This is a genomic window from Paenibacillus sp. J22R232 (assembly GCF_056269165.1).
Genome location: NZ_JBWDNK010000007.1, coordinates 1 through 230686 on the forward strand (window position 1 = coordinate 1; position 230686 = coordinate 230686).

Here is a 230686-nt window from a genome sequence, read left to right on the forward strand (position 1 = left end):
TTCCCAGTATGTAAGACCCCTTGAAGACGACGAGGTTGATAGGTTCGGGGTGGAAGCACAGCAATGTGTGTAGCTGACGAATACTAATCGGTCGAGGGCTTATCCTAAACACGTTTACCGTGACCCATACATCCGGTAGACAGCAGCAGTAAAGGTTCAGCAAACCTCATCTTTCGTATCCAGTTTTCAGGGCGCAATGCCTTGTTGTTCAACCGTGCCTCTTTTGCAGTTGAAGCTCTTGGAGACATTTCAACGCAAATATGCAATGTTCCCTGATAGCTCAGTTGGTAGAGCACTCGACTGTTAATCGAGTTGTCACAGGTTCGAGTCCTGTTCGGGGAGCCATTATGCTCTCATAGCTCAGTAGGTAGAGTGCATCCATGGTAAGGATGAGGTCACCGGTTCGAATCCGGTTGAGAGCTCCAGTACTCTTTCAACTTTATGGACAAGCTTCAATTTATGCATGGCCCGTTGGTCAAGTGGTTAAGACACCTCCCTTTCACGGAGGTAACAGGGGTTCGAGTCCCCTACGGGTCACCAATTACCTTTTTTACAAAAGGCGCCTATATATTTGGACGCTTAGCTCAGCTGGGAGAGCATCTGCCTTACAAGCAGAGGGTCGGCGGTTCGATCCCGTCAGCGTCCACCATATCGCTGTTGGGGATTAGCCAAGCGGTAAGGCAACGGACTTTGACTCCGTCATTCTCAGGTTCGATCCCTGAATCCCCAGCCACTTATACTATGAGTCATTAGCTCAGTTGGTAGAGCACCTGACTTTTAATCAGGGTGTCGTAGGTTCGAATCCTACATGACTCACCATATTTTTATTTCACGCGCGCGTATGGCGGAATTGGCAGACGCACTAGACTTAGGATCTAGCGGGCGACCGTGGGGGTTCAAGTCCCTCTACGCGCACCATCTTTAAAACCCTTAATCGGGAAGCGCTTTGTATGTCAACAAAGTAACGTAGGTGGAAGTCCTACAAAACATGGTTTAGCAAGAACACAACGAAATATGCGCGTATGGCGGAATTGGCAGACGCACTAGACTTAGGATCTAGCGGGCGACCGTGGGGGTTCAAGTCCCTCTACGCGCACCATACCATGAGAAAACCCTTGGCGAACAAGGGTTTTTTGCTGTTTACATACTTGAATGGCTAAGCTTGTCATTTCCGCTTCATTTGTTCGATTGCAATATCTGATTGTAATTGACTGAAACGAATTTTCTGAAATGAAACATGATGTCTGCTTTTCGTTCGCGACTCCCTCCATATCCCCAAGAAACATTGTCAGAAAACGCACCTAATAGTGCTTTAGGCTGATCGTCCCCCTTAATTACACCTTTTTTTAGATAATCTCCAACAGGTTTTCATCAGTAGCTTATCAAGATAATCCACTAAAATGATTGTGGTTAAATATCAGTCAGCTAAATGATTAAGGAAGTGTGCGATAAACTAATTGAATGATTTATGAGGGGAAGGGATAAGGGTTTATCTTTCTAGTTGCTGCTGCATGGCGTAAGAGCACTGAATGGCAATGGTTAACAGGATGCTAGCCTATTGTAATAATGAGTTTTGATAAGCGAGAGCTCTCTTCATTTTGCGCATAGAGCTGTCGATATAGTTAATTGGGACTATTTGGAATCTATGAAGATGAAGGAGACTGGAAGGATGCATCACAAAATGAGGAACCACAAACTTAGAGCTTTTATTGTTCTGCTAATTATGATAGTTGGAATTAGCCATATAGGAAGCCACGGTTTGCAGACTGCAGCTGCCCTTGGGAACAGGAGCATGCTGGCTGCCGAACCATCAAACACGGCATTAAACGGAGCAGCGACAAAGAATCCGGCAAGCAGCAAAGCGGAACTGGAGTATTGGCGGTATACAGCGGAAGGCATGTTGTATGCACCGCTTGCTTTGCCCAACGGCGATCTTTTTACGGTGACTGCTAACGGTTGGTTATCCGTGTTGGACGGGAAGGGCAAAGAAATGAAGCGTGTGAACACTTACAGCAAGTTGTCTGCTCCTGCTATAAACTGGAAAAACGAGGTTTATATTGCAGGAACAGGCGCACGGCTGTTCAAATATGATATGGCGGCAAATAGCGGGCAGGCAGGTATTTTTTATTTCAAGAATAAAAAAGAACAGCTGCAGCCCTCCGGGGTGGTGACGGATGGAGAAGGGATTCCGTATTTTTCCTATCAGCATGCGATCTTGTCGCTAAGCAGTACAGGCGAGAAGCAGGCAGCTTTGTTGCCTGACGGCGTCACGGTAAAGGAGCTCGCCGCAGGTAAGAGCGGCGTGTACGCCCTAGGAAGCAACGGCACGCTTTATGCAGTGCGTGCCGGAGCGGTTGTATGGGAAGCGGCATTGGAACAGCCGCTGCTTGGGGCTAGGCTGGCCGCTGACCGGGTTGGCGGCGGCGTGCTGCTGCTTGCGGGCAAAGCGGTCGCTGCGTATGAAGAGGACGGCAAAGTCCGATTCACGCGCGAGCTTGCGGCTGCGCCCGCAGGCGGGTGGACATCCCCGGTGCTTCTGCCCGGGGATGCAGGAGCTGTCGTTGCCGCGGAGCTTAGCGGCAACGGCATTGCTGCGTTCCGCCTCGCAGACGGGGCGGAACTATGGCGCATCAGCGCCGCCGGGGCCGGAGGCTTTGGCCCCGCGGCGCTGGCGCCGGATGCTGCCGCCGGCATCGTGCTGGCCGGCGGCCGATCCGGCGCTGTGTACGCGATCGACGGCTCCGCCAAGTCGATCTTGTACACCTACGGCGGGCACGCCGCGGTTCCCGCGAGCGGCGTGGCGCCGATGGGTGCCGGACGCTTCGCGTATGCGTCCGGGAGCAAGCTCATCGCGGCGGGGCCTGTCCGGTCCGTCGCGGTTACCTACGCCGCGGCGACGCTTAAGCTGCCGCTGGATACGAGGCTCCTGCTCACGGACAAGCTGAAGCTGTCCGATCCCGTCGCCCTCAGCTTCCGCTCCGATAATGCTGCGATCGTCCGCATTACGGATAAGGGCGTCGTCACCCCTGTGGCAGCCGGCTCGGCTAACCTATATGTCGACGTCATAACGAGCGGCTACAAAGGCCAGCTCAAGCTTCCCGTTCAGGTTGCCGCTTCGGTATCCAAGCTAAAGGTGAAGCACGAGGCGAAGAAGGTCAGTGTATCAGGCAAGTCCTATACGGTTCAAACGGTGGTTATACCTAAAGGAATTCCAATGACGGCAGGTCTAGCAAGCCGTAAGGTGGGCATCGTTCAGCCGCTTGCATCGATCGCAAAAGCATACAACGCCGATGCCGCGATCAATGGAACCTACTTCGAGGCTTACGGAGGCATCCCCGAGCCATACGGCACGGTCATCGCAGACGGCAACGTGGAGCATATCGGTAATACGGGAACCGCAATCGGCTTTACTTGGGACGGCACCGTCGTGATGGATTCGCTTCGCGTTAAAGTGCTGGGAGGCACGGACGGTTCATTTGCTTTCCCGAACAATTGGTATGTGTATTTCATTAACCGAACGCCGTCGGCTGGTGCTTCCTCCGCTATTATGTTTACGCCGAAGCGAGGAGCAAAGGTTGGTTTTGCTTTAGGCACGGCAATAACAGTAAGTAAAGGGAAAGTGACAAAGATTAGCAAGAAAGAAAACGTCAGCATTCCAGCGGATGGATACGTCCTTGTTTTTATAGGCTCAGAAGAAAAGCTGGCGGAACGCTTCAAGGTCGGCACGGTCGTAGACTATAAGCTCGAGATGACCAATCTATCGAAAACGCCAATTGCCTGGTCACGCGTACATACGGCAGTTGGAGCAGGACCTAGGCTGGTAAAAGATGCGAAGCTGGCAATTAATCCTTCGGGAGAAGGCTTCAGCAGCTCCAAAATTTTAACCGACTCTGCGGCGCGAAGCGGAATTCTCGTTAAAAAAGATGGAACGGTCATCCTAGCAACCGTGCCACAGGCAACAATAAAGCAATGGGGACAAATCATGCTGCAGCTTGGCGCTGTGCAAGCAATGAACTTGGACGGCGGCGCATCCTCAGGTATGTATGCCCAGGGCAAGCTCATTACGACGCCTGGCAGGCTGATTAGCAACGGTCTCGTTTTCGGAACGAAGCTGAAGTGGTAAAAAAGCAGTATGAACCGTCCTCGCGTTGAGGGCGGTTTTATTTTTTGAAAAGGTTCATAGCCTATGGAAGTATAATCCGTCACAGAGTTAATCATTGACTTTTGACGTGAGAAACATTATCATTAAAACGTCAATGATAATCGTTATCAATTTTCGTTTGAAGAAACGGAATCCACATACTAATACTTATATTTACATTCAGAAAATGTCTGCCGCGGCAGCAGAAGGAGCGTGCATGTCCAATGATTCGTCTAACGACTTCGGGTCTTGATATTGGTTATGATGATCGTCTTATCGTCAAGAATTTGAACATTGCTATACCACAAGGGAAAATTACGGCGCTGGTTGGAGCCAACGGATCGGGCAAATCGACGATTTTGAAAACGATGGCCCGTATTATGAGTCCATCCCAAGGCAGTGTGCTTCTGGACGGCAAATCGATTCATAAGCAATCAACGAAGGAAGTAGCGAAGCAGCTGGCCATTTTGCCGCAGAATCCTACCGCACCGGATGGGCTGACAGTAGCGGAGCTGGTATCCTACGGACGTTTCCCTTATCAGAAGGGTTTTGGCTCGATGAGCAAGGAAGACCGGAGTATCGTACAGTGGGCAATCGAAGCGACTGGCATGACAGATTTTGCAGATCGCCCAGTTGACCATCTATCAGGCGGACAGCGCCAACGTGCTTGGATCGCGATGTCCTTGGCACAGGAGACGGATATCCTGTTTCTGGATGAGCCAACGACTTTCCTTGATATGGCGCATCAACTCGAGGTACTTCATCTGCTTCAAAAGCTTAACGCAACGAACAACCGTACAGTCGTCATGGTCGTACATGATCTTAACCATGCAACGCGTTACGCGCATCATATGATTGCTATTAAGACAGGTGTTGTTGTTGGCGAGGGATCGCCTGCCGAGGTTATGACGCCTGATATTATGCGCGAAGTATTCAATATTGAAGCAGATATCGTCCCGGATCCGCGCACAGGCGTTCCGCTTTGCTTGCCTTATGCGCTAGCTGGACAACCGGCTGCCGACAAAGTAGCGGTTAAGAGAAGCGCGGAGCAAGAGAAGACGCTGACGGCTGCCGGAGCGTAGTCAGGTATTTTTAGAATCAGCTGTATAATGCCTTTAGAGGCTTAATTGATTTGGTTTTGCAACTCAAGAGACTGTTTCCGAGCGCTTCATGCCATCGGAACAGTCTTTTTTGTATGGAACATGAACAACCGCCGTAGCTAACAATGATTTTGCCATGCTACATGCCTGTAATGAGCAAAGAGCAGGAAGCAAAATGTAACAATCAAGAAACAAGGATCAACAACTGAATTATAGATGTGAGTGCTGATACTGAAAAGATACCGTGCTACTCACTGGATAAAGAATATCCAGGTAAGCAGAGCATACGTATATGTGTTATTGGAAAATTGGTCATATTGATACCGCAATCGCATATGTTTTAAAAGATGCAGTAACCGAAGAAGGAACCGAATTCCCACGACATTATTGGCTTTTTTGGCTTTGGAGGTATTGGGATCCAGAGCGTTTGAAAAAAGATTAAAACTTTTTTGTAAAAACAGTTGCTTTTTGTTTTCAGGGGTGATATATTATTACTTGTCGCCGCGATGTTAAACATCACAAACGACGAACGAAAGTAACGTGCGGAAGTGGCTCAGCGGTAGAGCATCGCCTTGCCAAGGCGAGGGTCGCGGGTTCGATTCCCGTCTTCCGCTCCATAAATTGTGCGGCCTTAGCTCAGCTGGATAGAGCGTTTGACTACGAATCAAAAGGCCAGGAGTTCGAATCTCTTAGGCCGCGCCATTTTCTCATTAGTAGACGCAATTCATTTACACTTCGGGACGTAGCTCAGCTTGGTAGAGCACCTGGTTTGGGACCAGGGGGTCGCATGTTCAAATCGTGTCGTCCCGACCATATTCATTTATTTGCGGGTGTAGTTCAATGGTAGAACTTTAGCCTTCCAAGCTAATAGCGTGGGTTCGATTCCCATCACCCGCTCCAACTATTTAAACCCGAAAGCCTTGCGCAGCAAGGCTTTTTTTGTTTTTCATCCGTTGTTGCATGTGTTTCATTTATACTTATATTTGTTGCAGCAATCTCCATATATTTTTATTCATTGCCGCATCCGTTACCTCTCCCGGAAGAATCCAACTATCGCTCATGTGTTTATAGAATTGATTCTGATTAGATCTTTTTTATTTATCTGCCATATAGCTGTCCTTCAGATCGTAACAATCTGTGGTTCACAAGAGAAGCAATTGTGCTGCGTGCATTCTCTTGAGCCACGGTACAAGCGAACCGAGGGGCAGCTTTTTATATATAAAGTTTTTCTAAACGCGTCGCTCTCATTTACCAAAGCTTAACGGAAGATTGATATTCACGTAATAATCGATCTTTACAATTAAGTTAACTTATTAGAAATGGGAGTGAGTCGCTTTTGAAGATTTATAGCAAAAGGTTGGTATCGCTATTGTTGGCCGCTGAAATTACGGCTAGCATGGCAATGGTTGGCGGTCCGGTGATGGCAGCGGGTCTGCAGCCTGTTGGTACGCCATACACAGAAGATAATGCTTACGACATTAGCGTTCCGCACGTCGTCATTAATCAAGTGTACGGTGGCGGTTTAGCCGTTGATTCAGGCGTACTGGTATCTCACGGCTTCATTGAACTTTATAATCCGACTAATAGCGATATCGATCTGACGGGATGGTCGCTGCAATACGCCGACCCCGTCACCAATCCAGAGGCAGAACCAACTAGGGAATGGAAGATGCTCAAGCTGACAGGAACAATTAAAGCTCATTCATCTTATCTGATTACTGGAAAATCCACTGGAGCGGTAAATCCGAAGGTAGATTTGTCGATGAAAACGGATCAGGCTTTTGATCAATTTATTAATAATAAAGGAATGAAGGTTGCTCTAATGAGCAACCAAACGGTAATTGCCGAAGCTAACCCGTTCCTCACCATGCCAGATGGCTATGTCGACATGGTAGGTACAGGTAGTAATGATAGCGGCAGCAAAATCGATGGTTATGAAACCGCCTACCCGACCGGATCGTCTGAGGGTACGTCGAAGAAGAAGTCCATTCGCCGCAGCAACTTCGGAGATACGGACAACAATAAATTGGATTTCAAGCAAGTCGATTACGAAACGGCTACAGGAGACGCTCTGCTCGCCGCTTTGCCTCGCAGCAGCGCGGATGGCGCATGGGGACCTGGCGTTGTTCAGCCGTTAGCGATCAGCACGGCCGCTTTGACGGATGGTTATGTAGATTCTGCATATTCAGCGTTCTTACAAGCTACCGGTGGAACGGCTCCGTATGCGTTTACGGCAGAAGGGCTGCCTAACGGGTTAAGCATGAACACGAATGGCGAGCTGGCCGGCACGCCGACGTCAGCCGTTTCAGAAGCCGATGTGACAGTGACGGTAACGGATAGTACGGCAGGAACGCCGCTTAGCATTTCAAAGTCGTTTAAGCTTACGATTAATTCAGAGATAGCGGCAGCAAACCATGTGCTAATCAATGAAGTATATGGAGGAGGCGGCAAAGTCAATAAGGAAACGCCTCCGGTTGCAGCACCTTACCTGTACGATTTTGTAGAGCTCTATAATCCGACTGCCGAGCCGATCTCGCTTGCAGGCTATCACTTGAAATACAGCAATAAAGGCGCGACCACCATTCAAGGTTATGATTTTGACCAAGATGCGGTTATTTTGCCTAACGATTATTACCTTGTGCGCCTTGAAGCGACTTGGGGAAATACAAGCGACAAAAATTACGGCGAAGCCTTCGAGGCTGATGCGTACGCAAGCACGAAGGAACAATCGATCGGCATGTCCGATACGGATGGAACGGTAGAGCTGTATCAAGGAACTTACGCATCAGAGTCAGTTGTAGATGCAGTGGGCTTTGGCAGGCTTACAACTTCGCTGCATGAAGGAGCTTCTGCAGGTAATGGATCGTCGCTGCCTGCTGCAATTAAAGGCGTTCGCCGCGTGAACTTCCAGGATTCAAACAATAATGCGATTGATTTTGCAATCGTGGACCCATCTCCTACAAAGTCTGGCGATGCGGAGGGTGAGACGGTAGTTGTACAGGGCTTCGTGAAGCTTATTGGCTCGCTTCAGTCGCTGGAAGCTGATACAAACGTCGTTATAGAAGGCTTGGTAACAACGCCGCGAGTAAAAGCAGATAATGGTCAAGCAGCAGCAGTACGCTATGTACAATCCTTCACGGGGGCAATTGCGGTAGAAGGCATGGATGCATCGATCCCGGTCGGCGCAGAAGTACGCGTAACCGGTATGGCAGGCCTTCATGAGGGTGAGATTCGCGTAAAAGGCGATCCGCAGGTTCTGAGGCTGAACAACGGTATCTACAGTCTGACGGCAGAGGATACGTTTGATAGCTCGATGCTCATCGTGGACAAGCTTTCGATGGTAACGCCCGAAATGCATGGCAGAAGAGTGACATCAACCGGAAAGGCTGAAGCCATTGACGAAACGGCAAAAACAATCCTGCTGGATAACGGGATGCTCTTGTATGTGAACGGAGCATTGCCGAAGCTTGCTATCGGTGACACGGTGAAAGCGACCGGCGTAATCGCCGTGTTTGATGGAAACATTCGCCTCGCAATTGTTGATGCTAGCACGGATATGGATATTGAACCTCTATCTGAGGCGTTTGACGATACGCTGAATGTGACGAAAATCGGAGAGTATGCCGTAGGTCTATTCAATAAAGACGGCGGCGTTGCCGAAATCGTCAAATTCAACAAAGATAACGGGAAGTTTTACTTGGTGAATGGTTCTGGCAATCCTCCGAGCTTGGATATCGTAGGCCTTGGTAACGGAACCGGGACACTCATCAAGGAAAAGACGATAACGGTTAAGGACTTAGCGGAAACCGACGGCTTCTTATATGGCGACTTGACAAGCGTAGACATTAACAATGTCACGAAGCATGTCTCAGTAACCGTACAGGAGGCGGATTCCCTTAAAGCGGGCAAAATATTAGTCCTCGACTATGACGGGAACTTGGTGACGACTTACAAAACGGGCGTACAGCCCGATATGATTAAATCGACGCAGGACGGCAAGTATATCCTTAGCGCAGACGAGGCTGAGCCGCGTCTGGGCACGACCGATCCGAAAGGCAGCGTAACGATCGTCAACACGGAAACGGGTGTGTCTACGCAGGTTTACTTTGATGATGCATCGGTAATCGAGGACGGCGTTCATATTCGCGGTCAAGCGGATCCTATCGACGGCAAGATCAAGTCCAGCGGGACGAAAGCGGACGCGCTTTATGATTTGGAGCCGGAGTATATTACACTGTCGGAGGATAACAAGACGGCGTATGTATCTCTGCAGGAGAACAACGCGATCGCGTTAATCGACATTGCAACGAATAAAGTGAAAGCCGTGAAGGCGCTAGGCTTGAAGGATTACAATGAAGCGCGCAATGCGCTGGATCTTGTTAAAGACAGCGCGATTAAGCTCGAAAATGTCCCTTTCAAAGGCATGTATATGCCGGATGGCATCGCATCCCACACGATTGACGGACAAACTTACTTGTTTACGGCTAATGAAGGTGACGTAACCGAGTGGCCGAACCGTACGAACGGAAGCACGATCGGCGCTTTGAAGGGCAGTCTTGATCCTAACTCGGCGGCGGCCATTTTCCTTAACGGCAAAACCGCGTACGACGGAGTCGAAGTGGCAAGCGATATGGGAAATGACGGCATCTACTTGTATGGGGGACGTTCCTTCTCCATCTGGAACGCGGATTCGATGGACCAGGTCTTCGACAGCGGCAGCGATTTCGAGGCGATAACGGCAAAACGCCTGCCTGCGTATTTCAATACGAGCAATAGCAAGACTGCGCTCGATGACCGTAGCGGGAAGAAGGGGCCGGAGCCAGAGGACATCAAGACCGGAAAAGTAGGCAGCAAGGTGCTTGCCTTCGTAGGTCTAGAGCGTATCGGCGGCTTCATGACTTATGACGTAACGGATCCGGCAAACGCGAAGTTCGTCAATTATACGAATTCCCGCGTGTTCAAGGATGGCGAAGGCAAGGACAATTTCAATACGGACACAGGCCCTGAGGGCTTGGAATTTATTCCGGCTAGCATAAGTCCAACGGGACAGCCGCTTCTATTGGTTGCCTATGAGGTAGGCGGCAAGGTCGGCGTGTATCAATTGAATGTTTCAAAAGTAACCGTAGATCGTGCGTCACTGGCCATTAAAGTAGGAGATGCGGCAGTGAAGCTTAACGCAACCGTGGAGCCTGCAGACGGCAGCCCGGCAACCTCCGTGTGGTCGTCCTCGAACCCAGCGGTAGCGAAAGTAGACGCTAACGGCAGCGTGACGGCGGTTTCGCCGGGTACTGCGGTAATTGCTGCGACAAGCGCAGACGGTTATGGCCAAGCGGAGACGAAGGTTACGGTTAGTGAAAGCACGGTAAGCCATACGCCGTCAGTACCGTCGCCAACGCCTGCTCCGGGTAATTCGGATACGACTATCGTGAATGGAGATACGGTGAAGGCAGTCACGGTTATTGCGGCAACGACAGACAGCAGCGGCAAGTCTACTGCGACCATTAAGACGAGCCAAGTAGCTTCGGCACTTGAGGCTCTTAATAAGGCAGCAGGCGGCAAGCCAGGTTCGATCGAATTTAAGGCGACATCAGATAAGCCTGCCGTGTCCGCTTCGATCCTGTTCGAGAAAGAAGCGATTGCACAGCTTGCAGCGAGCGGGCTGAAGACACTTAGTCTGAATACGGAGCTCGGCATGATTTCTTTCGATTCCAAGGCGATTGGCACGCTTACCGCAGCTGCAGGGAAAGATCAGGTTTCAGTTACCGTAAAGCAGGCCGACAAGGAAAAGCTTAGTGAGTCAGCCAAGGCAGTTATAGGCAGCCACCCGGCCTTTGAATTCGATGTGACAGCGGGCGGCTCGGCTGTAACCGATTTGCTTGGCGGCAAAGCGCGGCTAAGCATTCCTTACACATTGCAAGCGAACGAAGACAGCCATGCGGTTGTCATCTACTATGTAGGCAGTGATGGGCAGCCTGTCGTTGTCCCTAACAGCGTATATGATGCGTTGACAGGTCAGCTGCATTTCACGGTCGACCATTTCTCAACATACGCTATTGGCTATAATCAAGTTAGCTTTGGCGATACGGCGTCAAGCTTCGCTAAGGATTCCATCGTGTATCTATCCTCCAGAGGCATCATCGGAGGCATGGGCGGCGACAAGTTCGCGCCGAAAGCGAATATGACGAGAGCGGATTTCGCGCTCATTCTTGCTCGCATTGCCGGAGCTGACCTGGATGCGGAAAAAGCTTCAAGCTTCACGGATGTGAAGGCTACAGATTATTATGCGGGGGCAGTTGCATGGGCTTCCGAGAATGGCATTGCCGGAGGCATTGGCGATGGGAAGTTTGAACCGAAGGCCAATATTAGCCGCGAGCAGCTGGTCACGATGATCGTGAGGTTCAGCGAGCTAATGGGCTTTGCATTGCCGAGCAATACAAATGCGCAAGCCTTTGCAGATGAATCCTCGATAAGCGGATTCGCGAAGGAAGCAGCTGCAGCAGCACAGGCAGCAGGCATCATTAACGGCAAGACGGCAGCGGGAAGCGGGGCTAGCCAATTCGCGCCGAAGGATGCTGCTACCCGTGAGGAAACAGCGAAAATGCTCGCAATATGGATTCAATTAATGGCATAAAGCAGCTTTAAGCTAAACCGCGTCGCCTTTCATGGAAAGGCGGCGCGGTTTTTCTGATGCCGATTGTTGGCTGAGCGGTCCGGAAAAAAGAGGAAACTGCCCGTGGCTATGCGGCTGCGATGTTTTTGGGCGGATTGGGCTGAGGGCTTCAACCCTGTAGGTTTTTGTAGTATGATGGTAGAAGTCAAAAAACGTTCATGTTGTACATGCAAGCTTATGAAGTGATTTCAGCTTCGCAATACAAGTAAATGCTTACGGAGCGAGTTCGCTTCGCAAAAATTTAGGAGGAACAGTATGTCGGATCAATCTGCATCTACTTTGACGACAAATCGGCAGCAGGCCAACAATTTGCTGCGACGCGATGTCCGGTTTCTAGGTAACATTCTCGGCGAAGTTCTCGTTCATCAAGGCGGCCGGGAGCTGCTTGATATCGTAGAACGGATTCGTGAGCAAAGCAAAGCGCTTCGCGCTGAATTCGTACCGGAAATATTTGATCAATTCAAAGAAAACGTATCTTCCCTTGGCCCGGAAATACGTCACCAAGTGATTAGGGCGTTTGCTATTTATTTTCAGCTCGTCAATATTGCTGAGCAAAACCACCGGATTAGACGGAAACGTGATTATGAGGTTTCCTCTGGCGAAGCGGTTCAACGAGGCTCGATTGAGAGTGCCGTTCAGGATTTGAAGGAGCGCGGCATTGCGATCGAAGACGTGCAAGATATTCTTAGCAACATTTCGCTTGAGCTTGTTATGACTGCGCATCCGACCGAGGCAACACGCCGTGCGGTATTGGATATTCATAAGCGGATTGCGATTGACGTCATGGAGCTGGATAATCCAACGCTCACCTATCGCGAACGCGAGAAGCTGCGCGAGAAGCTCATGAATGAGGTTCTTATTCTATGGCAAACCGATGAGCTGCGCGACCGCAAGCCAACCGTTATCGACGAGGTTCGCAACGGCCTGTACTACTTCGACGAAACATTGTTCGAGGTGCTGCCGAACGTCTATGAGGAGCTTGAGCGCTGCCTGAGCAAATATTATCCGAATGAAAACTGGCATGTGCCTGATTACCTGCGCTTTGGCTCATGGATCGGCGGAGACCGCGACGGCAATCCGTCTGTAACGGCGAAGGTGACTTGGGAAACGTTGTCGCTTCACCGCCAGCTGGCTATTCGCAAGTATGAAGAAAAGCTTAATGAGCTTATGGACCTGCTCAGCTTCAGCACGAATCTGGTTGAGATTTCCGAGGAGCTTGTGGAATCGATTCGTTCGGACCGCGAGCATGTAGAGCTGAAATGCGTGGATCTGTGGAGAAACACGAAGGAGCCTTACCGGATTAAGCTCGGCTTCATGCTTGAGAAGCTAGCTAACACGCGCGATGAGTCCCTTAAGGGCTCGCAGATGCGCTATAACCATCCGGATGAGCTTCGTGCGGATCTTCTTATCATCGACCGCAGCCTGCGCCACCACTTTGCGGACTACGTAGCAGATACGGCGCTAGCCAAGCTGATTCGTCAAGTAGAGCTGTTTGGTTTCCATCTCATGGCGCTTGACGTTCGTCAGCATAGCCAAGAGCATGAGAACGCGATGTCCGAGATTTTGGCCAAAATGAACGTCGTTGCGGACTACGCTTCGCTTTCCGAAGAAGAGAAAACGGATCTGCTTCACCGTCTTTTGAATGATCCGCGCCCGTTAACGTCGGGGCATCTGGATTATTCGGAGTCGACGCGTGAATGCTTGAACGTCTACCATACGATTTATCGCGCACAGCAAGAATTTGGCGTTAACTGTATCTCCAGCTACCTGATCAGCATGACGCAGGCAGCGAGCGATATGCTTGAGGTTATGGTTTTTGCGAAGGAAGTCGGCTTGTTCCGCAAAGAAGCGGACGGTTCCATTCGCTGCACGCTTCAATCGGTTCCATTGTTCGAGACGATCGACGATCTTCATGCGGCACCGGCTATCATGAAGGAATTGTTCGAGCTTCCCGTGTACCGGCAAGCAGTTGCTGCCCGCGGCAATCTGCACGAAATTATGCTTGGCTATTCAGACAGCAACAAAGACGGCGGCGTTGTTACGGCGAACTGGGAGCTGCGCGTGGCGTTGAAGGAAATTACGTCAGCAGGCAAAGAGTACGACGTGAAGCTGAAGTTCTTCCACGGCCGTGGCGGTGCGCTTGGCCGCGGTGGAATGCCGCTTAACCGCAGTATTCTTGCACAGCCGCCTCATACGATAGGCGGAGGCATCAAAATTACGGAGCAAGGCGAGGTTCTCTCGTCCCGTTATTCGATGCAAGGCATTGCTTACCGCAGCCTAGAGCAAGCGACTTGGGCACTGATTACGGCTGCTCGCCTGGCGAAATACCCAGAGCAAGCGCCGCAAGCAGAAGCGGAGTGGGATGACATTGCACGGTCGATCTCTGAGACTGCGCTTGAGAAGTATCAGGATCTGATTTTCCGCGATCCGGATTTCTTGACCTACTTCAAGGAATCGACACCGCTGCCTGAGGTTGGCGAGCTTAATATCGGCTCACGCCCATCCAAGCGTAAGAACAGCGATCGCTTTGAGGATCTGCGTGCCATCCCTTGGGTGTTCGCTTGGACGCAAAGCCGCTATTTGTTACCAGCCTGGTATGCTGCAGGTACGGCGCTTAAACAGTATGCCGGCGAAGATGAGTCTAAGCTGAATACGCTTCGTACGATGTACGAGAAGTTTCCGTTCTTCCGCTCACTAATCGACAATCTCCAAATGGCGCTGGCGAAAGCGGATTTGGTCATTGCGAAGGAATACGCGGATATGATCAAGGACAAAACGATTCGCGACCGCATTTTCGAGCAAATCGAGCAGGAATACAAGCTGACCTCTGAGCTTATTCTTAGCATCACTGGCCAAACGGAAATTTTGGATAACGTACCTGTTATTCAAGAATCAATCCGCTTGCGCAACCCTTACGTTGATCCGCTTAGCTATATGCAAGTGCAGCTTCTAACCGAGCTGCGTGCGCTTCGCGACAACGAAGAGGATGATCCGCAGCTGCTCCGCGAGGTGCTTCTGACGATTAACGGCATTGCGGCTGGCCTTCGGAATACAGGCTAAAGCAAATATTCAATTATGGAAGCTGGTCACGGCGCAAGCCGTGGCTGGCTTTTTTTTGCATGCGGCTTAGGTGCCGGTAGATGCTATCGTGAACATTAAAGGAAGCTGAAATCAGGGCGTTTATTTTCTTATGCTCATTTATGATCCCCTTAAGTTTCGTTTAAGGTACATCCTGCATGATAGATACATAGGAAGCAGACACCTACATGAAGGAAGGATGATAGACATGAATGAGGAAAACAAACGCAATGATCATGATTCGACAAACTCTACTTATTCCGAAACACATACATCGAATAACGCAAGCGAGACTCCTCCCACTACTTATATCTATGAATCTTCGAAAACGACCAGCGAGCTTAGAGCTTCGTATGAGAGAGAGCTGAATACGCAGAGGGATGAAAGGCTGCAGCTTAGGGAAGAACGGAAGGAGCCGAAGCGAAAAGGCGGCCAATCGGTTAAAACGCTGGTGGCATCGTTTCTGATCGGCGCGCTAGTGATTGGAGGCTTCTCCTACATGGCGGACAAAAACAATTTGTTCAGCGGCAATGAGCAAGCTTTAAGCAATGGCGGCACTAGCGTTGTTAGCCAATCTGCCCAGCAGGCTGCAGGCTTGTCAACGGCATCATTAAGCACGAGCGATGATATTGCCTCAGTTTATGCGGCCGCTAGCCCGGCAGTCGTGAAGATCGAGAACTATGCGCAGCCTGAGCAATCCTCTTCCATGTTCGATGATCCGGGCTTTAGGCAGTTTTTCGGAAGCGGGCAATCCGGCAGAAACGGCCAGCAGCAAGAACAGCAGGAGCAGCAACAGCAACAAAACAGCGCAGAGCTTCAGTTGATGGGTTCCGGGACAGGATTTTTCTTTGAATCGGATGGTTATATTCTGACAAACGAGCATGTAATCGCTGATGCGTCAGAGGTGAAGGTTACGGTTCAAGGCTATGACGAGCCGCTCACGGCAAAAGTGCTCGGCTCCAGCTACGAGCTGGATTTGGCGGTGCTTAAGGTGGAGAGTCCGGATGGCAAGGCGTTCCCGTCACTCCAGCTTGGGAGCTCCGATGCCACGCAAATCGGCGACTGGGTAATTGCCATCGGCAATCCGTATGGCTTCGATCAAACATTGACGATGGGTGTCCTGAGCGCCAAAGAACGCCCAATCACGATTGCAGACGAGCAAGGCGACCATGAATACGAGCATTTGCTGCAAACGGACGCTTCCATTAATCCGGGGAACTCCGGCGGACCGCTGCTCAATGAGCAGGGAGAGGTAATCGGCATTAATACGGCGGTGAACTCGGAGGCACAGGGCATTGGCTTTGCTATTCCTACGACGACGATCAATAAGGTGCTGGAGCAGTTGAAGACGAATACGCTGTAAGAAGCAAACGTAAAGGAAGGCTTGAGAGCTGATATACTCTCAGGCCTTCCTTTGGTTCATAAGAGGGATTCGCCAACTGGCCCGAGGTCGAAACGAGAAACTAGCCTTAGGTCGATTGCTGACTTCGTACCAAACCGATATAATGGGCTGAATAACGATTCATTTTATAATGGACGCTACAGGAATTCATGAGCTTCTTTCTCATTTGTCTTGCTTTTTCGGTTCAGGTGGATTACGATTTTTCTAGTGCGGCAAAGGTTGGAAATCCCTTTTTCGGCCGCGACTTACTTGAACAGGCAAGACGCTATCCTCAGCGGTTACATACAGTTTGTTTAGGTTCTTGGCGATCGGCCGAACGAACGGAAGGTTTGGAGGAGTTAAGGTGAATGTATTGGAAGCACGCCTGGCGAAGCTAGCGCTCAAAGGCGATCAGCAAGCATTTGCTGAGCTTGTAGACCTCTATCAAGATAAGCTCTTTCATATGGCATATCGAATGTTAAACAGCCGGCAGGAAGCGGAGGATGTCGTTCAGGACACGTTCCTTCGCGTTTACAAAAACCTAGACCGGTATGACGATACGTTAAAATTCTCGACATGGATTTACCGGATCGCGACGAATCTATGCATCGACCGGCTGCGCAAGCGTAAGCCCACGTATTCGCTGGATGCGGAGTCCAACGATCATGAAGGCCTGGATGGCTACTCGATGATACCGAGCGACAACCGCACGCCTGAGTCGGAACTGCTGCTCTCGGACACGCAGCGCATCATTCATGCGGCTATCGCTTCGTTGCCACCGAAATACAAGAGCGTGATGACGCTCCGTTATATGCAGGATTTGTCTTTGCAGGAGATTGGCGACGTGCTGGACATGCCGGTTACGACGATTAAGACCCGCGTCCACCGCGGCAGGGAGTTTCTTCGGAAGAAGCTCGAGCATAAATTATAACCGGAGCGAACGGTTGATGATAGACGGAAGCCATGTCCCGGCGGACATAGGCTTCTTTCGGAGAGAAAAGAGCGGATTTCACGCACGGGACGGAATACTTGCCCCTTTTCGAAAAAAAGTGAAACATCCCTCTCGCTCGCAACGTATCCTAAATAGCGAGATAAGAACTTAATGCGCGAGCAATGGAAAGAAAGGACTGGCTGCTATGAATTGCAACGTCGCCATCGTATGGATGCATGACTATTTGGACGGCGAGCTGCCGCGTGAAGATATCGGTACGTTAAAATCCCATCTGCTTTCCTGTCCGGCTTGCCGCAGTCGGTTTGAACAGCTCCAGAAGACGGACGCCGCAGCGTTCCAGACTTTAGAAGCGCTTAAGCCTGCCGCGGATTATGACAAGAAGGCATCGGAGCATTTAACGCAGCGAATTATGCAGCAGCTGCCGAAGAAGCAGAAGCAGCGCAACCGCGTCGTACGGTTTATTTACAAGTACCCTGGCGTTACGGCTGCTGCTGTATTTGTACTCGTTATGCTGGGCAGCTTCTTTACCATGTGGGAAGAAGACAACAAGCTGATTGTAGCAGGCGAGGATCTTCAGCAAGTCATTATAGAAGGCAATACAGTCATCGTGCCGGAGGGGGCCCATTTAACGGGGAACCTGACCGTCGAGAATGGAACAGCTGAAGTGAAAGGCGAGGTAGACGGCAATGTGACCGTCATTGACGGCTCCCTGAATCTTGCATCGACCGGCCATATCGCGGGGCAGAGCAGAACGATCGATCAAGCACTTGATTGGTTCTGGTACAAGGTGACGCAAACTTTTGGCGGTAACGCTCGTTAATGTAGGCTGCCTCCCTCTTGCAGGGGGGCATTTTTTATTTTTTTTTGAAAAAAAGGATTTCCAATCCCATATCTAGAAAATAATAAAGTTGAAAACCGATATTAGACAAGAATAAGGGGATCGGCTGTTGGGGGTTGGCATATGAGTTATTTCTCGGATTTGACGTGGCATGACTGGTTCAAGGACGTCATCGATGTAGGCATAGTGAGTTACATTATTTATCAAATGATTTTGCTGGTGCGCGGAACGCGAGCGGTTCAGCTGTTGAAGGGCATATTCATTCTCGTTGCGGTGTGGGCGCTAAGCACATGGTTCAATTTGTATACGCTGAAGTGGCTCATGAATCAGATGTTCACCTTCGGTATCGTCAGCGTGCTTATTATTTTTCAGCCTGAGCTGAGGCGCGTGCTGGAGCAGCTCGGACGGGGCAAGCTGTTCTCCCGCGGTTATTCGCTTGACAAGGATGTCGTTAATGAACAAATTGACGGCGTCATTAAGGCTGTCCGCTTTATGGCTGAACGGAAGATCGGAGCACTGATCGTATTCGAGCGGTCGACGGGACTGAGTGAGCTTGTCGAATCAGGTATCCGGATGGAATCGAAGATAACGTCAGAGCTGCTTATCAATATTTTCACGCCTAATACGCCGCTCCATGACGGTGCGGTTATTATACGCGCGAATCAAATCATGGCCGCGGGCTGCTATCTGCCGTTATCGGAGAACCCGTTCATTAGCAAGGAGCTCGGTACCCGCCACCGCGCCGCAATCGGCGTAAGTGAAGTGACGGATGCGGTGTCGGTCACCGTGTCGGAGGAAACGGGACAAGTATCGCTCTCGCTCGGCGGCATGATCGTACGGGATATTAACGAGGAATCGCTAATTTCGAAGCTGTTCGATGAGCTAACGCCAAAGACGAACGGACGAGCGAAGGAGCGCGTAAGCGTGTCGTCTCTTTGGAAGCGGAAAGGAGGCCGTGATGGATAAATGGCTGAGTCACCCGACCTCGCTCAAAATCATTTCCGTCATTGTCGGATTGCTGCTATGGGCTGTCGTTCATATTGATCCAGACACGTCGCAGAAGACGGTTACATCCAATGTGGATACCAAAACCATCGAAGCCTCTGTCATTAAAGCCGAGGGGCTTGATCCGGAGAAGTATATTCTTACGGCAATGGAGCCTTCGGTCGTTAGGCTGGATGTACAGGGCCGCCTCAGCAATCTGCTGAATGCATCTTCGGATGACGATTATGTGGTGAGCGTGGACTTGAAGGATGCCAAGCCCGGCATTCAGGAGCTGCCGCTAGTCGCAAGCTTGCCGAAAGGCATTACGCTTGTAGAGATGTCGCCGCGAACGGTAACGGTGCAAATCGAAGAGATACTGACGAAGCCGTTCGAGCTTCAAGTTGCCACGGAAGGTAAGCCGGCAGCAGGCTATGTGGTGGGGGCATCCACGATCGTCGCACCAACGACCGGAGTCCTGGTCACGCTGCCTAAAGACGATATGAGCAGGGTTGGCGTTGTCACGGCAGAAATCAATGTCGACGGCGCAGACAAGACGGTCGTGAACAAAAAAGCGAAAATTATCGTTTACGACACGGACGGCATAGAAATGACTAATGCGGTTATTTCGCCGGAAACGGTTCATGTGGAGGTCAAGGTAACGCCTCCGTTCAAAACACTGCCTCTTCAGGTGCGCTACACAGGCGCTCTGCCCGACGGTTTAAGCTTGGTGTCCGTAAAGCCGGCAATCGATCAAGTCACCGTGTACGGGGAACAGAAGCTGTTAGACGAGCTTCAGGTCTACGATGGGGTTGTGCTTGATCTCTCGAAGGTGAAGCAATCCGGCGAGGTGCAGGTTAAAACAGGAGCCATAGACGGCATTAAGTCGATTGATCCGGCTGAGGTTACGCTTGAGGTCGTTGTTGCGCCGATTATTACACGAGAGTTCGCAGGCTTGCCGATTACGCTGGAGGGCGTCCCAAGCGGGATGTCAGCCGTCTTCCGTACGCCCGCGAGCGGCAAGTTTGATCTAAGCGTCAGCGGAGCTGAATCGGTATTGAGCGCGCTTAAGGCTGAATCGCTGGCAATAGCCGCTAATGTAGAGGGGCTAAGCCCCGGCGTTCACTCGGTTACGCTTCAGATAGACGTGCCTGCCTACGTGCAGACCGTGCTTGGCGAAGGCCAGACGCTGACGGTCTCGATCGAGATTATCGAGGATGCTCCCACCGGCACGGGAGAAGACGACTCGGAAGAAGTAGGAGGCACTCCGACAGAGGAGCCTCCAACCCCGACGCCGACACCGCCGCCTGATACGGGCGGGGATAGCGGTAACGGAAGCGGGAATGCTTCCGACGGCCCAACTATGAATCCATAATCGGATAACCAGCATAAGTAGAGAATAAAGGATGCAGCATACAACAAAGGAGCATTATAATTATGGGGAAATATTTCGGTACAGACGGTGTTCGCGGGGTAGCCAACCGTGAGCTTACACCAGAGCTAGCATACAAAATCGGCCGCTGCGGCGGCTATGTGCTTACGCGCCAAGCGAATAAGCCTAAAGTGGTAATCGGTCTAGATACGCGAATCTCCGGACCGATGCTTGAATCCGCGCTTATCGCTGGCTTATTGTCCATCGGCGCAAGCGTAATCAAGCTAGGCGTCGTTTCTACGCCGGCAGTCGCTTATATTACTCGTGAGCTAGGCGCGGATGCGGGCGTTATGATCTCGGCTTCGCATAATCCGGTAGAAGATAACGGCATTAAATTTTTTGCGGGCGACGGCTTTAAATTATCGGATGATACCGAGCTCGAAATCGAGCAATTAATCGATGCGCTTACGGATGAATTGCCGCGGCCCGAGGGCGGCGATATCGGAGCGGTATCAAGCGATAAAGGCGCCAAGCAGCGTTATCTCGATTATTTGAAAACAACGATCAAGGGCGAATTCAGTGGACTTAAGATCGTTCTTGACTGCGCGAACGGCTCGGCATACGAGCTGGCTCCAACGGTGTTCCGCGAGCTAGGTGCGGATATCATCACGGTTGGCGCGGAGCCGGACGGCCTTAATATCAATGCTGGCGTGGGTTCGACACATCCTGAATATTTGCGCGAGCAGGTGCTGCAGCATGGCGCGGATCTAGGTCTTTCTTTTGACGGGGATGCGGATCGTCTCATTGCGATCGATGAAAAGGGCGAGGAAGTAGACGGCGACTTCATTCTGTGCATCATTGGCGATGCGATGAAGCGGGCAGGCAAGCTGAAGGAAGACACGATTGTTACTACGGTAATGGCAAATATCGGATTTTTCAAAGGCGCGGAGCGCATTGGCTTGAAAACGGCGCAAACGGCTGTTGGCGACCGTTACGTGATGGAAGAGATGCGTCGCGGCGGCTTCAATCTGGGCGGCGAGCAATCCGGCCATGTCATCTTCCTCGATCATATTACGACAGGCGACGGTATTCTGACCGCTCTGCAGCTAGTGGATACATTGGCGGCATCGGGCAAGAAGCTTAGCGAGCTTAAAGGCTTGATGCGCAAGTACCCGCAAAAGCTCGTTAACGTTCGCGTAGCGGATAAAAGCTTGTACCAAGGCAATGCCGCAATCGAGGCAGCCGTTAAAAGCGTGGAGCTTGAGCTCGGCGATAACGGCCGCGTGCTTGTACGTCCATCGGGAACGGAATCGTTAATTCGCGTCATGGCGGAAGGTCCCGAGAAGGATCAGGTGGAAGCTTACGTGGATCAGATCGCTCAAGTCGTGAAAAACGAGCTGGGCTAAGCTTTTTAGCAAACGATGTCGAAGATTTGTCGGACCGTGTAGTAGACAGGTCTTCGACTCCTTATTTTGGAAGATATTCGCGTAATTTCGAATCATAAGGTTGCACAGCAGACATAAAATGAATATGATAGGTAGTGTGATTCAAGAAGGAAAGCGAGGATAGAGGTTACGGAAGCAAGTTAAGCGCCAGAGCTTGCGTGATGAACGAGCTGTTGCCCAGGGTGAGAACCTTGGCATAAATCAGCTGTTCATACGGGAAGCTGACGAGGTGAAGGTGTTCGAAACATTCGGCGGGGACCTTCCGGTATTGCAAGCCAACCGAAAGCCGTTACGTAAAACGGCCGGGCGACCGGTCATACAATCGTGCGGCAGGCTTATTATGATTATTATTCATTACTCCCGTATGTCCAAGATGCCACCTGTGGGGTGGGCACGGGCAGAGGGGTTACATTATCCGCAACGATTGCGATTAATCTGTGACAACTTCATATTGCCTGTGCCACGCAATGGCGGCATCCGATAAGGCGGGAAATAACCTATTCGGAGGCTTATTAAATTATGTGTGGAATTGTAGGATATATTGGTAAACGCGACTCTCAGGACATTTTGCTCGAAGGCTTGAAGAAGCTTGAATACCGGGGATATGATTCTGCGGGAATCGCGGTCTTTACGAAAAACGGGCTTGAAATTACGAAGTCCAAAGGCCGTTTGGCGAATCTTGAAGGCTTGCTGCGCGAGGAGCCGCTTGAAGGCTTTGTCGGAATCGGACATACGCGCTGGGCTACTCACGGCAAACCGTCTGACGTGAATTCGCATCCGCATACGGACAACACGGCTAAGTTTTCTGTCGTTCACAACGGTATCATTGAGAATTATTTGAATTTGAAAGAAGAATTGGTCGCCAAAGGACATATTTTCGTATCGGAGACGGATACGGAGGTAATCTCCCATCTGGTTGCCGACGAATATGACGGAAACATTGTCGAAGCGGTACAACGTGCGGTGAAACGGATGCGCGGAGCGTTCGCGCTTGGCGTATTGACCGAGTTCGAACCTGAACGTCTAGTCGCGGTTCGTTTCGCAAGTCCGCTTGTTATTGGCGTGGGCGAAGGCGAGAACTTTATCGGATCGGATATTCCTGCTATCTTGGAGCATACGCGCAATGTGTATATTCTGAATGACGGCGAAATGGCGATTCTGACAAAGGATTCCGTCGAACTGCTGACGACTGAAGGCGAAAGTATTTCCAAGGAAATATTTCATGTCGATTGGGATCTAGTGACGGCAGAAAAAGCCGGATTTGATCACTTCATGCTAAAAGAAATCCACGAGCAGCCAAAAGCATACCGGGATACGATGATGAGCCGTATTTCGGAAGATGGCAAGTCGGTGGCTTTGAAAGAGCTTGGCATGACGGAAGAATATATCAAATCGATTCGCAAAGTACACATTGTTGCCTGCGGAACGGCATACCACGCAGGACTTGTCGGTAAATCGGTCATTGAGTCGCTGGCGCGCATTCCGGTTGAGACGGATGTCGCATCGGAATACCGTTACCGTTCGCCGATCATCACGCCGGATACGCTTGTTATCGTTGTTAGCCAATCGGGCGAAACGGCAGATACGCTTGCCGCGCTTCGTGAAGCGCAGCGCAACGGTGCCCGCGTTCTAGCGATCACAAACGTGGTGGGCAGCTCGGTTGCCCGTGAAGCAGACCATGTGCTCATTACTTGGGCAGGTCTTGAGATCGCTGTTGCATCAACAAAGGCTTATACTTCCCAGTTGATCGCATTTTATCTGTTCGGCCTTCAGCTTGCTAGCACGCTGGAGACAAAGGACGCAGCATATATCGAAGAAGTGATTGCTGCCATGCACAAGCTGCCAGAGCAGGTTGAACGCATTTTGGAGCAGGCGCATGTACTGAAGCAAGTAGCGGAATCGATCTCGCATCACAAGCATCTGTTCTTCATCGGCCGCGGCGTAGACTACGCTGTAGCGCAAGAAGGCTCACTGAAGCTGAAGGAAATCTCGTACATTCACTCGGAAGCTTACGCGGCAGGCGAGCTGAAGCACGGTACCTTGGCTTTGATCGAGGATGGCATTCCAGTTATCTCGCTAGTGACGCAAGAAGAACTATACGAGAAAACGCTAAGCAACATTAAAGAAGTGAAAGCTCGCGGCGCTCACGTGCTTGGCATAGCAAACGAAGGCAGCGAAGAAGAGGTAGCGAAGTCGGTGGATGAGCTGTTCGCGATTCCGAAGACTCTTCCAATTCTGTCGCCTGCACTGTCGGTTATTCCGCTTCAGCTGATTTCCTATTATGCATCGCTTGCGCTTGAGCATGACGTGGATAAACCGCGGAATTTGGCGAAGAGCGTGACGGTGGAGTAGGGAGAGGTTAGTTGGGTAGGATTTGTTTTAAAAAATTAAGTGTTAGGCTGAAAAATAAAGCATTAGACTGAGAAAATCAAGTTGTAGACTGACGGAATTGGCCATATTGCTGCTAGGAGCTCTACTAATGTCTACAGAATCGACATCCAGAACAAACAACATGACTCTATTTGAGGCTACCTTCGGGTAGCCTCATTTTTTTGAATTTCATTTTGGGGGCGGTTCGTAATGACCAAACGGAAACGGGAGATCACAGAAGCAAAGATAGATCGCTTTATTCATTTTTACAACTACGAGCGATTACAAGCAAAACTAAACGGCCTCAGTCCTATGGCATTCAGGACAAAGGCCGCTTAACTAACTTTACTAATTCTACTGTCTACTTGACGAGGTGCAGTTCTTCATCAAACACTATACAATGTTTTTTCCACGCCACTTGCATCATCTGTTGCAACTGGATGGAAGTACCAATCGTTACCCCTTGATAACTTCCCATTCCCATAAGCCAACACCATTACTGTCATTTACTGGTTTTGTAATTGTAACACGCAGCGCTTTAACTTCTAAGGCTGGATTAATATTAAATATATTTGAGGAACCCACTGGCGTATTTAAAGCTACAATGCCTGTGGTAATGGTCCCTGCAGTTACCCATGCATTCGTACTGCTATTCTTCGGAATGTATGAATATTCTATCTTTGTAGGCGTTTTTATACCTTGCCCATCGTTCCACAACATCAGATTTGAACTTCCGATTGTTGCTCCTTGTGGCCAATTATATTGCACATATTCCGAAGCGCTTGCATTGCCCCAGCTACCCCAATGCGGGTTGGTTGTAGCAGTTTTTAACCCGTCTTTAACCGCAGGTAGACTCTCCCAAGTTGAAGTGTAGCTGGCAGAGACACTCGCTGCAAACGCCATATTATTATTGAGCGGAGTGAGCAATCGCAAATCTGTCAGCAGCTGATCATTTGCTAGAGTAACTTCAGCTTGTGTAGCAGATGCGTTTGCTATCACAGCTGAAGCGGCAGTTTTCGCAGCAGCAATCGGTGTAAGTCCTTGACCGGTAAAGTTCGCAGCTACTAATGAATTTGCAAAGTTATAGTTGTTTGTCAGCTCCGTCTTGTCTACGTTACCTGTACCACTACCGCCCAACACAAAGGTCAGTAAGCTAGAGGTGCTCAATGCACCATCATTAGCGGTTAGCCTAGCCGTATAGGAGCCCGCTATTGTACCTACAGCTTTTGTGACTGCTGCTTTATTATTGGTAAAGCTTAGTTGGCCACCTGACGGAGTGCTGACAACTTCCCATAGGTAAGTCGTAGCGCCATTCGGTGCGCCGTCGTCGGTCACAATTCCGTTTAACAAAATCGGAAGATTTACCGGTGGGCTTAGTGTCACCACCTCTGTAGTAACCTGTGGAGCTTGATTTGATCCAGTAAGTGACTTTTCAATGATCACTTCAGCAGTAGTTAGCGCATTGCTCATTTGGAACATAGCGACACCTTTGTTATTTTGCACATAGAACTGTCCGGCATTTGCACCATTCAGCTTGATTGTATAATAGCCATTCTCTACTCCTGGCCCATCGAGAGTAATCCTTGATGCGTGCGTTTTTTGAGAAAGATTCGAGATTTGCAGGGTAATTGCCTTACCGTCTTTTTGAATCAACGCATTTTGAATTTTATCGCTTTCCGAAACTAGGTAAATTTTCTCTTTGATTAGGTTGATACGTTTGCCAAAACCGTCTTTTGGCGTGATATTGTATTTGTTGTTTGCGTCAGTGACCGTAGCCCCATACCCGAAAAGCCCAAATACCGGATCGGTGACAATATCAGAACTGATACGCAATAGCGAGCCATAGAGCCCTTCCTCTGATTCTCCAGAAAAGTCCTGCCAGCCGTTGTTCATAACGCGTGTACCACCATCGTATACGTCTTTGGTACCTGTTCCGCCCTTATGAGCATTAAATCTCCAAGCGATACTTCCTACAGACTGGGCTGATATCTGCCCCATATTAACGGAGTTGAAGTTTGAAATCTTCGCAGCATAGTTGCGCTGCTGAGCGACGGCCGTTTGATCTGTAGTCCTGCCATCAGCCTGATAGCGAAGCATATCATCCATAATGGATCCTGCCAAAGACGCGGTATATTGGAAATTCCACCAGCTTTCGCCAGCGCGGAATGCCGGTACGGAATAGAAGTACCAAGTAGGCTGAATTCCACGCATTGCACGAGTTTTCAAGTCATCTGCTTTCATGCTTTCCAAGGCTTTGGCTACCTTCGAGTCTTGTGGGTAGTAAGTGCGCAATGCCTTTGCTGCTGCATAGGCTCCTTCTTCACCAGTATTGTCATATTCAAATTCTGACCCGTAAGGATAAGCAGCGTTTAGCATGCTCGTTGCTTTATTTTGAGCAAACTTCGTTTTTAGATTATTATACTGAGTTAGCATTCCTTCTTCTTTTAGTGCCTCAATTAAATCTGGAATTTGTTGTTCGCCGTAGAATCCGGTTGCTCCGGTGCCGACACGGTTATAGTAAATGCCATAAGCCTTTTCCAGATAGAATTGCGGAGATTCGCGATACTGTATCATATTGGGATATGCCTTTTGGATCCGATACATATTGAAGAATCCAGTCGCTTCCATCGCTTCAGAAAATGTCCGTACATAAGGCGCACTTGAAGTTGAGTAAATACCTGAAGCATTGAGATAGTTCGCAACCGTAAACGTTGATTGCGTATATTTCATATAATTTTTCCACATAAAGTCGATCAGGTAGTTTTCAATGGATTGGATTTCAATAGCATTTGGATCGAGATAATTCTTCATAGCCATGAAGTTGATGTTATCGTGACTCCAGTCATCACCCCAATGGCTGTTCGCCGTATCAAGACCGGTTGTAAGGTACCAGTCACGGTAGATACCGAAGGTAGGACTAGTCGTGACCTTATCCTGAGTACTATTCACCATAAATTGGCTGTGTGCTTGCGATGTTTGGTCAAGCTCAGCTAGAATATTGAATTCAAGTTGGGTGAATTTATTTACCCCTACAGGATCAGATTTTAGCTTATAATTCACACGAACGCTGTTATTGCCGATATTATCAAAGGTGAGAGCATAGATATGATGCTGTTCACCGTCTATTATTTTGGTTTCCACAAACGTTGCGGATTTTGTATATCCCGGGTTCCCGGAAGGTAAACCACGTCCGGTACGAGTATTGTTGACCATAGCGGCTCTGTTCGTACCTTTAATAACCGGGATATGTGCTGCATCATATGGATCATTCTGGAGGATATTCTGAATCTCTATCGACTGAAAATCTATTTTAGTGTCGTCGAAATGCAGATCCAGCTTGACAGGCATATTGATTGCAGCCTGAAAGCCAGGCAACGCCACTGCGTCAATCATCCCTGATTTGTATAGAACGGAACGAAGGTTTTTCTCACGGTCTTCCATAGAAGTAGAAGCATTATTTGAACTTGCGGCATTTACTTGCGGTGTGTTGTCGCCTGCGCGTACCGCTGAAAACTTAAACTTATATGTTTTTTCCGCTTGAGGCGCCAAAACCAAGCTCGAGGCATCAGTAAAATATCCACGGCCTGTTTTCGATATATCCTTGGAGTGAATATATAGAACACTTAGTCCCGGGAACCAGCCGCCACTGTCACCGACCCAGTTTGAGTACAGAGATCCAGCACGAACTTCACTCGCGTCACCCAACCAATAATCAACATATTCGATGCGTGCGCCGCTTTCCGGCACTGGGGAGAACATCATGAAATTCCCTTCGCCGCTCGTGCGGATGGCATAGGAATACCCACTATCAGCGCCGGCGAAATTATGCACAGTAACTCGGTTGTCATAGGTATCTGATGTACTTAAATACTTGTTATTCCATGGCATCGGCAAACCGATATCACCGAATTCAATATATTTGGTGCTTTTGTTTTTCAAGGTGATTTCCCACTGCAAGGAACCGTCAGTGGTATCCATATTAAATACAGACTTCACGTCAAAACCTTTCATCACGCGAGCAGCTGTAGAAGTAAGAGCTTGCCCGATAAAATTGACTTCTACTTTTTTTCCGTCTGAAGAAGCCACCTTCGTAAAATATTGGTTACTAGCATTGATGGTTGTATATTTAGTCGATCCACCAGCAGCCAGTGTTTTATTTGTATCCACTTCTACAAAGCCAACTCTGTCGTTAGGGAATACTGCCGTGTCACCGGTACGGTAAGAAAAAAGCATTTCGCCCATCCATTGGTGCTGGACGTCGTTCTGTGGTGATGTAGAGTTTGGCAAAACAAAATTGACAACAGCATTTTTTTTGTTTAATGGGTTATTTTTGATATTTAGTACTTCAATCTGTCCTAAATCCCCGATTGTAGCAGAAAGACTATCATTGGCGATAGCATTCGCTGCAGCGGATACCGAAGGCACCTCGTTAATTCCAACCGGCAGTAATCCGAAAAACAGTGCAAATCCAGTAATCAATGGTATCAATTTTTTGTTAACCGCTTTCATAATATCCTCCTATTCACATTTCAACATTAGATTTTGAAAGATTCAATCCATTGCTCGTCCTCTTACTGAACTAACTTATTACTCCACTAATAGTAATTCCCTTGCGAAATACTTTTTTGATTTGGTAGAAGATGACATTGATCCTCTGTAACGTTCCTATACCTAGTAATTGGCCTTTCGCAGTAAGCGCTTTCTAGTATTCAGCGAGTAATCCTCTCAATTAATCGCTAGAAACTTTTCTTCAATTCTACATTCCGTAGCAATATACTGGCTTGACACCGTCCGGGTAGATGTCCCCTCCCTTCAAAATAGCTATAGTTGATACGTCTAGCCATTTCATTCAAACACTCAAAACCTTTAAGTTCTCCAGAAAAATTCAGCATCAATGTAGTGAGTTTGCCCAATAACAGCTGCTTTTTGAGCTACTGCATATTTTCATTTCTTCACCATGACACTATAACAGAAAGGACTTTATACAAGTGTACTAGATTCACATGTGAAAGGAATTCAAATTTTCACCCTGTTTTTTTGAATTTACAACTTTTATAAATTACCTCAGAATTTAAATGATTAATCCATAAACAACCATGAGCGCGGTGTTTGTCAAGTGGGGAGTTACTCGGGCGGTAAGGAACAGTATCATTTTGTATAACACCTTTCCCGTTTCCTTTAGTAGCCACTATCTTAGCCGTATTTACCGTTTTGGCTAGCTTCAGAGACTTATTAATATTCTTCACTTTGCCCAAACCGGCGACGAGAAGAACCATTCATCCTCCCGTCGTCCAACTACCTATTCTTTTATCGATAGCGCGACTAAGCCAAACTTGCTGTCATTCCGCGAGCTCGAGGTTCTGGAGTGGATTCCAGAGGACTTTCCAACAGCGAGATCGCTAGCGAGCTCAGCATCGTAACGGGTACGGTCAAGAACCACATTAAGAGCATCTACGAGAAGCTGGGCGCGTAAATAAGAGAATGATCGCGGTCCAAGGAGCCAAAGACTTGGGCCTTCTCCAATCGGAGCTTTAAGCTCCAGTCCAAAACTTATTTTTCAATTGCTGACGATTTATAAAACTCATAAATTGCGCCAAATCAACATAGTCAGTCTATAACTTTATTTTCTATGTACATCCGTAATATAAAAGTGTGGAACCAGTAATTAGAGTGTAGAACCAATGAAATAAGTCCCGATGAGCGTAATGTCATCGGGACTTTATTTATATCTAGAGAAGGAGTTGTTGAGTCGTCTACAATTGGAGAAGATTACTTTACCATTTAGAAAGCTAAAGTTAGAGGAGCAAGATAAGAGGACTTGTTACATTAGTTTTAGACTGGTCTCAACAGTAGAAGGTAATGTATTTCAGTCAAATCCTACTTTATTGAATTTCATTGGTATGACCATGTTAGGCTTCAGCGATAAAAAAAAACATGAAAAAAATAGGATATTCTTGACTAGAATACTTCCATTGAAAATTATGTTTCTCAGAACAAAAGCATCATTAATTGTCTTCATGAGAGAGATGCTCAGCTTCCCGTACAAGTAGCGGACGCAGTCAGAAACGATCATACTGAGGCTAAGGAGGCGGCAAACAAAATGACGATTAATGGCATAAGCAATCAAGCAGACAGAACGCGACGAGCGCGATCTGTCTAATTGTGCTGGTCATAGCCTGTTCATGAGGATCAAAATGGTTTAGCTCATATTTTTGAATTCTTTAGGCGTTGTTCCAACGACTGTCTTAAATACGCGGCTGAAATAATGATGATCCTGGTAGCCTACGATTTCCGCTATATCTTTCAGCAGCATGGAAGGGTAGTTAAGCATGAGCGATTTTGCTTTCTCCACGCGCAGCGCGGTAATATACTCCACGAACGATTTGCCGCTATTGTTACGGAATAAGTTACATAAATATGAACTGGAGATATGGAATCGTTTCATTAAGTCACCTAAAGTCAGTGCTTCCTTCAGATGAGAGGAGACGTAGCTTTCAATCTGTTGGAAGAGTAAGGCGCCCGAGTCTAATTCATGAACCTGGGGCTGGAACACGTGAATGATTAAATCCCAGAAGGAATCGGCCGTTTCCGAGAACGAAGATGAGACAAAGCATATTTCCTCTATTCGAATTTCCAGGGTTTTACTTGTTACGATGTCGATAGGAGGCAATTGCTGTTCCAATAATCGAACGATGCCCTTTGCGTTTTTTTCCAAATATAATAGGGGAGTGTGTTTGCTGCCCCATTTTCCAAAGAGATGATAAATTAATTTCTTAATTTGGTTCCAGTCGCTTTTATTCAGGTAGAGGGACAGCTGCTCTACTTCATCTGCTTTTAATAGAAAATCATCATGAACAGGCTCTGAGAAGTCAGATAAGGATATGAGCTTCGGCTCTCCAATGACCAAGTTCTTGTATAGCTCATCAATCAGTTTTTGTTGAACGATATTGATATCTGCGAGATGGCTCAAGTTATCACTATAAGCAATCGAAGGACTAAGGCCTTTGTTCATAAAATGATTTTGTGAAAACGGAAGGAGATTATGCAGCTTTAGAGCTGAATCCGTATGAAGACCGATCAGGATCGCAAGCTCTCGCCTGCTCTTTGTCCGCAATACCCAAAGCTCCTCCTGTTCGTCGAGGTAGCTTTTGGCTTTGCTATAGTAGCTTTTTTCTGTGCTTAAGGACTGGGGGAGCAGCAAATCATTATCGATCGAGAAGTCATGATCGGGAATGATCAGCAACGCATAATTAGAGTAAGGAAATAAACGCTCTTGAATAAGCTCAGGCAAAGAGGGGTTTCGCTTCGATTCAACAATCAATTGCAAAATTTCTTTACTGCGAGTATAGGTTTTGTTCGTGAGTCTTTCTTGAATCCGTAAAAGAACGCTTCTTACGGCCTCGGCCTCGATAGGTTTTAACAAATACTCCTCGACGTTAGCTCGCAATGCATCTCTGGCATAATCAAAGGTAGAGAAGCCGCTAATAATGATGACTGCGGTGTTAGGCCAACGCTGCTGGACTTTATGAGCCAATTCGATGCCGCCCATTGCCGACATCTTAATATCCGTAATAATGACATCGGGAATTAAGAAAGGGATTTGATCAATTGCCATCTGGCCGCTATAGCATTCCGCGATAATTTCAAACGAATAGGAGACTTCTTCGGAGGCTATTCGAACGATCAGTTCTTTTAGCTGCTCCAGAAAAACGGGCTCGTCATCTACAAGCATAATCTTCATTACGTATATGCCTCCTAAAGAAATTTAATAGTGCTGGACATCGTGATGTAAGCTCCCCTATTCACATTGTTGCCTACCGTATAATGAAGCTGGTTTTTCAAGATCAACTGCATCCTCGCCAGTGTGCTGCATAATCCCATCCCCCCGAATCCCAACCGATCACCTTGCTCGAGGGTATCGAGTTGTTGTAAATAGGATTCAACCTTATCGCGTATTGTTGGCAAAACGGTCTCTGAGAATCCGATTCCGTCATCCTGCACGGTCAATTGCCACCGATCTCCTACAATCTTACCGGAAATACGGATACTAAGGGGATGAGCATCTCTAAAGCCATGCTGGAGGCAGTTTTCCACCAATGGCTGAAGGGTGAGCTTAGGTACGATCAAATCATTCATTTGTTGATCCAAATCAAAACTGTACTCCAAGCGATATAAGTAACGAGATTTCATTAGCTCTAGATATTTCCTCGTGAGCTCTATTTCTTGTTTTAATGATGTGACGGGTGAACTGGTAGCTGAGGAATATCTTAAGAAATCCGCTAAATTAGACGTGATTTTATTGATCTTTTCCGTATCCCCTTTATCGGACAAAGCTTGAATTACTCCTAGCATATTAAAGAGAAAGTGCGGATTGATCTGTGATTGCAGCGTATCGAAATGGGATTGCAGCTGCAGGGTGCGAAATTGGATAATTTGCTGTAATGAGTTTTGCAGCCGATCATTCATTATCCGGAAGGCTCGGTTAATCTGATCAACCTCATTCATTTTATATTTATTCTCAATGCCTAGGGGCTTATCGACCAAGTCGATCCGATCTATGCTGCTCTTAAGCTTAATTAAGGGATTTATTAAAATTTTGGCTAAAAAAGATAAGAAGAATACCGAAAATATAAGAAACACCGCAAGAGATGCGATAAAGATGTTTCGAAGCAATCGAATGGGGGAGAGCACAAGATCCTTGGTGACGGCTAGCTCGGCGACGATATATTTCTTGCTGGTTGTCTTTGTAAAGGTATAGAAGTTATCTCTCTTATTGCTGGCTATTTTTAGTTCTTCGTTTGCTGTCATGGTATAAAAAGCATTGCCTTTGTCGTCTAATAATCGGAGTTGGCTTCCTTCCTGATTGAGTGAATCAACGGATGCCAGAATATCGGCGGCTTTGATCTGTACTTCGATATATCCCGATTGCTGGTCGTTAGGGTCGATTGCACGGATGAAGGAAAAAACGGCAGGCTGCTGTTCATTCGTCCATTCGTCGCTGGCGGAATAACGGTAAAACGTGTTACCGCGAAGCGGAGCGATTAAGGAAACCCAAGCATGAGAGGCTTCCGATTCATAGATATTATTATCGATGGGTTTACTTGAGAAGAGAAGACCGCTATTCGCATAGAGAGTAATGCGATATAGGTCTTGATAAATGGAACTGTTAATCTGGATAAATTTATCAAGCGATTGCGTTGCTTTGAGTCTTTCGATTGAATCGGCGGACGTATTAAGAACATTCATATAGTGAATCATCGTATTGCCGGCAGCATCATAATTCAGATAGAGCTGCGTGCTGATATTATCAAACTCGTTCTGATAGGCATTTAATTGATCGGACACGCCTTGAACCGACTGATCTAGGCTAGAGAGGGTGCTGCTTTCGATATTTTTTTTAATGTAGAAATAAGAGGGAATGGAAACGCCAAGCGTGCAGACCAGAATAATTAGCATGTAGGTTAGGAATAGTTTTGCGCGCAAGCTGCTGGAGGAGAACATTAGCATCCACCTATCATCTTCGAATTCAATCATTTTTTTAATACTGTAACATGATCCTATTTCAATTGAAATAGAGTCAAGGTTAACGATGGAGCTAGACTGACGGTGGATAAGATTATCCACCTGCGATGAATAAGAATGTCTATTTCGTTCTAAAGTTACAGGGATTAAACTGAGAACATCTCAACCAATAACGATTCGAAACGAGGGGAAAAGATTGAGAAAAAAACATGTTGGAACAATTTTTGTTGCATCTCTATTGGCTTTGTTGATGGTGGTCATTACAGCATGCGGTAGTGGGAATAATGAGCCTTCTAGCAGTTCCACAAACAACGATAGTACGCCGAGTGCTAGTCCTTCTACACCTGAAGAAAGCCCAAGCGCACCTGCGGAGAAGATTAAAATTAAAGGGATCGGACATGCGAGTTGGTTTAAAAGCGGTATGGATGAGGTTCTAATCGCAGCAGCCGAGAAAACCGGCATTGAATTAGAAATAGAAAAAATTCCAGAGGGCATGGATGGGGTCAATTTAGTAAAAGCCCGCTTCGCTACTGGCGACAAGCCGGATCTGCTTTTCTATTACGCGGGGCTAGGGGATACGCAAGGCTTCGGTAAAATGTCCGATACATTCGTAAGCCAAGAGGATCAACCTTGGATAGCTAACTTTGACAAGGAATCCTGGAAGGGCATTATGACCGCTTATGAAGATGGTTTATATTATGGTGCTCCCTATGGCGGTACGAATACAAGCGTAGTTCTGTATAACAAAAAGGTATTCGAAAGCTTAGGGCTTCAAGTACCGACAACCATGGATGAGTTCTGGAGCGTAAGCGAGGCGCTCAAGAAAGGCGGGAAAATTCCGGTATATCTCTCCGGTAAAGATGCTTGGACATTGCAATTACCCGTGCAGCATGCGCAAGCCTCACCTTCAACGGCCGAGGTTCTTGCTAAAATCGATGTTAATGAAGCGAAATTTGCAGATTGGACAACTCGCAAGACAGGGCTGCAGTTCCTTAAAGATGTGACGTCTAAAGGGCTGACAAACAAGGACGTGCTTTCTGATACTTACGATAATGCACAGAAGGCTTTGGCAACGGGCGAAGCAGGCATGTACATTATGGCGACTTGGGTGATGACCGATATTGCCAGTAAATTCCCGGATCAGACAGCAGACATCGGCGCGTTCATTATGCCTTATCAGGGCGCTGATGCCGACAAAAGCTATATTTTTGCCCCAAATGCCGTTTTTGTGGTCAAAGGTGAAAATGAAGAAGCCGCACAAAAGTTTGTTAACTTCTTCGAATCTCTAGAAGCACAAAACATCTTCTTCAGCAAAGATGGCGGTATTCCGGCAATCAAGGGGGTAACAGAAACCTCGTTAACACCGGCGGAGCTTGAAGCCAAAGCTTTATTGGATGCAGGTAAAGCGAGCGGAGATGGTTATATATTGAAATACGATATCAACGCGGCTTTCCCAGCCTATTTGCAGGATATCATCATAAATGGGAAAACGCCTGAACAAGTGCTGGAAGCGCAACAAAAGGATTATGAAAAGGCAGCAAAGGCTAAGGATGATCCGAACTTCAAGTAAAGACATTAGAAAAAGGGAGGGGGAGTTTTTACTCTCCCATTCCTTTTATATAGAGGTGCTAAATGATTAAAAAAATGTATTATAGCTACTGGCTTTTGCTCCCCGGCTTATTGATTTTTAGTGTTTTTTTCATATATCCGAATCTAACAGGATTTCTATATGCCTTTACGAATATGGACGAAAGTTTCAAATACACGCGGTATGTTGGATTCGACAATTTCAAATCCTTGTTTCAAGAGGATGATCAGGTTATTGCGTTCAAGAATACATTCATATTCGCCGTTATTACAACATTTTTTAAGATTGTCCTAGGATTGCTGCTGGCATTGCTGGCGAACGTCAAGTTAAGGACAACGCTCTTTTTCCGATCGATGCTCTTTTTTCCGGTGCTGCTCAGTACATTGGCGGTTTCCCTTGTATTCAGTGCTTTGTTGCATCCGAGCAGAGGGCTTTTAAATGTGTTTCTGGAAACGCTTCATTTGGATATGCTTGCGCAATCATGGTTGACTGATCCGCAAATAGTTATCTTTTCTGTGAGTTTTGTTGAAATATGGAAGTGGACGGGTCTATCGATGATTCTATTCCTAGCAGCACTACAAACGATCCCTCAGGAATTGAAGGAGTCGGCCATGGTTGAAGGCGTTAATTCCTGGCAAATGTTCAGGCATATTACGCTTCCTTTAATCATGCCAGTTGTGAATACAAACGTTATTCTCAGCGTAATCGGCGGCTTGAAGGTATTTGACATCGTATATGCCTTGACCGGAGGCGGACCGGGAAATTCATCGCAGGTCATTAACACCATCGTGTTTAAGAACTTTGCTGCAGGCAGGAATGGGGAGGCTACGGCAGCAAACGTCATGTTGTTCCTGATTGTCCTGGTGATTGTGCTGCTCGTTAATAAGGTACTGAACCGGAAGGTAGAAGGGTGATCAGATGCGTATATGGAAAAAAAGAGTACTAGAGCTGATTTCCTTGGTTCTAAGCGGAATTGTAGCAATACCCTTATACATGGTTATTGTGAACTCTCTTAAGAATCAAAGCGATGCAGCAGACCTAAAGTTGACACTGCCTAAAGATTGGTCAGGTTTTAATAATTATACAGAGGTATTTAGAATTGCACGTATTCCACAAGCGTTCTGGATTACGCTGTTCATAACCGTTGTATCTGTTGTCCTTATTATTATCGTTTGTGCAGTTGCCGCTTTTGTTATTGAACGCAGAGACAGCCGTCTTATGAGACTGTTGCAGCACGTTCTAATAGCGGGAATGATTCTTCCTGGCTCTATTATTACGACCTACTATTTAATGCAGTCGCTGCATCTCATTCGTACGCTCACGGGAATTGTTTTACTTTATGTAGCAACCAATTTCCCCTTCATGACTTATTTGTATATTTCATTTCTTCGAGGTGTGCCTAAAGAACTCGACGAAGCGGCTATTATCGATGGAGTAGGAAGATTTAAATTATTTTTCAAAATTCTGTTTCCGTTATTAATGCCAGTCAATGCGTCTGTTGTTGTCCTTTCATCCATGAACATTTGGAATGATTTCCAAACGCCATTTTATTTTCTGAATACGGCAAGTCGATTTACGTTAAGCATGACCATTTATTTCTTCTTTGGTCAACATTCCAGTGACTGGAATTTGGTATTTGCCAATATTGTGATTGTCTCGTTGCCCGTTATTTTATTGTATATATTCGTCCAAAAATATATTGTTTCGGGTTTAACTGCTGGTGCAGTCAAAGGTTAATAGAGATAGCTATTCATTATAAGAGTAATGGGAGGCGTTTTCTCAGATGATGCAAGCTATGAAAATGATGAAAAATAAACTTCTAACGCTAACGCTCGTTTTTGCTGTATTGGTGGCTACTTTTCCATCTTATGTGATTTACGCCGAAGATGATAGTGGTATTAATACGCCGATTGTACAATCAACGACTGAATACTTATGGCTAGAAGGAGAGAATGCGCAAGCCTACGACGGAGGCTACCAAGTTGTCGGAGAAGGGGCTTCCAGCGGAGCCAGTTTTCTGAAATTATATACTCATGATGCAAATACCGTTGCTACGGCGGACTATCAATTGGATATTCCAGCAACGGCTAAATATGACATATGGGTGCTCGGTACGCCTGGAGATAACATATGGCTGTCCGGTTACAATTGGAAGCTGGATGCAGGTGCTTACAGCGCCGCGGGCTCATATTACGGTGAAAGTGTATTTACTACACCGGATGGCATGCCATTCTATTGGATTAAGCTGAGCTCAACTGATTTGGAGCAGGGGCAGCACGATTTGGGGTTTCAAACGAATGCGGCGAGACAGGGCAATTCGGACGGGTTATACTCGCAAGGAATTGATGCAGTGGTGGCTGTGCCACATGCATGGGAATGGATACCTAATGGATTGGAACAGCCTACGAATATGGTTCTTCCCGAAGCTGATTCCCTGTGGGTAGAAGGAGAGGACGCGCAAGCCATCAACGGAGGATATCAAGTCGCGGGTGAAAGCGCCTCCAGCGGAGCTAGTTATTTGAAATTATATACTTACGATGCGAATACGGTCGCTACGGCAGATTATCAATTGGATATTCCAGCAACGGCTAAATATGATGTTTGGGTATTAGGTACGCCTGGCGATAACATATGGTTGTCGGGTTACAAGTGGAAGCTGGATGCAGGTGCTTACAGCGCTGCTGGCGAAGCTTTCGCAGAAAGCGTGTATGGCACACCGGAAGGCATGCCTTTTTATTGGATTAAGTTGAGCTCAATGATTTTGGAGCAGGGTCAGCACGACTTGGCTTTTCTAACGGACGCCCCGAGGCAAGGCACGCCGGACGGTTTATACTCGCAAGGCATCGATGCAGTGGCGGTGGTGCCGCAGGTATGGGAATGGACACCTAATGGATTGGAACATCCTGCTCCCAAACCGATTATTCCTCCTAAATATGTTTGGATGGAAGGCGAGGCTGCTTCAATAACCGGAGAGTATCGTTCGAAATATAATGCTAAGGCAAGCGACAAACAAATTCTCGAAATGTATACCATGACACCGGGGGCTATGGGTACAGCGGATTATGAATTTGATATTCCAGAAGCCGGCAACTATTCCATCTGGGTATTGGCTTCACCTGGAGATAACCCATGGCTATCTCCGTTTAAGTGGAAGCTGGATGCCGCTAGCTATAAAGTCGTCGATTCCCCTTCAGCTAATACGGTATATGTCACGCCGGAAGGTTTGCCTATGTCATGGCAAAAGCTAGGTGTGTCTGAATTAAGCCAAGGCCAGCATTCGCTGGGCTTCTTAACGGATACGCCAAGGCAGGCCTCTTTAGATGGCTTGTATTCGCAAGCTATAGATGCTTGGGTTATCGTTCCGGATTCGTGGGGATGGTCTCCGAAAGGCCTCAATAAGCCGTTTAATGGGCAAGAAGTGAAATTCAGTTATGATGGCGGCGAACTAGATAAGACCATTGTGCAAAGAGAGGATATAGTGACCGTCACCACTACGAATAAGGTGGAAGCAGATTTTAACGGCGAGCTGTACTTCTTTGCCGATCTGATGCTAAACGAAGAAGTCGTATCACGCGAGGTTGTTCCCTCCGTTAAGAAGACATGGACGAACGGGGAAGAAAACGTTCAGACGATGCAATTGAAAATTCCGTTTAATGCACCTGACGGCTCTTACGAGGTAAGAACCGGAATCGTCGATATTCCCTACACGAATGCGCCGGATGGTAGCGACTCCGTACTCGTGCAGTCATTCGCAATGGGATCGGCTCAAGGGGATGCGCCGGAGCTTAAGGCGGAAATACAGGAATTGATCATACCGCAACAAATGAACCGTGAGGCGACCCTGCAGGGAACGGCTTCCTTCGAATTGCTGCAAGCTGTGGATTTCGATACGACAGCCTATCTAAGCTTCTGGAAAGACGATGTATTGTGGGGTGTATCGGAGCTTGCATCGGTGAGCACATCTAGCCTGCCCGTCGGTGAAAATAAGGAAGTCGCTTTCGATTTCCAGCTGCCCAAGGACATTCCAGCCGCGAGCTATGTCGTCAAATTTGGACTTCATAAGCTGCAAGCGTTACCATCGACACCGAGCTCGACGGTTGTTTCCACTACGGCATCGAGCGATGGCTACAAGCCGCTCACGAATGGCAGCTTCGTTGACAAGAAGCTAGGTGAAACCCACTTTTGGTATGCAGACCAAAACCATACGATGATCTGGGATGGGGCACCGTTTGTTCCCGTAGGGGGGTTGTTTACCTCTGACTATTTGATTTATTTCTCCACAACGGATGCGGCTGCCAACAAAGCGCGTTGGGAAGATGATAAGCAGGTTTTACAGTATATGAAGGCTCAAGGGTTAAAGGATTTGTATATTAATGCCGTCGTACATGGAGCTGGAATACCTGCATGGGCATGGCAGTGGTTACTCGATTATTTGGATGAGGAAGGATTTACTTACGGTATTCAATTTAATGCGATCAACCACGGAGATGAGGAAGAGGTCGTTCAGACTGCGTATATGCCTAGGGCGAGCGATGGGGCTACGTCACTCAAGGCAGCCAGCGGCGGACAATTCCTGAAAATGTACACTAAAATTCCCGGCTCTAAAGGGACAGCGGATTATTCATTTCATCTTCCTGCCGCGGGGAACTATGACATTTGGGTGCTAGGCACGCCGAATAATCAATCCTATGTTTCCTCTTACCAGTGGAAGCTTGACAGCGGGGCTTATCAATCAACTGGTGGTGCATCTGGCGAACCGGTATACGGTACCATTGAGGCTTTGCAGTTCGGATGGCATAAGCTGGATTCTGTAGAGTTAGCAAGCGGAACGCATTCACTGGGCTTCTTGACCAACTCGCCGAGACAAAGTGTCAATGACGGCTTATACGCCCAAGGCCTCGACGCGATCGCGGTAGTGCCTGAAGCTTGGGCATGGACACCGGGCGGAGTCGCTAAACCGAATCATCCAATCAGTGACTACGCCTGGATTGAAGCGGAATCAGGGAACGTTACGGGAGCCTATTTGTCCGGTTGGCTGAAGGTAGAGGATATTACCCAAAGTGGCGAAGTCTCTCTCACCGTTCCATCCGCTAACGTTCAGAATGCTGTATCGCCAGCTTCGAGCTTTAGCATAACGGCCATATCTAATTTGTTTACAGTCATTAACCCGAAAACGGGAGAAGTGGTCGCCTCGGGCAAAGGAACGGTGGAGAAGCAAAGCGGCAGCATGCTTGAATTTAAGGCTGATGTCACGGTGCCGACTTTAAGCGAGGGTACTTATACGGTTTACTTTACTCCGCAGGTCAAATACAAGAGTCACGTACTGGTCAATATTTGGGATAAGGGAGATCTCTTTCTTGATAAAATCAAGAGCCATGTCAGTAAGTTAAGGCTTGGACCTAACTTCCGGTTATTCGTGGACCCGGTCAATAACGAATCGGGCGTATATGCCGAGAACGAGAGCATGTTGATTGATTCGCCTATCTATCGCGCTCAATTTATTACGTGGTTGAATAATCGTTATTCCACGATTGAGGATTTGAATGAGGCGTGGAAAATGCTGACACCACTGCCTTCCTTCGAAACGGCAGCACGACTCGTTCCTATCGTGAGGGGGGAAAGGGAAGATGCTTGGAAAAACCAGCTTTTGCTAGTCGATTCAGCATCTCCTGATGCTACGTATAAGGCGGATGCCTATCAGGGTCGATTGTGGGATGATTATGCGGATTTCCGGGACGATTCCTTTAACGATTATCAAATGGAGGTTGCCGACGCTATTAATGAAATTGTTTCCATACCTGTTATTTATAAATACGTTTCAAGCCAAAGGAAGTATTTTATCAACCATCAACAAGCCGGCGGTTTTCAAGGCATAGGTGGAGAAGTATACGGAAATTCCGAGTATTTGGTAAGGGAGCGGGCAGGATATCCTTACTCCGCAGCCGAACAGTCTGCGCAAACGATGTGGCTGATTACAACCGAAACACAGTTAGATGAGAATATGGAGCAGAAGTATAATTCGGGTGTGAAAGGCTATCCAGATCAGCAAACGATGTACGATCATTTCGATAATTTGATCAAGAGCGGCTCGAAAGGCATTTATGATTTCTTGCTCAATTGCAGCTATCATACAGCCTGTACCGAAGCGTATGCCTATTACACAGCCAAGCCTATTCAATTTGAATGGCTGGACGAATACCGGACGAATCTATTAGCTCCAGATTCGCTAGCTGAGCTGGTTGATTATCGTCCGGAGGTATATTATGCCTATCCTGCAGGAGAAATGTGGTGGGGACCTAACAGACGTAATGTCGTATTGCCTGGCAATGACTATCAGGGTGGAGCTACGCTTACGACTGCGAATGACAAATGGGTGCTGCCTACATTCGATCCTAAGGTAAAAACCGACGTACTGCTCGTCAATCTCGAGGATGATCCAGCGACTACGGTTTATGGAAAAGCATTGCTGGAGTTAGGGAGCTTAAAGGATGGAACGCGAGATACCGTCTATATGGGTTATCGCCGAAATTTAGGCGCATTGCCGGAGATTGATAGTTATTTCACGAACGAATTCACTACGTTAGAGAATGGGACAGTCATTCAGGTTCTGAATCCGCAAGCAAGCGCTACTGCCGAGATTGTATATCAGACGGCCGAAGGCAAAGTATGGGCACTCAGGGACGGAAACCTTTGGATTATTGGGGATACAAACTGGATACAAAGCTTTGAGGGCAAGGAGCCGAAAGGAACGGCTAAGTATATTGATCAGTTGGATTTTGCAGCTGTAAATGCTACGACACCAACGCCGTCACCAACGACAACAGCGACACCGACGGCGACACCAACAGCAACGCCGTCACCAACAGCACCGACAGCAACGCCATCACCGACAAGCAACAATACCAATAAAACAAGTCATTTTGTGGTCAGTGAGGGCAAGGTGATTGTAGAGCTTGGCAGCAATGAAACTGTCTTTTCAGTATCTCTGGACAAAGTGGGCAATCTTCCTGTGCAGGTGAAATCGGGAGCAGCCGTATTTACGATTAATCCAGCCGTACTTAGCAGGCTATCGGAGCAGGCGGGGGTAACATCGGGCGCTATTTTCGAGGTTCAAATGTTGCCTGTAAAAGATTTGAACATCTCGAACTCTCCGGTAGGGGGAGGGAAAGCACGAATAGTCGGCGCAGGCCAGATCTATGAGCTTAGCATTACGTTAACGAAGCTAGATGGAACGGTTTATACAGCTGAACAAGTATCGGGTGACGTGGAAATCTCACTGCCTTTTACAACGGGATTGGATCAGGATCTTCTAGGCATTTATTTCTACAACGAGTCTACTAAGCAATGGGAGTATGTAGGCGGTACGGTAGATAGGGTTAAGGGTACGATAAAGGTCAAGCTGAAGCATCTTAGCAAATACGCGGTGCTGGAGTATAACAAGACTTTCGAGGATGTCCCGGCAGCACATTGGGCCGCTAGAACACTTCAGGTGCTGGCAGCGAAGCATCTTGTAACTGGAGTGACCGAATCCATATTCAAGCCTGCAGCCTTGACGACCCGAGCTGAATTCACAGCGCTTCTGGTTCGTGCATTAGATCTTGAGCCCTCAGACATTGCTACAGGATTTAAGGATGTTAAAGCGGATTCGTGGTATGCGAAAAGCGTTCAAGCTGCTGCAGGGGCGGGTATAGTTACAGGAATAAGCGAAGATAGCTTCGGGCCGAATCAACCCATCACACGTGCAGAAATAGCTGTTCTGATGGGAAGAGCGCTTAAGTTATCGGGGGATTCCGCTAGCGGTGATCTGTTCTCCGATACGCAAGAAATACCGAGCTGGGCAGTGTCTTACGTAACGGAGCTTAAGCTTGCAGGCCTTGTGCAAGGCAGGTCGAACAATCGTTTCGCACCACAGGAAAAGGCAACGAGAGCGGAAGCCGCAACCTTTATATTTGCCATCATCAAGGATAAGAACTAAAACGGTTAGGATAGCGGCCTCATATCCTTTCGTGAGGCCGCTACATTCCGCTTCAATTAAATTAGCTCATTTGGGCAACAGGTTACTCATCATAAATACGAGGTGTTAGTATGACGGAAGCAGGTTTCATTCCTTTTGGTTTTCAGTATTACCGTTCCCCAACCCCTTACCGGAATCAATGGGAAGATGATTTGCGCAACCTATCCCAAATGGGATTTAACTGCGTAAAGTTTTGGGTACAGTGGCGGGCGAGCCATCCAGCCGAAAACTCTTTTGTGTTTGACGATATCCGGGAGCTAATGGATATAGCCGGCCGCTATGGATTAAAGGTTGTGCTCAACACCCTATTTGACGTTGCTCCGGCGTGGTTTTACAAGAAATATCCAGATTCCAAAATGATTACATCAGATGGAACGGTTATTGAACCGAGAGCGTTAAGTTACCGGCAAATAGGCGGAGCCCCAGGTCCTTGCTATCATCATGCGCAGGGACAAATGGAGAAAGACAAGTTTTTGGCGGAAGCGGTAAAGGCGTTTAGGGATCATCCTGCTTTGTGGGTATGGGACTTGTGGAACGAACCTGAGCTGACAGCAGGAATTAAACGTGAGCTGTCCTTCGATAATCAGGTTTGTTATTGCGGGCATTCCTTGCAAGCATTCGGAGGATGGCTGGAGCATAAATATGGCACGCTTGAAGCACTTAATTACAAATGGCAGCGTACCTATCAGGATTGGGATGAAATTGAACCCCCTCGTGGGCAAGCCGTATTTAACGATATGGTCGATTGGCGCTTGTTTATGTCAGATGCTCTAACGGATGACTTGAAATGTCGCATAGCGGTAGTCAAGCAATTCGATTCCGTTCACCCTGTCATGGTGCATACCGTTCCCTCCCCGATTTTTAATCTCATTACGGCAGGGTCGGATGATTTCAAATTGGCGGAGCCTTGCGACTTATTCGGTAATAGCCTGGGATCGTCGGCCTGGTCAGCCGATCTCCTAATCTCAGCGGCGAAGGGAAAGCCGATTATTAATTCGGAAATTCATGCGTTGCCTGGAAATACGGCACTCAAACCGCAAAAGCTTCCATGGCAAGAGCTGAAAAAACATATATTAATCCCACTTGCTAGAGGCATTAGCGGTTTTTTATTCTGGCAATACCGTCCGGAAGTGCTCGGACATGAGGCGCCAGCATGGGGAAGCACTTACCTGGATGGAAGCGAGACACCGTGGCTAAGGGAAATGGCGAGCTTAAACGAGACGATTCAAGCAAATCGCCATGCATTGCTCAATTCGTACAGACCGTCGGATGGAGTCGCCATTTTGTTCAGCTCGGAAAACCAAATTGCTAATTTCTCCGTTTACGCGCATTTGGATACCTATACAGATTCCGTACAGGGAGCACACAAGCTTCTGCATGATTTGAACTATAAGGTCGAATTTATTCATGACCATGATATTTCAAAAGAGGAATTGGCCAAGTATAAATGCCTGTGGATGCCTTATCCTCTCTATCTAAACAAACAAATGACGGATGTCATTCGTGAGTGGGTAAGCGAAGGCGGAATTCTTATGTCCGAATGCTCCTTTGGAGCCTTGCAAGCAGAGGATGGCACGCATAGCTATCAAGTGCCAGGTTATGGGTTTGATGAGGTATTTGGCATACGTGAAACGTGGATTCATTCTATAGAAAATTTAGATCACAGCTACCATCATGTTACGGTTCAATCCAAGCAGAAAATTCCATTGCGCAGCGCGTTGGGAAATGATTCTGCCCAAGGTTCCTACTACAAAACGGAAATGGAGCTGCTAAGGGACGTAAAGGTTGCCGCGACATTCGGTGAAGATCGCTCGGCTGCCGTAACCGTTGCAGATTACGGGAAAGGGAAAGCGGTTTGGGTAGGCACCTTACTCGGCGCATCCTATTGGCAAGAAGAGGATAGGAATTCGCTTGATTTTATACGAAAACTACTTGGGGAAGAGCTTGGTATGGAGCCTTATGTGAAGGTTCATGGCGGTCAGGCTCGTGCGGACGTTCTGGAATGGAAGCATGATGGCGAAGAAGGCGCCTTTCTATTTGTTCATAACACGACGAATAGGGATACGGATTTTACGGTGAGTTTGCCTTTCGCCTATGACCGCGTAACGCCATGGTTCCCAGAAGGAGCGAATGCCTTAGCTGAGAACGATGTTACCGATTCAATACGGTTCTACCTAAAAGCAGGCGATATCCAAGTGTTTCAATTGTATCGGCCATTTATTCGTTGATTCAAGCAGCAGCGCTTTCTTTTATTTGCATAAGAAGACAATCTAACGAAATGGATGGAGACTAGAACAATGATGTCGATGAATTGGCAAGCCAAGTGGATTTGGGGAGAAGGGGAGGAAAGTCCCCGCAATGAATGGAGATGCTTCCGTAAAACATTCGACTTATCGGCTGTAACCGAGCCTCTCTCAGGCGTAAAACTACGAATTACGGCTGATTCACGTTACGTCCTATACGTAAATGGAACGAGGCTTGGGCGGGGGCCTGTTCGCTCATGGCCGAACGAGCAGTCTTATGATACTTACGAAGTTAGTCATCTTCTAAAGGCTGGCGAAGAAAATACGATTGCCGTGCTCGTCATGCACTTCGGGTTGTCGACGTTCTACTATGTAAGGGGACGGGGAGGTTTGTTGGTTGAGCTTAATGATGCGGATGGGGATGTCGTCGTCGCGACCGACTCGACTTGGCTGACCTCGCGCCACCTTGGACAGCATCCACGAGCACCGCGGATGTCGGTTCAGCAAGCATTCTCCGAATACGTTGATGCCACGGCATGGGATTCATCATGGATGGAGCCGGCAAATCACAATACGGGTTGGTCGAATGCGATCGCCCTTGGTTCGGTCGGTATGGCGCCTTGGACGACGCTTAAGCCTAGGGACATCCCGATGCTGACGGATGAGACGGTGTACCCCGTGCGGGTGGAGTCATTGGCGAAGGTGAGGTCGTTCCATGCGACAACCGCGATTGATGTTCGCAATGCGCTGAACGATGGCAGCGAGGACCATGCGAATAGATTGGAATTTACGGGGTTCGTGGTGACTGCGATTCGCTCAAATTGTGCGGGTACAGTAACGCTTGGCTTCCTGCAGGGGGGAGAATGCTTTCGCGAGCTGTCCGTTAATGGGGAAGTGGTCTCCCGGGACCGGATATATGGAACGGTACCCGAGCGCTATATGGATGTTTTCCTGAATGAAGGGGATAACCTGCTCATTATCGATGTATCTGGCAGCCTCCACGCCGGCAAGCTGCAGCTCGGCATATACGGAGAAGAAAGCGGGGAATTGTCATTCGTTGCCCCTTTAGAGTTGCAGGCTGATCATTCTGTATCCACCTTCTTCCGGATCGGTCCATTCGATGCGATCATTCCGATTGATCATCAGCCCGTTCGAGCGCTCGATTGGAATCATCCGACCTATCTTGAATTGCTCGGCGCGCTGAAACGGCCGGAGGACTTGGAGCGGTATGCAAGCTGGATAAGCCCCATTGATCCGAAGTACGTGTCTGAGGTCGATGTGTTCGCGCTAAGCGTTTGGCGCAAAGAAAACGTGAAGTTTGCGGTTCCCGCACAGCTTCAGAACGCCATCATTCCGAATGCGGAAGCGGGTATCGTGCCCTTATTCGAAGGCTGCGATACCGAGGTGCTGTTCGATCTGGGCAAGGAATATTCCGGGTATCTATCATTCGAAGTCGAGGCGGAAGCTGGAACGGTACTTGATTGGTACGGATTCGAATACCTCTCCGGACAATACCGACAGGATACGTTTGATCTAGATCATACGCTCCGTTACGTATGCCATGAAGGCAGACAAGTGTATGAAACACCTATTCGCCGTGGCTTCCGTTACTTGGCGTTGACGGTGCGCGGGGCAAAGGTACCGGTGCGTATTTATGGGGTGACCTTCATTCAAAGCAATTATCCGATGGCCGAAATCGGGCGGTTTGAATGCTCCGACGCACTTCTGAACGATATCTGGGAAATTAGCCGGCACACGACAAAGCTGTGCATGGAGGACACGTTCGTTGATTGCCCGGCGTATGAGCAAACGTTTTGGGTCGGCGACAGCCGCAACGAAGCGCTTGTCAGCAATTACTTGTATGGGGTGCAGGATATTCTGAAGCGTTGCTTGCGGCTTGTCCCGGGCTCCAAGCACCATTCGCCGCTCTATGCGAACCAAGTGCCGAGCGGATGGAGCAGCGTGATTCCGAATTGGACGTTCTTCTGGGCGATCGCTTGTGCGGAATATTACGAGCAAACCGGGGATGAAGCGTTCGCGGTGGAGATGTATGACGCGATTCGGTACACGGCGGAGCATTATTTGCTCAAGATTGATGAACGCGGCTTGTTCAATGTAGAAGGCTGGAACATGCTGGATTGGTCGCCAATCGACCAGCCGAATGACGGTATTGTCACGCATCAGAACATGTTCTTGGTTCAGACGTTACATGTAGCCGCACAGATGGGGAGAATTGCGAAGGATGAGGGAGGCGCTGCGAAATTCGAAGCAGCGGCTAACAATCTTGCGGGTGCAATCAATGAGCAGCTATGGGATGAAGATAAGAAGGCATATATCGATTGCATCCATGCGGATGGTCGTCGCTCCGAAAGCCTTAGCATACATTCGCAGGTTGTGGCCTCACTTACGGGAGTCGCCAAGGGAGAACGCAAGCAGATGATCGATGCTTATCTCGTTCAGCCTCCTGAGAGCTTCGTGCAAATCGGTAGCCCGTTCATGTCCTTCTTCTATTATGAGGCGTTGGCCAAGCTGGGTGAGGTTCGCCTCATCTTAGACGATATCCGCCACAACTACGGCATGATGATCCGTCATGGCGCGACTACGTGCTGGGAGCAATATCCGAATTTCCTTGAGAATCGGGCTAATCCGGATATGTTAAGCCGCAGTCACTGCCATGCGTGGTCGTCTGCCCCGGCCTATTTCTTGGGTCGTGAGTTACTTGGCGTGAGAAGCTTGACGATGGGTTGGACCGAAGTTGAAATTGCACCTGTTCCATGCGGGCTTACATGGGCGAAGGGCAGTGTTCCGCACCCGGCAGGAGGACGGATTGATGTTTCGTGGACCGCTGATGAGAGTAACCGGACGATTCAACTGCACGTGTCCTATCCGGAAGGGATGGTGGCTCGTTTCCGGCTGCCGGACGGCTATACGGGGTCAATTACGGAAATGAAGCTGGAAAATTTATAAGCGTAGCTGTGATTTTAATGAAGAGAGGCTCCAAGGCTGCAATTGCCTTGGAGCCTCTCTGTTCGTTTTGATCCTTGTGCGTGCCTTATCCGATTTCTCTTGCGTATGCGGTTATGCTGGCTAGGAAGCGGACGTAGTCAATAATCATTATTTTATTTGAAATATGTCTTGAATGTATCAGTGACACATAATAGTATTAAAAGTATCAGAACATATTAATTAGAATTAATCAATAAAGAGGAGTGTCGGAATGGCCAATTTAAAGCTGGGAATCAATCTTGGTTTTGCAATCAACAAGTACGTTGAGCCAGAAGTGTGGACACGTATTGTAGCTGAAGATTTAGGGATCAAATACGTTCAATTCGTCGCTGATTTATTAAACGTCTTTCTACCGCCCGACATTGTGGACCGCCAGGTGGAGAGGATCAATGAATGTACACAGAAGCATGATCTTGCCATTACGAGTACGTTTACGAGTGCATTCACGCGTGTTAACCACTTCATGCATCCGGATGCAGATACCCGCAAAGCTTGGCTGAATTGGTTTAAGAGATTCGCAGACATTTCTGTTCAGATGGGAGCGAGAACGACAGGCAGCCATTTCGGCATACTCACCTTTGCTGATTATGACGATGCTCGGCGCAGGGAATATATCATCGAAGAAGGGATCAAGAATTGGCAGGAGCTTAGCTGGTACTGTAAGGAACTCGGCATGGAATATTTGAATTTCGAGCCGATGTCTATTCCGCGGGAAATGGCGAATACGGTCGAGGATACAAAGGAGCTGCTAGCGAGATTAAACGATGGTGCCGGAATTCCGTTCAAGGTATGTCTGGACGTGGGGCACGCTCCACATCCGAATGACCGTGATCCGTACCGGTGGGTTAGGGAGCTTGGCAGCGTTTCGCCCATCATCCATATTCAGCAAACCGAGAAGGACCACAGTCGGCATTGGCCGTTCACGGAAGAATACAATAAGCTCGGCATCATTCATGGTGAGCCATTGATTGAAGCCATTGAACAGTCGGGTGCGACCGAGGCGGAAATTATTTTCGAGCTTTCCCATCGGGAGGCGTGGTCGACCGAATTCAGAATTATCCAGGACCACATAGAGTCGGTAAACTACTGGCGCCAATTTATTAAGAACTAAGCAGCACGGATATCAGATTGGAGGGGGAAGGATGAAGGGCTGCGTACTGCACGGACTCGGAGATTTGCGCGTGGAGGAAGTCGACACTCCCGTGCCCAAAGAGGGCGAAGTGCTTCTGCAGATCAAAGCATGCGGGGTGTGCGGATCCGACATTCCGCGGGTATTCACCAAGGGAACCTACCGTTACCCGACCATACCCGGGCATGAATTCTCAGGGCTAGTCGTACAAGCGGGAGAAGGCGTTGATCCCGGCTGGATCGGAAGAAGAGCAGCAGTCTTCCCTTTGCTGCCTTGTCGCAAATGCGCTTCTTGCGAGATTGGCGAATTCGCACAATGCGAGGACTACGATTACATGGGCTCGCGGCGAGATGGTGCTTTTGCGGAATTTATCTGCGTCCCGATATGGAATTTGGTCGCTGCGCCCGATACGTTGTCCTATGAGGAATTGGCCATGGTTGAGCCGGCGGCAGTAGCCGTACATGCTTTGCTGCAAGCTGGAATTGGCATCGGAGATCAGGTTCTGATCAGCGGGGCAGGTCCGATCGGCATGATGCTGGCATTGTGGGCCAGAGCCTGGGGGGCATCCCGTGTATTGCTCGCGGATATTGATCCGGCTAAGCTTGATTTTGCTGTAGGCCAGGGGTTCCCGGATGTATGCAATCCCTTGCAAGGCGACATCAAAAAGTGGGTATACGGTCTGACGGGACGAGGCGCAGATGTATCGGTAGAAGGAGCCGGAAGCCCGGTTTCATGGGAAAATTGTCTAAAGTCAACCCGGAACTTTGGTAAGGTAGTGCTGATGGGCAATCCAGCCGGAGGCATGAGCCTGACGCAGGATGGCTATTGGGAAATTCTCCGCAAGCAGCTGACGCTAAGCGGTACTTGGAATTCCTCCTATTCGGACATTCCAAGGAACGAGTGGAAGCTAGCCGTCGATTATATGGCAGCGGGCAAGCTGGATGTGAAGCCCCTTATTAGCCATAAAGTTGCGCTTGAGGGAATCTATGAGGGAATGGTTATGATGCGTGACCGCAAAGGCTTTTTTAACAAAGTCATGTATGTCAATTCTAGCGAATCCATAAAGGTGGAGAAGGATAAATGATGAAAGCAGCCGTATTAGAGCAATTAGAGCAAATGGTCGTAAAGGAAGTGGAAAGACCATCCGTAGATGGGGACAGTATTCTAATGAAGGTCGAGGCTGTAGGCATTTGCGGTTCGGATATCCGGATATTCCGCCATGGGAACAACAGGGTGACGCTTCCGCAAGTGCTCGGGCATGAAGCTGCGGGGCGAATTGTTGAACTAGGCACCAATGTAACCAAGTTCAAAATTGGAGATCGAATTTCCCTAGGTGCGGACGTACCTTGCGGGGAATGTATCTTCTGCGAGGCTGGAATCGGCAACAATTGCCAGATTAACTACGCTATGGGCTACCAATTCGCGGGGAGCTTCGCAGAATATGTGCTTCTGAACAAGACGATGGTGAATTACGGTCCGATCCACAAGATCCCGGATCATATCTCCTACGAGGAGGCCGCTTTGGCCGAACCGCTTGCTTGCGTTCTGAATGCCTTGGAGCTATCGAATATTAAGCTGGGGGATTCGGTCGTTGTCATCGGTGCAGGTCCAATCGGCTGCATGATTATAGAGGTTGCGAAGCTGATGGGCGCCACGAAGGTGATCCTCGTGCAACGTTCCAGACCCCGATTGGAGATGGCTAAGCAGTTCGGTGCACACGCTTATATCTGTTCATCGGAGGAGAACGCCATAGAACGGGTATTGGAGGAAACGGGCGGACTCGGAGCAGACGTGGTTATCACTTCGAACCCATCGCCGGAAGCACAGGTAGATGCGATCCATATGGCGAAAAATCGCGCGCGGGTGAACTTTTTCGGCGGTCTGCCTAAAGGGAAGTCGATGGTTACGCTAGATACGAATATTATTCATTACAAAGAGCTATTCGTTCACGGGGCGCACGGTTCCTTGCCTGCTCATCATCAGAAAGCCATCGATTTAATCGGCTCCGGCGTCATCGATATGAAGCGTTATATCTCTCATCGCTATCCCCTTAATGAGATCAACCAAGCGATAAGCGCGGCAGAAGAGCATGTCGGGATGCGGGTTATCGTGCAACCGTAAGCCTTAATAACTAAGGAGGTGCAGGTATGGGAGGCAAAATATCGCCGTCTATCATGTGCGCGGATTTCAGGAATTTGGAGACAACGATAAGAGCCTTGGAGCGGGCACATGTTGACTATTTACATGTAGACATTATGGATGGCAGCTTCGTGCCTAATTTCACTCTCGGTCCGGACTTTATGAACAGTGTCAGAGAGATGACGGACATCCCGCTCGATATTCACCTGATGATCAACCGGCCAGAGGATTATCTTCCGATCTTCGCGATTCGTCCCGGTGATATCGTATCGGTCCATCAGGAAGCTACGATTCATCTGCAACGAACGCTTCAGCAAGTTAGAGACAAGGGGGCCAAGGTTTCGGTCGCGCTAAATCCTTCCACGCCGATTTATACGCTAGACGATATTCTCGACGATATCGATATCGTATTGATTATGACGGTTAATCCGGGGTTCGCTGGCCAGAAGCTTGTCCCTGCCACTCTAGGAAAGATCCATAAATTGAAGCAATATCTTCAACAAAACGGACATTCGCATATCCAGATTGAAGTAGATGGCAACGTTAGCTGTGAGAATGCGCAAAAGATGCGTCTGGCGGGTGCGGATATATTCGTGGCAGGCACCTCGAGTATTTTTAAGAAGGATCAGGATTTATACGAATTGACGGAGAAGTTCCGCGAGTATATAACGTGAGGTGAAAAGCGTATTTGAAAAGCGGATACGCGGACAAATTGCTGCAATGGCGTTGATTAGTCGATCCAGATGCATTATGTTAGTATCAGTGATACATTGCTGATGAAGGATGAGCGGATATGAACAAAAACATAAAGGAACAGCTGACTAAAGGACCGGTCGCGTTATATGAGCAAATGCGTCAGAAGGTCATGGCTTTAATTGTCGAACGACAGCTGAAGCCCCATGACCCGGTTCCGTCAGAGGGAGAGCTTGCCGATCTGTTTGGCGTAAGCCGAAGAACAAGCAAACAGGCTCTCGAGCTTCTCGCCAAGGAAGGTGTTCTCTATCGCTTGCCTCGGAGAGGAACTTTCCTTGCAGAGGATACGGAGACGATGCTTAAGGCTGCAGCTCTGTCAGGAATGTCGCTGGTGCCCCAGCAAGCGGTCGTCATTGTTGTTCCTATGCTGGATGAGTTTATTGGATTGGCCGTTACTGCGTTTCTACAAGAGGGGGCTTTCCATGGTTGGGAAGTGCTCATACGGGTGACGGGTAACGATCTTGAGCAAGAGGACGCAATCCTACGGGAGGTTAGCAGCGGGGGAAGGGTACGGGGGATCGTACTATTTCCGGGCGAGCGGAGGATGTGCGGGCAAGATGTGCTGCGGCTCCACCTGAACGATTTTCCAGTCGTTATTATCGACCGGGTGTTTCGTGAAGTAGACATTACGGCGATCTACCACGATCATTTCCTTGGTGCTTACGAGATGACCAAGTATTTAATCGACAAAGGACACCGTAATGTGGGTTTTATTTCTGAGCCGATTTCGGGCATTATGAGCAGGGAAGACCGCTATTATGGATTTATTCAAGCTCAGCTTGATGCCGAGATCCCCTTTATGAGCAATGCCATCATCTCGGATTGGGATAACGAACAAAAGGATTCTAGCAGATTGGCTCGTTTTTTCGAGCAGAACCCAGATATGACGGCTCTATTCTGCTCGAATGATGTAGTCGCCATACAAGTGATGAATATAGCCGAAGAATTAGGCCGTAAAATACCGGAAGACTTATCCGTAGTCGGGTTTACGGACCTGATGATTTCCAGAGTGGGTAGGGTGTCGCTAACGACCGTAATGAAATCTCCAGAACAATTAGGCAAAAAAGCTTTCGGTTTACTCCTGCAGAAGATGGCTTCAGAGGGTAGCAAAATTGAAAGCGTTAAGCTTCCTACACAGATTATTGAACGTGGAAGTGTTCGGCAAGTGATTGTGTAGTTAACAAACCCGCCAATTCAACTTGGCGGGTTTATTGTTCGTATAGCTATAAATAAAATGGCTTACGGTATCAGCCAAATCGATTAACATGGCCATTGCGGCAGTCGATTCTGATCAAATCCAATCTAAAACAACGCCAAGCTTCGCCTGTTTCGAATCCAATAGTAAATCCCATGCTTCCTTCGCCTGTTCGACAGGAAAGCGATGTGTAACAAGCGATGTGGTTTGAAGCCATCCTTCTGTGATTCCCCGCAAGGTCTCATCCATATCTTCTTGGCTCCAGCCGGACGGACAATGCAAGGTGACCTTTTTGGTACGCAGCATTTGGATATCGATCCGGCCATCCTCGCCGAGAAATCCAGCCGAAACCAAGTGGCAGCTGTACTGCGCGAAAGAAATTAATTCCGTTACCGTTGCTAATGATCCCACCGTATCCACTATAATCGAAAAGGTATCCCTGACATCCTGAAGGGCTTCCTTCATAGAGGATACTTTCGTGTTTACTTTGCGAATGCCTTCAGGAAGCAGGTCCAAGCGGTCATTATGTCTGCCAAGTACAATGACATGAGCCCCGCGGTGCATTAGCGTCTGGGCAGCCCATTGCCCAACCATGCCATCTCCAATAACGACTGCATAATCGCCCTTTTTAACGGGTGGACACATGCCGCAGCTATAACCAACCTGAGTCAATACAAGCCCTGAATAAGCAATGGGATCCGCTTCAGCCGGTAGCTTCCAAACCTGGCTTTCGTGGGTGACAGCAGGACTGACATGTCCTCCAGTAGAATAAAACATGCCATCCACCTTGCTGATCGTAGCAAAGACCCGATCGCCAATTGCAAAGCCTTGCACGTCTTTTCCCAGAGAAGTGATTGTGCCAACCTTTTGATACCCTGCTACTTGCGGAAAAGGAAGCGGATCACCGTCGCGGAACGGTGTTTCCCCATCGGTTCTCTCCCCACGGAGAAACGAGGACTCCGTTCCGTTGCTAATCCAAGAATGCTTGACGTCTATCATAACCTCATCATCCAATAGAGCGGGAATGCTAACATCTTGATAGGCTACCTTCAGTTTCTCAGTAAAAACGACCCCTTTTCCTAGCATAGGGAATCACCGTTAACGGAAGCTTCTTCGAAGTCCTCTTGGGGGTGGAAATAAACCTTAATCGCTTTTTGCTCTCTTAGCAGTTGCACCGCTTCATCATATTTAGTAAACGATCCATGATGGGTTTGGAGGCACTCCATATTTAAGCCTTTATTCGCCACCAGATCGATCAACAGATCATGATCTCTTTGAACGAGTCCCCGATATTTGTAAGACTCCAGCTTAAAGCCTTTAAACCATAATTGGTCGGCATATTTCAATTCCCCTCTTAATACGCCAAAAATAACGATATGCTCCTCTACGAAGTTGAATAGATTTTGCACGGAAGGTGCTGCTCCCACGCAGTCGTAGCCAAAGTCGAACTTTTCATCGGTCAAATCGCTAACTAGCTTGGCTTCAGCAAGACCAAGATCATTGATAAACTGAACGCGTTCTTGGTTCAAGTCTATCCCGACAACACGGGCGGCTCCCCATAATTTAGCCATTTGTACGGCCAGAATCCCTGCAGGTCCAAGCCCTGAGATCAGTATGGTTTTCCCTTTCAAATCCCCAAGCTGCAGCATTCCGATCATGACGCATTTAAGCAGCTCGAATGAAACAGCTTGCTTATAAGTAATCGAATCGGGCAGCTTCAGTAAATCCTCTTCTCTAAAGCAAACATATTGCGCATAAGCACCTGGGGCATCGCCAATATGTTCAAGCGCCGCAACACGATCACCTACTTTAAATTTACGGATACCGCTTCCGACCGCTTTAACTACACCCGCCATTTCATGTCCGGGAAAACCGTATGGCAAAGGATACTCGGGCGCAAGCGAATAATCGAACATATTAATTCCGCCAAGCATATTCAAATCCCAGCGCGGACAAGTCGAAACGATTTGAATTTCCACCAGTATTTCAAAGTCTTTAACATCAGGGATTGCAGTCTCGATAATTGAATATTGCTCTTTTCCTGCAATTTGCAATGCTTTCATATCAAAGCTCCATTCTGTAGCTGAAGTGTGGATATCATTCCACCTTCATTGTAAGAGATATATCCTTCGAAGTATTTGTTAAATCTTACTTGAATTCACGTAAGCAGCAGTTAAATTGTACATACTCAACAACTATATACTTTTTTGATTTATATAATATTTCACTCTTTCGAATATATTCACTTGAAAAGGGTTTACAAGCGATTCGGCTTTAACTAATGTTAGGCATACAGACGCGTACGGAAAAGGGAGGCGGGATGAAATGAGGATAAGAAATTATGGTAAGGTCTATCATGATTCTACGATTACTATTACACCTGAATACAAAACGGGCGGCATACATCCGACCTATGAATTGCTTTTTCTTGCTTCGGGCTCTTTCCAATTGCATTGGTTAGGGGAACAATACGAGGTCTCAACGTCATCATTATTTATTTTGACGCCCAATACCCCTCATGATTTAATTATTCACTCCAAAAATGCTGTTTTTTGGTATATCGAATTAACAGGCATAGAGGAGGATCCTTATCTCTCGAAATTGCAAAATATTCTATTATGGAACAGGTTGCAATCCGGATTAGATCCCTATTTCACTTCGTCCCCTCTCATGCAGCTATGTTTGAGCGAAGTCAGTCAAATGCTGGACATGAAGCTTCACAATCAGCCCTATGGCGAACAATTACTGCTGCTAAACGTGCAAAAAATCTCACTCCTGGTTAGGGGTACGCTCGAGTTGTACGGAAAAGACATGAAGTCGAGTAACAGCAGCACTGCTCTCTCATCAGGTTATTCTTTAAGCAAAGAAGTAATTAAAGCGTTAGCAGGCTACATGGAATCCACCTATAAAAGCAAAATCACATTACATGATTTAACGCGTATTAGTAATTTTCAAGCTACCTACTTAATTAAAAGATTCAAAGAGGAAACGGGATTTACTCCGATTGATTACTTATTGGAACTGCGCATGGAGGCAGCCAAAACGTACTTATCCACTACGGAAATGCCAATCCAAAAGGTGGCTGAGGAAACAGGATATCCCAATATCCATCATTTTAGCGGAGAATTCAAACGAAAAACAGGCCTAAGCCCAACGAACTGGCGAAAGCAGAAATCATCATCGGAATAGCTAATATTCTGTAAATACTTCCCTCCCCCATTAAGGTAGACTGATCTTGATTTACGATTAGATCACTAAGGGAGTAGGCCATTATGAGCAAAGATGAATTCCCACGTCTTCATCAACGGTTGCAGGAGAAGTCCGATAATCCAAGAGCAAGAACGGTGATATACGTTGCCATAGGGGACAGTGTGACGCAAGGATGCCTTGGCCCGAATGAGATTGAGCATGAGCAAGTCTATCATGAGCTTTTGCGCCGTCGAGTAGAGAAACATTATCCTGAAGCTAATTTTAATGTCATTAATTCAGGAGTAGGCGGGGATACGGCGGAGCAATCCAGATCACGCTGGGAGCGTGATGTCCTCCTATACAAGCCGGATTTAGTAACGATTTGCTTTGGTCTTAACGATTGTCATGGGGGCGAAGCAGGAATAGAAACGTATATAACGGCTATTGGTGACCTTGTTAATCGGATACGGATAGAGACAGAAGCGGAAATACTAATCTTATCCACGATTATGATGCTCCAAACCGATAATCCAAACGTTCCAAACCTGTATCAATCTATGGTTCCTGATTTTATCCGACTATACGAAGAGGGTACCTTATTAAAATATAACCAGGCGCTTCGCAGCTTTGCTGCTGGTCATGCTATACCTTTGCTTGACGTATATGCGATCTGGGAGCAGATGGAGCAAGCAGGCGTTGATATTCATACACGCTTGTCGAATGGAATCAATCATCCGGATATTGCCTTTCATCAACAGTTATCAGCTCTGCTTGAAGCTAGGTTGCTGGAGTAACCAATCGTATGCGTATGATCGAGAGCTTTATTAGAAGGGGCTGGGTATTTAAATGGCGCAAATAGGCGTGATCATTCAGCAAGGCCCACAGCATTGGGCAATTATTCAGCAGGAAAATGGCTTTGGAAGCGTAGCTTTATCAGGCGTTTGGGCGGGCATGGCCGATCGGGTAATCAACCACGCTCAGGTAATGGCTCGAATCGTTAATGAAGCGGATGGTAGAATAGTTGTCCCTTGGCGGCCCTGCAGGATGCAAGAGGGGCAGGCTTGGGAGATCATTTTGGATGAAATTCCGGCAGGCGGATTATATCGACTTGAAACCTGCCTGCAAATCGATAACCATCCGGCTTTGGAATGGGCTGCCCGAGGAGATATGATCCACCATATCGGAGTGGGGGATATCTGGGTTATAGCTGGGCAAAGCAATGCTGCCGGTTATGGCAAAGGCCCAATTCAAGATGCGCCGCAGCTTGGCATTCATTTGCAGCGACATAACGGGATATGGGGGTTGGCATCCCATCCTTTTAACGAATCTACAGCTTCCATTCACTATGAGAATAGAGAATTTGCTAATCCGGGCCATTCCCCGTTTTTAGCCTTTGGCAAAATGATTCAGGATAAAACGAGTCGCCCTATCGGATTCCTGCAGACCGCATTTGGCGGATCGCCTTTAAAGGCTTGGAATCCGGATGAGGATGGTTTCTTATACCGCCATATGATGAAAATCATTGCTTCCGCAGGGGGCAAAGTTCGCGGTATTTTGTGGTATCAAGGCTGTTCGGATTGCAATCCTGAGGAATCCTCCAGCTATCCGGCACGATTCGAGAAGATGGTTCAACATATTCGTCGAGATCTGAACGTTATGGATTTGCCTATATTGACGGTTCAGCTTAATCGTTGCACGGATGCAGCTACCATAGAGGGTAATCAATCATGGGGAAGAGTGAGGGAAGCCCAGAGACAAGCTGCTCTTACCATCCCTGATGTGTACACCGTCCCTGCCTTGGACTGTCCATTGTCAGATAACATACATAACAGTCCTGCCGGAAATATAATCATTGGCGAGAGATTGGCAAAGGTTGCACTAGCTCATATCTATACGAATGCATGTGTACCCGCAGCCGCCCCAAATCTATCCTCCGCTGTTTGGCTGCATGAAGGTAAGATTGCTAGTATTTGCTTGAGGTTTGCCGATGTGTCTGGTTATCTTATTGCCATTGCCCCGGCGGATAAAGTGTTTACAGTTGAAGACGCAAACGGAGAAATGGCGTGTACGCAGTGGGAAATAACGGCTCGCAATGAGATTACGCTGCGCTTGTCTAGAGCTCCCGAAGGGGATACTTTCGTTCATGGCGCATATGAAATGAATCCTTCCAGTCATTTGCCGTTGGACACGGGCACTTATATGCCGATGCTTGCCTTTTATAAACAGCAAGTAATGTGAGGTGAGTAATCTCAATTCTTAGTAAATGAATATATTTACAAAACTCGAAAAGCCCGTCAGGACAAGTGCCTGACGGGCTCTAAGCAATTGATGTGTGAGCACGAGCTCTATGTGTTAGTTAAACACATTTCCTTACCAAATTTGGTCGATTCATAGATACGCAAAGAATCCCAATGGTTGCTATGTCATCCTGAACTGAACTAAGCGGCGTGCGGTTCTAGGGGTAATATGCGACAAAGCAATCGATTTCGTGCTGGAAGTCTTCATGGTGGTCTGCAAATTTTAAGTAGACGGAAATGTTTGTTTGCTATAACATTATGTTTAAAACAAACATATTGTAAAAAGGAAGCATAAGAGGAGATGTTAACGAATGCCTACAAAAGTTAGATTAAACCGAATGTTCAGCGCGCAAGGGAAATGTTTTGATGTTGCCATAGACCACGGATTCTTTAATGAGTTTTCTTTTCTTTCCGGTATCGAGAATATGAAAAAAGCAGTTGAAACAGTCGTTCAAGCGGGGCCGGATTGTATCCAGCTGAGTGCGGGGCAGGCGAGGCACTTGCAGAAAATTCCGGGCAAGCAGAAACCGGGACTCGTGCTCAGGACGGATGCTGCCAACATTTATGGAAACGTGCTTCCGCGCTTCCTGTTCAGCGAGCTGATTGATCGGGCGATTGAGCAGGCTGTACGTCTTGATGCCGTCGCAGTGTGCGTCAATCTGCTTCTGCTCCCGGGCCAGCCTGAGCTGCACCATCAGTGCATAAGCAATATTACGCTGCTAAAGACGGAATGCGAGAAATACGGAATGCCTCTGATGGTAGAGCCGCTTGTCATGCTGCCGAATGAAGAGAAAGGCGGCTATATGGTGGACGGAGACCTTCGAAAGATTATGCCGCTTGTCCGTCAAGGCGTAGAGCTCGGTGCGGATGTCATCAAGGCGGATCCTTGCGACGACGTGACGGAATATCATCGCGTGATTGAAGTAGCCTCCGGTATCCCGGTACTGGTTCGGGGAGGCGGACGCGCGAGCGACGAGGAAATCGTCGGCCGTACGGTCGAACTGATGAAGCAAGGGGCCGCCGGAATCGTATACGGCCGTAACGTCGTTCAGCATTCCAACCCTGCGGGCATGACATCCGCTCTAATGAGCGTTGTGCATGACGGAGCGACAGCCGAGCAAGCGCTGGCTATTCTGAAGGGAGAGCAGAACTAATGGCTAGAAAAACCATCTCGTTTGGCGTTATTGGCTGCGGCCTAATGGGCAAGGAGTTTGCAAGCGCGGCGGCGCGTTGGTGCCATCTGACAGATGTAGGCTTCGAACCGCATATCGTCGCCGTCTGCGATGCCAATCCTACGGCGACCCAGTGGTTTCAAGACCATGCACCGAGCGTAAGGAATGCGTACACGGATTATAAGGAGCTGCTTGCGGATCCATCCGTAGAAGCGATTTATTGTGCGGTGCCGCATAATCTGCATGAGCAAATTTATATCGACATTATTCGCGCAGGCAAGCATTTGCTGGGGGAAAAGCCGTTCGGAATAGATCGTAAAGCAAATGCCGCGATTATGGCCGCAATTAATGAAAACCCTGGAGTGGTCGTGCGCAGTTCTTCCGAATTTCCGTTTTTTCCTGGAGCGCAGCAAATTGTACAGTGGGTGAACGAAGGGAAATTCGGGAAAATCATAGAAGTCGAAGCGGGCTTTTGGCATTCCAGCGACCTGGACCCCACCAAAGCGATCAATTGGAAAAGACGAATTGCAACTAATGGCGAATATGGCTGCATGGGCGATCTTGGCCTGCATGTGCTTCATCTACCGCTCCGGTTTGGCTGGAAGCCCGCGAGCGTTCGGGCTCTGCTATCCAAAATCGTTAAGGAACGACCGGACGGAAAAGGCGGAACCGCCCCTTGCGAGACGTGGGACAACGCGATCCTCGCTTGCGACGTCAAGACGGACGATCAGCAATTTCCAATGGTTCTATCCACGAAGCGGATTGCGCCGGGACATGCCAACACATGGTTTATTCGTATCCAAGGTACGAGAATGTCAGCGGAGTATACGACAAAAAACCCAAAACAGGTGTCCTTCCTTCCGTATGAACCTGGCGGGCAGCAGGCTTGGCATGTCGTCGATGCGCCTTACAAGTCCGCTTACGGTACGATTACCGGCAGCATCTTCGAATTCGGTTTTTCAGATTCCATCCTGCAAATGTGGGCGGCGTTCTGCGATGAGATAGTGAACGGCCTTGATGGCATGAGTCAGCCGTTTACATGCGCATTGCCGGAAGAAGCTGCTGGCAGCCATGTTCTGTTCACTGCGGCACTGGAATCCGAGAAGTCGGGCGGAACAGCGGTTATAGACTGGGGGGACTTGGCGTGAGTGGCTGCGATGTTGCCAATCCGGAGATTATCGTAGCGGGACATATTTGTCTGGATGTTATTCCATCCATGAATGGCATGAGTCATGGGCAAGGCATAGGAGAAATACTCGCTCCAGGCAAGCTGATTGACATCGGTCAGGTCCATTTGTCTACGGGCGGGACGGTTTCCAATACGGGGTTGGCCTTGCATCGGCTTGGCCTGCCTGTCAAGCTGATGGGCAAGATCGGCAATGATCTGTTCGGTGATGCCATATTAAATATTCTCAAGAACTACGGAGAATCGCTTGCCGATGGAATGATTGTCGCCGGGGGGGAGCACAGCTCCTATTCGCTTGTAATCAGCCCGCCGGGAGTTGACCGGATATTCCTTCATTGTACCGGAGCCAATGATACCTTTACGGCAGAGGATGTGCCAAACGTCTCCCTGCCGGGAGCAAGGCTATTCCATTTTGGCTATCCTCCGCTCATGCGCAAGATGTACCAGCAGGAGGGAGTCGAGCTCGAGCGCTTGCTATCTAAAGTCAAGGAGGCAGGATTGACCGTTTCGCTGGATATGGCGCGGCCGGAGCCTGACTCGCCTGCCGGGCAAGCGGATTGGTTGAAAATTCTTGTGCGCGTATTGCCGTTCGTGGATGTGTTTCTTCCAAGTTTTGAAGAAATCCTGTATATGCTGCGGCCTGAGCAGTATCGAGAGCTATGCGAGCTTTATGGAACGACGGAGCTGCTTGCCTGGGCCGACGGAGCGCTGCTTAACTCATTATCCGGCCAACTATTGGGCATGGGGGCGGCAATCGTCGGGCTAAAGCTCGGCGAGCATGGGCTTTATTTGCGGACGACGGCCAGCGTTGAACGTCTCCGAGGAATGGGGCAATGTGCTCCGGATGCCGAGCGGTTGGAGAACTGGAGGGAACGGGAATTGCTTGCACCGTGTTACGTAGTGGAGTCCGTGGGTACAACAGGAGCAGGAGACTGCACGATTGCCGGATTTCTTGCCGGGCTTGCCAAGGGGCTGACGATGGAGGAAATGGCACTGGGTGCGGTTGGTACTGGCGCTTGCAATGTAGAGCAGTCCGATGCGGTTAGCGGTATTCCGAGCTGGGGGGATGTGCAGGGACGAATCGCTGCGAGCTGGCAACAACGTAATACCGTTCTGTCACTGCCAGACTGGTCCCAACGTCCAGGGTCCGGCATATGGGAACGTGATGCATAACGAACGAAGAAACAGAGGAAACGGGAGGGAATGACATGTCGCTTACAAGAAGCGAAGTGAGGCAGGCGCAGGCGCGCGCGTCAGGGATGATTGCGGAGGCAGGAATTGTGTTGAGCGACGAGGAAAAGGAAAACATTGAGGTCGCCGGCTTTGGGCTGGGCAACCTAAATGTGCAAGGCCTTGAGCTGATTACTTATATTAATACGGATCGCTACTGTGCCAAGGATCTTGTCTTGTTTCCTGGACAGACATGCCCCGAGCATCGGCATCCGACCGTAAACGGCATGCCAGGCAAGATGGAGACTTTTCGCTGCCGCTGGGGCAGCGTGCTGCTGTACGTTGAAGGTGAAGCTACTGCCGACATTCAAGCGGTTGTGCCGTCCGGAAGCGAGGCGTCCTATACCGTATTTCATGAAATTATCCTTCTGCCTGGCGAGCAATATAGCATCCCGCCGAACACGAATCATTGGTTCCAGGGTGGTCCTGAAGGCGCAGTCGTATCGGAATTTTCGAGCACAAGCCGGGATGAACTGGATATATTCACAGATCCGCTGATTGTCAGAATGCCCATCGTCATAGAAGACGAATCGTTCGAGTGAAGGCAGGGAGCGGTTAGGAGCTGCATATGGCGGTAACAGGACACACAGTTAAACGGAGCTGCGAGGGACTGCCCTTGCTTCAGCCCGAAGAGTCCATTTTGACCGGCTGGAGTTGAATGTCGCTACATGAGCGTGGATAATAGAGACATATCGGGAATTAAGGTCATCGGAGGCCAGTACTTATGAAGCCAAACTTATATCAAGGGTTAAACGCCAGACAGCAGCAAATGCTGGAGTATTTCTCACGTGAAGGCGAGCTCCGTATCGCAGCTTTGAAAGAAACGTATCAAGTAACGGAAATGACCATACGCCGTGATCTCGAAAAGTTGGAAGAAGCCGGGGCGATTAAGAGAACCTTCGGAGGCGCGATTTTCGTCGGCAAAGATATCGAGCTGCAGGAGAGAGCCGGAATTCTGATGGAAGAAAAGGCTAAGATCGGCCGATATGCCGCGAGCCTAATCAACACTGGAGAATCGATCTTCATCGATGGGGGAACGACGACGCTGCAGCTGGCCAAATTTTTGCCGACCGGCATGAATATTACCGTCGTTACGAATGCGCTACATGTAGCCGCGGAATTGTCCGGCAAGCAAATACCGGTACTTGTGACCGGTGGCATGCTGCTTGAAGCAACGAACTCGCTTGTCGGTCCGATCGCTGCGCAGAGCTTGATGAGCATGGCATTCGATCGCGCTTTTATTGGGGCGACCGGCCTCAATATCGAGCATGGTTTTAGCAACTCCAATATTTATGAGGCTGAGATCAAACGGACAGCTCTTCGCCAAGCCTCGGAAACGAATATTTTGCTTGATCATTCCAAATTCGGAGCTAAGATTCTCATTTCTTTCGCACCTTTGTCCGGTATAGATCGTATCGTATCCGATCAATGGCCGGATGAGAGTCTGCAATTGGCATGTCGAGAGGCGGAAGTCCGACTGGAAGTGGCGAATTAGGTGATAGTTGCAGTCTTGTGCACCGAGAGAGCGGAGATATGAAAGTTGGGGTAACGCACTCTTGTTCCCAAGTAAAAACACCTCCAAGCTGTACGGCTATTTCGCAATAGTCGTACAATTCGGAGGTGTTTTATTCTGTTTTTCGCTTTGAGACCAGTTCCCTGTTTTGACTATGTACCAGGACTTTTCTTAATTCTCTATGCTATAGCTTGAATTTGTTAATTTGTATACGCAGCTTCTCGGCCATATTAGCAAGCTCTGCGGAGGAGGAAGCTACTTCTTCCATCGAAGCCATTTGCTCCTCTGCTGCAGCGGAAACATTTTGTGATTCTGCCGAAGTTTCACTGGCCGAGTCGGAGATGAGGCGAATGGATTCGACTAGCGTATTTGTGCCAGACACCATCTCGCCCGATGCTTGCGATACGCCTTGAATGCTCGCTGCTACCTCTTGGATAGAAGAACGAATGCGGGCAAATAGCTCACGGGCTTCTTCGCCGGTATGTCTTCCTTCAGCCGCTTGGGAGACGGTCTGTTCAGAGGCTTGCAGCGTTCGATCAATTTCAATGCGGATACTTCCGATGAATCCGGCAATTTGCTCCGCGGAATCCATCGATTGGCCAGCAAGTTTGCGAATTTCATCTGCTACGACGGTAAACCCGCGCCCTGCTTCTCCGGAACGAGAAGCCTCAATCGCTGCATTCAACGATAAAATATTCGTTTGGCGGGCGATTTGGCTAATAATGCTCACGACATCCCCGATTTTGCCGGACAATCCGCTGAGTGCATGAATCGTCTGGGAAAGCTCACTGATGCTTTGCTCCATTTCGATCATTTTTCCATTAAGCTGATCCATGGAGGCTGCTCCATCATCAGAAAGATTGGATGCGTCAGATGCAATGCCAGCCGCGTTCGTACTATATGAAGCAATGCCATCAATTCGGACAGCGATGCTGTCGGCTGCTTGGCTTCCGTCCTGCAAGCTGGACGTTTGACGCTCGGAGCTTTCAGCTACGATGAGAATCGCTTCGGAAATGCTTTGCGCAACGCGTGCGCCTTGATCCGCTCCCTCAGCAAGCTGCTTCGCGGAATCTGTCAGTTGCTCGGACATGCCGTTAACTTCCTTCATTAACAGCTGCATTTGGTCGCCAGCGGCGTTAAAGGATTGAAGCGCCTTGCTAATATCGCTTTTGCCTTTGACCGGAATGCGGTAGGTTAAATCTCCTTGCGCCAAAACATCAATGCCATGTGTCAATTGGCGAATGGGGTGTACAATTCGTAGGGCAATCAGAATGGTTGTGATGAGGGCAAGAACAATAATGCCTGTGCCAACTAGAACGATTAAATTTAGCAAGGTATGCACGGGTTTTAAAATTTCATTTTCTTCTGCAAACATCGTAATTACCCAGTTGAGGCCGGTCACGCTCATAAACCCGATTTTTTGAGCGTCGTTTTCCATATAATGAATGGCGCTGGTATTGCCTTGGGTTGCATTAGTGAGTGCTTGATCAAGCTGGGCGATGCCCAGATCGGACAATTTTTTGCTTAATATATACGATTCATCGGGGTATGAGAGGAACGTGCCGTCAGGCAACGTCATATATGCTTGTCCAGTCTCCCCGAATTGGGCTGTGCTAACACCCTGTACCGCGTCGCTAATGGAATAGGAAGCCCCGTAAAATCCATAGGCTTTGCCGTCTTTCATTAATGGAGCGCCAACAATCACGACCATGGTACCCATTGTTTTGGAAATAACAGGACTGGAAATGAATGGTTTGCCTTCTTTGGCAAGCTGAATATATGGCCGATCAGCTACATTGACGTCCGTATTTTTAACGTTAACGGCATTGGCGCCGACTAAATCAAGCGAGAAAAAAATCGATTCAAATTCGGGATGCTGCTTGTGGGCTTGGACGAGAAAATCAAGCTGCTGCTCCCGGCTTGCTTCTACTTTAGAGCCTTGCTCGGCGATAACCTGCATAATAGCTTGCTTCTCTACTAAATTGGCATCAATTTCTTTGGCCAGCAAGCTCGAGTAGAGCTCCATTTGTTCTTCGGCTTGGAGTTGAACTTCTCTGGCGGTTGGGACATAGAACGTGTAAGAGAGGACGGAGACACAAACGATAATAATAAGCAGCGTGGATAAGACAATTCTGCCTGCGGTCTGGCGAATCGAGCCAAGTATAAGCAAATTGCGCATAAAACGGGAATTCTTCAAGGGCATTACTATTCTCCTCTGTATAAAGTATGTGTTTTATTAATATCGGTTGCGGATTACAAATTATTTATCATTATTTTTATTTTATAATGAAAAACTTTCTTGTAATTTACTTTTTAAATGTAATCGCTTGCATAAAAATAAGTAATAGTCTACTAAATTAATAATTACCGTGTGGAAATAATTAAATTATTATGTTTTTGTAAAAACTAGTTAAAATCTAGTTGAATGGCTGCTGTTGAACGGGTGGCTCAGACGGCCCTTTGGAATTTAGCCGGAGGGTGTGATTTGTGAGACAAGAGAACCGCTGTTCAACAGCAAAGGCAGCCCGCATTCAGGGGCTGCCTTAAGTAGAACGATTGTTATATTTACCAGCATTTCTTATCAACTGCTTCGTGGTATGCAGTTAAAAACAAACTGTTGCTTAACCGGATAACCGCGAACCAAGAGGTTTACTACATACAATTTTTACAAATACTCGCACTTGAAGCTTGAAAACTCGGCCTTGCTTTCTTCCCCATAAGCGTATAATCCGATGAGGACGCCTGTGAATCCTCCTGCAACCTCAGAGGAAAGGTATCTGGTTTGCGCCGTGCCTAAGAGAGTATTCTTTCCTTCGGATTGAATGAGGAAGCTATAGCGTTCATGGCTTGCCTGTATAATCAGAGTAGCATGGTTATCGGTCCCCAGGTCTATTTCATGTTCAATGGATTTAATATCTCCGATATTCAGGCGCTCAATAACTTTGTATCCGGAGCCAGCTTTACGTATAGCCAAATCATAATGATGATTCTCATCCATATAAAGGGTAATGCCGGCTTCTCCGTGCGTAAGGCTGATATCGCATGATATTGCTGCGTTGAAGTCTCTTTGACGTATGCCGATAAAAGTAGGGGATGCTGGAGCATCCAGCGTCACAGCTGTCCCTTTCAGCGTTGCTTTATCGGATTCCAGCAGGTAATGGCCTGCAATCGGATGACGGAGATAGCACCAATCCAAATCCCAATTCATGTTCTCGAAGGTGAAAATCTTTTTCTCCTGTTGGCTGATGAAATTAGAGCTCCGATCAAGCTCAAAGCCCGTAAGAGTAGTGCCGTTGTGCCCTGCCGTAAACCAGCCATCCCCGCCAAAGGTAACCGGAGTTAAGAAAACTTCGCGTCCGAGATGATGGTAGGTGAGCCATTGGCCGCTTTGGCGAAAGCCTAGATGAAGCATCCACCAATTTCCTTCGTTATCCTGAACCAAATCGCCATGGCCAACCCCCTGCAGCTCATAGCCGCCTAGATTGCGGTTAGTCAGCACGGGATTATTCGGATAAGCTTCAAACGGTCCGGAGGTCGTTTCTCCCCGCGCATAGATGACCATATGGCCATATTCCGTTCCGCCTTCGGCTGCCATCAGGTAATAAAGGCCGTTAATTTTATACAAATGCGGGCTTTCCAAATAGCGTCCGCCTGTTCCGCCCCAAATGGACCGGCTCGGCGTCAGTTTGCTGCCCGTTACGATGTCAATTTCACACTGAACGATGCCGCCTATCCCGTTGCTCATAAAGAAGGCTCTTCCATCTTCAAAGTACAAATCGGGATCGATGCCTCCTTGGTCCACATAGACCGGATCAGACCATTCTTCGTAAATATCGTCGGTCCATACATAAAAGTTTTGACGGGTGGTGTCGTTGGTCGTGGTCATATAGAATCTCCCGTTATTGTAACGTATCGTAGGAGCAAAAACGCCGCCGGAGCTGCCCACCTCGCTGAGCTGGACCTGACTCTCTCTGGTTAGGCAGTGACCGATTTGCGTCCAGTTAATCAGGTCTTTGCTCTCGAAAATCGGTACGGCAGGGAAGTACTGAAAGGAGCTGCAAACCAAATAAAAGGTGTCATCTACTTTGCATACGCTAGGGTCTGGATAAAATCCTTTGATAACCGGATTATTGTATTTCATGGATCCTCCTCGTTCCTAAATTCGTGTTTATATACATTTAATGTGATCAGTAGTTAAGGAAATTAAACACTATTGCTGATGTTGTTACAATAGATTGGAGTTGAAGGCTGCTGTTAATTCTATTAAATTAATATATATATGATTTCAATCACATGCTGTCAGGAGATTAGGATGATAATCAAAGCGAACGGGGAAGCAAAGTTCATGCCGTTGTATGAAGCGTTGGCAAGTAAGGTCAGATGGAAAATGATGAGTCTCCTTGCTGATAACGAAATGAACGTGAAGGATATCGCAAATCACTTAGGACTCAGTCCCTCTATCGTCACCATGCACATCCGAAAGCTCGAACAAGCGGGGCTAATTGGAAGCCGAAGGGTGCGGTTGGACGGGGGGACGCACAAAATGTGCTTTCTCAAACAGAAGAGCATTGAGATTGAGCTGCCGCTCGCCGGACATGCTGCGAAGGTTAGAGAGCAGAGTATTTCGGTCGGACATTACACTGCTTTTGAGGTGCATCCTACTTGTGGGCTTGGTACGCTCGAGAAAGAGATCGGGGTATGGGATGATCCTCGATATTTTCTTGATCCTGAGCGGGTTCATGCCGCCATTCTATGGTTTGGGCGGGGATATGTCGAATACAAAATGCCTAACCACCTGCTTGCGGATCAATCCGCAGACGCCATTGAAATATCAATGGAGATTGCTTCGGAAGCGCCTGGCTTAAGAGACTATTGGCCGTCTGATATTGCGTTCACGTTCAACGGTATCCCACTGGGCACATGGACGAGTCCCTCTGACTTTGGACGGGCTGCGAGGGGGAGGCTTACACCTGATTGGTGGCATCGGAATGTCAATCAATACGGGCTGCTGAAAACGATTCGAATTGACGCAACGGGTACATTTATGGATGAAGAACGTATGTCTGAGGTGACTCTCAAGGATATTAAGCTGCAGGAACCGTTCTGGACGCTTCGTTTCGAGGTACATGAGCATGCTGCTCATGTAGGAGGGGTGACACTGTATGGATCGGGCTTCGGCAATCACGATCAGGATATTGTCATTCGGGTTCATCTTAACCATAATGATTAGTTCGATCATCAAATGGGTGGTCTATAGGGAATAAGAAGAGATCTGGCATAGGGCACTGGATCTCTTCTTATTGTCGTACTCTTAGATAAATCGGTAAAGGCGTACGCCATGCGGCGGTACAGTGTCCTGCAGCGAGCCTGCTTTGACCTCAGCCGGCGCTCCGCTCCATAGTTCTGTGCCTTCGGTAAGGCTGGACAGGCCAATTTGCTCTATAGGCAAATTCAGGGGCAGCGGATTCTCCCCAACGTTGAATACTGCAGCATAACGGGCGCCATCGGCGTGTTCGGCTGTCCAGACGATGAGATCTCCCTGGCAGAGGGCTTCCTTGGCTCCATAGCTCTCCCGGTGCATGTGCAAAACCTCGCGGTTCGTAAGCAGCGAAAGCGTCCAGTCATCGTTGTCACGCAGTTCACCGCCGAAAATAAGAGGCGAGCGGAAAATGCTCCAGAGCGACATCATCGTAAGCTGCTCATCGCGCGTGAACCTAGTCCAGCGGTCCGCCCCGCCGCCATCCACCGAGCGGATGCCGATATGCCCGAGGGGAAGCATGTCGCAGTCCGGCCAACAGCCGGCTTTGGGGATGCCTTGCCATTTCCGGCAGCGGTCGAACATATCCAGCAGCAGCGGCCATAGGTCCCAGAAGTCGTCCGTAATCCGCCACATGTTGGCATGCTCGGTGAAGAAATCCGCGAATTCCGCCGGAGCGGGACCAGGAGAAAGACTCAGCACCATGGGCCGGCCGCAGCGCTCGATTGCCTTAGAGATCAACGCTATTTCCGGCTGATGGGTATCGTACAGTCTGGATGCGGCGATGTCGTCTACCTTTACCAGATCGACACCCCACTCTGCGTACATTGCAAAGAGTGAGTCGTAATAGGCCTGAGCTCCTTCCTTCGAAGCATCTACGCCATACATATCCGTATTCCAAGGACAGATGGAGTTCGTATGCGCAATATCGCGTGCCGTCGCGGATGTGCCTAAGATAGGGGTTGCGGCGTGAGCGGCCTGCCGAGGAATGCCGCGCATAATATGAATACCGAACTGCAGTCCAAGGCTATGGACATAATCGGCTAATGGCTTGAAGCCCTTGCCGCCTGCTGCGGAAGGGAACCGGTTCTCGGCAGGCATCAGCCGGGAATAATCATCCATCACCAGCGGGACGAATGCACGGTACTGGGAAGAATTTGCATGGGGCTCGTACCATTGAATATCGACGGTAATGTAGCTCCAGCCGAAGTCTTTGAGATTGGCCGCCATATATTCCGCATTGCCGCGGATTTCGTCTTCAGTTACGGCCGCGCCGTAGCAATCCCAGCTGTTCCAGCCAAGGGGCGGAGTTGGTGCTGTAAGGGAATGATTCATGATAAGGCTCCTTCATAGATTAATTATTGCTCTTTGTCATTTCATCATAATCAAGGAGATTAGCGATATCTATAGTAACCTTGCGAGGAGAATAGCAATATATTGCGGTTAGTCGAAAAATAGCCTGCGGTAGGTTAGGCTTTCGCCTCCGCTCCTGAACTCCCCCGGCGTAAGCCCGGTCAGGCCGCGGAACGCCTTAATGAAATAACTCCCGCTGGAGTAGCCAATCCGCACGGCTATGGCTTCGATGCTCAGGCCGGTTCCCCGAAGCAGCTCCATGGCCTTCTCGGTGCGCACACGGGTCAAATATGCGCCGGGTGTTAGTCCCGTGCTAGCCGAAAAACGGCGAATCAGGTGATATTTGGACAGGGAGACATGCTCGGAAAGCTGCTCGATGCTGATCATCCGTGAATAGTTATGTTCGATAAACTCGGCTGCGCGCCTTATATTTTCTGACCAGTTGTCCTTGTTCCGCAGTGTGGTTACCTGTATTCTGGCTAGCTCTGTGACGAACTGATAGACGCATGACGATGCTAGCAGCGGATCCGAGATTCTTCCTGCTTCCGCGTCAACGACAATCATCCGCAACAGCCGGACTGGCGCACAGTCTGCGGGCAAGTAGGGGACCTCCCCGGCCTCACGCAGAAATTTGCGCCAATGGGCCAAAATCAGGTTAGGCCGGAACAGCAGGAACAGGAATTGCCAAGGTTCTTTTGAAGCTGGATGGTAGTAATAACGGTGTGGTCCGGGGATTTCGGCGAGAAAAGCTTGTCCGGCAGCGACCCGGTGAGTCTGGCCCTCCGACTCAAAGACGCCTTCGCCGGAGAGGGTATATTGGAACAACAGAAGAGGGCCATCATTCCGCTCCAGACCGTCCCAGCGGTAAGTGGAATCGGTGATAGAATCATATCCGGCCGCAAACAATACGCACAGCTGCAGCTCCTTGTCTTCAGCGAACCGAAAGCCGTATGTGCCTCTGGGGATGTCCATAAATGTCCTCCTTGTTGTGTGAATACTGCTTGTGTGCCAGCGGTCATTGAATTACTGAAGCTGGCGGCAATTGCGTTTAACGTGAGAAAACATTTATAGCACTAACTTTAATGTAATTACGGGTCATATACAATAAAGGGATTGAATGATAAAGCCGACTAACGGGTGATAAAAAAGAAAAGAGTCGCTTAAGCACCATGAGTTATTGCGCATGATTGACTGGATACGATAAGAAACGCTATAATTTCCTTATTGTGCAAAAAAGTTTCTTAAGGATTGGAGGGACGCGTATCAAACTTAAAGAAATTGCAAAAAAGGCAAACGTTTCGATTAGTACAGTGTCCAGGATCATAAACAATCAAGGCAATTTCAGCGAGGAGACCCGCAGAAAAGTATTGGATATTGCCAATGAACATTTAAAACCGGGCGTCTCTCCCTCCCAGCTGGCAGGCACCGCCTATACGATAGCCGTAATTATTCCAGGCCATAACGATTTTTTCGATAATGACCCGTCAACCTCTGCCGACTTGAATCACTTAAAGGAAGAATTCGAAGCATACGGCCATCAGATTGATATTGTGAAACACAGCACAGACTTGCAGTCCTCTCCCGCATATAAGCTATTAGGCGAGGGGAAATCGGACGCAGCCATCATATTTGATCCCATTGTCAACGACAAGCTGTTTGAAGAGCTCGAGAGACTCGAAATTCCGTATTTGCTTACGAATGGAAGAACCTACAAGATCGGTCACAACTATATTGACTATGATAACCGTAAAGGCGCTTATGAGGTCATTCGGTATTTGCATGGATTGGGTCATCAGAAAATCGGGATTATAGCGGGGCCCAAAAACCATCTCGTGAACGTAAACCGTCTCGACGGCTGCAAAGATGCATTTCGCGATTTGAAGCTGCCGTGGATGGAAAGCCATGTCGTATTTGGTGCGTTCGATCCTGCTCATGGATATGAGGCAGTGAAGCAATTGATGAGCGAGGAGCCGTCTATAACGGCTGTTTTCACGTTGAACGACATCATTGCTTTTGGGGCTATGAAGGGGCTGGCCGAGCTGAACATCCGTATTCCGAGGGATGTCTCTTTAGTCGGTTTTGATGATTTGAAGCTATCGGAGTTCATGGTTCCGCCGCTCACGACCGTTCGAAGATTTAGATACGATATTAGCTCGATCATTGTAAAAGTACTTACCGAATTGATCACGAACAAAAATATTTCGGAAGTATGCATCGGTTTAAAGACGGAGCTAATCGTACGGGAATCATGCGCCAAAGTATCAAATAAGGCGTAGATCGACAAAACGTTCCGGAATAGCCGTCCTCAGTTGTCATGACTGACTGAGGACGGCTATTTGGCGTCCAATACTGTAAAAAATCGCTCAAAGCGCAAGGGTAATCCCGAGCCGGAATTATTTTAATTGACGGAGCGAGCAATGTTAGAATATACTAAAACACAAAAGTTTGCGCAATTTATTTGCGTAAACCTTTTAAAATATGGGAGGGATGATTAGTGAAAAGAAGTTTTTCAAAGCCGTTTGTGAAAGCGTTTACCATGTTATTGTCGTTTGCTTTGCTGACAGGAGGCTCTTTGGCGGTACCGTTCGGCAATTCGGCGTCAGCGGCTGTCGGTCCGATCAGCGTTAATCTGACGGAGACGCAAGAGGCTTACAAAAATCCCTTTAAGGGATTTAGGCCAACTCGGTTCATGAACGACACCAGCTTCTCGAATCAAGAGTACGGTACCGTGTTTAAGCACTATATCAAATACACCGATTTGGAGAATGCGGCGTCGGACTCCGTTCAGAAGATCAAGGATTGGAGCAATACGGCTTGGGCAGGAATCGAGAGCCAGAACAAAAAAGTAATTCCGCGCGTGTTCATCGTCTATCCGAACGGAGGGGAGTTTTGGCCCCAAGGCGTACCTCATGGCGACGTGACGACGCAATGGACGTCGGAGGCATTGAAAAGCCGTCTGACCGCTTTCGTCCAGAAGCTTGGCCAAGCTTGGGACAATGATCCCAGAGTGGCCTACATTGAGCTAGGATTGTGGGGGAATTGGGGAGAGCATCATATTTGGCCGGATAAGATGACGGACAATACGGACAGAATTCCGCTTAGCTTCCAGACGGCCTTAGGCGATGCCGCTACGCAAGCTTTTCAGAACAAGAAAGTCCAAGTCCGTTATCCCGATACATTCCAAAATTATAACTTCGGATTTCTATGGGACTCCTTCGCCTTAATCGACGATCTGGCTGGAGGAGAAGGGATTGTCGCAAGAAACGTTTGGAGAACGCAAGTTAACGGCGGCGAGGTTGCCTACGATTGGGGGCAGAAGGATATTCAGCCGGGTGATTCGCCTAACGACACGTTAAGCGATCCGAACCATCGGAATTACGTCATCGATTGGATCAAAAAAACACATACAACCAGTCTAGGCTGGATCGATCTGTACGATGCGGGCAATTCGGCCGTTTCGCAGGGAGCAGCTTTGATGCAGAAAGAATTCGGATACCGCTTCGTCGTCAACCAAGCGACATTCTCGGGAAACGTGCAGCCTGGCGGGTCAATGAATGTATCCTTTCAAGTCGTGAACAAAGGGTCGGCTCCGTTCTATTACAACTGGCCTGTGGAAGCCAGCTTGCTAAGAAGCGACCGCACGGTAGCTTGGAAGGGAATTTTCAACAACGTGGACATACGGAATTGGATGCCGGGCGACAATTGGAACAGCACGACGCGCCAATATACGCAAGCGCCTGCCGTTCAGCAGGTTTCCGGCGCGTTTACAATCCCTACCAACGTTCCGGCGGGAACCTACACGTTGGCGCTTTCCATCCTCGACCCTTACGGGTATAAGCCAAGCGCGAGATTTGCCAATACCAACTATTATACAGGCGGCAGAACGCCGCTCGGCAAAGTAGGAATCGGTATGGACCCTGCCAATCAGAACATCGGGCCTTTTGATTTGTTGAAACCTGACAATACGCTTTCGTATAACCTAACCCAAACGGCATATGATGGCGGTTATAGCGGCGGCGGAAGCACAGATACTCAGGCGCCAAGCTTGCCGGGTAATCTGGCTGTAAGCGGGACGACTTCGAGCAGCGTCAGCCTGACGTGGTCGGCTTCAACCGACAACGTCGGCGTAACCGGCTACGATATTTTCCGCGGAGGCGTATCTGTAGGCTCTTCGAGCACCAATACCTTTACGGATACGGGGTTAAGCCCGGCCGCGAATTACAGCTACACAGTCAGAGCCAAGGACGCGGCGGGGAACGTATCCGCCAACAGCAGCGCTGTAAGCGCGACCACGAATGCTTCAGGAGGAGGCGGGACCGGTACAGCCTATGAAGCGGAGTCCGCAAGCAATACGCGGACTGGAGCGGCAATCGTTTCCGCGTGCGCTACATGCTCCGGAAGCTCGAAGGTAGGGTATGTCGGGAATAACGACGGTACTTTGCAATTTAACGGTGTAAGCGCGTCTTCAGCAGGAACGTATACGATGACGGTTTCTTACCTTAGCGGCGAGGCCCGTACTTCGCAGCTGCGCGTAAACGGAGGATCAGCCTCCACGCTCAATCTGCCAAGCACGGGAGGCTGGACTACGGTTGGCACCGTTCAGGCACAAGTACAGCTGAATGCAGGCAATAATACGATCCATTTCTCTAATCCGACTGGCTGGGCACCTGATTTCGACCGCATTCAAATTTCTGGGGGAGGAAGCTCCGGCGATACGCAAGCGCCTACGGCGCCAACGAATTTGAGCGAATCGGGCAAAACATCGAACAGCGTAAGCTTGTCATGGAGCGGCTCGACGGACAATATCGGCGTTACGGAGTATGTGATCTACAGAAACGGCAATCAAACGGGCACATCTGCCACGAACAGCTTTACGGATAGCGGCTTAAATGCCAATACGGCATACGCGTATACCGTGAAAGCAAAAGACGCAGCCGGCAATCTATCGGCTGCAAGCGCAGCAGTTAATGTAACGACAAATGCCGCTGGCGGAACAACCGGGTTGCTGTTAGATAACTTCGACAACTCGCCGGGCTGGCCGGGAGCCAATGATCTTGGCAAGTGGTCAAGCGCAAACGGGTTCGTCAACAACGCAGTCGTCATTGAATCAGGGGCATTAAAGCTTCAGTATAACAATGACGGATGGTTAGGCACGGACATTAACCAGAGCATCGGGAGCTACTCGAAAATGGTCATTCGTATGAAGGGCGCTAGTGGGGGCGAGCAAAGCCACTTCCAGCTCACGATCGGCGGAGTGACCAAAACATTGGCGGCTTTCAGCGGAGATACGGTAACGACCAGCTACAAAAATATTGAAATTGATTTGGCCGCGAACGGCGTAGATCGCGCTGCCCCTGGCCAGCTGTCAATGACGTTTTGGCATGGTGGCAACAGCTCGGTCTGGATTGATGAGATTCGTTTCGAATAAGTGGTGAAAGGAATCGCGATCCGATTCCATTAAACCTACAAAAGAAGACCGGCCCGCAATTCTGCGGCCGGTCTTCTTTATTCTTTCTTACACGCTTGAGTATGATGAGAATTGCTCATGAGCCTAAAGCCGTTCAACGAGTTTCGCTGAGCACGGTTGATGAAAGCGATTGGCGAAAGAGCTTCATATCCACGACAGCGCCTTCCCTCCGCCTGGATTCCTCGGCGGCGAAGGCCATAAGATGGCTTTCCAGAGAGGCTTCCGCAGAAGTCAGGGTATCGATATATCTTCCATTCCGAAGGTCGGATAGGAACTGTCGCATAATCCCATCGTCGCCTCCTTGATGGCCGCTATTGCCATTTAAGGTTTGAATGACGGATTGAGTGCCTGACGAAAACTCGAATAGATCAATGCGGCCGCTTAGCAAATCGCCGCGAACTTCCCCTTTGGTCCCCATGATTTGGACGATACGGTTCATATCACGCGTAAACCCGCTCATGCTGAATATAACGGTGGCGCCATTTTCAAATTCCATATTGACCGTCTGATGATCCACTACGTTATTATCCGTCCGATAAACACATTTGCCATAAGGACCTTCCAATATGGCTTTCATTCTATTGGCTTCGGTAGGCGGATCTGCTATGAGTGCCGCAAACGGATTTAAATCCGTGTCCTGCAGATAGAAGCGCAATGCGGAATAGGGACAGGTATGCTCCACCTCGCAGCCATCCGTGCAGCGGTCGGTCGAGCCGGCAGGGGCATTGTCGATATGGAAATGGCCCAATGAACCAAAGGAGCTGACCTTCGTGCAATCCGCATCGACGATCCAACGGATCAGATCCATGTCATGGCAAGATTTGGCCAATATCATTGGACTAGAGAGAGCGTCATTGCGCCAATTGCCTCTGACAAAGCTATGGGCATAGTGGAGGTAACCGACGTTTTCGTTATGTTGAACGGACATTACGTCTCCAATAAGGCCGTCATGAATGATTTGTTTCATCTTTTGCCAAAAGGGCGTATATCTCGAGACGTGACAGATCGAGAGCAGGCGTCCTTCTTCGCGCGCGATTCTTTCCATCTCTACGCACTCCATCGGATTGTTGGACATCGGTTTTTCAAGAAGGACATGATAACCCGCACGAAGAGCGGCAATCGTAGGCTGATAATGCATCTGATCCTGCGTGCAGATAAGAATTGCGTCACAAAGCTTAGGCTGGCTCAGCAGCTCTTCCCATGATGAATAGAGCTGCTCGGAGGTTAGATTCAGCGCTTCCGCAAATCTCGTTTTTCGCTCGTTGTTTGGTTCGGCAACCGCGACCACCTCTGCCTCGTGGGGAAACCTCTGAACATATGGCATATAGGATAAGAAGCCTCTTGCGCCTGCTCCTATAACTGCTAATTTGATCGTTTTCATAAGAAGCTCTCCTTAAAGTAAGGACTCAAATTTTTCTATACCAGGGCAAGCGGGACAGTGGCGCATGGACTTCGAGCTGGATAGGGCCATCGACTACGCTTCCGTCATCACCGAGCCATCGGCCCTCCGGAAATTGGATGCTTCGCGCGATCTGCCCCTTATTCATGACTGGCGCTACCAGAATGGATTCTCCGACCATGAATTGATCCTGAACGGCGTGAAAGCCTTGTTGCGGAAAAATGAATTCCAGACTACGCAGAATGGGCAGGCCATCTTTGGCGGCTTGGTCCGCGAGCTCGGAGAGCAGAGGGCCTAATTCCGTGCGTATCCGTACCGCATCCATACACCAGGCCAATTCATCGCCGTTCAGAACCCGCCACGGCGCCATGGAAAACTGCATCGCGGGAAATAAAGCCGAACATTGGACAAACCGGATAAATAGCTCGGAATCAAAACGGAAATCCGGTGAATTGATATCGCCGTCCATTCCGCCGCCCACCATGTCAGGACAATTAAAAGCGTATCCCATAAGACCTTGGGCTATCGCGTTAGGGATTAATCCCCTCAGTCCGGTCGCAGCTTCCCATGAATGCGTTTTATCCCGCTGCCGCTGGATCAGCGCTTGCCCCCCGAGCTTCCAGCACATGCGTAATTCGCTAAGCGCATATCCAATTCCCAGCCTGGCATAGGATTCGCAATCTTCCATCGGGCGGATGGGACGCGACCATGCGACGTCTGCTGCAACGTCATCCATTAGGTCAGGCAAGAGAGGCTCTCCCGCGTCAAGCTTGAATCCGTCAACCCCGTAATCCGCAATCAGCCTGTCTAGCTGTTGTTTAAACCATGCGGCGCCGCCTAGGGTTGTATAGTCGATAATCGCGCTGTACCCGTTCCACCATCTTCTCAGGACAGGCGTACCGTCGGCATGTTTCATCAATAATCCAAGATCACGCAATTTCCGGAATGTAATGCTGTCGGGACTCACATACGGGCATACCCAAAGCATGATTTTAAACCCTAATGCATGCAAATCATCGATCATGCCGGCGGGGTCGGGAAATCTATGCTTATCAAAGTCCCATGTCCCATAGTCTTGCATCCAATTATCGTCAATGATTAGCACGCCTGGGGGCATGCCGTTTTCAATAATAGATCGCGCATAGTGGAGCAGTTTTTCCTGTGTCGGTTCATAAAACATTTCGACCCATGTGCAGTATTGCGGCGCTTCAAACGCTAGTTTGTCAGGCGTAGCGCCGGAAGGGGGGAAATATGTGCGGCATGCGTGCCGGAAAGCGCCTTGAAGCGTTTCATGTCCTTCTTCAATCCATAGCTCCTGTTTGTGTTCAATTGCAATCATGCCCTCATTAAAAGAGAAGGTAAACGGCTCTTCGCTCCATATGTACCTTCCTAGATTAGAGAGCAACAAGGGGGAAGCTTGATTATCATCCGTCAAGCGCAAATCACGCGTATGCGGACGGTCTCCAAACGGCATCAAATGCCCTTCGTTGATTACGCCTCCCCACCAGAATTCTTCAGGTCCTCTTTGCAATTCAGTAATCTTCATAGCAGACACTCCTATTCATTTTGAGAAATAATTTGCGCAATTATTTACTAATATTATGGATGAATCTCTATTTGAATGCAAACCCTTTTTATCTTAATAATTGGGCATGCAATCTTAAAAATGAGGCATTTAAAGCGGTTATAGTATTGAATTAGAATAAAGGAGTAAAGAGGCAAGGTAATAAGCGTAGCAGTTTACGCAAATAATTTGCCTAAATTAATCAATAGGGGGATTTGAAATGGCAAAAAGAAACAAATTTTCATTCATGCTTGCAACTGTGTTTACCGTTATCGCTTTGTTCTCTGCCGCTTGCAGCAACAACTCCACCAACGCGCCGGACAATAGTCCAAACAACACGGCCGGGGAAGCGACGGATGCGCCTAAAAAGAACGTAACCCTTACCTATTCCATTTGGGATAAGATTCAGCAGCCGGCCATGGAAGCCATTGCAAAAGAGTTTACGGCGGAAAATCCGAATATCAAAATCAAGGTTGAGGTCATTCCATGGGGCGACTACTGGACAAAAATGTCAGCTGCCGCACCGTCTGGTACATTGCCGGATGTTTTCTGGATGCATGGCGGGCAATTCGTTAAATACGCATCAGGCAAATTTCTGGAGCCGATCACAAGCAAGATACAGGCCGGAGAAATCGATCTGAACAATTATGCGGCAGACCTTGCTACCATCTATACACTGAACGGCGAAAACTACGGCGTGCCTAAAGATTTCGACACAATCGGATTGGCGTACAACAAAGAGCTGTTTGACCAAGCGAACATACCGTATCCGGACGACACTTGGGATTATGCCAAGCTTGCCGAGGTTGCCAAGCAGCTAAGCCAGCCTGATAAAGGCATCTATGGCTTCGGAGCGAAGCTTGATACGCAAACGGGATATTGGAACGATATTTTGGCTAATGGCGGGAGCATCCTTTCTTCTGATTTGAGTAAGTCGGGATATGATGATCCGGCTTCCATTGAAGCGTTGAAGGCCCGTTATCAAATGATTCTTGACGGCGCTTCTCCGACTCATCAGCAAATGACGGACACGGAAGCAACCGAAATGTTCAAGTCCGGCAGATTAGCGATGATCTTTGACGGATCATGGCGGATAAGCGATATCGATAGCAGCGAAATTATCAAGGGGAAATGGGATTGGGCGAAATTGCCTTCTGGCAAAGTGAAAAGAGGCAATATCATCAATGGTTTAGGCAACGTGATGTCTGCAGGTGGCAAGAACAAAGAAGAAGCTTGGCTATTCCTCAAGTATCTTGGATCCCAAAAAGCTGCGGAAATTACGGCGGAAATGGGTGCTGCAATACCGGCATTCAACGGCACGCAGGATGCATGGCTGACTTCGAGACCGCATTTGAATCTGAAAATATTCACGGAGCAAGTAGCTGACGCGATTCCGTATCCGAGCGGTTCCGAATCGTACCCGGTATGGTTCGCGAAAGAGCCTGAGATTATGTCGCAAGCGTGGGGCGGAGCCATCGCAGTGGAGGAAGCCGCGAAAAAGGTCGCTGAGATGATGAACCAAGCCATAACGGAAGCGAAATAAGCCTATTATCCAAATGAAAGTGATTCGGGGGACGTTCCTGGCAAGCAGGAACGTCTCCAATGAATAGGGAGTGGTCAGATTGAATTCCAGAAGCAGATATGTTTGGGCCTACTTCATGATCGCGCCGACTCTCATAGGCACATTGGTTTTCTGGGGTTGGCCGGTTCTCCAGTCGATTATGCTAGGATTCCAACAGTCGGAGAATTTCGGGCTCGTTAATCATTGGGTTGGCTTCGATAATTACGTGAAATTATTCCGTGACGAAGAGTTTTGGCAAAATCTGCGCAACACCTTATACTACGTTGTTTTGTTTGTGCCCATTACGCTAATCCTCTCTACCGTTTTTGCTGTACTGCTGAATACCAAGATCAAAGGTTTGTCCATTTACCGTGTCATTTTTTTCTTGCCTCAAGTCACGATGCCTGCAGCGGCAGCGATGGTCTGGGTCGTCCTGTTCGCTCAGGACTTCGGACTGGTCAATCATCTTTTGGGAACCCGGGTGGCATGGCTGTCTAATTCCAACTATGCGATGTTCGTGTTGGTTATCGTTGGCGTGTGGGGGGCAATCGGCCTTAATATGCTGCTCATTCTCGCAGGCTTGCAAGGGATACCCAAATCGCTTTACGAGGCGGCAGACATTGACGGTGCCAAGAGATTCAACAAGTTTCGGTATATCACCATTCCTATGCTGACCCCGACACTATTTTTCACGAGCATTATCCTATTAATTGGAGCAACGCAGATCTTTGACTCTATCTTCCTGATTATTGGGAAAACGAATGTAGCGCTTCCGTCGGTTCGCTCACTTGTTTATGCCTATTATCAAAACAGCTTCGTTTACTTTAATCCCAATTACGGAGCCGCAATTATCAATGTATTATTGTTGATTAACCTTGTGCTGACAGGGATTCAATTTGCTTTCCAGAAAAAGTGGGTCGTCTACGACTGAGGAGGAAGGATGACAGAAATGCAAATCTCATCGGCGAGGAAGATCAACTGGATCGTTCATATCATTCTTATAATCAGCGCCGTTGTAATGCTCGTTCCATTTGTTTGGATGGTGCTGACTTCGCTGAAGACAACAACGGAAGCAACCCAAATTCCCATTCATTTTTTCCCGGATGCCCCCAGCTTAAGAGGGTATATCGAGGCGATCAAGCAATCCGCATTCCCGCACTATTATATGAACACCGTGTTCACGGCTATAATGAAAACCATATTTCCGGTCGTATTTAGCTCGATGGCGGCATATGCCTTTGCTCGGTTAAGATTCCCGGGAAGCACGATTCTCTTTGTATTGATTATCTCAGTCATGATGGTGCCTAATCCTGTTTTCTATACGCCGCAATATATGATGATGAGTGACTTTGGATTGGTCAATACGGTTACAGCGCTTTGGATTACCTCGTTAATAAGTCCATTCGCTACCTTTCTTTTAAGGCAGTTCTTTATGACCATATCGAAGGAATTGGAAGAAGCGGCAGTGCTCGATGGCTGCAATCCTTTTCAAATTTACTGGCATATCATGCTCCCGCTAGTCAGGTCGGCTTTGGTGGCTATCGTCATTATTCAGCTGCAGTGGTCATGGAATGAATTGCAGTGGCCGCTCATTATTAACAGCTCGCCTGAGAAAATGACTTTGTCTTCGGGCATTGCAACGCTCGTTTCCATGTTCGGAACGGATTACCCCGTCTTAATGGCAGGCGCCTTCATGGCGGTAGTTCCGATGATCATTCTCTTCTTTATCTTTCAAAAGCAGTTTATCGAAGGCATCGCATTTAGCGCGCATAAAGGATAAACGATTGGTTCTAATGCTTCTTATTCGCTTTATCGGTTTCGAATCCATTTCCGCAGGTATCCGGGCTTATAGAAGTCCGGATGGGCCTGCTGCTTATTTTGCATGCGGAAAATGGATATAAGCAAATGTAATTATGATAGCGTTTTCATTATGATCAGCGTAATCGAGGAGGGTTTCAATGAGTCCATTATCCGTTCACAAGATTAGGAAGGCATCATTCAACGTGTTGCTTATTGGCAGTATGTTGTTAAGCACGCTCTTTGGAAATGCCGCAAGCATTGCAAGCGCGGACCCTGCGCCAACGCGCGTACCCGCTAATCCATATCCGAGCCCTGCGGTGGATAGCGCCTTAGCCAAGCATGATTTGAGCTTTGCCCCAAGCCCGCTAGACAACCCGTTAAAAGGCTTCGCGCCGTTCTATCCGTGGGAAACGGAAACTTCTTTCCCTCACAGCTTGGAATGGTATTATATCCCGCTGAAAGCGGTGATGAATGGCCCTGATTCCTATACATTCGATACGGGCATCGAGCCGGCATTGAATGCCATCGCAGCAAGAGGGAATCAGGCGGCAATCAGAGTCTATCTTGAATATCCGGGCAAGGAGGATGCCATTCCGGACTTTATTCACCAAAGCGGCGTTGAAATGCGTCATAACGATACCTTTAACCAGGACGAACCTGATTACGATGATCCGTTAATGGTCACTTATTTGACCAACTTCATTGAAGCCTTCGGGGCGGAATATGACGGAGATCCGCGCATTGGATTCATTCATATGGGGCTCGTTGGACTATGGGGGGAGTGGCATACTTACCCTTATGATGAGGATGCAGCGGATGGGTTGCCGAACTATATGCCTAGCGCAGATACAATCGGAGAACTTTTCACCGCATATGATGCAGCGTTTAACCAAACGAAGCTTGAGGTCCGATATCCCGGCTTGCCCGGCGCATCGGAGTACAATTTTGGCTACCATGATGACTCTTTCGGGTACAAGGAAGGCGATCCGCTACAAAGCGTAACGCAGCCAGAGAGCATGGGCGGAGCTTATTATTCGTTTATGACCAAAATGCTGGAAGCCGGCTCGGAAAATAAATGGATAACGGAAACGGTCGGCGGAGAAGTGCGTCCGGAAATTCAGAGCAGCTTCTTCAGCGGCGGCGCCAATGTTGATGATGCAATGGATGATATTGAATTGACTCATGCGACGTGGATGATCAACCAAGGCGGCATCAGCAACTATAACGCAAATGATGCTGCCGTTGCCGCAGGCGTGAGAAAGATGGGCTATGATTTAAATGTGAAGAGCGCCTACTATAATGATGTTGCTCAAGGCGACCCGCTTAAAGTCGGAGTAACCATACAGAATAACGGCGTTGCTCCTTTCGCTTATCCTTGGAAGGTAGAGCTCGGAGTGAAAAATGCGTCAGGCAAGCTGATTAAGCAATGGGATACGGCATGGGATATGACGAAGGTTATGCCTTTGCAAATCAGAACGTATCCGGAATGGAACCTCTCTGGCGATCCGAAATATGTCCCATTCGGCGAACCCTATTATTTCGATGCGTCCATTCCTGCTCCGGGCTTGAATGACGGTTATTATTATTTGGTCATGAAGGTCGTCAATCCGTTAGAAGCCATTAGCAACAAAGCGAAAAAGGTAGGATTTGCGAATACGGACCAAGACAAAGAAGGTTGGCTCAATTTGGGTCCCGTGCTGGTAGGAGATTGCGCATCGCCTTGCACGGTACCGCCGACTTCACCTCCGCCTCCGCCAAAGCGCCTGCTCGTGGATGATTATGACGGAACGCCAGCGTGGTCTGGAAACACTCAAAATGATCTTAATCAATGGACAGGTTCAAGCAACTTTGCCAATGGGAATGGCGCTGGCGTTGTCCAAGACGGAGCATTAGTTCTGCAGTATCAGAATATGTCGCGGCTCGAAACCAATATCGGCCGTAATGTGGCAGATACGGGGAAACTGGTCATTCGGGTGAAAGGAGCCGCCGGGGGAGAAGAGAATCAGGTCAGCCTCAGCGTTGGCGGCACAACGAAAACGCTAGGCCAATTCAGCGGAGATACGATAACGACAAGCTATAAGGATTTGGTTATAGACCTGCCTACTCAAGGGATTAATTTGTCGCAAACCATCTGGAGCATTGCGATTTCGCAAGCTGCTTGGGATCAGACAGGCACCATCTATATCGATGAAATATATTTCACGGACAAGTATGAATCAGATTCTGACCCTGGTACCAATCCAGGCACTGACCCGGGCACTGATCCTGGTTCAGGAAAGGCGGGGCTCATTGAAAATTTCGAGTCATATGCCGATGATGCCGCGCTTGGGCAAGCATGGACGGAAGCGTGGTCGGACAAACCGGGCTCCGTTGCGAAGGCGCTCGGCCAAGCAAGCGGAAGCAAAGGCCTTACGCTATCGGTTGCGATCGCTGATTCGGAGTGGTCGAATACGATCCATTCCATCCCTTCGGACAAACGTAATTGGTCCAAATTCGACGGTTTAAGCTTCTGGGTGGACAACACAACAAACGATAATAAAAACTTCAGCTTGAATGTTGCGCTGCAAACTCCTGCAGCCAAAGGGGAGTTTGGGCTCAAAGAAGGCGGATCGGCTTTGACGATCGCTGCTGATGGAAGCTGGCAAGCTGCGGCATTCAACGGGAGCTCGCTAAACGTTCCCGCAGGCTTCAAAGGCGTAGTAAGAGTGGCTTGGGATCAATTCGTACAATCCGCGTGGCAGTGCGACGGCGTTCAAGCGGATTGCGCTGCAGCGTTGGATGCTAGCGAAGTAACCGGCCTTCAGTTCGGATATCCGCCAGCCGGTTATATTCACAATGTCATCACGATTGATGACATCATGCTCTATCGGGCGGATAAAATACTGGAAGATTTCGAATCGTACGAGAGCGATGCCGCTTTGCAGAACGTCTGGAGAGTAGACTGGGAATCTGGAGAGCCGTCTGCGCTGCGCGCGATTGACACAGTGAATTATTCAAATGGCAGCCAGGCGATGAAGTTCTCGGTTTCTCCTCCTCCGGTCAAGCCCATATCCGATTGGGCCAATATTAAACGCGCGGCATTTACCGGAGCAGACTCGGATTGGTCGGCATTTGACGGACTTACATTCTGGGTCAACAATACGTCGCCAAGCAACAAAAATATGGATTTGAATCTATCGCTGGTTACCGATGCGCCGAAAGGCGAGTTTTCGTTAAAAGAAGGAGGAGTGGTGAACTTCTACCATGCAGCTGACGGCTGGAAGCCAACTACTCTCGGCGGAGGCTCCCTCTCGGTCCCTGCGGGCTACAAAGGAATGGTTAGAATTCCTTGGAGCGCATTCGCTCAATCCGCATGGCAAGGCTGCGGTGCATGCGATGCTGAATTCGATTCGAGCAAGGTTTTGCAAATTCAATTCGGCTTCGGCCCTAAAAACCAAGCGGACAACGTCCTCAGCATAGACCAGATCGGAATCTATGCGTTAGCGGGCAGAACGAACGGATCCGGAGGAGGCACGACGACACCTCCTGCCGAGCACCCAAGCGCGCCAGCATGGGCAACGGCGGCTGGAACGTTTGCCTTGGAATATGTTCCTGCGCCGGTAGATAATCCGCTTAAAGGTTTCCTGCCTTTCTATGATGCATCGGAGGAAGCTTATTTCAAAGTTGGCGACGATTGGAGAGATCGGCCTACCCAGCTGCCATACAGCTTGGAGTTCTTTTACTTGCCGCTGAGCAAGCTGATGAACAATCTGGATGACTTTAATTGGTCTGAACTGGACAAACGGCTTGCAGAGGTAGCAGCCAGAGGCAATCAGTCCGTATTCAGGGTGTATCTGGACTATCCGAACAAACCTTCAGCAATCCCGCAATTTCTAATGGATGAAGGACTGTCGACTTACAAGTATGAGGAATTCGACAATGGCAAGGATGCGACGAGCTTAGCGCCTGACTATAACGATGAGCGATTATTGGGCGCTTTGGACAATTTCATTGGCGCGCTTGGCAATCGTTATGATGGCGATCCCCGGATCGGTTCCATCATGATCGGATTAATCGGATTCTGGGGCGAATGGCATACGTATCCCTATGACGGCAATCTGAAATCGCCTAACCTGATGCCGACAGACGCCAACATGAAGCGGGTTCTTACCGCTATGGACAACGCATTCGACGAAACGCAGCTCGTATTAAGAAATCCAATGGAGAACAGCACGCTTCAAACCAAAAATTTCGATTTCGGTTATCATGATGATTCATTTGCATTCCAGACGCTGCCGCCAAGCTTAGGCGGGCAAGGCTGGCATTTCTGGGGCAAGGTCAATGATGCAGGAGTAACTGAATTCTGGAAGACGAACAGCATGGGCGGAGAGATGAGACCGGAAATTCAAGTGAAGATGTGGAACAATGATCCGCCTAAATACAATGAACCAACGACGCCGATCGAGGGGGCGCAGGGAGAGGATTATTACACGAGTCTGGGCTTGACGCATGCATCTTGGTTGCTTGCCCAAGGCATATTCCAAACTCCGCTAGATGCAGAGCCTTTGGCGAGAGCTACGGAAGGATCGCGCAGAATGGGCTATGAATATTATGCGCCGAGCGCCTATCTGGACGCATCCGACGGTAACCTGAAGGTGGGAGTAGAGCTTGAGAACAAAGGAGTAGCGCCGTTCTACTACAACTGGAAGGTCGAGCTTGCTGTCAAGTCAAGTAATGGCATCATTAAAGCATGGAATCCGGGCTGGGACCTGGAAGGCATTCTTCCTAACACGAATGGATTTGATAACAATAAGCTGTTCGAATCGACGAACAATCCGGAATTAAGCAATGGAAGCTATCAAATTTTGATGCGCTACGTAAATCCGCTAGAGGAAATCAATGCGGACGCCAAGAAGTTCCGCTTCGCAAATGCGGAGCAGAGTGAAAGCGGGTGGCTGAATCTAGGAAGCGTAGACGTATCGAATAGTGCTGCCGAGGCCGCGGTAAGAGTTACGGGATTAACTTCGGACTCATCGGGCCAGGTTCAATTGGCTCCAGGCGCAAATAAGCAGATTAATGTCACGGTAGCGCCGGCAGAAGCCAGCAATAAAAGGATCGTTTGGTCTTCGGCAGACCTTAAAGTTGCCTACGTATCTGCCACAGGCTTGGTCACGGCAGTTGGTGTTGGCCAAACCGTCATTACGGCGAAGTCTGCTGACGGCAATCTGGAGAAGCCATTTAACGTGACGATCTCAACCGGTTCGAATCCGCCATCCGGCGGCTCCGGAGGCACATCAACACCAGCGCCGGAAGCAACGGACAAAGGAATCAAGTTAGGCCAAGACGCGATCATACTTGTTCCGGCAACGAATGAGAATGGCGTCAAGGAAGTGGCGGCAACCATCGATTCGAAGAAGCTTCAGGATGCTTTCCTTGCCCTTCTTAAAGGCTCAACTAACGTAAATACGAATTCGGTTATCATCCAACTGAAAAACGACGGTGGGAATGTGAAGGTCAATATCCCGGCATCCGCATTTGCGGATGCGGCGAATGGGCTGCCGGAAGCGTCAGTGCTTATAGAGACGGATTTCGGAAGCTACAAGGTTCCTGTCAAAGCGTTAGGATTAGCTGCTTTAGCGGAAAAGCTAGGCGTGAGTCCTGATAAGATGACCATAAGTATTGTCATTAACAAAGTTGCTGGCAGCGTGGCAGATCTGATGTCTGAGCAGGCAAAGAAGGAAGGCTTGACGTTGCTTACCGCCGCTTTGGATTACAGCATTTTTGCTCAAGCTAACGGAAAGTCGATCGAGATCAACAGCTTCGGCAGCACATATCTCGAAAGAACCGTTATGCTTCCGGACACCTTAGATGCTGCGAAAGCTACTGCTCTCTTATTCGATCCGGTTACAGCAACCTTTCATTTTGTTCCGTCCGTCCTTCTAAGCACAGGCGGAAATAAAGAGGTTGTCATCAAACGGAACGGAAACAGTATTTACACGGTAGCTTCGGGCAGTAAGACGTTCTCCGATCTTCAGGGCCATTGGGCAAAATCGGATATCGAGCTGCTGGCCTCTAAGCGGATTATTAACGGGGTTTCGGTAAACAGCTTTTCACCGGACAATTCAATTACGCGCGCAGAGTTCACGGCCATACTCGTCCGTTCTCTCGGTCTTAGTCCTCTCACGGACGCCGCTTTTAGTGACGTATCTAAACGAGACTGGTTTGCAGCTGCGGTTGCGACAGCGGTTGACGCGGGAATCATTGAAGGCTTTAAGGACGGTTCATTCAAACCGAATGAACGGATCACCCGCGAGCAAATAGCCGTCATGCTCTCCAGAGCTCTGAGTTATGTGAACAAATCCGTCCAAGCAGACGAAAACCTGCTTGAGAACTATGCGGATAAAGGTTCTATCGGTTCATGGGCAAGGCAATCGGTGGCTGAGCTGCTCACCGCTCGAATCATGCAAGGGAAATCAGGAGCTGCGCTTGATCCTGTCGCCCATGCAAGCCGGGCCGAAGCAGCAGTCATGATCAAAAGGCTTTTACAGTTTGCGCAATTTATGAATTAAAGGTTGAACTAAATAAAGGAGCACATGACATCAGCGTTCATGTGCTCCTGTTTTATCTCTCCATTTTGGCACATAAATGAGGCATGCAGCTACGCTGTCGTATCGAATATTCGGTCTTATATTGGATTCCCATATTTGAAAGGGATTGCCCTTTATTAGCGGCGGAAGCCTACATGGCGGCATCGTATTCGTTTTGGCATAATTAGTGTAGACTAGCATTGAGGCTCTATGGTAAAGGAGGTTGTGCGTTTCGATGAAACCTGCTGTTATTGGAATGGTTGCGATACTTTTCATATCTCTCATGTACATCCTATACAGCAAAAATAGCGGACCTGACTTGCCGAATTCGACGGAATACCACAATTCCGATGCAGTGGAAAAGCAAGCGGAAGACGTGCCGGAATCATTTGTCACGCTGAAAGTGATTATGCCTGGCGATCTGTCGGCGCGCATGGGTGATTTCGTTGAGAATGAACTGAATGAGCGATTGAAAAAAGATTTGAATATGAAGCTTGAATTGACTTATATCCCATGGTCCAATTACCAACAAAAATTAGAACTGGCCTTATCTACCGGAGAGGATTACGATTTGTTCTGGTATGGCGCGCCATTCGTCTCCGTTTATTACACGAAAGGTTATATTCAACCTTTAGATGAGCTCCTGGACGAATACGGGCAGGATCTTGTCAAACATATTCCCGATGAAAACTTCAAGCAAAACCGGATCGACGATAAGCTTTGGGCGATACCTACCCAAGCTTTTACGTCTGCGGGTAAATTCTCTTCGGTCATGGTTCGGCAGGATTTGCTAGAGAAGGTCAACCTGTCCGACATTAAGACGATCGCGGATTTAGAGCTTTTTTTCGAGAGAATGCAAGCCATTGATCCCAGTTATTACGGCTATTTGGAAACGGATCGAGGCCATGAAATGCTGTGGCGCGAATTAACGGATCGAAACTACTCTTCCTTGGATGAGCGAATGTTATTTATGGTAGACGAGGATTCCGGGGAAATGCTGAGCTATGTGGAGTCTGATGTATACAAAAAGGTAGCTAAACTGCGTGAATCATGGGTGAAAATGGGCATCATCGACAAAAATCTAGTAGGCAATCCGGCAGCGAAGATCGATCAGGAAAATGCAGGAAAGCTTCTATTCCGTGTAGGCGCGGTCTCCAGAGCCATGGAGAACCTGCAAACGGCAAGGAATGCCGATCCGAACGCGAGGCTCCGCGAGTATTATCTTGCGAAGGAGAAACCGAAGTTTATTACTACCCCGAGCAATGAAGCTTTTATGATCACTGCGGCGTCGGAAAATCCTGAACGGGCGATGATGTTCATGAATTGGATTCTGCAGAACAAAGAAAATTATAATTTTATTATTTATGGGGTAGAGGGAAAGGACTATAAGCTGGAGAACGGTAAAATCAAGCAATTGACCAATGACCAGTTGATATACGAATGGATGTGGCGAAACAAGGACTATTTTATCGCACCCGCCAGTGTAGAGGATGATATTATCCATGACATGCTTACGAATGACGAAAACTCTCGCATTTCCCAATTATTCGGATTTCACTTCAATGAGGCGTCCGTCAAAAATGAGATGGCGCAGGTCATGGCGGTCTATAAGGAAAAATTCGAGCCCATCAATTTTGGTTTAGCCAGTTATGAAGAGTACTACGAAGATGCAATCGCAGCGCTGAAGAAGGCAGGCTTTGACGTTGTTTTTGCCGAATTAAAAAAGCAGTTCTCGGCGTTTCAACTCCAACATTAACATGCTGAGCCCGAATAGGAGAGGACAATCGGCCATGAGCAGATTCAGCATATTTACAAAACTAATAGCCACTTTGTTCATTTTGCTTATCCCAATCTTGCTCTTATTTGCGGTGTCGAATCGAACAAGCACGCGTGTATTGACGGACGAAATCATTAAGGTAAAGCAATATCAGATTGAAACGTTCGCCAACCAGTTGGACGAGTTGTTTTTCCGATTGGATACGTATAAGAAAATGCTGTACGAAAGCACGGATGTACGTAATTTAGCTTACCCTGACCTGCTTGACGATGTCTTGGACAAATATAGAATTAACCGAACCGTCTCTGAAGAAATTAACCGCCTTGCCGGTTATGGCGATTGGAAAGCGGTAATCGCCGTTCTCTATCCCCGCACCGGAATCATGATCAAGAGCAGCTCCAGCTTAAATGCGCTTCCGAAGGAGTTTCCCGCGCAAGATACCTTTTGGCAATATTATTCCGATCCGAATGAGGATTATTTCATGGAAATATTGTCTTATCCCGAAAACTCGGCGGAGTCGGGGGAGGCGCATATGAGAGTATTGCTTAAATTCGGCGTGGCGGCACTACGAAGCGCTTTATCTGAATTTAAAGCCAATGGCTCGGGGGATCCGTTCCTCTATCATCCAGGAGCGAACCCTATCTATAATTATTCCGTAAACGTGGATCAAATTGACGAATTTCTTCCCCGGCTTAGGGAGATCGACAGCTCGATGGAAAGCGGATACATGCTGCTTGAATCCGGCAAGACACGGTTTCAGGTTCACTATCAAAAGCTGGAATCATTAGGCTGGTATCTCGTTGATTACGTGCCTATCAGCCATATCATGGCACCAATCAGCCGAAATCAGACGATGTTTTATGTAATAAGCGGAATGCTTCTGTTTATGGGGGCGTATCTTGCCTTTGTCATGTATCGAAATATTCAGATCCCGTTCCGCAAGCTGATCCAGAACATGAATTTGATCGAAAAAGGGATTTACTCCGTAAGGATGGTAGACAAGCCCAAAGGGGAATACCGCTTTCTTTATGAAAAATTCAACTCCATGGCGTCAAAAATAGAGAAGCTGATCGAGGATGTATTCAAAGAGCAGCTCCGGTCTAAGGATGCGACGCTGAAACAGCTGCAATCGCAGATCAACCCGCACTTTCTGTACAACACGCTTGCTTATATCAAAAGCATGATTGAGCTGAGCGAAGACAAAGCAGCCATTTCGATGACCATGAATTTGAGCAAGTATTATCGGTACACGACCAAGACGGGGAACAAGATGGTGAAGCTAAGAGAAGAGCTGGACTTGGTTCATTTCTATCTGGAAATCCATTGCATGCTGAGAGATGATTTTGAATTTCATATCGAGGTCGATCCGCAGATGGCAGACCTGGAAATTCCGCGGTTAATCGTCCAGCCGCTTGTTGAGAATGTCATTCTTCATTCATTCAATAATCATTCGGAATATGGCATGATTCGAATTAGGTGCTGGAGGGAAGGCTTTATGAACCACGTAGCGGTTGAGGATACGGGCACGGGCATTGATTATGCGGTGATTGAGTCGATTCGGAGGAAGATTCAATCGAGCAATGAAGAAATAGAATCAGGTCTGAAAAACGTGCACCAACGTCTGCGTTTGATGTACGGCGGCGACTCGGGCTTGCTGCTCAGCCAATCGGAATTAGGCGGGCTTTGCGTGGAATTATGCTGGAGCAGCAGGGAAGACGCGTCTTGATCTAAGGAGGGGCAAGGATGTTCGAAATATTGATCGTGGACGATCACACGCACTTGGTTGACAGTCTGGCGATTGGACTTCCATGGGAGCAAATGGGCATCACCAATGTGTATAAGGCTTATTCCGGTGAAGAGGCCTTGGAGCTGCTAAATTACCGTTCCGTTGATATTGTGGTCACGGATATTCAAATGAACGGAATGACTGGGCTTGAATTGATCGCCCGAATCAATGAGAAATGGAAAAACACAAAAGCGGTTATTATTACCGGGTATGATGAATTTCAATATGCGAAGGAAGCCATTCAGCAGCAAGTAAGCGATTATCTCTTGAAGCCGGTATCGAACGAGGAATTGGAACAAACCCTTCGGAGCATTATTAACCGAATTACAGAAGAAGGAAATGAGCTGTTGAATCAGCAAAAATTCGTTTACCGATTCCGAGAAAGCTTGCCCAAATTAAGAGAAATGTTTTTGTATGAATTGATATCCGGCAAAAATTACCCTATATCCGATTTGAAGGAGAAGATCCATCTTTACGGGCTTCCCTTTTCTGTTGAAAAGGAGGCTATCCTTTTATGCATGAGGGTAGAGGAGGATTATTCGAATACGGATCTTTATAGTCTCTCGTTGATCGAATATGCCATGTTCAACATCGTAGAAGAGGTTTTTTCGGATAAATTCAATGTGATGCATTGCAAAGACTCGCATGATTATTTGGTTTTCCTGGTTCAAGTAAGCGCAATAGAGCAAGCAGGAACAGACAATACAGCATTGATAGAAGACCTGGCTAGGCTCTCCCAGCATCAAATTAAATTATATTTAAAATCGAAGGTTTCCTTTGTACTAAGCAATGGGGGAGGATTCCCGAAAGACGTACAGTCCATGTACCACTCTGCGCTAAGCATTTATACCGATTACATAGGCAACCAGACGGAAAGCTTTTTTAACGTGACGCAAAAGAAAGAAGTTTTCGAAATCCAGCCGCTTGCGGAGCTTTATCGTTCCCAAACGTTAATGGAGTTAATTGATATCGAGCAATGGACGGCATTTGAGAGCAAGCTGACCCGGATATTCGATGAGCTTGAAGGCGCTGGCAGCGGGGCACGTGAATACGGGGTTGAAATCTACGTTACCTTGCTGCAAACCTATTCCTATTATTTGCACAAGAAAGGCAAACGAATCTTTGAGGTGTTTGGCAGAGATATCGAGAAAATGCTGAAAATCGATGCCAGCTGGAGTCTGGAGCCGTTAAAAGAATGGGCTTTCGGCAGCTATGTCCAAATTAAAGCTTACAGCGATAGCCGTTCGGATAACATACGTTTCGACTTGATGGAACGGATCCGCCGGTTTATACAGGAGAATATAAAAGATATAACGCTTCAAACGGTAGCCGATCACGTCAACCTGCATCCCGTATATATATCCAACTTATTTAAGCAGGAAACAGGAGAAAACTTTTCGAACTACGTGCTACGCCTGCGAATGGAGAAAGCCGTTCAATTGCTGAAGCACAAGGATTTGAAAATAAGCCAAATTGCGCTTGAGGTTGGCTATCAGAAACCGCAGTATTTTATTAAGCTGTTTAAATCCCACTATGGGATGACGCCGCAAGAATTTAAGAACAGCGACCTTGCCCAGAAGAAGTAGTCAGATTGAAGGCTTCAATAGTTTTGCCAACCATGTCCATAGCGCCTTGCATTATAGCGAGTTTCGGCATTCGTAATATAATGCGAACAATCCGATGAACATAACAGGGGTCGATTGCTCCATCCCGATGATACCGTTTCTAAACTGAAAAGAGGCATGAGCTTAGCTCATGCCTCTTTCTATTAGGCTTGTTCCGTTAAATGTGCCAGTTCGGCAAAATACATATCCATGACCGCCATATTCGTCATTAGCAGGTTACTCAGCAGTTCCTTGCTTAGACGGTCCTGCTCGACGTCAATTCCGCTGCGAAAGCGAAGCTCTCCGTCAGCGAGGTCCATTTCAAAGCAGCCAATCGGTAAATTATAGTTTACCTCGGTCATCCAGTCCATTGCGTCCGATCTGCGGGCTTCCGGCACCAGTACAGGGTAGATAGAATAGATGAGGCACAGACTTTTGTCCTCATCCGTTGCGATGAGGACCGTCCAATGACCAGATTCTCCGCTAAACTTCACGGAAAGCAATTCGGAGTCCTCGCGCCGGAAGCTCCAATTCCAGCCGCTTAGCAGTTGATCTACCGTTTCATGCATAGCACCTTGAACGATAGCTGCAGCAGCGCCGCTCGAGCTTGAAGCTTCGGCCCACTGCGTTCGGAAGCCGTGCTTGAGCTTGCCTTGATCAGCTAATTCCTCAGGCAGATTCATCTCCTGCTTGATATCGGTAGCCAGCCAATTTTCACTTATATTAAGCTTAACGTTCGCTTCATCAGTTGAGGAACCGAGCAAAGCTTTAATGATGTCCTCACCGCTCGTTGCTTCTTGCAAAAGCGGTTCGGCGATACCTTTGCGGAGCAAGAGTTGCAGCTCTACAGGCAGATTAAGGTCGAAGCTGCTGACGGTTAACCCACCGTTAGCAGCAGGATGCAGCCCGAACCATTCGCCCTGGGCGATGCTCAGGAAGGCAGCTGGGCCCAGCTCAAGGCGTAGAGTGCAGCGCCTTAAGTCATCTTTTGTAGATAACCTGATTTCTTGCAGCCGTGCTGGAATCGATTGTCCAGCCAATGTGGTAAAGGAGACAGGATGGTCAAGAATTAGCTTTTCATTACCTGGTTTGTTCATTGTGATTAACATCCCTTCTTCTCTGCGCTAGCAGTCGTTCTACGTCAGAGAGGACTTATTTTTCCAAACCGGCTATGCCGCCAGTCAACCCATCTTGGTTAAAGCCGATTTTACCAATTCGTTTTGCTTTCTCCACTTCAACTACGGCGATTCCCGCGTCAATCGAAAGTGACTTCACTTGGCTTGCGCTTAACGCAATTTCCCAATCACCGGCAGCTCCAGCCGCATCCCAGCTTTTCTCGAATGCAATGGCCAGCTGCAGCGAGTTGGACAAGCCAATCTTGCCGACTTGCTCAATATCACTAGCAGAGCTGTCTTGTCCAGGAAGCCAGCTGCGAATCGTATCATTAACGGTTTCGTCGCCGGTAATTTTGTCGGATAGACTTGCTCCGATGCTGTCGAAATGGCTGCCCATAAACAAGGCATCACTGCCGGAATCTACGACAGAGCCAGCCGTACGCGTACCGTCCATCGCAGGCCCCCCGTGACTGCTCTTATATTTGGATTGAATAAGCGCAACCAGGTTTTTCAAGCTGCCGACGGAGGCCGTGACGATTTTACCTGCTATTTCGGCAAACTGGCTCGTCTCTTCACCGAATTGCGCAGGGACATTGGCCGATAGTCCGAGGTTAAGCTCTCTTAGCCTGCCCGAGGAGAAGGTCATGGCTCCTTCGAGCCCAAAGGCAACCTTTGTACTGCCGAGCGTAACAGAAACCTCGGTTGCTCCTTCTACGACATGACGGATCTCGCCCTTGCCGATGCGTTTGGTACGGTCCTCAAGCGTTGTGTGTCCCAGACTTTGGGCATCAACCAGCTTCTTGTTATAGCGGCTTAAATATTTGTACGCCAACTCAGCCGAAAACTCAGCTACACCTGCGTTCGCTTCCATGCCTAATTGCACAAGTACGCCAATATCTACCGAGTTGTCGCCAGTCATATCCTGCTCTTCTATCATCATTGCCCATTTCTCGGCTTCCTCAAGCTTAGAGCTGCCTGATCTACCGCCCTGCCCGTAGAAGAAGTCTGGCGCCGATTTAGGAACGATCGGTGAGGAACGCATTTGCCGATATAAGCCATAGGACATCAAATTCATAACGCTCTGTGTCGTTTTACCTGATGCATCCAGGTATACGCCTAGTCTGAAGTTCGCATCCAGACCGAACGTTTGGAAGCCTGCCCCGAAAGTAAGCTGCGTATTACACGAGACCTCGTCTTCTTCCCGTTCCGCTTCCCCGCCGAATGCGAATAGAAAGTAGAGCCCAGGCGCGCTAGGAACCGGTATTTTCAATTCAACGGCAAGAGACGCGGAATCTCCTGCGGAAGGCACGGCGAGATCGACAATTTTACCTAGCTTGGCGAAACCGCTGTTCAAGTTTTCCGCTTCTACAGATTCAATCGCTTTTGTAGCAATGCCATCGCTGGATACTTTCGTTTTTACAGCATCTTTCAGGCCGCTCATTTGCGTATTCTGAGCAGGCGGTACCTTTTTGACTAAATCGCGTGCTTTTAAAACGGCTTTAGGCTGATTGACAACGAGCAGCTTGTTAGCCTCTTGCATAGCACCGGAAATGGCGGCTGCTTTTATCTTCTCTGTAGTTGATGAATTTCCCTTGACGACGTCGTATGCAGCAGACTTCCCTGCTTCGTTTAGTTTACCTTTTGTCGCGTCCTTAGGCACGGTCGCTTCAATAATTTCCGTGGCCTTGTCTGCCATAACTTTATCCACCGAGCCTTTGGCGAGCTTGAAGGCTTTGGTTTTGGCCATCATGGACTTATACTCTTTGGCCAGTGGGGTTGAGCTGGTCACGGCGGCGTCAATATCCGTATTGGCCTTCTCACGCGCTGCATCCTTCAGCTCTTGGCGGAATGTATTCAGTTCCTTCGACCTGCGGAATTCGCCTCGACCGACGCCAAGTTTGGAGAGAACCGCTGTCTTGAGCGGATTGGCCAGCGCGTTCACATAAATCTCGTCCGTGTTCAGTCCAGCAGACAAAGTCCCGTTCGTATCCATGGTACTCCGATCCGTGACTGCGCTTTTACCAGCATCGCCAACGTCTATGGTAGCATCAAGAAAATTGGAGCCTGCGCTCTTAACCTTATTACTAACCGTGCGCTTCGATTTCGTAACAGAGGCCGAAAGAAGGGAGGAAGTGAGCTCTTTTGCTTTTTTATTAGCGGCAGCTAGCGCATTCGTCTTCTGCTCGTCAAGCGCTTTATTCGTTTTTGGGGCTACCGTATCGAATCCTTGCTTGGTAACTGCCTCAAAATCTGCTTTCTTGGAATCGGGGAGCTCGGCATCTGTCAAGTCTCCTGCGTATTTAAGCAGGGACTGGTCAACGCCAGCCTTGGCATAGTCTTTCGCGTATTTTTTCGCATCGGTCCTAGCTTGGTCAGATACACTGGCAGTGGCATCCATATTGCTTTTCACGGCTTCTGTTGCCTTGGCATCCAGACTGGTGCGAATACTGGCGGCTTGACTGTCCTTACTCAGAAATAGGCCTAGCTGCCCTTTGACTTTCTGCCTTGTATCATCGAGCGCAGCTTGGGCAATCCCGGGTGACTGGGCATCTCGGTAAGCTGCGAGCTCTGCTCTTCGTAATTGTTCAGGAGTTTGCGCTGGCGGCGTGGACGTACCGCCGCTGGCACCGCCTCCAGCCCGCTGGATTACAATCCCTTGCAGTGCGCGATTGCCTGCTGTTCTTTGCAATTGCAGAATTTGGCCTTGTGTCATATGAGAAGGATTCATTATCGGACCGGCTGGTGCAGAATGTCCTCCGCTTATCGGTGCGGCTATTGTTGTACTTGATGGTTTAGTATTGGGTACCTTTTCCTGCACGAATGAACCTCCTGTACCTATGGTGCTTTTGACTATTACATGACTAAAGGATGAGTTCGCGGGCAAATATGATAAATCCTGCATTTTCTAAAAATATATCCATATTTTAATAGTCCAAAGTACTCAGTGTTTTCGATTGCAATTCCAATTGGATAGTTTTATTTCACACTCGACCAACCGAAAAGCACTGTTGTTATGAGGTTTTTCGCTATTTTTCGTTAAATTCTTTTATTATTCTTTCATTGGGCCGTGCTATAATCTAGTTATTATATGGAAACGGTTTACAGGGAGGGGCAATATCGTGTATAGAAAAGAATTACATAAGATGACCGTTATGCTTATCGTGATCAGTATGATAACGAGCATATTGCTTACGGTGGGAACGTCTGAGTCGGTATATGCGGAGGAGGATACGGTTCTTTTTGCAGGCGGGGAAGGCACGCGTGAGAATCCTTATAAGATAGCTACAGCGGAAAACCTGAGAAATGTTACGATCCCCGGCCCGGGATCATACTTTCAGCAGGTTGCCAATATTGGTTTGACAGGAAATTGGACACCTATCGGCAGCTTTGGCGGCTTCTATGACGGTGCCAGCTTTACGATTGAAAATCTTACAATTGATTCCTCTGACACTTTTATAGGGCTATTCTCAACTATAACGAGCGGTGCTGTTCTGGAAAATATGAGACTGGAAAACTTTGATATTAACGCTACGGGAGACAACGCATTTGTAGGCGGCCTTGTCGGAATCATTAATGCTGGCGCAACGGTTAGAAATAGCAGAAGCAACGGCGTGATTTCCTTCACTGATCCTAACAACGTAGGCGGCCTGACAGGCCATAATGAAGGAAATATTAGTAATAGCGAGAGCATAAGTACGATTAGTAGCAGCAGTACGAATTTTAGCTTGGGCAGCCTGGTCGGTACGAATGCGACTTCTGGAACGATAAGCGGCAGCAATGGCGGCGGATTTATTAACGCTACTGACAGTAATAATGCTTATTTAGGTGGCTTGGTTGGATCAAACGGAGGAACGGTCAGCGCTAGTGCTAGCAGCAGCTTGGTAAAGGGTGGAGAAGCAGCTTCTGCGGGCGGTTTGGTGGGTTCAAATCTATCGGGCGGAACCGTGAATGACAGTTACGGCTCAGGCAATACGAGTGGCAAGGGATCGGCAGTCTCAGGTGGTCTTATTGGCAGAAATACGGGAAATATAAACCGCAGCTACAGCACGGGTAATGCACACGCCGGTTCACAAGGAATGGCAGGCGGCTTGGTCGGTTATAAGGCGAATGGAAATATTATGAACAGCTTTAGCTGGGGGAATGCAAGCGGCGACGGGGCTGTATTTGTTGGCGGTCTGGTTGGCATGAATAATGGAGGAGATATCAGCTACAGTTACAGCACAGGAAGCGCAAGCGGCGGTACCGATGCGAATGGCGGCCTGATTGGATTTAAGCAAGGTACGGGGATTGTTTCTAACAGCTACTATAACAATACGGCTGCTGCAAGTTCTTTTGGAGGAGTGGCTAAAAGCGCTGCGGAGCTGAAGCGGCAAACGACCTTCGCAGGATGGGATTTCAATGCGATTTGGAGAATTGCCGAGGATTACACGTATCCCTTACTCCAATGGCAGCCTTATGCGGCTACCGAAATTACCTTTATGGACCATAGGGACTTAACATGGGACAGTATTAAGGGCACGAACAGCGTTAAAGAGGAGGTGACGGAGGATCTTGTGCTTCCGGCTTTTGGAGCCGCCGGATCAACGATTACGTGGAGCGTGTCGGGCGGTGCCGGACTGCTTGATACGAGCACAGGCAAGGTGACTAGAGCTACCGACGACGATCATACCGTAACATTGACGGCTGCGGTGAGCCGATCTGGGGGACAGACCCTGACAAAGGATTTTGTCTTGATCATTTTGGAGGCACCGAATAACAAGCCTAACCGTCAATCAAATGTAAATGAGACAGCGAATGCAACGGTATCGGTGAATACCGCATATACGCTTAATCTCTCGGAAATCTTCGAAGATGCAGACGGAGATCCACTGAGCTACAAGGTATCGGTGAATGGTGCACAGGCGATAGCGGCGGCTATGAACTATACGTACGCGCCGGCTTCAACGGGTTTAGCGACACTGGTCTTCTCAGCTAGCGATGAGGAAAGCGATTCTGACGACACGTATACAGTGAGCTTGACGGGGAACGCTGTGCCAGCCCGACAAGCCAATGTAGATGCAACGGATGAAACGGTCGTTACGGTCAATACACCGTATACGATTGACCTTTCTACCATTTTTGAAGACGCGGACAGCAATTTATTGAGCTATAAGGTATCCGTGAATGGCGCGCCGTCAACCGCTGCGGCTGAGAGCTACACGTACACTCCGACTTCAGCAGGGTTAGTAACACTGATTTTCACGGCCAGCGACACATATGTAGATTCCAATGACACATACACCGTGGAGCTGACGGCCAATTCATTGCCTGCTCGCAATCCGAATGTAGGTGCAACGACGGATGCAGTAGTGACGTTGAATACGCCGTATACGCTCGATCTTACGGCTATATTTGAAGATGTGGACGGCAATGCGCTAAGCTACAAAGTGTCTGTTGATGGTGAAGCATCCACAACTGCAGCAGCGGCTTACACCTATACACCAACCACTACAGGTCTAGTGACGCTGATTTTCACGGCAAACGATGGCATAATCGATTCGGCTGACACGTACACGGTGGAGCTGACGGTGAATTCATTACCTGTTCGCAATCCGAATGTAGGCGCAACAGCGAATGCAATAGTGACGGTGAATACGCCGTATACGCTCGATCTCACGGCTGTATTTGAAGATGCGGACCGCAATACGCTGAGCTACAACGTATCCGTGGATGGTGAGGCTTCGGCAAATGCAGCGGCAGCTTATACCTATACGCCAACTACAGCAGGCATAGTGATGCTGATTTTCAGGGCAAACGATGGCAATATCGATTCTACTGACACCTACACGGTAGAGCTAACGGTAAATGCATTGCCCGTTCGCAAGCCCAACGTGGGTGCAACGGCGAATGCGGTAGTAACGGTGAATACGCCATATACGCTTGACCTTGCTACGATATTTGAAGATGCAGACAACAATACGCTGACCTATAAAGTATCCGTGGACGGTGAAGCGCCGACAAGTGCAGCAGCAGCTTACACGTATGCATCAACCACAGCAGGCATAGTGACGCTGGTTTTCACGGCAAACGATGGCAACATCGATTCTACCGACACCTATACGGTGGAGCTGACGGTTAACTCATTGCCTGTTCGCAAGCCCAATGTGGGTGCAACGACGAATGCAGTAGTGACGTTGAATACGCCGTATACGCTCGATCTCACGGCTATATTTGAAGATGCGGACCGCAATACGCTGAGCTACAACGTATCCGTGGATGGTGAAGCGCCGGCAACGGCGGCGTCAGCTTATACCTATACGCCAACTTCAGCAGGCAAAGTGACGCTGGTTTTCAGGGCAAACGATGGCAACATCGATTCTACTGATACCTATACGGTGGAGCTGACGGTAAATGCATTGCCTGTTCGCAAGCCCAATGTTAGTGCCACGACGAATGCAGCAGTGACGGTAAACACGCCGTATACGCTCGATCTTACGGCCATATTTGAAGATGCGGATGGAGACTCGCTATCCTATGAAGTATCGGTGAACGGTGCAGCAGCAATATCAGCATTAACGGCGTATACGTATATGCCGACTAGCGAAGGCACAGTTACGCTAGTTTTCATTGCTAATGACGGTGAAATCGATTCTACTGACACATACGCAGTATCGCTAATGGTTTCTAGACCCGAAACCAGTGGAGCTGGCGGTGCATTAACACCGGTTTACTATGTGAATATCCCTGGCACGGCGTCAACGCTCCCGGTTAAGATTGATGCAAAGACAGGACGCGCAACGATAGCTGTCGGAGCATTGGCAGATAAGCTCCTCGCAAGTGGGGAGACAACGGAAATTACCGTACCGGCTATTCCTGATGCTAACTTCTATACATTGGAAGTACCTGCTGAGACGCTGACCAACGCTCAGGGAGCAGGAGAACTCATCTTCACCACCCAAATGGGCACAATTGCAATCCCGTCAGACATGCTAGAAGGTGTTGTGGGAACAGAGGGGAAGATAGCGGGCATTACGATTGGGCTAGCCGATAAATCCGGTTTGTCCGCTGAAGTGAAAGCCGCAATCGGCAATCGACCGATAGTGGAGCTTACGCTGGCTCTGGATGGCTTGGAGACGTCATGGAATAATCCGGCTGCAGCCGTCAAAATTTCTATCCCATACGTGCCAACGATTGAAGAATTAGAAAATCCGGAGCACATCGTTATCTGGTACATGGACGGCAACGGCAACATTATCGCGGTTCCAAGCGGACGTTATGATGCAAAGAGCGGGACAGTGACCTTTGCTACGACACACTTCAGCGATTATGCCGTAGCTTACGTGAAGAAGACCTTCAACGATCTGAGCAGCGTAGAATGGGCAAGACAGTCGATCGAGGTATTGGCCTCGAAGGGCATCATTAACGGAACGGTAGCGGGGGCCTATTCTCCGTCAGACCGCATTACTCGCGCGGATTATCTGGTCTTGCTCGTTAAAACCTTGGGATTGACGGCGAAATTCGAAGGTAACTTTGCGGATGCGGAGCCAAACGCCTACTATTACGATGCGCTTGGCATTGCGAAGCAGCTTGGCCTAGCTACCGGTGCTGGCAATAATAAATTCCATCCGCTGGAGAGCATTTCGCGGCAGGATATGATGGTTCTGACCGCTCGTGCTTTGGAGCAGGCCAAGCAGTTGAAAGCCACTGGAGATCCGGCCATTCTGGCTTCGTTCAGTGACAAAGGGAACATCGCAGCTTATGCGAAGGAGAGTCTAGCTATGCTGGTGGAGGAAGGTCTAATCACCGGTTCGGGGGATAAGCTAAACCCTCAGGCGCCAACGACACGAGCGGAAGCGGCAGTATTTCTTTACCGGATATACAATCAATATTAAGGGTTAATGCAGCGCAATGTACTCCTGTCGGCTTTAAAGCGGCAGGAGCTTTTTTATGGGGAAATGGTTGCAGAATAAAAAATCTTGATGAAGAACGGCGCATATATCCCATCGAAATGAGAGGATTCTGGTTGAACGGAGCTCACATCGTGATGCTAAATTTAAAAAGATCATTTCAACGGTATGTGTATCTCTAAGGTTTAGGTGGAGCTACAGCGGGAGCGGGTTATTGGGTTAAGCTTGAGCTAATAAAAAACAGGCCTTACCCAAATAGTTGGGTAAGGCCTATTCGAATGGAACAGCTGTCTAAAGATTATGGTATTGGATTAATAGGAGGAATAACAATAGGGCCACATGCTATCGGATTAATCATGCATGGATTCGGTTCCTCTTCAAACAAACTGTTCGTAGACTGGAACGTGTATCCGACTACTTTACCTTCGCTATCAACAGCTGCAAGTGCGACAAAATTTGGATGTGCATAATAAGTTCCTGATACGGCTGCTTCGCCACCGAATATAGCACCAACTGGAGGCGTTCCAGCAATTAGATCGCTACCGGATTTCACTTCCCATGCTACTGCACCGGGAAATTCAGCATTTGGAAATGAACCGAGGCTTAAGACACCGCCTGGCAAAACCTCGTGTTTAGTGAAATTAAATGAAGGAATTGCCACCGTTTTTGGTCCATCCAAATAGATGTTGCTAAATTTCACGATAACTCCTTCGCTGTTCACTTCGTACAAACCGAGGTATTGCGTAATCGTAAAATCTGAAATGTCTGAACCAGCAGTGTACTCGTTCAAAGCGTCTATCGTAGATGCGTCCGTTCCGATGAGTGGAGCATCAATTGGAGTATCACTTCTCGCAATACGCAAGCTGTTATTCTGATTATGATCATAAGTGATCGCGATGGCATTCAAATTGCTGCCTACCTTAAGCTCATAAGTAATTGGAGACACGGCAGGCGTCGATGTAGGCGATTCAATTGGCGTCGATGTCGGTGTTGATGACGGTGTCGACGTGGGTTGTTGAGTTGGTACTTGAGTTGGCGCTTGCGTTGGCACTGGTGTAGATACAGGCGTAGCCGTTGGAGTCGGTGACGGTTGGATGGCTACGAACTGCTGTTTGGCTTCGAAAGAGCCTGTTACCAATAGATCTCTTGTAGCGCTCGTAGAGCCGCCGAATGTGCCGTTTGCATTGTTATTCAAGAGCTTGAGCTGCAAAGCAAGCTCCACGTAACCTTTGGCCCAGTCGGATACCGTATTATCCGTAACGCCAGTCTTTGATTCAGCTTCGTCGCGTTTGCCAAGACCCCGAACGAGAAATGTGGCTAGTTGTTCTTTGCTCACTTTGCCGGCTGGATTATATGTGCCTTCGCTAAAACCATCGGTGATTCCCGATTCTTTAAGTGCCTCAATATAAGGCAAGGCATAACCATTTGCGAGGTCGTCCGATTTCACGTCCTTAAAGCTGGATGTTTTCAAGTCTTTATTGACATCCAAATCGTAGATCAAAGCAGCTACTTTCGCGAATTGAGCGCGATTCATCTCTTCCTTCACGCCGAATTTCCCTTCGGCAACACCATCGAAGATTCCAGCGCTGATCATCGCGTCGAACTTGGCTTTGGTCGCTGCGTCCAGATCCTTGAGATCGGCGAAGTCTGCCGATGTTTTGGCCTGTGCGGGGTCTTGTGTGAATACGAGCACAGAAGAGCTAAGCAAAGCCACGAGACTCATAACGATCCATGTTTTCTTCATAATCAAACTCCTGTCCCTATGTAATAGTTATCAAACTTAAGATCTATTTTAGCAAATAGATAGTAAACAAGATTTGAAGGGATTTGAAGGTGAAATATCCCGGAATCACTTGATAGATAAGGGATGTACAGGGATAAACAGGATGGTTTCCATAATTTTCAATTTGTCGAATAAACTAGATATATTGCCTTTTTTGCATGCTGAATAATCTTAAAGTCCTAGTTCCTTACATGCATCAAACGTTTGATCTCATCGCTGGGATCTTCCCGGTATTCACGGCGTAGCATTCGTTTAAGCGCATCGAATTGTTTCAAGGCGCCGAGGTGGTCGTGATCCTCCAAATGCGCTAAAATCAGCTGGGTGCGCAAGGTTTCGTTCCATGGTATTTGTTTAATCGCTTTTTTCAGGAGTTTAATTGAGGCAAAATATTGCCCTTCGCCCATATAGTAGTCGTTCATCCCCATTATGAGCTTCAGGTAATGGTTCTCGAACGACGCTCGTCGCTGCTCCGTCCAGCTGTAATCTTTGTTCGCCAAGTAGCCGCCCGTATACAGCTTGGCTGTATCCTCGCATCCGGCGATGTTGCCGGAATGAATGGCCTTGCAGGAGGGCAGCCACCGTTCGAAGGCAAGCGAGTCCACATCGAACGCCTCGACCCGAATGCGATACTTTCCCTTGTTATGCTGCAAAATATCGGCTAGTCCGACGTTCATTAGGTTGCTGCGAAGATAGTGTGCAGTCGTGTTGAAATAGGAGGGAGTTTTCGCGGCATCATTGCCCCATAGAGCGTCCATGATTCGGGGTCGGTCTATAGCCTCTCCCCGATGATGGACGAGATATGCCAACAGCTCCTCGGCTTTGGACGTGCGCCATTTCACCGCTTCTCCGCTGGGGGCCACCAGCATAAAACGCCCGAAGCATCGAATTATGGCTTGCTTATCGTCCATCCGAAATCCTCCTTGGCGGTCTATTTCCGCGAGAAAATGCTCTCCATAAGTGTAGCACCGCGAATTCATCCCGCCAAGCGAAAATACGCTTTCTTTCGACAGAGATATACATAAAACCCTCATATCGGAGTGCGCTATAAATAGAAAAAAAGGAAGAGATCGTTATGGCTCGATCTCTTCCTTTTCATAAAATACGCACTCATTCATGTATGGCGATTGCCTACAACATTTGCACGGTTTAAGGCTTATTCAGTAGCTGGAGCAGCAGAATCAATAGCGCGCAGAATGAGCGTCAGCGCTTCTGCTCTTGATGCTTCTAAGTTAGCACCGAATTCTTTTTCGTTTTTTCCTTTAATCAAACCATGCTTTAAAGCTGTAGCTACATATGCTTTTGCGAACTGTGGAATGCTTTCTGAATCGTCAAACGTTAATGATTCGGCAGATTCCAATGGAAGTCCAAGTGCGCGAACGACCATGACGACCATTTCGGAACGTGAAATATTTGCGGCGGCTCTGAAGGTGTTATCCTCATACTCGCTAATGATTCCTGCGGCAACGACTTGTTGAATCAAGGATTGTGCCCATGCTGGAATATGGTTACCGTCGGCAAAATTAACGGTTTCCGTTGCATTCTCTAGCTTGAAGGCACGAGCGATAAGCGTAGTAAATTCAGCACGGTTAATGGTAGCATTCGGCTTGAATGAACCATCTGCATATCCGTTAGTAATGCCCAGAGTAACAGCGCGTTCAATCTCGCTTGCAGCCCAGTGGCTATTAACGTCATTAAATTTAGGAGCATCTGGAATAGGTGTCGGGCTTGGACTAGGACTCGGGCTTGGATTTGAGGTTGGACTTGGATTTGGACCCGGATTTGGATTAGGGCTAGCAGCTGTTTCGTTTGCGACAGCTGTAGCTAGCGCCGTCAACTGTGCTTGCAGTTCAACTTCACGCGAGAGCAAATGATCAGCTCCACTAGCTGCTGCAATCGCTTGAGTCAATGCATTGCTCTTATTCGCGATCGCATTTGCTTCTGCTAGCTTAGCCTTTAATGCGGCTCTCGTATTAGCGGTAGCGTCTTGATTGATTATGATATAAGTAGGGTGGTTACCCTGATGCGCGCCTGCCGTGTAAGTAATTCTGCCTACTAGCGGAGCGGTAAAGCTCTCGATTGGATAGTCGAATACTTTGGCAACGACAACTTCGTTGTCATTGTAAACAGAGTATGCGACTGTCGGAGTCGATCCATCGATTTCAAGCTTCAAATTAATGGATGACTGCAGGACGCTTACGCGCAAATATTTCTGTCCATCAAGCACAAAGGTTTTTGCATCGTAATAATTGCTGCCAACGGTACCGTCATACGATACGTTTTTGTCTGAATACTTCACATAGTTTAGCGAAGCAGCTGTTAATTCCGCGGATTCTTTTGCAATTGTTGCAGTTAGCGCCGTTAGCTGTGCTTGAAGCTCAGCTTCACGCGAGAGCAGATGATCGGCTCCGCTTGCTGCTGCAATCGCTTGAGTTAACGCAATGCTTTTATTCGCGACCGCATTTGCTTCTAATAGCTTAGCCTTCAATGCGGCTCTGGTATTAGCAGTAGCGTCTTGATTGATTATGATATAAGTAGGGTGGTTGCCTTGATGTGCGCCTGCCGTGTAAGTAATTCTACCCACTAATGGATCGGTGAAATTCCCGATTGGATAGTCAAATACATTGGCAACGACGACTTCGTTGTCATCGTAAACAGAATTCACAACTGTCGGAGTCACGCCGTCGATTTCAAGCTTCAAGTTAATGGATGATTGCAGTACGTTTACGCGCAAGAACTTTTGTCCATTAAACTCATAGGTTTTGGCATCGTAATAATTGCTGCCAACGGTGCCGTCATACGATACGTTTTTGTCCGTATATTTCACGTAATTTAAAGCCGCAGGAGTTAACTCTACCGATTCTTTAGCAATAGCTGCATTCAGGGCATGGATCTGTGCTTGAAGATCAGCCTCGCGAGATACTAAATTGTCGGCTGCATTTGCTGTTGCAATCGCTTGAATTAACGGATTGCTTTTGTTTGCAATCGCATTTCCTTCTACTAGCTTTGCCTTTAATGCCGCTCTAGTTTCAGCGGTAGCATCCTGATTGATAATTATGTAGGTTGGATGGTTACCTTGGTGCGAACCAGCAGTATAAGTGATTCTTCCCACTATTGGAGCGGTAAAGCTCTCAATGGGATAGTCAAATACTTTTGCGGGAAGACCTGCATCATTGTAGACAGAATCTCCTACTGTAGGAGTCACGCCATCAATTTCAAGCTTTAGATTAATCCACGATTCCAGTACGTTTACTCTTAAATATTTCTGTCCGTTAAGCTCGTAGGTTTTGGCATCGTAATAGTTATTGCCGACGGTTTCGTCAAACGATACATTTTTATCCGAATACTTCACATAGTTTAAAGTCGCTGGAGTGAGCTCTAATTCCGCTGCATTCACAGTTGCTGAAAAACCTGAAAGTAAAGACACGAATAATGAGATCAATACGGCGATAGATACTTTCTGTTTTACGTTTGTTCCAAATACACGACCTAACATTTTTGTTAACCTCTCCTTATGTAAAAGATTATATATAGGGTGACAATCCATAACGTTAATGATTATCATTATCAGTAATTGGTCAAAAAAAAACCTCTTTTTGAATAGATAAGCTTTAACGCGGTACTAGAATTGCCTGGCTACAGCCATTCATGATATTAAAGTAACCTTCGTAAAGGAGTCAATGACTATTCATTATTTAAATACATGACATGAAATAAAAAGCTTGTTTATCCAACATTTGATTTTTACATTAAGTAACTAAACCTGGAAATAAGAACCTTGCTAGCAGGGCACTCGAAGGCGGGGATTTTGGAGAGGAGGGATTCTATCCTTCATGAATGAGAACTAAAGGATAGAATCGTGTGGGGTTATTTATATTACGGCTTGAAAAGCTCTACTGCATCCTTCAGTAGTCCATCGGATGCTAACACGGTGTATGACCACCATTTATCATAGGGAACTTCATGCACTTTATTATTTTTGACTGCTTTGAGCCCTTTCCAAATGGCCGAATCCTGCATGATTTTATAGTTCTCTTCAGAGCCTGCTTCAACATCGGATACCATTACGATAAGGTGATCGGCATCATACTCGGGCAGCACTTCCAATGAGAGCTTATCCGTATATACGAATTCTTTTTTTCCTTCTTCAATCTTTTGTTGGATAGCCGGAAGCGGTTTTATTCCCAGAAGATCATAAATGACATGGCCGACATTTCGATTGCCGACAACCTGGAAGGAATCTTTATAGATCCAGAGAATAGAGACCGTTTCGTCCATGGCAACGGATTGTTGAACTTCTAATTTAGCCTTTTCTGCTTTTTCACGATGCGTTTGAATCCAAGCGTCAGCTTCTGCGGTTTTCCCTACAATGCCGGCTACCTGCTTCAGTTGATCATAAATATCTTGTCCCTGCCAAAGAAAAGTAGCGGTTGGCGCAATCTTCGCAAGCTGCTCATAAACTTCAGCATCGATGTAGTCTGCGGCGAGAATCAGATCCGGGTTTAAGTCTGCGATTGCCTCATAATTTGGCGGATAGTCGCCAACGATGTTAATTTTGTTCGGATTGTTGCTCAAGTAGTAATCCGGCGCTACTTCGTAAGTTGGAGCGCCGATTGGCTGGATGCCCAATGCCAGTAGGGGAGAAGCGGCTCCCATCGCATAAATTTTTTGCGGGTTAACCGGAATTTGGCGTTCTCCAAACTTATCGCTGTAGCTTCTTGTACGATTCTCTCCGGGCTTTTCCGCCGCATTGGCAGTTTGTTCAGGGGATGTAGTTGCCCCCTCACTTGTAACGGTTGAATGAGTTGATGTGTTACTTGTTGAATTATTGCAGGCCCCAAGCAGGACCGTGAAGCAAATGAACATCACAGCGGCAATAGATGGTTTGGACGGCTTAAACATGACTGCTTCTTCCCTTCGATAATTTCTCAATTGATTATGATAACCGTTATCAATATAGCATCGAGGCAAAGCAGACACAACGACTCCATCGGAACTAATCGATGACAATTTCGGAACTGTATCACGCGTATTATTTTCTATTCTATACTGTAATGGCGACATTCCAAGATGGCTCTTGAATACTCGGCTCAATGCACGAGCATCGGAATAGCTTACTCGCTCGGCAATTTCATGCAGGCTCATGTCAGAATGACGGAGTAAGTATACGGCGTGCTCCATACGAATCTGCCTCAGTACGCGAATAGGACTATCCTGCAGCTTCTGGCTGAACAGCTTATTCAAATAACGCGTGCTGCAATTGAGCGCATCTGCTATCATTTCGATTGTAATCGACTTATTGTAATGATCGTTCATATAACGGATAGCCTGGTCCAACAAATTGGGTTTCATCGGAATGATATCCTGGCGCTGCATTTGCCATAGAAGATGGTAAACAAAATGATAAAAAGCCGATTTGACATGCAGGCGTTCAAGCTGCGTCGATGCTTTCCAGGCGCGGTACATCTGCTCCAATGTACTCCGCAGTTCTGCTGGATAGATTGGAGCGTATCCATATTGCTGAAGAGGAGGATCTGCTGCTTCGGCACGCTCGGCAGAGGATGACTCTCTCGCCATATATCGTTCCGCCCGGTACATTAGGATATAGTACTCTAGAAAATCCGATGTTTCTATGACGAGCTCCGTTCCTTTGGCGCCATGCAGCAAATAATTGCTGCTTGCCCGGTGCAGCTGCTCGTCCAGCCACACAACACCGCTTCCTCTAGTGACGTAAATATAACTGCTTGTCGGCAATCGATAACGAGTTTTTTCTCTGCTTGGTTCTATCCTTATATATCGTATATCCCGAATCGTCACATTCGCTTCATTCCAGAATCCATAATAATGATTACCACTCATGCAGGGGCTCCTTTTACGTTGCTTTTATGACAACATATACTTGTTTTTAGCATAGAACCTCACGCCTTTCAAGTAGCGCTAAGATTACGCTCTTATATCATTACGGCGGTTTTTTGTGAAGAAGCTCATTCGCTACATCGAACAATTTCATACAACGACGGCATGCACAAAAAAAGCAATCCCTTTAAAAAGGAATTGCTTTATCTTTGTCATTTTAACTACAGGTCCCAGCCAGGCAGCATCGGCTTCGTGTTCTGAAGCATGTTCTCAAACAATGCTGAGCCAGCTTGCTTAGACAGTCTGACAAGCGGATCGTTCATGAAAGCCTGTAGCGCCAAGGCTTTGTCTTTGTTTAAGGCGGCCTGAAGCGTCATTTCCTGGTTCGTTACATGCGGCAGCACCAGCTGCTCCACCTCAGGGATAAGCTTGCCAGCAAGAACCGGGCTTACGTGGTTATAGCCGAATACGGCGTTCGTCTCAACGACGGTTCCGGCCGGCAAGCCTTCGATCTGTCCGCGATTCGGCATATTTACGTTCGTAATCAGCCCGCCCATTCCGAGCAACGCTTTTATCATCTCGATGCCTTCCTCTCCGGTAGGCTTCACCTCGAATGCTTCCTCTCCAGTTGCAAGCCGCTGTCCCTTGGCATAAAGATCTGCCTGGTTTTTCTTCCGCCAGTCCACCTTCGTTAGGCTGAATTTCCAGCTTTGCACCGTTTCAGGGTCCTTCAAATAAAGCTCGCCCGGCATAAACTCCGCCAGATGCCTATCGCCAGCCGCAGCAATGATGCCGTACTTTCGGAATAAATCAAATTTGACACGCTGCGCTGAAGCAAAATGATCGTTGAGCCAGTGGCCTTTTTTCTTGCCTTCATACCCTTCCGCATAATGCTCGTCAACGAATTCCTTGTAAAGCGGAAATAGATCGATGCCTTGGTAAGAGGCTCTGTCCAGCCATGTAAAATGATTGATGCCGAGTACGTTGACCTTGATCTCGCGCCGGTCAACCGAAGCGACTCCCAGCTTTTTCTCCACCATGGAAGCGAGCAAGTGCTGCGTGCCAAACACCTCGTGGCAGCATCCGATGGCCTTCACCTCCGGGAACACCTCGTAAAGCGTCCTCGTGCACAGCGTCATTGGATTCGTGTAGTTAATGACCCAGGCATCTGGCGCATGTTGCTTGATCGCATTCGCAATCTCGACATATAGCGGGATAGTACGAAGCGCACGGATCAGTCCGCCAGGTCCGACCGTATCGCCTACCGACTGGTAAATCCCGTATTCCTCCGGCAAATGGACATCGGATTCCATCTCCACAAAGGTTCCAGGCAATATGGAAATGATAACGAAATCTGCGCCTTGCAATGCATCCTGCAGGGCAGGCACCGCCTCATACCGCCACTTGCCCTTCGTGTCAGCGGCTTGTGACAGCCTGTTGCCGATGACCGCATTTTGCGCGGCTGACTCATAATGAATATCATACAGCTTAACGGTGCCGGCAAGCTCGCTTTCTGCTGCGAGGTCGCTCATCAATCCCCAAGCCCATCCGCGCGAGCCGCCTCCGATATAAGCAATTTGAACGTTTTCTTTGCGTTTCTCATCCGGTTTCATATCATTTCTCCTTATCCTTTTAATCCTGTAGTGGAGATGCCTTCAACAAAGTATTTCTGAGCCAAAAAGAAGAGCAAAATGCACGGAACGACGCTCACAACCGACATCGCAAGCACCTGGTTCCAGGAAACGGCCGAGGAGGCATCCAGCGACAAGCGCAGGCCAAGCGAGACCGTGAATTTTTTTACGCTGCTAATATAAATAATCGAATTAAAGAAGTCATTCCAGGTCCAAATGAATTGAAAGATGCCCACCGAGAAAAGAGCCGGCTTGCATAAGGGCAGCAGTACGCGTATGAGAATCATAAATGAATTGCAGCCGTCGATTGTAGCCGATTCATCCAGTTCCCTCGGCAACCCCCGAAAAAACTGAATCAGCATATAGATGAAAAAAGCTGAGGTTGCGAAAGCCGATGGTACGATAAACGGCAGATAAGTGTCCAGCCAGCCGAGCTTGTTGAACAGGATATAACGCGGGATCATGACGGTAGCATCCGGCAGCATCAACGTCGCCATCATAATGGAGAACAGAAACGTCCGAAGCGGAAATACAAACCGGGAAAAGCCATAAGCAACGATAACGCTCGAGATGATCGTCAGAACGACCGTAGGCAGAACCATTTTGAGCGTATTTACGAAAAAGTGCTGAAAGCCGTATTGGCCAGTTCCAGCCCAGCCCAAGGAGTAGGAATTCCACACATAGGTGTCCGCAAACAGCTTGCTGGAGCCGAAAATATCTTCATTCGTCTTAAATGAGGAAACAAACAGCCATATTAACGGATAAATCATGACAAAGCCTAACAATGTCAACAGCAGATAAGACATCCACTTATTCGAGCTGGCGTGCGTCATTTGGTTTTACCTCCGTCTTCATAGTAGACCCAGCGGTTAGAGGTTTTGAAAATAATGCCCGTTACGACCATGATGATCGCGAACAAGACCCATGACAGCGCTGAAGCGTACCCCATTTTAAAGAAGGTGAAGGCTTCCTCATACAGCTTCAAAGCATAGAGATAAGTAGACTTCATCGGTCCGCCGCTCGTAATAACGAATGCGCCGGTAAATTCCTGGAACGCGTTGACCATCTGCATGACCAGGTTGAACAGGACAATCGGTGTCAGCAGCGGCACGGTAATTTTAAAGAACATGCGGGTCTTGGAAGCGCCGTCGATGGAACCGGCCTCGTAAAGGTCGCTAGGAATTTGCTGAATGCCTGCTAGGAACAGCACCATCGAAGATCCAAATTGCCAAACCGACAATAAACCGAGCGTATACAGCGCGATATCCGGGTTGCCCAGCCAATCGATCGAAGGAATGCCGACGTTAGCCAGCAAGCTGTTGACGACGCCGTCCTTCATGAACAGGAAACGCCAAAGCACCGATATCGCCACGCTCCCGCCTAGTATCGAAGGTAAATAATAGATGGTTCGAAACAGATTAATCGCTCGCAGCTTGGCGCTAAGCACGATGGCAACGAATAAGGCGAAGGCGAGCTTCACCGGCACGGCAAGAACTACATAGATCGACGTTACTTTTAACGCTTGGGTAAAGCCGGGATCATTCGTGAAAATTTGCTTATAATTATCCAAACCAATGAATTTGGGGGCATTCACCATGTTGTAATCCGTCAAGGAATAATAAAATGACGCGATGAAGGGGTACAACTGAAAAATGAGCAACCCCAGAATCCATGGAAGAACATAGATAAGTCCGATATATCGAAAGCTGCGCTTCTTCCTGGCCACTGGCTCACACTCCTATTCTCTATCGGAAATGAGGGGAGTGCGCGCCAGCAAATCGCTAATCGGCCACTGGCGCACACTCTCCGTGCTTTAAGTCCGTTTATCTTCCTTGAAGCTCTTTCAGTTTTTTCTCCAGGCTACTAACGAGCTCCTGCGCGGCCTTGTCCGGCGCCAGCTTTCCGAAAGCAACCTTCTCGATCACATCCTGCAGCAGTGCGGATACTTCCGAGTTCGTCGCGATGGCATTGTCTACAATGCCTGCGTTTTTCAGACCCATTTCGACTGCTTTCGTGATCGCTTCGTCTATTTTTCCTGCCTCAACCGCGGCTCCTTGTGCGGAAGCGGATGCCGGAATGGAGCGGACATCGCCTAAGATCACGGCAGCTTCTGCGTCATTCATCAGCCAGTTCAGAAACTTCACGGACTCTTCCGGATGCTTCGACTTGCTGCTCACGGCAATCAGCTGCGAGGGCCTTACCAATACGGCTGAGTTTTTTGCGTTTTTATCGATGGCTGGCAAGGCAGTCACGACTTCCACGCCCTCAGGCAGCACCGAGCGAAGCGACAAGAGCGTACTGCTCATAGCCGAGATGATCGGAATGTCCTGATTGATCCATTTGGGATTCTGTTCGGTTTTGCCGAAAAATAAATCGGACTCACCGAGCGGCTGGTAGACGCCAGCCTTCATTGCCTTGTCGATCCATTCCAAGGCACCGGCAGCTTCCTCTTTCGTAAAGCCGAGCGTGTAGTCTTCATTGATCCACTGCGTTCCGGTGCGCTGTTTCAGCATATTCGTGAAATCCTGCATCAGCATGCCGTGGTCAGCAAGAAGCAAATATTTGGTATTGTCCTTTTCATGAAGCTTCTTGCCCTCCTCATAGAGGGTGTCCCAGTCCCACTGAATATCGGTCGGTACGCCGAGCTTATCCGCTGCCGTCTTGTTAATAACGAGCGCATAAGCGTTTACGCCGGAAGGGAGCGCTACCATTTTGTCGTTATATACGCTGAAGTTGTTCAGGAAGTCTTGGTCAAAGCCTTCCAATGACAGACCTTCCTGTTTGCTAAGATCGAGGAAGAAGTCGTTTTTCGTCAGTTCCTTCATCCATGGTACGTCAAGCTGGATAATATCGGCGGACGTGGCGCTGGCCAGCTGTGTTTTGACCTTTTGCTCGTAGCCGTCAAAGCCCTGGTATTCCGCTTCGATCGTCACGTTCGGAGCTATTTTCTTATAAGCTTCGATAGCGGCAAGCGTAGCCTCATGGCGGCCGTCGCCACCCCACCAGCTAAAGCGCAGGGTAATCTTCTCTTCCGAGCCGCTGCCTTGGTTTTCTTTGTCCGGATTTCCGGAGGAACAACCTGAGATGATGATTGCAAATACGACTATCAAAGCAATGAAACCGTTTAATCCTTTCAATCGGTGCATGTTAACCTCTCCCTTTTGTTTTATTGGAAACGCTTTCTAAAGTATAGGTTTGATTGATTATTTGCATAAGGCATCCAATCTTAGATTTAAGTATCATTATTTGAGCAATCCCGTTCGGTAGTATCATTTTATCGGTTTACGTATCATTTTTATCTAAGATGCCGCATGGTTTCACCCTGATCACGTTAGCCCGATCCCGCTGTGCTATAATTTCATTATCAGCAAGGGAAGACTACATCGTTAAGAGGTGATGAGATGTACAGGCTGCTGCTAGTCGATGATGAGGCGGATACAAGAGAAGCTTTATCTTCCTACTTTCCGTGGCAGGAGGTCGGTTTTCAAATTGTAGGCCAATGCGGAAACGGTAAGGAAGCATTGAATTTCATTCAAAACCACGACAAAATCGATGTCATCCTTACCGATATTAAAATGCCTGTCATGTCCGGCCTTGAGCTTGCCGAGGTCATTCATGAGCAGAAGCATAATATTCACGTTATTTTTCTAAGCAGCTACCGCGAGTTCGAATATGCCCAGAAGGCGCTTCGTTACCGAGTCAACAATTATATCGTGAAGCCCGCAAAATATCAGGTTTTATTGGACGTATTCGCCAGCCTGAGAGACGAGCTGGAAGCGGCGAAGCATGCCTTAGATCAACCGGCTTCCGGTGCGGGAAACGAAGGACTGATCATTACGCAAATTAAAGCGTATATCCAGAACCATTATAAAGACGCGAATCTGGAGGATGCGGCGAAGCAGGTGTATTTGAACGCCAACTATTTGAGCTATTTGTTCAAGCAAAAAACCGGCCAGAATTTTACCGATTATCTCATACAGGTAAAAATGAAGGTCGCGATGAGGCTCATTCAGGAGAACCAATTCAAAACGTACGAGATTAGTGAAATGGTCGGCTACAGCAATGCCAAAAACTTTACCCGAACGTTCAAAAGCTTCTACGGCAAGACACCTAGCGAATGTAAGAACGGATGATATAAACGATGAAAGAGCGCTATTTTATCAAGCATTTGGCTACGTTTCTCATTCCTTTACTATTGCCTTTGATCATATTGGGCTCGTTATCCTTTATAACCACGCAGAGGGACATGAAGGAGGACATCAACAAGAACAGCCGGTTCCTGCTATTGCAATCACAGCGTCAGCTCGAGATGATTTTGGATGAACTGGATACGTTGAAGCTTGCCCTATACCAGAACGCAAAAGTTTTCAATGAGCTGTCCGACGTTCTGCAAAATCCGATCTATACGTATGAGAGCTCCACTTCGTACCAAATTATATTCAGCTATTTGAATGCGCTTACCAGCTCGAAGCCTTACATCCATTCCATCTATTTCTACTCGGATAATCCGAATGGCCGTTTCGTATCCTCGCTTGAGGGCTTGTCTTCAATCAACCGTTTCAACGATACGGGCTGGTTCGAGGAATTCATGAAATACGAAGGGCCGGCTACGGAATGGACATCCAAAAGGGAAGCCAAAATTTTCGCGTTCGAGACGCAGCCTACCGAATTAATATCCATTTACAACGTGCTGGCGCCACGGAAAATCGGCATTATTTTAAACGTTCGCCCAAAATACATTGAAAATATTTTATCCAACATCACGACGTATAAGGATCAGATTCTGCTCGTTCTAAACGAAAATAATCAGGTTATTTTCTCCAATAAAGAAGAGAATATTCTAAAAGAAGCCGAGCTGGATCAAATTGCAAACCACCCATCCACTTATTTCGACCTGGCTTCCTCTCTGGGAGAGGTCAACGTGACGAAGGTGGAGTCGGAGCAATACAATTGGAAATACGTGTCCGTCATCCCGCATGCTTCGTTGTACGAGACACCATCGCGCATATTAAACTATACAATCGGTTTTGCGTGCTTGTCCTTCTTTTTGGGACTTGCATTGACCTTTTATTTGACACGGAAAAATTATAGGCAGCTGCTTGCCATAACCTCGCTGCTCAGATCTGCCGAGAATAACCGCACGCCGCTGAAGCCGCCTAGCAAAGTTAATGACGAATATTCATACATTATCCAGAACATGATCGCGCATTTCATTGAGCATCGCTATATTCAAACCCAGCTCTCTGAGAAGAAATACAAGCTTCAAGTGATGGAGCTGCTTGCGCTTCAATCGCAGATCAATCCGCATTTTTTATATAACACGCTCAATTCGATTTATTGGGAAACCGTTGGCCTAACAGGAAAGCCGAATAAAGCGAGCGATATGATCGAGAACTTGTCCGACATGCTCTCGTATTCCTTCAGCCGTCCAACCAATGAGGTGACGTGGGAGGAAGAAATCGCGAACACCGTCAGCTATATCAATATTCAGAAGAAACGGTACAAGGATACCTTCGACGTACTCTTTGAATACGACGAAGAGATTCTCAGGCTGCACACGATGAAGCTATTGCTTCAGCCCTTAGTCGAGAACAGTTTATACCATGGCATAAAGGAAAAGACCGGAAACGGACTGATCAAAATAAAAATTTTGCGCGTCGGGGAACAGCTGCGGCTTGTCGTCTCCGATAACGGAAACGGCATTCCTTCAAGCCGGCTCACCGAAATCAGGAGATCTTTGGTTGCATCCGACGAGCAGTCCAAGCACATTGGCTTATTGAATACGAATAAACGGCTGAAGCTGCTGTATGACCGGAACTATCAGATCGCGATAAAGAGCAAGATAGGGCTGGGAACCGTGATCAGCATAACGCTACCCCAAATCAAGCAATAGCGAATAAGAGGGCAGGGATTGTTCCTGCCCTCTTTACGATAGATGATGACCGATGCATCCCGGTATCCTTCTGTCATCGCAGGCTTTATTTTGAATCAGCCCGTAACGTGATAATTCATTATATGCGATTGCTTAGGCGCTTTGAATGACGGCATGCAAGGAACGCATGTGATGATGTTGTTTTGTGCAATTGTGAGGCTTCTGATAGGGAGGGATTTGTTGAGCGGCAGGAAAGTTCCAGAACTTCGCCGTAATAGCACAATAGCAGGGAGGGAACCGACGATTTGGAATGGCATCATAAGTGGGATTCGACAGAGGATTAGAGCTAGCAAGCATAAAAAAAATGACGCCTTATGATAAAAGGGTCATCTTCTGGCAGCCTGCTTTCACTGCGGTTTATTAGAATTGCATACAATTAGAGTTATTAAACTTAGGTTTTCCTGAAAACGAAAAAATGATTGAACGTAAAATAACGCTATGATATAATCGTTAGCGTAATTGACAAATTAAAAAATGGATTGAATTTTGTTCTTTTCCTAATTTAATTCTACATCCGGAACTTTGATTTGTCAATGCTCTTTTTTATTCCAAAAAAAGGAGTGTGTTTAGGGAGAAATGGAAGCAAAAGATGGGTTGCAGGAGCAGGCGAGGTTGGATTCAGTCAGGAACAAGCTGCAGGCGAGAATTACGGAACTGGAGCCGGAGGTTGCCGGCCTGCACGATCAGGCGACGGACATCCGCAAGCGGTTTTGGGAAGAAGTTACGATTAACACCAGTACGTACGAAGATTTCGAAGAGAGCTTCTACACCATTAACCAGCAGTCCGCCATATTGGCCGAACGGGAGCGAGGCCATAAGCTGTTGACGCAGCAATGGAAAAACATGAACCGCCTGCTCCCGTCTCCTTATTTTGGACGCATCGACTTTAAGGAAGATGGCATGGATCTCAGCGAGCAGATCTATATCGGCGTATCCTCCTTCATAGAAGAAGACGGATTGAACTTTCTGATTTATGACTGGCGAACGCCTATCGCGAGCCTGTACTATGACTATTCTCCCGGATTGGCATCTTATGTTACGCCGACTGGACGAATCGAAGGGACGATGGAGCTTAAACGGCAGTATCAGATTCAAAACGGACAAATCCGCAATATGTTTGACGCGAACGAAACGATTGGTGACGAATTGCTGCAGCAAGTGCTCGGCAAAGGTGCGGACTCGCAAATGAAGAGTATCGTGGCAACTATCCAAAAGGAACAAAACGCGATCATCCGCAATGACAAAAGCCGGATGCTTATCGTGCAAGGGGCGGCCGGCAGCGGCAAGACTTCCGCAGCATTGCAGCGGGTGGCGTACTTGCTGTATAAACATCGCCAGACGATCAGGGCGGATCAGATCGTTTTGTTCTCGCCGAATCCGATGTTTGCCAGCTATATCTCCACGGTCCTGCCGGAGCTCGGTGAAGAGAATATGCAGCAGACGACATTTCAAGAATATCTCGACTATTGGCTAGGCTCATCGCTACGGCCGGAGGATCCCTTCGATCAGATCGAATATGTGCTGGCTGCACAAGGAGAGCCGGGGTATGAAGCCCGTCTCCAGGGGATCGAATATAAAGCTTCGGAGGTTTTCCTGCAAGCCTTGCAAAACTACGGAATATGGTTGGGACGGGAAGGCATGCGTTTCAACGGTATTCGTATCCGGGACCGCGAGTTGATATCCGCGGAGCGAATGAGAACGGCATTTTACGATTATGACCGTACCCTGCCATTGAACAATCGTGTCATTCTTTTGCAGGAATGGCTGCTGAATGAACTTGCTTCGCTCGAGCGGAAGGAACGGGGTGCGTCTTGGGTAGAGGATGAGTTGAATTATCTCGATACCGAGCAGTATGCGGAAGTTTTCGATATGCTGCATAAGGATAGGGAAGTATTCGACATCGCGGAGCAATTCGCCACCGTTCGAGAGATAATGAACAACAAGCGCAGAGAGGATGAAGGTGACTTTGATTTCTCCCTGAGGGAGGAAGAGCTGCTGCGCCGACGGATCGTGAAGGAAAGCTTTAAACCGCTGAGGAGAAGTGTGAAGAAATTCTCGTTTATAGATGCCAAAGGCATATACGGCCAATTGTTTGAGGGGGAAGCCGCTTATCGGGAGAAAACGAATGGGGCAGCCACTCCCCCGCTGTGGGCTGAAATATGCAGGCAGACAAAGGAAGCGCTGCTCCGGAACGAGTTGTTTTACGAGGATGCGACTCCGTATTTATATGTAAAAGAGCTGATTGAAGGCGTCCGGACGAACACGGAAATCCGTTATGTTTTCGTTGATGAGGGGCAGGATTATTCGTCGTTTCAATACGAATATTTAAAAAAGCTGTTTCCCCGTGCCCGGATGACGGTGCTTGGAGATTTTGGGCAAGCGATCTACATGCAGTCTACAAGTTTGGCTGCATCTGATTCCCCGCTGGTCCGCCTTTTCGGAGAAGCTGAAACAAGCCTTGTCAGCCTTGTCCGCAGTTATCGTTCTACTAGGGAGATCGTTGAATTTACGAAATCGATGCTTCCAGGCGGAGAAGAAATCGTACCGTTTGATAGGGGTGGGCAAAAGCCCCTTCTGACGAGACGAAATGGCGGGGAGAAGCGTGATGCGCAAATTCTAGCAGACATTGGGGCACTCGTAGCTGAGGGGTTCGATTCCATCGCCGTCATTACGAAGACTGCAGCCGAAAGCCGTGAGGCCCATGAATCGTTACGGATTCATGGAGGAGAAGCCGCGCGTCTCATTACGAAGGAGACGTTGGATTTTGAAAAGGGAGTAATGGTTATTCCCGTATATCTGGCTAAGGGTGTCGAGTTCGATGCCGTATTGGTCTATGACGCCTCGCAAGATGCATATGGCCGGGAAAACGAGCGCAAGCTTCTTTATACGGCATGTACGCGAGCCATGCACCGGCTTCTTCTGTACACAACGGGCGATTGGTCGCCGTTCGTGCAGTCAGTGCCTGCGAATTTGTACGAGAACGCGTCATATTGACGGATCAATTCGGTATCTCGACCATTATTTTCATCTATAAGCAGCTCAATGAGCAGAAAGTAGGAACATATGTCAGCACCTACGCAAACAAAACCGGTGGCAGCCAGCGGGGACAACTTTTCGCTAAAAGCCATTCTACCGCCGCTCATCGCGATTATTGTCGCCATGATTATGGTCATTCTGGACAGCACCGTCGTCAATAATGCCGTTCCGAAACTCGTTGATTACTTCGACACGGATCTGAAGACGATCCAATGGACAATCACGGGCTATACGTTGGCTTTAGCAGCCGTTATTCCGCTTGCAGGCTGGATGACCGATAAATTCGGATCCAAGCAGATTTTCATGATTACGATCGCTTTGTTCACGATCGGCTCCGTGCTCTGCGGCATCGCGCAAACGCCGGAGCAGCTAATCATTTACCGCATCATTCAAGGCTTGGGGGGCGGCATGGTGGCTCCGATCGGCATGACCATGGTGTTCAAGCTCGCTCCTCCAGAGCGCCGCGGATCCATCATGGGCTTACTCGGCATCCCGATGCTGCTCGCTCCGGCGTTCGGTCCGGTACTATCCGGTTGGCTGGTCGATTCTGTCAGCTGGCACTGGATATTCATTATTAATCTGCCGATCGGCATAGTCGCTCTTATTCTTGGCTATAAATATTTGCCGAAATCCGACCGCCATGCGGCGCCGCATCTGGACCTCATCGGCATGTGCCTCGCGCCGATTGCCTTCTCCATGCTGGCGTTCGGCGTAAGCGAAGGGGGCACGAGCTGGTCTAGCCCTTCGACCATTACGGGTTTGACCGTCGGAGGCATTGCGCTCATCCTTTTTATCTTCGTGGAGCTTGGACAGAAGCAGCCGCTGCTGGAGCTGAAAGTGTTTAAGTCATCCGACTTTACACGAAGCATCATCTTGACGTGGATCGTACAGCTCGCGATGTTCGGCGCAATGCTGATCGTGCCGTTGTACCTACAAGGCGTCATGCATTACACCGCGCTTGAATCGGGTTGGATTCTAATGCCTTATGCAGTATGCGCGGCAATCGGCATGCCAATCAGCGGCCGATTGTTCGACAAGATCGGCGCACGTCCGCTGGCCTTTGCCGGTCTTACCGTCGTATCGATTTCCCTTTACATTTTGTCCGGCATATCGGTGGATACCTCGCTGTGGGTCATTATCCTGTGCATCAGCATCATGGGTCTCGGCATGGGCTTCTCCATGATGCCGCTCAATACGCATGTTCTGAATTCTGCACCCCGCGCTCTGGTGAGCCGCGTTACACCGCTGACCACGGCAGCTCAGCAAGTCGTCGTCTCGTTCGCGGTCGCAGGCTTGACGGGCTATCTGACGGCGCAAATCTCTTCCCACGCTGCAAGCGCGGGAATGGATGCCAACCCGCTAAGCGCCGTCGTTGCGGGTTACGGGGATACGTTCTTCCTATCCGCTTGCCTGGCGACGGCAGGTGTGGCACTTACGCTCATTCTGCGTAAACCGAAGCAGCAGGAAGAAGCGGGACCAGTAGGCGGGGATAATCCGGACCCGGCGGCGATGATGGGGCACTAACCAACATTCGGCCACCGATTCTCTCACGTGTAAATAGCCTTGGCCTTTATTCGGCCAAGGCTATTTTTTGTTCCAAATTCCGTTCCATGTCTAAGCTGATTTCTTTACAGAGATGATGGATGGGATATTGAGAATTATAAATTATAGATGCTAAGCGAACTAGATTCAGATCTTAACGGAATCGTAATCGATTGGTATAATTGTCTTTAGGTAATTAATGAGAGTTTTTTCTTAAGTCCTAATACGATGGAGGTAGCCATATTGACAAAAAATAAGTTTCAGTTGAAAAGAGAAGCTACCTATCAGCTGCTCCTTGAAGCGGGCATGAATTGTTTCTCGGAAAAAGGATATGCCGCTACAACGCTCGGGGATATCGTCGCGCGAACGGGGCATACGAAGGGTGCTTTTTATGGCCACTTCACGAACAAGGAACAGTTATTCATGCATGTGCTTGATTATCAGCTTCAATTAACGAATGGATGGACCGATATTCCTAAACAATTTAGCCCCGCGGATACGACACTTGAGGAAGTGCTCACGGTTACGCTTACTCGCCTTGGGCAAATGGTAAAAGGCGTCGATAAGTGGATCGTGGTGCTGATTGATTTCTACCAGCAAACCAAACATGATTCGGAGATACACGGCATGCTCAAGGAAAAATATCGGAACTGGATTGCAGGAATAGAGGCATTAGTGGTCACCTTGCAAGAGAAAGGGTGGATCCCACCGGATAAAGATGCCCATATCATTGCTTTGCAAGTGATAGCATTTAATGAAGGCTATGCCGTTTTTTCGATTCTATTTGAAGGCACCAACCCGCAAGCGCATATCAATGGACTGGTCAAGTTAATGGCTTGATAAACAGCGGTATAATGCATCCGTATCCAGTGTTGCCACTATTTTCTTGACGGATTGTCCGCAAGGTACATAATATATACTGTATGGAATGTATTTAAATTAAACCATTATTTTCGGGAGTCAGTCTAATAGTTAATGCATCGTCCGAGCTGTTACGAACAACATTCGCAGTGAACATTAGTAGAGGAGAGAGAATCGTGGACAACATCTTGAGTTTGCCCGTCACACGGAAAAATGTACGGGCTTTTCTAGCAACCGTATTATTCGCAGCAGTATTATTACAGGCAGTATCCGTTCACAGCCAAACCGTATTTGCAGCATCCGATTGGAGGATGGGCGCTGGGGCTGGCCATCCGGCAGCTCTCGGCTTTGAGCCGTACGGAATGGATGTCGATCCCGTCAACGGGTATTTGTTCGTTACGGATGAGAGCGGTTTTGCCGTCAAAATATTCGATTTGGACGGGAACGCAACAGAGATGGCGTTAACTGCCGCCTCAGGCAGCTTCAATGAGCCCCTTGCCGTTAAATTCGATGGAGCAGGACATATCTATGTAACGGATAAGTGGTACGTTTACCGATTTGACGTCTCCTTCTCGAGCGGGACTTACACGTTCAGCAATATGATCAAATGGGATGGCAGCAGCACGGCTCCTGCGGTAGGCAGACTTAGTTACCCTCAAGGAATCGCCGTGTACGGCAACGATTTGTACGTCACGGACACGAATGCCGACCGCGTGCTCCAATTCGATGCGTCTACCTTTAGTCCAACGAGCAATCCGGTAGTATGGTCGGGCGATCAAGACCCAGATCCGGCCATAGACGCGACAATTGATACCCCTTTCGGTATAGCTGCAGACAGCTCCGGCGTTTATATCGGCAACAATGCAGGCGCTAACGGGAAAATAATCAAATTGAATACGGATGGGAGCGTTCTGATCAAAGCGATCAACAGACCTAAAGGATTCAGCTTGCATACCGACGGTTATTTGTATGTGGCTGTCAACGGCGGCAGCGACAGTCTTGTGACCCGTTTTGATTCGAGTTTGAACGAAGACTCGGTATATTTTACGGGTAACCCGGGTGCAATTGCGCCTACGAATATCGGGTTTGATCATATGGGTGCGCTGTATTTAAGCACTTTTGCCCAAATGGTGCCGTACGATCCCGTGTACGATACGATTTGGAAGCAATCGATAGGGTCACCCGATAACCGGTTGTCCGGAGTGACAGCAAGCGGCATTACGCTTAGTCCGTCGCCATTCTCGCCGAATATGCTAGACTACACGGCAAGCGTGGCGAGCAGCGTTACTTCAACGACGATTACGCCTGTTCTGAACGACAGTAGCGCAAGCGTTACCGTCAGTGGTGCAACCGTAGCTAGCGGCAGCGCTTCTTCTACCATCGAGTTAAGTAAAGGCGATAACACGATTCCAGTCGTCGTGACGGCTATTAACGGCGCAGTGCGAACTTACACCATTAAAATAACTCGAGCCCCCAATACCGATGCGACGTTAAGCGGACTCACGGTCAGCTCGGGGGCGCTCAACGAGACGTTCGCTCCCGGCACGCTAGCGTATACGGCTAACGTTGCGAATAACGTCGAATCAATTGACGTCACGCCGACCGTTAATAACAGCCGTGCAACGCTGAAAGTGAACAACGCAGCGGCAGCTAGCGGTAACGCGTCCACCGTTGCTCCGCTTGCCGTCGGACCGAACACGATTACCGTCAGTGTCACGGCAGAGGATGGCATCGCAACGAACGATTATACGATTATCGTGACGCGGGCTCCTTCGACGGTTGGCACGCTTGGTTCGCTCGCAATTAGCCAAGGCGCATTGAACGAAACATTCGCTTCCGCTACACTGGCCTATACGGCAAATGTCGCTAATAGCGTCGATTCGATAAGCGTCACGCCAACGGTATCGGACAGTACGGCGACATTAAAGGTTAACGGCGTTACTTCTGTTAGTGGCTCGGTGTACGGACCAATTCCGCTTGATGTTGGTACGAACACGATTACAATCGACGTTACGGCTCAGGATGGCGTAACGATTAGCTCTTACAGCCTCGTTGTCACGAGGGCTCCATCAGCGGTCGCCACGCTGAGCGGGCTATTGATTAGCCCGGGATCGATTAATGAGACGTTTGCTTCCGGCACATTTGCCTATACGGCAAATGTTGCGAACAGCGTCGATTCGATCAGCGTAACGCCGACGGTATCGGACAGTACGGCCACATTAAAGGTTAACGGCGTTACTTCTGTCAGCGGCAACGGTTACGGACCGATTCTACTTGATGTTGGTACGAACACGATAACAATCGACGTTACGGCTCAGGATGGCGCAGCGACTAGCTCTTATAGCATCGTCGTCACGAGGGCACCATCAGCGGTCGCCACGCTAAGCGGGCTATCGATTAGCCCGGGATCGATTAATGAGACGTTTGCTTCCGGCACGGCAGCATATACGGCTAATGTAGCAAACCATATCGCTGAGATTAGCGTGACCCCAACCGTATCAGACAGTACGGCATCGCTAAGGATTAATGGCGAGCCGTCGGTTAGCGGCTCGGTGTACGGACCGATTCCGCTTGATGTTGGTACGAACACGATAACAATCGACGTTACGGCTCAAGATGGCGTAGCGACCAGCTCTTACAGCATCGTCGTCACGAGGGCTCCGTCAACGGTCGCCACGCTCATCGGTCTGACGATTAGCCCGGGATCGTTCAACGAAACGTTCGTTTCCGAAACGCTTGCCTATACGGCTAGTGTGGAGCATGCGATCTCTTCAATCAGCGTAATACCGATTGCCGCGGAGAGTCATGCAGCGCTTACAATCAATGGCGTCCTAGCGGCAAACGGAAGCGCTTTTGGTCCAATAGCGCTCAACACAGGTTTAAACACGGTTATGGTTGTCGTTACCGCGCAGGATGGCGTCACGCAGAGGTCTTACCGTCTTGACATAACTCGGCGTACAGCTGCCGGACCGCAGCCGGAGCAGCCTTCAGGAGGCGGCGGGACCGTAACGCCGCCGGTCGTGCTGAATGATATTGCCGGACATTGGGCGGAAGCGGAAATACGCAAAGCCGTGGCAGAAGGATGGGTTGCCGGCTATCCCGACGGCTCGTTCAAGCCTAAACGAGAAGTGACAAGAGCCGAGTTCGTGCTAATGTTGGCTAATTCCCAAGCTTGGAAGGAATCCGAAGCAGGGGATATACCTGACTTTACCGACATAGACGACATGAGGTTGTGGGCGCGGACCGCCATTTCTATGGCCATTGAGAAGGGCATTATTAACGGTTACGAGGATGGAAGCTTCCGTCCGAACCAGCCGATAACGCGTGCGGAAATGACACAGATGATGATAAGAATGCTAGGTTTGCCTGTTGGATCGAATCAATCTACCTCATTCGCTGACAATTCAAACATTCCCGCATGGTCGCTGCCCTATATTGCCGAAGCGGCCAAACGAGGTCTCGTCAAAGGTTTGGATAATAACCGGTTCGAGCCGAACAATAAAGCATCGCGAGCCGAAGCCGTTGTTATTCTAACTAGGTTGCTGAATCAAAAATAGGAGAATCGCTACCCAGACTCTCGCGTCTTGTACAGCAAGCCCGCATTCAAACGAATGCGGGCTTGCCGAGTTCATGCCGCATTCATTTCTTGTTTTTTTCCAATTGATTAAATTGTCTTGCTAATCGGTGCATTGCTGGCTCACTGCGGAATAAAATAAGGAGTGAAACTGTCGATTGCTACCATGTCAAAACAACAAGGGGAAAATGGTTATGAATTCAGATTGGAAACAAGCTGAAGAAGCATTGAGGGAAATTGAAGTCGTTGGCCATGAAAACAATAAACCTGTTTCCGTCGTCGGTTTTGCAGAGGATTTGCGCTGCATCGGCATCGGAACGGACGCCGCGGTCTTTTATTGCTCGGGCACCCCTAAATACGCGTATAAAGTGTACTCCACGCAGGCATTAGCAAAAAAGGAAGTCGAGGAAGGCATTTACAAACGTTTAAAAGGTTCGCAGTATTTCCCGCAATGCTATGGAGCCGGGCCTAACTATTTGGTATTAAGCTTTGAACAAGGTGTGACCTTGTATGATTGTCTTCTGCAAGGTATACGTGTTCCAGAACAAGTAATCCAAGACGTTGAGGAGGCGCGCGAGTTTGTCCGAGGCCAAGGGCTGAACCCAAGGGATATTCATCTGAAAAATATTCTTTTGCAAGAGGGGAGGGGAAAAGTTCTTGATGTATCGGAATATGTGAAGGAAGGCAACGATAGCAGGTGGGAGCACTTGGTATGGACATACAAACATTTCTATCCGCTGATATATGAGGTCCAGGTGCCTTTATGGATCTTGGAAACCATAACGAACTGGTATAATCGGGTCGATGCGTCAAGCTTTGGGATCGAAGACTTCTCTAAACGTGTGAGCCGGCTTTTCTTTGGGGAACGTAAATGAGCCTTAGTCTAACTGTTTGTAACAAAAAGGAAACCCCATACGTTTAGTTTATGGAGGCGAATTTAATATGAGATATTTCATGGTATTGATGATAGCGGGGATGGCATTTGCACTGTTGGGATGTGAAGAGAAGCTAGTTTCCGAACCCGATGGCCAAGGCTATATATTTGAAGTTAGTGATGGCAGAATATTAATTTTGGATAATGTTATAAAGAGTGATTTCGGAAAAAGTTGGAGTGATATATTTGAACAGTATACAGGTAACGCTATTTGGTTGAAAACATCCACATCGAAATATAAAGTCGGACAAAAAGTGCGTTATTGGGTCGACGGCGGGATTGATGAATCTTTTCCTGCACAGGCTCTTGCTAAAAAAATAGAGATCATTAAAATATAAGCACACCAGACATACCGGCTATCAGTAAATTTCTCCAAAAACAAACTTCATCGAGGAGATTGAACATATGGATATACGAAAGCTAAAAGAAGACGAGCAGCCGCCCATGGCATTGCTTTTAATGGCGGACCCTTCCCAAAAGCTTGTTGATGAATACATAAAAAGAGGTCAATGCTTTGTTGCTGAAGCAGAGAATAGCATAATAGGCGTTTATGTTTTACTGCGCACAAGACCTGAGACTGTTGAATTGGTAAATATAGCGGTAGAAGAAAATAACCAAGGTAAAGGCATTGGAAAACAGTTGGTGCGGCATGCCATTCAAAACGCCAAGCTGCTCGGTTTTAAAACGATAGAAATCGGTACCGGAAATTCAGGAATAGGTCAACTTGCTCTTTATCAGAAATGCGGGTTTAGAATAATTGGAGTCGATAAAGATTTCTTTATTAGGCACTATAGTGAAAAAATATATGAAAATGGGATACAAGTCGTGGATATGATCCGTCTTTCACAGGATTTATAAGTGGTGAGGTTTTTTACTTCAGGTGCGGTAATTCATTATAACTGCGGCATTCTTGGACTTTTTTTGTCCGTGGTTGCCGCTTCTTTATTGCAATATGGATGTTCGGAGACGCAAATGGTCATCATTTCACCTTGTTAAGGGACACCTTTTTCGATAGCCTGACGCATGCCGAACGGCTGCATTCTTAAAGAGCTAAGAATGGCTTTGTCCAAGCGTTTTATTCGCATAAAACCCACAAAAAACAAATGCCATGTTGGCAGCAACAGGTCGGTAAACCCAATGGAGAGGGCGCCGGCTTTTTTGCATGGAAAAGAAGAAAAGTGCCTATCAAATAACGCCTGAAATATTTTTTTAACGAGACGATAAACCCTATTATTTTTTAGTCGTTTTTTGTCGATTAATGTCTTATAAAAAAGGGTGGGGTTGAGCATATGACTGTATTGCGTAAGCTATCTTTAACTTTTAAATTCATAACGGTGGTCGGATTAGTAATTGCCTTGGTGCTAGGGTCTATATTGCTCTTAAATCTGCAGCAGGTAAGGTCATTAAGCATAAACAAAGGCGAGCTTGAGGCAGAGAAGGCTGGCATGGATTACGCAACAAAGCTGGAGAATGCGATGACGGAGCATGAAGCAACCTTAAAGACGCTGTCGTCGCTGCTGCTGGAGACAAGGAAATCGAATCGTCTATCGCGGGAAGATATCATTTCCATTATGAGCCGGATGCTGCGGGAGCGTCCTGACGTGTTCGGTCTCTATACGCTTTGGGAGCCGAACGCGTTCGATAACAGCGACGGGGCAAACCGAAGCAAAGCGGTATATGATGATGCATCAGGCAGATTCGTACCTTACCTTATTCATGATGGCGATCAAGTGGCTTCCGAGCCGTTGAAGGATTATGAGAAGCCGGGAGCCGGTGATTACTATCTGATTCCAAAAGCGAGCAAGAAGCTCTCTTATATTGAACCGTACACGTATGAGGCAGGGGGCGTGCAAACGGAATTAATGTCGGTCGTCTACCCGATCTTGGATGACAAGGGTGCGTTTCTCGGCATCGTTGGCATCGATCTGTCGCTTACCCAGCTTCAGGAGGAAGCTGCAAAGTACAAACCGATGGAAGGTTATGTTTCGCTAGTTACGGAGGGTGGCGTATACGCGGCCAATCCGAACGACCCGGATTCGGTATTGCAGCCCTATGGGGATAATCCCGAGAAGCAGCAGTTGTGGGAGCAAGTAAAGAGCGGGGAAAAATACAAGGCTTTTACATTGAATTCCAAGGGCATCAATGTGCTCCGCGTATTCGATCCGGTTCAAATGCCGGGCAGCGATCAGGTCTGGTATACGCAATCCGCAGTTTCCAAGGAAGTTATTTTGACGGAGTATGAGGATGCTAAGTTCAATGCGATTTGGACTTCCGTTGCAGCTATGCTGGTCTTGGCGGCCGTAATGGCATTCCTTATCTGGAGCATGGTCATCAAGCCGCTCCGGACGTTATCCGGCAAGCTTCAGCTTATGTCGCAGGGGGACTTGACGCAGCAGCTGCATATTCGGACAGGCGATGAATTCGGCATTATGGGCGGACATTTCAACGAAATGACAGGCAAGCTTCGCGGGATGTTCCAGCTCGTTTCTGATTTATCCATGGCAGTCGGCGCAACTTCGCAGCAGCTAACCGCAAGCGCGGAGCAGACCGGCAAAGCTTCCGAGACGATTGCGATGTCGATTGGACATGTAGCCGAAGGGGCTCAAAGCCAGCACCATTATGCGTCGGAAGCGTCGCAGGCGATGGGTGAGATGACGATAGGCGTTCAGCGTATCGCTGATTCATCATCGTCTGTCTCGTCCTCCGCGGAGGATGTGGCTGAGCAGACAAAAGAAGGCAGCGCGCAGCTGCAAGCAGCCATCAGCCTGATGGATGAGCTGCAAACCTCGGTAGCGGAGACGGGAAGCGCAATCGACCGTTTAGGGGAGCGGTCGGACCAGATCGGCAGCATGATTGACATCATTGCCGGCATTAGCACGCAAACGAACCTGCTTGCTTTGAATGCGGCGATTGAAGCCTCAAGAGTAGGCGAGCATGGCAGAGGCTTTGCCGTAGTGGCCGCGGAAATCCGCAAGCTTGCCGAGCAAACCAAAAAAGCGGCCGAGCAGGTAACGGCTTTGGTCGAGGATGTGCGGGGGGACACGCATAAAGCGGCACTTACCATGGCGGTAGGCAACGAGAAGGTTCAGCAGGGCGTGAAGAGCGTGGCCGATAGCGGTCAATTGTTCGCTTCGATTCTAACGGAAATGACACAGGTGAATGGTCAAATTCAAGAGGTATCCGCGGCGGCGCAGCAAATGACGGCCAGCACGGAACAAATTTCGGCGAGTGTCGTGCAGCTAGCAGACCTTGCATCGGATGCCTCCTCGGAATCGCAAAGCGTTGCCGCGGCATCGGAGGAGCAACTTGCCTCTATGGAGGAAATTTCCGCTTCAGCAGAGGCGCTGAGCAACATGGTCCAAGAGCTGCTGGAGAAGCTGTCCGAATTTAAAATATAATTGATCCTGAAAGGGTCATCCTGCTGGTGTGTATGCAGGATGGCCCTTTCTATTTGGGGAAATCTGTTTTTTATGGGCATTGTAGACTGAAATTCAATTTCCACTTAAGATAGAGTTATTCATTTGCGGATAGACACGGAAGTAACGAGCGGGCGGTGCATGGATGAGAGTTAAGTTTAAGCTGAGAAGTTTACGGGACTCCGCGTTTTTACGGAAATTGTCAATTAAGCATCGCTTGTTGATCGCTTTTCTAATCACCTCTCTTTTGCCTGTCGTCTTTGTTGCTCTCTATTCGAACATAAGGTACGAGACTTCCATTTCAGAAAAATTGAGTACGTCCACGCTGCAAGTACTGGCCGGATCGGCCAATAACGCTTCAAGAGAGCTTGAGCAATACGAGACGCTCAGCGAATCGATTATTATAAATAACCTTATTCAGAGCGGGCTGCAGAATGTGAATAGCATGACGGACTTTGAGCAAAACGGATTGCAGACCGATATCAAAGATGCTTTGGGCGAGCAGGTGTTCAGGCTTAGCAATATATCCAACGTCGTCATTCTTACGAATGAGGAGAAAGCGTTTTTTGACCTGGGGTTCGAGTGGTATCCCAATAACCAAATCGACGCTGCGCTTCAAGGAATAGCGGGTACGGCGGGCAATATTAAATGGACGTATCTGCGCTCGAACCGCGGCTCTAACAAAATTGCTTTGAGCCGGATTATTTATTCGCAAGACAATCTTAATCAACGATTAGGATACCTTATTATCGTTATTGACGAGAAGGTCTTCTCCCGCAATACCTTCGAGCATGTAGATCTCGGAAATGGCGGAAGGCTGTATATTATGGATAATAGCGGCATCGTGGTCTCTTCCGTTTCCCCTTCCATTCCCCACGGACATCGTTACAACCAGCAGGAAGTGTTCGGCAAGCTTGTTTCCAATGCCCCTATCAAAACCTTTTACGCGAATATCGATGGAAAAAGAGTACTCGTAGGAAGTGCATACATCAGGTCGGCAGACTGGTATATGATCGGTCTGATTCCGCATTCGTATATTATTTCGGAGCTATCCGTAATCAGGGAAAATATCATTTATATTTGCATGTTCGTCCTTCTGCTGGCCGGACTGCTTGCCATGTGGATATATCGCAGCATTAACAGGCCTATGCGTGAATTGCTTCAGTACGCGAAGCAAATAAAGCTGGGGAGATTAGAAACTAGGCTTGGGGCAACCCATCCGGATGAAATGGGGAAGCTCTCGGAGACGATCGATCAAATGGTGGCTCGGCTCAAAATGCTGATCTATCAGGTGGAGGAAGAGCAGCAGGCTAAGAGAGAGGCGGAGCTAAAGATGCTGCAAGCCCAAATCAACCCTCATTTTCTGTTTAATACGCTAAACTCATTGAAGTGGAGCGCTATGATGAGCGGCAACGAAATCGTGGAGGAGGGAATCGCATCACTGTCGGAGCTGCTTCGCAATACGATTCTGGATACGGAAGAAATGATCACGTTGGAGAAGGAATTAGGCAATGTGATGCATTACGCGGTCATCCAAAGGATTAGATACGGCGACTCCTTTAAGTTAGTATGCAGCATGAATGATGACCGGCTGTACCGATGCCTCGTCCCGCGCTTTATCCTGCAGCCGATTGTCGAAAATTCGATTCTGCATGCCGGAAGCGGGGAAGGGCGCAGAGTGCATATTCATATCGCTGGGTCCATTAGCGAGGGGATGCTTTTGCTCAAAATTTCGGATGATGGAAAAGGCTTTGATATGACACAGGTGCAGCAAAGGAAATATTCCCATGAAAAGCTTTCGGGTATCGGGATGAGCAATGTGGACGAAAGAATCCGCTTACACGTAGGGAAGCAGTACGGCATTGAAACGTGGAGCGAGCCGGATGCGGGGACGGAGACCTTAATCAGATTGCCAATGACGTTGAAAGAAGGGTGAGTGCATGTATAAAGTCATTATCGTAGATGATGAGATGATCGTTCGCCATGCTGTCAAAACCATCATCAAATGGGAGGATAGCCGGTTTGAGTATGCAGGATCTGCAGCTAGCGGCGTATCGGCGCTTGAGTTGGTTAGAAGAACGAATGCGGATATCGTTATCACGGATATCAAGATGGCGGAAATGGATGGGCTCAAGCTCATAAAAAACCTGATGGCAGGCGGATTTAAAGGCGAGGTTCTTGTGCTTAGCAATTACAACGATTTCGAATTAGTGCGGGAAGCACTCAAGTTCGGCGCCCATGATTACATGCTCAAGCTTACGTTGAAGACGGAAACCTTTATGCAGACCCTTGAAGAAATCGCGATAAAGCTCGATGGAAAGAAAAGTGAGTCTAAAGCCCGAATTTCCATTAATGAGCAAGTCAATGGCGAGATCGAACGGTTATACGATTTGCTGGAAAGCAAGGAGCAAGATGAGGCGGGCCATGCAAGCTTTCACCTTTTAAATCAAGAGGAACAGAGAGCAGCCGCTATGCTGGACGGCACATGCTGTTATTCCTTTTCTTTCTACATGCAAGATAGCGAGCTCCCCAATAACCAGACGATCGATTTTCATGAAACGCTTGAAAAGCTTGCAGAAGGATTATTCCCGAAGAAGTTGTTTTTGTTCGTATTCCATACCCGTCCGAACCGTTACACTCTGATTACGGCAACGCCGTTTGTCCAAAACATAGTCGATCCCGAAGAAATTGCCCAGCGCATGATCAAACTATCGGAAATGTATTATGGACTCGTTATTAATGTGATATATGGGAGAGTGGCAATGTCGTTTGACAGCCTGATTGAGCAAATGCATCGGAATCGGGTGGCGGAGGAGCTTAGGTTTTATGCATCGTATAAAGAAGGCTGCCATTCCAGCGAGAAGCTCGCCATGGATACGGAGGAAGGATTTCGGGCAGCGGAAACACGGCTGAAAGAGAGCCTGCGCGGTTTCGGGGGAACCGCCATTGAGCTTTGGGTGGAAAGCGCCTTCGTATTGATCGAATTCGCAGCTAGGCACTGTATTCATGCGAAATCGCTTAAGCGAATATTAGCGGGAGGCATATGGGGTCTCTCCAATGTAATCGCTTTGCAGAAGGAAACGGCTTGGAACGAAAAGTGCTGGATCGAGAAGATCGAAGCCGCGGACTCCGATTCCAGCTTGAAGGTGCTTATTAAAGAGATGTCGGATGAAATTTTGGGATCGATCGGAAAAGGCCCCCAAACCTCTTCGTTGCGCGAGGAGATCCGGCAAGCTGTCGCCTATTTGGAGAAACATTACGCGGATAGAGTATCTATCTCGGATGTAGCCGCTTATGTAGCCCTTTCAGAGCCGTATCTTTGTCAAATATTCAAAGCCGAAACGGGAAGCAGCATCTTGACCCGGTTGAATGAAATCCGAATGAATAGGGCCTACGAGATGCTGCTCTCTGGAAAATATCTGGTGAAGCAGGTTGCGATTGAAGTTGGCATTCCAGACCCTTTCTATTTCAACCGGCTCTTCAGGAAACGCTTTGGCAGTGCCCCGAAAAACGTAATAAGAGTCTCGCCAAGATGAGAAAACAAATCATAAGATCGTACAGGTAAAGGATGACATTAATAAGAATCGGATAGGCTCGCCGATCCGATTAGAGCAGAGGCATAAAATTGTCCATCATCATCCGCTTTTTTGTTCATTTGGTAATGCCCCCGGTGAACTTATAATAAAGCTCATCACAAACGAAAGGGGTCACTAAATCAATGAGAAAAAAGAATTGGTTTACGGTTGCATCCGCGGCGATCATGCTGTCAACGGCTTTAGCCGGATGCGGATCGGGCAACAACGCGAACAATGAGCCTTTACCGTCGGCAACGGCAGCACCGTCGGAGGCGGCTACCGCTGCGCCAGCGGAGAGTGCTTCGCCAGAGGGCACGACGTTTGAAAATCCGGAGCTCGACGTCGCGGTCTTCCAAGGCGGATATGGCAGGGAATTCTGGGACGGCGTCGCAGAGGCGTTCATGAAGGATTACCCCGGAACCAAAATCAGCATTACCGCCAGCCCCAAAATAGTCGAGCTGATCCGTCCGAAAATCGTGGCCGGCAATCCGCCGGATTTCATGTACATCGCGGGCAGTGACAATACCCCGCTTGTGAGCGGCCTCATTAAAGATAAAGCACTGCTTGATTTGACGAATGTATTCGAGGAATTAACGCCGGAAGGTGCACCCCTCAAGGATAAGATCCTTGACGGTGTTTTAACCTCGCGTGCCTCCTCCCCTTATGATGACGGCAATGTGTACTTGGCACCGTACAATTTCGGGGTTATGGGGCTGTGGTACAACAAAGCGCTATTCGATGCCAAAGCGATTGCGCCACCCAAAACATGGGATGAATTTTTTGCTGCGAACGCAGCGGCGAAGGAGAATGATCGTGCACTCTTTACTTACCAGGGTATTTATCCAGGCTATTTGGAGGAAATGATCGTGCCTGCCATCTATGCGGCGGGAGGCCAGGACGCAATGAATCAGTTTTTCGACTTCGATCCTGAGTTTTGGAAGAGCGACACGTTCAAGCAGGTATGGGGGCTTGTGGAGAAGCTTGCGACCGAAGACAACGCTTTAATGAAAGGAACGGTTGCGCTTAACCATACGCAATCGCAGACGGCTTTTCTTCAAGGGAAATCGATGTTTATTCCAAACGGCAGCTGGTTCGAGGATGAGATGAAGGATGCGCCTCGCGAGGACGGATTCAAATTCGGTTATTTGGGGGTTCCAGCCTTCGGTGCGGATGCGCCCGTATCTGCCTTGACGAGCGTAGAGACCGTGATGATTCCCGCTAAAGCGAAAAACCCGGAGCTTGCCAAGGCGTTCCTGAAGTATTTGTACACGGATAAAGCCATTAAGTTGAACGGTGAGAAGGCCAAAGCGGTCATGGCAGTAAAAGGCGCGCCGGACCTGGTGAAGGAATACATTACGGAGACGACCTATAACGTGTATAAAGCGACGGATGACGGCATGGTTGCCGTGAACGGCTCCTTTATGCCCGTAGCGAAAGGCAGTAAGTTTAATCCTAGCGATGAAGTGTATAAGCCAATCTCCTCGATCATGAGCAAGCAGATGACATTGGATCAATACAGTGAAAAGCTATATAAAGTATACACGGAAATCAAGAAGGAATTGGAGGCCGCTGGCGCGCAGTAATTGCCGCGTTCCAAATGCAGCCGCACATTCCATTTAAGATGGCCATAACAACAGGGTGAGCTGAGGGATCTTCCTCAATCTCATCCTGTTTTTTGTTGGGACGGGCCTAACTGTCCTTGCGAGTGGATGAGCCGTTTCTTACTATATAAGAATTTATATATTCTCACAGATAAAGGTGCTTATATATCCCAGAGAAACGACTGCTTTTGCCATAGAGGACGGCGACAGCCGTTTGCGTTTGGGAGGTACCTGAAAATCCTCTATATAGATCGTCCGTTTTGTTCATTTGGCGAATGCTTAAGTGAATCTATAATAAGGAGCAACTGGCCGTGCAAGGCACATTCTCGAAGTGAAATGGCTTTACTGACTCATTCCATGTTCGTCAGATTTGGGAATGGAGAGGAGGTGGTCGGCATTTAGCAGAGCTTGGACCCCGTAACCCGGATTTTGGGTGAAGAGGTGATGCGCTTTTAGTCTAACGGTTTGAAAAGGGAAGGCTAGCGATTTTGCGACTTCATGCACGATTCAATTACGTTTGGGAGGGAGCAATAACATGAAAAAGCATGCTTTAACCTTATTGGCTTTGTTAGTCATATGTTCCTCGCTTTTTGTCATTGGGCCTGCGCCGGCTAGCGCGGCCAATACGACGTATTATATCGATTCTGCTGCCGGCAATGATACGAACAGCGGAACAGCGACGAATGCCGCCTGGAAAACCTTGACGAAGGTGAATGCAACGACCTTCCAGCCTGGGGACCAAATCTTGTTCAAATCGGGAGGGGTGTGGAACGGCCAATTGTGGCCCAAGGGTTCAGGCAGCGCCGCCGCTCCCATCAAAATCGACAAATACGGCGGAACCGCACGCCCCATCATCAATGGCGGAGGGACCCAGCGCGACTATCAGGCGACCGGCGCCGTCATGCTGCGCAACCAGCAGTATTGGGAAATTAGCAATCTTGAAGTAACGAATGACGACAATTTCAACGTGGATTTGGTTACGACTACGTATGCAAGCAGCAAGCCATCCAACATTAGGGATGGCATACTGATCGTACTGGACACGAATCAAGTCGCGGTGGGCGGAGACACCATCATGGATCATATTTATATCCATGATAACTATGTGCATGATGTCGACAGCCCGAACGAATGGCCGAACCTATATGGAAACGCCTCATTTAACGGCGGCATCATGTTCTATGTCATTGGAGCGTTAAAGGCCAACATGACCTTCAACGACGTAAGGATAGAAAACAATACGATCGAGAAGGTCGATTTGCTGGCGATTGCCAACTTCAATTACACGACGGCAACGGCATTCCAAGATGAGATCGGGCCTAACAATTTATGGCAAACGAATATATATATCGGGCACAATTACATGCGCAACATTGGCCAAGGGGCGATCGATGTCTGCGATGCGAAGGATGCCATCGTGGAATACAACGTCGTAGACGGGTGGTCGAAACGCTACAATGCCGAAAGCGCAGGCATTTATCCTTGGAAGTCCCAAAACGTAACGTTCCAAAACAATGAGGTTTATGGCGGTCCGACGACAACGGGTGCTAATAACGGGGATGGTACTGCCTTTGACTTCGACTCGCCGAATAGCGACATCGTCTATCAATTCAACTACACCCATAACAATCCAATGGGGTGGATGTCCTATCTCGGCAGGAGCAGCAACAATATCGCAAGATACAACATCAGTGACGATAATGCCGCGTATCTGATTAAATTCGGATGGTTCGACGTCGATACTTCGGCGACTTATTTCTTGAACAACGTGTTTATTTATAACGGCGGCGTGACGAAGTTCACGAATTCCAACGCTAATCTTGCATCTACTTACTTCAAAAGCGTGCCTTACTATTTTTACAACAACGTCTTTTATGACAAAAACACGCCTTCCTCCAGCTTCTGGCCGAGCAGCTCCGGCAGCTACGGTACGGCCGTATTTCGAAACAATGCTTTCTATGTGACGACCGGCAGCCATGCAGCTGGGGAGCCAAACGATCCGGCGAAGGTCATCGCTCCGCCTCAAATGGTTAATCCTGGACAAACGCCGACTTTAGGAGCCAACGGCTTTAAAAGCGGTGCCACCGTATGGGACGGTTACAAGCTGCAAGCTACTTCCCCATTGATCAACGCGGGCTATAACGTGCCGCAATTAGGGACAAAGGATTTTTATGGAAATGCTTTATTTAACGGCGCGGCTCCTGATATCGGCGCATTTGAATCCACTGTCGTAGGGGGAGGCGGCGGAGGTCCGACATCGGTAACGGTAGGCGGGACGGTTACGGCCAGCTCAACCAGCAGCCCGGCTGGAGAAGAGAAGGAGAAAGCGTTCGATGCCAACACCTCTACGAAATGGCTAATCACAACGGGTACCGGCTGGCTACAGTATAAATTTGTAACCGGCGTTACGCATACCGTAACCTCATACGCAATAACGTCTGCCAACGATGTGCCGGCGAGGGACCCCAAGAATTGGACGCTTCAAGGCTCGAATAACGGCACGAGCTGGACGACGCTCGATACGCGAACGAATGAAGCATTCGCAAGTCGGTTTTTAACCAAAACGTATACCTTCACGAACACGACAGCTTACGCGTATTACCGATTGAACGTAACGGCGAATAGCGGCGGCGCCGCACAGCTGCAGCTCGCTGAACTGGGTTTATTCAACTAAACGAATGGGAAATGCCGCCGTCTGGCTCAGACGGCGGCATTTGTACGTTCTTTATGGTTGGAACCTGTACGATTTTATGATTCAACGCGCCGTTGCCTCGTAAATGTCGTTATATTCTCCATGAACATCTTCGTTTTTGTTTATTTGGCGATACTCTCCGCGATTATATAATTAGCTCATCACAGATATCCGTGGTGCATTAAGCCGGCAATAATCGGCGTTGTATGTGCGGCAGGGAAAGGAACGATGACAATGACTATGAATACGAAAAGAACGATTTTTATCATCGTCTGTTTATTGCCGGGACTTTTGTTGTTTTGTTTGTTCAAAGTGTATCCTACGTTTCAAATTTTCCAGAAGTCGCTGTACCTCTGGACCGGATTAAGCGATAAGCCTAAGTTTATCGGCTTTCAAAATTTTGTTGACCTATTTCATGACGAGACGTTTCTTCTATCCATGCGGAATACAGGCTTTCTCATGCTGGTCGTGCCGGTCGTTACGATTATTATTGCTTTGATTAATGCTTCGGTTCTAACGCAATCGAAATTAAAGGAACGCGGTTTCTACCGCACGGTGTTCTTTTTTCCGAGCATATTGTCATTCGTCGTAATTGCCATCCTTTGGTCCTTTATTTATCACCCGACAATGGGATTTGTGAATTCCGGATTGGAGATGTTTGGGCTGGGAGAGTGGGCGAAGCCTTGGCTTGGAGACCAGCGAACGGTCCTCTGGGCATTGGCTATCACACTCATCTGGCAGGCTGCCGGTTATTACATGGTTATGTATATGGCAGGGATCGACAGCATTTCGCCTGAGCTGTATGAAGCTGCCGAGCTGGACGGCGCTACCCGAGTCCAGCAGTTTTTCCGAATTACGGTACCGCTGCTCTGGGAGATCATTCGCGTCACGATTATTTTCAGCATTAACGGCGTCCTGAGCATCAGCTTTATTATTGTCTCCATCATGACTGGCGGCGGCCCGGATCGGCATTCGGAAGTGGTGATGACGTACTTATATTCGCAGGCGTTCACCAACTCGAATTTCGGCTATGCCATGGCAATCGGCGTTGTGGTGTTCATTATGTCCATGCTGCTTGCATTTGTTAGCAATAAACTCACGGAAAGGGGCGCGCATTAAGATGTCGACTCGCTCATCCCTCGTGGGAAAAAACGCGCTTCGCCTTTTCCTTCTCGTGCAAGCCTCTTTGGTCGTTTATCCGCTGGTATGGAACGTGCTGGCTTCCTTTAAGACAAATGCAGAGGTTATGGAAAGCCCTTGGAAGCTGCCGACAAGCATCAATTGGGACAATTATGTGCAAGCATTCTCGACTGCAAAAATCGGGGATTACATGATAAACTCCGTCATCATCGTTTTGTTATCGATGGCCGTTCTGCTGTTTGCGGCAGTCCCCTCTGCCTATGTGCTGGGACGCATGAGGTTCCGCGGACGCGGGTTTATCACTCAGTTTTATATGGCTGGATTATTTATCGGCGGCGTCTATATTATCGTACCGCTATTTATCTTCATGAACGAGCTGCATATGCTCGATAACCGTTTTTGGTTAAGCGCGGTTTACGCAACGGGCAGCCTGCCGTTTTCGGTATACCTGCTTACGGGCTTCATGAAGTCGATCCCGCTTGATTATGAGGAAGCGGCCATGATTGACGGCTGCGGCTATTTCGGAATACTGCTGCGCATTATTGTGCCTATGGCAAGACCAGGGATTATTACGCTTATCGTATTTAGCTTCTTTGACTTTTGGAATGAATACGTTCTAGCGATGACCTTCATCACAACCGAAAGCAAGAAAACGATTCCGGTTGGTTTGTCTAATTTGATGCAGATCCAGCAATTCGCTACCGATTGGGGTTCGCTATTCGCAGGGCTAGTCATCGTGCTTGCGCCAACCATCCTCGTATATGCGCTATTGCAGAAAAAGCTGACAGAAGGCATGTCGCTTGGAGGTGTGAAGGGTTAAGTCCTTGCGATGCAACAACTTGGGAGAGGCATCTTCAATGGGCGACTTTCGAAGCGCGAGGCGGATCTTTCAAGCGCGAAGGATCACCGGGGTGGTGCGAATGGGTTACTCGTATTTCAGCTTCTTGGAACTCTTGAGCATGTTGTGACGTTAACCATTCAAGCGGATTTAAGCTGATTAATGATTAAGGAGGTTAGAGAATGAGTGTTTCGGTTAGGGAAGCGGCGCTTGTCGCTCCATCAGCGAGGCAGCTGGCTTGGCAGGAGACCGAGTTCTATGGCTTTATCCACTTTACGGTTAACACCTTTACGGATAGGGAGTGGGGGACGGGCGATGAGTCGCCGCTTATCTTTCAGCCAACCGAGCTGGACGCAGCCCAGTGGGTAGCCGTATGCAAGAGCGCGGGGATGAAAGGCATTATTCTGACCTGCAAGCATCATGACGGATTTTGTCTTTGGCCAAGCAAGCATACGGAGCACTCGGTTAAGAATAGTCCCTGGAAAAAAGGCAAGGGCGACTTAGTGAGGGACATGTCCGACGCTTGCCGTGAAGCGGGTCTGAAATTCGGGATATATGTGTCGCCGTGGGACCGCCATGAATCATCCTATGGGGATTCCGAGCGGTACAACCGCTACTTTCTCAGTCAACTGGATGAGCTGTTAACAGGCTATGGAGAACTGTTTTGCGTATGGTTCGATGGTGCATGCGGCGAGGGTCCGAACGGAAAGCGGCAAGTGTATGATTGGGATGCCTATTACAGCTTGATTCGGGCGCATCAGTCTCAAGCGGTCATTTCGGTATGCGGTCCCGATGTAAGGTGGTGCGGCAATGAGGCCGGACATACAAGAAAAGTGGAATGGAGCGTCGTCCCCGCAAGCTTGCAAGATAACGAGAAGATTCAAGCCGACTCGCAGCAGTCGGAAGGACAAGATTTCTCGAAGCGAATCGGCTCGGATGAAGAGGATTTGGGGAGCAGGCAGGTGCTGGCTGAAGCAAGCCGCGTCGTATGGTATCCTGCCGAGGTGAATACTTCCATTCGTCCAGGTTGGTTTTATCATGAAAATGAAGACGCTTTGGTGAAATCAGTGGAAGAGCTTGCGGATCTCTATGAGCGGACCGTCGGAGGCAATGCGGCCTTTCTGCTGAATCTTCCCCCGGACAGGCGAGGGCTTATACATGAGCATGACGCGCAGAGGATGCGAGAGCTCGGCGAACGGTTAAGCCGTATCTATCGGACCGATGCAGCTGCCGGCTCAAGGGTGGTTGCTTCTGATTGCAAGAATGAACAGCATGACGGCTCCCGAATAACGGATGGCTTTAAAGGGACGTATTGGAGGCCTTCTGACGGTATTGAACAAGCTACGCTAGAGGTTAAGCTTGATAGCAGGCAAACCGTTGACCGCATTGTCCTAAAAGAATATTTGCCGGAGGGCCAGCGTATTGAAAAGTTCCATCTGGAGCGGTTTGACGGGGAAAATTGGCAAGCCTTCTATGAAGGGGATGTAGTTGGTTATAAAAAGATTTGTAGGTTCGAGCCCATTGAAACAGAGCGTCTTCGCATTCAGATTACCGGATCCAGATGGTATCCGACATTAAGCGAATGTAGTGTATATTGGACGCAGATGGAGGAGAAATATGAACCCAGCTCAGGTTAAACAATCGATCGTTAGCGGCGTTAAGCACCGGATCGTCGTGATCATTGCGGTTGTTGGGATAGTGGTGGTTACTGCCTTATTGGCGGTAGCCTTTTTGCCTTCCCATGCCCCGGATGATGAAGTAATCCTCGAGGTGGGCGGCTTGCCGGTCACCCGCAATGAATTTCTGCTTTTTATGGACAAAGAAAAAGGAGCGGTTACCAACTATTTCAATGTCACTTATGGTGCAGAGGACAGCGAGCGCTATTGGACAGAAACATTCGGGGGAGAGCGTCCGATTGACAGGTTGAAAAAACGAGCGATGGATGAGGCGGTCAAAGGGAAAGCCTTGCAGCTGCTGGCGATGGAGAAGGGGCTAATTGAAGACAGCTCTTTCCAGGGCTTTGTGCGGAATTGGGAAAAAAACAATGCCGATAGGGCCAGAAGCTTGAAGAAGGGGGAAGCTATATTTGGATTAGGGGAATATGATCTCAGTCAATATTATTTCTATTCATTAAGCAACGTGAGGCTTGATCTCGAAGAAAGGCTAGGAGAGGATGAATTGAAGGTTTCCAAAGAAGAGGTGCTGGAGAGCTATAGGGCGCATGATGCAGAGTTTGAGAATCAAACGCAAATAACCTTCCTTGAATTTTCGCTTCCGTATGGTCAGGGAGAGCGGGAGGAGATAACCGGGAAAATGAACCAAGCGTTAAAAGGGCTTGATTCCGGCGCCTCGTTCGCGGATATGGCAAAGGAATATAGCGATGAAGGCATGCGTGAGACCTCCATCGTTCTGAGCGATCAACAATCACCGCTAAAGGCAGACTTTATGCTGAATCAAGTTGCCAAGCAATTAAAAGTTGGCGAGCATTCCTCCATCATAGATAGAGGCACAAGCTTTACCATTATTCAGCTGATCGAAAAAAAGGAAGGTTATGCGGTCCCGCTCGCAACCGTGGAGTCACAGCTTCAAAGCGAGGTGCTTGCTCATAAGTTTAATAGCTACTTGGAGGAGAAAGCCAAAGCCGTTGCGATTCAAGTCAATCAGCCTGCTTTCGACCGCTTGAAGGCAACGCGAAGCTAGCTGGGCTGGGAGCAACGTTGCTAGAACAACATGTGCTCGCCACGTAGGAACTTCTATTGCAGACGCAAACTCGTGAAGCGGGATATCTATTGCGAAAGAAGGGCTGTTGGAAGAGGAGTAAGAGACGAACTTGCCGCGCAGGGCCCCTCTTGCAGGCGCGTATTCGAGAAGCTGGATATCCATTGCGGAAAAAGGGCTGTTGGAAGAGGAGTAAGAGACGAACTTGCTGCGCAGGGCCCCTCATGCAGGCGCATACTCGAGAAGCTGGATATCCATTGCGGAAGAAGAGCTGTTGTAGGAGGAGTATGATGCAGGTTACCAAAAAGGCAGCCGCTCATTGCCATTAAGAATAACCAACCGGTTATTTCGATGGTAATGAGCGGGTGCCTTTATTTTCTTTCCAGTATGCTGTCGGTTGAACCAATGATAGTGCTAATTACCCGAGTTGCGGTAAGAGGAACTTTGCAACACTTTTCGGCATTCGTATCCACTACTAATGAATAATTAAGCCTATTTAGAAAATGCTATCCGTAAAAACGAGTAAATACGAAATAGCAGTAACAGGAAAGGGCAATATCAAAAGAGCAATATCAAAAGAGCAATATCAAAAGAGCAATATCAAAAGAGCGATTTCAAATCTCCCGTTTTTGTCACAAACGAGCAGCTTATCTTGTTTTAATTAAAGAGAAACCAATTAGCTGAACGAATAGAGCAAAAGATAAGAATGGACGTGGACAAATGCAAGAGTTGTATATGCAGTACAAAAATCTTCTATTTAAGCTAGCTTACCAACTGACCGGATCTGTTTCGGATGCGGAGGATGTGGTGCAGGACGTTTTTTTGAAGGTTATTGACGTGCCGTCTGAGAAACTTGCAGAACCGAAGGCCTATTTGTGCAAAATGGTTACGAATCGCTGTCTGGATTTGCACAAGTCAGCACGCAAGAAGCGTGAGCAATACTTTGGCGAATGGCTGCCGGAGCCGTTTCTGAGCTCGAACGAGGATGCGATGGAATCGGTCGTCCGTGACGATCTTTTGTCTTATGCAATGCTTGTTATGCTTGAAAAGCTATCTCCATCGGAACGGATAATTTTTGTCCTTCGAGAGGCACTTGGCTTTGATTACGATGAGATCGCACAGCTAGTGGAAAAAAGCGAAGCGAATTGCCGCAAGCTGCTAAGCCGTGCAAGAGCGAAGATGGGAATTAGCTCTGATGAGCTTATTCATCAGGAAGCAGCCAATCACGAATGGGCTAATGGCTTTGTCGCTGCGCTGAAACAGGGGAATTTGAATGAAATCATGTCCATGCTTGGTCAGGATGTCGTGCTTGTTTCTGATGGAGGAGGCAAAGTGACTGCCGCCGTTGAGCCGATTGAAACACGGGAGCTTGTCGCTAGGTTCCTGCTTGGTCCAATTCGTCAGGCTGCATTAATTGACGGAAACGTAGTTATTGAGATTGGTCAAATAAACGGGCAGCCTGGGCTTATTCTCCGTTCCAATGGGCGCGTTCACACGGTAGCAATGCTCCATGTCGAAGGAGATTTGATGAGAAATTTATATGTGGTGAGGAATCCCGACAAGCTGCTGCATGTTGAGAAGTGAAGCTGCAGATGCAGGGGGAGTTCTTATCTTCCGAGTTTCCCGTTGCCCATGCAAAGAAAATAACGGGGCTTCGGATTAGTCTTCAAGCATGAAGGGTCTTCAGATTGTTCTTCAAATACAACAGGCCGCACAGTTACTGAAGCTTTCGGACGACGTAAATCATATATCGTAGCGGGCAGGGAGAAGAATAGGAGATCGCTTGGAGACAGGAATTGTAACTGGCAGAAATGGCAATTAGCTTGAGCTAACATCGTATATCTCAAGAGCAGAGGTTGTTTGATTGTGCAGAAATCGTCGTGTATCTCAAGAGCAGAGTTTGCTTTGCTTGTGCAGAGATCGTTGTATATCTCAAAAGCAGAGGTTGTTTGATTGTGCAGAAATCGTCGTATACTACAAAAGCAGAGGTTGCTTTGCTTGTGTGGAGATTGTCGTATGTCACAAGAGCAGAGGTTGATTGATCGTGCAGGAATTATTGAAAAACTAATCTGATGTAAACGAACAGTCAATCAGTGAAACAGATTGGATAATGAAGAGGCTGCCCGAACAACGATATGCTCCCCATATGGCAGACAGGTGTGATGTTAAAACCTGATACTGCGAGGGGAGCATTTTTCATGAGTAAAAAAGGATACGTACAGTGTCGGGGTTATTCGCTATCATTCGAGGGATTGAAACGAGTCGTGTCGATGTAAAGACTGTAATTGAAAAGCGTGTCATGAGTAAAGGTAAGCTTGCGAAAGGCTGAGTCGATATTTTTGAATGTTATTACGATTACAATTGATTATTGGCAAAATGAAGCGGCTTAGTCTTATGCAATATAGGATGAAGACATATATACATCTCAATTTTGAACTTAGGTAGATCCGAAACATTTAAAGCAGCTGATCTACGTTGCACTTTTTACAACGGAATGACTATTTAGCACGATTGCACTAACCTTCCGTTGCAGTTTCTGCAATAGAATGGGCCAACTCTCGTCTATTTCGAGGGAATTTCGGTTTTACGTTGTACTTTATACAACGTAGTCTTTCAAAAGCTACCACCCAACAGGGATCTATTGCACTTTGTGCAGCGTAGCTTATACGATTGTGCAAACCAAACGATAAAACTCTACAAAACTCTAATCAGTTATGCAGGTCATGGGTTCTTTTATAGCGATATAGCTGGCAAACGGAAGGGGGTGTCCTGAAAAAGCAGCCTGGAATCAGCCAATCCCCATCCCCATCCCCATCCTCTATCTCCAATCCTCAATCCAATAAGACGCATATAAATCCATCAACTCAGCTAAAAAATGCTGTGATGTGCACTCCATAGCATTTACATTGTTTTAACCCGGGGGCTTCTCCAATGTCTATTCTAGAGGGTGCACTTCAGTCTTGACCAGCTGAAGCCGAAGATGCTTTTTTGATCTTATATAACGTAACAGATGGAACTGGAAATTTCCGAATACGGCCTAAGAGAAGGGCTCTTTTGTTTTATTAACTTTGTTAACTTCCGCAAGGAACATCCGATCGCAACATGCCCCCTAGCATGAATAATAAACATTCTTAGGATAAGGATAGAGGTAGCCGTAGAATCCAATTCAGCTAGATCCTGTTGAAAATGTAGCTTTGATTGAACGACAGTTGGTCGAAGATACTCTGAAACCAATAGTACTGATAGGTACATTTATTAATCGCAACTATATTCCTTGACAGGAATATTCATTGTAAAGTATATTCTAATGAAACAAGATTCTAATAAGTCTGCAGCATCCATAATCCGAGTCTCCTATGACTCGAAGGTAGGTGTTCTATCTGAACCCGATATACATGGATGTAAGGCGGATTTCAAAATGGATGAAAAAAAGGAGATATAATTCATGTCAATAAAAATGGAAAACAATCAGTTAGTCATTACACGAACATTCAATGCTCCGCGCGATCTGGTATTTAAGGTGTGGTCGGAGGCGGAGCATTTGAGAAACTGGTGGGGACCGAGAGGCTTCAACATAGAAGTTGCTGAGATGGATTTCCGCCCAGGCGGATCATTTCACTACAATATGAAATCACCTGACGGTCACGAAATGTGGGGCAAATTCGTCTATTACGAAATTGAAGCACCAGAGAAGATCGTATACGGTAATTGTTTCTCCGATTCAGAGGGCAATATCGTACGAGCCCCATTCGCAGAATCGTTTCCGCTGGAAATACACAATACACTGACCTTTACTGAAATAGACGGTACAACTGAGATCACGCTTCGCGGCGGCCCTATCGACGTTCCAGAGGAGGAATTGAACTTCTATCTAGGCATGTACGATTCCATGAAGCAGGGATTCGGAGCAACCTTCGATCAACTTGCTACATACCTAGAGAGAGCTTGATCAACCTTCGATCAACTTGCTACATACCTAGAGAGAGCTTGATCAACCTTCGATCAACTTGCTACATACCTAGAGAGAGCTTGATCAACCTTCGATCAACTTGCTGCGTACCTAGAGAAAGCTTGATGAACCTTCGATCAACTTGCTGCATACCTAGAGAGAGCTTGATCAACCTTTGATCAACTTGCTGAATATGTAGAGAAAACTTGAGAACAACATGGCTGAAATTTTACTTCAAGCTATTAACTAACGTCTTTTTTGGACATGCTAGACATATGCGGATCGTCTTCATTTCGATATAAGGATCTGGATCATGAGCAACAATTTGTTTATCGAAGAGAAGAATGTTTGAAATAAACCAATAAATCATGAAACCAATGTTGTCCGCACCCCGTATCACCTTTTATTAGACGCTTTAGCAAGATGCTTTATCGCAATCGAATAGTTGACCCATACGCAAATGGGGAGTAGCTGTCACATAAAAGTCGTCAATACGAGAATGGAAATTCTCCGGCTTTATGGGCATTGCCGATAGAGGCATTGTTAGCGAGACCTTTGCCTAACGAGGCAAAGGTCTCTTGGCGTTTGGGAGTCAGATGGCAAGCCCATCATTTTATTCTAGGAGGATGTCAGATGGATTTAAGTTTGTTAATGGAGTACGGCTGGGTGTTGCTCGTATTGGTTGCGCTGGAAGGTTTGCTCGCAGCCGATAACGCGCTGGTGCTGGCGATTATGGTTAAGCATTTGCCGCCAGTGGAACGTAAGAAAGCTTTGTTCTATGGATTGGCAGGCGCGTTTGTTTTCCGCTTTGGTTCATTGTTCGCGATTTCGTTTCTGGTGGATGTCTGGCAGGTGCAAGCGATCGGAGCGCTCTATCTTCTGTTCATATCGCTCAACCACATATTCCGTAAGCTTATCATAAAAAAAGCCGACGATTCCGTAGCCAAGAGCTCGGGCAAGGAACCTAAGAAAAGCGGTTTCTGGGTAACGGTCTTGAAGGTTGAAATCGCGGATATCGCTTTTGCAATCGACTCTATTCTGGCAGCTGTAGCACTAGCCGTCGCATTGCCGGCAACAACATTGCCGAAAATCGGAGGCATGGATGGCGGTCACTTTATCGTTATTTTCCTTGGCGGGTTTATCGGTCTCGTCATCATGCGTTTTGCGGCGAATATGTTCGTGAAGCTGCTGGAGAGCAGACCTGCACTTGAAGTCGCTGCGTTCTTCATTGTCGGCTGGGTCGGCGTTAAGCTGGCGGTACATACGCTGGCACATCCATCGCTGCACGTGATCCCGCATGATTTTGCGGAATCGACAGCGTGGAAAGTAACGTTCTACGTGGTGCTCCTGCTGATTGCTGTAATCGGTTGGTTCGTATCAGGCGGCAAAGAGAAGCAGAACCGGGCTTCGGAAGCGGCTTAAGTGTAAAATTCGAACATGTATCTGCATATCGTTTCATTCAAATGAGGGTGCCAGTGGGCACCCTCATTTTTTGTGCAATCGCAGGCGCGTCCACAAAGTTTAACATGACAAACGGGCAAATATTCGGTATGATGAGCAAGAAAATTTCATAGAAGAAACAGGTGCCAATGATGGAATGAAGCAAGAAATCCATGGATTGGTTAAAAGGGAAGCAGGTTTAATTCCTGCGCGGTCCCGCCACTGTAATGGAGGAGTCTTTGCAAGGCTGCCGCTGGGAAACCGGCAAGGCTGCAAGGATGTTGATCCCGAGCCAGAATACCTGCCTGTTTTCATTACACCGTTAACTCTACGATGGATAGGGAGGTGTTTATTAGTGCATGCAATAGTTAGCTGTATAATCTATTAAACCTCTTAACCATTAACGGTGAGAGGTTTTTTTGCGTTTTGATTTAATTCCATAAATCGTTTGGATGAATAGGAAGGGGTTTACATGATGAATAAAAATCGATGGATCGCATGGTTGTTAATTGTAAGTGTGTTTATGACTATGCTATCAGCCAATGGCCAGGTTTCATATGCAGCGGAGGATGCGCATGAGGATGCTTACCAAGAGCAGGAACATCTGGAGAGCAGCCAAGAGAACGGTGACGCTGCTCTAGCGAGCCTGAACATTGCTGCGGACATAGAAAAGCCGGTTATTAGCTCTATTGGCTTAGCCGAGTCGCGGCAAGTGATATATCGCAAGCTTAGCTTTACGGCATCAGCTGTAGACACGGCAGATCCGGCTGTACAACTGGCAGTTAAACTCAACGGGGACCTGGTCACAGCCAAGGAAGAGACGTATACCGTCATCCTGCAGCCAGGCGACAATGTCATTACGTTAACGGCAGTCGATACGGCCGGTAACCGTGCAGAGGAAAGCTATGCGGTTCATTACGCATTCGTGCAGAGCGCAGCAGCCGCGGAGCAACTTGAGAAAAGTCTCGCTTATTTAGTGAAAACGGTCAAGAGTCCGAAGTTTGGAACGGGTTCCGGCGAGTGGACTGTCATCTCTTTGGCACGAGCCAATTACCCCGTACCGGATAAATACTATGATTCTTACTACTATAACGTGACGGAGCAAGTAAGAGCACTCATGCTGAAATACGGCGGCAAGCTCGATAATAGCAAAAGTACGGAGCACGCTCGACTAATAATGGGGCTAGCCTCTATTGGAAGAGACATACATAGCGTGGCGGGCTACGATATTTCACAAGCGCTCGCTGATTTTGATTATGTCATCAAACAAGGGATTAACGGTCCTGTATTTACCCTCATTGCCTTGGATACCCATCAGTACGAGGCTCCATTGGCGGAAGGCGCTGCGGTGCAGACTACGAGGGAAAAGCTTATTCAATATATTCTGAATCAAGAGGTTAAGAAAGGCGCAATTGATGCTGGAGGCTGGGGCTTCGGCACAACAAGAGCAGACGTCGACCTTACCGCGATGACTTTGCAAAGCCTTGCTCCTTACTACGAGACGGATTCGCTTGTAAAAGCGGCTGCGGATAGGGCGGTGCAGTGGCTCTCCGCCACCCAAAACGCACAAGGCAGCTATACGAATTTCGGTTCGACAAGCAGTGAGAGCATCGCGCAGGTTATCGTTGCACTTACAGGCCTTGGGATTGACCCGCATGCCGACCCAAGATTTATTAAAAATAATAAATCACTGATCGATGCGCTGCTAGCCTTCTCTGTAGAAGGCGGAGGCTTTAAGCATGTGGCAACTGGCAAATTAGACGGCATGGCTACTGACCAAGGCACTTACGCGCTCGTTTCCTATGATCGGTATTTGAAAGGCGAGAATCGTCTCTATGATATGACGGATGTTCAATTGCAGCATTCTCAGGAAATGGAAATTCCTTTGCCGGCCGGAGAGAAACCGAGCATTGCTGTTCCGGATGGTGGAGTCCACTATATGGTTCCCGTGCCGACGGGAAATGAAAGCAAGGAAATAACGATTGAAATCCCAGAACAAAAAAATGGCAGCGTAAGCATCCATTTGCCTTTGAACAGCAGCTTGCCTCAAATCGAGGCCAAGAAGGGCAGCGTCACGGCAGTTATTCCGAAGGGTGCCAAAATCATTGGCAGCGACAGCAATATTTTAGAGCTGATTACGACGTTAGACACTGCGAATACGACTTTGAAAAATAAATTAGCCGAACTCGTTGCCGAGGGCAGGAAACTTAGCGAGATTGCTGAAGCCTTCACAATGGGCGGCAGATCCATGGTTGAATTTAACGAATATGTAACGCTGACCTTTGCAGGCCATAGCGGCAAAGATGCTGCCTATATCCAAGGCGGGTCCGTTCATGCGATTCAAAAATACGAAAGCGATGCTCTCGGCGCTGAAGCGGGAGAGAACGAATATGCGTTTGACGACGGAAATGACCTGATTGTAAAAACGAAGCATTTTACGGACTTTGTTTCCTATGCTACCAGCGTGTTAGAGGTGCCGGGCGGCGGTAACGAAACGCCTTCGCAGCCTACGCAATATGTCACCCAGTCGGTGGATAAGCTTGCGATTAACAAGGGTTACGTGCTGCCATCGGCAAGCGTAGAGTTGATAGCGGGTGACACGGTATGGACGTTATTAAAACGAACACTCGATGCGGCTCAAATTAGCGTCGACTTTGACTGGAATGAAACGTACGGAAGCGTATATGTGAAATCCATAGCCGGAGACGGAGAATTTGACCATGGCCAAGACAGCGGTTGGATGTACAATGTCAACGGTATTTATCCGGATTACGGGGCAAGCAAATATACACTGAAGCCAGGCGATCGGATTCAATGGCGTTATACGACGAATTTAGGCATAGATTTAGATGCGGGCGGATATGACCGAAGCCCAATTATTAATGTGCCTAAAGGGCTTGCGGAGAATTACGTCGTAAGCTTGACCAAATCACAGCTGGATACCGACAACATTACGATAAATATCGGTGATGTTCAGAAGAAGGTTATCCTGAATATTAGCGACGTTAAAGAAAGCATTCCAATGGTTACGGTCGTGAAAGGAACCGCTTCTTTCATTATCGACAAAGGTACGAAGCTGAATTCGGGGGAGCCGAACGTAGAGCTGTTCACCGCTTTGGATACGAAGCAAGCTAATGCGGCGGAACTCATTAACCAAGCGGTAGGCAGCAAAGATAAGTTCGGCAAATGGAATCAATCGTTTACGATCGGCAGCGAAGCGAATGCGCTGCGATTCGATAAACCGTTTACGGTCATCGTCAAAGACGGGAAAAATCAGTTGGCAGGCGTGGTTGAGAACCATAAATACGTACCGATTTCGATCTATGCTACAGAAGAAAAAGGCATGCAAGCAACGAGCGGAAGCGTCAAGAAAGCTTATGCGTTCGTGAAAGGAAACGACCTTTATATTAAAACGAATCAAACGGCGAGTTTTGTAACGTATACGCCTAGCAGCGGCTTGGCGCAGGATGTCCTGTACAAAGACGCGGACATCATCTCGAAATGGGCACTCGACGCGATCGGAGAAGCGACGAAAAACGGTTTTGTGCAAGGCAGCAATGGGAAATTCAATCCTAAAGCAGCGGTAACACGCGCAGAGTTCGCCAAGATGCTCGCAGCCGTGATGAACTTGGATACGGCCAATGGCAAGGCTAGCGCCTTTACGGATGTAGCGAAGACAGACTGGTTCTATCCGTACGTGACGGCAGCGAGCAATGCCGGCTACATGACCGGCTTCAATCAAGCATTCAGTCCGAATGACAGCATCACACGCGAGCAGATGGCGGCAACGCTGGTTCGGGCTTTGAAGATTGCGAGTGCAAGGCCGACAGAAGCGATTAAGGATTTGGATAAGGCTTCGGCTTGGGCCAAAGCCGATATTGAAACGGCTATCGCCTCGGGGCTGATGGTAGGCGATCGTAACGGTTTCCTTCCGAAGGCAACGGTGACGAGAGAGATGGCGGCTGTCGCGGCCATGAGAGCTTATGATTTTGAAGTGATTACCACGCCGGGAGATACGAATATCGATCAAAGCGCACAGGAGGCAGTGCGGAAACAGATTGCCCAAACGGCTGCTTTTATGCAAAATGCGGTGAGCGATCCGATCATTGCGAGCGTAGGCGGCGATTGGACGGTGCTTGGCCTCGCTCGTTCGGAGGTAAGCGTACCGGATAGCTATTATGCGAAGTATTATGCTAACGTGGAGCAGACGCTGAAGGAACAGTCAGGCAAGCTGCACAACGTGAAGTACACGGAGTACGACAGAGTCATTCTGGCGTTGACGGCTATCGGTAAAAGCGTTGATCAAGCAGCAGGCTATAATTTGCTTGAGCCGCTTGCCGATTACGATACCGTTATTAAACAGGGCATTAACGGTCCGATATTTGCGCTAATCGCGCTGGATAGCAAAGCCTACGACATTCCGGCAGTCGCAGGTGTCAAGAAGCAGACAACGAGAGAGCTGCTTATTGATTTCATTTTGGGCAGAGAGATTGCGGATGGGGGCTGGGCATTAGGGGCGAATCCAACCGCTGCTGACCCGGATATAACGGCAATGGCCATTCAAGGGCTGACCCCGTATTATGCAACCAATAATAAGGTAAAAGCTGCCGTAGACCGCGGGGTTGCATGGCTGTCGAAGGCTCAGATGGCAGACGGCGGATTTTCAAGCGGCGGGTCAGCCAATTCGGAAAGTATCGCCCAGGTTATCGTCGCTTTGGCTGGACTGGGCATCGATCCGCAACAGGATGCGCGTTTTGTGAAAAACGGCCATTCTGCGGTTGAAGCGTTGCTTAGCTACGGGGAAGCAGGCGGCGGCTTCTATCACGTTAAGCAGGGCGGCACGGATAACGGCGGAGCGAAGCCGGGTGAGGTGGATCTGATGGCTTCGGATCAGGCGCTGTATGCGCTTGTAGCCTATAATCGCTTTGTTGCTAAACAAACGCGTCTATACGATATGAGAGATGTGGCTTAACCAGGAATGGGAGCGAGGCAAGGGTAGCCAGTTGACCCTTGCCTCGTTAGCTAAGGAGGCGCATGAATAATGAACAGGAACAAATGGCTGGCGGCGCTCGTCGTTGTCGGCGTGCTAGCGGTTGCTTTCTTTTGGGGCGGCAATTACCCAAAGATGGATGTGCTGCCAGCTCCGAGCGTGACACAGGAAGCGGCAGCAACGCAGACTGCTCAGCCAGATCAGGCGGAGCAGAGCAGTGTGCCACCGTCGAGTACGTCATTGCCTTCCGGCACGGCTAAGCCAGAGGAATCCGCAAAGCCAGCCGCTTCCCCGGCAGACGATATGCCGACGCAGGAACAAACCGAAACGAAGCCGGAGCAAACTCCGACGGTTGGTGGAGGCGAAGCTGCTGCGACGGAGGCGCCAACGAAGGCAACGACGGAAGTGCCAACGAAGGCACCGGCAGTAGCGCCTACGAAGGCGCCTGTGAAGGCAACAAGCAAGCCAGCGCAGGCAAAGCCGGACACGGGCAAGGATAAATACCAGACGGATCCTGTTCCGGAGGGAAAACCGCAGCCTGTGGAGTGGCAGGATGCCACAATCGACAAAAGCGAGAAGTTAACCGTTACGCTGTCTGTCAAAGCGGATACGATTCTGAGCAATATGGATCTTTTCGATGAAGATAAGCTTGAGTTGCTGCCTAAGGACGGTATTATCTATAAAACGCAAAAGGTAACCTTCTACGAAGGGGAATCCGTATTTGACGTGTTGCTCCGTGAAATGAAAAAGAACAAAATCCACATGGAGTTTGAGATGACGCCCGTGTATAACAGCAATTATATAGAAGGCATTCATAATATCTATGAATTTGATTGCGGCGAGCTGAGCGGATGGATGTACAAAGTGAACGGCTGGTTTCCGAACTATGGCAGCAGCCGCTATATGCTGAAGGATGGCGACGTCATTGATTGGGTATATACCTGTGACCTCGGCAGGGACGTTGGCGGAGATAATACGGCGGGGGCTAAGCCATAATGAAGGACCGGTTCTCCAGCTTTCATCCGATCGTAAACTTTGTTTATTTTGCCGCCGTCCTCCTGTTCGGCATGGTGTTCATGCATCCCATTCTACAGGCGGCTTCGCTTGCAAGCGCGCTGCTTTATTCGATCATGCTGAATGGGAAAAAAGCGGTTACCTTCAATGTGCTATACATGCTGCCGCTGCTGCTTGTGACTGCGGTCTTGAACCCGCTGTTTAACCATGCCGGCGTAACGATCCTGTTTTATTTGGAGAACGGCAATCCGATTACGCTTGAATCCATTGCCTACGGCGTATCGGCTGCCTGCATGTTCGTAACGGTCATTATTTGGTTTTCTTGTTATAACGCGGTGATGACCTCGGATAAGTTCATATACCTATTTGGCAAAATCATGCCGGCTCTCTCGCTTATTTTCTCTATGGTGCTGCGGTTCGTACCGCGTTATATCGCGCAGTTGAAGGTGATTTCGAATGCTCAGAAATGCATTGGCAGGGATGTGTCGCAAGGCAGCATACTCGCGAGGGCACGCAACGGGATGACGATTCTGTCGATCATGACCACCTGGGCACTGGAGAATGCAATCGAAACGGCGGATTCCATGAAATCGAGAGGCTATGGGCTGCCGGGCCGCACGAGCTTCTCCTTGTTTCGATTCGATAACCGGGACAAACTCGTGTTTCTTCTTATGCTGGGGCTGATTGCGGTCATATTAACGGGCGCTGTTCTAGGCGAGAATACGATGCGATTTTTTCCTTCAATTAAAGTACCGGATAAGTCGCTGCTTAGCTTTACCATTTATATGGCTTATTTGGGACTAGGCCTGCTGCCCGTCATTATCAATGTGCTGGAGGAAATCAAATGGAAACGTATCGAGTCGAGGATGTAGTCTTCGCCTTCCCCGAGAAGGAGAAAGAGGCACTCTCGCATATAAGCCTGACCATAACGAGCGGGGAGTTCATTACGATTTGCGGAAAATCGGGCTGCGGCAAAAGCACCTTGCTGAGACAGCTGAAATCAATCCTTACCCCGCATGGCAAACGAAGCGGAAAGATATATTTCTGCGGGCAGCCGATCGAGGAGGTTGATCAGCGTACGCAGGCGTCCGAGATCGGCTTCGTGCTCCAAAACCCGGACAATCAAATCGTCACCGACAAGGTATGGCATGAGCTGGCGTTCGGCTTGGAGAGTCTTGGCTGCGATAGCGCCACTATCAGGCTCCGGGTTGCCGAGATGGCAAGCTTCTTCGGTATCCATACCTGGTTTCGCAAAAACGTGTCGGAGCTGTCCGGCGGGCAAAAGCAGCTGCTCAATCTGGCGTCCATCATGGCTATGCATCCGTCCGTGCTCATCCTGGATGAGCCCACCTCCCAGCTCGACCCGATTGCCGCATCGGATTTTCTGGAAACGGTAAAGAAGATCAACCGCGAGCTTGGCACCACGGTTATTATGACCGAGCATCGGCTGGAAGAGATCATTCCGATTACCGACCGGCTGATCGTTATGGACGAGGGAGCAATCATCGCAGAAGGCTTGCCCGAGCAGGTAGGTGCCGCGCTAAACCGGATGAAGCATCCGATGTTCCTGTCTATGCCTACGCCTATGCAAATCCATGCGGGAGTAAGCGGCAGCTTGCCTAGCCCGGTTACGGTAAAGGAAGGGCGGCAGTGGCTAAATGCGTATATGAGCGGCAAAACGGCGGTTGCACTCGACATTGTCGAAGCAAGTCCGAAGCAGGCAGCAGCGCCTGTTATTCAGTTCAAGGACGTATGGTTCAAGCATGACAGGAATGGCCCTGACGTGATAAAGGATCTGACCTTTACCGTCGAAGCGGGGCAGTTTTATTGCCTTGTAGGCGGCAACGGAACCGGCAAGACGACAACGCTATCGTTAATGAGCGGCATTCTGCAGCCCTATCGGGGCAAGATTCTAATCGGTGGCAAAAATCCGTTGAAAATGAATGTAAAAGAGCTGTTCACGAACAATGTAGGCATCCTGCCGCAAAACCCCCAAACGCTGTTCGTCAAAAAAACAGTCCGCCTCGATCTGTACGAAATGCTGTCCCAGACTGCGTTGACCAAGGAAGAGAAGGCAAGCAAGATCGATGAAATGGTTGCCTTTGCGGAGCTGGACCATCTGCTGGACATGCATCCTTATGATTTGAGCGGAGGCGAGCAGCAGCGGGCAGCCCTAGCGAAGGTTTTGCTCTTGGAGCCGCGGGTTTTGCTGCTGGATGAGCCGACGAAAGGCTTGGACGGCTTCTTCAAGGAAAAGCTCGCACGGTTTCTTCAGAAGCTGAACGCAAGCGGGGTAACGATCGTCATGGTCTCGCATGACGTCGAGTTCTGTGCCAAGTACGGCGAGATATGCTCGATGTTTTTTGACGGCAGCATCATTACGACGAACACGGCAATCCGGTTTTTTGCGGGAAATAGCTTCTACACGACGGCCGCGAACCGAATGGCTAGGCATATATGGAGCGATGGCGTAACGATAGAGGGGGTGATAGAGCGATGCCAGAAAAGCCGTTAGCAGGCTCACGGCTCAGCCGCCGCACGTGGCTGGCTACCGTGCTTATTCTAGTGGTCATTCCGGCCACGATTTTATTCGGCATCGTGGTGCTGGATGACCGGAAATATTACTTCATCAGCCTCCTGATCGTCTTGTATACGATGCTCCCTTTTGCGCTCGTGTTCGAGAAAAGAAAGCCGCAGGCGCGTGAGTTGATCGTCATTGCCGTATTGGCTGCGATTGCCGTAGCCGGAAGGTCCGCGTTTTTTATGCTGCCGCAGTTTAAGCCGGTTGTGGCAATCGTCATTATTGCAGGCGTGAGCTTCGGCGCGGAAGCGGGCTTTCTGGTGGGGGCGACCGCGGGGTTCGTTTCCAACTTCTTCTTCGGCCAAGGCCCATGGACGCCTTGGCAAATGTTTTGCTTTGGCATTATCGGCTTCCTTGCAGGCATTTTGTTCCAAAAGGGACTGCTGAAAAAAACGAAGCTTTCGCTTTGCGTTTTCGGGGGGCTGTCCACCTTTTTGGTATATGGCGGCATTATTAACGCGGGCTCCGTCACGATGTTCTCATCAGAGTTTTCGTGGAAGGCGCTGGCTGCTTCCTATGTATCCGGATTTTGGTTTGACATCGTACACGCCTCTGCAACGGTGTTATTTCTATTCGTGCTGGCCCGTCCTATGCTTGAGAAGCTGGACCGTATCAAGACGAAATATGGCCTGATTGAGCCAGGGAACAATAGATAATAGGAATAAGAAAGCTGCAATATGACAATAGGGCAGTGCGGAGATCGCGTTAGATCCTCCGCACTGCCCTATTTATGAACTATGCCCTGTTTATTGAATGGCTTGCAGGTGCTCTCCAAGGCGGTCCCATGTTTCCGTAATGCCTTGCTCCATGCCCATATTCATAACGGTTTGAAGCGATTCTTCGGATGGGTAAGTCGACCGGCTGACAAGCTTCGTCCTATTGCCTTCCAATGCTTCAAAGGCCATCGTAATATGAGGGGAAGGCATGCCTTCGGTTACATTGCCCTCTGCATCAGAGAAAAAGTCGACATAGATGATTTTTTCATTAGGTATGATTTCCTCATAGACGGCCTTGCCCCATGATTCAAAACCGAAAAAGTCGCCTTGATTCTCGTCCACGCATTTCATGCAATAATGCCAGACGCCGCCTGGGCGGAAGTCCACTGAGCAGAACGGAACCTCCCAGCCGCGCGGTCCCCACCATTGCTTCAGATGCTCGGCCTGCGAGAATGCTTGGAAAACAAGCTCGCGCGGAGCATTGAATACGCGCTCTAGAACGAGGACAGGACCTTCTACTCGGGAAACCATTGTGTTCGACATTGTTACTCCTCCTTAGTTTTGGTCAGGCTTGGTATCCTTCTGTTGCGAGCTTTGCAGCTTCTCCAAATACTTGTCAAGCGAATCAAAGCGTTCTTCCCACATTCGCCGGTAGCCTCCGAGCCAAGAGTCGAGGGCTTGGAACGGAACAGCGCTAAGCTGGTAATTCCGGCGATTGGCGTCGGCGTGTACCTCAACGAGCCCGGCTTCGAGCAGGACCCGCAGATGCTTCGAGGCTTGCGGCTGGCGAAGCTGTAATCGGTCGGCGATATCTCCAACCGTCAACGGACCGTTAAGCAACAGCTCTACAATGCGTAAGCGGTTCGGTTCGGCCAGTGCGCTAAATGTTGTAATTTCCATTTAGGCCACCTCTTTCTTATGCTGCTAGCCGTTTTTTATATTTACAATATACTCAAATATGAATATTCCTGTCAAGGAATACTTGGAATTACACATACGCATGAAGGAAGAAGAAGGAAAGCTAGCTAGCATTTAAAAATGTCTGTGCCTTCTTAAGCATTATGATTTCGCCATTCTAGTTGTAATCAGCTTAAGGAAGCCGTCATAGCCGCGATCGGTTAGCACGAATCGAAAAAACAGGAATAATCTCGCAAAGGATCCAGCGACGTATCTGGTTTTCGGCCTGTGTGCATCAATCGACTTCTCGATGGTTTGAGCGATCACGTCCGGAGGAGAGGTTTTGTCTCCGGATGATTCCATAAGCTTGGCGTTCATCTGAGCCAGTTCTTTGTAAGCGGTGTGTCCGGATACTTCCAGCAGCTTCTTGCTCGCTATCCCGCCCCATTCCGAAGTAACGCCTCCTGGTTCGATAATAATGACATCAACGCCTGTACCGTTTAATTCCGTGCGAAGGCAGTCGCTTAACCCTTCTACCGCGTACTTCGTAGCATGGTACCAGCTGCCGAGAGGCTCATAGGTTCGGCCGCCGATCGAGGAGATATTGACGATTTTTCCGAATTTCTGAGCGCGCATATGAGGCAGTACCAATTGCGTTAGCCTCGCTAATCCAAAAACGTTAACCTCGAATTGATACTTGCCTTCAGATAACGGGACGTCCTCAAGCGCGCCGTAAGACCCGTACCCCGCATTATTAATCAATACATCGATCCGTCCTTGCTCTTGCATGATTTGATCAGTGACTTTTACCATGGATTCGTCGCTCGTTACGTCCATCTCAACCACTCGGATGCCTAGCTCCTGCAAATGCTTCATTTTATCCATACGCCTAGCGGCAGCATAGACGATGAGTCCGCGTTTATGAAGGCGAAGAGCTGTCGCTTCGCCGATTCCTGAAGAAGCGCCTGTAATGAGTGCGATTAGGTTTTGCAAGGAAATCTCCTCTTTCTATTTTGGAATATTTATTCCACTCGAGTATAAGCCCGGAATAGGAAAACGTCAAGTAATAGTTAAAATATCGTTTTTTTAATCGTTAAACAAATAATCATGTCTATTAAACCAGTATTTTGTGGAATAATAGTTCCAATACATTGACTTCTCGATATAGATACACTATTCTTTTTTGGAACATGATTTCGGATTAAGGCAGGGGTGCGTTGCGTGGGCAAATACGAGGATATTTTGGATGCTGCGTTGGATTTGATTGTTGAAGAGGGGATTCAGTCCGTCACCTTTGCCAAAATATTTAAACGGGGCTCCGTTGGGGCAGGGACCTTCTATCATTATTTTACGAATAAAGAAGAGCTTATTAACGAATTGTACAAACGATTAAGACTGAGCATGAGCGAAAAGCTGCTAAAGGGGTATGAGGAAGCGGGCTCGGGCATCTATGAACGGTTTAAGTGCCTAGTGCAAAATTATCTTCTCTATGCAAAAGCGTTTCCTCGAGAGTTTGTATTTATTGACAGCTACTCTTTTTCCTCCGGTATTTCGCCTGAAATAAGAAGCCTCAACGACTATGGAGGCATTCAAGAGCTGTTGGCCATCTTGGCGGAAGGCAAAAAACAAGGCATTCTTCAAGATATGGATGTAGAGCTTGGTATTCAAGTTGTATATGGCATCATTTGTTCTGTGGCAAGAGGATTCTTTATCCAGAAATATCCACTGAATGAGCTTCAGATTCAACAAACGGTGGATTCCTGCTGGAAAGCGATTAAATATTAGCTTGGCGGTAGAATGACGACGCAATCGGGTTGCTTCATAGGCTGCTGAGTTTGAGCTGTAACGCGATATGAGGATAAGGGGAGAGCGGGATGCGCGTGCTGGAGAAGATTTTTAATGGGATGGTCGTCATCGGCATGCTGCTGCTGGTCGGACGATTGGTTACGGTTATCCTGCGAGTAATGGACATTCCGTTTATTACTTTTTTTAAGGATTACAGCGTCATTTCGTTCATCATTTTGATCGTTGGCGCGATTGGCTCGCAAGTGCTAAAGGACAAAAACAAATGACTTTATTGGCGTGATAGGATAAATAAACATTAAACGGGACGATCTCTTCTGCTTGCCGCAGATGGGTATCGTCCCTTTTAAAGTGGCGAAACATCGGTATGCCATCCGTTTAAGACTGTGTTCCGCCTCTTATGATCGTAGGGGTATAACTTGAAATTTCGATGAGGTTGGCATCGGGATCGCGGATGTAGATAGAAGTCATCGGACCGAGTGCTCCGGAGCGCTCAACGGGACCTAATACGACAGGTACGCCGAGGTTGTTGAGATGCTGGAGAACGGCAGGAGGTGTATCGTCTGTAATGAAGCAGATATCGCCCGATCCAGCTGTCGGGCGGCTCGCTTTCGGATCAATCTCGTTGCCAACCTCTTGGAAGTTGATTTTTTGCTGGCCGAATGCAGCTGCTTTTCTCCCTTGTCCGAACGCGATGATTTCCATGCCGAGAACTTTTTGATAAAAGGTGCAGGAGTCTTCAATGCTGGAGACGGTTAGCACCAGATGATCAAGTCGGATAATAGGCATAAGTTATGCTCCTTTCAAAGTTTTTAGCAGGAATAACTTATCAAATGATGATGAGGTTTAGCAATTAATTATGTTTATATAATTAAATTTCCATATATATTAAATTTAATGCAAACTCCGCCGATATACTATTCAGGTAAAATTTATGAAATAAGTAAGTTTTACTAATAATTTATTGGGGTGGACTAGAAATGAATTGGTACACGGAAGTATTGAAAAATTATGTGGGGTTTACCGGCAGGGCACGGCGCATGGAGTATTGGATGTTTTTTCTCGTCAATGCTCTTATTTCTATCGCGCTTGTCATTGTCGAATCGATTGTAGGCATGTCTGGCATAATATCGGGCCTATACTCGCTGGCGGTGCTGCTGCCGTCATTAGCGGTAGTGGTCCGCAGGCTGCATGACATTGGAAGAAGCGGACTCTGGATATTCATCGGAATAGTTCCTCTTATCGGTGCCATCGTGCTGTTGGTATTTTCCTTTATGGAAGGCGATTCAAACACGAATAAATACGGTCCTAACCCTAAGCTCTACGGTTAATATAGATGAAACGAACAAGACGAGAGCCCATCATTGGAGCTCTCGTTTGCTTTTCAGCCTATTGCGCGCGGCCTTCTTTGAGCATCGCTACCGTTTTGTCGATGCGCCGAAGCCGGGTTTCTGCCGTCTTCGCATCTTCAATAGCCAGCACGAGCCGGCGTTTGTTGCTATAGGACAGGCCTGTGAAAAAAGCGTTAGCCGCTGCTTCCGCCTCAAGGGCGGCAGCGAGGTCGCTTGGCACAGCAACTTCACGCGGTGCGTCGTCCAGCTCGATAGCAACGGTAACCTCTTCACCGGCAGCGACACCGGCTCCTATTCGATTCTCCGCGCTCAAAGGAACCATGAACCTGCCACCCATTGTGGCTACGGTGGTACGGTAGCTGTAAGCATTGATCGTGATGGTTACAGCGGGCTTCTTGCTTGTACCGAGCGCTGCCACGATTTCCTCAGGCACGGCGAAGCCGGTTGCGGTCTTGCCGCCAAGCTCAATAACGGATTGGAATTTCATCGGTTATGCCTCCATAATTATTCGATTCTTCGATGTCTTCCGCTAATACTACGGCGCCGAATGCCGGCGCGGTTTTGACGGCAGCGGCGATGACATGAAGCGCTCGCCCCGTAAATTTTAAAAATACGATATAGAATGGAATCCTACGTTGAGTTGCACGCCTCATAACGTTTATAATAATACGATAATATTAAAAAAGAAAAGGTGTCATTCATGAGCATATTAAATGTAGAACGATTAAGTCACGGCTTTGGGGATCGCGCGATCTTCAACGATGTATCCTTCCGCCTGCTGAAGGGCGAGCATATTGGGCTAATCGGAGCGAACGGCGAAGGTAAATCAACCTTTATGAACATCATTACGGGCAAGCTGCAGCCCGATGACGGCAAGGTGGAATGGTCTAAACGGATGCGCGTCGGCTATTTGGACCAGCATGCGGTTCTGAGCAAAGGCTCGACGATTCGCGACGTGCTGAAGGGAGCTTTTCAATACCTGTTCGATCTGGAGCAGGAGATGAATGATATGTACGGCAGAATGGGCGATGTCACGCCGGAGGAGCTTGAGAAGCTGCTTGAGGACGTAGGTACCATTCAGGATACGCTGACGAGCCAAGACTTCTATCTGATCGACGCGAAAATCGAAGAAACGGCACGCGGCCTTGGGCTGACCGATATTGGGCTGGACAAAGACGTCAATGATCTGAGTGGCGGTCAGCGGACAAAGGTTTTACTGGCAAAGCTGCTGCTGGAGAAGCCTGACATCCTGCTCCTGGATGAGCCTACCAACTATTTGGACGAGCAGCATATCGAATGGCTGAAGCGTTACCTGCAGGAGTACGAGAATGCGTTCATTCTGATCTCGCATGACATACCGTTCCTTAACAGCGTAATTAACTTGATTTATCATATGGAGAATCAAGAGTTGAACCGCTATGTGGGAGACTATGAGTACTTCCAGCAAGTGCATGAAATGAAAAAGCAGCAGCTGGAATCGGCGTTTAAGCGGCAGCAGCAGGAAATTGCCGACTTGAAGGATTTCGTTGCCCGCAACAAAGCGAGCGTAGCGACACGGAACATGGCCATGTCCCGCCAGAAGAAGCTCGACAAGATGGAAGTCATCGAAATTGCGAAGGAGAAGCCGAAGCCGCAGTTCAACTTCAAGGACGGAAGAACATCGGGCAAGCTTATTTTTGAAACGAAAGACCTTGTTATCGGTTATGACAGCCCGCTGTCCCGTCCGCTCGATCTGCGCATGGAGCGCGGGCAGAAGATCGCGCTCGTTGGCGCGAACGGCATCGGTAAGACTACGCTGCTGCGCAGCATTTTGGGAGAAATTCAAGCCATATCGGGTACGGTTCAGCGCGGGGAGCATCAGCAGGTCGGTTATTTCCAACAGGAGATGAAGGAGACTAATTACAACACTTGTATCGAAGACGTGTGGAAGGAGTTCCCTTCTTATTCGCAATTCGAAGTACGCGCTGCTCTGGCGAAGTGCGGTCTAACGACGAAGCATATTGAAAGCAAGATCGCCGTGTTAAGCGGCGGCGAGAAGGCGAAGGTGCGTTTGTGCAAGCTGATTAACAGCGAGACGAACCTACTCGTGCTCGATGAGCCAACGAATCACTTGGACGTGGACGCAAAGGACGAGCTGAAGCGTGCGCTCAAGGCGTACAAAGGCAGCATTATTCTTATTTCTCACGAACCGGAATTTTACCGCGATGTCGTAACCGATACGTGGAACTGCGAATCGTGGACGACGAAGGTATTCTAAGCCGTCTTATCCAAAAACCTGTCTAATCGCTCGGGATTAGACAGGCTTTTTTTAAATATAGGAAAGTATATCATTTCGCCAACTTTCTCTATATTTCTACGCGAAGCGTAAGCTTAGCCGCCAGAGGACGGCTTCAGCCGTTTACGCTTGGTAGCTGCCGAGCATGCATGCAAAAATAAAGCAAAGTAGGTTAAGCGGAATGACTAATCGCGATCAGCAAGTTTACCGGTTTAGCGAAGCACCGATTTGGGAGCTGCAGCGTGCCTATTTCGAAGAGCAAGGGGTCGAGGCATGGCAGCGCGAGGAAGTGCCGCAATATATTACGAGCAATCCGGTCATGGCGACCGCTTATGCCGAGATGATATTCGGCTTCCTGCAGGACAGGGCGGCCCAAGGGCATGCGTCGGAGACGGTCACGATCGTTGAGCTCGGGGCAGGCTCAGGGCAGCTGGCGTTCCATGTGCTGAAGGAGCTTTCGGCGCTTATTGCATTCGCGGAATTGGCGCTCCCGCCGTTTCGTTATGTGATGACTGATTTACCAGCTAAAAATATAGCTTTCTGGCGGCAGCATCGCAGCCTGATGCCGTTCGTAGAGCGGCGCCTTCTGGATTTCGCGCAATTTGATGCGACCAAGAGTGCCGATCTGCATTTGGCGGAATCGGGAGAAAAGATCCACGCGGGACAATTGGAGCAGCCGCTGCTCCTCATTGCCAACTATTTTTTTGACAGTATCCCGCAGGAGCTGATCTATGTCGATGAGGGGCTAATCTATGAGTGCCGCGTTTCCCTCAGTATGGAAGAGGGGGAGGATCAATCTGTCTCTGCTGGCATGCTGGGGAGAATGGTGCCGGAATACCATTATTGCAGAGCTGCCGAGTATGAACAGGACAACTATCCTTATCGCGAGGCAATCGCGTTGTACAGGGAGAAGCTTGAAGATTCCCACATTCTTTTCCCTGTTGCGGGACTTGAGTGCTTAGAGAGGCTTGGGCTATTATCCCGAGCGGGCTTTGTCCTGCTAACGGCAGACAAAGGCGACCACCGGATCGAAAACTGGGCATTCGCTGAGCCGCCAAAGCTGATTCACCATGGGAGCTTTTCCTTGACGGCGAATTACCATGCGATCCAGCATACGTTCGAGCAGAAGGGCGCGCTTACCCATTTCACGGAGCATCATTACAAAAACTTGAACGTAGGCTGCATCTTGATGGTGAATCAGCCAGCAGGGTTCATCCAGACGCGCCTTGCCTATCGCCGTTATGTCGACCGTTTCGGCCCTGATGATTTTTTTAGCTTAAAGCTTTGGTTCGATGAGCATTTAAATACGCTGGAGCTCTCGCAGCTATTGGCTTTCTGGCGCCTTGGACGCTTTGATCCACAGCTGTTTCTGCAGAGCGCGGGCCGCATCGAGAGCTTGCTGGAAGACTGCGGGGAAGAAGAGGCAGAGGATTTAAGGCAAGGCATGGTTGCGATGTGGCAAAGGTATTATCCGCTGGATGAGCGGCAGGATTTGGCGCTTATTTGCGCGATGCAGCTGTACCGACTGGAGCTGTACGAGGCTGCGGGAGACTTCTATGAGAAGTCGCTTGCCAGTCACGAGGGAACGGCCGAAACGTTGTATGGCATGGCGATTTGCTGCTATGAAACGGAACGGGAGGCGGAGGCGCTCCATTATGCGGAACGCGCGTTAAGGCTAGAGCCCTTGCATGAGGGAGCGGCTGCGCTGCTTGGTCATTCAGAGTAGATAGAAAGGGGCTGACTCAAAGGGGAGCGCTCCCTGATGAAGCAGCTCGCACCATTGAAAATAAGAAGAATTTCGTATTAAACAAGCGTTGCAGAGGGCTAATCTGCAACGCTTGTTTTTGGTTTGGGTCTCTTGCCGCGTTCTTCAGAAAATGATGTTGAACGGAGCATGTAAATGATTCTGAAGAAGCGCCAGCGGTCGTTTTTGTGAAGGGATTAGGGTCTCTCCTCGTTGATCCAAAGGAATGCCCGAGCAATGGCGATCGGAAGAATAGTTACATGTGCAGGTTGCCGTTTAACCTGAATAACAAAGATATTGCATCGTCAACTACTGACTTATGGGATAGCCCTTTTTACATGCGAGGTTAATCCTCATCCTCTTCAAGCACGGAGGCTGCTCCTCAACGCCTTCAAGTACGGCTTCGAATGACGTATAGGTCAAGAAACCTCCCCCGGAAACAGGAGGGTTGGAAACGGCATCAGCTTCTGGATTGCGGCTGCAAGCGGTAATGCTTGGGGCTTACGCCGTAGAAAGCGCTGAAATGCCGCGTAAACGGATGAATGGAGGAATATCCGAGCCGTTCGGCGATGGCGGTAACGCTACTCTCGCTCTCCAGCAGAAGATGCGAGGCACGCCTCATGAGCAGCTTATGGTGATAGGCTTTCGGCGTCAGCCCGGTCTCGCGCAAAAACAAAGCGTGGAAATAGGTTCGTTTCAAACCGCAGAAGGTCCACCACGTTTCAACCGGCTCGCGCTGCTCGGGATGATCATTCAAATGAGCAAGCAGGCGGACGATTCGGTAATCGGTCGGCTGATGCGTATGGATGGTGTTATGCCAGCTGAGAACCCATGCATACAGAAGGCTGTTCATCATTTCGGTCCGATAATAAACCGCGTTATGGTAAAGCTTAGCGAGCGTAACCAGCGACTCGTACAGCTCCGGATAAGGCTGCAAAGAGAAGACGGAGGGCAGGCTGTCCAGCTCGCCGCAAGGATAGGACAATGCCGTCTCGCCGAGCTCGAAGGGTTCCGGCGCGTAGATGAAGGTCCGATTGGCAGAGACAGGCTGAGCCTCGCTCCATAGATCGAAATAAAGATTATGCGACGATAAAGGATGGTCCGGCGAAATATGGAAGGCATGCTGCTCCCCAGGCCTTAGAAATATAAGGGTCCGGTTCTCGATCACGTACCGTTTTCCGTCAATCTCCATTTCCCCGGGCCCATCGGTAAAAAGATGAAAGGCATAAACGCTGCATACCCGCAGCTTTTCGTTCGAGCTTCCATCGTAGAGGTAGTACATCGAGTCTCCGACATGAGGAGTCATTTCATTCAAGCCTCTCACGGCAACGCCGCCTCGCTTTCCTTATTCCTAAAATATAGCGGATGATTTGATAAATTTATGGATCGTAGATCAAATACGATAAGTTATGTAAATGATACAATAACTGCATTATTAAGAATAGATCTATGCGGTAAGTTACGGATAAATTATCAACATATTTTATGACGTCGGTCATTTGATGCTGACTGCAAAAAGGAGGCATGCTCTTGCGGTTTAAAGATAAAGTCGTGCTTGTCACCGGTGGGGGCTCAGGAATCGGCGAGGTAAGCGCGGAGCTGTTCGCCGCGGAAGGCGCGCATGTTATTATAGCGGATCGGAATGGAGCGGAAGGGCAGCGCTCGGCCGATAATCTATGCAAGCGCTATTCAGCATTGAAAGGGCTTCCACGAGCAGCTGCGATGGAGACGGATGTATCGCGGGAGACGGATGTAGAAGCGTTGCTGGCTCAAACGTTACAGAAGTACGGCAAGCTCGACGTGCTGTTCAACAATGCGGCCGTCATTTGCTCGAGGCCGCTCGAAGAGATTGATGAACGCATGTTTGACCAGCTATACGCCGTTAATGTGAAAGGCGTTTATTTGATGATTAAGCATGCCATTCCGCATTTGCGCAGGACAAAAGGGAGCGTTGTTAATATGTCCTCCCTTAACGGGCTTGTCGGACAGCGGCAGAATCCGATCTACGCCGCTTCCAAGGGTGCCGTCATCGCATTGACCAAATCGCTTGCGCTCGATTATGCGCAGGACGGCGTAAGGGTCAATTGCGTATGCCCGGCAGGGGTGATGACGCCGCTGCTGGACGAGTGGACGAGGCAGCAGCCGAGTCCCGCCGAAGCGGTGCAATCGCTTAATGCGATGCATCCGCTTGGAAGGCCTGCATCCTCCGAGGAGGTTGCCCAAGCCGTGCTGTTTCTGGCATCCGAACAGGCCGCATTTATTACCGGGGTTGCCCTGCCTGTCGAAGGCGGCGCCTCGCTCGGCTATTAAACGAAATCAAGGGAGAGCTTACGATGAAAATTACAAAAGTAGAAACGTTTGTGCTGCATGTCCCGATAGACCCGCCGATTACCGATGCCATCAATGTTGCGACACATTGGGGATTGTCTGGCGTTCGCATTTATACGGATGAGGGGTATGTCGGTTACGGCTATACAGGAACGTGCGCGCATGGCGACGATATGATCGTGGATACGATTGACCGTTATTATGCGCCTGAGCTGATCGGCAAGGACCCTTTTATGGTGAAGGAAATTTGGGACACGCTGCGCTTTGGCAAAATGCACTGGATCGGTCGCGCGGGCATCACGCATATGGCGCTGGCAGCAGTGGATATCGCGCTTTGGGACATTATGGCGAAGGCATCGAACAAGCCGCTTTGGCAATATCTTGGCGGTCATAAATCGAAGGGCATCAAAGCATACAACACGAACGGAGGCTGGCTGAACTGGTCGAAGGAGCGTTTGCTTAAGGATGTAACGGATATCGTCGAGCAGGGCTTTACCGGTGTCAAAATCAAGGTCGGAAAGGCTAACCCCCATGAGGATTACGACCGGGTGAAGGCCGTACGGAAGGCGATTGGCGACCAAACGATCTTCATGATCGACGTGAATCAGCAGTGGAACATTAACACGGCGATGACGTGGGGCAAGAAGCTGGAGGAATTTGATTTGTTCTGGCTGGAGGAGCCGCTTAATCCGGATGATATCATGGGCCACAAGAAGCTGGCTGACGCGTTGAACGTCCCAATCGCGCTGGGGGAGCATGTGTATTCGAAATATGCTTTCCGTGATTATATCCATCAAGGCGCGATTGAATATTGCCAGGTTGACGTGACACGGGTAGCCGGCATTACGGAATGGCTGCAGGTAGCCGGGCTTGCCGCTTCGTACGACATTCCGATCTGTCCGCATGTCGGCGATATGGGGCAGATCCATCAGCACTTGGTAGCCGCTACGCAAGGGGCAATCATGCTGGAATACATTCCATGGATTAGGTCGATTTTCGTTGAACCGGCTACTGTCGTTAACGGACAGTACGTGCTGCCGGAGCTGCCGGGAGCTTCTACCGAAATCATTCCTCGTTATTTCGACGAATACCGGATCAGATAGCGAATGAGAGGAGGATGTCTATGAGACTGCAGGGTAAAATCGCGCTCCTGACCGGAGCGGGCTCAGGTATCGGAAGAACGACCGCCGAGCTGTTCGCCAGAGAAGGCGCGACGGTGATCGTGAATGACATCGATGAAGCCAAGGGGCTGGAAACGGCTCAAAGCATCCAAGCAAGCGGGGGGAGCGCGCTGTTCCTGCACGCTGACGTTACGGATCCCGGCTCGGTACGCGAGATGGTGGAAAGCGCGCTGCAAGCCTATGGAAGAATCGATATTTTGTTCAACAATGCCGGCATTAGCGGCGTAGGTGCCATCCATGAGATTGAGCCGGAGGCATGGGACCGCGTCGTGCAGGTAAACCTGCGCGGGGTTTTCCTGCCGTCGAAGCATGTGCTGCCTTCCATGATGGAACGCAGATCCGGCAATATCATCAATATGTCATCCTGCATCGCGGAGATTGGGCTGGCGCGCCGGGCTTCCTACTCGGCTACCAAAGGCGCCGTGCTGGCGCTGACCAAGTCCATGCAGGTCGATTATGCCAAATACAACATTCGCGTGAACGCGATATTGCCGGGGACGATTATGACGCCGTTCGTCGAGCAGTATTTGCAAAGCTCGTACGATGATCCCGAAGCAGCTATCGCGGCAATCAAAACACGGCAGCTAAGCGGTCATTTAGGCAAACCGGAGGATGTGGCGAACGGGGTGCTATTTCTGGCTTCCGACGAGTCCTCCTTCATGATGGGCTCCCCGCTCTACATGGACGGCGGAGTCGTATTCGGCAAGGATGCTTGATGAAAGAAAAGCGAGAGGATGATGGAACAAGATGAAGCTGGTCACGATAGAGCAAGAAGGACAATTTAAGCTGGGCATCAAACGGGAAGATGGAATTTTCAATATTCATGCGGCGCTTGAAAGGTTCCCGAACGCGGGCATCTCTAGCGATGTAATGGCAGTAATCGAAGGCGGAGCGGAGAGCCTTGCCGCGTTGTCCGCATACGCGAATCACGTGCTTGAGTCGGCGGAGACTTTGGACGGATTGCTTATGTCTGAGGAGAACGTTCGCTTCGGGCCATGCGTCACGAGACCGAATAAGATCATTTGCGTCGGCTTGAACTACAGGAAGCATGCCGTAGAGACGAATGCGCCGATCCCCCAGTATCCCATTCTATTCAACAAGTTCAATAACACGCTTACGGGGCATCGCGAAGATATTGCGCTGCCGGAGCGTGTCACCTCGCAGGTGGATTACGAGGCGGAGCTTGTCATCGTCATCGGCAAGGCAGCTAAGTATGTGAGCAAGGATGAGGCGCTGCAGCATGTATTCGGCTACTGTAACGTCAATGACCTGTCGGCTCGCGATCTCCAAATGCGGACCCAGCAGTGGCTGCTCGGCAAAAGCTGCGATGATTTCAGTCCGATCGGCCCGTATCTGGTCACCGCGGACGAGATTCCGGATCCGAATAATCTTGAAATCAAATGCATCGTAAATGGAGAGACCCGTCAGCATTCCCATACATCCGATATGATATTCCCATGCGATGAGGTCGTTAGCTACATTTCGCAGCATATGACGCTTACGCCTGGCGATATTATTCTGACAGGTACGCCGGAGGGTGTCGTCCTTGGCTATCCGGAGGATCGCCGAGTCTATCTGAAGGACGGAGACGTCGTTACGATTGAGATCGAAGGCTTGGGCAGCCTCACCAACCGCCTCATTAGTGAAGCGAATACGAATATATAGCTAAGGGATGGATACAGCATGAATCAAGCGAAGCTTTGGTATAACGGACCGGGAGCGGGCTGGAAGCAGGGACTGCCGATCGGCAACGGAAGAATAGGCGCCGTCATTTACGGGGGAGCCTCGCAGGAAACGTGGAGCATGACGGAGCTGACCTATTGGTCGGGAAAGCCGGAACGTATTCCAGGCAGCGGCAAAGGGAAAGCCGGGCTTGGGGAGATGAGGGCTGCTTTTTTTAACGGAGATTATAACGAAGGCGATCAGTTGGCCAAGCAGATGCTTCAGCCGAAAAAGCAGAATTTCGGGACGAATCTCTCCGTATGCGATGTTGTGCTTCGGTTCGGGCCGGAGGGCGAAGGACTGAAACGCGAGCTTTGCTTGGATCATGCGATTGCGACCGTTTCATACACAAGCGAGGGAAGCAGCTTCATCCGCGAGACGTTCGCGACCCACGCGGACGGCATCGTTGTTTCTCGAATTAAAGGGGAGCAGCCGGGCGGGATATCCTTCTCGCTCTCGGTAAAGGGGCGTACTGGGAATTTCTCATCTGCCGTCAGGAATGACGATACGGTCGCATTCGGTGGGCAAGCGACGGAAGATATGCATAGCGACGGGACATGCGGCGTATTTTGCCGGGGACAGGTCAAGATCGTGGCCGAGGGTGGGAGCATCCGAAGCAGCGGCAGCGACATTGTCGTTACGAACGCGGACGAAGCTATTATTTATTTCGCCATCCATACGGATTACCGCCAAACTGACGACCAGTGGACCAAGAGAAGCGAGGAGCAGATAGCTGCGGCTATCTCCAAGGGCTATACGCGCCTTAAAGCGGACCATATCGCCGATTATAGCGCATTGTACGCGCGTGTTTCCCTTGATTTGGGCGATACCGCTCATGACAGGCTGCCGACAGACGAGCGGATGCGGCGGCTGCAGAATGGGCAGCAGGATGATCCGGGCTTGATCGTCTTGTTTTTCCAATATGGCCGTTATTTGACGATTGCCGGCTCGCGCGCGGATTCCCCGCTGCCCCTGCATTTGCAGGGCGCATGGAATGACGGCGAAGCGAACCGCATGGCATGGAGCTGCGATTATCACCTGGATATCAACACGCAGATGAACTATTACCCGACCGAAATAAGCAATCTGGCGGAATGCCATGTTCCGTTGATGAATTACATTGAACGGCTGTCCGCATCGGGAAGGCACGCGGCACAGGATTTCTACGGCTGCGAGGGCTGGGTGGCGCATGTATTCTCTAACGCATGGGGCTTCGCGGCTCCGGGCTGGGAGACCGGCTGGGGACTGAATGTAACGGGCGGCCTATGGATCGCGATGCATTTGAAGGAGCATTATGAGTACGGGCTGGATCAATCGTTCCTGACGAAGCAGGCCTATCCGGTGATGAAGGAAGCGGCAGCGTTTTTCCTTGATTATATGACAGTGCACCCAAGCAATGGCTGGCTCGTTACCGGGCCTTCCAATTCCCCGGAGAACAGCTTCTACACGGGCAAACGGTCAGAAGGCCCGCAGCAGCTGTCGATGGGCCCGACGATGGATCAAGTGCTGGTAAGGGACTTGTTCGCTTTCTGCCTGGAGGCCGCCGAGCTGCTGGATACGGATGCTGAGCTGCAAGAGAAGCTGAGGGCGGCGATTGCTTTATTGCCGCCGCTGCAGATCGGCAAGAAGGGACAGCTGCAGGAATGGCTGGAGGATTACGAGGAGGCGCAGCCCGAGCATCGCCACCTTGCGCATCTGTTCGCGCTGTACCCGGGCAATCAGGTTACGCCGCACGGCACGCCGGAGCTCAGCGCAGCTGCCGAGCAAACGCTGATCCGCAGAATGACGGATGAGCTGGAGGATATTGAATTTACGGCAGTGCTGTTCGCAACCGGGTTCTCCCGGCTGTTCAACGGAGACCGAGCGCTCAAGCATATCAACCATTTGATCGGCGAGCTTTGCTTCGATAACCTGCTCACTTATTCGAAGGCAGGCGTTGCCGGGGCGGAGACGAATATATTCGTTATTGACGGCAATTACGGAGGAACGGCGGCAGTTGCGGATATTCTCCTCCAAAGCCATGCTGGCGAGATCCACCTGCTGCCAGCGCTGCCAGCCGCGTGGTCGAACGGCTCTTTCAACGGTTTAAGGGCGAAAGGGAATGCGGAGGTTGATGTTACTTGGGAGAACGGCATGCTGACAGGGGCGGCCATTCGCGCTCATTCTGCCGTTTCGCTAATTGTCCGTTACGGCGACCGTACCGCGACCATCGCATGCAAGCCAGGTCAAACGTACAGGCTGGACGCGAACCTTGGGCTGGTCGATCACGAAGTGACAGCGAAATAGCTTTTGAAAAGAGCGAACAGGACAACTACGAGCTTTATTAGTAGTTGTCTTTTCGCATCATTAGGTTATTATGAATGAGCGGGCATTTTAAACGCTGCACGGAGTTCCGGATATAACGGTTATGTAAGCGCTATTATATAGAGAAGGGTGGGTTGGACGTGCCGAAGTACTCAACGATCTTCCGCAAATTTCTCGTTTCTTATTTAATTATATTAATCATTCCAAGCATAGCGGGTTATGTTTCCTACCGCACTTCCATTTCGGTAACGCAATCCATCTCGATCGAGAATAGCGTTACGCAGCTGCAGCGAAGCCAGGAGATATTGGAGAGAAGGATGGTCGAGGTCGAGGGTTTTACCCGTCAGCTCGCTTTGAATCCGGATTTGAATAAATTGATGAACGAGAGGAAGCAAGGCGACGAGGTTAACGTATACGGCATATGGAGCATGGTGAAGCAGGTCACGCCGTTTAGCCAAACGAATGATTTTCTGCAAAATTACTTTATATACTTAAATAATTATGACGTTATTTTCACGCAGGGCTCGGCATACTTCCGACCGGAGCATTATTATCAAAACTTCCGCTATCCCGACCTGACGGTAGAGGAATGGAAGAAAGAAGTGCTGGGGCAGACTCACCGCAGTGAAATTATGCCGCTCCGCTCCTATATGAGCAATTCGAAGCAAACCTCGGTTATTACGTATATGCAGTCGCTACCGCTGGACAGCTTCAGCGGCTCATCGCCGGCTACCGTGGTTGTCATAATAAACCAGGAGAATATATCCAACCTATTGGCAGGGCTTGAGGACCGTTACGGCGGCTGGGCGCATATAAGCGACGCGCAAGGGAACACGATAGGCGTACGCGGCATAAGCGAGACGGACGTGAGAAAGCTGTCGTTGGATGCCGAGCTTGACCCGTCCAAGACGAGCCAATTCTATAATGATGACCTTGTCATCACGATTCATTCCGATAAGAACGGCTGGACCTATCGGGCAGGCGTCCCTCGCCAGGTGCTAATGGAGAATGCGAATCAAATCAAATACATTACGTGGCTGGTTACCGGAATTGCCATATTGCTAGGTTTGCTGGCTGGCTTGCTCTTGTCCTACCGGAACAGCGCGCCGATCAACCGGCTGCTTGGCGTCATGAAGGAGCATTTTGGCAAAGACGGCATTGCAGAGCGCAATGAGTATGATTTCCTGCAGGGCAACATATCGAACATGATTACGAGCAACCGGCAGCTTGAGCTTGAGCTGAAACGGCAGCTGCCCTTGGTGCGCGACGGTTTTCTGAAACGGCTGATTGCGGGCGAGTTCCACACGACGGAGGAAATTGCGGCTGCCGCAGCCCAAGCGGATATGAGCTTTTCTTCCGATGGGGGCTACGTAGGCATTCTACGCATTAATGGGTATTCCGGCATGGACAGCGTTGAAATTCTGAATGAGCTCGCCGCGGCAAGATTGATTCTGAAACAGGCCTTAACGGATGCCGTTAATGAGCTTCCGATGACGGATCTCGGTTCCGACCGAATCGTCATGATATGGACGGCACGGCCGGAGGAGGCTGGCGGGCTCGCGTGGAGACAGCAAATAAGCGAGACGCTTGAGAAGCTGGCGCAGGTTGCGTACACGGAATATAAAATATCGGTCACGGCTGCGTTCGGGGATAGCTATCCGGCCATTATGGATGCAAGCCATTCCTATGAGCAAGCGAAGCAGATGATGGAGTATGCGGAGTTTTCCAGCAAAAGCAACATGATCTGGTTTAGTGATTCGCGACTGGAAACGGCCACTTATTATTACCCGCTTGATATTGAACAGCGCTTGATTAGTACGATTAGGGCTGGTGATCCAGACGAGGCAAAGCGGATGCTGCTGTCCGTTATGGAGAAAAATACGGAGAACCAGCAGCTCTCGCCGGAGATGAAGCAGCAGTTGGTTGGCGAGCTGAAGGGTACGCTGCTCAAATTGCTTGATCAGAAGGCATTTATGGAATCGGAGCTGCTGCACACGCTCAAAAATCAAATGATAGGCATTCAAGCCTCCGATACGCTTAGCGTCATTCAGGATGAGATGATCGAGATCGTGAATGCGCTCTGCGGCGTTATCAATAGCAAGAAGAACAACGCACACATTCAAATGGTCGAGGATATCAAACAATTTATCGCAGAAGCATACGGCGACTCTGAGCTGACCTTATACCGGATAGCGGAGAAGGTAGAACGCCCGGAGAAATACATTTCGCAGCTGTTCAAGGAGGTTACGGACGTTAACGTATCCGATTACCTCGAGATGATCCGGATTGAGCAAGCCTCCTTGCTGCTGCGCACCGATGCTTGCACGGTGGACGAAATTGCGGCACGCGTAGGCTATAACAGCTCGCATTCCTTCCGCAGGGCATTCAAACGGGTGATGGGCGTTGCGCCAAGCTCCTATAGGCAATCCATAAATATATAAGCGTTCTGCCGCGCTTGAGGCAAGGAGTGGAGAAGATGAAAAAAAGCCAGATTCGCATTTTAGCGGCTCTATGCATCATGATAGTGACTCTGTCGGCTTGCAAGCTGGGCGGCGGAAACGAAGAACGGGAGAGTGGCGGCAAGCCTGCGCCAGTAGAGATTAATGTGTTTGCTCAGCAGGAGACGGGCATCGATCTGCGCACGAATGATTTCACGAAGCTGCTCGAGAGCAAATTCAACGCGCGCATCAATTGGGATAGCATTACGCCGGACGGAGCCAAGGAGAAACGTCAAATATCGCTCGCTGGCGGAGATTATCCGGATGCGTATATTTTGACGGCATATTTGGACCAGTTCTCGCAATCGGATTTGCTGAAGTACGGGAAAGAGGGCGTCATTCTGCCGCTTAACCAGCTTATTGAGCAATATGCGCCCAACATTAAGGCCGCTATGGAGAAGGATCCGACCTTGAAAGCGTTCAATACGGCTCCTGACGGCAATATTTACGGCCTGGTCGCTTACAGCGAATGCTTTCATTGCTCCTATCCGAACAAAATGTGGGTGAATACCGATTGGCTCTCGAAGCTCGGTTTGGCGATGCCCACAACGACCGCGCAATTCAAATCGATGCTTGAGGCGTTCAAGAATTCGGATCCGAACGGGAACGGGATAGCCGATGAGATACCGCTAAGCGGCTCCATCGAGGATTTCGGCGTCCGCATCATCCCCTACCTGATGAATGGGTTTATATATGACGATGACCGCAATTATTTGGCCATGAGCAATGGGAAAGTGGACACGGTAGCGAATAAGCCGCAGTGGAAGGAAGGGATCGCCTTCATTAAGTCGCTTTACGATGAAGGCTTGATTGACCCGGGAGCGTTTATACAGAACGCTGAAGCGCTCAGAAGGATCGGCGACAATACCGGTGCGCCGGTATTGGGTGCTGTCGCGAGCATGCATCCGGCCATATTCACGAGCGAGCGGCTGAAGGATTACGCACCGATTCCGCCGCTTCAAGGACCGTACGCATCCTATGCGACCTTCGATGGGGGAGGCATACAGCCTGGCGCGAAGTTCGCCATTACGAATAAAGCGAGCAAGGAAGCGCAAATCGCGTTAATTCAAATGGTCGATTACATCTACACGCCGGAAGGGCAGACGATTGCCCAGTCGGGCCTGGAGGGCATCGGCTGGAGGAAGCCCAAAAAAGGCGAGGCGGCGCTTGGCGATGGCATTGCTCCGCAGTTTGCAAGCCTAATCCCGATTAACAACGCAAAGCCGACCAATTCCGGCTGGAGCGGGATGGCACATTTCTATATGCCGAGGGAATATCGCGATAGCTGGGTGGCAAGCAAGGATATTTACGCGCTTGACGGCTATGAACGAAGGCTGATCGAGGCGACACAGTTTTATGAAGGACATGAGCCTGCCGAAATGTTCCCGATTTGGACGATTTGGCTTGATCCGGCGGAAGCGGACGAGGCGGGTATCCTCCATACGAATCTTTCTAATTATATTGAGCAAAGCACGCTTCAGTTTATAACCGGCGATTTGAATTTGGACAAGGACTGGGACGGTTATTTGGCAGGGCTCGCTAGCATGCAGGTTGGAAGGTATCTTGAAATTATGCAGAAGGCGTACAACCATTCGAATTCAAATAAATAGTTTTCCAATGTATGAGATCCCGGCTGCCGCGCAGCCGGGATTTTTTTGCGCTGCGTGCACGGTACAGCTGATAAAGCCGATAAATGTACGCCAGTACGGGGATTTGCCCCCTGTGAATCCGAGTTTTTGTACGTAAAAAGACGCAAGTGTACCTGTTTGGAGGAGGTGCTTTTCTACTATGATCAGTCGTATAGAAAGCGCTATCATACATCAGCAGGTAGTCACTTAGGGGGGATTGTTCTGGAAAAAGAAATCGTACTGAATAATAAGTTGTTGAAGGCAAAGGGCAAGCGAAGCCTTGCGGAAGAAGCGGTTCGAAGCTTCAAGAAGCATTGGCAGCTGTACCTGATCATTATACCGCCAGTGTTGTTTTTCCTTATTTTTAAATATTATCCGATGCTGAATGCCGTACTCGCCTTTAAGGATTACAACGTCATTAAAGGAATATGGGGGAGCCCGTGGGTAGGCTTCAAAAACTTTCAGTTGTTTTTTGATAATCCGATGTTCTGGCCCTTGGTCAAAAACACGATCTACGTCAGCGGATATTTATTGCTCGCAGGGTTTCCGATCCCGATCATACTCGCGCTGATGCTGAACGAGGTCCGCAACGGAAGATTCAAACGGACCGTACAGCTGGTCACCTTCGCGCCATATTTCATCTCAACCGTCGTCATGGTGTCGATCATTATGCTGTTTTTGGCGCCGAGGCTCGGATTCGTCAACGTTGCTTTGAACTACTTCGGGCTCGACTCGATCAACTTCCTGGGAGAGGCCAACATGTTCCGGTCGATTTACGTTTGGTCGGACATTTGGCAGACGGCTGGTTATTCAGCGGTTATTTATTTGGCGGCGCTGTCCGGCATTGATCCGACCTTGTACGAGGCGGCTAAGGTAGATGGAGCATCACGCTTCCAGAAGATCCTTCACGTAGATATTCCGGGCATTTTGCCGACCATCACGATTATTCTCATCCTGAACGTAGGCAGCGTCATGGCGATTGGCTTCGAGAAAATTTACTTGCTCCAAAACCCGCTCAATAAGGTAAATTCTGAAATTATCGCTACGTATGTCTATAGCGTCGGGCTGTTAAATGCCAATTACAGCTTTGCAACGGCGGTTGGCTTATTCAATTCATTCATTAATCTGGTACTACTATTCGTCGTCAACGGCTTGGCGAAAAAATTCACGAAATCGAGCATTTGGTAAAAGGGGAGTGCGCCTATGGCATCGTCAAAAATAGCAACGCAGCAGGCACCAATTAGACAAACGATTAAAGATTCAGCGGGTGATAAAGTCTTTTTGTTCATCGTATACACGGTTTTATTTTTGGTGTTAATCGCGGTTATTTATCCGCTTATTTATATTCTTAGCAGCTCGATCAGCAGTCCGGCAGCCGTAACGTCCGGCCGCGTCTGGCTGTGGCCCGTGGATATTTCGTTCAAGGGCTTCAAGGTTCTGTTCGACACCCCGCAAATTATGCAGGGCTATGGCAACTCGCTGTTCTACACGGCAGCGGGAACGATAATCAGCGTAGTGCTTACGGTTATGATTGCGTATCCGATGTCGCGCAAATCATTTTTTGGCCGCAGCGTCATTATGATGCTCATCACGTTCACCATGCTCTTCAGCGGCGGCTTGATCCCGACCTACATGGTTGTGCGGGAATTCGGCATGATCGACTCCCGTTGGGCGCTGCTCATTCCGAATGCGGTCTGGGTATGGCAGGTCATTATCGCACGCTCCTTCTTCCAAAATTCCATTCCCGACGAGCTGTTCGAGGCGAGTGAGATCGACGGATGCAGCGATATCCGGTTTATGCGGAGCGTCGTTGTTCCCTTATCCAAGCCGATACTCGCCGTGCTCTTCCTCATGTACGGCGTTGGTCAATGGAATGCATACTTTGACGCATTGATCTACCTGAAATCGGCGAACCTGTTCCCGCTGCAGCTTGTCCTGCGGAGCATCATCATCATGAACAACAGTGCAAGCGTGACCGATGCCCTGAAGCAGGTGGAGAGACAGCAGCTCTCCGAGCTGCTGAAATATTCACTTATCGTGGTGGCGACGCTGCCGGTTCTGATCATCTACCCGTTCGTGCAGCGGTATTTCGTGCAAGGGATGCTGGTCGGCTCGGTAAAAGGGTAACGACACGAGGGATATGGAAGGGAGGTGGTCGACTTGTAGCGTTAACGCAAGGCCAATGGCAATCCTTAATGAATCGATACGAAAAGGGAGCGAACAAAGATGAAAAAGAAGCTTTTGGGTTTGTTGGCAATCATGGTTGTAGCCAGCATGACGCTTGCTGCGTGCTCGCAAAATAATAAGCCTTCCAACACGGCGACCAACGCGCCGAACGCACAATCGGAAGAGACGGGAGAAACCGCACCGGTTGAAGTTACGTTATTCGCCGTTCAGGAGCCTAACATTGATCTGGCAACGAACAAATTCACGAAATTCGTAGAAGAGAAATTCAATATCAAGATCAAATTCGAAACGACGCCGCCGGACGGCGCGAAGGAGAAGCGTCAAATCTCGCTAGCGAGCGGTGACTATCCGGATGCCTACATGCTTCCAGGGTATGTCGATCAGTTCACGCAAGCGGATGTCGTGAAGTACGGCAAGCAAGGCGTACTCGTGCCGCTTAACGACCTCATCGATCAATATGCGCCTAACATTAAAGCCGCTATGGAAAAAGACTCGGATTTGAAAGCGTTTAACACAGCGCCGGACGGCAATATTTACGGTTTGGTCGCTTACAGCCAATGCTTCCACTGTTCATATCCGAACAAAATGTGGATCAACACAAAGTGGCTGGATAAACTGCAATTGGAAATGCCAAAAACGCCGGAAGAATTCAAAGCGGTATTGTCGGCGTTCAAAACAAAGGATCCTAACGGCAACGGCGTTGCCGACGAAGTGCCGCTTAGCGGCTCGATCGAGGATTTCGGCGTACGCGTCATCCCGTTCCTAATGAACGGCTTCGTCTATGACGACGACCGCAACTACTTGAACCTGACTGGCGGCAAGGTGGAATCGGCAGCGCTTAAGCCGGAATGGAAAGAGGGCTTGACGTACATCAAATCCTTGTACGATGAAGGCTTGATCGATCCAGGCGCATTCGCGCAAAATTCGGAAGCATTCAAAAAAATCGGCGAAAACGGCGATGCTCAAATTCTTGGCGCCGGCGCCGGCATGCACCCTGCTATCTTCGTTAACATTGACGTAGGCAACAAAAACTCGGCGGACTACAATCCGGTTCCGCCACTGACTGGCCCGCACGGATCATTCGCTACCCATGATGGCGGCGGAGTTGCTCCCGGAGCGAAATTCGTCATCACGAACAAAGCTTCCGAAGAACAACAAATTGCTCTCATTAAATTAGTTGATTACATGTTTACCGAAGAAGGCCAAACGAACGGCGCATCGGGTATGGAAGGCATCGACTGGAGAAAGCCGAAGGAAGGCGAAGTTGCTCTTGGCGAAGGCGTAGAACCGAAGGTTGCCACGATTCCTGCCGTTGAAGGCGAAGCGCCTCGCAATGCGGGTTGGAGCGGAACGGCTCACTTCTATATGCCGCGTGAATACCGCGACAGCTGGGTTCAAGGTACGGATATTTACGATTCTGCCAACTATGAGCGCAGATTGTACCAAGCGACGCTGCAGTATCAAGGCCATGAGCCGAAGGAGCTTTTCCCGCTCTGGGCGATCTGGATCGATAACGCAGAGGTTGACGAGGCGAGCATTCTGCAAACGAACATTAAATCTTACATTGAGCAAAACGCGCTGCAATTCATTACAGGCAACAAAAACCTGGAGAAGGATTGGGATGCTTACGTGAAGGGTCTCAAGGATCTGAAGATCGACCGTTACTTGGAAATTTTGCAAAAAGCGTATGACCAATCGTTTAAGTAAGGCATAAGGCTTCTTAACTACACAGGATCAGGTTTTTATTGCGAGATAAAAGCCTGATCCTATTTTCTAAAAAAAGGAGATAAATAATGAATCTAATGTTGAAAAAGACCCGGCTTTGGCTGCTTGTAACCGTTCTGTTCGCGACCCAGCTTGGAATAGTGGCGCCGAGAGGAAACGTCGTGGAGGCGGCCGATAACGGCCTGGCTGCAAAGCCATATATGGGCTGGAGCAGTTACAGCCTGCAAGTGTATACGGGAAACGGACAGTGGATTACCGCAGCCAACATTAAAGCGCAATCCGACGCGATGCACGAGAAGCTTCAGCCTTACGGGTATGAATATATCAATATAGACGCTGCTTGGAACGGCGGCATGGACGGGTACGGACGCCCGATCCCAAGCACAACGCTATACCCGAACGGTCTTCAGGAGGTTATCGACTATGTCCATGCGAATGGGCAGAAGATCGGTCTATATGGAATTCCCGGATTATCGCCGCAGGCGTATGATCAGGATTTGCCGATTTACGGGGCTCCCGGCTGCTCGATGCAGGATATCGCGGCACAGCCGATTCAGGAATCGGATTACTGGGGACTTGGCTACAAAATCGATTTCAACCAGCCTTGCGCGCAAAGCTACATAAACTCGATTGCCGACCTATACGGCGAATGGGGTATCGACTTCTTGAAGTTTGACAGCGTGACGCCGGGCTCGGGCATCTCGGATCTATCCCTTGATGCGCGGGATGACGTGAAGGCATGGGCACAGGCGCTTGCTCCGCACCAAATTTGGCTGGAGCTTTCATGGGCGCTTGATATCAAATACATCGATTATTGGAAGGAATATGCCAACGGCTGGCGTGTCGATTGGGATATTGAATGTTATTGCGGCGACGGCGGCTTAACGGCATGGCCAAGCATCGCTCGTCTATTCCCGAAGGCGGAGCAGTTCTGGCGCCATGCGGGACCTGGGGGCTGGAACGATTTTGACTCCTTGAATATCGGAAACGGCGCGATGGACGGCATTACGCCTGACGAGCGCAAGACGGCAATGACATTCTGGGCCTTATCCTCCGCACAGTTGTACATCGGCAATGACATGACCAATTTGGACGAATACGGATTAGAGCTGTTAACGAACGAAGAAGTCATCGCGGTCAATCAAGCTGGCCGACCGGGTCATCCGGTATCGACTGCTACCGAGCAGCAGGTATGGTATGCGAATAACGGTGACGGAAGCTACACGGTTGGTCTCTTCAACTTAGGGAGCTCAGCAGCTACGGTTAACGTGAACTGGAGCGACATCGGCTTGACTGGACCGGCAACGGTTCGCGATCTTTGGAGCCATGAGGATCTTGGTACGTTTGATGACGGATATAGCGCCGTTAATCTGGCTTCGCATGCCTCGCGATTGTTCAAGGTAATGGCCCAGGACGGCACGGCGGCTGCGAATGACGATGATACCGGCATGAAATATACAGGCGATTGGACGCGTAACGGAGGCCAGCAGCTTCCTGGCGACAAGCAAAACATCGTTATTGACATTACGGATGCGGCTGCGCTGAACAGTACGATTAGCCCTGTAACCGCGTCGTTCAATAAGAAGTCGTCAGAGCAGGCAGACGTGGCAACGACATTAACGCTTAACGGAAATACGCTTGCGAGCATCTCGAACAATGGAGCTGCGCTTGTGTCTGGCACGGATTATAGCGTTGCGGGCAATGACGTGACGATTAAAAAGGAATATTTGGCAGGCAGAGCGGTAGGCACGACGAATCTGACCTTTACGTTTAGCGGCGGGGCTTCTCAAACCTTGGCGATAGCCATTAGCGATACGACGATCAGGGATAGCCGGGTTACGCCTGCTACGGTAAGCTTCGATAAGAAGCCGGCGGCCCAGTCTGATACGGCGCTTACGGTTTCGCTTAACGGAAATACGCTGACCGGCGTAGAGCATGGCGGGAACGCGCTTGCTTTGGGAACGGACTATACCGTATCCGGCACGCAACTGACGCTCAAAAAAGCGTTTATGGATACGCTTCCAACAGGGACGTCCGACTTGACCTTCTCGTTTAGCGCGGGCTCGCAGCAGACGGTTTCGTTGGTCGTGCGCGATACAGCGGTCGGAGGCTCAATATCGATTAATGATGACAATGCGTCAATCGTCTATACGGGCGGCTGGAATCGCAGCTATAACCGGAACCTTGGCGACTATATGGACGATGTGCATTATGCCGAAGCGAACGACAACGATTATTTCACGTACACCTTCACGGGGACGGGAATCGAATTCATTACCGAGCTGGATCCTTCGCAGGGCAGCATCGATATTTATGTCGATGATCAATTCCAGCAGACGGTCAGCACGTATAATATCGGTAGATTGGCGCAGCAGCCGGTGTTCAACATCACTGGTTTGGCAAACGGACCGCATACGCTCAAAGCAGTGAAGAAGTCGGGCTACTTCTTATTGCTGGATAAGCTTCGCGTTAGCGTGCCTGACTTGATCAGCGCGACTACGGGAGACTTTGACAAAGCGGCAGGCCAGCAAGCGGATCTTGCGCTTACGACGACAGGAGCCGGCAGCAGCCTAAGCGCGATTTCGAACGGTGCAGATGCGCTTGCATCCGGTACGGATTATACGGTGTCGGGCAATGCCATAACGATTACAAAAGAATATTTGGCAGCTCAGCCTATCGGAACGACGAGCCTGACGTTTGTTTTTGACGGCGGAGCCGTACAGACGCTCTCCGTTGCGGTCATCGATTCGGCTGCATCGAACAGCACGATCAGCCCGGCCTCGGCCAGCTTCGACAAAAAAGCATCCTTGCAGGCTGACGTTGTAACCGCAATGACACTTAACGGAAATGCGCTTGCCGCTATCGCAAACGGTGCGGCAGCACTCGTATCCGGCACGGATTATACCGTTTCGAATGACGAGGTTACGATTCATAAGGCGTACCTTGCGGGGTTGCCAAATGGAACAGCAAACCTGAAATTCAGCTTTAGCGAGGGAGCATCGCAGACGCTGGCCATTGCGGTTAGCGATACGACGGGTCAGAACAGCACGCTAAACCCTAGCGCGCTAAGCTTCGATAAACGTGCGGATGCGCAAACGGACGTAGCGACGGCTATTTCCTTCAACGGAAACAGCTTGAGCGGAATTGCGAATGGGGCGGAAGCGCTGCAGGCGGGCGCCGATTATCTCGTATCCGGCGATCAGCTTACGATCAAGAAAGAGTACCTTGCGGGCAGGCCGAACGGCATGGCTAATCTGACCTTGTCCTTCAGCGGCGGAGTACCGCAGACACTGGCGATTGCCGTAAGCGATACGTCCAGAGGCAGGCATGTCCTCGTTAATAACGATGATAGCGAAATTTCCTATAAGGGCGCATGGCAGCATGGACGCAATAGGGGCCTTGGCGATTATAAGGATGATGTGCAATACACGGAAAACAACAACGATTATTTTGAATACCAATTTGCAGGAACGGGCATTGAGCTCATAACAGAGAAGGATTCCTCGCAGGGGGACATCGATATCTACGTGGATGGCGTATTCAAGCAAACGATCAGCACATACAATTCTAACAGGCAAATCAGGCAAACCGTTTACAGTATCCAAGGGTTGACTGAGGGTACGCATACGATTAAGGCAGTTAAGAAATCAGGCTATTACATGCTGCTTGATCTGCTTTCATTCCGAATTACGGATATGATTAGCCCGGATTCGGGAAGCTTTGACAAAACAGAGCAGGCCGACGTGACGACAACGCTTCAGATCGATGGCAGCAATCTGCTTGGCATCGCGAATGGCGAAACGCCTCTTGCGGCAGGCACCGATTATACGGTTTCAGGCAGCGAAATTACGATTAAGAAGGAATATTTGGCTGCACAGCCGGATGGCGCAGTTAATTTGGCCATTTCCTACAAAGGCGACTTCCAAAACGATCTGCACGGCACGGAAACGAACGGCGATTACGTGCAATATTCGTTCACGGGCACGGGCGTATCCTTGATTGCGCCGATGTCATCGGTACAGGGCGATGTCGACATTTATGTAGACAATGTGTTTAAGGAAACAGTAAGCGGTTATCATGCAAGCAGATTGACACAGCAGGAGATTTATTCGATTTCCGGTTTGGCTAACGGTCCCCATACGATTAAGGCCGTTAAAAAATCCGGCGATTACATGCTGGTTGATGGCGTGAAATTTCAAGTGAACGCGGCAACGTTGCCATCTCCAACACCTACGCCGTCGGCAACACCGTCGGCAACACCGTCAGAAACGCCGACGGAATCACCGACAGCAACGCCAACGGCAACACCGACAACGACGCCTTCTTCGGCGCCTGGCACGGGCGGGAATGCTGATTCCGGCAAAGAGACTTTATCCATTGACGTAGGCAATGCCGGAAAAGCCGTTGTTACAAGAACGAAGCAGGCAGACGGCAAGAAGCAGGATGTCGTGTCATTGACGGCAGAGCAAGCGCGCAAGGCGGCAGAGAGCTTGAAAGAAGCTGGCCTCCAAACGGCGAGCTTCGTTATTCCGGATACGAAAGACGAAGTATCGCAAACGACGTTTAACCTGCCTAAGGACGCGAAGCAAATATTCGCAGACGCTCAGATCGGCTTGGAGCTTATGACGAAGAACGCGAAATTGGTAGTGGGAAGCAGTGTGTTGGCAGCTATGACGGAGGATCTGTTCTTCCATCTGACGCCGATAAAGGAAGAAGCGAAGAAGCTTGAAGCAGCTGGCCGGGCAAATCGGGAAGCAGCTGTAAGAATAGTAGCAGGCAATGAACAAGCAGCAGTCATTGGCCGCCCGATGAGCATCGAAACAAACGTGCAAGGCGGCGATGTTACCATTATTTTACCGCTGAAGGACGTTCAGCTTAGCGAAGCGCAGTGGCAGGACCTTGCCGTGTACATTGAGCACAGCGACGGTACAAAGGAACTGCTTAAAGGAAAGATCGTTCCTTATAACGATAAGGGTGACAAGGGGCTGCAATTCACGGTACACAAATTCAGCTTGTTTACATTAATCCATGTTCCGGGCCTAAAGGATTCAAGCCTTGGGGCCGCGTACATGAATGGTTATGAGAACGATAGGTTTAAGCCCGACAATAAATTGACAAGGGCAGAAGTCGCGACGATTTTGTCCAGAATCGTTAATCGGGAAGCGGCAGAAACTTCCGAGGTATCCTATAGTGACGTGCTTGCGTCCAACTGGGCAAAGGACGCGATTGCAAAAGTATCGGATCTGGGCTTGATGCAGGGCTATGAGAACGGCAGCTTTGGCGCAAGTAAATCTATCACGCGCGCCGAGATGGCGAAGCTCGTATCCTCGCTTATCGGCGAAACGGATATGACTGGAACAGGATTTAATGATATTGCGGGGCACTGGGCAAAAGCCGATATCGAGAAGGTGCAGGCAGCCGGAATCATTAACGGGTACGCGGACGGCACCTTTAAGCCCAATCAGGCACTGACACGCGCGGAAGCGGCAAGCATCATCAACAAGGTGCTGGGCAGAAGCGCGGCAAGCTCCTCGGTACAGTCCCCATGGAGCGATGTACCTAGCACCCATTGGGCGTATGGCAACATTTTGGCAGCAACGGTTGAGTAGAGGAACTGGGGCTGGGCCAAAAGGATAAACCAAGCGGATAATCCCTTAAGAGCAGAAAATGCTCCGTCCCTAAAGGGTAAACCGAGCGGATAATCCCGTAAGAGCGGAAAAGGATCTGTCCCTAAAGGGTAAACCCGAGTAGGTCAATCCTATAGCATGCAAAGGAACCTTCAACCCCACTAATAGTGGAGCTGAAGGTTCTTTTTTAAGCCGCTATTACATGCAAAGCGGGAGCGTGATTGCTCAATCGATGCTTGAGACAGCCCTCGTCTCTGTTGGGTATGAAATATTGCTGGATAGGCTAATGCTGGATAACGACCATCTGATGGCAGGACCATAGAGGAATCGTATAGCTTACGGTACCGTTCTCCTGCTTGAAAGGGAGCGGAGTGTTCTGCGGGGCCAAATAAACCTCGCGCACCGGCTCTAATAGGGCGATGGTGGCCTCCGTATTGAGGACGGGCGACAGATCCTCGATAACCTCGACATGTTGTCCGCGTCGAACAGGGGATGCATACAGCAAATGATGAACAAGCCGGTTGTGCGACTGCTGGGCTTGAAGCGTCGTTATGCCCTGGGCAGGCAGGTTCGTGCGCAGCTGCTTATTCGCGAGAAGGCGGTCAAGCGCGTAACAAATGATTTCTTTGACGGGCAGGCTGCCCTTGAGCGCATAATCCTCGAAGACGTTCCAAGCGATATAAATGCCATCCGGACCCTCGGTTATGCCAGGCCCTGCATCCTCCATATTGGAAGGCGTATGCTGGTGAGAGCAGAATGTGAACAAATCCCGGTTGAAATAAGAATTCTCTTTGCTGCCGAGGGAAACTCCTCCCTGTGACAAGGCAATGTCCTGTCCTTCCGTATAAAGGACGAAGGAAGCATTCTGGAGTGACGGCAGCGCAAAGCCGGGCTTGAGGTAGGATGGCATAAAGGAGGAGACTCCTTGCCACTCCGCGCCCAAATCGAGCTCGAAGCGAGTCCCGTCAGCGGATAAGCCGGAGCGTCCGGTTGCAAGCACCTTGCCGCCTTTATTCAGGAAATCGGCAAGCTTTTCTTTTAAAGGCTCGGTTAGGACGATGGCGTCGGGCAATAAAACGACCGCATATTTGCCTAAGTCAGCCTGCGTATCGATAACGTCGAATAAATAATGGCCTTCGAGCAGTATTCGGGCTGCTCCGGTATCGGTATGCTTGCTGTGGTCATCGATCGTACTGCCGCCAGGCGAAAGGGAAGCGGCTTCGGCGGAGAGCAGTGCAATATCGGCAACGGAAGCCGTATTCTGGCACCATTCTTCCTTCTCTGCGACCTCCTTGTAGGCTGCGCCGATCAGCGTATAGGTTGCGTGATCCATGAGCCCGCCTGGATGAAGCTGATCGCCTATCGAGCAGCGGGCGCCGTTCGCAAGGCTAAGCGCTGCTTCATAACGGAGGGCGTTCGGGTGCTTATAGCCGCCAAATTCTCCCCATGAGGTATGGAACTTACCGGTCATGCCAAGAAAGTCGAGACCTAAGGTTTGCGCATACCGGGCGGATAATGGGAAATGGTCGTAGCCCCAGCCGCCAGTGGGCAAGGATTCGAGCTCCAAGTGGGTGTTGAGATGAGCAAGATCGCGACGTCCTCTGTCGACATGGCTGCTATTATGGAAAACCGGGAGGCCTGGCTTAACGGCATGGACGGTATTATTCATTCGTGCTGCATAGTTGAAATACGTCTCTTCCCAAAGCGCCTTCATGTCGTTGAGGTTGCGCGGATCGGAGCCTCGCTTGCGAATTTCGGTGACGCAGAATTGGCAATAACACTCGCGTATGCCAACGATATCGAGGAAAATGCCGTCCGCGTCATAACGGGTCACAACCTCGTGCACTTGAAGGGCGAGCACATCCAAATAGGGTGAATTCATGCAAAATTGATGATAGCCCGGCGTCATGAAATTCGGCGTCCAGTTCGTTTTTTCGTTCTGATCGCGAATGAGCCATTCCGGGTATTTGCGGGCAAGCCTCTGGTCTAATCCGGCAGATAAGTAGACGGGCGTCTTTACGCCGATTTCATGTGCGGCTTCAATCTGCGCGCCAAGCAGATCGAACGCCAAATGCGGATGGATTTCATTGGCATCGGAGGGATGGTAAGCCCAGCCGTGATGACATTTGGAGAATACGGTAATCGAGTCGACGTAGCCGGTTCGGAGCATGTCCTGGAACTGCTTTTTGTTAAAAGCGCTGCCGATATCTTTGATTGCTTCAGAAGTATGGAAATCGAGATGAACTTGACGGAATCTCATGGTTGGTGTCCTCCAGTAGAATAAAATGGGTATGATGATATCTACCACTCTAATCGATTGAAAATGACTATACAGCTGACAATAGCGACTTTATATAGTACAATTTCTGCATCTTAATTCAAGGAGTGACAAGGATGCTCGTGCTAGAATTTCAAGCTACGCCAAGCCCGTTATTGGCCGCTATCGGTTACGGTTTATGGCAGCCCGGGATTATGCATGCGAAACGCCAATTTGAAGTATACGATCTGCTCATCTGCACGAAAGGTGCGTTATATATGGAAGAGGAAGGCTGTAGCTACGAGATTCTGGCGGGCATGGTGCTTGTGCTCGAGCCTGGGAAAACGCATCGCGGTTATCGGCCGACGGAGGTAGAAACAGAGGTATATTGGATCCATTTTGAATACTCGCAGCCAGATATGCTTTCGTTATTGACTGAGAAAACAAGCTGGCAGCAGCCGCTGCTAAAGCGTACGGACCAGGATATCGTCGCTCCGCCCTCCACGGTACGTATTCCAAAATTCGCCTCGGTGGATTTGCGTTCGGTCGTGCCGCTGCTGGAGCGGATGATTCAATTGCATCAGGTGCTGACGCGCCAGCGCGCATTCGAGCTGCAGGTGCTGTTCGGAGAATTCCTTCTTCTTCTGCAGAAAGGGACGATCAGGAACAGCCCGCAAGCCCGTTCCTATTCGCTGAGCGAGAAAGTGGCGGTTTATTTGGAAAGCCGCTTGGAGGAGCCCTTCGACTCCGAACACATGGAGCGGGAGCTGCATTATCATTTTGACTATTTGGCACGCTGCTTGAAGCAATATACGGGCATGAGCCCGATGCAATACCGGCATCATTTGCAGATTGAACGCGCAAAGCGGCTGCTTGCCCATTCCGAGCTGCCGCTGAAGGAAATCGGAGCGCTGTGCGGGCTTGCGGATAACACGTATTTTACTAGGCTGTTTAAAAGGCAAACCGGGCTGACACCTGGCGAGTACCGCAAGCAGAATCAAGTGTTTTTGTAGAAAGAGTCTCCTTTCAAAGCCACAATACCTGCTCTAAGCACAATATCTGCTCTAAGCTCAAAAAACGTTGTTACGCCTGAGTTAAGGGCTATTTCCGGCTGTTTTCCTTGTTTATGCACCCCTTTGCGGATTTTGAACAAATGGTAAAGGAGGCGTATAGTGGGTAATAGTGTAGAGGCATCGGAAAAGGATATTGCGTGCAAGGAGGTCAATAGGTTTGCAATCATGGCAGCGTACAATGTGGATTTTGTGGTTTGGTGTTTTATTTTGCAGCTCAAGCTATACCATGTCGGTTCCGTTTCTGCCGTTGTTTTTGTTCGATTTGGGCGTACCGGAAAGCTCGGTCAACCTATGGGCGGGCATTGTGCATTCCTCTGCGTTTCTCGTCGGGGCAGTGATGGCTCCGCTGTGGGGCATGCTGGCGGATAAGTACGGGAAGCGGAAAATGGTTATTCGGGCGGGAATTAGCCTAGCGTTTATTTACGCATTAATTGCTTTTGTTCAAACCCCGTGGCAGCTCGTCGGCGTGAGAATGCTGCACGGCTTCGTCGGCGGCTTCGTTCCGGCATCGATGTCGATTGTGGCTACAATCGCACCCAAAGAAAAGCTGGGGTGGAGCCTTGGCATGATGCAGGCAGGGACGATGACCGGGGGCATTCTCGGACCGCTGTTCGGAGGTTTGCTGGCACAGGCATTCGGCCTGCGCCGATCGTTTGTCGTTGCGGCTATCATCATACTGGCAGCGACGGTCGCGGTCGTCATTTGGGTCAGGGAAGGGAAAGCGGAGCCGCTGGCGGAGAAAAAGAAAGAAAAGCCGGTTACGTACCGCATGGCTTTCCGAAACCGCGCACTGATGAGCATGCTTATGCTGCTCGCGCTTTTTCAGCTTTCCATTAACATGATTCAACCGCTGCTTACGCTGCATATTGCCAAGCTGCAGGGAGGTCTGCAGGGAGCGGTGCTGTCGGCGGGCTTCGTGCTTTCCCTTATCGGCATTGCCGGCATATTGGCTTCGCCGGTTTGGGGCAGGCTTGGTGAGAGAAGGGGTTATCACCGTATTCTTGTCACCTGCTTGATGTGCGCTGGCGTTGTCGTCAGCATGCAATTTTTTGTCCAGGATCTATGGCTGTTTGCGGTTGTGCAATTCGTGTTCGGCTTGTTCATGGCAGGCATATCACCGATTGTGAATACCCTTGTCGTGCAGAGCACGGATGAGCAGTTCCGCGGCCGATCCTTCGGCCTAACGACGAGCGCGAACCAATTCGGTTCGATGCTGGGTCCGCTCATTGGCGGTTTGCTTGGTCTTGCCGTCGGCATCAACTGGATATTCGTCGCAACCGGCATGATGATGTTCGCGGCGGGCATTAGCGTATGGCTTCGGCGCAAGCATGAACTGGGGCAGGAGCGGAGAACGGCTAGGAGCTAGAGGGTAACGACAAGACACAAGACGTAAGAGATAAGAGACATGATACATGAAGTAAGAGGTAAGAGGTAAGAGGCAAGATGCTAGCTAGTCTTAGAACAGTAAGAGGTTAGGCGGCATTGGGCAGCGTGAGCTTTGAGCAGATGCGGAAAGTTTGCCTTGCGAGCCTAGATTGTGTATTGGCAAAAAGGGTCGACTCTTAAGTCGTATTATGGATGCCAGCTGCGGCTTGTTACGTCAAATAGCGATAAAAAAAACTTCAGCCCCACTTTTAAAGTGGCGCTGAAGTTTTTTTACGATGTAATGAATTTGTAAACCGCTACCTTACCCTTTTGGGGGCAGCTCCCTCGAACAGCACGCTAAAACACTATACACAGATCGAAGAAGCTGCAGGGTAGCAGAGTAGTCTGGTTTGGCCCCGGCGCTATCGGGGTAGCTGCGCTGTACAAAGTACAGCAGAACCTTTAAAAGTGACAGTACCCAAGGGGCCGCGTTTTGCAAAGTGCAGCAGAACCCATATAAGTGACAGCATCAAAGGGCCGCGTTTTGCAAAGTGCAGCAGAACCCATATAAGTGACAGCATCAAAGGGCCGCGTTTTGCAAAGTGCAGCAGAACCCATATAGGTGACAGCATCAAAGGGCTACGTTGCACAAAGTACAACAGAACCCTCATAAGTGACCGTATCCAAGGGGCTACGTTGTACTTAGTACAATGAAAACCGAATATTTCCGTAAAACACATTAGAATCCTCTGATTCCATTGCAGAAACTGCAATGGAAGGTAGGTGCAAGTGTGTTAAGGAGTCATTACGTTGCAGAAAGTGCAGCGTAGGCCGAGGCTTACAGGTGTGGCTGGGTTTACCTAGTTTTTTTAAAAAATAGGCCTTCGTCCTGAATTACATAGGCATGAGGCCATTTCAGGTTGACTACAAGTGTTCGAAATGTTGAAAAACGTTGCCGTTTGGCAAGAGCTATGTTTGTTATGCGATAGTTTTCAACTGAGACCTTCACACCAACGGGAAGAAACGAAACGGTTAGGTTGGAAGGGGATGTCGTCATTTTCAACCACGCGCCCCGTTCTAGCCTCTTGCATGATAGTGAGTTTCGGCGTGGCTGCTGGATACCTTTTAAGCTAAGAAAAAAGCTCCCCCTCACGCGGAGGCCGCTGTAAAAGTAGTGTTTTTGAAATAACCAAAGCATATAGGGGGCCAAATGTGTTTCCCTAAACGAAACGAGCCTTAGAAGCGATTCTAGAGGCTCGTTTTGGAACTCTTTTATTGTTCTGAAAAAATGGACATTTACTGTGGCCGCTTACGTTACGGCATCACGTTTTATTCGTACGCGTGTCTACCATAAGGGGAGCAGACCGCTTCTGGAACACCGCTATTTTCATACTCCCAAGCAGCGGCTAGCGCTTAATCTTCGCGATCTCGAGCGAGCCGGAGGAAAGCGTGCCTTTATGCAGCACGGCTTCGCGCTTAGGCAGCCGTGCTACCGTTTCTGCCGAACAGCTCGCCGCTACGAGCACGGCGGTTGCCGCATCGCCAACCTTAGGCCATATTTGCTTGCCGGACTCGTCCAGCGGAGTGACTCCGCCAGTTGCCAGCGAAAGGGCGCGCGACAAATTGTATTCGCTGGACCAGCCGTACAGCTGCGCCGCAAGATGCGACTTCTGCAGCGTATCCCCGATGCCGAAGGGGGACCAGTGGTCGGTAATGCTGTCATTGCCGAGCAGCACCTGTACCTTTTGCTTCTGCAGCAGCGGAATCGGCATCACGCTTCTGCCGATCGGAACGGATGAGGCGATGGAAATGCCGAGCGAGGCAAGCCGATCGGCCATTTCTACGTCGGCGCCGGCTGTAAGCGAGGCGAGCGAGAAAGCATGGCTGACCGTGACTTTGCCTTGCAGACCCGCTTGCTCGGTCAAGTCGGCCAAGCGGCGAATGGCCTTTATGCCTGTTTCTCCGCCCTCATGCAGATGAATGTCGATGCCGGCTTTGTAGTCTACGGCAATCTGAACCATGGTTTGCAGCGATTTCTCCATGTCGACGTCAACCAGCGTAGGATCTAATCCGCCGACATGGGTGACGCCTAGCTGCATGGCGTCGCGCATAAGGCTCTCCACATTGGAGCGCAGCAAACCGTGCTGGGGAAAGGCGACGATTTCATGCGAGATTTTATCCGAATAATTGCCCAAGGCAAGCTTCAGCTTCTCCAAGTTTTTGAGTCCTACCGTCGGATCGATATTGCAGTGGCTTCTTACATAGGTGGTGCCGTAGCCAAGGATGAGCTCAATAAGCTTCTGGGCGCGCGCTTGGGCGGTGGGCAGAAGCTGCGGAAGCAACGTTTGCTCCTCGATTATCCGGTCGAAAATACCGTTTTTGGTCGGTCTAACCGCCCGCCAAGGGCCGCCATAGAAGGTTTTATCCAAATGGATATGCATGTCCCGGAAGGAAGGCAGGAGAAGCATGCCCTTCGCATCGTAGCAGTCGAGCGTTTTGCCGTAAGCGGCTTTCGTATCGAGAATTTTCGTAATTTTTCCCTTCTCGATCTGCAGGTTGCGAAGGACGGTTTCCGTAGCGACGACCTGACCGCTCTCGTAGGTATAGCCGCTTTCGAGACGAACGTTCAATAGCATGTAGCTGCTGTTTTTCCCAGGCTTCTTTGCTTTCGAATCCTCTTTTTTCGCCTCAGCGGCTGCATCCGCGGATTCAGGCGAGAAAAGCCCCATTGAGCCTATAACGCCGAGAACGGCCGAAGCCCCTCCGATTTTGCCGACATTGCCGATAAAGTCTCTGCGCGAGAGCCCTTTGTTTTCTTGATCCATGTTTCTATTCCTCCTCTAATCTTTTCTTTTATTTGCCCATTTGGCAAGGGGAAAGCTAGCTTCGAACAATAGGACTAACGGAATGAGGACGATGAAAGCCGATATGAAATCGGGCGGCGTAAGAATGGTCGATACGGTAACCAAGATGACATAAGCGAATTTTCTGCTTTTACGAAGGCGCTCAGGCGTAACGAGGCCAAGCCTAGCCAAGAAAATAAGCACGATAGGGTATTCAAAGGCTAGCGACAGCGGCAAAATAATGCGAATGAGAAACTGAATATATTGCGCCGCGCCATAGGTTTCGACTAAACCCATAGAGCGCGTAACGGTGGATGCAAACTGGACGGCCATCGGAAAAACGATAAACCAGCTGAAGGCAAGGCCGATTAAAAATAACAGGAGCGCGAACGGGATCAGCCACGGCACCGACTTCCGTTCTTTTAAAGTTAAGGCGGGCTTAACGAATAGCCATACCTGAAGTAATATAAACGGCACCGATGCGCCTATTCCGATCACTACTCCAGTTTGCATGTAGAGCTGAAGCGCGTCAAATGGCGAAAAAGCGTTCCATAGAATCGGTTGAGCGGGAGAGTAGGATTGCTGCAAGTAGCTAAGCACGGGACGAACCGACGCAATCCCGCCGACTAAAGCAATCGCGAACATGATGAGCACATAGATGATTCTTCTCCGAAGCTCGGTTAAATGATCGATTAAACTTGGCTGTGCCAGCACATTGAACGCCTCCTAACCATTTGCAGCCGTTCCTGCTTTGCTTCTTCCCGTGTTCTGCCTGATCTCGGCCGTCATCCAGCCGATCTCCATTTGCCTGCTGATCTCAACCAGCTTCTCGATGTCCCGGAATGAATATTTCCGCGTCCCCCCAAGCGTACGTTTCGGGCAAATAAGCTTCCGAATCTCATAGTAACGAATCCGCCTCTCCGATAAGCCGGTAAGCTCGCTGACCGTTCCGATATTCATAACTTGCTTATCCATAAACGACATGATGACAGCTCCTTTGCAATGGTTTGGCGTTGCCCTTGCCCTTGCGACTCCTTTCTGAAATTATGTTAGGAATACTAACGTTTGACCGATGTGTACCTAATGATAATGATGGAGGCAAGTACTGTCATTAGATGATGCACCCAACTTTTTACAATCGGTTTAGACACTTCGTACAACCCAAATCGAGCTACTACTATAAGCATTTTTCTTGAAAAAAACGATGTTAAATAATCTGACATAACGCAGGACGCGAGCGAAAGGATCTGCTATTGTGAAGGCATGGTAAGCGGCAGCACAATAACAGGAATGAGGTGGAGCTTCATGTTGCAAAGCATTGGATTACCCGGATTAATTATGATTCTAGTCGTTATTCTCATCGTGTTCGGACCTTCGAAGCTGCCAGAGCTTGGGCGGGCGGTAGGCCGCACGCTGCATGAATTCAAAAGCTCGGCGCGAGAGCTTGTTACGGAGAGCAAGGACGAGCAGGAAAGCAAAAGCAGCACGCCATCATGAAGCTATTTTTTGCTCGATAGGCTCAATGAAAGACGAGGAAGAAAGCAAAAGCAGCACGCCATCATAAAGCTATTTTTGCTCGATAGGTACAATGAAGGACGAGCAGGAAAGCAAAAGCAGCACGCCATCATAAAGCTAATTTTTGCTCGATAGGCTCAATGAAAGACGATCAAGAAAATCAAAACCAGCACGCCATCATGAAGCTAATTTTTGCTGAATACATCCAACGGAAAAAGAGCAGGCCGCGATCGCGGCCTGCTCTTTTCTGTTTTTCATTGAACGTAGAAGCGAAGGCTTTCTCCGCAAGCCGATAACGATACAATTTTTCAAAAAAATATAAGACTTTATATGTTTCACGAAATAAAGTATTCTTCTATTTCTACGAGAAACGGATACCCTCCTCTTGCAGAGGACGGCAAAGCCGTTTCTTCTTGTGATATAGTGTGATTGTCCAAATACATGATAAGCAGGTGAAGCGGGTGGAGGAGAGGGAAGGCTCATATATCAAACGTTTATTTGGCTGGGATACGCTGCGTGGCCAGCTCTATTGGACGCTGCTCATCAGCTCGGTTATTCCGCTTGTGCTCGTTGGGCTGCTGACGGTGTATTCGATCTATAATATTTTGTACAACAAAATAGAAAAAGGCATCGAGCAAAACCTGCAGCGGGTAAGAGGCGGCGTGGAGGAGACGCTGGGCAATCTGTATGACGTGTCGCAGCAAATGTCCTATCAAGGCTTCGTCGGGCAGGATTTGAAATTGCTCCAGACCAGCGAGGATACGTACGAGAAATCCCAGCTGACGACAGCCATCCAGCGCAATATGGGCATACTCAACGCCTCGAATCCGACGATTGGTTTAGTGCTGTATTACGATACGACAACAGGCGAGATGTTATACAACAACTATATAACGAGAGACGCGCACCCGGATTTCGACAGCCTGCCGAAGCTATCCATTAAATCGGACCATACTTATAACGGGCCTCATCTTACGTTGTACAAATACAATGACACGTCCGTTTTCTCTATTGTGAGGAGCGTAGGCGGGACGACCGATCCCCGGAATCCGATGCTCGTCTATGCGGAAACCAACGTAAAGGTCATTCAAAACGTTTTGAACAAGGAGCAATACGGGATGAACGTTGCGCATTTGCTCATGGACAACGACGGCGTGGTCTTATACAGCGACAAGCCTGAGCTGACGCCGATCGGCAGCCGTTATGACGCCAAGTCGATGGATCATTATTATTTCCATGAGGAGATCGGGAGCCAAGGCTGGCGCCTGGGCGTATTCATCGAAAAGGGCGAGTACCAGAAGGAAATCCGTGATTGGTTCGTACGCTATTCCTTTATTGTCGTATTGGGGCTGTTGATTAGCATCTGGTCCGCCTTCCGGACCTGGAAGGTCGTCATTGCTCCGCTGCACCGGATACGAAAGGGCATTTCCTCTTTTATCAGCCAGGAGCCGAATGATTTTTTTCAAAAGACGGGGCTGCGCGAGTTTGACTTCCTGATCGATAATTTCAAGGATATGCAATACAAAATCCAGGATCTAATCGAAGAGGTCGCCAAGGAGGCGAGCGAGAAGCAGGACATCGAGATGGAGAAGCTTATGGCTCAGATTAATCCGCATTTTTTGTATAACACGCTGAATACCGCGCAGTGGCTGGCACGTTTGAAGGGACAGCATGAAATTGATCGTTTCCTGTCGTTGTTCACGAAGGTGCTCAAGTATAATTTGGCCAAGGATGGCACCATTGTTACGCTGAAGGATGAAATCGATTCGCTGAACGATTACGTGGAGCTGCAAAAAATCAGGTATGATTTTGAGTTTGACGTGCGTTATGACATCCCGGAGCCGTTCCTTGCGACTCCGCTGCCGCGGTTTATTTTGCAGCCGATCGTCGAGAATGCCCTCTATCACGGGATGATGGACGAGAAAGGGATCATTGAGGTAAGCGTGCAGGAACAGAACCAAGCTTTGCTGTTGAAGGTGACCGATAACGGCAACGGAATCAGCCCGGAGAAAATCAAGGAGCTGCTGGAGTCTGATACGCGGAAAAATAATTTGTCGGGTCTTGGCATTGGCCTGAATTATGTGAAAAGGACGCTCAGCAGCTTTACGGGAGGCAGCAGCGAGCTTGCGATAGATAGCGTAATTGGAAAAGGGACGGTCGTTTCGATTCATTTGCCGATTGATAGGGAGGGTAATATGTTATGAAGGTCATTATCGTAGACGATGAAAAGCTGGTTAGGCGCGGGTTGATATCGATCATGCCTTGGTCCAAATATCAGATGGAGGTCGTCGGGGAAGCGGGCAACGGAAGAAAAGCGCTTGAGCTGCTGGAGCAGCAGGACGTTGATATCGTGTTTACGGATCTCATGATGCCCGAGATGTCCGGCTTTGAGCTGATGGAGGCAATGAGCGAGAAATACCCGGGGAAATCGGTCGTTGTCCTGTCTTGCCACGAGGAGTTCGCGTACGCACAGAAGGCGATCCGTATGGGCGCGCTTGATTATGTGGTCAAAAATGATTTGGAAACGGACACGATGGACGAGGTTTTGCGCCGAATTGCCCGTACCTACGAGGAGAGAAACGCCAAAAAACAAGCGCCGGATAAGAAGCTGTTCGATCGTGCGATGGTTGTCTTAAAGCTTGGAGACGATGAGCAGGCGGCCAAGCTCGTCGAAAAGCTTTCGGCAGGCAACGTCATTCATTATTTGGACCGCCACTGCTGGTTTTTCGCTTTGGACAGCTTAGGCGCCGAGCAGGAGAAGACGCTGATTGCGGATATCAAGCAGGCGAACTGCCTGCCGGTGCTTGTGCATGGCCTCGGCGGCATCACGCTTGGGGAAACGGTCGATCGGCTGCATGCTTATTTGTCATCCGGCTTATTATATGATTACAAGCACTGGGTCACCTTCTGGGAGTGGGCAGCTGACAAAGAGCATGAATGGGTAGAGCCGGAGAAAGAGCGGCTTGGACTGCGCTGGAATTCACCGGATTGGATCTACAGCAATGAAGAATACGAGCTTCTCCTGCAGGATACGGTCGCGCTGAGGCTGCCGATGGACGAGCTGAAGAAGCTGCTGTTCCCTGCGTTTCTAGAGAACGGGCGGTTGCTGCTCATGCTGGAGTGGTCGATGCAGCTCATATTCCGGTTGGAGCCGCTGCGGATGTGGGAAGAATGGAAAACGGCGCTTGAGGAAGAACGCGGCAAGCTGCGCAGCATCGTCTGCAAATCCAAATACGGCGACGATATCGTTCGCGTCATATACAAAGCCATTCGATTCATGCACGAGCAGGAGGAAATGAACTTCAACCAGCATGATTTGGCGGGCATCGCCAATATGAGCCGAACGTATTTCAGCCAATGCTTCAAAAATGTGACAGGCAAATCGTTCAACGATTATGCGACTGAAATTCGGATGTCGAAGGCGCAGCAGCTGCTGGTGCATACGAATACGCCGATTTATCAGATTGCGCAGCTTGTCGGCTTCAAGGATGAGAAATATTTCAGCAAGCTGTTCCTTCAGGAGATCGGCATGCTTCCGTCCGATTTCCGCAATCGGAATGCCATATAGGCGCAAAGCGCAAGGTGCGAAGTTTGTCGGCGGCACGTAGGTTATTGTCGCAGGCTGGTTAATCGTATGAAAAAAACGTTTACGAAAACACGCCTAACTGCCTACATCGTTCTGACCCTCATTCTCGCTGAACGGGCTTATACTGGGGCAGTGGACCATAAACGATATGCAGGGGGAAAAGCAGAAATGAAAAAAACGTTAGGCATACTCATTGTTTGCGCACTGATGGTACTTACTGCTTGCTCGGGAAATAATGAAAAAACGAATAACGGAGGTACCAGCGACGGCAATTCGAACGGCACGGGCACCGTATCTGAGCCGGCTGATCCGTACGCGCCAATGTCGGAGACCGTAACGATTGAAATTGGCAAAGAGGCAGCGGTTGATCCGAAGCTTCCGGATGGCTCCACCATCGAAGACAATGAGCTGACCCGCTATTTCGGCGAAAAGCTGAACATCAAGTATACGAACGCTTGGCAGGCTACGACGTCTGGCGATGCGTACATGCAGAAGGTCGGGCTTACGTTGTCTACCGGCGATATTCCAGACGTGATGACCGTAGACAAGCAACAGCTTGTACAGCTCGTGAATGCGGATCTTATCGAGGACCTGTCTTCAACGTACGAAAGCTTCGTATCGCCTGCGCTCAAAGCGGCTTATGATTCAACAGACGGCTACAGCCTAGCTTCGGCAACTTTCGACGGCAAGCTAATGGCATTCCCGAACGTAAGCCCGGGTGCGGATGCGCAGAACCTGCTTTGGGTGCGCCAAGATTGGCTGGACGAGCTGGGGCTTGAAGCTCCCAAAACGATGGATGACATCATTAACGTGACGAAAGCGTTCATGGACAAAAAAGGCTCATCGGGCCTGCTCGGCAACCAAGTAATTGTCAACATTGGAACAAGCGTATTCGGCTTTGATTCCATCTTCAGCGCTTACAATGCATATCCGCAGCTATGGGTAGAGGATGCGAGCGGCAATGCAGCTTACGGCTCGATTCAACCGGAAGTGAAGGATGCGCTTGCCAAGCTGAGAGGCTGGGTTGAAGAAGGCGTTATCGACAAAGAGTTTGCCGTGAAAAAGAGCGAGCAAGTGAATGAGCTTGTTGTTAGCGGAAAAGCGGGCATTTTCTTCGGTCCATGGTGGCTGCCGTTTGGCATGCTGGCCGATTCCGTGGCACAGGATTCGAAAGCGGAGTGGGTATCCTATCTGTCGCCGCTTAGCCAGGAAGGCAAGATGAATACGCATATGGGCTCGCCTACCACACGCTATCTCGTTGTGAAAAAGGGGTTCAAGCATCCCGAGGCTGTATTGAAAACATTGAATATGCAATTTGACGCCGATCAGCTGCAAGGCGAAGGCATCGTAGAAAAAGATGATTTCAACTGGATGAATATGCCGTTCTCGCTTCTCGTGAGCAACTATGACGACAAAGAGAAAAAGGCGAAGCTTGTACAAGACGTCATTGACGGCAACGCGGCAGCGGATACGCTGCAAGGCGAAGCGAAGCAAATCTACAACTCGTACCTTAAGGATAAAGAAAATCCGAAAAAGGATTTGGCTGCCTGGTCGCAAAGGCATGCTTTCTTGACCGGCGCATTGCCGCTTGGCAAGGATGACCAAATTAACCGCAAAGTCGGCGTTTATTATGACCAAACGGACACGATGCGTACGAAATGGGCGAACCTTCGCAAGCTGGAGGACGAAACGTTCTTGAAAATCATTATGGGCAACGAGCCGCTTGATTCCTTTGACGGCTTCGTGGATAAATGGAAATCGCAAGGCGGCGACCAAATTACCGAAGAAATCGCAGCAGCGGCCAAATAAGCAGTGAATAGCTAGCATGCAGGGACGGGATGGCGTTTGTATCCCGGATATTCCGTCCCTCAAGCTTGAAAGTTTGTTTAAGGATGGAGTGGGAGCTTTGCGAGATTCCAAAAATACGATTCATTATCATCTAATGCTGGCGCCGGGCATGATCCTCCTTATTATTTTCGGAATAGTCCCGCTATTCGGAATGGCGATCGCTTTCCAGGATTTTATTCCGGTCAAAGGGATTTGGGGCTCCAAATGGGTTGGCTTCGAAAACTTCAGCTACATGTTCCAACTGGACGACAGCAAGCTCATCTTTTTTAATACGATATTTATATCCCTCATGAAAATGGTTATGAACGTAATCGTTCCGGTAAGCACGGCGCTGCTATTGCATGAAATCGTGTTTAGCCGGATCAAGAAGTGGATGCAGACGATTATTTATTTGCCCCATTTCCTATCTTGGGTCATTCTAGCCGGCATTCTGAGCGACATGCTGTCACAGAACGGCATCGTCAATCAGGTTGTTACGGCTATTGCGGGAGAGCCGATATTTTTCCTTGGAAGCAATGATTGGTTTCCGGCCGTTGTTGTTCTAAGCGACGTATGGAAAGAGTTTGGGTTCAATACGATTATATTTCTAGCTGCGCTGACCGCCATTAATCCTTCCCTCTATGAGGCGGCATCGATAGACGGAGCGGGGCGCATTCGCAAAATATGGAGCGTCACGCTGCCCGGCATACTGCCGACGATTATCTTGGTTTCTACGCTGAATATCGGCAGCATCCTGAATGCGGGCTTCGATCAGATTTACAACTTGTACAACCCGCTCGTTTACGAGTCTGGAGACATCATCGATACCTATGTATACCGAATCGGGCTCGTTCAGTACCAATATGGGCTGGCTACGGCCGTTGGCGCGTTGAAATCGGTTGTCGGATTTATACTCATATTCGTTTCCTATCGACTGGCCTCCAAATATGCGGGCTATCGGATTTTCTAATCAGACGCAACAAGAATTTGCATGATTGCAATCAGAAGGGAAGTGTCCCATGCCGCTAACGGGTCTCCGCGGAATCCGGACTACTGATATTATATTGACGCTCGTCATGCTGCTCATTACGCTGCTTTGCTTGCTGCCGCTCGTGTACGTTGTTTCGCTTTCGTTCAGCGGCAAGTCGGCAGCGGCATCCGGCGCAGTAACCTTATTTCCAGTCGATTTCACCTTGTATTCCTATGAATATATGTTTAAGGACAGCCGGTTTTTCGACGCTTTCGGCGTATCGGTTAAGCGGGTGCTGCTAGGCGGAGCGATTAACTTCGTGCTGACGATTCTAATGGCCTATCCGCTTGCCAAGGAACGGCTTGAATTCCGGAGCAGGGACGTGTATATGTGGGTCATTGTATTCACGATGATGTTCACCGGCGGATTAATTCCGTGGTACATGGTCGTGAAGAGCCTTCATCTGACCGATACGATCTGGGCGCTCGTGCTGCCGACTGCCGTTCCCATCTTCAACGTTATTCTGCTGATGAACTTTTTCCGCGGCATGCCCAAGGAAATTAATGAATCGGCCAAAATGGACGGAGCCGGCCCGTGGCGGACGCTGATCGCCATTGCTGTACCGCTCGCGATGCCGGCGATTGCAACGGTGACGCTATTCAGCATTGTCGGCCACTGGAACGCGTTCTTCGATGGCCTCATCCTGATGAACAAGCAGCATAATATTCCGCTGCAAACATATATTCAGCAGCTCGTCGTTGCTCCGTCCATTTCTTCCTCGACAAGGCCGGAGGATTTGATAAACTTTTCTCAACGGACATTCAACGCAGCCAAGATCGTCGTCACGATGCTGCCCATCTTAATCATTTATCCGTTTCTGCAGCGTTATTTCGTACATGGCATCACATTAGGCTCGGTGAAAGAATAACAAGCGACGGAATACGCATTCAAAAGGAGCATGAGCATGACTATTGCCAACCCGATTCTGCCTGGCTTCTGGGCAGATCCGTTCATCCTGAGGGACGGAGACAATTATTACTTATATCCAACCAAGGACAGCGCCGGATGGATGTACGAGAAATTCCATGTGTTTCACAGCAAGGATTTGGTGAACTGGGACGGGCCATATTTGGCGCTCGATCTGGATGATGTCAGTTGGGCGGACAAGCAAGCATGGGCGCCGGGCATCGCGAAGCACAAAGACAAATATTATATGTATTTCTCTGCCGAGGCACAGATTGGCGCGGCCGTATCCGACTCGCCGCTGGGTCCCTTCAAGGATATGCTGGACCGTCCGCTAATCACGCGCGATGAATATGCCTGCCAGTCGATTGATGCAGATTTGTTCGTGGATGATGACGGTCAGCCTTATCTGCTTTGGGGACAAGGGAAATGCTGGATCGTGCCGCTGGAGGACGATATGGTCACCTTCAAAACGGCTCCGGTCGAGTTGTCCTTGCAGATTCATGCGGCAAAAGGCAGCGACGGGGCAGCAGGCGATATATCCGTGTACAACGAAGGGCCGCATATGCAGAAGAGGGACGGAAGATACTGGCTGACGTGGAGCAATTATGATACGCGTGATCCAAAGTACCAGATCGCATATGCGTTCAGCGAGCATATCCTTGGCCCTTATGAGGTGCCGGAGGATAACCGCATGACATTGGAATCCGCCAGAGCGGTTGGAACGGGCCATGCCTCGCTCACCGAATACGGGAAGGAATGGTACTTGGTTTATCATCGGCTAGCGGAGCCGGAGATAAGCGTGCTGCGCGAAACCTGTATCGGCCTGGTTCGGTTCAAGGATGGCAAGCCTTACGTCGACGTGAATGAATAAGCAAGGGAAGCCGGACAGGCTTTAGGCAAATATGCCTAAGCCTGTCCGGCTTTTCTTTTCTACAGAAATTGGAAGCTGCTCGTTCCTATTTGGCTGAAAGTCTGTTATCCTACTGATGAATGGACCATGAACGAAGGAGGAGCTGCTATCAAGCCGGTTACTGTCTATGATATCGCTAGGGAAGCCAACGTTTCAGTAGCCACTGTCTCGCGTGTAATCAACAACACGGCACCAGTCAAAAAGTCAACGAGGGAGCGAATAATGGAGTTGATCGCGAAGCATCAATTCCAGCCGAATGCGCTTGCGAGAAGCTTGTATAAGAAGGAAACCGGCATGATTGGCGTCATTTTGCCGGACATCACCAACCCTTTTTTCCCAGAGGTGCTAGCCGGACTGGACCAAGAGGCGCGAAGCAAAGGGTATACGTTTTTTTTATGCGACACGGTGTCGACGAATGGCGATTCGGCAGAGCAATATGTACGGGAATCGCAATATTTGAGCATCCTGATGGAGAAACAGGTTGACGGCATTGTGATGATCGGAGGAAGAATCAATCTCGCAAAGCCGAGCAAAGAACTGATTGGCGAGGTCGTTGAAGCCAGCAAAAGGGTGCCGCTGCTGCTTATTAACGGTAATCTGCCCGGCGAAGGCATGAATCGCGTTTATGCGGATGAGCTCGAGGGAGCGGAGCTTGCGACGCAGCATCTCATTGAGCTAGGGCATGAGCGAATCGGATTCGTCGGCGGGTACAAGCATATGTCCAACACGATTCAGCGGATTAAGGGCTTCGTCAGAACGATGGAGCGAAGCGGCTTGCAGGCGCGCAAGGAATGGATTCTGGACGGAGGCTTCTCGGTTGCGAGCGGGAAGGCGTTCCTGAATCGGTTGCTGGAGCTGCCAGAGAGGCCGACGGCTATCTTTTGCGCAAACGATCTTGTGGCAATCGGAGTCATGAAGGCTGCCCATAAAGCGGGCATTCGCGTTCCCGAGGAGCTTTCGCTCGTTGGCTTTGACGATATTCCGTATGCTTCCAACAGCATCCCGGAATTAACGACGGTTTCCTTGAAATGCTACGATGTGGGACGGCATGCCGCAGAGCTGCTCCATCAAATGATTACCAAAAGCAAAGTAAGCAAAAACACGAAGGTAAGGCCGGAGCTAATCGTAAGGGAATCGACGGCAAGGCCGCCCGCACGGAAATGACAAGCAAAACGGCGGTTGAAATCATACTTAAAAATAATGATTGACAACGCTTACATTTGTGAATAAAATCAAATTGTCAACAGATTATATGGTGTCGCCAGTAAGAATGTAACCCGTTACATCGCAGCTTGGCTTCTTCCTACAAAGCCGTAAACACACCCGATACACATCAGAGCACCGTACAGAATCAGATTCTGTTTTTACCGGTCATGGCGTGTATTTATTTTTCCTACAAATGTAACGGGTTTCATGAAACGGGTTACATATTTCGCATATTTCGCATTTTAAGCTGAATTTTTGGGAGGGTGCCACATGTTTTTGAAAACGGAAGCGAAACCAGCTGTACGTTTCGATGCGGATGCCGTAAGAATCGGGGAAACGCCGCAAGTATTGCTATGTGCCTCATTATTTTATTTCCGCATACCGCGAGCGCTGTGGCGGGAGCGGATGGAGCAGCTCAAAGCCTTCGGCTATAACAGCATTGACGTGTACTTTCCTTGGAATTATCACGAAAGGGCAGAAGGGGAATGGGATTTCAGCGGAGAGCGCGATATAGCCGCGTTTCTAACAGAGGCTGCGGAAGCGGGCTTGTACGTAGTGGCTAGACCCGGACCGTACATTTGCTCCGAGTGGGATGGAGGAGCATTGCCGGCTTACCTGCTGGCCAAAGGGGTGAAGCTCCGTGACAATGACGCGGATTTCCTCGGCTACGTATCCAAGTGGTTCGATCAAGTGCTGCCGCTGTTAAAGCAGCAGCAAGCAGGCGAAGGCGGGTCGGTAATCGGCGTGCAGCTGGATAACGAGCTTGATTTCTTTGACTGCCATGATCCCAAGGGGTACATTAGCGCTTTGCGGGATATGGCGCTCAGCCATGGCATTACGGTTCCATTGTTCGCTTGCGCCGGACAAGGCGGTTTGCTGCAGGCGTCGGGGCTAGCGGGCAACGTCGTGCCAAGCTGCAACTTCTACCCTGACAACCGGGATGCGGAATTTGAGCAAAAGGTGCTGCACTATGGCCAGGCATTGGCGAAGCTCGGGTATCCGCTGCTTGTAACGGAAACGAACCGAGCGCATTATCTGCTGAGAAGATTGCTATCCTGCGGAGCGAAGCTGCTCGGCCCTTATTTGCAGGTATCGGGTACGGACTTCGGTTTTACGAACGCGACGAACAATTGGGGTAAGCCGCTGGCGTTTATGACATCGGATTATGATTTTGGAGGGATGATCTCGCCGGAAGGACATATACGTGAGGAAGCCTACGAGGGGCGGTTGTTGGGCCGAATGATTGCGGCTTATGGCGCGGCGCTTGCACAGGCCTTGCCAGAAGGAGAAGGATCATCAACGTGGGCGATATCCGGAGACCGTCAGGGCATCGCGGGTCCTTTCACGCTTCAGCTAAGCGGCGGGGGAAGCCTCCTATTCGTCACGAACTTGGATGAGCGGGACAAACGAATAAGGCTTTCGGCTGCAGACGGGACGAAAGCTGCTGAACAAGGCAGCTTTTCGCTCCAGGCAGGCAGGTCGCTGGCGCTTCCCGTTGAAGTTCCGCTCAGCTTATGGGACATTGAAGGCGTACTGCAAAGCTCGACGGCTGAGCTGTATTACGCGGATCAATCGGCTGCAGGAACAAGTCTCGCTTTCCATACGGACGGGAGCGGCGAAATCGTCATTCGGATGAATGAACCAAAAAGCGTGAACGCGGTCCATGCGGCGTCGGCTTGGTCGGACGGGAAGCTGACGATTAGCTTTGATGGGCTGGATGCTAGCTGCTGTTCGGTCGTTGCTGCGGATGGAGCCGCGTTTAAGCTATTAATTACCGATAGAATGAAAGCGCTTTATATGGAGGGAATAACGGAGGAAGGCCACGTAATAGCAGGACAGCCGCTCGTTTACCCGGATCAAATGGAGGAGGCGGCGAGCGACTGGACGCTAAGAGAATTTCAAGCTGCTTCGCTGCTAGACTTGCATGCATCCGATCGCCGAATGGCTTTAGGTAGAGCCGGCTATCTGGAAGAGGCAGGCATATACCGCGGCATTGCCGGCTACGAAGCATCCGTCGCCTTGACGAAAGGAGAGATCGTGCAAGGTTATCTTATTCGGCAGGGCAGCGACGTCATTTCATTATATGCGGATGGGCAATATGCCGGAACGGCGGTTTCTGGCGGAGGCAGCGCCTATCTGCCGCTGGTCCATACCATGCAAGACGGAAAACTGCATGCAAGGGTAGAAATTTGGGGGCATTCCAACTTCGACGATGCTCGGCTTCCCGGTCTTCGCCTTCATGCGATGAAGGGCTTGAAGGGGATATCCGCGATTACGGAGGTGCGTGACCTTAGCGGCAATTGGCGCGTATATCGCGCAGCGGAGCGGAGCTTGCGCAGGGAGCTGATCGAGGTACAGGATGACAGCATATGGCCGATGATCAGCTTTGGCGGCTGGATGTCGCCCGATCATCCCGCATTTGAATACTACCGCAAAACGTTCCGTGCCGCTAAGAGCGCCGATTCGTGGACGCTGCACTTTAAAGGCTTACAATCATTGGCTCGGCTGTTTGTAGACGGCAAGGACGTAGGCGCCATTCATCCATTCGATCCCTTTGTGGATATTTCGGAGCATGTGACGGCAGGAGAACATGTGGTTCTTACCGTATTTGTCGAGCGGGTGCTTGGTCTTCCATCCGGACGGGTGTACGTGTATGAAGGAATAGAGGCTGTAGGCTGGTCCGTGCAGGGCGCGGAGGAAGCGGAGCTTCTGGCACATGCCGAGAGTAAGCGAGAAGAGGGAAGCTCGGTACAATTGCCGGTTGCATTAGAGCCAGGCGAGACCGCGTGGCTGCGTGCATCGACTGTCAATTCGGAGGCGCAAGCGGGTTGGCGGGCTCAGGTAACCGGCACGGGGCTTAAGCTTACCGTATTTCTTGGAGACCGGATCGTAGGCCGCCTCTGGCTGCCGGGCGGCGAGAGCAGACCCGTGCTAACGGGAGGCAGACCGGATTGCTTTTATTTGCCGGGCGCTTGGTACAAAGCAGGCAAGGGTGAGCTTGCGATTCTGTTAGAGGCGGTTGATCGCGAGCAACAAGGAAGGCTGGAAGCCATTACGTTCATATCCGTCTAGTCCATGACTGCGAGGGGGAAACAGGATGCAACCGACCATAGTAGGTAGAGAGCCGGAGAGAAAGCTGCAGCGAATGAGAGGCGGCAAGCTGAAGCGGTTTTGGAACAACAAAACGCTGCTGCTCATGTGCTTGCCGGCCATTGCCTTTTTCGTTATATTTGCCTATCTGCCCATGCCTGGCTTGTATTTAGCGTTCATTAACTACAATTACTCCGACGGCATATTCAAAAGCCCGTTCGTGGCGTTCGATAATTTTCGTTTCCTCGTCATAAACGGCGATTTATGGCGGCTATCGTTCAATACGGTCGCCTACAATTTGGTGTTCATCGTGCTTGGGAATGTGCTGCAAATTTTCGTCGCTATTCTTCTGAATGAAATTCGCCGCAAATGGTTTAAAAAAGTGACGCAAACGCTCATGTTTCTCCCGCATTTCATATCGGCCGTACTGATCGGCCTCATTGCTTACAACATTCTGAGCTATGATTACGGCATATTGAATACGCTGCTGGAATCGCTTGGCATGGAACCGGTCAAGACGTACTCCGATCCGAAAATATGGCCATTTATCATCGTGCTGACCTTCCTTTGGCAGTCCACGGGTTACGGATCCATCATTTATTTCGCAGCGATCATGGGCCTGGACAATGAAATTATCGAGGCTTCGGAAATTGACGGCGCCAACGCATTCCAGCGCATCATCTATATCGTGCTCCCATGGCTGAAGCCGACCTTCATCATTCTGATGCTGTTCTCGCTCGGGGGCATTCTTAAAGGGAACTTCGGATTGTTTTTCAACCTTGTCGGAGCGAACAATACCGCCTTGTATCCGACGACCGATATTATTGAAACGTATGTGTTCCGGTCGCTCATGACCAACTTCAACTTCTCGATCGGCAGCGCCGTCAGCCTTTACCAATCCGTATTCGGCTTTGTCGTCGTCTTGACCGCCAACTGGCTCGTCCGCAAGGCTTCGCCCGAAAACTCGTTATTCTAGGAGGTGACAGCTATGGAAAACAGGGAAGATTCACGGAGTATCCGAACGGATATGAGCGGAATATTCGTCAAACTATTCGGCTATCTGTTCATTTCGTTTTTTGCGCTATGCTGCCTGCTTCCGTTCCTGCTCGTTCTCGGCACGTCGCTGACGGCGGAAGGGGCGATCAAGAAATACGGCTTTAACTTCTGGCCGCGAGACTTCAGCACCTTTGCTTACAAAATCGTATTCGAGAATCCGGACCTGATTATCGGCTCCTACATGGTTACGATGGCAATCACGATTGCCGGAACGGCACTGGGGCTCTTCCTCGTTGCGATGACGGGCTACGCGCTGCAGCGTCCGGACTTTGGCTACCGGAACGGCATCTCGTTCTTCATCTATTTCACGACGCTGTTCTCGGGCGGACTCGTCCCCTTCTACCTGCTGATGACGCAATATTTGACGCTGAAGGATAATTACTTGGCCGTGCTGCTTCCAGGCCTGCTTAGCCCGTTTCTCATTATTATGATGAAAAGCTTCGTCCGCTCCATCCCGCATGCGATTACGGAGTCGGCCAAAATCGACGGAGCAGGCGACTTTACGATTTTCCTAAAGCTGATCCTGCCTATGACAACGCCGGCCTTGGCAACAATCGGCTTGTTCATCGCATTGGGCTATTGGAATGAATGGTACAATTCCATGCTGTTCCTTTCGCCGGATATGAAGTACCGTCCGCTCCAGCTGTTCTTGTACAACGTCGTGACAAGCGCGGATTTCATCCGCAATTCGTCCGCCGCGTCCAATGTGCAGCTTCGCGATATGCCGCTGGAATCCATGAAGATGGCGACAGCGGTCGTGGCAACGGGACCCGTTATTCTGTTTTACCCGTTCGTGCAGCGGTATTTCATCAAGGGTATTACGGTTGGCGCCGTAAAAGGCTGATGTGCCGAGGGCCGCAATCCGGCCACTTCACATAACGGGCGATGCCCGACTTATGAACGTAAAGGGGAGAAGTGCGATGTCCAGCGTAAAGAAGGTTTCCGCTCTGTTGATTGCGATGATGATGATCTTCACTCTTGCAGCATGCTCAGGCAGTAATGGCGAGAACAAAGATGGCGGCAAAAACGAGGGAACGGGCAACAAGGGCAGCACGAATACAACGGATGGCACAAAGGGAGCGGATACGTCGAAGTTCGTCAAAGTCAGCTACGTCGTTCTCGGCGACAAGCCAAAGAACGGACAGTTCGAGAAGGTGCTGGCTGAAGTAAACAAAAAAATGAAGGAAAAGATCAATGCCGAGCTTGAGTGGAAATGGGTGGAATGGGCGGACTGGCAAACGAAATACAATCTGCTCCTTGCGTCCGGCGAAGCGATCGATCTAATCACGATCGGCACGGACTGGCTGGATACTTGGGGCAACGCACAGCGCGGAGCATTCATGAACCTGGATGACCTGCTGCCGGAGTATGCGCCGCAGACGTGGAACTCTGTTCCGGAAGAGGACTGGGCAGAGAGCAAGTACAATGGCAATATCGTATTGATTCCGGAGAATGAATATACGCAGTGGGTTAACCATGGGTTCTTCTACCGCGGAGATTGGGCGAAGGAAGCGGGCATTACCGGTCCGATCAAAGATTGGCAGGGCATTGGCCAATATCTTCAATTCGTAAAGGATAACAAAGAAGGCGTTGTGCCATGGGACGCTGTTGCGGCTACTTCTACTTTTGGCGGCTATGCAGCATCCTATACGGACCAGCTTGAGCTTCCGATCTCAACCGGGTACTTGCCGGTGTTCACGACCAAGTCGTTCGATGAGAAGTATACAGTCGTTAGTCCCGTATTCGAGGACACGTTCCTGAACTTCGCTACGCTAATGAAGGAATGGGCCGATAAAGGGTACTGGCGGGAGGATGTACTGAACAACAAAAACGATAATCGCTCGGCACTGCGTGCCGGCTTGTCTGGTCTCGACCAGCATCATACCCAAACGTTTGGCGGCTTGCGCGTACAGATGGATAAGGATCAGCCAGGCTCCGAGCTGCAAATGTTTCCGTTCGCCCGCACTGGAGGCAACAATCTGACGGAGCTTTCCATTACTCACGGCGGGACTTCGGTCGGTGCGCATAGCAAAAATCCTGAGCGTGCACTTATGGCCTATGACTTGATCCGTAACGATGAGGAAATCTACCACCTGATCAACTATGGGTTGGAAGGCGTTCAATATGAAGTGAAGGACGGCAAGCGCGTTCAGCCAGAAGGCTACGACGAGGCGAAGGATGCGTTCTATGCAGACTTCTGGGGCGGCCGTGTCGACAAATTCGAAATTCCGAGCGTAACGACATGGGATCAGCTTGAAGAAACGATGTACGCCGAATACGATAAAATCAAAAAACCTTACCCGTATGGCCAGTTCGTATTCGACAAAACGCCGGTTGAGGCTGAGCTGACAGCGATTACGCAGGTATCGGGCGAGATGGGCCCAGCGATCACGTACGGAAAAGCTGGCGATCCGGCGCAAGCAGTCGAGCAATTCCGCAGCAAGCTGAAAACAGCCGGCTACGATAAGGTGCTTGCCGAGCTGCAGCGCCAGATGGATGCTTACAAAAAGCTGATCGAAGGATAATTCGGCAAAACCGCATCGCGTAAGAAGGGGCTTCATGCAGAGCTGTGTTCATAGCGTAAGAGGATGCTTCATGCACAGCTGTGCATGACAACTCTTGCGCTATTTTTTTTACGCTGCTTGCTAGCAGCTCTATATTGGTCAATTATAATCAAGTGGCACCCCCATGTTGGCTAATTTCAGTAAAGTAGCGCTTTCATCTCTAATGCTACAATAAGTATAAGTTACTTGATTTTTTTCTAATATTCTAATAGATGAAGAAGGCGGCGAAGGCATGAACCTATCGAATATCGCAGTGCAGCTGTATACGTTGCGTGATTATTGCAAGACGGAAGCAGATTTGGAGAAGTCTCTCAAAAAAGTAGCAGATATCGGTTATCAAGCGGTTCAAGTATCGGGAATTGGCCCCATTGCGCCAGAGAAGGTGAAAGAGCTTGCTGACGCTGCGGGTCTTCGCATTTGCGCGACGCATGTCGGACTTGATTCCTTGCTTCATGACTTCGACAATACCGTTCAGAAGCATAAGCTGTGGAACTGCAAGTACGTGGGTCTCGGCAGCTTGCCTGATGAGAACCGGGCTAGCGCGGAAGGATATGTTAATTTCGCCAAGACGGCCACGGAAATCGGCCGGAAGCTGCAAGAGCATGATTTGCAATTTATTTATCATAACCATCAATTCGAATACCAGAAATTCGAAGGCAGAACGGGCATGGATATCTTGCAGCAGGAGACGGATTCTGCAGCCGTAGGCTTTGAGCTGGATACCTATTGGGTCCATGTCGGCGGGGTGAATCCGGTCGATGCCATACATCAGGTAAAGGGACGCATGGGCGTCGTGCATCTCAAGGATCTGGAAATCGTGGATTATGAGCAAGTGTTCGCGGAGATCGGAGAGGGCAACCTGAATTTCAAAGCGATTATTGAGGCATGCAGAGAAATCGGCGTGGAATGGTACGTAGTGGAGCAGGATGTTTGCAGACGCGATCCATTCGAAAGCTTGGCGATCAGCTTCCGCAATTTGCAGAAGTTTTTGTAAGCCGAAAGAAGGCCAGCATGTAATAAGCTTGTCAGAGCCTGCCAGCATTTTAACGAAAATATACGCTAAGGCATTCAATTATGTTCGGCTTGAATCCAAAAACAAAAATAATAATGAAGATAAGCTTCTCTTATATGGGAGAGAAGCTTATTTCATTTCTTTTATTCCCTTGATGCGACACGAGTTAGAAGAGTGATCTTAATTTCTTTTTAATACGGTTAATCATCTTTTGTCCGGTGTTGGCTTCTGTAAGAGTGATGTCCCACATCACGGCATTTGTAGACGGATTCGAATCATCGTTCATTAATTTAATGGTAAGTTCATGGGCTCCGTTTAACGGGACCTGAAAAGAGGTAAGCTGATTCTCGCCGCTTTTAGCCGATAAGCCCAGTGAATACATTTCTGTGCCATCTGCGATAAAGATGATGTCACTTTTTCCTTTGCTTGCAGTATCGATAACATCATCCGGTATAGCGACATAGCCAGCCATTTTTGTGAATTTTCCATTTAAAAGATACGTAAACTCGTTAGCTCTCGTATTTTTTCTACTGTACATATTGATTTGAGGCTCAACCCTTTCTAGGACCGCCGTAAAGCTTAAAAGGGTTTCATCCCACCGTACAGACCCCTCTTTTAATGTAAGCTCATTCAGGGCTACGACTTCGCCGCCTCCCTTTTCTAAGTAATTATTAATGCCACCCACAATGGCAGTCACTCCAATAGAAAGGACAATGGCTGTTAAAATGATTCGGCAGATCCCTTTAAAGGTATCTCGATCACGGTGCACTAACCGCTGTGCCAAGAATCCTGCCGCCGCTCCTAATGTGTTGATGATGATATCGTCTATATCAAAGGAACCTAACCGAGAAAGCATTTGTAAGATTTCAAGAACCGTAATGGACAGAATAAATAGGGTTATAAATCGAATGAAATTACAACGAAACAGTAGTGGGATGGCAATCCCAAAAGGTATAAAAGCTATAAAGTTGCCCAGCTCAAAAAACCAAATTTGAAAGTCCCTTCCCATTGGGAAATGCAATGGAATTCCTTCGGGTATAAGACTATATCGAATGCTGGAACTTTGAAGAAAAGCAGCTCTGTCGAAGCCTATATACAAAAAATAGAGGGTCAAAACGGTATATAATGCTAGCAGCATTATGGTGATTTTTCGTAACTTTCCTCGGTACATCATTACATCCTTTCTTTTCTGCAGGCGGGCTGTCTCATGTACTATAACTCATTATATGCATTGCGCCGCAAAAAAACATATCTGAACATTCGCGAAGCGATGGAGCTATCCTGTTCGTTAGCCTAATGAATTCACGTCAGTCTTACTTTTTATTTTCTGCTGACAGGAGCGTTGATCTGGTTTATCCTTGTCTAGACATGACGATAATATTTTGGGAAAAGGACATTGACAACGAGCGAAAATTCGTATATCTTTAATTTAAGATAATTCAATTAAAGATATTAACGCGCAGCGGGAATGCTTGCAATAGATTCCATAAGCTGGCGCAACCGATAAAGGGAGGCCGACGAGGAATGGAAGAAAAGAAGGTTACGTGGCTGGAGCTGTTTTATGACTTATTGTTTGTGGCTGCCATATCCAAAGCTACGCATGTGCTGCTCCATGTTGAGCATGGCACTATCTCACTGGAGCATCTCTCCAAATTCATTCTTATTTTCATACCGATCTGGTGGGCTTGGGTAGGGCAGACGGTCTATAACAACCGGTTTGGGCGAGACCTTGCTTCTCACCGCGTCTTTATGATTCTTCAGCTGTTTTTTGTTCTAATTATGACGGCCAGCCTGAACGTGGATTTCGATTCGAATTACATTCCGTTTTTTATAGGATATATAGGCTCCAGGGCGTTGACCGCGATTCAATATATGATTACGCAAAAGGTGGAAGTGTCTAACCGGCAGGAAACGGCTAGGTTCTTCGGCAAATATTTCTGGCTTGGCATCATCATCTCTGCTTTTTCACTCTTTTTTGATTCATGGATTAGATACGCGATTTTATATGCAGGCATCGCAATCGATATTCTAGTTCCTCTTATTGGCCGCAAGCATTTGGTGAAAACACCGGTACACACCGCGCACTTATTAGAGAGATTCGCGCTTTTTACATTGATCCTGCTTGGGGAATCGGTCATAAGCATGCTTGCCGTATTGCAATCCGATAAGTTAACAGGCTCTTCCATACTATTTGCTGCAATGGCTTTCGTGTTGGTCATAGGCATATGGTGGCAGTATTTCGAGAACGTGGAGAAAAACGTGGATAAAGCAAAGCGGACAGCAGGCCAGACGATCATGTATGGACATTTGTTTATTTATTTGTCGCTAAGCATGATTGCCGCTTCCATCCAGCTGTTATATCTTAACCAGCTTGATTACCGGTTCATGGTCGGATTTATATTCGCATCGGTGCTGTTGTATTTGTGGTCGGTCATGTTTGTCCTTTATGCCTACCGCTACAAGCATTTAAAACCAAAGCTAAGCATCGTTACCGGGTTAACTGTACTGTTAGGCGTCTTGTTTGCTTTAAATATGAGCATAACCGTTGCTCCTCACGTTATTTTGGCAGAAATCATGTTGTTCTTCCTCGTATTTGCCAAAGTGACCCATCGGTGAGGCTGGCCGAAAGATTATATAGGAAGCGATACGGGGTGAAAACGTTTATACTTGAGATAGGCTTACCACAATTGGAAGCGAGGGATATAGAAATGAAAATAGGTGTGATTTGCGACGATTATTGGCATTCGGGCAAGCTGATCAAGGAAGGCTTGGAGCTCCTTGGCGAGGGGCATACCTTTCATTATATTCAGCATGCGTCGGAGTGGTCGCGGGAGTGGATGGATGAGCATGACGCGGTTGTGCTTGCCAAGTCAAACCAAGTATCGGCTGTCGACGAAACGCCATGGCTGACTCTGGATATTCAGCAGCAATTCCAAAGCTACGTGGAGGAAGGCAAGGGGCTGCTCGTGCTTCATGCGGGATCGGTTGGCTATCGTACGGAGCCTCTATTCTATGAGCTAATTGGCGGTGTCTTCGAGCAGCACCCGGAGGCATGTCCGGTGACGATTGTTCGAACGAATAAGGAATTAGGAATTGAGATAGAGCAAGGCTCCTATACGGTGCATGATGAGCATTATTTTATGGAAGTAATCGACGAGCGTATTCAAGTGTTTATGCAGTCGGAGTCCGTGCATGGAACGCAGCCGGCCGGTTGGATAAGGGAGCAAGGAAAAGGCCGGGTATGCGTGCTGACGCCAGGGCATTTCCTTCATGTCTTGCAGCTTCCTGACTATCAAGCAACCATAAGAAATGCGATCGATTGGGTAGGGGCTGCACGCAGCTAAGCAGAGGAATAATTAGTGTGGGAATCAGTCGGGGAGCGATTTGCGATCACAAATGTATTCGCTTTCTCCGTGTGATGACCTGTATAATTAAGAGTAGCAATACATTTCATTATTTTATTCAGAGGAGTGAATGGATTAATGTCTCTACAAACGATTAAATGGGGAATTCTCGGTCCAGGCTGGATCTCATCTAAATTCGCAGCCGATTTGGCTTTTGCAGCTGGAGCGGAGCTGGTTGCCGTTGGCGGGAGGAACTTGGAGAAGTCGGAGAAATTCGCCAAGCAATTCAATATTCCGCGTGCATACGGGAGCGTAGACGAGCTGGCCCAAGACGCCGAGGTTGAAATTGTATATGTAGGTACGCTTCATCCGATACATAAAGAAAACGTGCTTGAGCTGCTTCGCGCAGGCAAAGCCGTTCTTTGCGAGAAGCCGTTCACGATGAACGCTGCTGAAGCAAAGGAAATCATTGAACTAGCCAGGGAGAAAAAAGTATTCCTGATGGAAGCGATGTGGACGCGGTTTCTTCCGCCGATTCGTAAAGTGATGGAATGGATCGCAGCGGACAAAATCGGAGAGGTTCGTATGGTGAAAGCGGATTTCGGCTTTGATATCGGCTGGGCGCCGGAGAGCCGTTTGCTTGATCCTGCGCTAGGCGGCGGCGCGCTTCTTGATGCCGGTATTTACCCGGTATCCTTCGCCTCGTTAATTTATGGCGAAGCGCCAGCCAAAATCATGAGCAGCGCCCGCATCGGCAAAACGGGAGTGGACGAGCAGTTCTCGCTGCTGTTCGAATATGAGGGCGGTCGTACCGCTGCGCTGAATGGGGCTGTTCAGCTGGGCATGGTTAGCGACGCGTACATTTATGGAACAAAGGGACACATCCATGTTCCGAACTTCCTATTCGCGAAGTCGGCAAGCCTTCATGCGAAGGGTGCTGACGCAGAATCCTTCGTCGATAACCGTGAGGCAGAAGGATATGCGTTCGAAGCGGAGGAAGCGATGAACGCGCTCCGCGAGGGCAGGCTTGAGAGCTCGATTATCCCGTTAGACGAGACATTGACGATCATGGCTACACTAGATGAGATTAGAAAGCAATGGGGACTTCGTTACCCGGCTGACCAATAAACGCAGCTGGGCTGCCTCATGCGCCGAGTTGCAGGCCTTTAAAGCTGTCTGCATAAGGAAAACATGAAAGGAGCCGCTCCCTAGCGATCGTCTTGGGAGCGCTCCTTTTGTATTTATATTGCGGATAGAGGACTTGCGTTATGCCTTGACAGCTTGCAGCCATGCATGCGCAATAAGCGCGGCACCGGCCGGTGACGGATGAACGCCGTCCGGCGCCCAATAAGCTGGGCCTGTCTGGGTTGCGGCTTGAGCGAACAAGCCGTCGAGCGGAACGTACAGCGTCTTGAATTCCCCGGCAAGCTCGCGGACCGCTTGAATCTTCGGATCCAAATCCTCGCGCCATTGCTTCTGGCTATCGTTGACTGGCAGCACGAAAGGTTCAATAAGGATGAGATTAGCGTTTAATTGCTCCTTCGCTGCATGAAGCAGGCGACGGTAAGTAACATAATATTCTTCCGTACTGATTGGATTGTTGCTGTCAAAGCGGCGCCATGTGTCATTGATCCCTACGTACACGGACAGCCAGGTTGGATGCAGCGCAAGACAATCCTCTTCCCATCTGCGTTCCAAATCTACGACGCGGTCTCCAGATACGCCCCTGTTCAGAAATGCAGCCTGCTTCTCGGGATATTTGCTTCTGAACAATGCGGTAACAAGATTGGCGTAGCCTGATCCAAGGTTAGCTCCGTCGCCGCGGTTACGGCCGGCATCGGTAATGCTGTCCCCTTGAAATAATACGACTGCGTTCTGTTCGATTACGGTCATGCTTAAACCTCCAATAGTTTCTAATGATGGTCATGATAGGGTGTCTTCATTTTCCGGGGAGCATCATTTCTGCAAGCGCCATCATTGTATCTGCTGTTTCATCATACATACGGTTGACAGCTTAGGTCAATACCGTTCATAGGTATCAAATCTCGTAAAATAGGAAACAATTGCTACGGAAGTTTCTATTTATATTTGTCGATATTTCCTATTTAATAGAAGGAGGGGAAACAAAGGGTTTTAAGGACATGCAAACTATTAGTGGAATATTCTGAAAATTAAGAAATATAATATAAATATACGATCTGCTAGATTATCTTAACTTTTCTTCATGATTTACTCAGGAAAGATTAATGTTCGTGATCTATAATCGAATTAAGGGAGTGATGGGAATGACCTCTTCTTACTTCAATGAATGGCTCGATGAATACAATGATTATATGAGACTGTACATGTTTTTTGGCGATGAGTGCTACCTAGAGCATGCGCGGGAGACGTTGGCGGCTTTAAAGGCCATTATCGTTCGCGCGGAGCGTCATCAAGACATCGTATGTAAAATAATGAGCAATACGGTACACGCTTATTGAGTATGACGCAATGGAGCGAACCAACCACGAAAATCCTAAAGCTTATGCGTGCTAATGAAGATTAGCATACGTAGGCTTTAGGATTTTTTCCTTTGAATAGCCACGGATTGAAATTATTAATACGTATATAGAATAGTATGATAATCGGAATAGTCAGAAAAGGCTTGTTGCTTGCAATTACGCCATGCTACGATAGCTTCAATCTTGAACCAATCGCAACAATCCGGCTTGCAGAGACAAGAAGGAACGAATAACAGAGGACGGTGCGCAATGAAATTTGCATTATTCAGCTTAGTCATGAATATACCGAATGCAGTAACGGGCGAGTTGCTTACGACGCAACAGAAATTTCAAAACACGATCAAGCAGGCCATGCTCGCTGAAGAGCTAGGCTTTGATGCCTATGGAATCGGGGAGCGTCACGGAGCTCCTTTTCTGTCTTCGTCACCGCCTGTCCTGCTAACCGCAATAGCGGCTAGAACATCGCGCATTCGCTTGTTGACGACAGTAACCGTATTGAGCGTGCTGGATCCGTTCCGCGTCGCAGAGGATTATGCAACGCTCGATCATTTGTCGGAAGGAAGACTCGAGCTCATTATCGGGAAAGGAAACGATCCACGGCATTATCCGTTGTTCGGCATAACGGAAGAGGAGCAGTGGGATTCGCTGGCAGAGCGTTATGAGCTGCTGAAGCGTCTGTGGCAGGAGGAGGACGTAACTTGGGAGGGGCGTTACCGCCCGGCGCTGCATCATGCAACCTCGCAGCCAAGGCCATTTCAGTCTGCTATTCCAATATGGCACGGAAGCGCTTCAAGCACGCTCTCGACGGAGCTGGCAGCCAAACATGGCGAGCCGATATTCTCGTCCAACAGCTTTCATCCGCAGATTAAATATAAAGCGTTAATCGATCATTACCGTGAGCGTCTCGCATATTACGGGCATGATCCCGGGCGAGCAATAGTAGGCTCGGGAGCCGGCAGCTTGTATTTGGCGAATACGGCAGAGGAAGCGATTAAACGGTACCGGCCGTATTATGACGCCTTTCAGGCTACGAGCGCCGCACAGCATAATAAATCGCCATTCACGGATTTGGAGGATACGATCAAAAACGGTCCTTCACTCGTCGGCAGCGCCCAGCAAGTCATTGAGAAAATAGTAAACTATCATCAGTCGTTCGGAAACCAAGTGCTAAGCATAAGCGTGGATGGCTTAACGGAGCCTGAGCAGCGCGAGCAAGTGGAGCGTTTTGCGGCAGAAGTCATGCCTGTTCTTCGGAAGGAACTTCCGAACGATGTGTGGACTCGTTAAGAAGCCAAACAGCATTTCTGCATGAAATTCATTTTTATGGGCTTGCATAAGAATCTAAGCGCTTAATTAATGGTATACTGATTAGTAATGATAACGAGGAGCAAGATTCGGAAAGATGCTTTAGCTGCATTTTAAGAAGGTTAACTCGGCATAGAAGACATGATGGAGTGATGATATGAGCGGTGCAAAGGGTAAAGGCGGGACAGGCAGAGGGACGGATAAGAAGGGCTGGAACCGCTGGCAAGCTGGGGAAAAGAAGAAATTAGCGAAAAAAGTGTTTGGCAGAAACAAAAACGGAAAGAGCGCTGAAGGCGAGAATGGCAAGCCGGACGCAGCCGGCGCGCCGAATGCGAAGAGCGCCAACATGACAAAAGGCAGTACGGCTTTTAAAGGCGGAACGCCGGTTAAAAGCAGGAATACATCGAAATAGTTCGCGTTTAAAATCGGTTGCAAAGGGATAGGCCGCGGTTTGCCGAAAGGTGAAGACTGCGGTTTTTTTTAATAGATAAGCATCTATATGTTTTCACATATAAATCTGTTTATCTATCTCCGCGAAACGACTGCTTCTGCCACAGAGGAGGGCGGCAGCCGTTTACGTTTGTTGTTTTTTATAGAAACACAAGGCATACACTTCCATTTTTTTTGATTTCCATTAGAATAAGGGTAACGCTTTCAAACGGAAAGCATCGATTATGATCTGCTCAACATTATGGGAGGTAGTTGAAATGCCGTTAGTCGATATGTCGTTGGATCAATTAAAAAGCTATGAGGGCGTTAGCCCGCGTCCTGATGATTTTGATGCGTACTGGGATAGGGCAATTGCGGAGATGAAGGCCGTTGATCCGCAAATCGAGCTTGTCCCGAGCAGCTTTCAGGTTCCTTACGCGGAATGCTATGATTTGTATTTCACAGGCGTACGCGGCGCGCGAATTCATGCCAAATACATAAAGCCCAAAAACGTGTCGGAGCCGCATCCCGCAATTGTACAGTTCCACGGCTATAGCGGCCATTCAGGCTCTTGGCATGATAAGCTCGGTTATGCAGCGCTAGGCTACTCCTTCTTCTCCCTCGATTGCCGCGGTCAAGGCGGTTATTCGGAGGATACCGGCGGCGTGAAGGGAACTACGCTGAACGGACATATTATACGCGGCTTGAACGATCATCCCGATGAGCTACTATTCCGCCATATTTTTCTTGATACGGCACAGCTTGCGGGGATTGCAATCCAAAGTCCCGAAGTGGACCCGGAGCGGGTATATGCAATGGGAGGCTCTCAAGGAGGAGCGTTAACGATCGCCTGCGCGGCGCTTGAGCCAAAAATCAAGAAGCTCGCGCCTGTTTTCCCTTTCTTAAGCGATTATAAACGGGTATGGCAAATGGATTTGGCCAAGGATGCTTACGCGGAGCTGCGTACCTTCTTCCGCCATTTTGATCCGCAGCATAAACGGGAGGAAGAAATTTTCACGAAGCTTGGCTACATCGACATCCAATTTCTAGCCTCGCGCATCCGCGGCGAAGTCTTGTTCGGCGTAGGCTTGATGGATACGATATGTCCGCCGTCAACGCAGTTTGCCGTGTATAACAAAATAACGGCGCAAAAAAAACTGGAAATATATCCAGACTTCGGACATGAGGACCTGCCCGGCTTCTCGGATATGACGATGCAATTTTTCCTGCAGGATTAGACATAACAAGAAGACTCGATAAGCGGAGCGGGTTATAGAAGGGCGATCTTGCAGAGCAATAGGCTGCATGATCGCCTTTTTTGCATTACACTCCCATGAGCGTTTGAGGTGTTTTGCGGAATGGCGTAGGCAAAAGGTCTCTTATTTTGATCCGAATCTGATTTGCATTTGGGTCTGGAACACTATGAAATCTCTCATAATTGATTGTCCTGCCGATAGTTAAGCACTATAATAGTCATATTGCATGGATAATATTGTGAAAAGCATAAACTGTCAAATTTACTCGCAAAGTGGTGACTAACGCTGGCGCTTACCCGTTACAAAAATAATCGGTCATGGAATCGTTGGGTGCTGTCCTTCTACTGGGTGCTTTCTGCTCTCGTTCTGATATTAGCCGAAAGCATATACCTCATTTCAGTAGGATTGGAAGTATGGTCCAGGAGCTATATATTTCCTCCCCGCTATTTCATGACGGCAGCGTCTTTAATTAGCGCTTTGTTGATAGCGGAAGCATTCATTCGCTATTTGAAGTCATATTTCGATTATGTTCTTATTATAATCGGCTACGTGTTTGCCATGGTCATCATGCTCGGATTTGGAAAAAACGTAGACGGCCTATATGTGAGCCTGGATGTCCCCATTATCGTTTCTTTGTTTTATCTTAGCAGTCGGCGGCTATGGTTCTCGGTACTGTTCACGATGGGCAGTCTTTTTGTCTTTTTGATGGTCAGCGATTCCATACGGGCGCAAATTAACCATTATGATTTAATTGCCCTGCTTGGCATGATTACCGGAACAGGCATGATCGGCTTTGGCATCTTGAAAAGAGGAAAAGAGCTTCAGCAATCGCTTGAGAGGGCGGTAAGCTCGGAGATTGAAGCTTTCATCGACTCGGTCTCCACGCAGAATGCTTCCAAGTATGATCACCTTACGAACTTGTATAACCATATTACCTATCAAGAATATTTAACCGCGCTCACCGAACAGCATGCCGCGTATGATATGCCGCTCCAGCTAGCTGCGCTGGATATCGACAATTTCAAAAGCATTAACGATAGATTCGGTCATCATGTCGGAGACACGATTCTTCAAGAAACCGCCCTGCTGCTGAAGTCTTCGATCTCAAGCGAGGACATAGCTGCCAGGTACGGAGGAGAGGAGTTTGTTCTGCTCCTGACTGGCAAGACAATGGCGGAAAGCCGCGATCTGCTTGAGCGGATTCGGGAGCGCCTTGCCTCAACAGACTTTCCCCAGCTTGGGGGCCAGCGCGTGACAATCAGCATCGGGTTAGCTGAGTACAGCAAGGAACTTGGAAAAAGCGCGTTGTTTAAGCTGGCGGACGGTTATTTATACGATGCAAAACGCGCTGGAAAAAACCGTGTCGTCTCGCCGCTTCAAAGGGGGGATCGAACGGATGAGAAAATTACTCACTGCTCCTAAACATTTATCGAATTGGAATAATATGATGCGGCTCTGCTATTGGGCGATGAGCCTCCTCTCCATAGCGGCCGTAATGATGACTTGGTTGTTCGTGGCTAACGACAACCCGGAGAGATTGCCTGCGTTTTTGGAGAAGCAGGTGCTCCTCAGAAACAGCTTGCTGTTTGGAACATTAATTGTAGCGGAACTGATTTACCGCCTAAAAAGCAGTTTGCAGGATTATATTATTATTTTTTTGGGCTCCTGCTTTGCCGCCATTACGCTTGCTTTATCCTCACCGCAAGTGACGGGCGTACAAATCGTAATGGTTCTGCCCATATTGGTTTCGATTCTGCACTTTAATTACGGCAAGGTGATATTCGCTTGCTGGATTACGATGATTACTTATCTACTCGTTATGACAACCGTTCCTGTTTACCGCTATGAGTTCTCTCTTTCGCAGAAGGCAGTGGGCTTTTCCTTTCTTATTATCGTTACGCTTGCCGCGCTTGGCATCGTTAATCGAGGGCTGCAAATGATGAGGGAAGAGAAGACCGCCCTGCGAAGCGAGAAAAAGCATCGGCTGCAGCAGCAGGCTGTCCACGAGGCGTCAAGCTTGGACGCGTTGACCGGTCTGGAGAATCATAAAACGTTTCAAGAACGAATGCGGACAGCGGTTGAAGAGGGAGATAACTGGCCGATTCATCTTGCTATAGTCGATATTGATAACTTCAAGCAAGTAAATGATACATACGGTCATGCGGTTGGAGATACCGTATTGCGCAAAGTAGGGAAGCTGCTCCGCGATTGCTCGCAGGACGGCATCGTTCCGTCACGTTATGGCGGCGAGGAATTTACAATTATTTTTACGAAAATGAGCGGAAAAGCGGTCGCTGAATGGCTGGAGCGAATTCGGATAGAAACCGAGCGCCTGCGATTCGCAGAAATGGATGGGCACCATGTAACGATTAGTATCGGCTTTCATCAGCTGCAGGCGGGGGAGACGCGCGATGTGCTGTTCCAGCTGGCAGACAAAGCGCTATATTCGGCAAAACGCAGCGGTAAGAATAGGATTATGTGGTGATGCTGCATCAGTTAAGTGCTATTCATACAAAGCGAGGTGGCAACATGATATGAGCGACTATCAACCTATACTGCTTTTGCTATTATTTATCGTGCCTGTCATCTATTTAATTGATACTTCATTGGTCATCATTAGGCGGAATGCTAAACATATGGAGAATCGGCTTGCTTCGCTTACGACAGCCTCGCTTGCGGTTATGATTTTTTTTCAATATGTGCAGCAGCTGCTGCCCGGGGCGTATACGCTGAATCTTGCGGCATATGTCATCTATCCGGTTTCCATTGCCGCTGCCGGCTTTGGTCTGCTGCTGCATCTGGCTGCCGCGAAAGCTTACCACCGAATATCGCATGCTAACCGCATTATCATTTCTGCTTTTCCGCTTGTATTATATGGCATTCTTATCGTTGTAAAAGGGACGGGATTTTTCTTTCTGGGCGTGAAATCCGAGGAGCTATGGAAGCAGGCTTTGTTTGCTCCAGCCATGCATATCATATTCGGATTGATGATCGTAATCTCCATTGTGAATATCGTCATTTGCCTAGCTGCGAGGAGCAGAGCGACAAGCATCGTCGAGCGCCAGCGGTGGATCGTGCTTTTTAAGGCGAATTTTTATTACCAATTGGTTACCATTCTGGTTTCGGTGGCGGTCGTCTCGTTTGCTCCTTATTTCTATATACCCGATTCGGTTGTGTTTCTAGCTACGATCATCTGGTGCATATCGCTGCGAATTTATATGAAGTATGATATATTGCCGTCTGCCAAAAAGAAGTACGAGCTGCTCTATCAGTTTTCACCGACCGCGATTATGATGCTCGACAAACACATGATTATTAAGGAAGCAAACCCCGGCGCGCTTTCGGTGCTTGGCTATAAGAAAGAAAATGAAGTGCAGAATCTTTCTTTAGCCGCGTTCATTGACGGGAGCGAGAGGGCAAGCCTAGCGGAGGAATATCAGGCATCACTCCCCAAAGGGGCATGGCGCAACCGTGAGATTGCCATTGTAGACCGGACAGGGAAGAAGCGGGTCATTCTGATGGATACCGAGTTGATGGCTGAAGGCGAGCAGCTCTTCGTGCTTGCCGTCATCCGGGATATTACGCAGCAGAAGGAAGAGGCATCACTCGTCCATTTCATGGCTCATCACGATATGCTGACTAAGCTCCCGAACCGCTATCATTTCAATAGAGAGCTCGAAGCTTCTTTGGAAGCAGTGAAGACCTCCAAGGCTTTGCTTGGCGTCATGCTCGTTGACTTGGATCGCTTTAAGCTTATCAACGATACTCTCGGCCATCAATACGGGGATGAGGCTTTGAATGAAGTGGCGAAGCGGCTGCACAACAGCGTAGATAAACGGCATCTGCTCGCCCGTCTAGGCGGCGACGAGTTTATTATATTAATCCGGGGAGCGGACGAATACGACGAAATCGTGTCGCTCGCCGAGAACATTCATCAAGTGTTCCAGCTGCCCATCTCGCTTCAAGGCCAAGATTTTTATTTGGGCGGAAGCATTGGCATCAGCGTTCATCCGTTTGACGATGACAGCTCTGCCGGACTCATTAAACGAGCGGACATTGCGATGTATAACGCGAAGCATAGCGGAGGCAATCAGTATCGCTTGTACACGAACGAAATGATTGCGCTCGTACAGCGGGATGTCAGGCTGGAGAAGCATCTGCGAAAGGCGCTTAAGCGCAAGGAGTTCGTATTGTATTACCAGCCTCAGGTTGATCTGGAGACGGGCAAGCTGATTGGGGCGGAGGCGCTTATCCGTTGGCATTCTGCTGAGCTTGGCATCGTGCATCCTGGAGAATTCATCACGCTTGCGGAACAGACCGGGTTAATTAACGAGATCGGCCAATGGGTCATCGCGGAGGCATGCCAGCAAGGAAGGCTATGGCAGGAGCAGGGCTGGGATGATTTCATGCTGTCGGTCAATGTCTCCTCCCGTCAATTCATGCAGCCCGATTTCGTCAACAAGGTACAGGATATATTGCGCTCAAGCGGGCTGGTGCCCGATCGCTTATGCTTGGAAATAACGGAGAGCATGGTCGTCAACAACCTGAACGTAGCGAGAAAGATGCTGGATGAGCTTGTTGCGTTAGGCATTCATATTGCAATAGACGATTTCGGTACGGGTTATTCCTCATTAAGCGTGATTAGGCAGCTGCCGATAGCCATCATTAAGATCGATCGGTCTTTTATTACGGATATGGATGCCTATCAGGGAGGACTCTCGATTGTGAAGACGATCGTGTCCATGGGACATGATCTGCAGAAGCAGGTCGTTGCCGAGGGGGTCGAAACAAAGGAGCAGCGGGATCGCCTTAGACAGCTGGGCTGCGATAAGGCGCAAGGCTTCTTCTATCACAAGCCGCTGCCGTTAACCGAATTCAACAAGCTGATTGCGGCGAAGTAGCGTTTCACAAGGAGAGGCGCTGCTTCGGAATAGTATCCCGTTATACGCATAAAAGAACCTTCAGCTCGCGATTAAGCGGAGTTGAAGGTTTTTTGCAATCTCCTATTACGTGCAAAGCGAGAGCCGCAAGCTTCGAGAACGGACTTTGCGACTGCGTATGTTATAGCATTTCTGTATCAATGATGCGCCAATGATGCTTCAGCGTGCATTCCAGGGCCTCTTTGTCCTTAGAACGGAACAGCTCTAAGATTTTGCGATGCTCCGCGTTTACTTCCTTGAGAACGTCAGCAAGCTTCTGCTTGTCTTCACTTGCGTAAGACTGGCGAATGAAGCTGTTTTTCAAAGAGTTTAGCGTTTCGATTAGCACGGGATTATCGCATTTCTTTATGTAAATGTCATGGAAGTTGTATTGGTCCATATAATAGTCTAAGAAATGCTGGCGGCTGATATCCAGGTCGATCTTATCAACGATGCTCTCCATCGCACTCATATCCGAATCACTCAGCTGCTCGATGCACAACGTAGCTGCAAGCGCATCCAATACGCCGATAATACGAGAAAAATCCAGTTTTTTCTTGGGATCAAAGGCTTTGACGGTAAAACCCCGTCTTGGCAAATAATCCAGAAGATTGTCGGAGGATAGCTGGAACAAAGCCTCGCGCGTTGGCGTACGGCTAATATCCAGCTTTTTGCAAATCTCCGCCTCATTTACTTTTTGATTGGGGAGCAGCGTGCCGTCTTGTATTTTTTGTGCAATATATTCGTAAACATGGTCCTTTAAGGACTGATATTTTGGCGCTTGCATGCGGAGACCTCTTTTCTACCTTTAACGGGTAAAGGTGATTGCATTTGTTATTTATGTGGCGATGTCGCAATTAAATAGTTATGTAAAGTCCGGCATCCGTTGTTTTTACTATTTTAACACCTGATCATAACGTTATACAAGCAAATGTACGTTACTATACATGTGAGATAATATAACCCTGAAGTGCTTCGAATAGCATGTTCATAAAAAAACATTGTACATAGCAAATACCGATGTTATAATTACTGACATCACTTATGTATATTGTATACAGATTTAACTCCGGTGCTGATCGGGGGATATCAAACTAAACGAGATAAAGAAATGGGAGAGATGGAAATGAAGAAAAAGTTATCGCTGCTACTTATTACGGTTATGGTTGTCCTGACGGCATGTGGTCAAAACAAAGACGCAAACTCACCATCGGCAACGGCTAATAATGCGGCAAGCGAACCGCCGGCCGCGGAGAAGACGACTCTTATTCTAGGCACAAGCGCAGATTATGCCCCGTTTGAATTCCACAAAACGATAGACGGCAAGGATACGATAGTTGGCTTTGATATTGAAATCGCAAAAGAAATCGCGAAAGATATGAATGCAGAACTGGAAATTCAGGATATGGATTTTGACGGCTTGCTGCTAGCGTTGGATACAGGCAAGGTTGATATGGTTATTTCCGGTTTGACGCCAACCGAAGAGCGCAAGAAAAACGTCGATTTTTCTGAAATCTATTATTTAACGGATCAAGGCGTACTGGTGAACAAAGATGTCGCAGAGCAGTTTAAAACATTGGATGATCTGAAAGGCAAAAAAATCGGTATTCAAAAAGGTTCCATTCAAGAGGGAATCGCTCAAGAAATCGCGGATGCCAAGCTAACGGCACTCGGCAAGATTCCGGAGCTGGTGATGGAGCTTAAGAGCGGCCGGGTAGATGCAATCATCCTGGAGAAACCGGTCGCGGACCAATACGCGGTTGCCCAAACAGACATCGTGGTTTCTGAAGTGAAAATCGAGCAGCCTGAAGAAGAAGCTGGCGTATCGATCGCGGTGAAGAAGGGTGAGCAAGAGCTGCTTAACAAAATCGATGAGACTATCGCCCGTTTGAAGTCAAGCGGTGCCATTGACCAGTTTGTCGTTGAAGCTAATGAGCTGGTTGGAGAATAAAGAACGGACGGAGTA

The 230686-nt window shown here is 48.9% G+C and carries 146 protein-coding genes, 12 tRNA genes, 1 rRNA gene, 2 pseudogenes and 1 riboswitch; of the genes and pseudogenes, 127 read left to right on the plus strand and 34 right to left on the minus strand.

Features of this window, described 5'->3' with window-relative positions; all coding sequences use genetic code 11:
• The 26 genes from AC0YN3_RS20365 to AC0YN3_RS20490 form a co-directional block, all read left to right on the plus strand.
• Positions 1 to 107, plus strand: a 23S ribosomal RNA gene (locus tag AC0YN3_RS20365); the annotation flags it as partial.
• Between the two features lie 162 nt (positions 108 to 269).
• Positions 270 to 345: transfer RNA gene (locus AC0YN3_RS20370), tRNA-Asn, on the plus strand.
• A 4-nt stretch (positions 346 to 349) separates the two neighbouring features.
• A tRNA-Thr gene (locus AC0YN3_RS20375) sits at positions 350 to 425 on the plus strand.
• Between the two features lie 40 nt (positions 426 to 465).
• Positions 466 to 540: transfer RNA gene (locus AC0YN3_RS20380), tRNA-Glu, on the plus strand.
• A 33-nt stretch (positions 541 to 573) separates the two neighbouring features.
• Positions 574 to 649: transfer RNA gene (locus tag AC0YN3_RS20385), tRNA-Val, on the plus strand.
• Positions 650 to 658: 9 nt separating this feature from the next.
• Positions 659 to 733, plus strand: a tRNA-Gln gene (locus AC0YN3_RS20390).
• 10 nt (positions 734 to 743) lie between these two features.
• Positions 744 to 819: transfer RNA gene (locus AC0YN3_RS20395), tRNA-Lys, on the plus strand.
• A 16-nt stretch (positions 820 to 835) separates the two neighbouring features.
• Positions 836 to 918: transfer RNA gene (locus AC0YN3_RS20400), tRNA-Leu, on the plus strand.
• Between the two features lie 98 nt (positions 919 to 1016).
• Positions 1017 to 1099: transfer RNA gene (locus AC0YN3_RS20405), tRNA-Leu, on the plus strand.
• 582 nt (positions 1100 to 1681) lie between these two features.
• Positions 1682 to 4123: a phosphodiester glycosidase family protein gene (locus AC0YN3_RS20410; RefSeq protein WP_475776808.1), complete on the plus strand. Its 2442-nt coding sequence runs from the start codon at positions 1682 to 1684 to the stop codon at positions 4121 to 4123.
• A 242-nt stretch (positions 4124 to 4365) separates the two neighbouring features.
• On the plus strand, positions 4366 to 5223 hold the full coding sequence (locus AC0YN3_RS20415; RefSeq protein ID WP_475776809.1) for an ABC transporter ATP-binding protein: 858 nt from the start codon (positions 4366 to 4368) through the stop codon (positions 5221 to 5223).
• Positions 5224 to 5783: 560 nt separating this feature from the next.
• Positions 5784 to 5858: transfer RNA gene (locus AC0YN3_RS20420), tRNA-Gly, on the plus strand.
• Positions 5859 to 5866: 8 nt separating this feature from the next.
• Positions 5867 to 5943: transfer RNA gene (locus tag AC0YN3_RS20425), tRNA-Arg, on the plus strand.
• 34 nt (positions 5944 to 5977) lie between these two features.
• Positions 5978 to 6054 (plus strand) — tRNA-Pro (locus AC0YN3_RS20430).
• Between the two features lie 13 nt (positions 6055 to 6067).
• Positions 6068 to 6141, plus strand: a tRNA-Gly gene (locus AC0YN3_RS20435).
• A gap of 436 nt (positions 6142 to 6577) precedes the next feature.
• On the plus strand, positions 6578 to 11872 hold the full coding sequence (locus AC0YN3_RS20440) for a choice-of-anchor I family protein (protein WP_475776810.1): 5295 nt from the start codon (positions 6578 to 6580) through the stop codon (positions 11870 to 11872).
• A 294-nt stretch (positions 11873 to 12166) separates the two neighbouring features.
• Positions 12167 to 14971, plus strand: coding sequence for a phosphoenolpyruvate carboxylase (ppc, locus tag AC0YN3_RS20445; protein ID WP_475776811.1), 2805 nt, complete (start codon positions 12167 to 12169; stop codon positions 14969 to 14971).
• 226 nt (positions 14972 to 15197) lie between these two features.
• The gene (locus AC0YN3_RS20450; protein WP_475776812.1) at positions 15198 to 16352 is read left to right on the plus strand and encodes a S1C family serine protease; all 1155 of its coding nucleotides are present in this window, start codon (positions 15198 to 15200) and stop codon (positions 16350 to 16352) included.
• A gap of 382 nt (positions 16353 to 16734) precedes the next feature.
• Positions 16735 to 17301, plus strand: coding sequence for an RNA polymerase sigma factor SigW (sigW, locus tag AC0YN3_RS20455; protein WP_183565337.1), 567 nt, complete (start codon positions 16735 to 16737; stop codon positions 17299 to 17301).
• A 205-nt stretch (positions 17302 to 17506) separates the two neighbouring features.
• Positions 17507 to 18142 (plus strand): zf-HC2 domain-containing protein, encoded by a 636-nt coding sequence (locus AC0YN3_RS20460; RefSeq protein ID WP_475776813.1) that lies wholly within the window; start codon positions 17507 to 17509, stop codon positions 18140 to 18142.
• Between the two features lie 141 nt (positions 18143 to 18283).
• Positions 18284 to 19126 (plus strand): diadenylate cyclase CdaA, encoded by an 843-nt coding sequence (gene cdaA, locus AC0YN3_RS20465; RefSeq protein ID WP_475776814.1) that lies wholly within the window; start codon positions 18284 to 18286, stop codon positions 19124 to 19126.
• Positions 19119 to 20516, plus strand: a complete 1398-nt coding sequence (locus tag AC0YN3_RS20470; RefSeq protein ID WP_475776815.1) for a CdaR family protein — start codon at positions 19119 to 19121, stop codon at positions 20514 to 20516. Before cdaA ends, AC0YN3_RS20470 begins: the two co-directional genes overlap by 8 nt.
• Positions 20517 to 20578: 62 nt before the next feature.
• Complete coding sequence (gene glmM / locus AC0YN3_RS20475) at positions 20579 to 21919, plus strand: phosphoglucosamine mutase (RefSeq protein ID WP_475776816.1); 1341 nt, start codon at positions 20579 to 20581, stop codon at positions 21917 to 21919.
• 193 nt (positions 21920 to 22112) lie between these two features.
• Complete coding sequence (locus AC0YN3_RS20480; RefSeq protein ID WP_475776817.1) at positions 22113 to 22442, plus strand: hypothetical protein; 330 nt, start codon at positions 22113 to 22115, stop codon at positions 22440 to 22442.
• Between the two features lie 35 nt (positions 22443 to 22477).
• Positions 22478 to 24310, plus strand: coding sequence for a glutamine--fructose-6-phosphate transaminase (isomerizing) (glmS, locus tag AC0YN3_RS20485; protein WP_475776818.1), 1833 nt, complete (start codon positions 22478 to 22480; stop codon positions 24308 to 24310).
• A gap of 228 nt (positions 24311 to 24538) precedes the next feature.
• The gene (locus tag AC0YN3_RS20490) at positions 24539 to 24667 is read left to right on the plus strand and encodes an IS3 family transposase (RefSeq protein ID WP_475776819.1); all 129 of its coding nucleotides are present in this window, start codon (positions 24539 to 24541) and stop codon (positions 24665 to 24667) included.
• Positions 24668 to 24784: 117 nt separating this feature from the next.
• Here AC0YN3_RS20490 and AC0YN3_RS20495 read toward each other — a convergent pair whose 3' ends face one another.
• Complete coding sequence (locus AC0YN3_RS20495) at positions 24785 to 28837, minus strand: DUF5695 domain-containing protein (RefSeq protein WP_475776820.1); 4053 nt, start codon at positions 28835 to 28837, stop codon at positions 24785 to 24787.
• An 856-nt stretch (positions 28838 to 29693) separates the two neighbouring features.
• Between AC0YN3_RS20495 and AC0YN3_RS20500 the strand changes: the two genes are divergently transcribed.
• Entirely contained in the window at positions 29694 to 29801 is a 108-nt protein-coding gene (locus tag AC0YN3_RS20500; protein WP_475776821.1) for a helix-turn-helix transcriptional regulator, read from the plus strand.
• Positions 29802 to 30527: 726 nt separating this feature from the next.
• On the opposite strand, the gene AC0YN3_RS20505 is transcribed toward AC0YN3_RS20500, so the two are convergent.
• A complete protein-coding gene (locus tag AC0YN3_RS20505) occupies positions 30528 to 32069 on the minus strand; it encodes a response regulator (RefSeq protein WP_475776822.1) in 1542 nt (513 codons plus the stop codon).
• A 14-nt stretch (positions 32070 to 32083) separates the two neighbouring features.
• A complete protein-coding gene (locus AC0YN3_RS20510) occupies positions 32084 to 33829 on the minus strand; it encodes a sensor histidine kinase (RefSeq protein ID WP_475776823.1) in 1746 nt (581 codons plus the stop codon).
• A 217-nt stretch (positions 33830 to 34046) separates the two neighbouring features.
• On the opposite strand from AC0YN3_RS20510, the gene AC0YN3_RS20515 reads away from it, so the two are divergent.
• The 11 genes from AC0YN3_RS20515 to AC0YN3_RS20565 all read left to right on the plus strand — a co-directional run bounded on the left by AC0YN3_RS20515 (position 34047) and on the right by AC0YN3_RS20565 (position 53899).
• A complete protein-coding gene (locus AC0YN3_RS20515) occupies positions 34047 to 35420 on the plus strand; it encodes an ABC transporter substrate-binding protein (RefSeq protein ID WP_475776824.1) in 1374 nt (457 codons plus the stop codon).
• Between the two features lie 62 nt (positions 35421 to 35482).
• Positions 35483 to 36352, plus strand: coding sequence for a carbohydrate ABC transporter permease (locus AC0YN3_RS20520; RefSeq protein ID WP_475776825.1), 870 nt, complete (start codon positions 35483 to 35485; stop codon positions 36350 to 36352).
• A 4-nt stretch (positions 36353 to 36356) separates the two neighbouring features.
• A complete protein-coding gene (locus AC0YN3_RS20525) occupies positions 36357 to 37175 on the plus strand; it encodes a carbohydrate ABC transporter permease (protein WP_475776826.1) in 819 nt (272 codons plus the stop codon).
• A 46-nt stretch (positions 37176 to 37221) separates the two neighbouring features.
• The gene (locus AC0YN3_RS20530) at positions 37222 to 43413 is read left to right on the plus strand and encodes an S-layer homology domain-containing protein (RefSeq protein WP_475776827.1); all 6192 of its coding nucleotides are present in this window, start codon (positions 37222 to 37224) and stop codon (positions 43411 to 43413) included.
• A 110-nt stretch (positions 43414 to 43523) separates the two neighbouring features.
• Complete coding sequence (locus AC0YN3_RS20535; RefSeq protein WP_475776828.1) at positions 43524 to 45680, plus strand: beta-galactosidase; 2157 nt, start codon at positions 43524 to 43526, stop codon at positions 45678 to 45680.
• A gap of 69 nt (positions 45681 to 45749) precedes the next feature.
• A complete protein-coding gene (locus tag AC0YN3_RS20540) occupies positions 45750 to 48662 on the plus strand; it encodes a family 78 glycoside hydrolase catalytic domain (RefSeq protein ID WP_475776829.1) in 2913 nt (970 codons plus the stop codon).
• A gap of 250 nt (positions 48663 to 48912) precedes the next feature.
• The gene (locus tag AC0YN3_RS20545; RefSeq protein WP_475776830.1) at positions 48913 to 49812 is read left to right on the plus strand and encodes a sugar phosphate isomerase/epimerase family protein; all 900 of its coding nucleotides are present in this window, start codon (positions 48913 to 48915) and stop codon (positions 49810 to 49812) included.
• Positions 49813 to 49843: 31 nt separating this feature from the next.
• On the plus strand, positions 49844 to 50914 hold the full coding sequence (locus AC0YN3_RS20550) for a galactitol-1-phosphate 5-dehydrogenase (RefSeq protein ID WP_475776831.1): 1071 nt from the start codon (positions 49844 to 49846) through the stop codon (positions 50912 to 50914).
• Entirely contained in the window at positions 50911 to 51951 is a 1041-nt protein-coding gene (locus AC0YN3_RS20555) for a zinc-dependent dehydrogenase (RefSeq protein WP_475776832.1), read from the plus strand. The genes AC0YN3_RS20550 and AC0YN3_RS20555 overlap by 4 nt, the downstream gene beginning before the upstream one ends.
• A 26-nt stretch (positions 51952 to 51977) precedes the next feature.
• A complete protein-coding gene (gene rpe, locus AC0YN3_RS20560; protein WP_475776833.1) occupies positions 51978 to 52643 on the plus strand; it encodes a ribulose-phosphate 3-epimerase in 666 nt (221 codons plus the stop codon).
• A 119-nt stretch (positions 52644 to 52762) separates the two neighbouring features.
• Positions 52763 to 53899 (plus strand): LacI family DNA-binding transcriptional regulator, encoded by a 1137-nt coding sequence (locus AC0YN3_RS20565; RefSeq protein ID WP_475776834.1) that lies wholly within the window; start codon positions 52763 to 52765, stop codon positions 53897 to 53899.
• Positions 53900 to 54013: 114 nt separating this feature from the next.
• Here the strand turns inward: AC0YN3_RS20565 and AC0YN3_RS20570 are convergent, their stop codons facing one another.
• Positions 54014 to 55003 carry an alcohol dehydrogenase catalytic domain-containing protein gene (locus AC0YN3_RS20570; RefSeq protein ID WP_475776835.1) on the minus strand — a complete coding sequence of 330 codons (990 nt, stop codon included), beginning with the start codon at positions 55001 to 55003 and terminating at the stop codon, positions 54014 to 54016.
• On the minus strand, positions 54997 to 55980 hold the full coding sequence (locus AC0YN3_RS20575) for a zinc-dependent alcohol dehydrogenase (protein WP_475776836.1): 984 nt from the start codon (positions 55978 to 55980) through the stop codon (positions 54997 to 54999). Before AC0YN3_RS20575 ends, AC0YN3_RS20570 begins: the two co-directional genes overlap by 7 nt.
• 262 nt (positions 55981 to 56242) lie before the next feature.
• Between AC0YN3_RS20575 and AC0YN3_RS20580 the strand changes: the two genes are divergently transcribed.
• The 8 genes from AC0YN3_RS20580 (at position 56243) to AC0YN3_RS20615 (ending at position 64486) form a co-directional block, all read left to right on the plus strand.
• Positions 56243 to 57106 (plus strand): AraC family transcriptional regulator, encoded by an 864-nt coding sequence (locus tag AC0YN3_RS20580; protein WP_475776837.1) that lies wholly within the window; start codon positions 56243 to 56245, stop codon positions 57104 to 57106.
• Positions 57107 to 57189: 83 nt separating this feature from the next.
• Entirely contained in the window at positions 57190 to 57900 is a 711-nt protein-coding gene (locus AC0YN3_RS20585; RefSeq protein ID WP_475776838.1) for an SGNH/GDSL hydrolase family protein, read from the plus strand.
• Between the two features lie 52 nt (positions 57901 to 57952).
• Positions 57953 to 59344: a sialate O-acetylesterase gene (locus AC0YN3_RS20590; RefSeq protein ID WP_475776839.1), complete on the plus strand. Its 1392-nt coding sequence runs from the start codon at positions 57953 to 57955 to the stop codon at positions 59342 to 59344.
• A gap of 370 nt (positions 59345 to 59714) precedes the next feature.
• Positions 59715 to 60557, plus strand: coding sequence for a class I fructose-bisphosphate aldolase (locus AC0YN3_RS20595; protein WP_475776840.1), 843 nt, complete (start codon positions 59715 to 59717; stop codon positions 60555 to 60557).
• Complete coding sequence (locus AC0YN3_RS20600; protein ID WP_475776841.1) at positions 60557 to 61723, plus strand: Gfo/Idh/MocA family protein; 1167 nt, start codon at positions 60557 to 60559, stop codon at positions 61721 to 61723. Before AC0YN3_RS20595 ends, AC0YN3_RS20600 begins: the two co-directional genes overlap by 1 nt.
• The gene (locus AC0YN3_RS20605; RefSeq protein WP_475776842.1) at positions 61720 to 62934 is read left to right on the plus strand and encodes a carbohydrate kinase family protein; all 1215 of its coding nucleotides are present in this window, start codon (positions 61720 to 61722) and stop codon (positions 62932 to 62934) included. The genes AC0YN3_RS20600 and AC0YN3_RS20605 overlap by 4 nt, the downstream gene beginning before the upstream one ends.
• Positions 62935 to 62969: 35 nt before the next feature.
• Positions 62970 to 63533 carry a D-lyxose/D-mannose family sugar isomerase gene (locus AC0YN3_RS20610; RefSeq protein WP_475776843.1) on the plus strand — a complete coding sequence of 188 codons (564 nt, stop codon included), beginning with the start codon at positions 62970 to 62972 and terminating at the stop codon, positions 63531 to 63533.
• Between the two features lie 182 nt (positions 63534 to 63715).
• Positions 63716 to 64486: a DeoR/GlpR family DNA-binding transcription regulator gene (locus AC0YN3_RS20615; protein ID WP_475776844.1), complete on the plus strand. Its 771-nt coding sequence runs from the start codon at positions 63716 to 63718 to the stop codon at positions 64484 to 64486.
• Positions 64487 to 64688: 202 nt separating this feature from the next.
• On the opposite strand, the gene AC0YN3_RS20620 is transcribed toward AC0YN3_RS20615, so the two are convergent.
• Positions 64689 to 66707 (minus strand): methyl-accepting chemotaxis protein, encoded by a 2019-nt coding sequence (locus tag AC0YN3_RS20620; RefSeq protein ID WP_475776845.1) that lies wholly within the window; start codon positions 66705 to 66707, stop codon positions 64689 to 64691.
• Positions 66708 to 67169: 462 nt separating this feature from the next.
• On the minus strand, positions 67170 to 68645 hold the full coding sequence (locus AC0YN3_RS20625; protein ID WP_475776846.1) for a glycoside hydrolase family 43 protein: 1476 nt from the start codon (positions 68643 to 68645) through the stop codon (positions 67170 to 67172).
• 171 nt (positions 68646 to 68816) lie between these two features.
• Between AC0YN3_RS20625 and AC0YN3_RS20630 the strand changes: the two genes are divergently transcribed.
• On the plus strand, positions 68817 to 69734 hold the full coding sequence (locus tag AC0YN3_RS20630; protein ID WP_475776847.1) for an ArsR/SmtB family transcription factor: 918 nt from the start codon (positions 68817 to 68819) through the stop codon (positions 69732 to 69734).
• 81 nt (positions 69735 to 69815) lie between these two features.
• Here the strand turns inward: AC0YN3_RS20630 and AC0YN3_RS20635 are convergent, their stop codons facing one another.
• A complete protein-coding gene (locus AC0YN3_RS20635; RefSeq protein ID WP_475776848.1) occupies positions 69816 to 71096 on the minus strand; it encodes a glycoside hydrolase family 27 protein in 1281 nt (426 codons plus the stop codon).
• Positions 71097 to 71204: 108 nt separating this feature from the next.
• Complete coding sequence (locus AC0YN3_RS20640) at positions 71205 to 72086, minus strand: AraC family transcriptional regulator (RefSeq protein WP_475776849.1); 882 nt, start codon at positions 72084 to 72086, stop codon at positions 71205 to 71207.
• Between the two features lie 254 nt (positions 72087 to 72340).
• On the opposite strand from AC0YN3_RS20640, the gene AC0YN3_RS20645 reads away from it, so the two are divergent.
• Both AC0YN3_RS20645 and AC0YN3_RS20650 read left to right on the plus strand, forming a co-directional pair.
• Positions 72341 to 73390, plus strand: a complete 1050-nt coding sequence (locus tag AC0YN3_RS20645) for a LacI family DNA-binding transcriptional regulator (RefSeq protein WP_475776986.1) — start codon at positions 72341 to 72343, stop codon at positions 73388 to 73390.
• A 218-nt stretch (positions 73391 to 73608) separates the two neighbouring features.
• Positions 73609 to 76542 (plus strand): DUF4832 domain-containing protein, encoded by a 2934-nt coding sequence (locus AC0YN3_RS20650; protein WP_475776850.1) that lies wholly within the window; start codon positions 73609 to 73611, stop codon positions 76540 to 76542.
• A gap of 133 nt (positions 76543 to 76675) precedes the next feature.
• Here the strand turns inward: AC0YN3_RS20650 and AC0YN3_RS20655 are convergent, their stop codons facing one another.
• Both AC0YN3_RS20655 and AC0YN3_RS20660 read right to left on the minus strand, forming a co-directional pair.
• Positions 76676 to 77962 (minus strand): Gfo/Idh/MocA family protein, encoded by a 1287-nt coding sequence (locus tag AC0YN3_RS20655; RefSeq protein ID WP_475776851.1) that lies wholly within the window; start codon positions 77960 to 77962, stop codon positions 76676 to 76678.
• Positions 77963 to 77987: 25 nt separating this feature from the next.
• On the minus strand, positions 77988 to 79526 hold the full coding sequence (locus tag AC0YN3_RS20660; protein ID WP_475776852.1) for a glycoside hydrolase family 31 protein: 1539 nt from the start codon (positions 79524 to 79526) through the stop codon (positions 77988 to 77990).
• Positions 79527 to 79764: 238 nt separating this feature from the next.
• Here AC0YN3_RS20660 and AC0YN3_RS20665 point away from each other — a divergent pair, with 238 nt between their 5' ends.
• The 7 genes from AC0YN3_RS20665 to AC0YN3_RS20695 all read left to right on the plus strand — a co-directional run bounded on the left by AC0YN3_RS20665 (position 79765) and on the right by AC0YN3_RS20695 (position 94620).
• Complete coding sequence (locus tag AC0YN3_RS20665) at positions 79765 to 81087, plus strand: ABC transporter substrate-binding protein (protein ID WP_475776853.1); 1323 nt, start codon at positions 79765 to 79767, stop codon at positions 81085 to 81087.
• Between the two features lie 70 nt (positions 81088 to 81157).
• Positions 81158 to 82036 carry a carbohydrate ABC transporter permease gene (locus AC0YN3_RS20670; RefSeq protein WP_475776854.1) on the plus strand — a complete coding sequence of 293 codons (879 nt, stop codon included), beginning with the start codon at positions 81158 to 81160 and terminating at the stop codon, positions 82034 to 82036.
• A 9-nt stretch (positions 82037 to 82045) separates the two neighbouring features.
• Positions 82046 to 82885 carry a carbohydrate ABC transporter permease gene (locus AC0YN3_RS20675; RefSeq protein ID WP_475776855.1) on the plus strand — a complete coding sequence of 280 codons (840 nt, stop codon included), beginning with the start codon at positions 82046 to 82048 and terminating at the stop codon, positions 82883 to 82885.
• A 178-nt stretch (positions 82886 to 83063) separates the two neighbouring features.
• Positions 83064 to 89453, plus strand: coding sequence for an S-layer homology domain-containing protein (locus AC0YN3_RS20680; RefSeq protein WP_475776856.1), 6390 nt, complete (start codon positions 83064 to 83066; stop codon positions 89451 to 89453).
• Positions 89454 to 89706: 253 nt separating this feature from the next.
• Complete coding sequence (locus AC0YN3_RS20685) at positions 89707 to 91227, plus strand: ABC transporter substrate-binding protein (protein WP_475776857.1); 1521 nt, start codon at positions 89707 to 89709, stop codon at positions 91225 to 91227.
• A gap of 34 nt (positions 91228 to 91261) precedes the next feature.
• Positions 91262 to 92974, plus strand: a complete 1713-nt coding sequence (locus tag AC0YN3_RS20690) for a sensor histidine kinase (protein WP_475776858.1) — start codon at positions 91262 to 91264, stop codon at positions 92972 to 92974.
• 17 nt (positions 92975 to 92991) lie between these two features.
• Positions 92992 to 94620, plus strand: a complete 1629-nt coding sequence (locus AC0YN3_RS20695; protein ID WP_475776859.1) for a response regulator transcription factor — start codon at positions 92992 to 92994, stop codon at positions 94618 to 94620.
• A gap of 182 nt (positions 94621 to 94802) precedes the next feature.
• Here AC0YN3_RS20695 and AC0YN3_RS20700 read toward each other — a convergent pair whose 3' ends face one another.
• Together AC0YN3_RS20700 and AC0YN3_RS20705 are read right to left on the minus strand one after the other, a co-directional pair.
• On the minus strand, positions 94803 to 95735 hold the full coding sequence (locus AC0YN3_RS20700; RefSeq protein WP_475776860.1) for a YbjN domain-containing protein: 933 nt from the start codon (positions 95733 to 95735) through the stop codon (positions 94803 to 94805).
• A 55-nt stretch (positions 95736 to 95790) separates the two neighbouring features.
• Entirely contained in the window at positions 95791 to 98571 is a 2781-nt protein-coding gene (locus AC0YN3_RS20705) for a hypothetical protein (RefSeq protein ID WP_475776861.1), read from the minus strand.
• Between the two features lie 1660 nt (positions 98572 to 100231).
• Here AC0YN3_RS20705 and AC0YN3_RS20710 point away from each other — a divergent pair.
• A pseudogene (locus AC0YN3_RS20710) lies at positions 100232 to 100486 on the plus strand (immunoglobulin-like domain-containing protein); the annotation flags it as partial.
• 2478 nt (positions 100487 to 102964) lie between these two features.
• On the plus strand, positions 102965 to 103624 hold the full coding sequence (locus tag AC0YN3_RS20715) for an S-layer homology domain-containing protein (protein WP_475776987.1): 660 nt from the start codon (positions 102965 to 102967) through the stop codon (positions 103622 to 103624).
• 313 nt (positions 103625 to 103937) lie between these two features.
• Here the strand turns inward: AC0YN3_RS20715 and AC0YN3_RS20720 are convergent, their stop codons facing one another.
• The 8 genes from AC0YN3_RS20720 to AC0YN3_RS20755 form a co-directional block, all read right to left on the minus strand.
• On the minus strand, positions 103938 to 105383 hold the full coding sequence (locus AC0YN3_RS20720) for an S-layer homology domain-containing protein (RefSeq protein WP_475776862.1): 1446 nt from the start codon (positions 105381 to 105383) through the stop codon (positions 103938 to 103940).
• 218 nt (positions 105384 to 105601) lie between these two features.
• On the minus strand, positions 105602 to 106330 hold the full coding sequence (locus AC0YN3_RS20725; RefSeq protein WP_475776863.1) for an AfsR/SARP family transcriptional regulator: 729 nt from the start codon (positions 106328 to 106330) through the stop codon (positions 105602 to 105604).
• Between the two features lie 245 nt (positions 106331 to 106575).
• Positions 106576 to 108915 carry an S-layer homology domain-containing protein gene (locus AC0YN3_RS20730; RefSeq protein WP_475776864.1) on the minus strand — a complete coding sequence of 780 codons (2340 nt, stop codon included), beginning with the start codon at positions 108913 to 108915 and terminating at the stop codon, positions 106576 to 106578.
• A 380-nt stretch (positions 108916 to 109295) separates the two neighbouring features.
• Positions 109296 to 111278, minus strand: coding sequence for an ABC transporter substrate-binding protein (locus AC0YN3_RS20735; RefSeq protein ID WP_475776865.1), 1983 nt, complete (start codon positions 111276 to 111278; stop codon positions 109296 to 109298).
• Positions 111279 to 111496: 218 nt separating this feature from the next.
• Complete coding sequence (locus tag AC0YN3_RS20740) at positions 111497 to 112888, minus strand: family 4 glycosyl hydrolase (protein WP_475776866.1); 1392 nt, start codon at positions 112886 to 112888, stop codon at positions 111497 to 111499.
• Positions 112889 to 112899: 11 nt separating this feature from the next.
• A complete protein-coding gene (locus AC0YN3_RS20745) occupies positions 112900 to 113739 on the minus strand; it encodes a carbohydrate ABC transporter permease (RefSeq protein WP_475776867.1) in 840 nt (279 codons plus the stop codon).
• Entirely contained in the window at positions 113736 to 114632 is an 897-nt protein-coding gene (locus AC0YN3_RS20750) for a carbohydrate ABC transporter permease (protein ID WP_475776868.1), read from the minus strand. The genes AC0YN3_RS20745 and AC0YN3_RS20750 overlap by 4 nt, the downstream gene beginning before the upstream one ends.
• A gap of 97 nt (positions 114633 to 114729) precedes the next feature.
• Positions 114730 to 116052 (minus strand): ABC transporter substrate-binding protein, encoded by a 1323-nt coding sequence (locus tag AC0YN3_RS20755; protein ID WP_475776869.1) that lies wholly within the window; start codon positions 116050 to 116052, stop codon positions 114730 to 114732.
• A 255-nt stretch (positions 116053 to 116307) separates the two neighbouring features.
• Here AC0YN3_RS20755 and AC0YN3_RS20760 point away from each other — a divergent pair, with 255 nt between their 5' ends.
• From AC0YN3_RS20760 to AC0YN3_RS20890, 27 genes are all read left to right on the plus strand, one after another.
• Positions 116308 to 117039, plus strand: a complete 732-nt coding sequence (locus AC0YN3_RS20760) for a response regulator transcription factor (RefSeq protein WP_475776870.1) — start codon at positions 116308 to 116310, stop codon at positions 117037 to 117039.
• An 8-nt stretch (positions 117040 to 117047) separates the two neighbouring features.
• Positions 117048 to 118799 (plus strand): cache domain-containing sensor histidine kinase, encoded by a 1752-nt coding sequence (locus tag AC0YN3_RS20765; protein ID WP_475776871.1) that lies wholly within the window; start codon positions 117048 to 117050, stop codon positions 118797 to 118799.
• Positions 118800 to 119414: 615 nt separating this feature from the next.
• Positions 119415 to 121832 (plus strand): RNA polymerase recycling motor HelD, encoded by a 2418-nt coding sequence (gene helD, locus AC0YN3_RS20770; protein WP_475776872.1) that lies wholly within the window; start codon positions 119415 to 119417, stop codon positions 121830 to 121832.
• Between the two features lie 69 nt (positions 121833 to 121901).
• Entirely contained in the window at positions 121902 to 123398 is a 1497-nt protein-coding gene (locus tag AC0YN3_RS20775; RefSeq protein WP_475776873.1) for an MDR family MFS transporter, read from the plus strand.
• A gap of 261 nt (positions 123399 to 123659) precedes the next feature.
• The gene (locus tag AC0YN3_RS20780; RefSeq protein WP_475776874.1) at positions 123660 to 124256 is read left to right on the plus strand and encodes a TetR/AcrR family transcriptional regulator; all 597 of its coding nucleotides are present in this window, start codon (positions 123660 to 123662) and stop codon (positions 124254 to 124256) included.
• 197 nt (positions 124257 to 124453) lie between these two features.
• Positions 124454 to 127834 (plus strand): cadherin-like beta sandwich domain-containing protein, encoded by a 3381-nt coding sequence (locus tag AC0YN3_RS20785; RefSeq protein WP_475776875.1) that lies wholly within the window; start codon positions 124454 to 124456, stop codon positions 127832 to 127834.
• A gap of 211 nt (positions 127835 to 128045) precedes the next feature.
• Positions 128046 to 128726 (plus strand): protein kinase family protein, encoded by a 681-nt coding sequence (locus tag AC0YN3_RS20790; RefSeq protein WP_475776876.1) that lies wholly within the window; start codon positions 128046 to 128048, stop codon positions 128724 to 128726.
• Between the two features lie 67 nt (positions 128727 to 128793).
• Complete coding sequence (locus AC0YN3_RS20795) at positions 128794 to 129123, plus strand: YobA family protein (protein ID WP_475776877.1); 330 nt, start codon at positions 128794 to 128796, stop codon at positions 129121 to 129123.
• Positions 129124 to 129190: 67 nt separating this feature from the next.
• Positions 129191 to 129643 carry a GNAT family N-acetyltransferase gene (locus tag AC0YN3_RS20800; RefSeq protein WP_475776878.1) on the plus strand — a complete coding sequence of 151 codons (453 nt, stop codon included), beginning with the start codon at positions 129191 to 129193 and terminating at the stop codon, positions 129641 to 129643.
• 431 nt (positions 129644 to 130074) lie between these two features.
• Entirely contained in the window at positions 130075 to 132183 is a 2109-nt protein-coding gene (locus tag AC0YN3_RS20805; protein ID WP_475776879.1) for a methyl-accepting chemotaxis protein, read from the plus strand.
• Between the two features lie 163 nt (positions 132184 to 132346).
• Complete coding sequence (locus AC0YN3_RS20810; RefSeq protein WP_475776880.1) at positions 132347 to 134137, plus strand: sensor histidine kinase; 1791 nt, start codon at positions 132347 to 132349, stop codon at positions 134135 to 134137.
• Between the two features lie 4 nt (positions 134138 to 134141).
• Positions 134142 to 135737 carry a response regulator transcription factor gene (locus AC0YN3_RS20815; protein WP_475776881.1) on the plus strand — a complete coding sequence of 532 codons (1596 nt, stop codon included), beginning with the start codon at positions 134142 to 134144 and terminating at the stop codon, positions 135735 to 135737.
• A 182-nt stretch (positions 135738 to 135919) separates the two neighbouring features.
• Positions 135920 to 137359 carry a carbohydrate ABC transporter substrate-binding protein gene (locus tag AC0YN3_RS20820; RefSeq protein WP_475776882.1) on the plus strand — a complete coding sequence of 480 codons (1440 nt, stop codon included), beginning with the start codon at positions 135920 to 135922 and terminating at the stop codon, positions 137357 to 137359.
• A gap of 553 nt (positions 137360 to 137912) precedes the next feature.
• On the plus strand, positions 137913 to 140051 hold the full coding sequence (locus tag AC0YN3_RS20825) for a discoidin domain-containing protein (protein ID WP_475776883.1): 2139 nt from the start codon (positions 137913 to 137915) through the stop codon (positions 140049 to 140051).
• A gap of 252 nt (positions 140052 to 140303) precedes the next feature.
• Positions 140304 to 141188 (plus strand): carbohydrate ABC transporter permease, encoded by an 885-nt coding sequence (locus AC0YN3_RS20830; protein WP_475776884.1) that lies wholly within the window; start codon positions 140304 to 140306, stop codon positions 141186 to 141188.
• 1 nt (position 141189) lies between these two features.
• On the plus strand, positions 141190 to 142029 hold the full coding sequence (locus AC0YN3_RS20835) for a carbohydrate ABC transporter permease (RefSeq protein WP_475776885.1): 840 nt from the start codon (positions 141190 to 141192) through the stop codon (positions 142027 to 142029).
• A 9-nt stretch (positions 142030 to 142038) separates the two neighbouring features.
• Positions 142039 to 142206: a hypothetical protein gene (locus tag AC0YN3_RS20840; RefSeq protein WP_475776886.1), complete on the plus strand. Its 168-nt coding sequence runs from the start codon at positions 142039 to 142041 to the stop codon at positions 142204 to 142206.
• 23 nt (positions 142207 to 142229) lie between these two features.
• Positions 142230 to 143684 carry an alpha-L-fucosidase gene (locus AC0YN3_RS20845; RefSeq protein ID WP_475776887.1) on the plus strand — a complete coding sequence of 485 codons (1455 nt, stop codon included), beginning with the start codon at positions 142230 to 142232 and terminating at the stop codon, positions 143682 to 143684.
• Entirely contained in the window at positions 143665 to 144747 is a 1083-nt protein-coding gene (locus tag AC0YN3_RS20850; RefSeq protein WP_475776888.1) for a peptidylprolyl isomerase, read from the plus strand. Before AC0YN3_RS20845 ends, AC0YN3_RS20850 begins: the two co-directional genes overlap by 20 nt.
• A 738-nt stretch (positions 144748 to 145485) precedes the next feature.
• Positions 145486 to 146349 carry an RNA polymerase sigma factor SigJ gene (gene sigJ / locus AC0YN3_RS20855; protein WP_475776889.1) on the plus strand — a complete coding sequence of 288 codons (864 nt, stop codon included), beginning with the start codon at positions 145486 to 145488 and terminating at the stop codon, positions 146347 to 146349.
• A gap of 1861 nt (positions 146350 to 148210) precedes the next feature.
• Positions 148211 to 148714, plus strand: a complete 504-nt coding sequence (locus tag AC0YN3_RS20860; protein ID WP_475776890.1) for an SRPBCC family protein — start codon at positions 148211 to 148213, stop codon at positions 148712 to 148714.
• A 633-nt stretch (positions 148715 to 149347) separates the two neighbouring features.
• Positions 149348 to 150136 (plus strand): TerC family protein, encoded by a 789-nt coding sequence (locus tag AC0YN3_RS20865; RefSeq protein ID WP_475776891.1) that lies wholly within the window; start codon positions 149348 to 149350, stop codon positions 150134 to 150136.
• A gap of 142 nt (positions 150137 to 150278) precedes the next feature.
• Positions 150279 to 150477, plus strand: a riboswitch (cobalamin riboswitch).
• A 149-nt stretch (positions 150478 to 150626) separates the two neighbouring features.
• Positions 150627 to 155126 (plus strand): S-layer homology domain-containing protein, encoded by a 4500-nt coding sequence (locus AC0YN3_RS20870; protein WP_475776892.1) that lies wholly within the window; start codon positions 150627 to 150629, stop codon positions 155124 to 155126.
• A gap of 69 nt (positions 155127 to 155195) precedes the next feature.
• Positions 155196 to 156140, plus strand: coding sequence for a DUF4430 domain-containing protein (locus AC0YN3_RS20875; RefSeq protein ID WP_475776893.1), 945 nt, complete (start codon positions 155196 to 155198; stop codon positions 156138 to 156140).
• Positions 156140 to 157030, plus strand: a complete 891-nt coding sequence (locus AC0YN3_RS20880; protein ID WP_475776894.1) for an energy-coupling factor transporter transmembrane component T — start codon at positions 156140 to 156142, stop codon at positions 157028 to 157030. Before AC0YN3_RS20875 ends, AC0YN3_RS20880 begins: the two co-directional genes overlap by 1 nt.
• A complete protein-coding gene (locus AC0YN3_RS20885; RefSeq protein WP_475776895.1) occupies positions 157003 to 158673 on the plus strand; it encodes an ABC transporter ATP-binding protein in 1671 nt (556 codons plus the stop codon). The genes AC0YN3_RS20880 and AC0YN3_RS20885 overlap by 28 nt, the downstream gene beginning before the upstream one ends.
• Positions 158655 to 159395, plus strand: a complete 741-nt coding sequence (locus AC0YN3_RS20890; RefSeq protein WP_475776896.1) for an ECF transporter S component — start codon at positions 158655 to 158657, stop codon at positions 159393 to 159395. The genes AC0YN3_RS20885 and AC0YN3_RS20890 overlap by 19 nt, the downstream gene beginning before the upstream one ends.
• A gap of 90 nt (positions 159396 to 159485) precedes the next feature.
• On the opposite strand, the gene AC0YN3_RS20895 is transcribed toward AC0YN3_RS20890, so the two are convergent.
• From AC0YN3_RS20895 to AC0YN3_RS20905, 3 genes are all read right to left on the minus strand, one after another.
• Positions 159486 to 159998 carry an SRPBCC domain-containing protein gene (locus tag AC0YN3_RS20895; protein ID WP_475776897.1) on the minus strand — a complete coding sequence of 171 codons (513 nt, stop codon included), beginning with the start codon at positions 159996 to 159998 and terminating at the stop codon, positions 159486 to 159488.
• A gap of 12 nt (positions 159999 to 160010) precedes the next feature.
• On the minus strand, positions 160011 to 160355 hold the full coding sequence (locus AC0YN3_RS20900; RefSeq protein WP_183565162.1) for an ArsR/SmtB family transcription factor: 345 nt from the start codon (positions 160353 to 160355) through the stop codon (positions 160011 to 160013).
• 159 nt (positions 160356 to 160514) lie between these two features.
• The gene (locus tag AC0YN3_RS20905) at positions 160515 to 161345 is read right to left on the minus strand and encodes an oxidoreductase (RefSeq protein WP_475776898.1); all 831 of its coding nucleotides are present in this window, start codon (positions 161343 to 161345) and stop codon (positions 160515 to 160517) included.
• Between the two features lie 228 nt (positions 161346 to 161573).
• Between AC0YN3_RS20905 and AC0YN3_RS20910 the strand changes: the two genes are divergently transcribed.
• Together AC0YN3_RS20910 and AC0YN3_RS20915 are read left to right on the plus strand one after the other, a co-directional pair.
• Positions 161574 to 162137: a TetR/AcrR family transcriptional regulator gene (locus AC0YN3_RS20910; RefSeq protein WP_475776899.1), complete on the plus strand. Its 564-nt coding sequence runs from the start codon at positions 161574 to 161576 to the stop codon at positions 162135 to 162137.
• An 89-nt stretch (positions 162138 to 162226) separates the two neighbouring features.
• Positions 162227 to 162424 carry a hypothetical protein gene (locus AC0YN3_RS20915; RefSeq protein WP_475776900.1) on the plus strand — a complete coding sequence of 66 codons (198 nt, stop codon included), beginning with the start codon at positions 162227 to 162229 and terminating at the stop codon, positions 162422 to 162424.
• Positions 162425 to 162533: 109 nt separating this feature from the next.
• On the opposite strand, the gene AC0YN3_RS20920 is transcribed toward AC0YN3_RS20915, so the two are convergent.
• Positions 162534 to 162944, minus strand: coding sequence for a VOC family protein (locus AC0YN3_RS20920; protein WP_475776901.1), 411 nt, complete (start codon positions 162942 to 162944; stop codon positions 162534 to 162536).
• Between the two features lie 191 nt (positions 162945 to 163135).
• Here AC0YN3_RS20920 and AC0YN3_RS20925 point away from each other — a divergent pair, with 191 nt between their 5' ends.
• Positions 163136 to 163486 carry a DUF805 domain-containing protein gene (locus AC0YN3_RS20925; protein WP_475776902.1) on the plus strand — a complete coding sequence of 117 codons (351 nt, stop codon included), beginning with the start codon at positions 163136 to 163138 and terminating at the stop codon, positions 163484 to 163486.
• A 58-nt stretch (positions 163487 to 163544) separates the two neighbouring features.
• On the opposite strand, the gene AC0YN3_RS20930 is transcribed toward AC0YN3_RS20925, so the two are convergent.
• Positions 163545 to 163994, minus strand: a complete 450-nt coding sequence (locus AC0YN3_RS20930) for a YdeI/OmpD-associated family protein (protein ID WP_475776903.1) — start codon at positions 163992 to 163994, stop codon at positions 163545 to 163547.
• A 213-nt stretch (positions 163995 to 164207) separates the two neighbouring features.
• Here AC0YN3_RS20930 and AC0YN3_RS20935 point away from each other — a divergent pair, with 213 nt between their 5' ends.
• Together AC0YN3_RS20935 and AC0YN3_RS20940 are read left to right on the plus strand one after the other, a co-directional pair.
• Positions 164208 to 165764, plus strand: a complete 1557-nt coding sequence (locus AC0YN3_RS20935; RefSeq protein ID WP_475776904.1) for an ABC-F family ATP-binding cassette domain-containing protein — start codon at positions 164208 to 164210, stop codon at positions 165762 to 165764.
• Between the two features lie 199 nt (positions 165765 to 165963).
• Complete coding sequence (locus tag AC0YN3_RS20940) at positions 165964 to 167508, plus strand: SAM-dependent methyltransferase (RefSeq protein ID WP_475776905.1); 1545 nt, start codon at positions 165964 to 165966, stop codon at positions 167506 to 167508.
• Between the two features lie 478 nt (positions 167509 to 167986).
• Here the strand turns inward: AC0YN3_RS20940 and AC0YN3_RS20945 are convergent, their stop codons facing one another.
• Positions 167987 to 168850: an AraC family transcriptional regulator gene (locus AC0YN3_RS20945; protein ID WP_475776906.1), complete on the minus strand. Its 864-nt coding sequence runs from the start codon at positions 168848 to 168850 to the stop codon at positions 167987 to 167989.
• Positions 168851 to 169050: 200 nt separating this feature from the next.
• On the opposite strand from AC0YN3_RS20945, the gene AC0YN3_RS20950 reads away from it, so the two are divergent.
• From AC0YN3_RS20950 to AC0YN3_RS21000, 11 genes are all read left to right on the plus strand, one after another.
• A complete protein-coding gene (locus AC0YN3_RS20950; RefSeq protein WP_475776907.1) occupies positions 169051 to 169836 on the plus strand; it encodes an SDR family NAD(P)-dependent oxidoreductase in 786 nt (261 codons plus the stop codon).
• Between the two features lie 23 nt (positions 169837 to 169859).
• Positions 169860 to 170957, plus strand: a complete 1098-nt coding sequence (locus AC0YN3_RS20955) for a mandelate racemase/muconate lactonizing enzyme family protein (protein WP_475776908.1) — start codon at positions 169860 to 169862, stop codon at positions 170955 to 170957.
• A gap of 20 nt (positions 170958 to 170977) precedes the next feature.
• Positions 170978 to 171751, plus strand: a complete 774-nt coding sequence (locus tag AC0YN3_RS20960; RefSeq protein ID WP_475776909.1) for an SDR family NAD(P)-dependent oxidoreductase — start codon at positions 170978 to 170980, stop codon at positions 171749 to 171751.
• A gap of 31 nt (positions 171752 to 171782) precedes the next feature.
• Entirely contained in the window at positions 171783 to 172700 is a 918-nt protein-coding gene (locus tag AC0YN3_RS20965) for a fumarylacetoacetate hydrolase family protein (protein ID WP_475776910.1), read from the plus strand.
• Positions 172701 to 172718: 18 nt separating this feature from the next.
• Positions 172719 to 175043: a glycoside hydrolase family 95 protein gene (locus tag AC0YN3_RS20970; protein ID WP_475776911.1), complete on the plus strand. Its 2325-nt coding sequence runs from the start codon at positions 172719 to 172721 to the stop codon at positions 175041 to 175043.
• A 158-nt stretch (positions 175044 to 175201) separates the two neighbouring features.
• Positions 175202 to 177502, plus strand: a complete 2301-nt coding sequence (locus AC0YN3_RS20975) for a helix-turn-helix domain-containing protein (RefSeq protein ID WP_475776912.1) — start codon at positions 175202 to 175204, stop codon at positions 177500 to 177502.
• A gap of 35 nt (positions 177503 to 177537) precedes the next feature.
• Positions 177538 to 179169: an extracellular solute-binding protein gene (locus AC0YN3_RS20980; RefSeq protein ID WP_475776913.1), complete on the plus strand. Its 1632-nt coding sequence runs from the start codon at positions 177538 to 177540 to the stop codon at positions 179167 to 179169.
• A 351-nt stretch (positions 179170 to 179520) separates the two neighbouring features.
• Complete coding sequence (locus AC0YN3_RS20985) at positions 179521 to 180375, plus strand: ABC transporter permease (protein ID WP_475776988.1); 855 nt, start codon at positions 179521 to 179523, stop codon at positions 180373 to 180375.
• 15 nt (positions 180376 to 180390) lie between these two features.
• Positions 180391 to 181314 carry a carbohydrate ABC transporter permease gene (locus AC0YN3_RS20990; RefSeq protein WP_183565117.1) on the plus strand — a complete coding sequence of 308 codons (924 nt, stop codon included), beginning with the start codon at positions 180391 to 180393 and terminating at the stop codon, positions 181312 to 181314.
• Between the two features lie 99 nt (positions 181315 to 181413).
• A complete protein-coding gene (locus AC0YN3_RS20995; RefSeq protein ID WP_475776914.1) occupies positions 181414 to 183081 on the plus strand; it encodes an extracellular solute-binding protein in 1668 nt (555 codons plus the stop codon).
• A gap of 86 nt (positions 183082 to 183167) precedes the next feature.
• Complete coding sequence (locus tag AC0YN3_RS21000) at positions 183168 to 188708, plus strand: X2-like carbohydrate binding domain-containing protein (protein WP_475776915.1); 5541 nt, start codon at positions 183168 to 183170, stop codon at positions 188706 to 188708.
• Positions 188709 to 189009: 301 nt separating this feature from the next.
• Here AC0YN3_RS21000 and AC0YN3_RS21005 read toward each other — a convergent pair whose 3' ends face one another.
• On the minus strand, positions 189010 to 190986 hold the full coding sequence (locus AC0YN3_RS21005; RefSeq protein ID WP_475776916.1) for a beta-galactosidase trimerization domain-containing protein: 1977 nt from the start codon (positions 190984 to 190986) through the stop codon (positions 189010 to 189012).
• 134 nt (positions 190987 to 191120) lie between these two features.
• On the opposite strand from AC0YN3_RS21005, the gene AC0YN3_RS21010 reads away from it, so the two are divergent.
• Positions 191121 to 191996 (plus strand): helix-turn-helix domain-containing protein, encoded by an 876-nt coding sequence (locus AC0YN3_RS21010; protein WP_475776917.1) that lies wholly within the window; start codon positions 191121 to 191123, stop codon positions 191994 to 191996.
• A 217-nt stretch (positions 191997 to 192213) separates the two neighbouring features.
• Positions 192214 to 193422, plus strand: a complete 1209-nt coding sequence (locus AC0YN3_RS21015; RefSeq protein WP_475776918.1) for an MFS transporter — start codon at positions 192214 to 192216, stop codon at positions 193420 to 193422.
• Positions 193423 to 194827: 1405 nt separating this feature from the next.
• Here the strand turns inward: AC0YN3_RS21015 and AC0YN3_RS21020 are convergent.
• From AC0YN3_RS21020 to AC0YN3_RS21030, 3 genes are all read right to left on the minus strand, one after another.
• Positions 194828 to 196057, minus strand: coding sequence for an amidohydrolase family protein (locus AC0YN3_RS21020; RefSeq protein ID WP_475776989.1), 1230 nt, complete (start codon positions 196055 to 196057; stop codon positions 194828 to 194830).
• A 204-nt stretch (positions 196058 to 196261) separates the two neighbouring features.
• A complete protein-coding gene (gene tatC, locus AC0YN3_RS21025) occupies positions 196262 to 196978 on the minus strand; it encodes a twin-arginine translocase subunit TatC (RefSeq protein WP_475776919.1) in 717 nt (238 codons plus the stop codon).
• Positions 196979 to 196990: 12 nt separating this feature from the next.
• Entirely contained in the window at positions 196991 to 197248 is a 258-nt protein-coding gene (locus tag AC0YN3_RS21030) for a MerR family transcriptional regulator (protein WP_475776920.1), read from the minus strand.
• A gap of 321 nt (positions 197249 to 197569) precedes the next feature.
• Here AC0YN3_RS21030 and AC0YN3_RS21035 point away from each other — a divergent pair, with 321 nt between their 5' ends.
• The 13 genes from AC0YN3_RS21035 to AC0YN3_RS21095 all read left to right on the plus strand — a co-directional run bounded on the left by AC0YN3_RS21035 (position 197570) and on the right by AC0YN3_RS21095 (position 214948).
• Complete coding sequence (locus AC0YN3_RS21035) at positions 197570 to 197761, plus strand: twin-arginine translocase TatA/TatE family subunit (protein ID WP_475776921.1); 192 nt, start codon at positions 197570 to 197572, stop codon at positions 197759 to 197761.
• A 479-nt stretch (positions 197762 to 198240) separates the two neighbouring features.
• On the plus strand, positions 198241 to 199983 hold the full coding sequence (locus AC0YN3_RS21040; RefSeq protein WP_475776922.1) for a sensor histidine kinase: 1743 nt from the start codon (positions 198241 to 198243) through the stop codon (positions 199981 to 199983).
• Positions 199980 to 201347 carry a response regulator gene (locus AC0YN3_RS21045; RefSeq protein ID WP_475776923.1) on the plus strand — a complete coding sequence of 456 codons (1368 nt, stop codon included), beginning with the start codon at positions 199980 to 199982 and terminating at the stop codon, positions 201345 to 201347. The genes AC0YN3_RS21040 and AC0YN3_RS21045 overlap by 4 nt, the downstream gene beginning before the upstream one ends.
• A gap of 186 nt (positions 201348 to 201533) precedes the next feature.
• On the plus strand, positions 201534 to 203174 hold the full coding sequence (locus AC0YN3_RS21050; protein WP_475776924.1) for a type 2 periplasmic-binding domain-containing protein: 1641 nt from the start codon (positions 201534 to 201536) through the stop codon (positions 203172 to 203174).
• Between the two features lie 97 nt (positions 203175 to 203271).
• Positions 203272 to 204162: an ABC transporter permease gene (locus AC0YN3_RS21055; protein WP_475776990.1), complete on the plus strand. Its 891-nt coding sequence runs from the start codon at positions 203272 to 203274 to the stop codon at positions 204160 to 204162.
• Positions 204163 to 204211: 49 nt separating this feature from the next.
• Positions 204212 to 205090 carry a carbohydrate ABC transporter permease gene (locus tag AC0YN3_RS21060; protein ID WP_441946414.1) on the plus strand — a complete coding sequence of 293 codons (879 nt, stop codon included), beginning with the start codon at positions 204212 to 204214 and terminating at the stop codon, positions 205088 to 205090.
• Positions 205091 to 205126: 36 nt separating this feature from the next.
• On the plus strand, positions 205127 to 205999 hold the full coding sequence (locus AC0YN3_RS21065; protein ID WP_475776925.1) for a family 43 glycosylhydrolase: 873 nt from the start codon (positions 205127 to 205129) through the stop codon (positions 205997 to 205999).
• A 147-nt stretch (positions 206000 to 206146) separates the two neighbouring features.
• Complete coding sequence (locus tag AC0YN3_RS21070) at positions 206147 to 207202, plus strand: LacI family DNA-binding transcriptional regulator (RefSeq protein ID WP_475776991.1); 1056 nt, start codon at positions 206147 to 206149, stop codon at positions 207200 to 207202.
• Between the two features lie 312 nt (positions 207203 to 207514).
• Positions 207515 to 210316: a beta-galactosidase gene (locus AC0YN3_RS21075; RefSeq protein ID WP_475776926.1), complete on the plus strand. Its 2802-nt coding sequence runs from the start codon at positions 207515 to 207517 to the stop codon at positions 210314 to 210316.
• A 73-nt stretch (positions 210317 to 210389) separates the two neighbouring features.
• Positions 210390 to 211310 (plus strand): ABC transporter permease, encoded by a 921-nt coding sequence (locus AC0YN3_RS21080; RefSeq protein WP_475776992.1) that lies wholly within the window; start codon positions 210390 to 210392, stop codon positions 211308 to 211310.
• 12 nt (positions 211311 to 211322) lie between these two features.
• Positions 211323 to 212234, plus strand: a complete 912-nt coding sequence (locus AC0YN3_RS21085; protein ID WP_475776927.1) for a carbohydrate ABC transporter permease — start codon at positions 211323 to 211325, stop codon at positions 212232 to 212234.
• A gap of 76 nt (positions 212235 to 212310) precedes the next feature.
• The gene (locus tag AC0YN3_RS21090; protein WP_475776928.1) at positions 212311 to 213915 is read left to right on the plus strand and encodes a DUF3502 domain-containing protein; all 1605 of its coding nucleotides are present in this window, start codon (positions 212311 to 212313) and stop codon (positions 213913 to 213915) included.
• A 271-nt stretch (positions 213916 to 214186) separates the two neighbouring features.
• A complete protein-coding gene (locus tag AC0YN3_RS21095; RefSeq protein WP_475776929.1) occupies positions 214187 to 214948 on the plus strand; it encodes a sugar phosphate isomerase/epimerase family protein in 762 nt (253 codons plus the stop codon).
• 184 nt (positions 214949 to 215132) lie between these two features.
• Here the strand turns inward: AC0YN3_RS21095 and AC0YN3_RS21100 are convergent, their stop codons facing one another.
• Positions 215133 to 216140 carry a VanZ family protein gene (locus AC0YN3_RS21100; RefSeq protein ID WP_475776930.1) on the minus strand — a complete coding sequence of 336 codons (1008 nt, stop codon included), beginning with the start codon at positions 216138 to 216140 and terminating at the stop codon, positions 215133 to 215135.
• Between the two features lie 350 nt (positions 216141 to 216490).
• Here AC0YN3_RS21100 and AC0YN3_RS21105 point away from each other — a divergent pair, with 350 nt between their 5' ends.
• The 3 genes from AC0YN3_RS21105 (at position 216491) to AC0YN3_RS21115 (ending at position 219438) form a co-directional block, all read left to right on the plus strand.
• On the plus strand, positions 216491 to 217582 hold the full coding sequence (locus AC0YN3_RS21105) for a low temperature requirement protein A (RefSeq protein WP_475776931.1): 1092 nt from the start codon (positions 216491 to 216493) through the stop codon (positions 217580 to 217582).
• A 92-nt stretch (positions 217583 to 217674) separates the two neighbouring features.
• Entirely contained in the window at positions 217675 to 218310 is a 636-nt protein-coding gene (locus AC0YN3_RS21110) for a ThuA domain-containing protein (protein ID WP_475776932.1), read from the plus strand.
• Between the two features lie 138 nt (positions 218311 to 218448).
• Positions 218449 to 219438 carry a Gfo/Idh/MocA family protein gene (locus AC0YN3_RS21115; protein ID WP_475776933.1) on the plus strand — a complete coding sequence of 330 codons (990 nt, stop codon included), beginning with the start codon at positions 218449 to 218451 and terminating at the stop codon, positions 219436 to 219438.
• A gap of 138 nt (positions 219439 to 219576) precedes the next feature.
• Here the strand turns inward: AC0YN3_RS21115 and AC0YN3_RS21120 are convergent, their stop codons facing one another.
• Complete coding sequence (locus tag AC0YN3_RS21120; protein ID WP_475776934.1) at positions 219577 to 220203, minus strand: SGNH/GDSL hydrolase family protein; 627 nt, start codon at positions 220201 to 220203, stop codon at positions 219577 to 219579.
• 392 nt (positions 220204 to 220595) lie between these two features.
• On the opposite strand from AC0YN3_RS21120, the gene AC0YN3_RS21125 reads away from it, so the two are divergent.
• The 7 genes and pseudogenes from AC0YN3_RS21125 to AC0YN3_RS21155 all read left to right on the plus strand — a co-directional run bounded on the left by AC0YN3_RS21125 (position 220596) and on the right by AC0YN3_RS21155 (position 228702).
• On the plus strand, positions 220596 to 220790 hold the full coding sequence (locus AC0YN3_RS21125) for a hypothetical protein (RefSeq protein WP_475776935.1): 195 nt from the start codon (positions 220596 to 220598) through the stop codon (positions 220788 to 220790).
• Positions 220791 to 221060: 270 nt separating this feature from the next.
• Positions 221061 to 222098 carry an LLM class flavin-dependent oxidoreductase gene (locus AC0YN3_RS21130; protein WP_475776936.1) on the plus strand — a complete coding sequence of 346 codons (1038 nt, stop codon included), beginning with the start codon at positions 221061 to 221063 and terminating at the stop codon, positions 222096 to 222098.
• Positions 222099 to 222273: 175 nt separating this feature from the next.
• A pseudogene (locus tag AC0YN3_RS21135) lies at positions 222274 to 222363 on the plus strand (DUF3934 family protein); the annotation flags it as partial.
• A gap of 460 nt (positions 222364 to 222823) precedes the next feature.
• Positions 222824 to 223783, plus strand: coding sequence for an acetylxylan esterase (locus AC0YN3_RS21140; RefSeq protein ID WP_475776937.1), 960 nt, complete (start codon positions 222824 to 222826; stop codon positions 223781 to 223783).
• Positions 223784 to 224131: 348 nt separating this feature from the next.
• Positions 224132 to 225223: a GGDEF domain-containing protein gene (locus tag AC0YN3_RS21145; RefSeq protein ID WP_475776938.1), complete on the plus strand. Its 1092-nt coding sequence runs from the start codon at positions 224132 to 224134 to the stop codon at positions 225221 to 225223.
• Complete coding sequence (locus AC0YN3_RS21150; protein ID WP_475776939.1) at positions 225198 to 226286, plus strand: GGDEF domain-containing protein; 1089 nt, start codon at positions 225198 to 225200, stop codon at positions 226284 to 226286. Before AC0YN3_RS21145 ends, AC0YN3_RS21150 begins: the two co-directional genes overlap by 26 nt.
• 49 nt (positions 226287 to 226335) lie before the next feature.
• Positions 226336 to 228702: a putative bifunctional diguanylate cyclase/phosphodiesterase gene (locus AC0YN3_RS21155; RefSeq protein WP_475776940.1), complete on the plus strand. Its 2367-nt coding sequence runs from the start codon at positions 226336 to 226338 to the stop codon at positions 228700 to 228702.
• A 160-nt stretch (positions 228703 to 228862) separates the two neighbouring features.
• On the opposite strand, the gene AC0YN3_RS21160 is transcribed toward AC0YN3_RS21155, so the two are convergent.
• On the minus strand, positions 228863 to 229507 hold the full coding sequence (locus tag AC0YN3_RS21160) for a GntR family transcriptional regulator (RefSeq protein ID WP_475776941.1): 645 nt from the start codon (positions 229505 to 229507) through the stop codon (positions 228863 to 228865).
• A gap of 339 nt (positions 229508 to 229846) precedes the next feature.
• Between AC0YN3_RS21160 and AC0YN3_RS21165 the strand changes: the two genes are divergently transcribed.
• Positions 229847 to 230671: a transporter substrate-binding domain-containing protein gene (locus AC0YN3_RS21165; RefSeq protein WP_475776942.1), complete on the plus strand. Its 825-nt coding sequence runs from the start codon at positions 229847 to 229849 to the stop codon at positions 230669 to 230671.
• Positions 230672 to 230686 lie beyond the last annotated feature (15 nt).

Coding starts and splice junctions, on each gene's coding strand:
- helD (WP_475776872.1), top strand. CDS start 119,415: ATGGAAGCAAAAGATGGGTTGCAGGAGCAGGCGAGGTTGGATTCAGTC.
- AC0YN3_RS20725 (WP_475776863.1), bottom strand. CDS start 106,330: ATGGACGATAAGCAAGCCATAATTCGATGCTTCGGGCGTTTTATGCTG.
- AC0YN3_RS20765 (WP_475776871.1), top strand. CDS start 117,048: ATGAAAGAGCGCTATTTTATCAAGCATTTGGCTACGTTTCTCATTCCT.
- AC0YN3_RS20820 (WP_475776882.1), top strand. CDS start 135,920: ATGAGAAAAAAGAATTGGTTTACGGTTGCATCCGCGGCGATCATGCTG.
- glmS (WP_475776818.1), top strand. CDS start 22,478: ATGTGTGGAATTGTAGGATATATTGGTAAACGCGACTCTCAGGACATT.
- AC0YN3_RS21000 (WP_475776915.1), top strand. CDS start 183,168: ATGAATCTAATGTTGAAAAAGACCCGGCTTTGGCTGCTTGTAACCGTT.
- AC0YN3_RS20740 (WP_475776866.1), bottom strand. CDS start 112,888: ATGAAACCGGATGAGAAACGCAAAGAAAACGTTCAAATTGCTTATATC.
- AC0YN3_RS20890 (WP_475776896.1), top strand. CDS start 158,655: ATGCCAGAAAAGCCGTTAGCAGGCTCACGGCTCAGCCGCCGCACGTGG.
- AC0YN3_RS20840 (WP_475776886.1), top strand. CDS start 142,039: ATGCAACAACTTGGGAGAGGCATCTTCAATGGGCGACTTTCGAAGCGC.
- AC0YN3_RS20775 (WP_475776873.1), top strand. CDS start 121,902: ATGTCAGCACCTACGCAAACAAAACCGGTGGCAGCCAGCGGGGACAAC.
- AC0YN3_RS20735 (WP_475776865.1), bottom strand. CDS start 111,278: ATGAGTGGTAATCATTATTATGGATTCTGGAATGAAGCGAATGTGACG.
- AC0YN3_RS20595 (WP_475776840.1), top strand. CDS start 59,715: ATGCCTACAAAAGTTAGATTAAACCGAATGTTCAGCGCGCAAGGGAAA.
- AC0YN3_RS20805 (WP_475776879.1), top strand. CDS start 130,075: ATGACTGTATTGCGTAAGCTATCTTTAACTTTTAAATTCATAACGGTG.
- AC0YN3_RS20450 (WP_475776812.1), top strand. CDS start 15,198: ATGAATGAGGAAAACAAACGCAATGATCATGATTCGACAAACTCTACT.
- AC0YN3_RS21130 (WP_475776936.1), top strand. CDS start 221,061: ATGAAATTTGCATTATTCAGCTTAGTCATGAATATACCGAATGCAGTA.
- AC0YN3_RS20530 (WP_475776827.1), top strand. CDS start 37,222: ATGATGCAAGCTATGAAAATGATGAAAAATAAACTTCTAACGCTAACG.
- AC0YN3_RS20655 (WP_475776851.1), bottom strand. CDS start 77,962: ATGAAAACGATCAAATTAGCAGTTATAGGAGCAGGCGCAAGAGGCTTC.
- AC0YN3_RS20730 (WP_475776864.1), bottom strand. CDS start 108,915: ATGTTAGGTCGTGTATTTGGAACAAACGTAAAACAGAAAGTATCTATC.
- AC0YN3_RS20410 (WP_475776808.1), top strand. CDS start 1,682: ATGAGGAACCACAAACTTAGAGCTTTTATTGTTCTGCTAATTATGATA.
- AC0YN3_RS20950 (WP_475776907.1), top strand. CDS start 169,051: ATGCTCTTGCGGTTTAAAGATAAAGTCGTGCTTGTCACCGGTGGGGGC.
- AC0YN3_RS21090 (WP_475776928.1), top strand. CDS start 212,311: ATGTCCAGCGTAAAGAAGGTTTCCGCTCTGTTGATTGCGATGATGATG.
- AC0YN3_RS20795 (WP_475776877.1), top strand. CDS start 128,794: ATGAGATATTTCATGGTATTGATGATAGCGGGGATGGCATTTGCACTG.
- AC0YN3_RS21110 (WP_475776932.1), top strand. CDS start 217,675: ATGAAAATAGGTGTGATTTGCGACGATTATTGGCATTCGGGCAAGCTG.
- AC0YN3_RS20490 (WP_475776819.1), top strand. CDS start 24,539: ATGACCAAACGGAAACGGGAGATCACAGAAGCAAAGATAGATCGCTTT.
- rpe (WP_475776833.1), top strand. CDS start 51,978: ATGGGAGGCAAAATATCGCCGTCTATCATGTGCGCGGATTTCAGGAAT.
- AC0YN3_RS21140 (WP_475776937.1), top strand. CDS start 222,824: ATGCCGTTAGTCGATATGTCGTTGGATCAATTAAAAAGCTATGAGGGC.
- AC0YN3_RS20415 (WP_475776809.1), top strand. CDS start 4,366: ATGATTCGTCTAACGACTTCGGGTCTTGATATTGGTTATGATGATCGT.
- AC0YN3_RS20620 (WP_475776845.1), bottom strand. CDS start 66,707: ATGCCCTTGAAGAATTCCCGTTTTATGCGCAATTTGCTTATACTTGGC.
- AC0YN3_RS20540 (WP_475776829.1), top strand. CDS start 45,750: ATGATGTCGATGAATTGGCAAGCCAAGTGGATTTGGGGAGAAGGGGAG.
- AC0YN3_RS20700 (WP_475776860.1), bottom strand. CDS start 95,735: ATGAACAAACCAGGTAATGAAAAGCTAATTCTTGACCATCCTGTCTCC.
- AC0YN3_RS20870 (WP_475776892.1), top strand. CDS start 150,627: ATGATGAATAAAAATCGATGGATCGCATGGTTGTTAATTGTAAGTGTG.
- AC0YN3_RS20755 (WP_475776869.1), bottom strand. CDS start 116,052: ATGCACCGATTGAAAGGATTAAACGGTTTCATTGCTTTGATAGTCGTA.
- AC0YN3_RS20470 (WP_475776815.1), top strand. CDS start 19,119: ATGGATAAATGGCTGAGTCACCCGACCTCGCTCAAAATCATTTCCGTC.
- AC0YN3_RS20575 (WP_475776836.1), bottom strand. CDS start 55,980: ATGAAAGCATTGCAAATTGCAGGAAAAGAGCAATATTCAATTATCGAG.
- AC0YN3_RS20815 (WP_475776881.1), top strand. CDS start 134,142: ATGTATAAAGTCATTATCGTAGATGATGAGATGATCGTTCGCCATGCT.
- AC0YN3_RS20995 (WP_475776914.1), top strand. CDS start 181,414: ATGAAAAAGAAGCTTTTGGGTTTGTTGGCAATCATGGTTGTAGCCAGC.
- AC0YN3_RS21050 (WP_475776924.1), top strand. CDS start 201,534: ATGAAAAAAACGTTAGGCATACTCATTGTTTGCGCACTGATGGTACTT.
- cdaA (WP_475776814.1), top strand. CDS start 18,284: ATGAGTTATTTCTCGGATTTGACGTGGCATGACTGGTTCAAGGACGTC.
- AC0YN3_RS21105 (WP_475776931.1), top strand. CDS start 216,491: ATGGAAGAAAAGAAGGTTACGTGGCTGGAGCTGTTTTATGACTTATTG.
- AC0YN3_RS20745 (WP_475776867.1), bottom strand. CDS start 113,739: ATGACGCACGCCAGCTCGAATAAGTGGATGTCTTATCTGCTGTTGACA.
- AC0YN3_RS20930 (WP_475776903.1), bottom strand. CDS start 163,994: ATGAAATTCCAATCCGTTATTGAGCTTGGCGGCAAGACCGCAACCGGC.
- AC0YN3_RS20940 (WP_475776905.1), top strand. CDS start 165,964: ATGACTAATCGCGATCAGCAAGTTTACCGGTTTAGCGAAGCACCGATT.
- AC0YN3_RS20495 (WP_475776820.1), bottom strand. CDS start 28,837: ATGAAAGCGGTTAACAAAAAATTGATACCATTGATTACTGGATTTGCA.
- AC0YN3_RS20935 (WP_475776904.1), top strand. CDS start 164,208: ATGAGCATATTAAATGTAGAACGATTAAGTCACGGCTTTGGGGATCGC.
- AC0YN3_RS21095 (WP_475776929.1), top strand. CDS start 214,187: ATGAACCTATCGAATATCGCAGTGCAGCTGTATACGTTGCGTGATTAT.
- AC0YN3_RS20830 (WP_475776884.1), top strand. CDS start 140,304: ATGACTATGAATACGAAAAGAACGATTTTTATCATCGTCTGTTTATTG.
- AC0YN3_RS20925 (WP_475776902.1), top strand. CDS start 163,136: ATGAATTGGTACACGGAAGTATTGAAAAATTATGTGGGGTTTACCGGC.
- AC0YN3_RS21080 (WP_475776992.1), top strand. CDS start 210,390: ATGAGAGGCGGCAAGCTGAAGCGGTTTTGGAACAACAAAACGCTGCTG.
- AC0YN3_RS21125 (WP_475776935.1), top strand. CDS start 220,596: ATGACCTCTTCTTACTTCAATGAATGGCTCGATGAATACAATGATTAT.
- ppc (WP_475776811.1), top strand. CDS start 12,167: ATGTCGGATCAATCTGCATCTACTTTGACGACAAATCGGCAGCAGGCC.
- AC0YN3_RS20955 (WP_475776908.1), top strand. CDS start 169,860: ATGAAAATTACAAAAGTAGAAACGTTTGTGCTGCATGTCCCGATAGAC.
- AC0YN3_RS20635 (WP_475776848.1), bottom strand. CDS start 71,096: ATGAATCATTCCCTTACAGCACCAACTCCGCCCCTTGGCTGGAACAGC.
- AC0YN3_RS20850 (WP_475776888.1), top strand. CDS start 143,665: ATGAACCCAGCTCAGGTTAAACAATCGATCGTTAGCGGCGTTAAGCAC.
- AC0YN3_RS20610 (WP_475776843.1), top strand. CDS start 62,970: ATGTCGCTTACAAGAAGCGAAGTGAGGCAGGCGCAGGCGCGCGCGTCA.
- AC0YN3_RS20550 (WP_475776831.1), top strand. CDS start 49,844: ATGAAGGGCTGCGTACTGCACGGACTCGGAGATTTGCGCGTGGAGGAA.
- AC0YN3_RS20860 (WP_475776890.1), top strand. CDS start 148,211: ATGTCAATAAAAATGGAAAACAATCAGTTAGTCATTACACGAACATTC.
- AC0YN3_RS20810 (WP_475776880.1), top strand. CDS start 132,347: ATGAGAGTTAAGTTTAAGCTGAGAAGTTTACGGGACTCCGCGTTTTTA.
- AC0YN3_RS20715 (WP_475776987.1), top strand. CDS start 102,965: ATGGACGGCAACGGCAACATTATCGCGGTTCCAAGCGGACGTTATGAT.
- AC0YN3_RS21115 (WP_475776933.1), top strand. CDS start 218,449: ATGTCTCTACAAACGATTAAATGGGGAATTCTCGGTCCAGGCTGGATC.
- AC0YN3_RS20690 (WP_475776858.1), top strand. CDS start 91,262: ATGAGCAGATTCAGCATATTTACAAAACTAATAGCCACTTTGTTCATT.
- AC0YN3_RS20965 (WP_475776910.1), top strand. CDS start 171,783: ATGAAGCTGGTCACGATAGAGCAAGAAGGACAATTTAAGCTGGGCATC.
- AC0YN3_RS20875 (WP_475776893.1), top strand. CDS start 155,196: ATGAACAGGAACAAATGGCTGGCGGCGCTCGTCGTTGTCGGCGTGCTA.
- AC0YN3_RS20680 (WP_475776856.1), top strand. CDS start 83,064: ATGAGTCCATTATCCGTTCACAAGATTAGGAAGGCATCATTCAACGTG.
- AC0YN3_RS21085 (WP_475776927.1), top strand. CDS start 211,323: ATGGAAAACAGGGAAGATTCACGGAGTATCCGAACGGATATGAGCGGA.
- AC0YN3_RS21030 (WP_475776920.1), bottom strand. CDS start 197,248: ATGTCGTTTATGGATAAGCAAGTTATGAATATCGGAACGGTCAGCGAG.
- AC0YN3_RS20885 (WP_475776895.1), top strand. CDS start 157,003: ATGGAAACGTATCGAGTCGAGGATGTAGTCTTCGCCTTCCCCGAGAAG.
- AC0YN3_RS20545 (WP_475776830.1), top strand. CDS start 48,913: ATGGCCAATTTAAAGCTGGGAATCAATCTTGGTTTTGCAATCAACAAG.
- AC0YN3_RS20920 (WP_475776901.1), bottom strand. CDS start 162,944: ATGCCTATTATCCGACTTGATCATCTGGTGCTAACCGTCTCCAGCATT.
- AC0YN3_RS20660 (WP_475776852.1), bottom strand. CDS start 79,526: ATGAAGATTACTGAATTGCAAAGAGGACCTGAAGAATTCTGGTGGGGA.
- AC0YN3_RS20990 (WP_183565117.1), top strand. CDS start 180,391: ATGGCATCGTCAAAAATAGCAACGCAGCAGGCACCAATTAGACAAACG.
- AC0YN3_RS20580 (WP_475776837.1), top strand. CDS start 56,243: ATGAGGATAAGAAATTATGGTAAGGTCTATCATGATTCTACGATTACT.
- AC0YN3_RS20615 (WP_475776844.1), top strand. CDS start 63,716: ATGAAGCCAAACTTATATCAAGGGTTAAACGCCAGACAGCAGCAAATG.
- AC0YN3_RS20460 (WP_475776813.1), top strand. CDS start 17,507: ATGAATTGCAACGTCGCCATCGTATGGATGCATGACTATTTGGACGGC.
- AC0YN3_RS21010 (WP_475776917.1), top strand. CDS start 191,121: ATGCTCGTGCTAGAATTTCAAGCTACGCCAAGCCCGTTATTGGCCGCT.
- AC0YN3_RS20585 (WP_475776838.1), top strand. CDS start 57,190: ATGAGCAAAGATGAATTCCCACGTCTTCATCAACGGTTGCAGGAGAAG.
- AC0YN3_RS20510 (WP_475776823.1), bottom strand. CDS start 33,829: ATGTTCTCCTCCAGCAGCTTGCGCGCAAAACTATTCCTAACCTACATG.
- AC0YN3_RS20865 (WP_475776891.1), top strand. CDS start 149,348: ATGGATTTAAGTTTGTTAATGGAGTACGGCTGGGTGTTGCTCGTATTG.
- AC0YN3_RS20900 (WP_183565162.1), bottom strand. CDS start 160,355: ATGGAAATTACAACATTTAGCGCACTGGCCGAACCGAACCGCTTACGC.
- AC0YN3_RS20640 (WP_475776849.1), bottom strand. CDS start 72,086: ATGGACATCCCCAGAGGCACATACGGCTTTCGGTTCGCTGAAGACAAG.
- AC0YN3_RS20520 (WP_475776825.1), top strand. CDS start 35,483: ATGATTAAAAAAATGTATTATAGCTACTGGCTTTTGCTCCCCGGCTTA.
- AC0YN3_RS20825 (WP_475776883.1), top strand. CDS start 137,913: ATGAAAAAGCATGCTTTAACCTTATTGGCTTTGTTAGTCATATGTTCC.
- AC0YN3_RS20790 (WP_475776876.1), top strand. CDS start 128,046: ATGAATTCAGATTGGAAACAAGCTGAAGAAGCATTGAGGGAAATTGAA.
- AC0YN3_RS20685 (WP_475776857.1), top strand. CDS start 89,707: ATGAAACCTGCTGTTATTGGAATGGTTGCGATACTTTTCATATCTCTC.
- AC0YN3_RS20880 (WP_475776894.1), top strand. CDS start 156,140: ATGAAGGACCGGTTCTCCAGCTTTCATCCGATCGTAAACTTTGTTTAT.
- AC0YN3_RS20980 (WP_475776913.1), top strand. CDS start 177,538: ATGAAAAAAAGCCAGATTCGCATTTTAGCGGCTCTATGCATCATGATA.
- AC0YN3_RS21150 (WP_475776939.1), top strand. CDS start 225,198: ATGAGAAAATTACTCACTGCTCCTAAACATTTATCGAATTGGAATAAT.
- AC0YN3_RS20570 (WP_475776835.1), bottom strand. CDS start 55,003: ATGCTAGGAAAAGGGGTCGTTTTTACTGAGAAACTGAAGGTAGCCTAT.
- AC0YN3_RS20555 (WP_475776832.1), top strand. CDS start 50,911: ATGATGAAAGCAGCCGTATTAGAGCAATTAGAGCAAATGGTCGTAAAG.
- AC0YN3_RS20960 (WP_475776909.1), top strand. CDS start 170,978: ATGAGACTGCAGGGTAAAATCGCGCTCCTGACCGGAGCGGGCTCAGGT.
- AC0YN3_RS21120 (WP_475776934.1), bottom strand. CDS start 220,203: ATGACCGTAATCGAACAGAACGCAGTCGTATTATTTCAAGGGGACAGC.
- sigJ (WP_475776889.1), top strand. CDS start 145,486: ATGCAAGAGTTGTATATGCAGTACAAAAATCTTCTATTTAAGCTAGCT.
- AC0YN3_RS21100 (WP_475776930.1), bottom strand. CDS start 216,140: ATGATGTACCGAGGAAAGTTACGAAAAATCACCATAATGCTGCTAGCA.
- AC0YN3_RS21155 (WP_475776940.1), top strand. CDS start 226,336: ATGAGCGACTATCAACCTATACTGCTTTTGCTATTATTTATCGTGCCT.
- AC0YN3_RS20835 (WP_475776885.1), top strand. CDS start 141,190: ATGTCGACTCGCTCATCCCTCGTGGGAAAAAACGCGCTTCGCCTTTTC.
- AC0YN3_RS20665 (WP_475776853.1), top strand. CDS start 79,765: ATGGCAAAAAGAAACAAATTTTCATTCATGCTTGCAACTGTGTTTACC.
- AC0YN3_RS20845 (WP_475776887.1), top strand. CDS start 142,230: ATGAGTGTTTCGGTTAGGGAAGCGGCGCTTGTCGCTCCATCAGCGAGG.
- AC0YN3_RS20535 (WP_475776828.1), top strand. CDS start 43,524: ATGACGGAAGCAGGTTTCATTCCTTTTGGTTTTCAGTATTACCGTTCC.
- AC0YN3_RS20895 (WP_475776897.1), bottom strand. CDS start 159,998: ATGTCGAACACAATGGTTTCCCGAGTAGAAGGTCCTGTCCTCGTTCTA.
- AC0YN3_RS21065 (WP_475776925.1), top strand. CDS start 205,127: ATGACTATTGCCAACCCGATTCTGCCTGGCTTCTGGGCAGATCCGTTC.
- AC0YN3_RS20760 (WP_475776870.1), top strand. CDS start 116,308: ATGTACAGGCTGCTGCTAGTCGATGATGAGGCGGATACAAGAGAAGCT.
- glmM (WP_475776816.1), top strand. CDS start 20,579: ATGGGGAAATATTTCGGTACAGACGGTGTTCGCGGGGTAGCCAACCGT.
- AC0YN3_RS20590 (WP_475776839.1), top strand. CDS start 57,953: ATGGCGCAAATAGGCGTGATCATTCAGCAAGGCCCACAGCATTGGGCA.
- AC0YN3_RS21060 (WP_441946414.1), top strand. CDS start 204,212: ATGCCGCTAACGGGTCTCCGCGGAATCCGGACTACTGATATTATATTG.
- AC0YN3_RS21020 (WP_475776989.1), bottom strand. CDS start 196,057: ATGCTATTGAACGTTCGTCTCGAAAGCGGCTATACCTACGAGAGCGGT.
- AC0YN3_RS21035 (WP_475776921.1), top strand. CDS start 197,570: ATGTTGCAAAGCATTGGATTACCCGGATTAATTATGATTCTAGTCGTT.
- AC0YN3_RS21005 (WP_475776916.1), bottom strand. CDS start 190,986: ATGAGATTCCGTCAAGTTCATCTCGATTTCCATACTTCTGAAGCAATC.
- AC0YN3_RS20630 (WP_475776847.1), top strand. CDS start 68,817: ATGATAATCAAAGCGAACGGGGAAGCAAAGTTCATGCCGTTGTATGAA.
- AC0YN3_RS20675 (WP_475776855.1), top strand. CDS start 82,046: ATGACAGAAATGCAAATCTCATCGGCGAGGAAGATCAACTGGATCGTT.
- AC0YN3_RS20600 (WP_475776841.1), top strand. CDS start 60,557: ATGGCTAGAAAAACCATCTCGTTTGGCGTTATTGGCTGCGGCCTAATG.
- AC0YN3_RS21045 (WP_475776923.1), top strand. CDS start 199,980: ATGAAGGTCATTATCGTAGACGATGAAAAGCTGGTTAGGCGCGGGTTG.
- AC0YN3_RS21165 (WP_475776942.1), top strand. CDS start 229,847: ATGAAGAAAAAGTTATCGCTGCTACTTATTACGGTTATGGTTGTCCTG.
- AC0YN3_RS20695 (WP_475776859.1), top strand. CDS start 92,992: ATGTTCGAAATATTGATCGTGGACGATCACACGCACTTGGTTGACAGT.
- AC0YN3_RS21160 (WP_475776941.1), bottom strand. CDS start 229,507: ATGCAAGCGCCAAAATATCAGTCCTTAAAGGACCATGTTTACGAATAT.
- AC0YN3_RS21075 (WP_475776926.1), top strand. CDS start 207,515: ATGTTTTTGAAAACGGAAGCGAAACCAGCTGTACGTTTCGATGCGGAT.
- AC0YN3_RS20525 (WP_475776826.1), top strand. CDS start 36,357: ATGCGTATATGGAAAAAAAGAGTACTAGAGCTGATTTCCTTGGTTCTA.
- AC0YN3_RS20720 (WP_475776862.1), bottom strand. CDS start 105,383: ATGAAGAAAACATGGATCGTTATGAGTCTCGTGGCTTTGCTTAGCTCT.
- AC0YN3_RS20625 (WP_475776846.1), bottom strand. CDS start 68,645: ATGAAATACAATAATCCGGTTATCAAAGGATTTTATCCAGACCCTAGC.
- AC0YN3_RS20800 (WP_475776878.1), top strand. CDS start 129,191: ATGGATATACGAAAGCTAAAAGAAGACGAGCAGCCGCCCATGGCATTG.
- AC0YN3_RS20565 (WP_475776834.1), top strand. CDS start 52,763: ATGAACAAAAACATAAAGGAACAGCTGACTAAAGGACCGGTCGCGTTA.
- AC0YN3_RS20970 (WP_475776911.1), top strand. CDS start 172,719: ATGAATCAAGCGAAGCTTTGGTATAACGGACCGGGAGCGGGCTGGAAG.
- AC0YN3_RS20505 (WP_475776822.1), bottom strand. CDS start 32,069: ATGAAGATTATGCTTGTAGATGACGAGCCCGTTTTTCTGGAGCAGCTA.
- AC0YN3_RS20915 (WP_475776900.1), top strand. CDS start 162,227: ATGCGCGTGCTGGAGAAGATTTTTAATGGGATGGTCGTCATCGGCATG.